Origin of the sequence: Neobacillus terrisolis (assembly GCF_051233475.1) — a bacterium.
Classification (GTDB): domain Bacteria; phylum Bacillota; class Bacilli; order Bacillales; family Cytobacillaceae; genus Bacillus_BU.
Genome location: NZ_JBKFGH010000014.1, coordinates 1 through 166674 on the forward strand (window position 1 = coordinate 1; position 166674 = coordinate 166674).

The window sequence follows — 166674 nt, forward strand, 5'->3', positions numbered from 1 at the left end:
ACACTATTTCTCTTACTCATAGTGGACTCCTCCCCTTATGACTAAATTGTACTCCTACTAAATTTAGGTGTCCAAATTAGTAAGGGGGCTAAAAAGATATATTTTTGGAAATGTCCCATATCCACATTTAAACGGGCATAAAGACCTTTCAGCGAGCAAATATTTTTAAAAAATAGCAAGAATTTCTAATAAAAGCGTAATTTCTTAAAAAAATAACACGATTTTTCTTTAAAAATAATAATTTTCATTAAAAAAGAGGGGTTATTTTTAAAAAATGAGCTATTTTTTTAAAAAAAAGAGCCGAAACAGATCATGCCAAAGAAAAACTCAATTAAAAAAGTGTCATGTATAACTTTAAAAAAACTGCTGATACTACCAACAGGGACTTGTAGCTCAACGCTTAGAGCAACTAGCAGTTACAACGTAAACTGTTATGTCTTTTGTGGGTTGGAATCCCATCAAGTCCCATAATCCCTTCAAAATAGGAAAAGCAGGGATGTCTTTAATAAGACCCCTGCTCCTCATTTATTGCCCCTGCCAAGGAATTTTATTTTAACACATTTCCTATGATATTGGATAGAATCGCGACTTACCCGCGCAGGTTATAAACAAGCAAAACGCTCCATCTTTATCCAAGTGTCTCTGATTCCAATTTAAACCCTTCCAAAATCACATCTTCATCAATCTCCAGCAATAAACACCTTTTTCCCTGAAACATAATATATTTTACTTTGTTTAGTTCTTTCGGGTTGATCGACACATCTGCTACGCTCGTATTGATTTTAATCTTTTTTGGAATTAAACTAGTTGCTTTAAATTCATGTTTTTCATCATCGACGATAGCTTTAAAGGCGTGCTCAACCCTCGCGGTATCTACATTCTCGACCCCGCTTACTGTTAAAATCCGTTCAACGTCCTTATAATCCAACATAGGAGATTCGCTTTCTTCATTCTCTTTACTCTCCTGGACCATCTTATCAATTTCCTCATAAACATTGGAAATGACTCTAGTATCCACTTCGTCACCGACTACATTTACTAAGATCTGTTCGAAGCAGTCCTTGTTCTCCAAAGCCGTAATAAAGCCTTCACAATTGAGTACATCTAAAACAAACGTTTCATCCGGTTGATTCACTTTGCCGGCACAGTAAAGAATATGGTTTACATCAGCAGCGTTGTCATTAAATGCAGGAAACAAAAAACCGGACAACGGAGATGCTAAATTAATAATCGGATCAAAGGCATTATTTGGTTTGAATTCCTTCTCGATATAATCAAACAGCAAGGCCTTTTTCGGTTGATCGATTTTGTTTTGACTGCAAAGGATAAATTCGTTGGAATAAACTTCATCATCCCCGCCCTCTTCGGATTCCTGGTTGCGCTTCTTTGTTGGTTTTCGATATTCGCCACGGATAAACGTTACCATCGTATCAAATTCATAAACAGTATTTGCATACATCTTCTCAACCATTTGCAGCATGTTTCCAATCCAATCTTCGGTTGAATCCAGTCGTAATCCTTCATAAAGAATGGTTTGTGCACTTCCTTCTACATCCCGTCTGAATTTCAGCTCAAACAATTTTGTATCGAGATCGCCTGTTAAAACCTTTTTAAAGTTTGTTAAAAACAATTCTTGTGCTTCTTTTTCTAGCATTTCAAACGGTTGACAAACATGATGGTAAATTTCACCTGATTCTTTTTTAACATAAACATTAAAGATTTCTCGAATGTTCATGAGTGCATTTTCTAACTTAAATTGCTTGCGGATATTTGCGATGTCTTGTTTATTCATATATCTCAACTCCCACTCATGATTATACTGTTCAGAAAAAGAAATAGTAATACTTGATATTTTTTTGATTTTAATAGCAAGCATTCTTCTTACTGATAAAAACATAAACAGTATAAGAAAATAACTCATTGGTGCAATTATGTCACATTCCACATCGGTGCCACTTCTTACGAATCTTTCACTATAAATTGCTATCAATACCCCTCATTGGTGCTACTTTTTACAAATCTCTCACTATTATTTGCTAGCAATGAACTCTGTTGGACTAATAAATTGGGGATTCTTTTTATATTTTGTATGATAGGGGAAAAGGGTTTGGTCACATAATCGTTTGCACCAAGTTTGAACCCGGTTAGTTGGTCCGTTTCTTCCGCTTTTGCCGTTAGCATGATAACCGGAACGGCTGAGATTTTTTTGATCTCTTTTAAAACTTCCCATCCATCCCTTTGCGGCATCATAACGTCCAGGATAATAAGGTCAATTTTATGCCTATACTCAATAAAAAGATCAAATGCCTGCTTCCCATCGGCAGCAGTCAACACACCAAAGCCGGAATTTAATAAGAAGTCGGAAACAAGCTTACTAAGTCTCATTTCATCATCTGCAACAAGTATCAATGGTTTTTTCACAGTATGACCCTTTCATAGATAGTCTTTATTTATATCAATACCAATAAATTGTGATGAAACTGTGATGAGAGTATGAATGAATTATTACGTATTTCCTTTTCGTAAAAAAAAGAATGAGCTCTTTAACATTAGAACCCATTCCTGATTATCGTTATTATTTTCCGCCGAGCACATTGTCCATCCTCTTTAGCTTCCGATAAATAACCGATCGGTCTATTCCTAATTTTTTTGCAGCTTCTGTTGCATTTCCATTAAACGTATCAAGGACATGTTGAATATAACGTCCCTCAACAATTGCCGTAAAATCTTTTAATGAACAGTTTTTTTCCATATTGCTCTTAATAAAGTGATCAATCGCAAACCAATCGGTAACAGTTTCTTCTTTAGACTGCTGTATACTTTCCTGATTCGTTACGACAAGGCGTTCAATATAATTGCGAAGCTCTCTGGCATTACCCGGCCAATCACATTTAAGCATTTTATGAAACTCATCTGCACTTAGAATCAGCTTTTCACCATATTTTTGGTTAAATTCAGCTAGGAAATACGAGATTAAGCCGACAAGGTCTAATTTCCGATTTCGAAGTGGTGGAATATGAATCGGGATTACATTAATCCGATAATATAAATCCTCACGAAATGCACCTTTCTTGACCAGCTTCCATAAATCCCGATTCGTTGCCGCGATAATCCGGCAATTTATTGGAATATTACGGATCCCGCCAACTCGTCTTACTTCATTATTATCAATGACCCTCAGCAATTTTGCTTGCAGGTCTAATGGCATTTCAGCTATTTCGTCTAAAAATAAAACCCCATCATTGGCCAGCTCAATAATGCCTTTCTTTTCCTCACTTGCACCTGCAAAGGCCCCTTTTTCGTAACCAAACAATTCTTGCTCAAATAAAGAAGGAGGGATAGCAGCACAATTTATGCTGACAAATGGACCTTGCATGCGATCACTTTTTCGATAAATATAACGGGCAACCATTTCTTTTCCTGTTCCTGATTCGCCACATATTAATACTTTACTATCGTAAGAGGCAATTTGATTGCAGACTTTTACAATTTGCTTCATAGCCAAGCTTTCAGCTACAAGGCCGATGTCAGTCCCCTCTTCCTTAGCTTCTTCTTTACTTTTATTACTTTTATTTAATATATTAGGGTCAACATCAAAGATTGGAAATTTACCGTTATATTCATTTGAGGTTGTAACAACAAGCTGTACTTCTCCATCTTTTTGTAAAATAGGAATCGCTGTTGATTTTATATGGAATCCTCGGTTTGTATCTATGGTTCTAGATACTCTTTGTTTCGTTTCGATCGCTTCCATTGTAATGGAACGTTTATAATATCCTGCTTTGACTAAATCTTGGACATTCATTTTCAAAAGTTCATCAAGGGAAATTCCAATTGTCAATGCAGTAAATTCGTTTGATATTAGAATATTTCCTTTTGCATCGGTAACAAATAAAGTAGAAGGCAAATCGTTGATATCTTGAACCCCTGAGTTATTTCTTGTTTTTTCAATCGCTTTTTTCTTCATCTAAGCAACCGCCTCCTGCTATTAATTATTTCTTCATTATAAGGACAAAACTACATTATGACGGTAGATATATTATGACATTTATCTATTAACAACAATTAGCAGTAACACTGTCATAAAAAAGAAGCTGACTTATTAGAGGTCAAACCCCTTATTAAGTCAGCCTCTTTGGCTAAGTCCATTAAACGAATTGCAACTCTTTTTCTTCTACAATGGTTATTTTCCCAAGATTGTTTAACACTTCTTGAGCTTCAGCAAACATGCTGGTAATCATTTCTTCAACCGTCGTGATTTCATTGACTAAACCGCAAATTTGACCAGCCATAACGGAGCCACGATCGGTATCCCCTTCAAATACGGCTTTTCGTAGTGAACCTAATGAAATTTTTTCAAGTTCATCGCGGGATGCATTTTGTCTTTCAAGCTCCTGGAACTCAGCAATCATGCTGTTTTTAATGCTACGTACTGGTCCACCAAGACTTCGGCCAGTAACAGTCGTGCTTGTATCATCAGCATTGACAACCGCTAATTTGAAGTTTTCATGCGTCGGACATTCCACTGTTGCTAAGAAGCGTGTTCCTACTTGCACACCTTGTGCACCTAAAGCAAACGCTGCAGCAATTCCACGGCCATCAGCAATACCACCTGCACCAACAACAGGGATAGAGACTGCGCTAACAACTTGAGGTAGAAGCGCCATGGTTGTTGTCTCGCCCACGTGGCCACCAGCTTCGGTTCCTTCAGCAACAATCGCATCTACTCCTAATGCTTCCATCTTTTTAGCGATTTTTACAGAAGGAATGACCGGAATAACCTTAATTCCATGCTCTTTAAAAGTGGCCATGTAAGGAGCTGGTGTACCTGCACCAGTCGTAACGATTTTTACGCCTTCTTCAATAACAACTTCAATTAATTCAGGTATATTATGCATCATAAGCATTAAGTTAACCGCAAATGGCTGGTCGGTAATTTCTTTTGTTTTTCTAATTTCTTCACGCAGGCGGTCAGCAGTCAGGCCACCTGAACCAATGATTCCTAATCCACCAGCATTTGATACAGCACCTGCAAGAGGAGCCATCGCGATTTGGGCCATACCACCCTGGAAAATTGGATATTTAATACCTAATAATTTTGTAATACTCATTGTTCTTACCTCCAATAGTTTAATAATTAAGTGTTAAGCTGCTTTTGAAATATTTGAACCTGTGAGTTGCTTTTTTTCCATCGCTTTAAAGACGAAGGTTAAAGCAAATCCAACAAGTGAAATAACGAGTGCGATATAGAAAGCATTTGTAAATTGTCCACCATTAGCTGCGGCAACCGAATTCGCAATCCTAGGGCCAAAGAACGCTGCACCTGAATATCCGATAAAGGTTACCCCGTAGTTGACACCGTAAAATTTCATACCAAATTTCTCACCGACAATCGACGGGAAGATCCCCATTGTGCCGCCAAAGCATAAGCCGATTCCCACGATGGCAATCGCAAAGCCAGCCACTGAAGTGGAAAGTGCGATGGTTAACATCATGGCAGCAATGACGATGTAGATTACCATTAAACATTTTGTACGGCCGATTTTATCAGAAACGGCACCCCAGAATACACGTCCGGAACAGTTACTTAATGAATATAAACTTACAAATAAGGCCGCTGTTGCTGGTGTTAAACCAAACATCGTTTGTCCGATTACAGAAGCATTTGAGGTAACCATCATTCCAGAAAGTGCACCAATTAAGAATAAACTTGCAATCACGTAAAATATCGGTTTCTTAATCATTTCATTCCAAGCGATGTTGACAGCGCCTTTATTTGCACCTTTAACTGAAGGCGGTGTCCAACCTTGTGGAATATAACCGGCTGGGCAAGCCTTTACAAGTAAACTACTGCCTAAAATGATAATTAAGAAGGTAATTCCTAATTTAATCAGAGCAGATTGTACACCATTGCTCGTAATTAACGCGTTGGCAATAGGGGCAATCACAATCGTACCACCACCATAACCAGCGGTGACAATTCCTGATGCCAGACCTCTTTTATCTGGGAACAACTTAACAGAGTTACCGATTGTTGCAGAGTAAACAATACCCTGTCCAACGCCTGTAATCACTCCATACGTGATATATAACATCCATGGAGCTGTGACTAAGCCTGATAAAATAAATCCTAAGCCAAACATTGAACCACCAAGGATGATTGCAGTTTTGGCACCGCCCTTGTCAACCAGCTTTCCACCCAAGATCATCGGGATAGGTGAAATAGCGGCGTTAATCGTGAATGCCATCATAATTTCCGGCATAGTTGCGTTGAATACTTTGGATAACGGCATTGCAAAAATACTAAAGGCGTAGACGGCCCCTACACAAATATTAATCAAGGTGGAGGCAATAAGAATTTGCCAACGATTAAGCTGAACATTCATGCTTTTTGTTTCCTTCCTATTTTGGATTAGCCGGCAGGATTGTTCATTTAATCCTGCCAACCGATTTTGGACTAGTTTTAGCCTATTGAAACCAACTCGGGTACGTTATTCGTTTCATTTTTCTTCTCAATAACGTCTTTCAATTTCCCCCAATTTTCTTGGAACATTTCCGCATCCATTTCTTTTAGGTCTGCAGAAATGACAGGAGTAAACTCCATTTGGTCTAATACATCCTTCTGTAGGTCGACACCTGGAGCAATTTCTATTAAAGTCACTCGGCCATCCTGTAGTTCAAAAACAGCACGTTCCGTTACATAAACGACTGGCTGATTAATTTTTGAAGCATAGTCGCCACTGAATGTAATTTGTTGCACGTTTTTAATAAATTTCTTTGCTTTACCCTCTTGAAGGATGTGCAATTTCCCAGCTTCTACTTTCACTTGTAGACCACCAGCTGTAAAGGTTCCAGCAAAGACTAGTTTTTTAGCCGATTGAGAGATATTGATGAATCCTCCACATCCAGCTACCCGGGTACCAAATTTGCTTACGTTTACGTTTCCAAATTGATCTGTCTGAGCCAATCCAAGCACGGATAAATCTATCCCGCCTCCATCATAGAAATCAAATTGGGAATCATGGTCGACAATCGCTTCTGAGTTATACGCATGACCGAAGTCCTTCAGCCCGGCCGGAACCCCACCAATCGAACCTGCTTCCGTTGTTAGCATAAGCTGGTCGCTTACTCCTTCTTCAGCAGCGATGCTACCTACGCTTGCTGGGATACCAACACCAAGATTTAAGATCGTATTTGGCAACAGTTCCGCAGCAGAACGGCGAGCAATGATTTTTCGTTCATCAAGTGGCAGTGACTCGATTCCTTCAACCGGTACTTTGACTTGTCCAGAAAAAGCTGGGTTATAATAAGTATTTTCCGTTTGGAAGTGATTTTCCGGTTTAGAAACGACAATGTAATCAACTAGGATGCCCGGTACTTTAATATCCTTTGGATTTAAGGTGCCGTTTTTTGCTACCGTTTCAACTTGAGCAATAACGATACCGCCTGAATTATGAACGGCTTGGGCAACTGGTAATACCTCCATGTGCAGGCCTTCTTTTTCAAGCGTTAAGTTGCCGTTTTCATCTGCTACTGTTCCACGAATTAACCCAACCTGTATCGGAAAAGATTTATAGAATAACCATTCGTCCCCTTCAATTTCAATTACTTTGACAATATCTTCTTTCGTAGAAGGAGACATCTTTCCTCCTTCAACGCGAGGGTCTACAAATGTTCCCATTCCTACTTTCGTAATCACACCGGGGCGTTTTGCTGCAATTTCACGATATAACTGTGTAATGACCCCTTGTGGAAGGTTGTAGGCTTCACATTTATCTTCTTCAATTAACTTCGCCATGCCCGGGGAGGCAATTGCAATCCCGCCAATCCAGCGTTTAACTAGTCCTTCATAACCTAAGTGACTCATCCCTTTATCACGGCGATTCCCAACTGCACTTGAGTGCATGACAGTTAAATTTTTTGGGTGACCACTTTGCAGGAACCGTTCTTCAATTGAGATTCCCATTTCTTCTGCCCAGCAAGATAATCCAAAACCAGTTGCTGCAACAGTATCTCCATCCTTGATCAACTCGGCAGCTTTCGATGCTGAAATTACTTTTGACATCCTAGTTCACTCCTTGGATATAGTAAATAGATTCACAAAATAAACTTTAAGATTGGCCATTATGAAGGAATACACATAAAGTTTGTGAACCTATTCACAATGGTGACTAAAAAAATATTTTGAAAGACTTGGTGTGTTAAATTTTGTGCTTGTGAATCATTTCACTAACATCCTATGACAAAAAAAATAGAGCGTCAATCATGCTCATGGTGGTCAAAATCTGCTTTAAAGTAGTGGTTTTTTTGCAACTATTAGTATCATTCATTGACCATGACATACGTTTTTTTTTACATGAAGAAATAACAATATTCTATTTATCAATCCCGAATACCTCATTGTTCAATTCAAATTAGTTCTTATAAATCAAGGAATGATTGAGTTGTTGTAAAATAGCAACAGATTTAATCAGTACCACTCTTGTATTTTCCTGAAATTCACAAAAATAAAATTAAAAAGGAAAAACAAAAGGTAGAAAAAATTTTTAAAAAAATTTTTTCTACCTTTTGTTTTATGAATGTTGCATTAATACCACAACACATTGTTACTACCATGAATAAAAAAACTCCACCACTAGATTGTCTAATGGTGGAGTTTTTTAAGTAAGTTTACATATTATGTCCCATGTTTGGCATTTCAGTTACGATCGTTGGATCAACCATTCCAGCGATCATCGCAACGTGTGCCAATACTAAAAACAAACCTACAAAAAATGCGTGAACTTTTAGTTTTCCTTCTTGGGATTTGTTTCTGTAAATAATATTTAAATCTAAAAGTGCCATACCAAGCAACGGAACGATACCTAAAAGGTAAAAGCCTACAGCTACAACATCGATCCATCCATGCCACTCACCCGCTTGTGTAATCGGAATGACTGCATTAAATAATAGATAGAAGAAAATACCAGTAAAATAAAGTCCAACAAAAATTGATGTAATTTTGTTTACCAATCGTAATTTCCCATTTAAATTCCTAGTAAATAAGATTGCTAACTCCGTAACCGCAATGGTTTCGGCGCAGATAACCGGAATGGCCATAAAAATAATCAAATTCCAAGGCTGATTATCGGCTAATAAGCCCATATAATGTGTCATGTTCATTTCTAACATCCTCCTAAAAACACTTATGATGCATTTCTGTTAGATTATAGAAAATAGTTATGAAGATTAGATGTAGAAAGAGTGACAGAAACGTGTCTAAAAAAACCTATCATCTTATAAGAGACGACAGGCTTTATCTATTGGTGACCCGTGTTGGAATGCAAAAGAGTTTACAGTAACTAGTAAGGGCTATTGGCGACCCCATTTGTAATAAGAAAGAGATTTCGGTAACTAATAATTTCAAAAAAATCAACAGAATAGTATAACATGAAAAAAAAAGACTCCGAATATTTTCGAGGTCTTTTATTGCTCATAGTAGGATTTCGTATCTTGAAATTACCCTTCAAGCTTAAAACGTTATTGATTCAGGCGCCGATTTCTGTAATTTGTTCTCATCTAATTTTACGAGCCTTGGAACACTCGATGAAATATCAAGTTTGTAGTTATCTATGATATCCAACAAATGTTTCATTATCTCTTCTTGAGTGGGATCAGGAGTTCTATCAGGTACATCTAATTGTGTGATATGTTCTCCCGGTTTTAATACTTTACTAATTTGCAGACCGTTTGGAGGGGCCGCCAGATTAATAATTATTCCTTCTTTATCGTGAATTACGACTAAATGCATCTTGATTTCCTCCCAATTTTTGTTATGGTCCTACTGTACTTACCATAATGTAAAAACTTCTTAAGGTAACATTTCCAAAATTACGCATTCTGACTCCGATTAATGTTTCTCCAGGGGTTCTGTTTTCTACCCTAAGTTCCTGAACAACTATCACGCTATGTCTACCTACAAGAACAGGCTCATGTGCGTGGGCAGTTACAGTAATAGTTGAGTTTCGATATGCATCCGCAGGGCCTAATATCCAATCTTCATCAGCACCCGGATCCCACCTTCTCCCTGCAACAGGAACTGGGGGTGTAAATATAACATTAGCCATTCTCGTACTCCTTTCATTGTTCAAGTCCTAATGTAACTTGTATCATGAAACACATTGAAAATTTATGTTAAAATGGAAATATTTAGAACCTAAAGATAAACCATCGAAAATCTCTATTAATCTACTATTATTATTTGGGTTGGTATGAGGGGCATAAATATGAGCCTATTACCCTGGTTGAAACTGAAATGCAAGTGCAGTTGGTGTTTGAGGAATTTATCTGTGCAAGGGGTGTGCTTTATGGCAAAAATTATTAAATGTGAGTTACCGACAAATTCCTTATTAGGCAAGTATCCTAATCAATACATAGATGCTTATCAAGGTACCTTCATCAGCGAGAAAGAAGTAACAGTTGAACAGATAACTTTAGCTTTTTTTTATACATCACCACAATGGATAAACACACTATTAAAACTTAGGAACTTTATAGTTAAAGCATTTGGATTAAAGGGATCGAATGTTGATGTTAGATATATAAAGAATTCAACTGTTAAAGTAGGACAATCTTTTGGTTTATTTAAAGTATTTGAAATGAATCAAAGAGAAATAGTTTTAGGTGAGGATGACAAGCATTTGAATTTTCGTGTTTCTATTTATTTAGAACAAATAGAGAAACAGTCAAATTTAATTATTTCAACCACAGTTAATTATCACAATACTTTGGGAAAAATATACTTCCTATTGATTAAGCCCTTTCATAAGATTGTTGTAAAGACAATGTTAATAATGATGTTAAAATCATTTCATACTTCGTAAAATAAAAAAATAGCCTTTCAGAATTGAAAACGGCTATTTTTAAAGACTAAGCAATTTCATAATTTTCAATTAGGACTTCATTAATTACATTGCATCGGGGATCCCATCACCATTACCATCGACACTTCCCCCTCCTCCGGGGCAAGGACAATTAATATTGATGACTGAACGACTTTGTGGGGCTGCAGCAGTTTTTGCGTTCATGACAGCTTCAGCCATCTTAGGATTATTGATTACTACTTTCCCTGTTTCGTCAATGGTTATTTCTTCAGGGGTGAAGTTAACCCCAAAAAGTTTTTCACTCATTACTCATTCCTCCTAAGAATGTTAAATCGGATTACATGGACAATTGATATTTATAACAGGTCTCCGCCGCCGGGTTGAAACCGCGCTCTTAACTGCTTCAGCCACCTTAGGATTACTGATTATTACTTTCCCTGTTTCATCAATGGTAATTTCTTCAGGTAAGAAGTCCACTCCAAATAGTTCGCTCATTTCTCTTTCCTCCATTTAAAAAAATTTTTTACACTCCTATTTTTCATGAATCTAGGGTATTTTATGTAGTGCCTAGAACACTTAACGGACACTTCAAAGCAGCGGAATCTAATGTGACCAACCCTTTTACCCATGGAGATAAACGTTTCGAATTTATTTCAAGAGTCCCATCTGAGCGTAATAATCCTATATAATTCCTAGGATCATTTAACGCTACAGTACATTTACCTATTTTCCCATCAGCACGAATAATCAAAGAGTTCGGCTGTGAAGCATAGCAAACTGGAAATGTTTCTTCATGATCAACTAACTCATTTTCATACAGTTTACGGTTAAGCATTTTGAGAGCTACTTTCTTTTCTTCAGGTGACATAATTTTAATATTTGCATCGTTGGGCCCACCTAATTGTTCGATTGACTTGAAGATTACAGAAAAACGAGTATCTTTTATAAACTCGTTACGGATATCCTCTATTAATGGATCTAGTTGTGCAAAAGTCTCAGAATCATAATGGACCCGAAGCGTAATCGTAACAGGTTCTTTACTATTTCGAATGGCTAATAGGTTTTCCCATATTCGATCGAAAGTGCCTTTACCATCTGCTCGTAACCGACTACGGTTATGTAGCTCACGAGGACCATCGAGTGTGATTTGGTAATCAAGCACACCTGCCTTGGTTAACTTAGATAGCATAGAAGGTGTTAAAAAATAGGCATTAGTCGTCATACTACCACGGTAATTTAATCCAGAATGCACTTTTGCTAAGGCTGAGGCATGGGCAGAAATGTCAAGAACGATGTCCTTAGCAACTAGTGGCTCCCCGCCAAACCATGATAGATGCAATTCCTCAAGTTCTGGAGAACGTCTATCTAGGAAAGCTTTTATTCCTTTAATTGTTTCATCAGACATTCGACCGATTGTGTAATCTTCATAACAGTACGTACATCTGAAGTTACATTTCTCTGTCGGAAGCAGGATAAGCTCCTGTCTACGATTTGACAAATATGGTGCGATCCTTGATTCAATATTGGGAATTGCCATAGAATCTCTCACACCTCCTATTTCCATATTTTTACATAAATATCTTTACCTAAATAACCGAACTTATTCGTTAAACCCAGAAAAATATAAAAAAGAAGCTACCCCACATATTGGGCAGCTTCCTTGAGTAAAATTAACGCTAACTTAGCGCAATACAAATATTTTTTGCTTCTGTGAAAAATTCCAAACTATGATGACCACCTTCTCGGCCAATCCCGCTTTTCTTAAATCCGCCAAATGGAGCTCGTAAATCACGAACAAACCAACAATTCACCCAAATTGTACCAGCTCGAACATGATGAGAAATTCGATGTGCTCGTTGTAAGTTTTCTGTCCATACAACACCGTTAAGTCCATACTCAGTGTCATTCGCTATTTTTAATGCCTCTTCCTCGGTATCAAACGGAATCAAGGTCACAATTGGTCCGAAGATTTCTTCTTGGCATATCCTCGCCTGATGATTTTCTTGCACATAGACCGTTGGCTCTAAATAATAGCCATTTTGTAAATAATCAGGTAGTTGCGGGCGTTTGCCTCCACATACCAAAGTAGCATTTTCTTCTTTTGCTACCTCAAGATAGCTGATTACCTTGTTATAATGCGCTTCACTGACAACTGGGCCCATTTTTGTATCCTCATTTTGGGGATCCCCAACTATTAACTCCATTGCCGCCTTCTTGAACCTTTCTAAAAATTCATCAAAGATGGTTCGTTGGACTAAAATTCTCGATCCTGCCAAACAAACCTGTCCGGAATTCATGAAGGCTGCTTGAATCGAAACGGGAATCGCTTTATCGAGATTGGCATCCTCAAAAACGATATTAGCTGCCTTGCCGCCAAGCTCAAACGACACTTTTTTCAATGAATCAGCACCATTTTTCATAATCCTTTTTCCAGTAGATGTTGAGCCGGTAAAGGAAATTAAATCCACTTCAGGATGAGTCGTTAAGGCAGTGCCAACAACACTCCCCAATCCATGCACAACATTGACAACCCCATCTGGAATGCCTGCTTCCTTAGCAATTTCACCAAGCAATGATACCGATAGAGGCGTTGTCTCCGCTGGCTTTATAACCGCGGTGTTTCCCGCTGCAAGACACGGTCCGAGCTTCCAGGTTGTCAGCATAAACGGAACATTCCAAGGTGTAATCAATGCAGCCACGCCCACAGGTTCATAGCGAGTATAGTTGAGGTACGCCTCTTCCATTGGATAAACTTCCCCGCCCTGTTTTTCAATGAAATCGGCGAAAAATTTGATATTATTTGCCGCTCGGGGAACTTCATGGTGGACAGTCGAAAGATATGGTTTCCCGACATCCATTGCATCCAATCGGGCAATTTCTTCTTTTCGTTCTAAAATAATCTCCGCCATGCGACGTAGCTTGGCACAACGTTCCGCCACAGTCATCGTCCGCCACGGACCTTGCTCAAACGCATCACGGGCAGCGCGGCAGGCTTTATCCACATCTGCTTCCGTTGCCGCACTTACCTGTGCAATCAATTCCTGAGTTGCTGGATTTTTCACCGCAAATGTTGCACCGTTGCTTGCTTTTACATATTTACCATTAATATAAAGGTCAACTTCCCTTACCCCAGTCTGTACTTCCATCATTTCGCTACCTCATTTCTTTTTTTTACAGACTCACCAGCAATTCCCCAATGCTCAGGTTCCAACTCATTGATCATGACACGAATACTTCCGACCGGAGCTTCTAAAACATCAGCAACCGTAGCTGTTACTTCACGAATCAAGCTTTCTTTCTTTTCTGGTGAACGCCCTTTTAGAATATTGATTTGAATAAACGGCATAGCCAGCACTCCCTTTCTTATTCGGTAAAAACAGCTTCGACTGAGCCAATTCCATCAAAACTTGCAGTAAATTGGTCACCCGGTGCAATCGATACAGCTCCTGATAAAGATCCGCTTAACACCACTTCTCCCGGCTTAATGCTCTGTCCAATTTTATAAAGCCTATTAGCCATCCATGCAACCGCTCGGGCAGGATGCCCCATAACCGCAGCGCCAGCGCCGGTAGAAACAACTTCTCCGTTTTTCTTAAACACCATGCCCATTAGCTTTAGGTCCACTTGATCGGGTGCATAGAAACGATCACCAATAATAAATCTAGCTGATGACGAATTATCGGCAACAGCGTCCGCTAACGTAAAGCTAAAGCCATGGAATCTGCTGTCGATGATTTCAATTGCCGGGGCGATAAATTCTGTAGCTGCAAGAACATCCGCTACTGATACGGATGGACCCTTTACTTCCTTATTAAAAATAAACGCAATCTCTGGCTCTGCTTTAGCATGTATCAAAGGCGAAAGAGAGATTGGCTCCCCATCAAACATCTGCATACTTTCAAGCAAAACACCGTATGAAGGCTCATGAACGCCCATCATGATTTGCTTTGCCTTACTTGTCAGGCCGAGTTTTCGACCCACTCTTTTCGTCTGTTCCTCTTTGCATTTAATTTCAATTAATTCTTCCTGAACTTGATAAGCTAAAGCTTCATCTAATTCTGGATAACGGTCGACAAATCGATTGACCGGTGTTTTATGTCTTTCTGCCAGAAACAATTCCTTAGCAATCTGAGCAATTACATCCGTTTTAATCATTGATTATCACCCGCTTCATTTTGACTTTTAAAGGAGACAGACACCGAACCGATGTGAGCAAATTCAGCGGTAAAGGAATCATTGTGCTCAGCTGCAACGGCTGCTGTTAACGCACCGGATAAAACGACTTCCCCCGCTTTTAACCAAACATCATATTTTGCTAACGAGTTTGCCAACCATGCTACTGCACGTAGTGGATTTCCCAGAACGGCCGCACCCGCTGCCGAATCAAAATATTCTCCGTTTTTATAAACCACCATTCCAATATTTGTTAAATCTATATTCTCAAGGCTAGTTGGATTTCCACCGAGGATCGCCCCAGCGGATGAACCGTTATCCGCAACCGTATCTTCAAATTTAATATTCCAATTCTCGATTCGACTATCAATCACTTCAATGGCCGGTACAATATAATCTGTGGCATCAACTACATCCAAGATTGATACATTTGGACCTTTTAAATCCTTCTTTAAGACAAACGCAATCTCAAATTCTACTTTCGGTTGGAGATACCGGTCAAGCGAAAGGGTGTCCCCATCCAAAAACATCATGTCATCCAATAAATGGCCATAATCAGGTTGGTCTACCTGGAACATTTGTTGAATTGCTTTACTAGTCGCACCAATTTTTTTACCAACAATAATCGCTCCGTCCCCCACTTTTCGGCGTATTTGCTCCAATTGAATGGAATACGCTTCATCGACGGTAATAGCAGGACTGGTTACTGTTAATGGTTTTATCGGCTGCTTCGTTTTCTCTGCTGCCAATAAATCGCTCGCAGCAGCTTGTATGCTCACCTTCACTTTGAAATCCCCCCGACCGATATAGTCATGCTAAAATCCTTTCATTTATGAATTGGAATAAGCATGTTTTTTGCCATTTGCCAATTGATTGTGGAGACGTTTGTTCCATTGAATTCTGATCGTTTCATTTTCAGAAAATATGGATGGAAATCCGTTTAAATATTGAAGAGTAAGCTTCCCATTGTTAACAAAAGCGCTCCATTCCGATGACCCATTTCGATTCTGTAAAGTTACCTCATACTCGCCACCAGCCGGCAGTAAATAATAAGGATTAACCTTTATCTCCAAGATGTCTTTATCAAATATGACTCTACCTTCCAATTGATAGGAAGCACCTAAGTAGTCTGGGATTTTTTCCACCTCTCCTGATAAAATCAATCCTCTTATCAGAGTGGAACTGATTTTCTGTCCAGAATATGCTAGTTTCCGCACCTTTATTGCTTCAAGCTGTCCATCCGAATCTGCTTTAATGCGATCCATATTTCCTTCCCCACGGCAGCCATAACTAAAATCAAAACCAGCAACAACTACTTTTGCGCCAAACTCAAGCAGGTAATCATATACAAATTGCTTTGGAGATAACGCAGCAAATTCTCGATTGAAATGAACATGATAAAAAATATCTGCCCCCATTTGTTTACAAATGTTTTGCTTTTCAGTTGGGGGCATTAAATATGGGACGACTTTTCTCCCATTGGATAGTACTTCCTTCGGGTGTGGAAAGAAACTCATAATCGCGAAAGGGAGCATCTTCTCTTTGGCGATTTTTCTAGCTTCTTTAATCACACGCTGATGCCCCAAATGAATTCCGTCAAAGAAGCCCAGTGCCATTAAACATGGCTTGGTTGATTTAAGAGCTATTTCGCGATTGTCCGGTAACACATGAATGACCTCCAAGAAAGCTCCCTCCCACAGATAAAAATATAAATCTCCTAAACTTTAAGACCTTTTTGTTCTGCTAGTTTAACGGCTACATCTAAGATCCAATCCTCCTGGCCAGCCACCGCTTGACGCTTGCCTAACTCCTCCATAATTTCAGAAACAGTAACTCCAAATTTCTCCGCTGCATGGCGAACATGTAACAGGAAGCTATTATAAACACCGGCATAACCGCTTGATAAATTATCACGATTGATCACAATGGGTGAAGGCATTAATGGGGCAACAACCTCCTCAGCGGTATCCATTAATATGGATAAATTAATTCCTAAATCGAGTTTCATTTTGTTCAAGACAGCTACTAAAACTTCAGTTGGAGCATTACCAGCCCCGGCTCCGAGTCCTCTTAATGTCCCGTCAATTTGGTCGGCACCTGCTTCCAGAGCCGCAATCGTGTTCCCGATGGCCAAGCCTAAATTATTATGAGCATGATATCCTACCTCAATAGTCAATGCCTCTTTTAATGCAGAAACCCGTTCTCTTACGGCCGATTGAATAAGAGCACCCGCTGAGTCAACAACGTAGACGCAATCCGCACCGTACGATTCCATCAACTTGGCCTGTTCTGCCAGTACACTTGCCGGCTGAGAATGAGACATCATCAAAAATCCAACCGCCTCAAGTCCCAATTCCTTCGCTAAGCGGAAATACTGCTCTGTTACATTGGCTTCAGTACAATGCACGGCGATACGGATAACTGAAATGCCTAATTCTGCTGCTTTTCTTAGTTCAGTGCTCGTTCCGATTCCTGGTACAAACAACGAAGCAATTTTTGCTCGTTTTGCCATTTCTACAGCCGTTTTAATCAATTCAAATTCCGAATGAACCGAAAATCCTTGCTGTATTGTCGAACCGTTTAGTCCAGCCCCGTGGCTGACCTCGATAACAGGAACACCCGCTTCATCTAGGCTTTGGACAATTTTCCGCACTATTTCCGGAGTAAAGCTGTGGCTGACAGCGTGATCGCCATCCCTTAGTGTTGTATCCGTAATTCTTGGTAACTTCATCGGTTAACCTCCTTTACACCGAGAAGATGTGTAGCATATAAATCGCCAACCTTATAGGCAGATGCGGTCATAATGTCAAGATTTCCAGCGTAGGTTGGGAAATAATCCCCTGCCCCGACGACCTCATTCATGATCACAACAGTCGGCAAACGCCCCCATGGTGTTTCACGATAATCTACAAACGGTGTTCCCTTTAAGCGATAACCCGGTACATAGCTCGATATCTCTTCGGCAATGGCTAGCACCGATGCTTTTACCGCTTCCTCATCAAACTCTTCTTTCATCACGCAGTATACTGAGTTGGTCATATTGATCGGTGGCTCTGCTGGATTGAACACCGGAATCGCTCTAGCCATATGAGCACCGCCAATTTGTTGAACTGCATTTGCCGTTGTCCGAACGAATTCATCGACATTTTGTCTTGTTCCTGGACCAATCGAAACGCTAGCTGCAGTGGTAATGACTTCAGCGTAATGGACGGGAACAATTCGACTGACTGCGTAAACAAGGGGCGTGGTAGCCTGCCCCCCGCATGAAATCATGTTTACGTTTTTCGATTCAAGATGATCATTCATATTAACTGTTGGTACAACGAATGGGCCAATGGCCGCCGGTGTCATGTCAACGGCTAATTTCCCTTTTGCCCTTATCGCCTCAGCATTTACCTTATGCGCTTTGGCACTCGTCGCATCAAAAACAATCTTGATTTCAGGATCCTCCAAAATGGCGGCAATGCCATGATGACTAGTTGAAATCCCCTTTGCTCGAGCCCGTTCCAATCCTTCTGAATGAGGATCAATTCCAGCAACTAATGAAAGCTCCATGTTTCCATCATTTTTTATAATTTTGTACATTAGGTCTGTACCAATATTTCCAGAGCCTAAAATGGCAACCTTTATTTTGGTCATCTTTCTTACTTCCTCTCTTGTTATCTAGCAATTAAGGCTTTACAACTTCCTTATTCGTAACAGGAGTTCCAATTAACCACCATGAATCAGGGAAGGCAGTTCCAATCCAAGTATCTCCGTTACCAGGAACGTCCTCCATTTCCCAAACAACTGGCTCCCAAGCAGGATCCAATATTAAATAACCAGAATCACCGAACAATTCAATTCGATTTCCACCAGGCTCATGGACATACATACAGAATGCTTGGCTTACCCCATGTTTATTTGGCGGAACCTCAATTGTGTAACCATGATCTTTAAGCAAATCGGCAACATCGTATAGATTTTGTGGAATTCCATACCAGTAACATAGGTGGTGTAATTTACCCTTCTCTTGATTTGGTTCTTGCATATAAGCGATTTCATGGACAAGATTGGAAACACTAATCCAACTACCAAGGACATTGCCGTTATCTTTGATTTGTTCACGCAAACGGAAACCAAGGGCATCCATCATAAATTGTGTATCTTTAGCAGGATTGGATGTCATCAGGTTAATATGGTCTAAGCGACGGACCGGTACCCCGCGATCAGGACGCTTCGAAGGACGATTTAATAGTTTTGATTTATTCTCTTCAGCTGCTTGGTAATATTCAACCTCCCAGAAGATCTCCATCTTATGGCCATCAGGGTTCGTAAATTGATATGCTCGGCCATGTCCAATATCTCCGTCAATCCAGCCAATGCCCAAGCCCGTTTTTTCAATTTCCTTGACGCGGCGGTACAGTGCTTGCGGAGAAGATGCGCGCCATCCCAAATGTCCTACACCGGCATGTTCAGCTCCGGTAATTTTCAACGTATTATGATAGAAATCTTCATAAGCACGAAGGTAGACAGACTTGCCTTCGCGGGCTGTAACTTCCATCCCTAGGAATCTAGTAAAAAATTCAACGGATTCTTCCAGTTTCGGTGATAGCAGCTCTACGTGTGCTAATTGTGCTACATCATAAATTGGTTCTTGAAAATTTGTCATCAAACATTCCCCCATTTTAATGAATTTGATTAAACTGATCGTTTTACTTATTAGAACCCATCTCTACTGGCTGTAAAGAGCAATATTTTCCATTAAAGAAAATGAGTGGTTCATCTTCTTCAAGCTTTATATCTGTAACTTTGCCAATGAACAATGTGTGATCCCCTTCGATATGTTCATTGACTACTTCACATGCAACTTGTGCAATTGCTCCATTGATAACAGGAAGACCATCAAGTCTAACAAAGTTCACCTCATGTTTTTCCTTCATTTGACCAGCAAAAATCATCGATAGCTCCTGCTGATTGGCCGCTAAAATATTGACGGCAAATTTCCGACTCCTGTTAATTTTGTCCAACATTTGTGCTCTTTCACCAATCGAAATCACCACCAGCTTTGGATCAAGGGAAACAGACATAAATGCATTAGCCGTCATCCCATGGACTTCTCCATTTACTTCAGTGGTCAGTACGGTTACACCGGTTGCAAACATCCCCATCACACTTCTAAACTTGCGATCATCCATGATAGTCCCCCTTTTTTATTTGTTAATAAATTCTCTTGATTGATCGGCCCAGGTGCTGTTCGTCCAACCATGTAAGTCATAATCATTTAAAGCGGAATCTACAAATGCTCTTTGAAGATCTGCGGCACCTGTGGCTTCAAAATGGAATAATGCTTCCATATTGATGTTTTCATGATTGCCTGCATAGTTAACCTCATATAATTCATGACGGCCGCCAAACTCGGTGCCGATTGTATCCCAAACCATTTTCAGTAATTTCACTCTGTCTTCAGCATTGATACCCGTACCACGATAGTAAGTATCCAGGTATGGTTTTAATTCAGGGTTTAAAAAGTCTTTTGAACTGGATGGCAATTGGATTAATCCTCCTGCAACCACCTGCTCGAAAATATTTTTTACTTTTACCCAGGCAAGCGGTGCAAGAGCACGGTACGCAGCACTTGAATATGAGTTCGGAATGACTAGTCCATTCGGTCCTTTTTCAGGTGCAGTTGCCATCGCCGTTGATAAGCCCCAGAACATATTTCGAAGAGCGACCACTTCACCAATTTTTGCTTGAACACCACGGAAATTCTTCGTTCCAGCTGCCTCGGTCGCTTTTAATAACAGGCCAGTCATAAAGTCCAACTTTACGGCTAGGCGAGTACAGCCATGGAAGGTAAAGCGTGGAATAAATCCACTTACCGCCGCAAAGTTATTGGAAACCTCCAAATTTCGGTAAGCAAGCACATTCTCCCAAGGAATAAATACGTTATCCAACACAATAACGGCATCATTTTCATCAAATCGACTTGAAAGTGGATAATCAAATGGAGTGCCAGTGGTTGCAGCTTGCAATTCATAGGATTGTCGACTGATCATCTTTAATCCTGGAGCATTCATGGGTACAAAGAATATCAGCGCATGGCTTTTATCTCCGTCCCCTAAATCAATCGTTCCGTAGTTAGCGACGAAGTTATAATTCGTTAGTGCAGCAGCCGTTCCAACCATTTTGGCACCGCTTACAATTATTCCGTCATCTTTTTCTGCCACGGCACGGACAAAGACATCCTTATTTTCATGTAGAGGTTTGGAGCGATCTACTTGTGGGTTAATAATCGTATGGTTAACAAATGGAACTTCCTTTGTGGCTTTTTTGTACCAGGCCTTTGCATTGTCTTCAAAGCCTTCGTAATAATGAGCAAATGCATTTAAATGTCCGATGAAGGAGGCTTTATAATCTGGAGTCCGCCCCATAAATCCGTAGCTCAACTTCGCCCATTCAGCAATAGCATCACGTGCGCCCAGTAAATCCTCAGCGCTTTCAGGTGTTCTAAAAAAGCGATGCGTTCGATCGCCATTTTCGGTTGTAGTAGTTAAAATATCACGCGTTTCTGGGGCATGCAGTGCATCATACATTCTGGCATAAGAGCGAGCAGCATTTCGATAGGCAGGATGTATCGTAACATCGTCAATCTTTTCGCCATTTAAATAAACCTCACGTCCATCCCGGAGACTTTCCAAATACTCTTGTCCATTAAGCAAATTTCCTCAGCTCCATTTCTTTAATTTTGATGAGAATGTTTTTAATGTTTCTACAATCCTTATATTAAATAATCAGAAAATTCTGCACAATGACACAGACTGTCAGAAATAATTAAATTAACCACCAATCACTGTTAGTTTAATTTTAATAATAAAAAAAGCCCGCCCCCATCCATGGCTAATTTCCATGAATGTGACTGACTTTTATAAAACCTATTTACGGATTATTTTTCAAACAAATGATAATCGATAATTTTTAAAACTTTCAGGGCAATGAGCAGTTGGAAGCTAACTTGAGGATTACGTAGATCCTGTTTAAGGAGGTCGGTAATTTTGTTAAGACGATAGCGAAGCCCGCTGATTGATAGCGCCAACTGGACTGCAGTTTGTTCAAGATTCCCGCCATTAACAAGGAAATGATAAAGCGTCTCGATTAATTCAATTTTATTGCTATCAAGATTTTCATAAAGCTTTCCAAGGGTATCTCGTATAATTTTTCGCAGCGCTTTTTCATTATGCTCATTAATTAAGACACCTATCACTCCCAATTCATCAAAGCTGGTGATTGGCTTTTCCCTTGAAGATAATCTTACGGCTGAGCGTCCTTCTTCGACTGCTACAGCAGCATCGACAATGTTATCGTTTGCTTTACTGATACCGGCTAAGAACGATACATTTTTTATATGCTTTTTAAGATGAGATAAAAGAGAATGAGTGTTTTTTTCGATATTTTGTACTTTCAATTGATTTTCAGGAATTAAGAGTAATAAACTATCAGCGCGTTGACTGATTAATACATTGCTCTGCTTTTCATTAAAAAAGGAACTTACTGTTTCAAAAATATTTGTGTGTAGAGTAAGTTCTTTTTCTCGACATTGTTTCGTAACCTGATAGCTTAAATAAAGTACATAGTAGCAATCGGTTAAATTCAGATTAAGAAAGCCTGCCTTTCTAATAATCTCAGAAGCAGAAACATACTTGCCACTAATGATTTCTTCTAAAAAATGCCCCTTAACCCGTTCCATTGATTCAAGTTCTGTTTTTTCTTTAAAAAATAACAATGAGCAAATGTTCGAGACCCTTCCAATAATCATCGAATCAATATCAAGATTAGGGATATTTTCATTACTATAAAGAAATGAACAATATCCAATAATTTTTTCGTCTAAAAAAATGGGTGTAACAAGTCTAGAACCGCTTGGCAGGTGAATAACCATCGTGTTTTTTATCGGTAGATTTTTTTTCAAAAAATCATTAAATTCATGCTTGAATGGCTTGTACTGTTCAACATTGATACCTTTTTTCGCCAACACCTGATGATGAATATTTTCGACAATAACAGGAAGATTGATTTGATGATTCACAATATCCAAAACTGACTGGATGTTATTCCCTTTTATTACTTCATCAGTTAGATCCGCATGGATTTTGGTTACAAATGATAAATTATTTTTTTCAATTAACAACTTTTGATAGGTTTGCTCAAGCTCCTTGATCACTGGTAATTCTTTGTGGCTATATTGAAGTTCTTCTCCCTTCTCATCCCATTCGGTAAGTCTGAGCCCTTCCCAAATACAACAAGGGGCCCCCTGCCCTTCACATTGAAGTTCTTTGAAAATGACCACTTCATTAATTAAAGCGCTTACATATCCGCTCGCATAACCAGTAAGCGTGAAACATACAGGTTCTTCTGCCTTTCCTAAATTTTCAATATGCTGTGCTGCCTCGAAGGATTTTTCCCATTTTCCAAGATAACGAATCGATTTTACCTTATTTCCGTCTATCTCTAACTGATAATCGGTAATTTTTGATTTAGCATGTCCTTTTAATGCATGTATTTTCGGACCATACTCAATCTTTTCAGCAAAACTTAGTGAATCATTATCAATTACAGCTTTCGCATCCTCTTTACCTAAATGCCAGCCGTATTTAAAGAAAAAGCTTTTCATCCTCTCTATCCCAATATTTTCAATTAAATCTCGCTGTAAAACGCCAAAAGCCAACGTCGGAATAATCACTGATCGTTCATTATTGCAATAAAGCAAATCGTTCTTTTGAAAAATACGCAATAAATCATGATTGAGTAGAACTTGATTTGGCTCCATCCTATTTCCCCTTCACGAGATGATTTTGTATAACATTCAAGTTCATTTTTATGATGATGGTTTAATTCAATAATTATAACTGAATTTTCTGTCAATTCAAAGTCTAAAACAACTTTCAACATCAGTTTTTCACCAAACTGGGCGAATTCCGCCTTTGAATATGTAAAACCGTCATATGTAATTATGTTTAAGTTTATTTTCCTAACAGCTAACTCTGTCTAAATTGAAACCATTCCTTTACTGGCCTTCAAGTTTAGTATTTATAAATAATAAATAAGTTAAAAGTTAAGGCACAACCAGCAAAAACTGCGAGTTGTACCTTTTTGCAGGCAAAATTCCCGATTTTCTGCTTAAGTAACCGTCCTTGTTTTACCAATCATGTTTCATTCAAGATGTTTCTCCGTTTCAAGTAAATTTGATAGGCTCAACATTTCGAGGATATGAAATTTGAAGTAAACCATCAATCATTTGAATATTCATGTGTTGTGCATATGTTGCTTCTGGAAGATTGATTATTCGCTCGAATTCTCCATATATTCTTTCCCTTTTGATTTCTTTTTCAAGTTGTAATATAGGATGAATTATTCCTTTAATTTTTAATTGCGTATTTGAGATTAAGTTTAGTGAAAGATTTTCACGATTAACACCCGGTATTTCGAGAATAATAAAGTTATAGTATTCATTTTGGTATATATCATATTTTGGTTGGTAATGACTTACTTTTACCATTTCATCAGGATATTTTTCTTCGAGTACACGAGTCCAAAAATCTGTTTTCTTGTATTCATTCGTTATTTGTAACCATTTTCTCATTTTCTCTATGTCCATCTTCCTGCTCCTTTATATTTGGTTGGCAATAGGCATAGAAGGATTCGCTATTTGATCCTGATCACTTACATCTGGATCTACATTCCTTGAATTTAAAACTGCAGTTGGTGGCGAAAAATCACCTAATGAAAAATTAGCTCCAATAAATTTACTATTAGCTGTATGACTGTTATGAACTGTAGGTCCTATATCAATATTCCCGTTTTGATTAGCACCGTTTACCTTGATATTAAAAATATTGATTTGGTAAGGCATGTCAAGTAACTCCTTTTATCTAAATTGGTGGAATTGGCGGCACTGGGCCCATTGGTGTACTAACATAAGCGTTATCCGCATTACCAATTGAAGTTTGATCGTTTACATCAGGATCATTTAATAAATTTTCCATGATTGCTTCTGTAGGTGATGTATCACCATAAGATGAATTTATTCCCTGAGATTTGTTATAGGCGGTTGGACTATTGTAAGATGCTTCACCAATTGTGATGGAGCCATTACCAGAAATACTATTGATTTTTAAATAATGTAAATTAATTACAACTGATGGCATTTGTATCACCTTTCTATCCTTTAACGTATCTTATCTTATCCTCACTTTATGTTTAATAGCGCCTATATGTTCCTTTAACATCTGGAATTCAGGAAAAAGGACAATCTACCTCGATAACAGTCTGGTGGTTGCCGAAAAAATTATTACATAAATGAAAAATAGCTCAACCAAGTTGAGCTATTTTTCAAAGATAGAACGGTAAAATTTAGTACCAATAATAAGGGTAAGCAGGATATCCATAACCATAGTCATAATACGGGTACCCATAGCCATAGCCGTAACCGTACGGTCCCAACAATGCACTACCTAATAATCCTCCTGCCAATCCTCCTAAAAAGGGATTAAATCCAAAACCAAAGCCAAATGGTCTTCCGAAACCAAATGGTCTCCCAAACCCAAACGGTCTTCCAAATCCAAATGGTCTTCCAAACCCAAACGGTCTTCCGAATCCAAACGGTCTTCCAAACCCAAACGGTCTTCCGAATCCAAACGGTCTTCTGCCAAAAATTCTTTCCTCATTCTCATGCGCTTGAACAGGCTCAAATTCGCTGTACATAGATTAATTCCTCCCATAATGGTAAATTAATTCATAAATTAACAATCTACAATCCTAAAAAATTTGAATCTATTTTTTCAGTCATATTTCAAATATTAGTTGACTTGCCACATGAAACAGTTATGTTTTACCTCTTGTAAATTTAACGTCTACAGACACCATCTCTATTTTCCTCCTCATGTATTTTCACACATAGTGTATGTGTCCATATCATGAACTGGATAGATTTTTGCCTATTTTTCCGTTTTTTGATTATTTTTGTTTTCCATTGCATTTTTCCTATTTTCCGCCTAGTTGAACGTACAGATCCTCCAACGGTTTTGAAATAATTTTGTTTAATTCCATCAGCAGCATATTTATATGGTAATCAGCCTCCAAAAACTGTTTAATCTTTACATGTTGTTGTGCAACTGCCTCCATATTTTTTAATGTTTCAACTTCTTGCTGTCTTATTTCCTGACCCATCATTTGTTTTTGCTGTAGTTGATAATTTAATTTGTTCATTTGATTAAGTATTTGCATTACCTGCGGGTCGGTATTCAGTTCATTGCAAAGTGTCTGAAACCTTTGATATTCATTGCTTGCACGAAAAATCTTTTCAAGATAATGAGCTGCTTCAAATAAATTTTCGGACATATCAATAACTCCTCCCTGTCTTTAGTCCCCTTCTATTTTTATCCGATTGCTTCAGGAATAGTGTATGAAGCAGTTTTAAAAAGGAGCAAGTATTGAAACAACGAGTTTTGAGTCTAAAAATATATACAGGTTCAATGCAGCAATCAACAAATCAGCATAAAAAAAAGGCTGGTCCTTAGAGCACCTGCCTCATTAAAAGAATTTATTTGATAATCAACATGTTGATTTTCGTATATGGATGAGAGCTTTTAAGCAAAATTTCCGGCTATTTTATAAAGGGATGCTTAAGAAGCGGAATTAAGCGGATATATTCCGGTTAACTGCTCTAAATAAAACAAAATACAAAGATTTGGATCATATAAACGGAAAAAATCCGCTTATTTTAAGGTTATTATGAGAATTTCCCAATTTAAACGGAATTGTTCCGTTTATTTTTTAAACAAAGTAAAACCAACCTATTTCTATACAATTTTGTATTTCTTTGCTAACTCAATCCATTCACTTTTTTTCTTAAATCCTAGTTTTTGGCCTATATTCCTTCTGTGAACCTCAACCGTTTTAATGGCTATGTTTAACCGGTTTGCTATTTCCTTTTGTGTGTAGCCAAGGACAGTAAAAATAAATACCTCTTTCTCTCTAGAAGATAAAGGAAGACTATATTGTTCTGATCCTTCTCCTTCAAAAACAGCCTCATTAAATACTCTTCGTCCAGCTAGTATATTTCGAATCTCTTGTATAATCTCATCGCCATGTAATTTTTTAATTAAATAGCCATCTGCTCCCAGATCGAACGCTTGTTTTTGATACTCTATTTCATCATGCATCGAAAAAATAGCAATTTTGACATCACTTGAAACCATCCGAAGTTCTCTTAGAACTTCTAATCCTTCTAGTGGATAGGTCAATGATAAATCCAAGAGGACTAAATCCACTGGATACTTTAAGAACTGCTGAATGGCCTCCTGACCATCTGAAGCGAAAAGAACTCCATTAACATCCATAGTTTGTTTAATTAATAGGGCTAGACCGTCCCTCACAATAGAGTGATCATCAATAATCAGTACGTTCATTTTCTATCTCCCCTAATGGAACATAACCTTCTACGATTGTATATTTCCCTTTTTCACTTATCCACTGTATTTCTCCTCCAATCATATGAATTCTTTCTATCATATGATATCGACCAAGCCCCTTACTTTGCTTGTTTTTCACATCAAATCCTATTCCATTATCAAAAATTTCAAACTGTACTTGATTCTCTTTTACTTTCAATTGAATAGTTACAAGCTTGGGATCACCATGCCTCACTGCATTAAGGACCGCTTCTTGAATAATCCGAAAGATGTGCAAGGAGTGCTCTTTGGATAAATGAGTTCCTTCCAAATCAATATCAGAGGTACATTCTACTCCATACAACAACGACCAGTCTTTGGCAAATCTACGAAGCGTGGTTTCTAATCCTAAATGTTCAAGAGTAGAAGGATGTAGCTCTTTCGATAACCGTTTAATATCTTCTAATGTTTTTCCCAAACCAGCCTCCATTTTCTTTAAGTGGGATGTAAAATCCTCATCTTGGATATAGGATTTCATGGATTGCAATCCAAGAAAAACACTGTACACGGTTTGGCCAATATGGTCATGCAACTCTCTAGCGATACGAATCCTCTCAGCTTCTTGAGCTGACATTGTGTCATGAATCAATAGTTGTTTGATTTTCAGTTGTTGTTTTTCTGTTGTCCATTTCGGATTTCGTAAAACAAGTACCCAATATTTTTGGTCTTTTATGAAAAATGGGGATAGACTCATCTCAAAAGATTCGTTTAGCCCTTTATATGTTGGCAACGTTGCCTGAAAAGCTGGTAAGGGATCCGGATTAGCTAAAACACAACGTTCCTCACCTTCCTTGACGTATCGTATCTGGCAATATGAACAGAAAGGAACTGGTTCAGCTAATTCCCATCCGGTCATTTGGTGAGCTAACGGATTCATGTATGTAATTCGACGTGAACTATCCATCATGATTATTCCTTCGAGCATATGTTCAAAAGCTTCCTTAAACCACTCGACATCCATATCCATACACTTCCTATTTTATTTTTTTATAACCTACAGCACATTGAGAGTAACTATAAGGAACTGGATTTTGTTTATATATTTCTTGGTAAGTATGATACACCAAAAATAACAAATACATAGATATTTCGAAATTTTGTCACAATTACAAACACTAATAAGGGAAAAACCTTATACGGACATTACAAATGTTTTAAATATTATTAATAAGAACATTCCTTAGCATGATATATGTCTGCTTATTCTTTCAAAGGAGAATAAATCTGTTTTTATGAACAAAGGAGAGATGTGAGATTTGGGGCTGACCTAATAAATTAAGAAAGATTATATTGCTGAAGTAAGAGAAAGGGGTACTTGTATGAAATTAAAAATGGCTTTATTAGCGCTTTTTTTCACTATTGCCACGGTGCTTACAGGATGTGAACCACTCATGGTTCTTGACCCGAAAGGGCCGCAGGCCGAAAGACAAGCTCATGATATTTGGGTTGCGATTTGGATCATGTCATCTATTGTAATTGTTGTTTTTGTTATTTTGATTTACATGTTAGTTAAATATCGTGCTTCAAAGCAAAGTCCGAACTATGAACCTCCCCACATTGAAGGGAGCAAATGGGTTGAACTTGTCTGTGTAGGAATACCGGTCATCATCGTTACTTATCTTTCGATCGTATCGGTACAAAGTAACTATATTGTCGAAGCAAAGCCGCAAGGATATGAGGACAAAGAGCCTCTTGTCATTTACGCTTCGTCGTCAGACTGGAAATGGCATTTTAGTTACCCGGAAGAAAATATTGAAACGGTTAATTATTTGTATATCCCTACTGACCGTCCGATTGAATTCAAGCTCTATTCATACGGACCGATAACAAGCTTCTGGATTCCGCAGCTGGGCGGACAGAAATATGCAATGGCCGACATGGTCACAACATTACACCTTGCCGCTGATGAACCGGGAGAAATGATAGGCCGAAACGCGAACTTTAGCGGTAAAGGAGTTGCTGAAAATACGTTTAATGTTACAGCAATGTCAGAAAAAGAGTTCGATGAATGGACAACAGATGTTAAGAATACTGCTAAACCGCTAACAGAGGAAAAATTTAATGAATTATTAAAACCGGGGCATCTCGGACAAATGACCTTTACAGGTACTCACTTAGCATTTAGTCCTGCTCCTGAACACCTTCACCATGGAGAAGAAGAGGACGAGTGTAATACTTTACCATTAGAGGACACTGAACAAGGAAGTCATGAGTAATTGATTTTATAAAATAAGCTGTGTTAAAGGTTAGTGTAGATTTTTCGCAAGTTGATTGGAGTGGAAGGCACGAAGACTCCTGCGGGAGTAGCTGGTATGGGAGACCCACAGGCGCGAAAGCGCCGAGGAGGCTCCCAACTAGCCCCGCGGAAAGCGAAGTGCCTGGAGCGGAAATCAACATTCAAATTTAACACATTCAAAAATAAGTAGTTGGAAAAATAATTTCCTTAAAGGAGTAAAGAACAGTGGAATTTTTTGAACGATTTGCTGTACCAAATCCTAGTCTAGCAATATATGTATCAATGGCTTTGATTGGACTAACAATGCTCGGAATAATCGCTGGTTTAACCTATTTTAAAAAATGGGGCTATTTATGGCGTGAATGGCTAACAACGGTTGATCACAAACGAATCGGAATCATGTATTTATTTGCTTCTTTAATTATGTTATTCCGTGGTGGAATCGATGCGATCATGATGCGTGCACAACTTGCTATGCCTAATAATAAGTTGCTTGATGCCCAGCACTATAATGAGGTTTTCACGACGCACGGGGTCATCATGCTCATTTTTATGGCCATGCCTTTTATCTTTGCCTTTATGAACTATGTAGTTCCGTTACAAATAGGAGCTCGAGATGTTGCATTTCCAAGATTAAACGCCTTAAGTTTTTGGCTATTCTTCTTTGGTGCCATGCTATTTAATATCTCTTTTGTGGTCGGGGGATCTCCTGACGCAGGGTGGACTTCTTATTTTCCACTTGCAGGGAACGATTTCAGTAAATCAGTTGGTACCAACTATTATATGATTTCCATTCAAATATCAGGACTTGGGTCGCTTTTGACTGGAATTAACATGATCACGACTATTTTTAAAATGAGAGCACCAGGCATGACATTAATGAAAATGCCAATTTTCACATGGAGTGTTTTGGTTACAAACCTTATTATTGTTACCGTTTTCCCTGTGTTAACTGTTGCACTTGTGATGGGAACGATGGACAGATTATTTGGAACCCACTTCTTCGCAACAACAAATGGCGGCATGGATATGCTCTGGGCCGACCTGTTCTGGGTTTGGGGACACCCTGAAGTTTATATCCTTATTTTGCCTGCATTTGGTCTATACAGCGAGATCATCTCAACATTTTCTGGTCGAAATCTTTATGGATATAAATCAATGGTTGCTTCAATGGTTATTATTTCTGCTCTTTCCTGTATGGTTTGGGCGCACCATTTCTTTACAATGGGCCAAGGGGCTCTAGCAAACAGCTTTTTCTCGATTACAACAATGGCAATTTCGGTTCCAACAGGGGTTAAGATTTTCAACTGGTTATTCACATTATGGAGAGGGAAAATCCGGTTTACCGTTCCGATGTTATACTCCATCGGTTTTATTCCGTTATTTGTAATCGGTGGTATGACAGGGGTAATGCTGGCGATGTCGGCTGCTGACTACCAGTACCATAACACAATGTTCTTAGTAGCACATTTCCATAATACCCTTATTCCTGGTTTTGCATTTGCCATGCTTGCAGGTCTGACGTACTATTGGCCAAAGATGTTTGGCTTTATGTTAAATGAAAGAATTGGGAAATGGGCATTCTGGCTTCTTTCTATCGGATTTTGCTTCGCATTCTTCCCAATGTACATTACCGGTTTAGACGGGCAGGCTCGTCGTATGTATACCTATTCAGAAGTAACCGGCTATGGATTATTAAATATGGTTTCCTTTGTTGGAGCAGGTATTATGGCCATTGGCTTTGCTTTAATTGTCTACAATATTTATTATAGTGTCCGATATTCGTCAAGAAATATTGGCGAGGATCCTTGGGATGCACGGTCGCTTGAATGGGCAACTCATACTCCTGTACCGGAATATAACTTTGCGATTGAACCGCATGTGGCTTCAACCGAAGCATTTTGGGATATGAAGAAAAAAGGTCACAATCTGTTTCCTGGAAAAGTAGAAAAAATTCATATGCCTAATAATAGCGGAGTTCCTTTTATACTAAGTGCAATATTCTTTGTCTGGGGCTTCTCTCTCATTTTCTCACTATGGATCCCGACGATTATTTCGACGATTGGAATCGTTGTATGCTTGTTCCATCGTTCATTTGAAAAAGATCACGGACGATATATTTCTGTTGATGAAATTAAAAAAACCGAAACCAATTTGCGAGGTGTAAGCTAATGAAAGTAGATCATACGCTTCCGTTAGAATATAGTACGAAACAAAATGATCTAAATATTTTTGGCTTCTGGGTTTTTCTTGCTGCTGAAATTATGCTTTTTGCAACACTTTTTACTTCCTATTTTACACTGGAGCATAGAACAGGAACAGGTCCCAGTGGAGCTGAGATTTTCGAACTGACCCCTGTTTTAATTGAGACTTTTATTTTATTAACAAGTAGTTTTACGATTGGCCTTGGTGTTCACGCAATGCGGATAGGGCGTAAAAAAGCGATGATGTCGTTCTTTATGATCACTCTTCTTCTTGGTCTAGCTTTCTTGGGCTTCGAAATCGATGAATTTATTACTTATATTCACGAGGGGGCAACCTTGCAGACAAGTGCGTTTACAGCGATCCTTATGACTACACTTGGAACACACGGTGGACACGTTACCTTCGGATTATTTTGGGGGATCGCCATCCTTTTACAAGTGAGAAAACGAGGGTTGACGCCTGAAACAGCTAATAAATCATTTATTTTTTCACTATATTGGCATTTCTTAGATGTCGTCTGGATCTTTATCTTCAGCTTCATCTATTTGAAAGGAATGTTGTAGAATGAGCGAATTATTTCCGCGCAAACAAATAATGGGATTTGTCTTTTCTATCTTTTTAACAGTAATTGCCCTTATGGTTTATTTCCTTCAGCTATCATTTGCACAAGGGATCACTATTTTAATGGTTACAGCGTTGGCACAGGCTTTGTTGCAACTAGTTTTCTTCATGCATGCTGGGGAAACAGAGGATAGATGGATTATCTATGGAAAAATCCTTTTTATGGTTACAATGGCCTTAATTACTGTTTTTGGAACACTACTCATTTTCCTTTGGGATATGTAGACATCTCCTAGAAAATCACAAAGCTATTCAGATAAATAATCATATAAAAAAACGCTGTTGATTCTGATTTCAACAGCGTTTTTTTTGTACGAATGCTACTCGTAATTATGCGGACACGGAGGACCTTATTTTTAAAAAAAACCACTAAATTGAAGTGGATGCGGACATCAGGTACGCTATTTGCTTTAAAAACATGAAAAATTGCTCTATTTTAGGCTAATAACGGAACCTATGTCCGTTTGTCCTCTCAAAATACCCTTTTTTCGATAAATAGCGGAACGTATGTCCGCTTCAAAGGGCTAAGCGTTTTTTCGATTGTTGAAATACTCCCATTTGCTTCCCTAGCACACATTATATCTGGCGTGCAAGGTATAGAAATGTATCCTCATATGGGATCAAGTCCTTCGTTAATTCATCCATAGCTTAAATTTTCTCGATTATTATGATACACATCACAGAAGACATACCACATTGGGTATAATATCTCCATGTAAAGAATTCAATTTATTGGAGGTTCTATCATGGGTCGATATGAACAACAGAGACAGTTTTTAAAATCTAATTTTCTTGAGTTTAAACACATTAAAACCGATAAGGCAAAAGGACTGCCAAAACCACCAACTGTTAAGCCCTATGACTCATCTTCTGACATAGTGAATCTGCCGGACGTTAAAGAGGAAATTGTAAAAAGGCAAACTATTTATGGGTGCATAAAGGAAAGGAGAAGTACACGACTTTATTCTGAGGAAAGTTTAACCATTGATGAGTTATCCTATCTTTTGTGGGCTACACAAGGCATCACTGGTACCAATAAAGGCGGACTTATACTCCGAACAGTCCCTTGCAGCGGGGCCACACATACATTTGAAACCTATCTTTTCATTATGAGGATTGAAGGTCTTCAACAAGGGGTTTACAGATATCTACCAGAAGACCACAAACTCTTATTTATGCATGAATTATCTGAAATAGATAACAAAATCGATGCTATCACACTTGACCAGCCATTTGTACCTAACTTTGCCAAAAGGGCTGCCGTGGTATTTGCATGGAGCACTACTCCCTACCGTTCTGAATGGAAATATGATATTTCAGCACACAAGAAAATTCTCATCGACGTTGGACATGTATGCCAAAACCTTTATTTAGCTAGTGAATCCGTTGACGCAGGAGCATGCGCGATCGGTATTTATGACCAAAAATTAATTGATGAGGTCCTAGGTTTGGACGGGGATGAAGAATTTGTCCTATACCTCGGTGCCGTTGGGAAAAAACGAACATAAAAACAAAGGGGCTAATTGCCCCTCAATCCGGGTCCATTTAGTTCATATCTGATACGTCCACGACATTTTTTCTGCATTACGTAGTATTTTGGGCAGTTCGCTAGCTGTTTCTGTCATCCTAGGATGAACAAATTGCACCTGTAGGATCTGTACCGTTGTCATTATGAAATGCCTACCAAAATGTTAAAAATGATCGGAAATGAATAAATTAGTTTACTCTCCTTCCCTCCGTCTGCCAATATTGATCGCGGAGGTTTCGTTTTAAGATTTTACCAGCGCCGCTTTTTGGAAGCTCGGCAACAAATTCAACCGATTTTGGCACCTTGTAGTTAGCCAGCTTTTGCTTTACATAAGCGATGATTTCTTCCTCCGTAATACTGTTTGCTTTTTTCAAAGCCACAACAGCCTTAATCGCCTCACCCCACTTTTCATCCGGGACACCTAGAACCGCGCACTCCAGCACTTCTGGAAGCTGGCTAATTGTCTGTTCTACTTCAACAGAATAAACATTCTCTCCGCCTGTAATAATCATATCCTTTGCCCTGTCGACCACATAAAAATAGTTATCTTTGTCCCGATAGCCCAAATCACCGGTATAATACCAGCCATCGCGCAGGGCGTTGGCGGTTTCATCCGGTAAGTTCCAATAGCCCTTCATGATATTTGGCCCTTTGGCCACGAATTGCCCGACTTCACCAATCGCTGTTTCCCTGCCATCAGGAGCAACTACCTTCATCTCGATTCCCGGAATAGGACGACCAGCTGCTGCCAAACGCTTGATTTTTTCTTCGCTTCCATCGAGGAGATGGTCTTGCCCATGAAGCATAGTAAGAATTGGAGCCGCTTCCGTCATACCGTAGGCTTGCCAAAATTGAACATTCTCCAGCTTTTCTAAGCCTTTCTGCAGAACACTGACCGCCATTGGCGATGCTCCGTAAATAATCGTCCGCAACGAATTGACGTATGGTTTATCAAATTCCGGCATGTTCAAGAGCAAATTAATCATCGTTGGCACTAGCAACGATGCAGTTACCTTCGCCTCCTTAATGACCTCCAGCACCCCATTTGGTGTGAACGAACGGATGAAAGTATGAGTCGCACCTAACATCGTAATGGAGAACGTTGCAGCTCCATCTGCTAAATGGAACATCGGTGCAGCGTGAAGATACACATCATCTTCCTTCAGGACACTGTAAAATAAAATACTATGATAGGCGTTCATGACGATGTTCTTGTGAGTGAGCATGACCCCCTTTGAACGTCCGGTTGTCCCTCCTGTGTAATAAAGACCGGCAACATCATCCTCGCATATACCCTCAAATGATAATGGTTGTTCAGGCTGTTGTTTCAGCAATACCTCATATTGAAGGATATCGCTTTGAACATCCGGAATCGAAGGATCGTCTTCATCCGAAGCTAGAATGACATGGCGCAGCCCTTTCACTTGTTGTTTAATTTGCGATAATACCCCTAAAAATTCCGGATGAATATATAAAACTTCAACCCCGGCATCATTTAAGATAAACGAAATCTCTTCGGCACTTAATCTAGTATTGATTGGGACGATAATCCCTCCAAGTGCTGTTGTCCCATACATAATCTCTAAATAACGAAATTCATTTAAAAGCAGGGCAGCAACCCGATCCCCTTTTTTAACACCTAGCTGAGAGAGTGAATGCTTGATTTTCGCAGTTCTTGCGGCAAATTGAGAATACGTAAATCGTTTGTCTCCATCAATCATGGCAACTTTTTCTGGAAAAGTTCGTGCTGCATGAAGAAGCCCCTTTGAAATTAACATATAATCTCTCCCTTATTTGTTAATAAAATGAAAATCGCATATATAACAGAACACACCATACCTAGGCGATTAATAGAAAAATGGACCCATGGTCACTGACCAAAAATTCAGGTGTACATCCCACCATTAATATTAAGCACCTGCCCATTTACATAATTGGATAATGGCGAGGCGAGATAAAAGATTCCTTCAGCGGCTTCTCTCATCGTTCCGGCCCGCTTTTGTGGAATCGATTGCTCGAACATCTTTCTGACCTTTTCTGGAATTCCGACTGCCACCCCGTCAACCGATTCTCCTTTTTCCTTCGGCTGAGTTAAGCGCGTGTCAATCATCCCAAAGGCAACGGCATTACAATTCACATTGAATCCAGCCCATTCCTTCGCAACCGTTTTCGTGAGACCAATTAATCCTGCCTTCGCCGAAGCATAATTAGCCTGTCCAACGTTCCCCGTCACTCCGGCAACAGATGATACATTCACGATTTTTCGATAATGGACCTTGCCCACCTCGATATCCTGCTTACCAGCTTCACGAAGGTATGGAGCCGCTTCGCGAATCAATCGGAATGGAGCGACAAGATGAATGTCGAGCATCTTCTGAAATTGCTCATCGGACATTTTATGAATTAAACTATCCCACGTATATCCAGCATTGTTGACTAAAATGTCTAGCTTTCCAAAAGCCGCAATCGTTTCATCGATCAGCTTTTTTGGAAAATGAACCTCCGTGACATCCCCGACAACGGAAATCGCTTCCCCACCTTTTGCCGTAATGGCTTGTAAAGTTTCCTCAGCAACATGATGTTCCTTATCGGAAATAACCACCTTTGCTCCATGCTCGACCATGATTTCAGCTAGAGCTCGGCCGACACCTCGACCGGATCCTGTAATAATCGCAACTTGATTTTCTAGTAATTTCACTTATTTCCCTCCATTCCGATTATTCGTTATCATCCTTTATAACTTCAAAAATCCCTGATAGTTTCACTTGCTCATTGCTTTTTACAACCAATTCGCCTAACATCCTTGTTTCGCCGGCGCATTCTATTTCCTCCGTAATTTGCCCTGTGATGGTTAACTTCTCGCCAGGATGAGTCATATTAACAAAACGAACCTTAAAATCCCGTAAATTTTGACGCGGAAACCATTGTGTCAGTGCTTGCCCAGCAAATCCCATCACCAGCATTCCGTGCGAAATCACGTCATCCAGTCCCGCTTTTTTAGCAATGGGAACAACTGTATGAATCGGATTAAAGTCACCCGACGCTCCAGCATAACGAACTAATTGGCTATGTGTAATCGGTGGTTTTTCCAATGGTTGAAGTATTTTCATCGTTTCGCTCCTTTTTTTAAAAGAATGATAGATTACTGTCTTTCTATTACGACTGATCTGGAAATCAAGACTAATTCGTCATGCTGATTTTTGTATTTCGTTTCAATTGTAAATAGGTTCATTTTTCGCTTTTCAATAGCCTCTGTGACCTTGCTACTGCAATGAATCGTATCGCCCGCACAAATATCACCTACATACGTATACTGCATTTCACCATGAAGTACTTTGAGCGGATTGATTTCAAGCGCTTCAATTAGTTGCTCAAAATCAGGGCCGGCCCACATGTCGATTACGGTTGCAAACGTAGGTGGAACGGGAACATCGCGAAACCCTGCGCTTTTGGCAGCCTCAACACTGTAATAAATGCTGTTGTCGTCGCCAATTGCATGGGAGAATTCTTTAATTTTCCCTCGTTCAACCGTATAGCTGTATGGCGCAAATTCGAGTCCAATTTTATTAGGAAGGTTATTTAGCATTTTCTTCACTCCTTAACGACGATTTTGGTAGGGGGCATTTTTTTATTTCAGTAGTAAAAATCCACAGACGGAAGTTTCTTTTTATGAAGCAGAAACTAAGATTGATTTTCTACAGACCTACTTAATCTTTTTGGTAAACTGTCACAACACATGCTCCACCTAAGCCTAGGTTGTGCTGTAAGGCAGTCCTCGCACCTTCTACTTGTCGATCTCCTGCTTCTCCTCGCAAATGCCAAACGAGCTCAGTAGCCTGTGCCAAACCGGTTGCCCCAAGTGGATGACCCTTGGACATTAAGCCTCCGGATGGATTGATGACAAACCTACCGCCATAAGTATTGTCACCATCATTAATGAATTTCTCCGCTTCGCCTTTGCCACATAATCCCAAGCCCTCGTAAGTAATAACCTCATTCGGAGTAAAACAATCATGAAGCTCGATGACATCGATGGCTTCAGGTCCAAAGCCTGCCATTTCATAAGCTTGCTTGGCGGCCCTTGAAGTCATACCACTGCCAACTAAATGCATGTAATCCTCATGGCTATCAGGTTTATCTGTCGACATTGCTTGGGCAATGATTTTCACCGTACGATTGATGTTGTGTTTTTTCGCAAATTGTTCGCTACACACAATAACAGCTGCAGCCCCACAGGTTGGTGGACAAGCCATAAACCGTGTTAGACCCGGATAGACGGCAGGTGCATTCATGACTTCAGCCAAATACATTTCCTTTGTGAATAAAGAATACGGATTATGGATGGCATGCCGGCGTGATTTGACAGCAACTTTCCCATAAATGTCAGGATTAGCACCTGATTTTTCCAGATATTCTAACCCAGCTGCTCCAAACATCTTCAATGCAAACGGACCATCTGGCATTTCGGGATTCAATTGGTGAAACCGGTCATTCATCCATTGGAACGGCGAGGTACGATCAGCCCAATTTTCACCTAATGCCCCCGGCTTCATTTCCTCAAACCCAAACGCTAATACACAATCAACTGCCTCTGATTCCACTGCCTGTCTTGCTAAAAATAAAGCGGTAGATCCGGACGAGCAGTTATTGTTGACATTTATAATCGGAATTCCTGTCATCCCCACCTTATAAAGTGCGGTTTGCCCGCAGGTGCTGTCCCCGTAAACATAGCTGGCATAGGCTTGCTCAACATCTGAGTACGAAATTCCCGCATCCTTCAGCGCACCATTGATGGCCTTTGCAGCCATGATTTCGTAAGGCTCATTCTTGCCCGGTTTTTCAAATTTGACCATACTAACACCAATGATATTTGCGTGCTTTGACATTGTGATTCCCCCTTGTGAAACGATTTTTTCTATTGAATGAATCTCCTCATACCATCACTAAGCAATTTTTTCGCACAATATTAACTCTATGAAGCTTTTCCAGAAACTATCACTATAAATCTACTTACCTAGTACATCCTTGCTGATGATTTCTTTCATTATCTCGGATGTCCCCCCATAGATTCGCTGCACTCTTGCATCTGTATAAAATCGAGAAATGGGGTACTCTTCCATATAACCGTAACCGCCAAACAACTGTAGGCAGCCATCAACTACCCGACCTTGCGCTTCAGTAGTCGACAATTTCGCCACACTCGCATCGGCTGCACTCAAACGATTATCCGCCAATAACACCATGCAATGATTCGTAAAAGCACGGTTAACCTTTGCTTCGGTAACCATTTCGGCAATTTTATGACGAATAACCTGGAACTGGTGCAGTGATTTACCGAAAGCTGTTCGCTCCTGCAAATAGTTGATTGTAATTTCTAATGCACCTTCCATTGCACCACACGCACCTACTGCGAGAATCGTCCGTTCCCTAGGTAACTCCTTCATTAACGTGATAAACCCGCAATCAACTTTGCCAAGGATTTGGCTTGCTGGAACGACCACACTATCGAAAAATAACTCTGACGTATCAGCTGAATGGAGCCCGATTTTATTCAAATTTTTCCCCTTAATGAACCCGTCACTTCCAGCTTCCACGATAAACAACGATGTTCCTTTCGGGGCCGGAACATCTAAATTTGTCCTTGCTGCCACAACCGCGAAGTCCAAGTGTTGGCCATTGGTAATAAAAGTCTTAGAGCCATTGATCACATACTCACCGGTTGCTGGATTTTTGATTGCCGTCGTTTTGATTCCCTGCAAGTCACTACCTGCACCCGGCTCGGTCATCGCAATGGCACCCACCCATTCTCCCGAAGCCATTTTCGGTAAATATCGCTGCTTGTGGGCCTCGTTCCCAGAGTTGAGAATATAATGCGCAACAATATTAGAATGAACAGAGATATTTGTGGCAACAGAATTAAATCCAAGCCTGCAGAACACATCGACAACACAGGCTGAAAATGGTAATGCAGCTCCCAGTCCGCCATATTGCTCGGGAATATCAACACAAAGGAAACCGGCATCACCAAGCTTTTTCCACAGCCATTTTGGAAGGATTCCATCCTTTTCCCATTTTGAGTAATAGGGTTCGATTTCCTTTTTGGCGAATGCTTCAATCGTTTTTTTAAACAATGTAATCTCTTCTTCAATCGCTAGTAGACTATAATTCAATGTCGTTCCCCCTTTTTGTTCCTTTGCATATATACAATGCAAATCCCGTGCCATCTATAAAATAAAGCAGTTTACATGAAAATATGTTAAGATTAGTTTACAAAATATTGTAAATTGTCAGAAAAGTATACATTCAAATGTTAACGCTTACAAACTTTCTTTACCCCAATATATTTAAAAGGAAGTGAATAGATTTGCTCGTTTCTGAAGCGATGACAACAACATTTAAATGCTGTACAAAAAATCAAACATTACGCGATGTGCTTCCGATGTTTACACAGACAACTTCAAATATCCTTCCTGTTGTAGATGATGCGAATAAATTAATTGGGATTATCACCAAAAATAAAATCTTTAACATATTAACTACACAGCCTTCCTTTGACACAACAATCGAAACATACTTTAACCCGAATTCTATCTATATTTTTCCAGATGATGAAATTGTTGAAACGCGACGCTTGTTATTAAAACATAATATTGGACATGCCCCGGTTGTTGATAACGATATGAATCCGGTCGGCTTGATTTCTACTCAACAATTACTGAGCGCCTACAATATTTACTTACGCAGGTTAGAATCTACTAAAGCTTGGGAACAAAAGCTTCGCTCCGTGATTGAGTTGGCCTATGATGCCATTATTCTTGTAAACAACAAAGCTGAAATCACGATGGTTAATAGAGGCTTTACCGACCTATTTGACTTGACAAGCGATGAAATCTTAAATAAATCTTGTAAGAAACTATTTCCATATCTCGGTATTGAACAGGTTGTCAAAAGTGGCGTGAGCATTCGAAATACTCCTCAGCTTATCAAAGGCCAGCAATCACTCATTTCTATTTTTCCTATAAAGGAAAACGAGGAGACAATTGGCGCAATCTGCAAGGTTACGTACCGCGGCCTCACCCACCTCCATGAGGCATTGAACAAAGTAAAAAAGCTTGAAAAACAGTTATCCGATTATCAGCATCAATTTAACGAGATGAAGGGAACGAAATATACACTCTTTGATATCGCCGGTGAATCGGAGGCGATTCGAAAAATAAAACAAGAAGCGACCTTAGCATCACGAAGTATGTCCACCGTGTTAATTGTTGGCGAAAGCGGAACCGGAAAAGAGCTGTTCGCCCAAGGGATTCATGCCGCTTCCGGGCAATTAGGGCCGTTCATTCAAGTCAATTGCGCTGCCATCCCGGCTGAATTGCTAGAATCGGAGTTTTTCGGCTATAGTGAAGGGGCTTTTACTGGGGCAAAAAAGGGTGGAATGAAGGGGAAGTTTGAGCTCGCCCAAAATGGAACGATTTTTCTCGATGAAATTGGCGAAATGCCGCTTCAGCTTCAAGTCAAACTCCTACGAGTACTACAGGAACGAGAATTTCAGCCAATTGGAAGTGCCAAAACGATTCATCTAAACTCTAAAATCATTGCTGCGACGAACCAAAACATCGAACAAATGGTGAAGGAAGGCAAATTTCGCGAGGACCTTTACTACCGTTTGAATATTATTCGTTTGAATATTCCCCCGTTGCGGAAGCGGATAGAGGATCTGCCTGAAATTATTCAAGCCATCATTGACCGCCTGAATCAGAACGGTTTCTATATAAGAGGAGTAACCCACTCTGCGTTCACAAAGCTGATGAGGCATTTATGGCCAGGAAACGTCCGGGAATTACAAAACGTTCTCGAACGAGCAGCAAATTTAAAAACAGGAGACTACATTGAGGCTTTCGACATTCCAAATTTCACTAGCTGTACCGAAGACAACAACTTAACACCCGAAGCACCTTCACCTCTAGCTGAACCCAGAGCACAATCTTATAAAGAAAGATTATATTCTAATGAAAAAGAAATGATTATCTCTGCCCTAGCTGAAGCTAAAGGCAACAAAACGAAGGCCAGTCAATTACTTGGTATTAGTCGACCATGGCTTTATGCGAAAATGAAGAAATATCAGCTATGATTCTATTTTGGGAACAATAATCGTCATTATGCTTGAATATTAATGTGTATGATAATATGAAAATGCCCAAAGCCAATCATAAATAAGGCTTTGGGCTTTCTTATTACACTTCTTTCTAGACAGTAGGTATGAGAATTCATAAGCGGAAAATTTCCGCCTAATGTATATAGAGTAGGCTAAAGAAGTGGATATAAGCGGAAAATTTCCGGTTAACTGCTTTAAATAGGACAAAAATCAAAGATTTGGACCATATAAGCGGAAAAACTTCCCTTATTTTTAAGGAAATATAGGTATTTCCCAATTTAGCCGGAATTTATCCGTTTATTTTCCATTCCAGTCAAGCCTAACTAAGAACGGAGACTAGCCTTAATCTTTCTGAATACCAATTTGCAAGTAAAATTGTAGTGTATTTTTCTGCGGTACACTGGCTATTGTACCCCCACATTTTAATATACAAATTGTCCTACAAAACACTAGGTTTTAATCTAAATCTCTAGCTACTTCGTCTTTTACCGTAACGCTCGCTGCTTCTAATTCTGCAATTTTTTCAGCAAATTGTGGCAGATATTGTTTATGTGCAATTAATAGTTCATCTAATACACGTTTTGCTTTTTCTCCGCTTGGGATTAATGGGTTTATGATAAAGGCTTGTAAAGCTAATCCATAATCACCGGTTACCGCTGCTTCCTCTACACATAATTCCATATTCTTCATGACTTGCAGCCAGCCTCTTTCTGCCGGTTGAAGCGAACCAAACGCAATCGGTCTTGCACCTGCAGAACCAATATAAGCAGAAACTTCCACTACATCGTCTGGAGCCAAATCCGGAACAGCTCCGTTATTCTTTGTTGATACAACGATGTGTGTATTTTTATTTGCATAAATAGATGCGATGGTTTCACATGCAGCATCCGAATAATGAGCGCCGCCACGTTTAGACAATTGTTCAGGTTTATAATTTAAGTTAGGATCTTTATATAATTCAAAAAGTTCCGTTTCTGTCTGTTTAACTTGTTGTGCTCTTGTTCCCACATTCGGATCATTGTACTCTTCGATTAAATGGTCTAACATTTCGTCATAACGGTAATAGTAACGATGATATCCGCAAGGGATTACGTTCATTTGTTTCAATTGCTCTTTAAAAAATGGCATATCATGAATATTTGTAGGGATACCAGAATCTCCATCATATAATTTGTCAATGATTTCAGAAGTGATATCATTTCCTTGTAAATCTTGGACTCGGTGCCAGTGAAAATGATTTAAGCCGGCAAAAGAATAGATTAACTCATCAATGTTTTTCCCGATTAATTCCGGTTCAGCTACCATTGCATTAACTGGAACATTGCACAAGCCAATAACCTTTTCCCATTTACCATAGCGAACGACTGCGTCTGTAACCATTCCGCTCGGGTTCGTGAAGTTGATAAGCCAAGCATTTGGGCATAATTCTTTCATATCCTCTAAGATGCCTAAAATTACTGGAATCGTTCTGAAGGCTTTGAAAATACCACCTGCCCCATTTGTTTCTTGTCCTACCATTCCATATGATAAAGGAATTCTTTCATCTTTAATTCTAGCATCTAGTAGTCCCACTCTAAATTGTGTCGTTACAAAGTCAGCATCTTTCAACGCTTCACGGCGATCTAGTGTTAAATGGACTTTTACATCATATGGAGAAGCATCCCACATTCTTTGGGCCATCTCACCAACAATTTCAAGCTTTTCTTTCCCAGCTTCAATATCAACAAGCCACATTTCTCTAATTGGCAATTCATCATATCTTTTAATAAAACCTTCCATTAACTCAGGAGTGTAGCTGCTGCCTCCACCAATGGTTACAATTTTTACGCCTTTTGACATTGTAGATTTCCTCCTCTAATTCTTTACCTATTTTTTATCGTACTATAAAGGGAGTGTTTCTCTTTTCGAAAAAATATTTACAAAACAATTTATAAAATCGTAAATTAATTTAAGAATGAGGGAAAGTAATAAAGATTAGATTTTAACTTCCGTCCTTCTTACTTGTAGTATAAAAACAAGGTAGAATATAATCAATATATTAGAGGAAAACTCATTATTCATTTACATTTTCATTTACAAAAACAATTCAAATTTGTAAATACGATTTACAAACGAAGATAATATTTGAGGTGATTACAGATGTTACTTACAGAGAAAATGAAAGAGGATATTTTTTCTTCATCGGAAAGGGACATAATCGATTATTTATTTAAACAGAGAGAGAATATTAAAGATAAAACAACTAAACAAATTTCTAAGGAGACTTACACTCACCCATCCACCTTAATAAGAATCGCTAAAAAATTAGGATATAGTGGTTGGATTGAATTAAAAAATAGTTTTCTTGATGAAATTTACTATCTAAATAGTCATTTTTCGTCTATTGACGCTAATTATCCTTTTGACGAACATGATAGTGTCATGACCGTTGCCAATAAAATGGCACTATTGAATCAAACCACTATCAGTGATACTTTGTCTCTCATAAATTATGATGATTTGCAAAGAGCGACGAATATGTTGGATACAGCAGGACATATTAAAGTATTTTCCATGAATCATAATTTGTTGATTTGCTATGATTTTAAAACAAAGATGAACCGCATCGGAAAACATGTCAGTCTATGTACAGTTGATCCTCAATTCGAAGCGGTAAATTCTAATAGTGAAACTTGTGCCATTGTAATTTCTTATAGTGGGGAAAATGAGTATATTATTGGTCTGTTACCTTTTTTGAAGCGAAAGAAAATACCTATCATTGCTTTAACAAGTATTGGGGAAAATACGCTGACAAAATACGCCGATTGCATTTTACGAATTACCACTCGGGAAAAATTGTATTCTAAAATAGGCAGTTTTACTACGAATGATTCTATCTGTTTTCTATTAGATGTTCTTTATGCTGGTGTTTTTTCAAAAGACTATAAAAAGAACCTCGAATTTAAAACCAACATTTCCAAATATTTCGATCACAGAAAAAGTTCCAACGAAGTTATGCAAGAAACGATACAGGATAACGATTAAATAATGGTATGCCTGAAAAACGATTCGAAAAAACAGAAGAAACACGGGGATTTCACCCGTGTTTACTGGTGTTTACAAAAAACATCTATTAGAAACCCTTTTTTATTATTTCAATTCAAAAAATGAAGCAAAAAACCGTCCCCAGCTTCTAGCGTTTCAAGTTTAAATAGAGTTGTATTTTATTGTTACTTATGAGACAAGATATGAAAAACATTTAAAAATCACATCATAAATAATGCATTTTTTTTATGCATTATTTTTCAAGAGGGACGATACATTGTCAATGACTGAGAGAAAAAATATATCTATTGTTTTAGATTTGCTTATGATTATCGTTGGGACAGCAATTTCCGCTGTAGCCCTTAATATGTTGACCAGACCATCAGGACTTTTAGCAGGCGGTTTAACAGGAATTTCCCAATTTATCCATCACTTTTTTCCAATTAGCGTTGGGCTTTTCTATTTTATTCTGAATATCCCTTTGATGATATTAGGCTATAAATATTTAGGAAGAAAATTTAGTATTTATACGATACTCTCCATTATGTTATTATCTACTTTTTTATCCATCATTCCGGTTCGACTTTTATGGACGGATAACATTTTACTGGCTGCTATTTTCGGAGGAACACTCAACGGAATCGGATGTGGCATTGTTTTAAGAAGAGGTGGTTCTCAAGGCGGACTTGACATCCTCTCCAGAATTATTGCCAAATACTCAAATGTATCAGTTGGAAAGGCAAATATGGCTATAAATGCAAGCATTGTAATTGCTTCCGGTTTTGTTTTTAATAGCGAAATTGCTTTATATACAATCATCTCTATGTTTATTTCAATGAAAATGTATGAAGTGGTCCTAAATAATGTTAATCGAGTGTCAGTCTTAATCATCACCAATAAAGGCGAGGACGTTAACCAAGAAATCAATCAGAATTTACATCGTGGAACGACAATGTGGCATGCAAACGGTGGCTACACCCATGCAGATAAAACAGTATTACTATGTGTAACAGTAAGAGGGGAATTGCCAAGTCTGAAAAAAATAGTAAAAAGCAAAGATCCCCAGTCCTTTATCACTGTCATATCAACTCAAAGTGTAATTGGACGTTTTCATCAGGTGTGGTGAAAACAGAAAAAACTAACCCTCTGCTTTCTTTTGAAATAAAAATTTTTCGAGGGGTGCCAGTTTTGATGATATTTGCCCATTATCCGAAACAAGAAGACTGTAGGTTTAATTATTAGGGGCAAAAAATCTAAAATTTATTTGTATGTTATCTCAGACATCGACATGTTCCCACCAAATATGAAATATTAATAATCATACTCCAATCGCATAGTATAAATTGAGAAGTCAATGATGAAGCCTAGGTCCATAGCTATTGATATCATAACTTTTTTAAAAAATGATGAGAGCCAAATACAAATACAATTGGAATGAATACGGATAAAAAATTAGGTTGGAATGGAGGTTTGTATGATACAAATTGCGGGGGTTCCGTTTCATCTAGATGAGAAGTGGAAGCTTGGGGATGTGGAAAAAACAATCATTCAAACGATGCAAAAAGCACCTGTTACCTATTCTTATCGTTCCATCGGTGAATTATGGTTTGAACTGAAAGTACGGAAAAACATCATAAAAAGTGCAAGAGAGATGGATCAAAGTAAAGCTCTGTTTAGAAGCTTTAAAAATGCACGATGTAATCCAAAATATTGGCAACTAACAGCGGCAGGTGGATTTCTATTAAAACCTGGTGTAAGACCTTCTGATGCGATTCTAGACATTTACCGGAACGGTTCACTATATGCCTTTGAATGTGCAACCGCCTCAATTATTATCTTTTACCATACCGCTTTATATAGTATTGGTACCCAGATATTTAATTCTCTGTTTCAAAATCTTTATCTATTTAGCTGGCATACTGATCCCGATCTTCGCATATACACCTTTTATTCAAATCATTTTATACCTGGTGATACTGTTTACTTTAATAATCCCGATTTTTACCCAAGAACACCATGGTTTAGAGGACTTAGTGCTGTTCTTCTCGATGATGGCAAGTATTTTGGACATGGATTTTCAATAAGAACGGCTGATCAAATGATTCAACTTCTTAATACAAAGAGAAAAACAGGCAGTGATCAATCAGCTTATTTAACGAATTTAGTGACAAGGCCTTCTTTTAACCATTTAGCCAGATTGGCTAATCTAGATGGAAGTTTCCGAGCTAACAAAATACAATATCCGATCGTGCACCATAACGAAAGTTCCATATCATATATACAATATCTTTATTATCTTAATGAATTACTAAAAAATTAAAAGATAAAAAATTCTATATTACAATTAGTTAAATTCTGTTTTATTTAAAGTCCATGTCCTATACCATGACATTAACCCATTTTATGTTAGACCGGCTCCATTTTCCCATTTAAGAGTATTCTATAGTGAAAGATATTCTAACTCGAAGGGAAAATGAAAATGTATTCTAACGTAAACGCACCTCCGACTCTTGGTCCAAATGTTCCACCTATGGCAAATGTTCCTCCTATGCCAAATGTTGCTCCTATGCCGAATGTTGCCCCTATGCCAACCTACACAGCACCTGCTATTGATTATTGCTATCCAACTAGTGCTTATGCTTATTGCTGTCCTCCTAATCGTTGTAATGACTTTATCTTAATTGTTGTGTTGTTTATCTTATTAATCATTGTAGGTGCATGTGGTTATACCTTTTATAAAGGTTAACTTCAGGAACTTTTAGTGCCTGGCACCACCCGAATTTTGTCGAGAAACACTCGACGCTATTCGGGTGATGCCAGGCACATTAATTAATTGTATGACAATAAACTTAATAATACTTCTTATCTTGATAGGAAGCTTTTTCAATCACCTATCCGGAGATTGATGTTCCATTTGAAGTTTTGATCTCCTTGTTTATTTTTACATATTCTCTATTTTCTTTAACTCTTTTTCGATATAAGATCGGGTATGATCAAACCCAATAATGGCCAAAACGTTTCCGTTATGATCCATTAAGGGAGCAAAGCTTGTTTTCCATTCTCCATAAATATCTTCATATAATGGAGTTACTCCTGCTTTCCCATCCATCGCCTCAAATGCTACTTCCATCATTTCTGGCGGACCTTCATATAAATGTCCAGCTGGAATGACGAAATCTTCAGAGGCTACAATCGTCAGCATTTTATTATCGAAAGTTTTAAAAATATAGACCCACTCAATGATTCCTTCTTGTTCACGTATTTTCGTTAGTTTTTTCTGAACTTTTTTATAAGTATGATTAGATGGTGACACACTCTGATTCACTAATTCAGAGATTTCTTCCGGCAGAATGACAGCAGATGTTACAATCGCCATAGATCGTAATTGTTTATTTAGATGCTCTTCCAGTATTTTTCTTTTACTTGATGGAGAGAGAGTTTTGTGTTGCATTTTCTCACGGATTTTTTTATATTTTCTACTCATGGTCGGTTGACTGATATCCAGTACTTTTGCTGCAAGTTTAACAGATTTATATTTATCTATGGCCATTTTAATCAATTGCTCTTCAATCATATCAACTGCTTCTTGCAGCGGCATAATGTGATGAATAATTGGAGGTTCCTTTAAAGCTGCCTTTTTCGGAATGTATTTGTAAACTAGGCTTGAGTCCACGTTTAATTCTTTACTCGTCACAACGATTCGTTCAATTGTATTCTCTAATTGACGAACATTTCCCGGCCAATCGTAAATACATAATAAATCAATAGCATCTGGGAAAATATGGACACCTCTATGATATAACGCATTATACTTGCCTACGAAATGATAGATTAAGTAAGGGATCTCTTCTGTTCGTTCCCTTAAAGAAGGGATTTCAATTGGTACTACATTTAAACGATAATATAAGTCTTCTCTGAATCGTCCCTCTCTTACCATTTTTTCTAATGATTGATTCGTTGCAGCGATAATTTGGACGTCAATATGAATCGGTTTTGAACTTCCTAAGGGGGTTACTTCTTTTTCCTGTAAAATTCGAAGTAACTTTACTTGCAAGTTCATTGGCATTTCTGCAATTTCATCGAGGAACATAATCCCTTCATTTGCCAGTTCAAATTTTCCGGGAGCCCCATTTTTGTTTGCACCACTAAATGCCCCGCCAACATAACCGAATAATTCACTTTCTAATAAATTTTCCGGTATTGCCCCACAGTTTACGGCAATAAAAGGTTTAGACCTTCTATTTCCTAATTGATGAATGGTTTTCGCAATCATTTCTTTTCCTACACCAGATTCCCCTAATAAAAGAACGGTTGTTGAAACTTTTGAAACCATATCTATTGTGTTAAGTACTTCTTTCATTTTTTGACTATGGACGATCATTGAAGGAGTGTGTTTTGTATCTGTGCCATCTTTTATTTCTGTTGAATCTATTAAAATATCGGAAATACTTTTTAATCCCCATAACATTAAATCTTCACCATTACCATTTGATTGGAACACAGTTATGAGAACCGTACTGCTATTCCAAGCCTTTAATTGAAGAGAGTCTACTTCTCTATTTAATAATTGGAAAATGGGATCACCAAAGAATGAAATTTCCTCTAATTCAGTAAATGTTCTTCCGATAATGGAGGTAGTGTTTGTTGACCAAAAATTTTTCAGTTTTCCACTTTGAAATAAAATAGTTCCTTTTATATTCGTTACAATCATTTCATCGTAAATAGATAGAAAACTAGATTGATAAACTTGAAGCAGTCGATCATTCGACACAATCATGGACACCACACATTTAACCCTCCTAAAATAGAATTTTAATTTTTTGATTATTCAAAATAAATTATTTCATATTTGAATAAAGATTTCAATTTTGAATTTAACAATCCTCACAACAATTGAATTGAGGCTATTTTTGTAAGCTTTTTATTTTGGCACAAAAATTGCTTCTGTATTTAACAAAGGTAAAAAATTAAAGGAGGAATACTCATGTATAAATCTACTAATCTAGATCTGTTTCCTTATCCTTTTCATACGGTTAAAGAAGGTTCAAACTATCGCTATTCCAATGACTTAAGAAAACTGGCAACAGATAAACAGAATTGTGTCGTAATAACACCCGAATATGAAAAACAAATAAAAAGAAAAAGGCAATTATTGAAGGAACAGCCAGAAGTAAGGTTCCAATCCTATCCACATACAATGGAAATGCAATGGGAAGTGGCAGAAATGCTTATTGATTTGGCGGTTGAACGCTACCCGGAGCACTTCCAGGTAGAAAAGAACGGTAATCATTGGATTTTTAGTAATTTTATCTTAAATGAAATCGAATCCTTCATATTTGGCGATGCATCGAGCATCGAGCTTGAGCCGCTAGATTTAATCGGCCGTCATTTCACCACTGACTTTGTATTAATGGTTCAAAGAGATGACAATCTTTATCTGGAAGTTGCTCAAGAATCTTATGCAGCTTTATTCTCTCCTCACTGGAATAAAGGCATGACATTTGACGAAATTCACGCACCCGTTCCGTTTGTGTCACGCACAGGTGTACCTCTGGCTGAAAGAGTTCGTAATTTTTTACTGCGTAATGTTTTACCAGGTGAACCTTGGACTAGAATTAATTGGAATCTAATGGCAAACCGTTGGGATGTAAACTACGAAACATTTGATACTTGGGGACCGACACGCTTTTTAGTCAATTCCGAAAATGCTGGTCAGCTAGTAAGACTTCGTGTAGAAGAACAATTTTTCTATCGGATGCCAAGAAGTAATGCGATTTTGTTCGTATTAAATACTCAATTTCTGCCAATGGAAGATTTAGCATTAAGGCCCGAATGGTTGGAGCAAACATACTCGATTCTATCGGATATTCCTAAGCCAATGGCCGACTATAAAGGATTTACCCCATTTATTGAACCTACAGTAGAGTATTTGAAGAATTTAATTGAAAAAGTTAGATTACAGACTGAGGGTTCAATGATTGGAGGTAATTAAATGGTATACAACAGCCCAGTATTATACGTTCAATCAGAATCTATTGTTGAAAAGTTTACAGTTAGAAATGATAGAAAGAAATTACTTATTATTTCCGCTGAACCAAAAGAAGCAGTCACAATCCAACAATTTATTGATGAAATTGATAGTCAAAAAGAATATGAACTAATTGAAATAAATGATGAATTACCATTAATAAATATTAGCCAAGTTTTTGAACTTCAAAAAATGGGAACACAGCTTTATATTTCAGCTAAATGGGATGATGCGGTAACTATTTTCACAGCGGCCATTGAGGCTGGTTTTTCTGAAGATGAAATTCAAACACTTATATCAGGCCAGAAGAGGCGTTATGTTTATTGCATCAAATGTTATCATCTCCAAGAAGCAGCGTCAGAAGATACAGATATAATCTGTTTTCATTGTCAAATCAGCTTAGAAATTGGTCCTTTCTTCTCAAGAGAGCGAAAAGGATATATTGGATATCCTTACAATCCTGCTTTCGTAACATCGTAAAAGTTAATCAATAAAATTGAAGCCATAACGTTGGGAGTGATTGTTTACGTGGCAAAATTCGGAAATATAAAAGTTTGCGTAGGAAAAATAGAGCAGGAAACAAAATCTATCAAGCGTTTCCACTTATATCCGGTTGATCAAGATTTACTGCCCGCATTTACCGGTGGTTCTCATATTACAACATATGTAAAAAACGGCGACGAGATTATAGAAAGAAATTACTCACTTGTTAGTCATCCAACTGAGCTAACTCAGTATACGATTGCCATTCGTAAGGATGAACGATCAAGAGGTGGATCAGTTTATTGGCATGATGAAATCAAAGTGGGCGATCGTTTAGAAATCAGTTGGCCTAGAAATCATTTCCCACTTGCTTTCAAAGCTGCGAAACACCACGTATTTTATGCAGCTGGAATCGGGATTACCCCATTTATGACCATGATGAAAGATTTATCGGCTGAAGGTAAATCATTTGAATTACATTATGCTGCAAGAACGAAAGAAGATTGTGCGTTCTATGATTATTTAAATGCAACATATCCTGGAAAGTGTCATTTCTATTTCTCAAGAACGGAAAATCCTACTAAAATGACCCCTGCAACAATGGCTGAACATCGGATTGGCTCACATGTGTATTTTTGTGGACCCGTTTCAATGGTGAAGGAATTTAGGGAAGCTGCCGAACACTTCGGTTACCCAAGCCATTCGATTCATTTTGAATTATTTTCAGCGACTAATGAAGGACCAAAAGATCCTTTTGTTGTAAAATTGGCCAACAGCAAAAGAATCGTGGAAGTTTCTGAAAAAGAAACTTTATTAGAGGCGCTATTAAAAGCTGGAGTAGACGCTGCTTATTCTTGTAAAGTTGGCGGATGCGGAACGTGCGAGGTACAGGTAGTTAAAGGAGAAGTTGATCACCGGGACCACTTTTACAAAGAGGAAGAAAGAAGGACGAAAAACGTTATGATGACTTGTTGCTCAAGAGCAAAAGAAGCTGAAAAAGTGCTCGTTCTAGACTTATAATCTTTTGCAATGTAATAGATTGATAAACTCTGCTCTTCCGCTGAAGCGGAAGGCGCAGGTAATAATAGAATCATCATAATAATAGGAGGTAATGTAATGACAACAACCACTCGAGTATTGGAATTAAAGATGTATATTAATGGTGAATGGAGACTTTCCAGCAACCCGGATACGAATAAGGTTATTAATCCGGCAAATGGTCAATTGATTGCCATAGCTCCGAGAGCAACTATTGAAGAAACGGAAGAAGCCATTAAAGCTGCAAAAGAAGCTTTTGAGAGTGGTGTTTGGTCCAAGCTAAGTGCACAGGAGCGTGCAGATTACCTTTTAAAAATTGCTGACAAAATAGATGAAAAACACGATGAACTGGTGCAACTTGAAGTAAAAGATAATGGAAAAATTAAGGCAGAGGCTGATATCGATATTTCTGATGCTGCTTCTTGTTTTCGCTATTATGCAGGTCTGATTAGAACTCCAGACGGCCAAACGTATCATGTTGCGGATCCAATCCAGGCAATGGTTGTGCGTGAACCAGTTGGCGTTACTGGGTTAATTGTTCCTTGGAACTTCCCATTCCTAATGAGTGTTTGGAAATTTGCTCCTGCATTAGCTGCCGGAAATACGATTGTGTATAAGCCCGCAGAAGTGACTCCAGTAACAGCAACGAAATTAGTGGAAATTATTGAAGAAGTAGGTATCCCAAAAGGGGTAGTGAACATGGTATTGGGAAAAGGTTCTGTCATTGGGGAAGTGATCGCCGCAAGCCAGGATGTCGATATGGTTTCGTTCACAGGTAGCACGGAAGTCGGCAAAAGCATTATGCGCAATGCTTCGGGGAATTTGAAAAAGATCTCCCTTGAACTTGGCGGTAAGTCACCAAATATTATCTTTGCAGATGCTGATTTTGAAGCCTCAGTTGATAATGCATTATTAGGTATTTTCTATGGGTCTGGTCAAGTATGTTCTGCTGGAAGTCGAATTATTGTGGAAGAAAACATTTATGATCAATTTGTTAAAGAGTTCGTAAGGCGGGCCAAAAATATCAAAGTAGGACCAGGATTGGAAGAAGGTTCTGAAATGGGTGCAATTGTAAGTGAAGCACAACTTAATACCATTCTAGAGTATATTGAAATCGGTAAAAAAGAAGGCGCAACATTAGCTTGTGGTGGAAATCGTATTCTCGAAAAGGGTTTGGATCAAGGATTCTTTGTTGAACCAACTGTATTCATTGATGTAACTCCAGAGATGCGCATCGTAAAAGAAGAAATCTTCGGACCTGTTGCCGTCATCCAAAAGTTCCAAGATGAAGAAGAAGCTATTAAACTGGCAAATGACACAATATATGGTCTTGCCGGCGGAGTTTTCACCTCAGATGGTGCAAAAGCAATGCGTGTCATTAAACAAGTACGTGCTGGTATTACTTGGATTAACACTTATGGACCAACCTATAACGAAGCTCCATGGCATGGGTATAAACAAAGCGGTATTGGTTCAAGCCTTGGAACATTTGGATTGGATGAATTCCAAGAAGTAAAACAAATAAACATTAATCTTGCCGTAGGACCAACAGGCTGGTTTTCAAACGATAAATAGCTTTAGAAATATAGAGGGTGATGAAAAGAAACGATCTATCTTTGAACCACCCTCTTTTTTAAAATATCACTGGTTGCTACCTACACTGATTTACTTTCCTGATCTTCAGTACTTTTTTAGACAGTGTAAGCGCTAACAATATTAAGGAGGATTATATCATGCAAGAAAATCTGAACGAAAAAATTAGCGGATCTGCTTCAGAACATCATGATAGTGATGCCGCCCATCTAGCATCACTTGGATATGAATCTGAATTTCGCCGCGATATGAGTCCGTGGGCAAACTTTTCGCTTGGGTTCACTTATCTTTCTCCTGTAGTCGGTGTTTACACACTATTTGCATACGCACTTGCGCAAGGTGGCCCACCAATGATTTGGAGTTTTTTCATCGTAGGACTCGGACAATTACTAGTCGCACTTGTCTTCAGTGAAATTGTTGCGCAATACCCTGTTGCAGGAGGAGTTTATCCTTGGGCACGAAGATTATGGGGGCGCAAGTGGGCGTGGATGACTGGCTGGGTTTACTTAATGGCTTTGCTTGTGACGATTGCCAGTGTTTCGTATGGAGCTGGACCTTATCTGGCACAGGTTTTAGGTGTTGAGTTATCGGTAAACTCTACGATTCTTTGTGCATTAATTATTCTTGCACTATCGACCATCATCAATTTTCTTGGCACAAAGGTTCTCGCAGCTGCAGCAGTAATTGGTTTTGTTGCTGAACTCATCGGTGCGCTTGTAGTTGGTTTTTGGTTGCTGATCTCAGAACGGCATCACGGCCTTGGAATACTCTTTGATTCTTTTGGTGCTCAAGGTAGTAATAGTTACTTATATGCGTTTGCTGCAGCTGGATTAATTGGAATTTTTCAATATTATGGATTTGAAGCTTGTGGTGATGTTGCTGAAGAAGTACCGAATCCAGGTGTTCTTATCCCAAAGGCAATGCGTCGAACAATTTACATTGGCGGTGCAGCCGCAACTTTTGTTTGCCTTGCATTAGTACTTTCAGTTGCCGATATCCCAGCGGTTATCGCTGGTGAGGACGTAACACCGGTTGAAACATTACTAAACCAAGCGTTTGGTCCTGTTGGCGCTAAGATTGTTCTGGGGATTGTGTTGATTTCATTCCTTTCATGTGCAATGAGTTTACAAGCGGCAGCCAGCAGACTTGCCTATTCCTATGGACGTGATGACATGATTGTAGGAAGCCGATTATTAAAGAAGTTTTCAAGTGCTCGTCACATACCGCCTTATGCGCTGCTTCTTGCAGCTATTGCTCCAGCCATTATTGTGCTTGGATCAAAAGTGTCTACAGATGCGCTCACAAAAGTAATCAGTTTTGCTGCACTTGGCATTTATCTTGGATTCCAAATGGTGGTCCTTGCTGCACTTCGAGCCAGACTAAAAGGATGGAAGCCAAGTGGTAAGTATCAATTGGGCAAGTGGGGGCTGCCTGTCAATATTGGTGCACTTGTCTACGGAATCATCGCAATAATCAACATGTGCTGGCCAAGAACGCCAGATGCAGCTTGGTATGATAACTATATCGTACTCCTTTCGGGAGTTATAGTTGTTGTTGCTGGTTTACTGTATATGATGATTCATCGTAGCTACGGACATAGCAAAATGCCGTATAATGATGCGATACCGAAAACATATATATCTGATCAAAACAAGCGTAATGACATGTCAATGTAGGTTAGTTGCTAACTCATATTAGAGTGACTTACTAACGGATCCACTAAATATAATTTATATTAAAAGAACGGTGCTGAAAAGCACCGTTCTTTTGCCCATAATTCTCAACCATAATAATCCATAAAGCATTAAAAATTAACGTAATATTTTTAAAAACCGCACCATACATCTGTCACAGACTGATTGCCTTTACACCAACCAATTCATAATCATAATTTTCTTTGACTTATAACTCCTCAATACCTATAACACTATATTTCTCGCTATTTACAGCAAGTTTTAAAGATTCATTACTTAAATCATGTGTAGTTTCAATAATCGCATTTTTATCAACTAAGTTTACCTCTACATTTATTACTCCCTCAAGGCCTGCTAATGCTTCATTTACATGTCCGGCGCATTTTTCACATTTCATACCTTCGACGAATATTTTCTTTTTCATCTCTTTTTACCTCCAATAATCATTTCTATTAAACTATTTCCATTTAACATTTTCTTTTTTTTCTTCATCAACAATCAATGTAAATACATCAGGTCGTGAGTAATGGCCAACTGGATCAAAATCTAATTGACTATACGCGATATCCCGTAGGTCAAGGTCAGCAATCAGGATATCCTCTTTCCCATAGATCGGTTCAACTACATATTCCCCTAATGGCCCAACAATAGCACTGCCACCTGAGCTCATAATATCAGGTGAAGACTCTAATTCGTCGTAACAAGCCAAATCAACAGGATACATATTTTTTGTAACATATTGATTACATGATAAAACAAAGCATCTACCTTCCATTGCGATATGTCGAATTGTTGATTGCCATGATTCTCTCGCATCCGCTGTTGGCGCAATATATAGTTGGATTCCTTTTGCATACATGGCCGCTCTAGCTAACGGCATATAATTTTCCCAACAAATTAGTGCACCTATCTTTCCATATGGTGTGTCAAATACCGGAAGAGTACTTCCATCGCCTTCTCCCCATACTACTCTTTCGGCAGCAGTTGGTTTTAATTTACGATGTTTACCAAGAAGTTTTCCTTCAGGGCTAAAAAATAGAACAGTACAATAAAGAGTTCCGCCACTAGTTTCTTGATCTCTTTCAATAACACCAATTACTAAATAAACTCCCGCTTTTCTTGCTGCCTCACCTAACAACTCGGTTGACTGGCTAGGAACTTCAATCGAATTGTCCCAGTATCTGAACCAATCCTGGCGCCCTTCTTTCGTCCTTGAGCCTATTTTTGAACCAAAAGAAAGACCCCTTGGATAGGCTGGAATAAAGGCTTCCGGGAATATGACAATTTTTGCTCCTTTTTCTCCTGCCTCATGAGTCAGTCTTATTGTCTTATCAACAGTTGCATCCCGGTCCATAATAACTGGTGCAGCTTGAACGACAGCAACTCGGACAATACTTAGATTTTCTTGCATAGCGAACGCCTCCCTTTATTGAGTTTGGAAAGAAGATATATTACTAGATAATTAATTCATTCCTATTATAAAAATAATCCCATAAAAAGGACCATCCAATCCCCTAGTATTTACATCATCCACTATAAGCTTTTTTTAATTAAAGATTAAATGTTCTATTAACTACTAACCACCAATTTGTCATATAATAAAAAAAACACTGGGTAACGGCAATTACCCAGTGTTTTGATCACATTCTTATTTTTTTGGTGCAGCAGGTGCTGCTACAGGCTGTAAGGCTGGGAAGTAACTATTAACCGCGTGATCTTTCTTCTTAAAGTTATCCTTCTCGTCATATACAGCCTGCTTTGCTTTTTCTATCTCATGAATTAGTTCTTCCAGGTTTACACCCTTCTTGACTAATTCTTCCGTTGCAATTCGGATCGCTTCATTGGATGCAACTTCAGATTTTCTAAGTGAATCCATTGAGCCTTGTGGATTATGGAATCCAGCCGAACTCTCGGCGGCACAGATATCCCAGAACCATTGTCCTTTACGAACCGCTGCTTGAGCCTGCTTAATTTTATCGTCACTTACTCCACTAATAATCATTTTATTGACATAATAATGAGCAGTAATTGAAACGTCTTCAGCATTGTGTAACGCTTCCATATGAGTGTCTTGGATTTCCGTTACACGATCTTTTAATTCATCAATCTCACGATTTGTATGACAGGTTCCACATGATTGCTCCATTGTTTTAAGTGGAGAAGTCCACCAGTGTGAAGTGATTTTCTTTTTACCGTCAACACGTTCATATGGCATATGACAGTCTGCACATGAAACACCTGCTTTTCCGTGCGGACCTTCCATATGAGTTTCGAAATCAGGATGCTGGCCTTTTAGCATTGGAGTTCCTGAAATGTTATGAACCCAGTCTTTTTCAAAGCCATTTTCTTTAGCTGTCGTTTCATAATATTCATACATATCTTCCGGTTTAAAACCATTTGCCCATGGGAAAGTCACTTCTCCATTTTTAGCAGCAAAATGGTATTCTACGTGACATTGTGCACAAACATAGCTTCTCATGTCATTTTTAGTTGCCTTAGAAATATCAATTCCTTGAGATTCCATTCCTTTTGTAAAACTAGGGCGGGTAATACGTAATTCCATTGTTTGTGGATCATGGCAGTCAGTACAGCCGATCGGTGAGTGACCCATGGCTTCTGCTTTTGGCCAAATGTCCTTATTAAAGTTTCCACCCCAATAATCGTCACCCATTTCCTCAATCATGTGTGGAACAGCTGTAGATTTACAGGTTAAACAAGATCCGATTGATTTGTCAGTGATACGGGCAGTTTCACGAATATCTACGTTCGCGTAGGCGTGGCCGCGGTCTTCCGTATACTGTGTGGCAAATCCATATCCATTAAAAAGAATTGGCAAATATGGCTCTTTATCATGATCATATTTACTACGATTAATAGAACCTGCATATTTCGTATCTTCCATTTTTTCTGTTTTGTAGAAGCTTTTATATTGAAGCGGAAATAAATCCTTAAACGCTTCATTGCTAATTTCATCTTTTGATAAGCCGGTTTTTAACCCTTCAGTTTTCTTTGCCTCTTCAGCTCCTGAGCAACCTGCAATCAGCATGATGACAGCGATTAGGGTCAAATAAATCCAATGAAGTTTTTTGCTAACCATTGTTCATTGATCCTCCCTTATTTTCTAATAGCTCTCCCGGTTTTGGTACCTTGTAGAATTCTTCTGTTTTAAAGCCTTTTCCGTGCGGTACTGACTGGTGACAGACCGTACAGTTCTCTTTTGCATCATGTGAAACATTTTCTAACGTGCTCTTATGGCAGTTAATGCAATTGGAATTGATTGCTTCCTTTGAGCCAGCAGTCGGATGCAGAACACCTGGAATTTTTTCTTCACCAAATGTGTTGTAGTAGACGTGCCCTAATCCCGACTTCGCTTTGAAGGTATATTTGCTCACTAAAGAATCGTGTGGTAAATGGCAGTCTCCACAAGCTATCTCTGCATGGGTAGAATCTGTAAAAGAATCATGAGCATTGTTCATGATATGACAGCTCTTACAAAATTCACCAGAGTCAGTATAGGCTAACGTCTTTGCCGTTACCACTGATGCAATAATTCCAACAAATAATCCAATCAACAGGAGCAATCGTTTATCAATTGCCAGAAATTTTTTCAACATGATTTCACCTCCCTTGAAAAATAAATATCTATTAAAACACCAATAAAGTGTTCTAACCAAAATAGTGAATCATTGGCTTAATTTACCTTTTTAAGATTAAGGCTGTGTTAAACTTGACTGTTGATTGCAGCGAGAGGCGCTTGCTTTCCGCGGGGCGGGCGGTGATCCTGTCTAGCTTGCAGCGGCTAGGGGCTCGGGGTCATAAGCCAATCCGTCAAGAAGGTCAAAGAACGACCTTCATGCCGGCTCGTCTTATGCCTGTCGCCCCTGGGCAAGCCGCTTCCTCTTTTCCTTCTCCTCGGAGCTAAAGCTCCTGTGGGGTCTCACCTGTCCCGCTGCTCCCGCAGGAGTCAAGCGCCTTCCGCTCCAATCAACATTGTGTAAAAAAATCAACACTGAGCTTAAACACAGCCAAGATTAAAGTAAATAGTAGGATTGCAACAGTAACGAAGCCTACCACCTAAAAAGGTGGCAGACATACCCCTATCATTCGTTTCTATTGGAATCCTGCCAAAGAGTTTGGCTTCCCTCTTCATCCTCTAGTAGGAGGGCTGTTACCTTGTCCCCTTTTTGAAAATGACGTGTACTGCCAGGTAAAACCATCAGTGTGTCGGTTTTCGCTAGACTCAATACTGCATTCGACTTGTCCATTCCAACTGGTCTTGCCATCATCTCGCCATTTTCAAAAAACAGCTTACTTCGAACAAATCTAGTAAATGGATTGACTTTTGGAAAATCGCTAGCAAGGGAAACCGTTTCAAACTTTAAATAAGGATGATCACTATAGAGCATTTTTCGAATAATAGGTCTTACAAACAACTCAAAACCAACATAACTTGCTGAGGGGTTGCCGGATAAACCAAACAAAAGTTTTCCTTCGAGTGCAGTAACTGTCGTGACGCTACCAGGCCGCATCGCCACTTTATTAAACAAGACCTGCCCCGTTAATCTCTTGTAAATATCGGGCATCAGATCATAATCCCCCACCGATACCCCACCGGTAGTAATTAAAATATCGACCTTATTTAACGCCAACGAAATCGCTTCATAACAGGTTTCTATTTCATCCGGAAGCTTACCAAAGTAGATGGGTTCTGCCCCGATTCTTTTTGCTTGTGCTTCAATCATATAAGAATTGCTATTTCGAATTTTGCCATCCTGTAACGGTTCATTCACATCAAGAAGTTCAGAACCTGTAGCGAAAATTCCGATTCTCGGCTTGACTGCAACAGGAACTTGAGAATATCCGAAAGTAGCAAGGACTGCTTTTACTCCCGGATTTATTCTTGTCCCTTTTTTAATTACGATTTCACCACATCTCGTTTCTTCAGCTTGATAGGAAAGATGTTCCCCCTCCTTCAACTGTCGCTTAATCGAAATATATTTTTCTCCTTTTTTAGTAAACTCTTTAACTAATTCGAGCGCGATGACAGCGTTTGCCCCTTTAGGGGTTTTAGCCCCGGTCATAATCCTTGAAGCTTCAAATGGACCCAGTTCATTCTTCGGAACCATACCGGCCGCAAGCTCCTCTACTACTTTAAATTCTAAAGGAAATTCAGAAGAAGCAACTTCTGTATCCTCCGCTCTTAAAGCAAAACCGTCATAACCGGAACGTGTAAACATTGGTATGTCATGAGTAGCGATAATATCTTCAGCCAAATAGCGGTGATCACAGTCCTCAATTGGAATCAGTTCTTTCTTACCACCCAGTTGGTGGCCCATCACTCTTTTTACCGCTTCGCCTATTTGGATAGGCCTACGTAATTCCAACAATCATTTCACCCCATTTAATTTAACCGTTACTATTTCTTTTCTTATTCCTTACATACACCCACCAAGCAATTGGAAAAAGAAGAAGATTTAAAATACAAAGCAAAATAACATTTACATAATTTTGATAAAAATACTGATGGACCAAATATTGAGTAAAAATAATGTTAAGCATTAAAATTCCACATAATAAAATGATACTCATATCATTACGCTTCATAACGTTTCACCCTCACTGCGTAAATAACGCCATTCTCCACATTTACTTGTATTTCAGGTAATTGACGACGAGGTGGCCCTGCTGTTGGGGCTCCAGTTTCAGCATCAAATTTCCCATGATGACATGGGCAAATCATTTCTCCCTTTTCCTTGTCCCAAAATACAGGACAGCGAAGATGTGTGCATGCATTTTGGTATGCAACAAATTTGTTATCGGATAGACGAATTAGAATAGCATCATCATGTTCACCCGGAAACTTAAAGTCTACCGAGTCCCCAATTGCAAGGGATTTTATATCCGTAATTTTTTTATGCTTATATTCCTTTTCACCTAGACCTGCAAGCTCCTTTGCAGCCACTCCTCCCCAAGGAAGGGAAGATACAGCAAATACCCCTGCAGCCCCTACTAACGTTTTCATGAATCCCCGGCGATCAAGCACACGTTCATTATTGCGGTTAATATTATGAGTGTAATTATCTTCATCAAAAGGGATTTTATTATTTTTATCGTTCATGGTAATCCCACCTTAGTAAATTTTTGCTATTCCTTGTAAAATACCCGGAAGATTTACTTTCACATTCGTTTCTCCCTCTAAATAAGGTAAGCTTGTTACCCATTTTCCATTATCAAGATGAAACTGTTTTTGTTTTCTATTAATCTCTTTATCTGTTAACCATTGCAGTGTGTTGGTCGGACATGCACTTGCGCACATTGGCGGAATGCCATCCTTGCTCCGGTCAATACAAAGATCACATTTATACATTAAGTTTTGTTCTGTATCAAATTTCGGAACCCCATAAGGACAAGCAATCGTACAGTTTTGACATCCAATGCATTTTTCCACAAGTGCGGATAATACCGCACCTGTTTCATGAATTTGAATAGCTTGGGCCGGACAACTTCTTGCACAAGCAGGGTTGACACAGTGAAGACACATAAGCGGCATCGTTTGCCGATCGACAAGAGGATTTACGTCGTATACATAATTTCTGTTCCGTTCCTCATGCCCGCCGCATTGAGTACATGCGGCCAAACAAGAACGGCAGCCGATACAGTTTTCCAGTTCAAGATACAGCCTCTTGTTCATCTATAGCGCCTCACTTTTTGCTAGTTTTTCAATCTGAGCTGCACAAGCTTTAAATTCCGGCATTTTTGAAATGGGGTCTAGTGCTGGGTTCGTCAGGATATTTGCAGCTAATTCAAAATCCCAATGGTATGGAACAAATACGGTATCTTTACGGATAGCTTCTGTAATTTTTACTTTATAGATAACCTCACCACGACGTGTGAACAAACGTACTCTTTCTTCATGCTGAATACCATACACTTTGGCTGTTTCCGGATGTACCTCAACAAACGGTTCGGGGCACATATCTTTCAAAAATGGGATTCTTCTAGTTTGATTGCCTGATAGATAATGGTAGACAACCCGTCCGGTTGTTAAACAAAGTGGATACTCTTCATCCGGTTCCTCAGCAGCAGGGACATATGGAAGAGCCAAAATTTTAGCTTTTCCATCAGGAAAATAAAACTTTTTATCCAAGAACATATGAGGTGTACCAGGATCATCCTCTTCCTTACATGGCCAAAATACGCCATCTTGTTTTTTAATCTTTTCCCAAGTAACCCCATAGTAATCCGCCTTACCGCCTTTAGAGGCTAGGCGCAGCTCATTAAAGACATCCTCCGATGTTTTTAAATGAGAGAAGTATTTTCCACGACCCAAACGTTCCGCTAATTCCACTTGTATCAGCCAATCTGGCTTGGATTCTCCCAGTGGCATTTGAGCACGATTGATTTTAATTACACGACCTTCAACATTTGTTGTTGTTCCTTCATCTTCTGACCAGGTCGTCGTTGGCAGGACAACATCTGCGTATTCCGCTGATTCGGATAGGAAGAAATCGGATACTACCATAAAATCAAGTTGTTTAAATACTTTTCGGACATAATTAGAGTCAGGTGCTGAAACCACAGGATTGGAGCAAAGCAGGTACATCGAACGAATGACCTTTTTCTCCATTAAGCCAAACAATTCAAAGGCAGATACTCCTTCGCCTGGCATCTCCTCAGGGTCAATTCCCCACACCTTCGATACTTCCTTTACATGCTGTGGATCGGTAATTTTCCGGTATCCAGGTAATGCATCCGCTTTTTGACCATGTTCCCTTCCACCTTGACCGTTTCCTTGACCTGTAATCGTTCCAACCCCTGCTTTTGGCCGGCCAATATTTCCGGTAACAAGAGCTAGATTGATATAGGCTGAAACGTTATCAACGCCTTTTACTTGTTGTTCAATTCCTCTTGCGAACAAAAGAATTGCATTTGGTGCTTTTCCGTAGAGTTCTGCAGCCTTGATAATTTTTTCAGGTGCAATACCTGTAATTTGACTTGTGTATTCTGGTGTAAATTGTTTGACCAATTCTTTTGTTTCTTCAAAACCGTTCGTATGGTTTTGAACGAACTCGTCATCCACATGACCGTTTTTTATCAAGAGATGGAGTATTCCATTGGCAAGTGCCAAGTCCGTTCCAGGCCTTAAATCAAGATGAACATCAGCTCTTCTTGCAACAGGGGTCTCCCTTGGGTCCACAACAATCAAATATCCCCCTCTTTCTTGGACTGCCCACACGCGGAACATCATCGTTGGATGGCAGTCAGCCGTATTGCTTCCTGCTAAGAATAAGCAATCAGTTTCTGGGATATCAGTCCAAGGCACTGTTGACCCTCGATCAATTCCTAAAGAGCGATTGATCCCGCTGGCTGCACTTGCCATACAAAAACGTCCGTTGTAATCAAGATGTTTTGTTTGCAGGGCTACACGGGCAAACTTCCCATTTAAGTAGCATTTTTCATTTGTCATTGAAACCCCGCCATATACGGAAAGAGTATCCTTACCATAAGCAGCTTGCAGTTCCTTGAATTTTTTCACAATTAAATCGTAAGCCTCATCCCAGCTCGCTTCTCTGAAGCCTTCCTTTGTTCCTTTTAAAGATGCATCATCTCGGATTAATGGCTTTAATAATCTGGCATCTAGGTTGGTCTGTTGGTATGCTGTAACACCTTTTGGACACATTTTCCCTAAGGTAACCGGCCAATCATATCGAGGTTCAACCCCGATAATTTTATTCGTTTTTGTACTCACTCTTAAATTCATTCCACACTGCATCGCACAATAGCAGCAATGGGTTGGCACTAGGGTTTCATCGGGATGATTCACATTTTCAATCTCTTTAAAAAATTTATCTCGCGGATTTTTAAACTCAGACTTGTGCATGTTGATTAGCCTCCTTAATCTTTACCTGATGAGTGGGAAATCCTGAAAATTGTGCAATTCTGTATTTGCGTCGACATGGAAGACAAAGTTCTCCAAGATGGACCCCTTCACTCGTTTTAAACTCGATTTCATTTATACTTAATACATGAATGACATCTTGAGCTTGTTCTGTTGAAACAAAATGCTCTCCACAAACCTTACAGTCTTTCATTCCTTGTCCTGCATAATGTTCACGATAATTTCTTGCAAGAACACTCATTGGGCGAAACGGAATATGCGCCAGCTTTCCAAATGGCAAATAAATTAATGTTATGATTACGGAGTATTGATGAATAATAGACATGATCGGTTGACCTGCACCATGTAAAAAAACATTCATAAATGTTAACAATAAACCTGTAAGAGAAACGAAAAGCAGCATATATAACGGCATAAAATCATAGATAAATTTTTGTTCTGCACGTGCCTGCATATTTTTCAGCCGTCTGTAAAGAGCCATTGAAACGCCAGTAATGACCATGATTGCCGTAATATTAAGTGCATTATAGAAAACAAAAGCAATCAATCCGTCAGCCTTGACCTTCATTAAATCGATTCCCATCGTTACAACTGTATAATAGCCATTTTCATCCATTGTGAAATACATCCATCCAAACACTAATGGAAAGGTAACAAAACAAGAAAGGATACATCCCCAGCCGATTAACAAATGCTGAGTCCATCTGTAAATCCCTCGATTCCAGATAAATTTATGAGTTAGAAGGTGCTCAACTGAAACTGCGGGTGTTTTCTTTCGTCCAAGAAGCTTTAAACCTTTTTTTATCAAGATTTTTGTTGGCGGCCTTTCGCCCCATGATATAAATCGGTAAAAGAACCCACCCAAAAAAACGATAGTACCAACCATGTATCCATATAAATTTAAATCAATATGGGTAAACATCCTTGTACCAATAAAAGATAGAATGATAAGTCCACACACTGTTAAGAACATATTTTTTGCAAAGTGTGAAGCAAATGCATGGGTCGTTGATTTCTTTAAAATCTTTTCTGACGTATTGTTCACTTTCAAAAAAACTCCTCCCTTTTCAAAATAAATACCAACCATTTTATTTTTTAGCCCTTATCCTCTCAAAGATTACACTCTGTTTATTTTGACAAATGTGCCGTTCGTCACATCTTAAATCGACGTCGAAAATTGTTAAAAATAAATTTACAGAACTAAAAATCTTGAAAATTGGACCTTTTCAACCTTAAAAAGTGGATTAGAATCTTTAAAATGGGACATAAAGCGCTTATTTTGCTTGACAGGAACATAGACAAAACGATTTAATTTCAATAAGCTGTTTCATCATATTAAACAAGGCTGCGTTAACAGGCAGCCAGCATATAAAAATAAAATAAAAAATGATGGTGAAGATTATGGAATGGAAACCGGAGAAACGAAGTGATATCCCAATTTATCAACAAATTGCTAATTACATTCAAAAGAGGATTGCCTACGGAGAATATCCACCGGGTACGCTCCTTCCCTCCGAAAGAGCATTAGCTAAAGAGTTTGGTGTAAATCGAGGAACCGTTGTTACGGCGTACGATGTGTTATATTCCAATGGGATGATTGAACGGATTAAGGGGAGTGGAACAAAGGTCCATACAGATGTGTGGGGATTAACTCGCTCAAGAATCCCTAACTGGGACTTATATATCGAACGAGGATCATTTTTGCCTAATCTTCCGTTATTTCAACATATTCGTGGAGAAATTCATGGGAAAGACCTTATTAATTTTGCTAGCGGTGAATTAGCCAATGACTTAATGCCTTATGACATCTTTAAAGAGATTCTTTCAAAAAATGAATTTCAACAATCGCTGGGCTATGAACATCCTCAAGGCAACCTTAGTCTCCGTCATAATATTGTTAACCATTTAAAAGAGTTTAGGAACATTGAATGTTCCAGTCAGTCTGTATTAATTACATCAGGTGCTCAACAAGCTTTGCATCTCGTAACTCAATGCTTATTGGATCGGGGAGACGCGATTGCATACGAAGATCCCTCTTATGCGCATTCACTGCCAATATTTCGTTCAGCTGGTCTAAAGACATTTAAACTCCCTGTTGGCAAGAATGGAATGAACCCAGAGGATATACTTTATTTGTATCAAAAATATAAAATTAAGATGGTGTTTCTAAACCCTATATTCCAAAATCCAACTGGAAGCATTTTATCTTTAGAAAAAAGAAAACGAGTGCTGGAAATATCAAAAGAATTAGGGATTCCAGTCGTAGAAGATGATCCTTATAGCCTTATGTCATTTTCTGACCACCTAAACACTACAACACTTAAATCTCTGGATGAAAGCGGAAATGTTTTGTATATCAGTTCATTTTCTAAAATTGCGGCTTCCGGGCTTCGTATTGGGTGGATTGTAGGGCCTGATAACGTCATTCAACGTTTGGCAGATGCCAAGCAGCAAATTGATTTTGGTCATAGTATTTTTCCACAATGGCTTGCTGCCGAGTATTTAAAATCAGATTCATTTGAAACAAATTTGAACTTTTTAAAGGAGAAGCTTATTCACAAAAGGGATACTCTCTTATCCATTTTGGAGGCAGAACTATCGGACCATCTATCTTTTCAGGTACCAGAAGGCGGAATACACTTATGGTGCCAGTTAAAAAATAATGTGAATGAGTATCATTTACTTGAAGCGGCATTAAAAAATGGAGTAGCTTTTGTTCCAGGATCTTTGCTTGGCACTAATAGTGGATATATACGGCTAACGTTCGGACGAGTGGAATCCAGTCTAATTGAAGAAGGGATCTTAAGACTTAAAAAATCATTTTTGCAACTAACAAATTAACAATAAAAAAACTTCACTCATCAGAGTGAAGTTTTTTTATGCACCTTTTCGTTATCCCACTGGATTATTTATTTCTTCTATTGACTAAGATTAAGAGCACTGAAATCATAATAAAAGCGACAAGCGCAAGGAAAGGGATTGTTATAAAACCGAGCCAGTTAATCCAAGGATAATCACAAGGAATTCCTTGTGCACACGGTTTGATGGGGGCAAATCCAGGGACTTTTTCTAGTAAATAATGATAGAGCGATGTCAGTCCACCAACGATTGAAAATGGCAAAACATACTTTGTAATCTTAATATCACTTGTAAACGCTGCGATTCCTAAAATTACGGATAATGGATACATCTCAATTCGCTGATACCAACATAGTACACAAGGCTGAAACAGTCTAATTTCACTAAAATATAAACTTCCCAGCGTAGCAACAACAGCCACTATCCAAGCGAAGTAAAGGTATAGTACGGATCGATTTGGGGACATTATTCTTTTAAGCCCCTTTCTATAAGTTCTTTAATATAGTCATAGTCATATGGATCTTCGACCATAGTTCCATTGATGACAATGCTTGGTGTTAATTCCACCTTAGCTTCACTCACTAATTTTTCATCTTGTAGTACAGCAGTTTCATATTTCTTATCTAAAATGTCTTGTTCAAGCTGATTAAGGTCGATATGCGGGACTGTGTTACCCGCAACCTCCATAACCTTGTCGATAGTTAACCATTTCTCGTCATGGGTATCTCTTTCAGGTTGTTCTTTGTATAGTGCTTTACTAAAATCCCAAAATGCTTCACTATCTTGATTCCACACTGCTTCTCCCGCTAATGCTCCTAAAAGTGACTCATCCTCGTGGAATAATACATTAATATAGGAGAAGCTAATTTTCCCTGTATCGATGTAGTCTTTTTTCAGTTCTGGAAAAATGTATTCAATCCACTCTTTACATGCAGGACATTTATAATCCCCAAATTCCACTACAGAAACAGGTGAATCAAGGTTACCTATGGTTGGTTGATCTTCAAATCGTAAATCTTTATTAAGTGTACTGTCACCACTACCAACGTTTTGACTGTTTTGTTTATTTTGTAAAATAACAATAGCTACAACTATGACCATTACAGCAATTGTAGATATCACGAGTAGTTTCATAGGATTCCTAGTATTCGTTCGTTTCTTGGGGTTCTTGGGGTTTCTTTTCATTTTTTCACCTCATAATAGTTTTATTCTGCCGATTCAATATAGTTCTCTATCATCCCCTATTACCCATCTTATAAATTATTTAAAAATAACGAATCATCCATTATTCAATAGGTGTCCTCATCCACTTAATTTTTTACCCAATAAAAAAGAATCGAATCTTTTAAGAATCGATTCCACTCATTCATTTATAAGTTAATGCTGTTTAAATGATTTAGAAAAAACCACACACTTTTAGAAAGACGTTCTGCAGGTCGAGTCAAGACACTCGTCGTAACCGTGTGGGCTTCATAACCTTCCCAGTACTTTAATTTTCCACAAGAAACTTCCAAATCTGCAGCAGATTTTAATACTATCCCATACCCCAAACCGCCTATGACAAATTGTTTTACCGCTTCTGTTGAAAAAATACTCCTGACTTGAGCCTTCATCCCCTCCCCATTTGGAATAGGGATGTCGGAAGGAATTAGTATTGTGTTTGACGAAATAGGTGCCACAGGCTGTATACCGACAAACTGGTCATTTGAGATTTTCGTGATCCTCAAAGAAAAATGATCCTCAGGAGGTGTTAGGGTGACCCCAACGTCCACTGTCCCTAATCGAACTAATTCCTCGATTTCATTATCGGGTCTGATTTGTATGTCAACCTTAATATTGGAATGATTCTCTGAAAAGGATAGGATGAACTTTGGCAATATATAAGAACCTATCACTTGAGAAGTACCTACCACAATTCTTCCTCGACTTCCTTGTTGAAACTCCTCCATTGTCCGATAGACTTGTTCTTCTAAAGAAAGAATTGTTTCTGCAAATTCTAATAAAGTTAGTCCCGCATCAGTTGCAGTTATATTTCTTCCAACAGTCGTGTATAAAGGTACCCCTACATCTTGTTCCAATCGTTTAAGCATCATCGAAATGGCAGGCTGACTCACATGAATTTCTTTTGCAACCCCGGAAATACTCCCAGAATTTATAACCTGCTTTAGTAATAGCAAGTGTTTTGTATTCAATATAATCACACACCCATAACTTTTTTGTTATATATACATAATTATAATTATATTTGTATTATACAATACTCCATGTCAAAATAAAGGCACCAAACAGAAAAGGAGTATGCAGGATGAACTTTAGAGAAATTAAAGAAGAATTTCCTATATTAAATCAGCATGTCAATGGCTATCCCATAGTTTATTTAGATAGTTCAGCAACCTCCCAAAAACCAAGAGTCGTCATCGAAGCAATTGACTCTTATTATAATAATTTCAATTCCAATGTACATAGAGGTGTACATACATTAGGTACGAGAGCAACGGATGCTTATGAAGGAGCACGAGAGAAGGTTAAGAACTTTATCAATGCAAAAGAAACTGCAGAAATTGTGTTTACTAGAGGGACGACCACATCATTAAACATGATTGCCCAGTGTTACGTTATGGAGTTTCTAAAAGAGGGAGATGAAATCCTAATCACACAAATGGAGCATCACAGCAACCTTATACCTTGGCAGCAGGCAGCTAAGAAAATTGGTGCAGTACTTAAATATATTCCTTTATCACCAAATGGAACTGTTGATCTTATAGATGTTAAAAAATCGATTAATTCAAAGACAAAATTTGTCGCTATTACCCATGTTTCGAATGTACTTGGGACAATTAATCCAGTAAAGGAAATCGCAAAAGTAGCTCATCAACACGGGGCAGTTATTTGTGTTGATGCTGCCCAAAGTGCTCCTCACCTCAAGTTAGATGTTCAAGATTTGGATTGTGATTTTATGGCGATTTCCGGTCATAAAATGGCAGGGCCAACCGGTATAGGAATTCTTTATGGGAAAAAGGACCTCCTTAATAAGATGACTCCCTATGAATTTGGTGGAGAAATGATTGATTTTGTAGACTTATATGATTCGACATGGAAAGAGTTGCCGTGGAAGCTCGAAGGCGGAACCCCCATCATCGCAGGAGCAATAGGTCTTGGTGCAGCTATTGATTTCTTGGAGCAAATTGGACTTGATACGATTCGCCTCCATGAAGAAAAGCTAGTAAACTATGCCTTTCAACAACTATCAGCTATAGAGGGAATTTCAATATACGGTCCGAAACAACCTGAACAAAGAAGCGGACTCATTACATTTAATGTAAACGATGTTCACCCCCATGATTTGGCGACTATTTTAGATTCTGATGGTATTGCCATTCGTGCAGGCCACCACTGTTGCCAGCCGTTAATGAAATGGCTGAATGTTTCCGCAACAGCCAGAGCTAGTTTTTATTTATACAATTCAGAAGAAGACATTGACTCTCTAGTTAAGGGAATTAAAAAGGCAAAAGCGTATTTTGAAACCGTCTTAACCTGATAATTTAATACAATAATTTTCAAAGGAGTAATCGAATTGATACAGACCAATGAACGAACTTACAATTTTAACGCAGGTCCTTCCGCGCTGCCTCAGCCAGTATTAGAAAGGGCACAGCAGGAACTTTTAAATTTTCAAGATACTGGGATGTCCATTATGGAACATAGCCATCGAGGCGCAGTTTACGAAGAAGTCCACAACAAAGCGATTACCCGTTTAAAGGATTTATTATCCATACCGGATGATTATGAAATTCTATTTCTGCAGGGCGGCGGAAGTCTCCAATTTTCCATGATTCCAATGAATTTTTTGCAGAATGGAAAAAAAGCAGGATATGTCTTAACTGGTGCATGGTCAGAAAAGGCGTTTTCAGAGGCAAAATTATTCGGGGATGCTTTTGAAGCGGCTAGTACAAAAGGCTCTAACTATCGACATATACCTAAAAACGAAGAATTGATCTATGATTCTAGTGACACGTACTTACATTTAACATCCAATAATACGATATTCGGAACTCAATGGAGAGAATACCCCGATACAGGTTCTGTTCCCTTAATTGCCGACATGTCTAGTGATATCCTTTCTATTCCTTTTGATATTAATAAGTTTGGTCTCATTTACGCTGGGGCTCAAAAAAATCTAGGACCTTCCGGAGTAACGGTTGTGATCATTCGTAAAGATTTACTTGAAAAAGCGAATTCAAACATTCCGACGATGATGAAATATAGCATTCATGCGAAAAATAACTCCTTGTATCATACTCCTCCTACCTTTGGGATTTATATGCTTGGGGAGGTTCTCCGCTGGATTCAGGATATTGGTGGCCTTAAAGAAATTACAAAGCGTAATGAAGAAAAAGCAAAACTAATTTACGACGCAATTGATGAGAGCAAAGGTTTTTATATTGGTCATGCTGAACCAGCTAGTCGATCATTGATGAATATTACTTTTAGATTAAGAAATGAGGACTTAGAAAAGAAGTTTTTAACAGAGGCATGTAAAGAAGGCTTTGTCGGCTTGAACGGCCACCGCTCAGTCGGAGGGTGCCGAGCATCCACTTATAATGCAGTCCCATATGAGAATTGCAAAGCGCTTAGCGAATTTATGTATCACTTTAAAAATTTAAATGAATAGTTTTTCATTTTTATATAATCATTTATATACTTAGAAAAATATCAAAAGTCGACATAGTAGTTAACTAATGTCGACTTTTTTCATAGACTCACAAAGATATTATATTTTAATGCTAAATTCTTCTGTTTCGATCGTACTGGTAACATTCTATTATCATTGACCCCATTCTCTCGTGTTCAGGTACGATAATCTTCTCAATGCCCACTTCTTTTATAGGTTCTGCCGTTACTTTTTCAAACCTCTTTTCTTCATTATATTTTTTTATCTCTAACCTTCATCAAACATTAATTGGATGGTATTAAAAGCTCCAAATTGGAGGGTTAAATAATTTCGAAATCTTTTATTATTAAAAGGATAACTTTTTATTTTATTCCTCATAGATAAGTGTAAATCTTAACTGATATTTTGCCACTAATATTTTTTTAAAAAAGGGGGATCTAGTGTGAATAATTCTCAAGGAAAAATTGAATGGAGAAAGAAAAATCTCTTTCCAATAAAGGATTTAAATCATAAAAATATTTCTGCTGGGATGATTGCGGGGTTATTCGTTATATCAGGGCCAACAGCACTCATATTAGAAGCCGCATCTAATGGAAACTTTACTGCTGAACAGACAATATTCTGGATTTTTTCTGTTTATGTATTTGGAGGCTTGTTTGGGATTATTCTCCCTTTACAATATAGAATCCCTATCGTTGGTGGTCATTCCTTAACAGGTGTCGCCTTTCTTGCCACCATGACCGACAAGTTTACTTTCAATGAACTCATTGGGGCCTACATCTTTTCAAGTTTGATACTTTTAATTATTGGTTCGCTAGGGATTTTTTCAAAATTAATGAAGTTAGTTCCTAAGGAAATCATTGCAGCTATGTTATCCGGAATGATTGTAAAGTATATGGTGAACTTTATTCTTTCTATCACCGAGCTTTTAATTGTAGGAATATTATCGTTAATCACTTTTTTTATTTGTAGCAGATGGAAGACCAAAATTCCACCTGTGCTTGCGGCAATTACTATTGGCACAATTGTACTTATCCTAACTTACCCATTACATAATGTTGATGGGTTGGCTTTGGGCCAACTTTTTCCGCAAATACAGCGGCCAGACATAAATACAGTTAGTTTCCTTTCTGTATCGATTCCACTTGCATTACTTATTTTAAGCAATGATGCAGCGGTTGCCATTGGCGCATTAGAACAAAATCATTATAAAACACCTGTAAATCGGATTATTTCTTTAAGTGGGATCTTTTCATTCTTCTCCTCTTTCTTTGGGGGACAATCCGCTAATATTGCCGGTATGGCTACTGTCATTTGTTCTGATGAAGAAGCTGGACCGAAGAATAAACGATACATGGGTGCAGTTGTTACTGGTTTTATCCTTTTATCTTACGGTTTATTTTCTTGGAAACTCGTTCCTCTCATTATTGCTTTACCCAAGGAATTTATATCAATCATTGCTGGATTTTCTCTCATTAACGTTTTCAGTAATAGCGTGCATCAAAGTTTCTCAAGGCCATCTATCAAAATAAGCGCAACCTTTGCATTTATTATCGCATTATCAAACATTACCATATTAAATATAAGCTCACCCGTTTGGTCCTTATTTGTTGGAACATGTATTGCTCGTTTTATCGAAACAGATGTAAAAAAGAAGGTTGAAGAAAAAGAAAAAAGTGCAGTTCAATAAGATAGATTAATATATATTTTTATATAGGATACGAAAAAAGAGATGCCATAACCCCTAATAAGGCGGTTACGGCATTTTTTAAATGATAATTATTGATGTATGTTTTCTTAGTGAATATAATATCCCATTTTTATACGGTAACATGTTCTTTTGGTACTTGTTCGTCCAAGCTGTCCATCGGCCCAAAAAATTCAAAATGGATTCGTTCATGACTTACTCCAAGTTCCTTTAATGAACGGTTGATTTCTTTCATAAAAGGTACTGGACCGCAAAAATAAAAGTCTGTATTTTTTACAGGTACACTTTTTTCAAGCCAATCCTGTGTGACATATCCTTCCACATCAAATCGATGGTTACTTCGATCGTCATCAGTTGGAGAATTGTAAAACACAAACGATGTTACATTTTCAAGTGCAGACAAAGCTTCTACTTCTTCCCTTAATGCATGTAAATTGCCATTTTGAGCTGCATGGATAAAGGTAACTTTCCGATCTGGCTGGACTTCAACAACAGTTTTTAACATACTAATCATCGGTGTTAAACCAACACCTCCACTTATTAAGACAACAGGAGAATTACGGTCGGTATCCAAAACAAAGTCTCCAGCAGGAGCGCTTATCTTTACAATGTCCCCTTCTTTAACCTTATCATGAAGATAGTTAGAAACAATTCCATCAGGATTAGATGTACTCGCTTCTCGTTTTACACTAATACGGTAATAATCTTTTCCAGGAGCATCAGATAAACTGTATTGACGGATATGCGTAAATTCTTCTTCGTCCATTTCCACTTTAATGCTGATATACTGGCCAGGGAGAAAAGATGATATCTCTTTTTTATCCTCTGGTTTTAGGTAGAAGGAAGTTATCACTTCACTTTCTTTTACTTTCCGATCGACAACAAAATTGCGGAAACCATCCCACCCGCCATCCTGGCTGGATGCTTCTTCATACAACTCAGCTTCTACATTTATAAACGCATCAGCAATTACACCATATGCCTTTTCCCATGCATCCATAATTTCATCCGTAGCTGCTTCTCCTAAAACATCCTTAATAGCTAATAAAAGATGCTTTCCGACAATTGGATAATGTTCTGGCTTGACACCTAGACTTCTATGTTTATTTCCAATTTGCTTTACCACTGGAAGAATAGCTCCAAGATTATCAATATACATTGCTGCCGCATAGACTGCACTAGCAAGCGCCTTTTGTTGTCTGTTTTGTTTTTGGTTTGTATGGTTAAAAATATTCAATAATTCAGGGTGATTCCCAAACATCAATTCATAAAAACGTGTAGTAATAGCCTCGCCATGCTTTTCTAATACAGGTACTGTAGATTTAATAATGTCAATTGTCTTTTGTTCTAGCAAAATATAACACCCCTTATGTATTTATCATTATTTCCACAGTGTTTATACTATTATATAAATCACTAGCACTAAGTGATTTATATCACACTTCATTAAATAATGTTTAATTTATCCAATTCAAATTTAATTAGATTAAGAATGTTTTTAAATAATAGGCTTTGTTAAATTTGTCTGTTGATTTCCGCTCCAGGTGCTCGCTTTCCGCGGGGGAGTCCGGGAGCCTGTCTAGCCGCAGCGGCTAGGGGCTCGGGGTCATAAGCCAATCCGTCAAGAAGGTCAAAGAACGACCTTCATGCCGGCTCGTCTTATGCCTGTCGCCCCTGGGCAAGCCGCTTCCGCTTTTCCTTCTCCTCGGCGCCATGGCGCCTGTGGGGTCTCCCGTGACACCTTCTCCCGCAGGAGTCTCGCACCTTCCGCTCCAATCAACAGAATGCTCAAAATCACCATTGTTCTTTAACACAGCCAAATAATAAATTCGCAATCAAGACAAAAATACTTATTCCTATTTTCTATAATATAAGAAGAGAATTTTCTCAAAAACTTGTTTAGCCGTATAAAAATGCCCACCACCCAATGGATGGTAGGCATAAATATTATTTGGAATATACGTCATTCTAAATCGAATTGTCTTCACAAAACAGGATAATGTTTGTTTCCAGTCTAACAACTATGTTTTTTTAAACCTGCGCGTCGCCAATAGGATCCGAAATCCTCACCGGATTGCCGTTCTTGAACAAAGGATTCCAGTATTGGGCGAACTGTCTGTACCAATTGATCAAACGGAACTAATTCCCGAAACCGCTCGTTTAAAGCTGTACCGAGTGAACTACCTCCCAAAAACAAATCATATTTTCCCGGTGCCCGCCCAACTAAAGCAATATTAGCATTATACGGACGTGCACAGCCATTTGAACATCCTGTCATCCGAATAGTAATTTCTTCATTCGAAAGATTCAACTCATCGAACAGTTGCTCAAATTGCGGAACCAGATCCGGCAATGCTCTTTCCGACTCAGCAAGTGCAAGCCCGCACGTCGGAAATGCGACACAAGCCATGGTATTCTGTCTTACATTCGACAATTTATCTGGTAGCGGAACGCCAGCAGAACTCAACTGTTCTTCAATAATTGGACGAAGCTCGTCTGCAATTCCACTAAGAATAACATTTTGTTGTGATGTAAAGCGGACTGTTAGTTGGAAATCCTTTATAATATCCCGGAGCGCTGTTTTTAGCAGCATAGTTTCAGTATCCTTAATACGACCGTATGGAATAAATAATCCTAGGTAGCTTATCCCATCACGCTCTCTATGCCATCCAAGATGGTCATGTCCATTGTTCCATTCAAGGTGCTTTGGCGGTTCAAGCTTCCGTCCAATTCGTGTTTCAAGTTCTTCCCGGAACCAATCAAGCCCGCGTCTATCAATCAAATATTTCATCCTAGCAAAGCGTCGGTTGGCACGATCGCCAAAGTCCCGTTCAATACTGACAATTGCCACGCATGTATTCAGTATCGTATCAATCGCTTCACTTCTAGCCACATAACACAGTGGGCTTGCAAGTCTTGGATATGTATCCTGGTCAACGGCCAGTCGTCCCATTCCACCGCCGACCAGCACGGTATAACCTTGAATATGACCATCAACTATATGCGCGACAAGACCAAGGTCGTTATCGTACACATCAAGGCAGTTATCTCCTTCCGGTACGATTGCGACTTTAAATTTCCGAGGAAGATAAGTATCCCCATACAAAGGCTCTTCAGTTTGGCCATCTTCTAATTGAATTGGTTTACCATCTAACCAGATTTCATGATAAGCATTTGACTTTGCACTCAACTGTTCAGCAATCGCATTGACATCATGGTTCATTTCATCGCGGTAAGGTTCGTCTCCTGGTGCTGCACAACAAATCGTATTGCGTCCAGAATCCCCACAAGCACCAAGCGTTGTAACTAATGCTTCATTCAATGTACTGATTGTTGTCTTCAGATCCCCTTTGAGAATACCATGAAGCTGTATCGTTTGCCGTGTGGTAATACGCATGTTTTTATAATCCGTGTACTCGTCAGCAAGTCGATCAAACACCAAATATTGACTTGGTGATAATACTCCTCCTGGAATACGGGCACGAATCATCATACTATAATGCGGCTCTTTTCCATCTTTTTTCAACTGTTTCCGCAAATCACGGTCGTCTTGCTGATAGACCCCATGAAATTTTAGGACTTGAATATTATCCTCTGAAAATTTTGGCTGGTCATCCTTAAGGGCTTCTTTAATTGTCCCCCTTAGCTGGCGGCTTTTCCGCTTGATTATCTCTATTTTCGATACTTTTTCCATATCTGTGATTTTCACAGAACCCACCCCTTTGTTGAATTCCGATTTGATTATAATGATAATTGAAAGCGAATTAATTTTAACCATCCAAATAAAAGGTAATAAACCCATCCACTTCAGTTGACCCTTGGGTGACATGGTTTATTATTTTTCCGAAAATAAAATAGGGGTGTCCCAAAAGTATGTGAACTTTTAGGGACACCCCATTGTGCATGGTTCCATTAACTATCCATTCAACGACCTTTCAGATCGTTCTCTCAATGAATAAAACCTTGTCAGAGCTTCAATTATTTCCAAGTTAGAAATTATGCTTTATCAACTAGCATGTTCATTAATTTGTTCTAATTGTTTTTCAGGATACCATAGGCTTACAACAATACCTACGATAAGGCAAATAAAGAATGTAGAAGCTTTTGCTGATACAATGGCTTCTAATGGTGAAATGGACCATAGAATGGCACTTAAGAAACCTGTAATGATAGTTGCTACAACTCCTGTACCAGATGTTTTTTTCCAAAAGAAAATCATTAGTATGATAACAGAGAATGTATTTCCAACCCCTGCCCAAGCAAAACTAACCATGCTATAAATAATGGATCCTGATGCTAATGAAACCACAATACCAACCAATCCACTAATAATAACCATGAAACGGGATAATTTCACTAGAGCTGTACTCTTAATAGTGATTCCCATTGCTTTATGAATGATATCTTCACTTACGGATGTTGTAATAACAAGTAATTGAGAAGAAGCTGTTGACATAATAGCAGCTAAAATTCCCGCAATGATGATTCCAGCAACCCATGGTGGCAGTAAATCAAATACCATATGTGGCAAAATCATTTCAGAGTCCTCTATCGTCCCTTGTTTATAGATAGCAGAAGCAAAGATAGCTGATAAAAACGCACCCACATATACAATTAATGTCCAAACAATAGCAACCGTTTGACCTATTTTAAGTTCTTTTTCATCCCGTAAAGCCATAAATCTTGAACTTAGCTGCGGCTGTCCACCTAACCAACCGAAGAACCACGACAGGTTCGTAAATAACATTGCTCCGAGTGCAAGTCCTGATAATCCGCCAATCCAACTATCTGCACCATTTCCCATTGAGCTTAAAGCAGAAGGAATAGCTATATCATTTTGCTGAATTTCAGCAAATCCAGCTATTGGAACGATGATAAACGCAAGAAGCATTAAGAAACTTTGAATAGTATCTGTCCATACTACTGACATAAAGCCACCCATACAAGAGTAAGCAATAATAATAAGTGAAATTATAACTGTTCCTACGGTAATATTTAATCCAGAAAACGAATATAAAGTTTTACCCACTCCGGAAAATTGAGCAGCTAGATAACAGGTGAAAAAAATTACCATAATGATCGATGATAACCAGCGAATCACATTACTATGATTGGGAAATTTCACGGCTATATAGTCAGTTAAGGTATACACATTATATTTTTTTGTTTCTTTCATAAATTTTTTCGCTAATACAAGCCATGAAAAAAGAATTCCTAGAAACATTCCGGATAATATCCAAATTCCTGATAGTCCTGTCACATAAATAAAGCCCACTGCTCCTAGGAACATATATGCCGATTCGCCTGTAGCTCTTTCGGAAAAAGCTAGAGCCCAACCAGGTAATTTATTGCCACCTAAAAAATAATCAGCGTGGTCTAATTTTTTTCTACTAAAGTACACACCAACGAATAACATCATTAAGATGTAAACAATAATTTCAGCAAAAACAATAGTTGAACTTGAAAAATTCATTTTTAATCTCCTTTTAATTCAAATTAAACAAATATTAATAGTAGGAATTAAAAAAACATGATGACATTTAAGGCGTATTTTAGCCATTTATTTCAAAAAATTCCGGAGTCTACTTTTTCGGATTAAAATCATTCGATGTTAAGTTCTTTATTCTATTACACTTTATTTAACATCTAACTTTAAAATACTTCGATATAAGACATTAGCTGCTTTTTCAATATCTTGCTCTGATGAAAATTCCTTTGGATTATGACTGATTCCATCCTTTGATCTGACAAAAATCATCCCTATCGGGAATCGGTCTTTAAACTGCATCCCATCATGTCCTGCACCGCTCGGTAATGACACAACCGGTTCACCTATTTCCTTAATACTATCGCAGATCACTTCTTGAATATTTTCATCACAGCGAACAGGTTCCACTCGCTGTAATTCCGAAACCTTTAAATCAAGTCTTCTTTCAATAGCTATCTTATCAGCAAATTGCCTAATCCTTTGTTCAACTTCATCTCGGGTGTCCTTATCAATATCTCGAATATCCATCGTCCATGTCACTTCACCAGGGATAACGTTTACTCCATTTGGTTTTACTGACAGTTTACCGACCGTAGCGACAGCAGTCGGAAATTCCTTGGCTATTTTTTCGGCCTCAGCAATGATTAAACTTGCACCCACTAAAGCATCCTGACGTTGATTCATCGGCGTTGCACCCGCATGCTCAGATAAACCTGTTAATGTAAACTGAAACCATACAGGCCCTGCAATCCCTGTGACATTGCCTACTGAAGCATCATGATTTTCAAGAACTTTACCTTGTTCAATATGAACTTCTAAATAGCATTTTACGTTTTCTATTTTTGCACTTTGGAATTGATCTCTATCAAATCCATATTGTTCCATAGCCTGTTCGATCGAAATTCCTTGCTGATCAACTCTTTTTAAATCGTCATTAGTTAATGTACCTGCCACTGCTCGACTTCCAATCATACCAAAACCAAAACGAGTTCCTTCTTCATCTTTAAAAGCAATCACTTTCAATGGATGTTTCAGTCGGATATCTTTCTCGTTTAATGAATGGATGACTTCAATCGCTGTTAAAACTCCTAAACTACCATCATATTTTCCGCCGTTTGGTACTGTATCAATATGTGACCCCAGTAAAACAACTGGTAAATCATCTTCACCTTCTAGACTTCCAATCAAATTTCCGACTGCATCATATTCAACCGTAAGACCTGCAGCCACCATATATTGTTTCACTTGTTCACTAGCGAGTCTCTCTTCATTCGTATAAGAAAAACGATTCACCCCACCCTCTTTTGTTTTTCCTATAGTAGATAAATCATGTAAATGACTAGTCAATCGATGGATGTTAATCATTTTGTATCTCTTCATCCTTTAACTGAAAACGGAAATGGCATTGACCGTGTTTCAAAAGTAATTGATCATGCACAACATTAAATTTATCGTTATACCCATGTGCAATCGCGTCATCAATGATCGTACAATAAACAAGTCCGTATTCATGCATATTATCATCCGCCCATTGTTGGCCTAGCGGACAGACCGTAAAAGTTTGTTCAATCTCACATGGTGTATAATTCTCTTCGATCGTAAATAATTCACTTCTACCCATATCATAGTTTGGCAAATAATTTTCAATTGTATTATTTTGTCCATTTACTCTGGCTCTTTGGGCAATCCCATAACCACGCGTTTTTCCAAACTCCCATATTCCATCTTGTATCGTTTTTTCCCCTTCATCGCCATACGTATCAACAATCACTTTTGTTATTTGCGAAAATAATTTAGCAAACAAAGAAAAAGGATTAAGATTCTCATACTCATTTTTGCTGTTATGATCTTTAGGGATATAATCAAATAAAGTATGATTATCCCCTTCAATTATTGCTTTAATAGCTATATCTTCCGCATCCTTATAACCAAAGTTTTTAATTCCTTGTTGGAGTAAAACTTTGCCTTTTTCCCCGTATTTTGCAACAACCTTTTTTTCAATCGAAGTAAAAAGTTTGGTTGTCATGACTTCCATGGAATATGGTGCAATATTATGATGTAATGTACTCAATGATCCCTCGCTCCTTTTTATTTTTTCAAACAGTTTTTGTTTGAAGTTATTAATACTCATAAAACCTATTAACTTACTTGCAATTAATTGATTCTTATTATAAATATTTCTTCATATAAATCAAATGAATATTTATAATGTAATATATGAAAATATTTAATAGTTGGGGTGACAATGAATGACACTTGTCAGATATGATATTTTTAGAACTGTTGTGGAAACAGGTAGCTTATCAAAAGCAGCGGAAGTAGTTGGATTAACGCAATCAGCTGTCAGTCATGCCATCTCAGGTCTTGAGTCTGATTTCGGATTTTCATTACTCACAAGAGGACGCTCAGGTATTCAATTAACCAGTAATGGTGAAAAAGTGCTGCTTTATATGAGAGAAATATTAAAATGGAACGAACAAATGATGCAGGAAGTTGCTAAAATACATGGACTAGAAATTGGGGTGGTGCGTATTGGTACATTTCCAAGCGTATCGATCCAATGGATACCCCAAATTATTAAGCAATTTAATCAATATTTCCCAGACATCGAAATTAAGCTTTATGAAGGGGATTACGATGAAATTGATCGTTGGATCACAGATGGAACCGTAGATTTTGGTTTTATGTCATTACCAGTATCAAAAGCATACGAAGTAATCCCGCTAAAACAAGATCGACTTTTGTGTATTTTACCTGACGACCATCCTCTAGCACAGCAAGAAAAGATTTATTTAAATCAACTGAATGATGAACCATTTATAATGCCTAAATCAAGTATTGATAAGGATGTACGCAGAATTCTAAAAGAGCATAAAATCAAACCAATGGTCAAATATGAAATCTCTGAGGATCAAGCAATTATTTCTATGGTTCAAAATGGTCTAGGTGTCAGCGTCCTCCCTGAATTGATCCTATATCGTATTCCTTTTGGTCTAAAGATCATTCCTTTGGAGAAAGATTTTTACCGTACTATCGGTATTGCTGTCACCTCCATACGGCACATGTCACCAGGGGCACAAAAATTAATCAGTTTTATTCAAGATTGGTTAAAGTAAAAGGTGAATCTTTAATCAAAAATGGGTACCCGAAAAAACTATACTTTTGGGTACCCTTTTGCAGCTTTTATACATAACCCCATATCATACAGAGTAATGTTCCGAACACAGTTACAAGAGCGATGAACAAAGCGTAATAAATGTTTGTATTAGATTCGATTTCAGATAAAAAATAGAATATGATAATACGTTTAGTTAAAAAATACGATTAAAAGTTTAATATCCAGCCACAGAAAAAATTTGATTCAGAGGATTTGAGTTTTTTTGTAAAATTGGATGGTTCAAAAAGAACGGAAATGGATGATTTAAAAAAAGAGAAATCTTTTATTATTGAATTAGGTGATATTAATAACAAAATTTCATGGCGAATAATGAAATCCAATATAGAATATAGATCAGATTCACAATTTGTATCTTAAAAAACATGGATTCCTTTTTACTCAATTTGTCTTTTAATAATGGACGAACTTTTTGCAAGGAGATAGAAAAATGACAAATGCCACTGAAACTTTAGAGGGTTGGTACTGTCTGAATGACTTTCGTAAAGTAAATTGGGGAAGTTGGGCGAAGTTAACCAGCCAAAAACAACAAGAAATAATTGATGAGATTTTAGAATTACTAAATCAATGGATCTCTCAAGAGGATAAAGATAAAGGTAGTTTTGGTCTCTTTCAAATTTTAGGACATAAAGCAGATATCATGTTAATGTTTTTAAGACCAACCTTACAGGAATTAATTGAATTGGAAACAGCTTTTAATAAGACAAAGTTTGCTGAATATACAAGCCAAACAAATTCCTATGTATCGGTTGTGGAGCTAAGTAATTACCTCCCCAAGGGAGAAGATCCTTATAGTAAACCAGAAATCAGGGCACGTTTGTATCCGGAAATTCCTAAATCAGAATATATTTGTTTTTATCCAATGAACAAGCTCCGAAGTGGTGTGGACAACTGGTATATGCTTTCACAAGAGGAACGCACTCAAATGATGAAGAGTCATAGTTTGATTGGTAGAAAATTTGCCGGAAAGGTGAAGCAAATTATTTTAGGGTCAATTGGATTGGATGATTATGAATGGGGTGTAGTACTATTTGCAAATAATCCTGTTCATTTTAAAAAACTAATCTACGAAATGCGCTTTGATGAAGTGAGTGCTAGATACGGAGAGTTTGGCTCCTTTTATGTAGGAAGCAATATAACGAATGACCACATTAAACATTTAATGAAAATACCTAAAGGTGGGCATAAAAATGAACTATAAAAAATTGATTGATCATACTTTACTTCATCCCAATACGAAAGAAGCAGAAATTGTAAAATTATGTGAAGAGGCGAAGCAATTCGGATTTGCTTCCGTTTGTGTCAGTCCTGCATGGGTAAAACTAGCCGCTAAACTTCTACATGACTCAGATGTAAATGTATGTACGGTAATCGGTTTTCCGTTAGGTGCTAATACTCCAGCTACAAAAGCATTTGAAACCAAGGAAGCAATCGCAAATGGTGCTGTAGAAGTTGATACAGTAATAAATATAGGTGCTTTGAAAGATAAAAATTATGAGCTAGTCGAACAAGATATACGCGCAGTGGTAGAGGCTGCAAAAGGAAAGGCTTTAGTAAAAGTCATTATTGAAGCTTGCTTATTAACGGATGAAGAGAAAGTCTGGGCTTGTGAGTTATCTGTCAAAGCCGGTGCAGACTATGTCAAGACTTCTACAGGTTTTTCTTTGTATGGAGCAACCATAGAGGATGTAACCATAATGAGAAAAGCTGTTGGATCAGCTGTTGGAGTAAAGGCCTCTGGTGGTGTGCGTAATATTAATGATATTCAGGCAATGATTGAGGCAGGGGCTACTAGAATAGGCACAAGTTCAGCTGTTAAAATATTTTCTTAGTTAGAACAGCATACAGTGATAGATCAGATGCCTATTACCCAAAAGAATTTATTAAGGCTATCGGAGAGAGAACTATTTGTATCAACAAAAAAACAAAGGGAATTTGGACGCTTAAGAGGATATATATATAATAGAAGAAACTGAAAAATATTGCATGACTTCTACTTTTATTGTATGGTGTCATCTAGTAGCATTAACCTCCATAAGAGAGAGTTCTAACACCTACCCTAAGGATAGTGACTCTTTCAGAAGAATAAGAGAATCCTAATTCTTAGCTCACCTTACTCCGACCGTTCAACACCTTGAAAAACTAAGAAAAAAATGGTGTCCCAAATGAATAATTTCTGGGACACCATTTTTTGTACTTAAAGTGAAACTTCTAGGCTGACCCCTAGAAGTCGTTGATTAACAACCTTTTGTGTCAGCCTTTTCTTGCTTTATTTTTAAACTCTTCAAAAAAGCCCTCATTCTTTTCATCGCTTCATTTAGATTATCCATCGAGGAGGCATAGGAACAACGTATATGTCCTTCACCACTTTCACCGAAGGCATTCCCCGGAACAACTGCAACCCTTTGGTTAATTAACAGCTGCTCTGCAAACTCCTCCGATGAAAGCCCAGTGCTACGAATGGATGGGAAAACATAGAATGCTCCTCCAGGCATATGACAATCCAAGCCCATTTCATTGAGATGACTAACCACAAGATTGCGTCGCTGGCGATAACTCTTTCTCATCTCCATTACATGTTTTTCACCATTTTTTAGACCTTCTATCGCTCCATATTGAGTCATCGAGGGAACAGAAACAAGCGTATTTTGCATAACTCTTAATATAGCCTGTGTGATGGATTCTGGAGCACAAATATATCCTAATCTCCAGCCAGTCATAGCATATCCCTTTGAAAATCCCGAAACAATAATCGTTCGTTCTCTCATTTCTCGAATGGAAGCTATCGAACAAAATGATTCATCGTAGGATAATTCGGCATATATTTCATCTGTGATTACAAGTAGATCATACTCCTTAATGATCTCGGCTATCGCCTCTAACTCCACTTTAGAAAAAAGACTTCCGGTCGGATTATTGGGAGAACAAATAAGTATCGCTTTAGTCTTTTTGGTAATGGCTCGTCTTATTTGTTCTGGCCGAGGCTTAAATTCCGTATCAATAGATGTTTGGACTACGATTGGTTTGCCTCCTGCCAAGGTAATTAAAGGAGCATAAGCAACATAGCTAGGTTCGATCATGATGACTTCTTCACCTGGATTTAAAACAGTTCTTAGTGACACATCTAAAGCCTGGCTTCCACCAACTGTCACAAGAATATCTGTATACGGTGAATAGGTGACTTGAAAACGATTTTTCATATAATTAGAAATTTCTTTCCTTAATTCAAGAAGCCCTTCTGGTTCCGTATAAGATGTATATCCACGTTCAATTGACTGAATCGAAGCATGACAAATCGACCAAGGTGTAACAAAGTCCGGTTCCCCCACCCCCAATGAGATAACTCCGTCCATATTATTAGCTAAGTCAAAGAATTTTCTTATTCCAGAAGGCTTTATTTGGTTAACTAATGATGATAACCGTGTCTTCATTATTACAACACCACCATTCTTTATAACCAGCCATAGTATAATGACCCCTTTTATTGCTACTTTTACTTAATAGCATGGTGTTCTTTAATGACACGCAAGTGTTTTAGTTCAGGATCCTCTGCCCCCTGAACAGGAAGCCCCGCGTCAATATTTTCCTTAATATAGATGAGATTTTCTACTGTAACAACCTCACCTGGGATAAAAATTGGAATGCCTGGAGGATAAACCATAACAAATTCTGCAATGATTCTACCAACCGATTGTTCAATTGGAACCATTTCTGTATCTGCATAAAATGCATCCCGTGGAGGAAGTGCAAGCGTCGGGATTTCTGGCAAAATAACGAATGGACTTCGTTTTGAACTTGCCGTGTATCTGTACTCAAGAGACAACTCTTTCAGTGCCTCTACAAGTAAAAATAAGTCCTCTTTAGCGTCACCAGGTGTGACAATACAAAGAATGTTATATAGGTCGGATAGTTCAACTTCAATATTGTATTTATCACGAAGCCATACCTCTACGTCATGTCCAGAAATCCCCAATTCTCTAACAGAGATTAGTAGTTTTGTTGGATCAAAAGAAACTGCAGCATTAGAATGTAAAACTTCCTTACCCATACAATATAAACCTTCAATTTGATTAATTTCATAACGTGTTTTCTCTGCCCGACGAATACAATCTTCAAGTAAAGCTTGTCCCTCAGTTGCCAGAGATTTTCTGGCTACATCCAATGAGGCAAGCAATAAATAAGAGGTGGAAGTTGTTGTCAACATACTTAATATTGTTTGTACTTTTTTATGAGAGATGAGATTTCCACGTAAATTTAAGATTGAACTTTGAGTAAGGGAACCACCAAGTTTATGAACGCTTGTTGCTGCCATATCAGCACCTGCCTTCATTGCCGACATCGGTAATTCATGATGAAAATGGATGTGGGCACCGTGAGCCTCGTCAACGAGCACTGGGATATTTCTAGAATGGGCAATGTCTACAATTCTTTTCAAATCTCCTGAAACTCCAAAGTATGTTGGATTTATTACAAGTACAGCTTTCGAATCAGGATGCTGTTTTAATGCCCTTTCAACTGAATCAGGCGTAATACCATGAGAAATGCCCAGTTTAGGGTCAACTTCCGGATGCACAAAAACAGGTATAGCCCCTGATAATACAATTCCGCTCATAATCGATTTATGAACATTGCGGGGCACAATAATTTTGTCTCCAGGATTACAAACCGACATAACCATAGTCATAATTGCTCCGCTTGTCCCCTGTACTGAAAAAAAGGTATAATCTGCTCCGAATGCTTTCGCCGCAAGATCTTGTGCTTCTTTTATTACTCCTTTTGGCAAATGTAAATCATCTAACGGACTAATATTAATTAAATCAATTGATAGTGCATTTTCTCCAATAAACTCTCTAAAATCAGGATCCATTCCTTTTCCTTTCTTATGTCCAGGAATATGAAATTGAATAGGATCTTTTTTTGCATGCTCTTTAAGCGCAGTAAATAATGGAGTATCAAATTGTGTTCTAATCTGTTTTTTTTCTAAATCTAAATCTAATTCTATTTCTCTTTCCAATATAGCCGTTCCAGAAAACATTCTTTTATTCTCCTTTCTCTTCTAAGTCCTTTGCCCCTTTGTAGATAAGGTCGAACAGTTCTTCCAAATCCTTTTCTTCCACACTGGAGAAGGCAATTCTTAGATCCATATTATTAATAGCGATGGTCCCTACCCCATAATGGTCTAGTAAATGCAGTCTAAGCTTTTCTGCATTGAGTTTTATTAACCTTAGACACATAAAATAACCTGAATTAAAGGGGTAATAAGTCCAATATTTGTTTTTATATTTTTCTTTCTCTAGTATTTCTTTTACTTTTTTAGCCCTTCGTTCTAATATCTTGAACTTTTCCTGCTTTTCTTCTTCAAACCATTTTGATTGTAAAGAATCCAACGTTATTGTCTGTGAAAGATGCGAAGAACTAGAGATTGTTCCTCTAATAATCCCTTTTGTTTTCCCCTCCAACGCTGCTAAAACAGCTTCACTCTCAGCCGCATAGGTGAGGAATCCTACACGAAATCCCCATACATAATTCTCTTTCGTCGCTCCATCTATTTTTATAGGTAATATTTTGGGATGTAATCCAGCTAGTCTTCCAAACAATGATTCTTTTATCGAATCTTCATAAAATAACCCAAAATAAGCATCATCTAATAGCACGACCAATTTAATGTCCGCTAAAGCTGCTTCATATAAAACCGAAATAATCCTTTCAGCTTCCTCAATATGAGGAGTATAACCAGTAGGGTTATTTGGGAAATTCAGCAAGACGATGGCTTTCCCGGATAATGATTGTTTCAATAAACATTCTCTAAAAGAGGAAATATTAAATTGTTGCTTTTCATCGAATAATGGAAAGGTAACCAAGTTCCCACCACGTCTAACATGAAAAATAGAATGATAGTTTCCCCAATATTTATCAGGAACGATGATGGTATCGTAAGGATCCACAAATAAATCCGCAGCTATACTAAGTCCATGTGTAAGAGCATTCGTTACAATAGGCAATCCAATACTTTTATTTTGTAATGATGGATTTTCCCTCAATAATTTTTCTTTCCATGCCTCACGCAAACTCTTTTTTCCCTCAGGCGCTGCATATGGATAAATATCCTTAGGGGAATATCCTACAAGCTTATCCTGTATATGTTTAAAGTGCATTGGTTGAGAATTCTCAGTAGCAATACCGATTGTTGCATTAAATCGATAAGCTTTTTTGCTAGCCTCCGCACTCTGACTGAGTATACCTTTTGGATAGAATACATTTTTTCCAAGATTAGAAAGCATATTATATATATATGGATTTTCATTTTTTATGGTATCATTCAGTTGTTTCGCCAAAACATTCAATGCCCTATCTCCTTCATTTATCATTTAGAATAGAGGTTAATTGTTGAATCAAAATAGAATTTTCTTCTGATGTTCCTACAGAAATGCGGATATACTCAGGCATTCCCCATGTATTTCCATAGCGAACAATAATTCCTTTTGCCATCAGTTCATGATAAATATCGTTTGCCTTAGGTCCGAGTTCGACTAATACAAAATTGCTCATACTTTCGGTATATTTTAGCTTGAGTGCTTCAAAAGCCTGATACAGTTGTTCACGTCCAACACGGTTCACTTCTTGCGATGCCATTACATGATCATCGTCAGTAATTGCGGCTGTAGCAGCTGCCTGTGCCAATGAATTTACATTAAATGGTTCTTTAACCTTCATAATGCAATTAATAATGGACTCCCCTGAGATACCAAAACCAACACGTAGCCCCGCCAGACCATACACCTTCGAAAAGGTTTGTAAAACGATAATTGGATAATCCTTCTTAACGAATTCTATGCCATCTGTATAATCAACTGATGTTGCAAAATGACTGTATGCCGAGTCAAATACAACTAGAATATGTTTTGGTAAAGTGCTTAATAATTGCTCCAGGTCATTCCTAGGTAAATAGGTCCCTGTTGGGTTATTAGGAGAACATAGATAGACCAATTTTGTTTTTTCAGTAACGGAAGAAATAATGTCTTTAATATTAAATTGAAAATCTTCACTCAAAGGAACTGCTACAACGTTCGCTCCCATTAAATTAGCTCCAAAATCATATTCACTGAAGGATGGAGAAGGAACAATAATTTCATCACCTGGTTCTAAAAACGTCTCAGAAATTAACGTAATTAGTTCATCTGCTCCATTTGTTATGATAAGATTCCCTTCAGTCAATCCAAACCTTTGTGCAATTTTATTCTTTAGGTATGTGGCATTTGCATCTGGATAACGGTTCAATTCGGGTAAGCATCCGGCAAGTACCTTTATCGCTTTTGGAGATGGCCCAATTGGATTTTCGTTTGAAGCTAATTTAATCACCCTATCTAGACCTAACTCTTTCTGAACTTCCCATATAGGTTTTCCAGGCAAATAAGGTGTAATTTTTCTTAATACTTTTCGAGATTCAATTAGATTCATTCCATTCATCCTTTCTTGCACTATTCCATATTAAATCAATGTCGAATTTTGAAACCATCCAATCATAGAGAATTTGTATCATCCACTGTTTATTGGTTGAAAATCTAGTAATTATGATTCTAAAAAAATTGTAAAAAGAAATAAAAGAGGCAATGGATGGATAACCACTGCCCTTAAAAAAAATCCAATATTCTTTGCAAAACACTTTTATATTCTAGTTTGGAACAGGTGTTGGAGTTGAAGTACCATATGATTCATATTTTTCGTTGATGTAATTGTTAATTTCTTTAAGTTCTTTTCCATCTTGACGCATTTCAACCGCCTCCCGGGCGATTTGGACACAAATATCTCAAGCGGTTCCATGTGGATCCCATTCAGTTACTTCATTGTCTGAACCCATGTTTTTGACAAAACAATCAAGATTGCTCTTATGGCCGGCCCCATCACCGCAACCGCAAAAACAAGGGACCGAAGCTAATACTTCCGGGTTCTCTGCTGCCATTACATATGTCTCCTGCACTTGTGGTGAAGTTGATAAAACGAAATCTGGAAACTTAACATGTTTTGAATCCAATGATAAATCTTTATTCGAGTTGCACCCTGCGAGCAAACTAATTATGATGACGAATAGCAAAGTGTATTTAGCATATTTCATTTCTAGTTATCTCCGTTTCAGTTTATGTGGTATCAAGTTTGTCTTGGTTTAAGAAATAAGATTCGTCTTCAATTCTTCTATTATCTTATCTAATTGAGTTTGTATCTCCGTAACTCCAACACGTTTATAAAATTGATGAAATGTCTCTTTTCGTTCCTGGTTTTTCTTGAAATAGGTAATGAGTTCAGCCAAAACTGGCCCAACTTCCTCTGCTGGGACACGACCTTTTAATTTATCGTTAAATTGTGCTCCAGGCCCCAGAGTTCCTCCAACATAAATCTCAAAAGCTTCCTTAACTCCCTCAGGTGTTTTCATCAAAACGCCTTGTAGCCCTATGTCAGCGATTTGTTTTTGACCACATGCATTTGGACAGCCAACAAAATGGATGCGAATGTCTTCGTGTGTTACCACATGGCGGTCAAGGTATTCAGCAACTGACTTGGCTCTCGCCTTTGTTTCAACAATCGCTAAATTACAAAATTCATTTCCGGTACAAGAAACGGTGCGACTAATAAAACGGTTTGGATTAGGTGATAATTTTTTAAAAATTGGATACTTAAGTACTTCATCAATCAGATCATTAGGGATATTTGGGATAATAATATTTTGTGAAATCGTTGTCCGTAATGATCCATTCCCGAATTTGTCAGCAATATTAGCCAATTCTATTAAATCTGTTCCTCTTAATCTTCCAACTGGGACATTTAGCCCAATATAACTAAACCCTTCTTGTTTTTGAGGATGTACACCATCAAAATAAGCTGCTTGCCAGCCCATCGTCTTATCCTCACCACATTCTTCCATCTTCCCTATTAGTTCTTCTAATTTCTCCTGGAACTGTGCTGCACCCCAATCATCAACAAGGAATTTCATCCTTGCACGATGACGTTTTTCTCGATATCCGTTGTCACGGAAAAGTGTGGTTACACCAATTGCAACCTTCAAAACCTCATCTTGACGAACAAACATATTTAACGGTTTCGCCAAATAAGGCTTTGCTGAAAGTCCACCACCAACCTGCACATGGAAACCAATTACTTCTTCTCCACCTATTATCTTAACGGCTGGCGTAAACCCTAAATCTTGTATCTCTGCATGCGCATTGTTATAAATATTCCCGGAAATAGACATCTTGTATTTTCGAGGTAAATTGGAAAAATCCCGGTTCAATACAAAGAAATCATTTACCTCTTTGACAATTTCACTCGTATCTATAAGCTCATCCATATCAATTCCTGCAAGGGGGTTTCCAACAATAGTCCGTGGACAGTCACCACAGGCTTCATAAGAGTAAAGGCCCACTCTCTCCAACCTTTTGTAGATGTCAGGTAGGTTTTCAACACAAACCCAATGAAATTGAATCGCTTGTCGGACAGTTACATCCACTAGGTTTCGCCCATAGATTTCAGAAATTTCTCCCAAGGTCCTAGCTTGAGCAGAGGTTAATATTCCAGAAGGAATCCTAATCCGCATCATAAAATAACCATTATTTGGCCTTTGCTGGTAAACTCCGGCCCACTTAAACCGATTCAGTTCATCCTCTGGAATAGAATCGTATCCTTCAAAAGCATATTTTTCGATAATTGTACGAATAACGTCCAATCCATCCTTTTCCAGTTTCATTAATTCCACTTTGTTTAGTTTGGAATGGTCCTCTCTTTCCCAAACCGCTTCGTAAGCCACGTTTTATATCAACTCCTCCTATAAAGAAACTTGGATTTCTTTTATCATATAAAATATGGGAAAAATAGAACCCATCCAATTTTGTTAATTTTTCCTCATCCAATTTATTTTTAATATACTTTCATATTGGTTATTTCATCTAAGCGTATTTTCCGAAAACCCCTCTATATCAAGGTTTTAGTTAATAAAAAAAGATCCGGTGATACACTCTCACCAGATCTTCTTTAAAATGGACAATTTAATTGATTCACATTTTATCCACATTATTTAATGCTTCTGCAAATCTATTAATCCCTTCTTTGATCATGTCTTGGTCGGCTCTTCCATAGGTGAACCGCAGGCACCCTTTTTTTGGTTAAAACTCTCCACTATTTGGTTTCTCTGATTTTACTCTAGTGGATGGTCTATTTACTTCATAATTGGATGGTTAACCTTTTGATGTTTAACCTTAAAATAATTTATAGATTGTAAATTTCATTCTATATCATTCAACGAATAAGATTTTCTCTAAGAAAGGATAAATGAATAAAGGGGGATTATTTTGACTTTTGCATATATATTTATTGTCATTACCTTAGTGGCAGCTATTCTTGGAACAATTGTACTTACAACAAAATCGGATGAAAACTATAAAAAAGCAACAAAGCAAAATACATTTAGGCTGACATCTATTTATATTATTGTTATCCTATTTTCTCTAATTGGTTTAGCATGGTACATCACGAGTTTTTAGGCATAAGTAATATAAACCTCATTGATATTTTATGATTGGAGTATCTATTTTATGGAATTATTTCTTATGTTATTTCAAGTTTTGGCAATGGTGACTTTATTTTTTTCAGGTTATTTTATTGGAGTGTTAAGAGAACGTCACGGTAGAAATTGGATTATGTGGATACCAGCATGTGTTGCTGTATTTATGTTCAACATTATTTGGGCAATAACCGAGATGGCAAAGTCCCCGCGTTGGCATTAGATTTTTTCTTTTAGGCAGCAAAAAGTAAACAGTTTAAGATCTAAAAAGAGCGTTAATCCTTCTAGGGTCAACGCTCTTTTTTAAGGTTGAATTTTAAATATTAACTATTCTACATTTCTGTGAATTCTGCTGAGCATATTAGTTTGCAAGACTTTCTTCGGGAAGATGTCCAGAACATTGCTGGAAAGAACGATTCTGCAAACTTTCAGAATACAGACTGTACGCAACGAGTTTTTTATTGGACTGTTTCACTACATCAACCCGATCGCTATAAATGAAGACTAATAACCTTACATCCCTCTTCCCCTTTTTTGAATCAATAATGATTGGAGTTCCACCATATTTAGGATTGATATAAGATTGCTCCGTTCCAGGCCATATATAGTATTTTTCCATAAATATAGCTTGATTAAAAAAATTAACTAATGTATCTTTCTTTTCCTCGTCAAAGGGTATTCCGTTAATGGTAATCGTTACAAGATCTTTATTCATCTTTGAATGAATTTCAAACTTACCTAATAGCCATTCAACAGTACCCGTTGGAAGACAGGTCATTAAAATCTTAATAAGACTAAGAAGAACTATCGAAAGCAATACCCCCATTGTCATATCTCTCATCATCTCCGTTGATATAAAATTTAGAAATTTTATAATAACTCAATAATCGTATTTAATAACCATCCAATAGAGGAATTTTCTATCCATCCAATTTATAAATGGAGCAATCTCATTTTAGAATTAATCTAGATACTGAACAGTGTTATGTTTGTGAGGAGATCACTGTTGGAGTATTTGATGACGAAGATGATATTGAATGTAAGCCCGAAATATAAAAATAGCGCACCTTCACGGCACGCACTACAAATAGCCATATATCATTGATTTTTTTAATCAGATATACGGCTTTTTTCCACATTCAGCCTGGATCATTTTTGACCAAGGCATATATTGTTTTAATATTTCTGGGTCTCTATGAATATCTAGATTCGGAAGATCCGTCAATAACTTCAAAAGGTATTGATAAAAATCTATGCCATTCGCTTTGGCCGTTTCTGCGATACTTAAACAAATTGCGTTGGCTTTTGCGCCAGCTTCACTAACAGAGTGGAGCCAATTTTTGCGACCAACCACACTTGGACGGATGGCATTTTCGGCTGGATTATTATCAATTTCGATGCGACCATCCATCAAAAATGCTTTTAGTCCATTCGCTCTGTTTAGAGTATATTCGGCTGCCTTCGCAAGCGCATTTTTGCCGTAGAATGGCGATTTTTCAACCCAGTCCAGAAACTCTTCAACGATTGGCTTTGAGTATTTTTGCCGTTTTTTTCTTCGCTTACTCGGAGACAGGTGTTTGAATTGTCTTTCTAAACGATATAAATCATCACAATATTTTACACCGATTTGTCCATTTTTGCTCTCCACTTTCAACCAGTAGCGACGAACGTGCGCGAGACAATTTGCGAAAGTGACACCTTCAATTTTGTCATAGGCAGAATAACCATCACAGATAATTGTCCCAGAAAAGCCTTCAATGAAACTTTCAAGGACAGATCGAGCACGTGATAATGAGCTTTTAAAGAGAGTTATGATTGGCCCTTGGCTTGGCACGCTTCGAAACACCCAATTATAGGCATTTGTTTGACCAGATTTCCCATCGGATCGGTTGATAATTTGTCCAAAAGTTTCATCGACATGCAATAGCGATTTATCCATCATCAAAACTTTCATTCTTTCGTATATAGGCAATAGCCAATCATGTGATGCCCGAATGACCCAATTCGAAAGGTTCTTATCATTGGTATTCAGGCCATAACGATCCCATTCCTTTACCTGACGGTAAAGTGGTAAGTATTGCGAAAACTTGTCATAGATAACTTTGGCAAGTACGCTTGGACTTGCGATGCTCCGTTGAATAGCTGGTTGCGGCGCTTTTCCACGTTTAATTTGTGCAGGGTGAGTTGAATTACTTTTACAGATCTTACATTCATATGCATGTTCAATATGCTGGACCTTCATCATCTTTGCCGGAATAAATTTTGCCTCTTCACGGACGATTGTACCACCGATTTCAATCATTTGATGTTGGCAACAGTCATAGATTATATTGTCAGGGTGATGATGAATCGTCTCTACTTCTACATCATCACGCAATGAATCATTTCGTTTTTTCTTTTGAATTTTGCGAACAACAGTATAAGTAATTATCTGTTGGCTTTGTTCTACTGTGTGCTCAGTTTCGTTAAAAGACGGGTCATCCTCAAATAATGAACCTTGCCCATCGGGCACATTGTATTTAGATTTTTCGGTTTTGGATCCATATAAGAGTTTTGTTAACTGGCGAAGTTGTTCAGACAAAGCTTCGTTCTGCTTCAATGCTTTATCTAATTTCTTCGATAACTCTTGGTTTTGCTTATTCGAATGAGCCAGTTGTTCCTCAAGCAATCGAATTAATTTTTCGTTTTGATTTTCATTAGTAGAAGCGTTTGCCACATCATTCACCACATTCCGTTCGAATTCGCTCCTATTATTATATCTAGTTCGGAAGGTTGAATAAAGGTAAAATTCACAAAATTTAGAACTCACCTTTTGATGATGGTTGAATCGCCTTAGGTTGCTGAATCGATAAACCTTCAAGGAGCCATCGAAGCTCCTGTTGTGATAGATTACGGACTTCATTTTCATCTTTAGGCCATTGTAGTTTTCCATTATCCAGGCGCTTATAAAGCATGGCGAAGCCATCGCCATCGAAATACAAACATTTATATCTATCTTTACTCCAGCCGGAAAATAGGAAAATGGAATCGCCATACGGATCAAGTTCAAATGAATCTTGTATTAGTGTGGCAAGTCCATCAATGCCTTTTCGCATATCAGTCTTTCCGCAGATGATATAGATATTTTTCACGCTTGTATAATCGTATTTCATAGATGTTTCAACTCCCTCATGACTGTTTGGATAACGTGCTCATTCACGCCATCGAAGAAGGAGATTTCAGCGTTTGCCGTTTTGATCGTGCAAATGCTTTTGGAAGAAACAACTGACGAAGTGGATGTAAAAGAACTTTCGCTAGTTGGGTGAAGTGTAACGGGGACTATGGTCAATTTTTGTTGTGGCATAAGAAAGCACCTCCTTAAATTGATACATGTATCGTACCAGGAGATGCTGCTTGTTTATATGCGTAGTTTGAATTCGGGCTTACTATTGAATAGCCAAAGTACCCATAGGGCAGCAAATAAAAAAGGATTGAAGCGGGGCTTGCTGTATCACAAGCGAAAAGCTTCAATCCATTGGTATGTAAGGTTTAGCGGGACTGTGTGGGAATCGGACCCACCTGACCTGGCACGCAGGTCACTAGCGGTTTTGAAGTTTGCTAGCATCTGTTTTTTTAGTATCTTGATGTACCCTGAAGTACTGATATATCAAGGTTTCTTTTTTTCTAGTAATTTCTTGTGATTTGTAATTTTAAATATATGGGCACCAAGCATGGCACCAAAACACCTTACTTTATTTAAAATAAAAACTCTCCTTGATTATAGTTAGGACAAGTGAAAAAAGGGACCTGATTCTTAGATACAGGTTCCTTCTAGTTTTTTCGCACCTTCGCTTTTCTTTGGATTGTTTGAAAATAATGTTAGGATGTAGGCGGGTGAATACACCAATAAATCCGGCCATTATAATAAAATATTACTAAGAAAATTCAATCAATTAAACCCTATTAGGAAGTTGTTTGTGGGACAAAGTTCCTCAAAGCTCTACTTTCCTCATAATTTGCTCCATTTGAAAACCACAAAAAAATATTTTCATTTGGTTCTTCTGGATTTAACCAATTCACCACACTGATTTCTTGGACATCATTTAATATTGAACAGAAATTGTTCCTAGCCTTTTTATCTAAAGAAATAATAATTTTATCAGAAAGCAATGCAGCTTCTATTAAATGCATATCTTTCATAATGGCTGGCACTCTGCTCCTATCTTTTATCACTAATACTTTTTCTTTTAGATGACTTATTTCACCAGACTCATCTATTTTTATTATTCTTCCCCGAGATTTCATACTTGAAAAAATCATAATTCCTAATTTTGAGGGATGATCAAACCATTCCTTTTGTAATTGTTGATTAAAAACTAATTTATGCGTTGATTTTAGTACTTCATCCAATATATTTTTACAAATTTTTGAAACCGGAATTTGTTTTGTGGAAGCAGAAGTAGCAACACAGGCATCAACAACTAAAAACCTACTCATTTATGTTGTCCTCCGCTGCATATAAATAGTTCATTTCAGCAGTAATTTCCACCTCATCAAAATCTATTGGCCAATCACCGAAGGAACCATCGGAATTCAATACCGCACTTTCAATTTGAGTTTCACCAGATTCTTTGTTCCTTGAAAACCAATGTAGATTAACATCTTCCTTATTAATTTTATTTCTTGCAACCGCAGTTTGAACTCCCTTGATTATTAATGAACTATGGGTCTCAATTACTATTCGAACTCCCTTTAGAACGGCCTCGCCTAATATTTCTGCCAATGCATATTGAGCTCTAGGATGTAAGTGGATTTCTGGTTGTTCAACGTAAACCATTTGCCCTGGTTTAGCATAAACTAGTGCAACAAGTACTGGTAAAGTTTGAGAAACCCCCAGACCAACATCCGCAATGTTAACTAAATCAGTAGCCTCATTTTCAACAAGAAGTCCACGTCCGACATTTATTGCTACTTGGGTATCATTGATTTTTTCAGTCCTAACTTTATTAGTTAAACCCAACATTTTTAAATATTTTTCTAATCTTAATAGCTGTTTCTTATCACCTAATTGCCATTTATTAATTAAACTCGCTACATACTTTTCAAAGTTTCCAGGAAGATATGTACTCTCAAAATCAGAATCAATTGCAGTCGTAGGATAATTCCGTTCAGGGTTACCTCTCAGTCCTGGTAAATGAATTATATTTCTTAAAGGGGCTTTAAATGTATTTTGTGGATACTCCCATATCGAAAAAGAAGCACCTGAAAAAGAAATATTAACATTAAAAAAACATCTATCTCTTGAAATTTTTGCAGTAACATCCTCATCTACGAAGCTAGTAAAAACTTTTTTAATGTAATCTGGTAACTTATCTAATAGCGTACTAGTATCTGTTTCTTTATCTAAAGTAATTTCTTTAATAGTTTGATTATAATTTTCATCATAAAAAGTGGTTTTATAAAATGCTTTTTCAATTATGAAACCATTCTTATTTTTACTGTATGTTATTTCGCAAGTGTCTTCATTATCAATTACAAAACCAACTGTAAATTTCTCCCTTTTTTTACCCTGTACATTTGTATGTAAAATTTGATCGACTGAAGTGAATTTTACATGGGGACCGTTTAACAACAAAGCTCCTGGGTCAAAGCCCTCTTCTATCGTTTGCTTCATCAACAACAATGGTTGGATAAAGCTAGATTTTCCCGAACTATTAGTACCAGCCAATACCGTTAAAGGTTTAATAGAAATACTTGTTAAGTTATTTACCGATTTGTATCCACCAACTATAACATTAGTAATAGAAGGTACTTTTTTTAAACCAGGGTTCCTCTTTCGTATATTTTTCTTTTTGTGTTGCCTTTTATTCATGCTATCACCTCTCCTAATAATATAGATATTACCATTTTATCCAATGTTGTCTATAATGATTTTCCAATTATCATAACCAGTATCTTATATTTGATAATAAAAAAATAATTCAAACACAAAACCGTGATTTTTTTACGTGAAGCATATAATACTTTAATAAACTTTTAAGGGAATACAACTAAAATCGGAATCGGTTCTCACCATATTCATTAGATTAGAAGATTTATTTATTAAATATTCAATTGCCTGATCATTCAATCTACTTATAATATTATTTAAAACTTATGTAAACAGAATTATATTACGATCGATTACACACACGGAGAAATTTAAAATTTATTTGATGTCAAAGATACCTCCCAATATTTCTTATTAGTTTATTGATTTTTCAAAAACTTCAAGACTTTCTATTTACTAAATCAGCTATATCTGAACTTAAAGCTGTATCAAGTGCTTTTTTTACTTGAATGGGACTCATAAACTGATCCTTAGTAAGTATTTGGTTTTCATAATCAGGCAAATTATAATATTTTTCATGGCTAATGTTAAGTGAAGAGTAGCCTGATATAGTTTGATATTTAAATATATTTCCTTCTATATTCCACCATAGACTTTCAAGGTTATTACGATCTAGGTCAATTACTCTCTTTTTTCCGGGAGGACCTGCAAGAAGAACGGTATGATTATTCCATTCATTTTCAATAAATCTGACCATCTGAAAACCCAATAGTTAAATAGCTTAGAAAGTATATATCCACCATAACCAGCTACTTGCCCACAAATATTACCTTGAAAATTATAAAATCGGTCCCAGTTAGCATTACACATTATTTTAAATAGTGTAGGGTGAAACTTTTCAATCATAAAATTTAATACTTCAATTTCATAACGACTTTGGGTTTCTATCTCTTCTCCAGAGTACAATGTTGTTTATTCCTTGTATTAAAATAGTTACTAATAAAGTTATATTCATCCTTCTCCCCATATAAAGGTTTTAAAATCTTAGTAATTAATAGTTCCTCCATTTTTTTCTTATCCACTTGTTTCCCCTCCAAAAAAATTAAAAATAACTTCTATCATAATTATTAAAAATAGTCTATTGCTTAATAATACATAGTTCCAATACTCTAATTCAAATAGTAATCATCTATTAACATTAATTTTATTTAAGATTGGCGCGGTTCAATAAAAAGCTAGTAAAGAACACTCGTAGAGTATTACTCTCGTTAATTTTAACGGTATGCAAGCTCTAGTAGTAAAAAGCCCTAGTTTCGTTGATATGACTACGATTCTAGGGCTTTTATTATGTATTTAAATAACGAAAAATGTGGTAAAACACCCCCTTTTTTCGGGACCTCCTGGGGCCAATTTGGGGCCAGTTTTTAAAAAGCGTGGCAGGTGTATATTATATTTTGATTTTTATGTTAAGTGAAATTAATGGCCTATAATATTGAACGGATGAAGCCGCATTCTTACGTTAACTCAACTCTCGCACATGAAATTTGTGTTAAAAGTTCTTTACTATTCTTCCACAATCGGGCGATTGTAGAAGATCTTATTGAAGATAAGCCCCCTTTTAGTTTAATTATTATTCTCAAACTCATCCAAATGTATATTAAGCTTGATTTCTGCTTCACTTATTTAACTTTATTCAAAAATCGACATATACTTCTTTTAGGTGAATATTTAAAAACTTTTTTCATACATATTCTCTCTAATGATATACGCTTTTTTTACTTTTGATATTTGGTATCGTGTAAATGATATGTGTTTTTATAATCCTCCAAAATTTTAATTTCTTCTTGGAAGCTTGTACTTCTATCCACAGAATAACTCATTACCAGTATCATTTCAGCTCATTTTGCAACATTGCCTCCCAAGTCATTAATAGGGATGGTATAAATTTTTGTAAAGCCTTATTTAACTCTTTAGAGCTAAACTCAAATGATTCAGATTTGTATTGTGTATATATAGTCTTTTGAATCGAGCGAATACAGTTAAATACATATTCCCCAAACTCGTATGATTCATCTTAAGTGGGAATCGTTCCCTTATGTAAAACACTATTTCTAAATTTGTTTTGTTTATCGTCAAAAATAAGTGGTGCTCCTTTAAAATGATTCATCAACATCGAAGAAAAAGCCCCTAATGGTCTTTCTGAAGAATTTTTTTATTGTTTTTTCCATAGTTCCGAAGATATCTCTTCATCTATGCCATTTAAATGCCAAATAAATTTAATCGTCCATTCTCTAAACCTCTCCACTGATGCGATAAAACATCCCACCGCTTCGAAGTAATAGCCATCCAATAAAGCAATTGCAGCCATTTGGAATAATATTTGATACTTAACATAAGCAGTTATTGCTGTTGTCTCATGTCGTTTATAACAAGTAAAATTATATACGCCGTCTTCATTTACAGTGACTCTATAGAACTGAAAATCATGAGGATCAGGCTAATTTTGACTTAATATAATACACTGACTACAAGTAATATATATATTCAATTTTTCTCCCCCTCAATATCTATGTAATTTAATCCTATCACAATTTCATGAGGTTTAGAGACTAACCCCTTCTTAAACTATTCTGCGCCATTAGCTTAATAAAAAATTAGCCGCCAAAGGGCAGCAGGCTACTTTTTTGAACGAAAATAAATCGCCAAACTCATTGAAATAAAGTTATTAATCCAATTAGGCCGTATATAATAATATCAAATTCAGTTCTCCTATTTTCGTTACAATCATACGGTCTTGGACCTGTAGAAGAGTAGGTTTCATTGATGCACCTTCAACAACAATTGGTGTTAGAATGAATGTACGAATAATAAAAGCCAATAATATCGCAATTAGAAATGTCTTAATCCATTCCCAAATCTCATTTTTGTCTTTTGTCATTAACTTTTATCCCCTCACAATTTAATTAGATTTTCTTCAATTACATTTAATAGGTGTATTACTTCTATTTTCTCAAATCTATATTCCTTAAGTAATTATAACACTTAGGGATATATTTCCATAAAAATTTCAAATTCCTTCCTTCATTATCCTCATCTCTACTTTAAGTACATAATTTGACAATCTCCTTAAAAATTAGCATAGAGCTCTAAGTTACTTTAAAGGAGTTGGTCCAAAATCTGGCCAATTCATTAAAAAGAGCGCATTTCTTGCTGCAGAAATGCGCCCTTTAATAGAATAACTAATATAAAGTCAATATATTTTACTTAAACTAAAGCCCCCAATTCGCACAATAAGGAATAACTTATTTTTTACCTTTTAAGTCGCCATACTATTCGACATACTATTCAACTAGCGTAATGTTGAGGTTAAATAACTTTGTTCATTTTCAAACTTATGATTTCGGTAATCTAATCATTAGATATTCATTGTCATCTCCTAATTTCCCATGATTAACAAATTTGAATTGTTCATAATACTTAACTAAATCATCAGTTTCCGCATAAAGAACTAACGGTAAATTAATATCTCTCGAGAAAGTAATTGCTTCTTTAATTAACCTTGTACCTTCTTTTTTTTTATTTGAGTGTAAACTTACAATTTCAATAGCATTTTTATATAAACCTTTTAATATATTCTTAGTTTCATTTGTAATCGTATAGCAATATCTAATAACAATCATACTATTTAAGTTGATGTCAAAAAGAGATATCGCGTCTTGACCATAAGGTTTCAGAAAAAATTTCATATCAGACATCTTTAACATCCAGTTAATATATAAAACTTGCTTAATTGCTTTAGCTTTCTTTAACTCGGGTAAATTCTTGTTTAATAAATTCCTAACAATTTTTGTAGATCTAATGAGTTCATGATTGCACTCAGGACTACTAATAAATTTGATAAAAGCATCATGTTCTATATCTGCTTTAATCACCACTTACCACCTCTTTTCTAACTAATTACAATTTACACACTTATTGATTAGTATACTAGGAATCTTTTCCAAATCCAATAATTATCAATTTTTGCCTTTAATATTTAACTTACTCCCATCTTATTTAAATTAGCCCATATTTTTACAGTGATTATTAATAATAATAAAAATCAAGTATAGACTCACTATTAAATACGTTAGCTTTATCATGTAGTAATTTGGTTTCTAAATAGGTTTATTGCATATCTCTTCTTTCACTACCCTGCCTCGTTAGCTTAAGTATATTTTTTTACAATCTCCGCTATATGTTAACATAAATATCCATTTACCTTAGGAAGCGTGCCTCCACAATCTGGCGTAAAAAATGAAATATGCGCAATCATCTTTCGATAATTGGTAAGCCCGAAATATAAAAATAGCGCACCTTCACGGTACGCACCACAAATAATAGGAACGAATTCGAACGGAAAGTGGTGAATGATGTGGCAACATTTCTACTAATGATAATCAATACGAGAAATTAATTCGATTGCTTGAGGAACAACTGGCTCATTCGAATAAACAAAACCAAGAGTTATCGAAGAAATTAGATAAAGCATTGTAGCGGAACGAAACGTTGTCTGAACAACTTCGCCAATTAACAAAACTCATATATGGATCTAAAACCGAAAAATCCAAATACAATGTGCCTGATGGGCAAGGCTCATTGTTTGAGGATGACCCGTCTTTTAACGAAACTCGATGGTCTAATCGCCTTAGGCTGCTGAATTGATAAACCTTCAAGGAGCCACCGAAGCTCCTGTTGTGATAGATTACGGACTTCATTTTCATTTTTAGGCCATTGAAGTTTACCTTTATCCAGGCGTTTATAAAGCATAACGAAGCCATCCCCATCGAAATATAAACATTTATATCTGTCTTTACTCCAGCCAGAAAATAGGAAAATGGAATCGCCGTAAGGATCAAGTTCGAAAGAATCTTGAATCAATGTGGCCAAGCCATCAATGCCTTTTCGCATATCGGTCTTTCCACAAATGATATAGATATTTTTCACACTTGTATAATCGTGTTTCATAGATGCCTCAACTCCCTCATGACGGTTTGGATAACGTGCTCATTTGCGCCATTGAAGAAGGAAATTTCTGCGTTTGCCGTTTTAATCGTGTAAATGCTTGCGGAAGGATTAATTGAAGAAGTAGGTGAAAAAGAACTTTCGCTAATTGGATCGAGCGTAACGGGGACAATGGTTAATTTTTGTTGTGGCATAAGAAAGCACCTCCTTTAATTGATACATGTATCGTACCAGGAGATGCAGCTTGTTTATATGCGTAGTTTGAATTCGGGCTTACGGAGTAAGGACAATGTTATATCCTTTCTTTTTTGACCCCCCAAAAAAGAAACTGACCCAAAAAACATCTTAATTAGGACAGTTCCAATTTTTCTCAAGTTTATCAAGAAGATGTTTGCTTATAATTTACTCATTATTTGACTCTGCTAATTCATATGAGGCATCAATAAATCTTTCTAATTCCTCATCATTCATTTTATTTGAGTTATTACCCCTTTGAGTATTGTTTATATTAACACGGAAATTTACAATCATCTGTGGATTCTCTCTTGTCATGTTGACTAGATATTGTTTTTCCGTAATTAAATGCTCATTAATTTCAGCTCTTCTTATCTCTTTTTTCGAAGCAAAATCCTCATTAACTGGCCGATTTTGATGTAATACAGTTTCTTCGTCACGATGTATACGTTGTCTCCAAATGCTAACCACTTGAGTCCAATATCTTTGCGCACTGTACAGATACTTTGAAACAAGGATTTGTTTAGGAACAAGTACTACTGGATGCCCATCAAAACTTGGAAGTCTTTCTAACGTAACTTCCCAATTATGATTAATATGATCCCAGTAATGAAATCTAAAATCATATGTTAAATCAATATTATGAATTTCACATTGCTCTTGCGTAAATGAAACTAATTCAGACTTTATTAAACTAGCCACTAAATCAGACAACAAATCTTCACCAAAATCTGGAACAAACACATAAAAATCTTCTAGTCTTCCAACAATCACATCTTCTAATAATCCCTGCATTTGAACATAATCAAAAACCTTCGCCAGAGATTCTTCTGAATTCCCATTACCTCTTGGAAAACCTCGTGTATACCCCAGAAAGAGTTCGTTTGACTCACCAGAAGATTGGAAATAATCTCTTGCTGTTTCAGTTTCACCCTCAGAATACAAATCAAAAATTGTATTAAAGAAATCTTGAATAATAATACTACAATTTTGAAACCATTCTCCGTCTTCTGCTGCAATACGAGTGGGATCTATGAATAACTGATTATCCCTATCAATACGGATATTAACAAAAGCAAAATTTGATTGACTATGATTTTCCAATCCAAACTTCTCTGAAAATTTCATGTGATTCTCCTCCTAAGTAATGAGAAATAAATGAAATATCAAGATGACTGAAAAAACTAGCAGCTTCATTTTCCTCCTCCATTAATCCAATATATACCATCAATCAATGATACTATCCACTAATTATTCAATTATTAACAATTTATTCAAACTTATATTTGAAACAATGTTCACATTTATATAGAAATTATTTTTTAAAATCCTTATTAAGCAAAGTATTTGTATCCTTAGCTGCGCAGGCTTCACCAATACATCCCAATTCCTTGTTTTCTTCATACTTCTCTCTCTTGTTATAATGTCGGAGGTGTTGCCGATGAAAATTACGAGAAGATTAATACAATCGATAATGTATACTATTAATTCTGCTACATTCGAAATTATTGGGAATATGGTGTTTGCTTGGTACAACGCAGTGAAAGAGGCAGAGTCAAGCACCCGTAGCATAATCTTTAAGATTGTCCTTTTTTCCATTACAATTTTTTCTGATCCATCGTGGCCTTGCTACCGTAAACCTTCACGATCTAACAATCGATAGAATGTACCAGTTCCAATGGACAATGTTCTACATATGTAACGGACTGACTCTCAGAATTCTTTCATTCTAATTTGACCTCAAGTTTTCTACCTTTAAATTTGCCTGCATTCCTTGCAATTTCAATAACTTCACGTTGTCGTTGTAATGTTAACCCACTTTCTAGCTGCCCAGCCACCAAAAATGGTTAGTAAGAATTCATTCATTGGATATTACTTGTAGTATCTAACCAAGTCTCATTTAGTGATTTGAGAGATGCCCCTTTTTCTTTAATTTGCTTGACAATTGATATCAAGTCTTGTACTGAACGAGATGACGAGGAATCTCATGTACAATCACTGTATCCCCTTTTTCCAATTCCGTAATCATACGTTGAACTTCAGGATGGTCTGTATTACTACCGCTCAATTTCTCTTCATAGTACACTTAGTATCCTTTAACTTTTAATGCCTTGCGTTGACGAGCCGTATTCTGTTTCTTTGATATACGCTTATGTATGCTTTTTTACTTATCGAACTACCTCCATTACCACTTATTGGTTTAATATTATTTTCATTTTCAGTAACGATCAAAGGGTAACGAAATAGTTAAAGAAACCCCTGCAATTATTGGTTTTGTAAGAAAATATAAATAATTACCGAATAAGTACACTCTAACGATAACTAAAAAAGTAAAGGTAATAACTATTAATTCTTTCTTCTTGAAATAAAAATCACCTATAACTGAGTATAGTAAAAAATGGTACAATAGGAAAAAAGGAGGAATAAAATGAAAAAGAACTTTATTTTATCACGTTTTGAAATTGAGGAATTAAACGGAGAAACAAATGTTTCCTTAACATTTGATGATAACATTAGGATATTATTAGGTGAAAATGGAACAGGTAAAACAACGATATTAACAACTTTATATTATGTATTAGCTAGAAAATTTAATAATCTATTTAAGTTATCATTCAAGAGAATAAATTTATATTTAAACTCAGGGGAAGTTATTACTCTTGAGAAAGAGTGGTTTTCTTTAGAAAAAAATAGGCAAGCTTATAAATATTATAAATTTCTTGAAGAACAACTTAGTATCGAGGAACTCGATTACGCTTTGGACATTATTTACCGTGATGCAAATATAGAAATGTTTCGCAAGCAGTTTATTGAGAAAATCAGGAGTAGAGATGTTTCATTTGTAAGAATAAAAAGGGTTATCATTGATTTGAAGGGTATTGTGTTAAATACCTCAACTTATATACATAATGAAAAAATATTAGAGGCGGATAAAAGAATTGGAGAAATATTTAATAAAGAAATTCTTTACTTTCCGACTTATCGACGTATTGAGGAAGATTTAGCAAAGTTAGGACTTAATATTAAAGATAAACTATCTAACAATTATGGAACTATCAACTTTGGTATGGATGACGTTCAAGAAATTTTCAACAAAATAAAAAGTGCCATTAGAGATGAATCTCTTCAAAGTTACTCGAATGTCACTGGTAACATGATAAAACATTTAATTTATCCTAAAAAAGAAGTCATAAATCAAAACTTTGATATGAAGATTCTAGAAATTGTCCTAGACCGTTTTGGAAATGATTTAGATTCAGAGGATAAATTTTATATATCAGAGTTAATAAAACGCAATGAAATTATAAATGAAGAATATTCTTCGCTAAATTTCTATCTAGTTAACTTAGTAAACAATTATATGAAGTATAAGGAAAGAGATGATTCGATCAAAGAGTTTGCTAGAATATGTTCAAAATATCTAGTCAATAAAACAGTATATTTTAATGAAAGCAATGGAGAACTTTCTATAATTAATCTTAAGAGCAATAAAGAAATTGAACTAAATAAACTCTCCTCAGGAGAAAAGCAGATTGTGTCAATCTTAGCCCAAGTTTTCTTGAAATTTAATAATGATTTTATCATTCTATTTGATGAGCCAGAATTATCTCTTTCTATAGAGTGGCAAGAAATGTTGCTACCAGATATCATAAATTCAGGTAAATGCACTTTATTATTGGCTGTTACACACTCACCTTTTATATTCGACAATAGTCTTGATAGTTATGCCAAAGGTATCGAGTTGTTCATCGAGGAGATTGTGCCAAAATATGAATAATACTAACATGAATAGAGATGAAATGCTAAGAAAAAAACGTCAAAAAGGTATAGTGGGTTTTCATAAATTCTCCTTAAAATTTAAACCAAAGAAAAGTATACCTTATTGTTTTGTTGAAGGTGAAGATAGTAAGTATTATTTACCGAGAGTGTCAATGATATGTAAAAGTGAACCTGACTTTGTAAAATGCAATGGCAAGAAAGGTGTATTAGATACTTATAACGAAATAAAAAAACATAAAGAATTTAACGACGAGAAGCTTTTTTTCTTTGTAGATAGTGATTTCGACGTGCCAGTTAATAATGTTGAAATATATGAAACTCCATGTTATTCTATTGAAAATTTATATACATCCTTAGATGCATTTAAAAGAATTTTAAAAAATGAATTTAATCTCGAAGAAACAGATGAAGACTATAACAAAGCTATTGATACTTTTATTGAAAGACAAAATGAATTTCATGATTTAATTTCATTACTAAACTCGTGGATATATAGTTACAAAGATTATATGTACAAAACTGGTGAAGAAATAAAGTTAAGACTAAACGAATTAATTTTAAAAGAACATCTAGTTGATATTACTTTGCATAAAATCACTTGCAAATATACACTCCAGCAGATAGAGGAATTTCTTAATATTACAAAAAAGATTCCAAACAGCAATGTTACAAATATTCATCAAACACTGAATAGTCATCCTAAAAGGGGAAGTATTTTTAGAGGGAAATTTGAATTGGAATTTTTCAAGATATTCTTAGATAAAGTAGTTGAAGACAGAAACAAAAAAACAGGGCGGCAGCTTTTTCAAGAGAAAGGTAAGATTAGATTATCGCTAGATTCAAATATTCTCATTACCTTATCGACCTATGCTGATACTCCAGACTGCTTATTTACTTATATCCATAAAAGATGGACCAGAAAACTACTAACTACGGCATAAGATACCCGAAGGAAGCGGGTTTGTCAAATAAAGTGTGTAAATTCCAGTCTTTAAATATATTTTAAAACCCTACTTTCTAACTTTTCTTATACAAATAGCTGGTTGATGACCATGGACCAGTTTTGTACATGGCCACCTTCCCATTTGGCCTCCAATTCTTTTACTCGTAAATACAGGACTTTTAAGAGAGCGTTCTCGTTGGGGAATGCTCCTTTATTAGTTACCTTTCTAAAGCTAGAGTGTATGCTTTCCACAGCGTTAGTCGTATATATAATTTTACGTACTCCACTTCCATAATCAAAGTGTTGTTCTACATGTCCGAAATTTCTTACCGAAAATACGTAGATATCCTCGATTGTAGAAGAAATGTCTCGTTGAGACATACCTCTGGCATACATGGCAATTACCTTCTCCTCAATCCCGGAAACATTTTTCTTACGCTTTGGAAAAAGTTTTGGCGCGAAGGATCCATCATGATCACGAGGGACTTCAATCTCGACTTCTCCTACGCTAGTTTTAACATTTTTCTTACCGTATCCATTTCTTCTATTTCCAGTTTCTTTTTCCCCTTTATCATTTGAGCCGTAGCCTAAATGGTGATTCATTTCCCCCTTAACATTGCTTCAAACATGGAGGCAAAGATATCCTTAAGAGCATTCTGCATATCTTCAACAGATTCTGGTTGATATTGTTCTATATCTATTGGCTAATTCTACTAATTTTGGATCTCGTTTAGATTTCCCATAATAATATCCCCCAATCCCATATAGTATAAATTTTCCAACAAAAAAACTAAACTGTATATAAGAGCCATACGCTCACTTACTTACACAGTTTAGTTTACAATCCATATAATTTTAATTTTCTAAACCAAATTTTTAAGTATGCATTCGCAGTATACATATTTTCGGGAATAAGAGAAAGGAGAAAATTAACAATCACCAAGTCAAACAACTTAATCTATATTTTATATTAATAACTTAGTTAGTATTATTTATATATAACGTGATCATTTTATTTAGCGCTGTTTCAAACATTTTATGTAGTTTTGTATAGTTTTTTGAAACAACAAAAGACAAAGAACGTTTTCGCTCAGGGTCTTTTGTTTATAAGAAAATATTTAATTTGATTATTCATTCAAACTGACTAAACATCTTCATGTACTTCACCAATATACTCCTAAACATAAGTATCGATCATAATTTAAATATTTTAAAATTAAAAAAGTTTTTAAAATGGTAAGTCATCATCACTTATATCAATAAAACTAACATTTGTAGATTCTAATTCCTTTTCTTGTAGTTGAACTAAGTCGTTTGACCAACCTTCACTTGCTGGCATCAAATTACCATTAACATCAAATAAACTTTCAGAAACCTTGAGAGTATATTCAGTATTATTTCTTACATAAAACAATTCTTCATAGTCACTAAAAGGATCTTGGTTTATATTTTTTACATATCCTAATTCTTCCAGAAAACTCGAAAATTCCTTATAATTTGTAAAAGCTATCCTATATTTGATATTGAACATATTTTGAATATGAAATGTTAGGGAGGATATTGGACGATTTGTAAGAGATTTAGGTTACGAATCTATATTATTTGAAAAAGGTGAGATCCCTTAATCGTAGAAAGTAGAACTTATGAATACTCTAGGTCTTGCCATCCATTTTCTCCTTCTGAATTTCCATTTTTCCAATATATAAATATTTTATCAATATTTGCAAGAATCAACTAGCACTTAAAGGAATTTTTTTCAAAATATTAAATGTTTTTTAAAATGATTGTAGAATTAGAGAGTACAAACATTAAAGTTCCATAATTAGAAATAAAAGACTACACAAATCAGGCTTGAAATTTATTTACCCTTCAACATATCACAAACTTCAATCGTTTTAAGAAATTCATTAATATGACGTGATATAAAGTATTCTCGATCCAATATTTAACAAATATTTTCTTTCGTAACCAAAGTATTTCAACTATCTTTTTATCGGTTCGTCCAATGTCTATGTCTTAAAAATATTTCAGAGGATAATTAAAGTGAGTCTCACAATCCTTTATTTTCCGCTGTCAATTCCTTCATCTGTTTGTAATTGCAAAACCTTTCATATAAACCCACAATTTCATCTAAACTAGTCAATCCAAATTAATCTACTTGCTCCATTTCCAACATTATACTTACTAAGTTTCTTTTGTTTTTCTTCTCCCATAACAAAAAAACCGTACGAGCGAAAATATCACTGTACGGTTAAATATGTAATAGTAACAGGTTTGGCGGGACTGTGTGGGAATCGAACCCACCTGACCTGGCACGCAGGTCACAAGCGGTTTTGAAGACCGTGGAGGACACCAGTACCCCATTCAGCCCCATGTAAGAGACAATATTTATTATACTAAAATATCGGCACTTTTTCAATATCAACATAAGAAAAATGACGAACTGTTTCGGTGTTTCCAATTACTTGTCATATATTCAAGAAACAGACTATAATTAAATTAATACAGGCAGAATATTTCGCATTTTTCATATCATAGCATGTTACATAAGAAAAGTGTCGCAAATTGCTTGCCGGAAAAATATTTGTTTTTGTAGGTGAACGATATGCTTCAAGATTGGTTTATGTGGTTTATTGCATTTTGGTGTGTTGTCATGGTTGTCCTTATGGCCATTGGCGGCTACTTTATGTTTCGTAAGTTCCTTAAAAAGCTGCCGAAGAACGATGGGAAGTCCGATATGGATTGGGAGCTTCATTATATTGACGAAACCCTTCATCTCTGGGGCGAAGAACAAAAGGCTTTTCTGAATGATTTAGTCAGTCCTGTACCCGAATTGTTTCGCGATGTGGCTAAACAGAAAATCGCCGGTAAAATTGGTGAGCTTGCCTTAAAAGAAAAGGCTAAAACCATTACCGAGGATTTGATCATTCGCGGCTACATTTTGGCTACACCAAAACGTGATCATAAATTCCTCCGCAAGAAAATGGACGATCGAAAAATAGACTTAACCCAATACGAGCAGTTTTTTTAAAAGCTGTGTTAAAGAACAATGTTGATTTTGGGCACGGTTGATTGGAGCGGAAGGGGCGAGACTCCTCTAAAATGCTTAGGCATTTTATCGTGCGATGTTCATTCAAGGATGATTATTCATGTCCTGCGGGAGCAGCGGGACAGGTGAGATCCCGCAGGAGCGATAGCGACGAGGAAGCTCGCCGCCCGCCCCGCGGAAAGCGAGCACCTGTAGCGGAAATCAACAACCTTATATAACAGATTCTTTAACAAAGCAAAGCACCGAATCCTCAACGACTCGGTGCTTTTTCTATTACACTGATTTAGCATTTGTTTCTGGATGGAGCACACGATACAGCTTTCGAAAGTTAATATACATTGCGATACGCCACGGAACAATCATTCCAAAGGCGAGGATCCAAAACATTCCGCCAAGTTCCCCAACATCAAGAGAAGAACTCAAGAATGATTTCATGATTACCCGTATGATCAATAGCGCAATTAATATAAAGACAAAGGCTTTTGATGGCTTCAAGTAAATATCATGATCGCGTATTTCAAATTTAGAGGTTTTAATTAACAAAATGGAAAAGAGCATACCAACAGAAGCTGCTTCGACCACCTCTAAAAAGGAAACCTGGAACATCGGAAAGAAAAACATCAACGCCCCGGTGCTCATAAACATTGGAGGTAAGATAATTTTCTTGGCACTAGCTGGTTTTTTGGCTGACTTTATTCTCATAATCATGACGAAAGTCCCCATGAAGACTGCACCTATGGAAGAAAGCACGACATAATTCATAATATACATCCCATCTTGTAAAGTTTACACTATCATTATATACAAATGAAATAAAAAGGAAATAACCAATTTCAAATGATTGTGCCAAATAAAAATGTCTTTGGTGCTAATTTCGCTGACAAATAGTCATTACTAAAGCCCTATATTGTTCAAAAGAAGCCATTTAAGAAATTCTCTTAAATGGCTTTCGGTTACGCAATTACACGATTGATCGTATCTAATACCCTGCTTTCGTCAAATGGTTTTACGATAAAATCCTTCGCACCAGCTTCAATGGCTTCGACGACCATTTTTTGCTGCCCCATTGCAGAGCACATGATGATTTTTGCATCCGGATATTGCTGCTTAATTTCTTTTACGGCATCGACTCCGCCCATTTCCGGCATCGTTATATCCATCGTGACTAAATCGGGTTGGACCTCCGCATATAATCGGACGCCTTCCTTCCCATTTTCGCCTTCACCAACCACCTCATGGTCAGCTTTTTTTAAAATATTGGTTAAGATCATTCTCATAAATTTTGCATCATCAACGATTAAAATTCTTGCCATGCCAGTCCCTCCTACGAACAAACCTAATGGAAAGATTTCAAAGATAGATTATTAAATTAGTAAGAAAGCCTTTTCAGCAAAATCGATTAGAAACCGGTAAATCCGCCAGTAAACTGTTGGATAAAGATAATGATTTTGGTCATCCAGTCAAAGAATAAAATGACACCCATTGCGATCATAATATAACCGCCGATTTTCATGATTTTCACATTGTTTTTGCGAATCCACTGCATTCTTCCGATAAAGAAAGAAAGAACAAAGAACGGAATCGCAAAACCAAGTAAATAAGCAATCATGTACAGCATCCCTGAGCTAGGATTCGTACTAGCTAATGAAATAACAACACCTAGAATAGGTCCAGTACAAGGAGTCCAACCAGCTGCAAACGCCATCCCGATCAATACTGAGCCAGCGTAACCAGACGGACGGTTTTTTAACTCAAAGCGACGTTCTTTCATTAAAAATTCCGGTTTAAATACGCCAACAATGACGAGTCCAAATAGGATGATGAAAATCGCCCCGATTTGGCGGATCAGATCATTATATTCCCTGAAAAATTGACCGACAAACGAGGTCGCAAAGCCTAATGCGATAAAGATGACTGAAAAGCCAACTAAGAAAAATAATGTATGAAGTAGGCTGCGTTTTTGCAGCATTCCATTTTCACTTTTTAACTCCCCAACCGACATCCCGGTTATATAAGATAAGAAAGCCGGATATAATGGTAAACAACATGGTGAAATAAAACTTAAAAATCCTGCCCCAAGCGCAAGAAAAATATTAATGTCTTCCATCAGTACACATCCCTTATTAACAATTGTTTCTAACTCATTCTAACAAAACTTGTGGGCAAATGATACTGAAGATGCTGTGAACAATTCATGTCTTGTACGGTAATTTACATTACAACTATTTGTACCATAATAACTATTTGTGACAAAATTTAGTAAAATACTCCCTAATGTATATTTTTGTTAAATTTGTCTTTGAATTTGCAGTCATTCTCGGCTATACTTATGAAAGTGAATTGTAAATTAACTAACATTTTTTCATTTTATTTCTATAAACCATGTCTATTATTAATATAGCTTTGTTAAAGAACAATGTTGATATAAAGCACGTTGTTGATTGGAGCGGAAGGTGCGAGACTCCTGCGGGAGAAGGTGTCACGGGAGACCCCACAGGCACGAAAGCGCCGAGGAGGCTCCCGGACTCCCCCGCGGAAAGCGAGCACCTGGAGCGGAAATCAACAGCCAATATTAACAGAGCCTTTAATAGAAAAAAGTGATGAAAGGAATTACCATTGTGTTAAAACAAGAGCTTTTATCATTAATAGAACAGAAACGAGCTGAATTAATCCATGTCGTTGCAGTTAATGGGTTAAGTTCCTCTATTGCCGTTCGTCATAGTCAGGAATTAGACGAATTGCTTAATAAATATAATAAAATTTTTATAAAAAAAATCACCACCCATTAAAAAAGCAGACTGGAATCTAAGCATCCAATCTGCTTTTTTTGTTTTAGCTTATCGCATTTTCTACTGTATCGACGTTGCCATTTTGCAGTAAAAACATCTTATGATAAAGACCTTTTTTCGCAAGCAATTGCTGGTGATTACCCCGCTCGACTATTTCACCGTGGTGAAGAACGAGAATCAGATCAGCATCCTGAATCGTTGACAAACGATGCGCAATCGCTATCGTCGTTCGGCCCTTTCTCATTTTTTCAAGGGCCGCTTGGATCGCTTCCTCTGTTTCTGTATCAATATTGGCTGTTGCCTCATCCAGCACAAGGATCTTCGGATTGGTTGCAATCGTCCGGGCAAAGGCAATTAGCTGTCTTTGGCCGCTCGAAAAGGTTGCTCCCCTTTCAACCACCTTATCTTCATAACCATGTTCCAATTTTTCGATAAACGCATCGGCTTGAACAAATTGGGCCGCTTCAATGACTTGTTCGTCGGTCATTTCTTGATTATGGAGGCGGATATTATCCTTAACCGTTCCAAAGAACAAAAACGGATCCTGTAGAACGAGCCCCATTTTGTCACGCAGTTCTTTACGTGGATAATCCTTTAGCGAAACTCCATCGATTTGGATTTCACCTCGATCGAACTCGTAAAAACGCATAAGCAGATTAATGATCGAGCTCTTCCCGCTCCCCGTGTGACCAACGAGCGCCACCGTTTCCCCTGGTTTTGCCGTGAACGAAATATCTTTCAGCACATCCTGTTTGCCATCATAGGAAAAACTGACATGACGAAAATCAATTTCGCCCTCTTCAATCTTTTTGCCCACATCTTTCTGTTCAGGAGCCATATCGGTTTCATCGAGTAAATGAAATACCCTCGCTCCAGCGACAATCGCCTGCTGGTACATCGAAAGGCGCATCATCATATTATTGACCGGTTCAAAGAAACGATCCAAATAGTTGATAAATGCGTACAGAACACCTACTTCAATCGGACTTTCGAACGAGTTAATCCCGAAAAAGCTGAGGATCAGCATAAGGGCAAGGGTGTATACCATATCGACAGCCGGCCGTAGCAGCAAGCCATCCACTTTAATATTTTTCATTCCCGATAAATAATGCTTTTTATTGATACTATCGAATTCATCACGGAGCCGCTGCTCTTGGCGAAACATTTGAATGATCGACATACCTTGCAGTGATTCACTCAGCTTTGCATTCAATTGACTCAATCGTTCCCTCATATCCTGGTAAAAAATAGAGCTGTATTTCCGATAAAGATGGATAATCAAATAGATAAACGGAAGAATCAATAAACAAAAAACAGCCAGCTTAACATTCAAAATAAACATGGCGACAAAGATGCCGATCATCAAGAATCCGCTTTGGATAAACGTCACCAAAACGGTTACGAACATATCCTTTATCGCTTCGGTGTCATTGGTGACCCGCGACACAATACTGCCCGCCGGTGTCTTATCGAAATAGCGCAGCCCTAATGATTGGACCTTTGTAAATACATCGACCCGAAGCTGATGAATGATTTTTACGGCAATCTCCTGGAATTTTACTAATTGAAAATAAGAGACAATGACATTGGCAATTTGAATCGAAAGATAGGCTGCCCCTAAAGTGAACAAGGGCTGGAAGCTTAAATTTCTTGGCGTTAAATAATCATCGATAAACACCTTCACGATGATTGGACCGACAACATCGCCAGTCGTGGTCAGCAATAGTAAGCTAAACGCCAAAACAATCAAACGGAGATGTGGTTTCGTATAGGTTAACAGCCGATAGAGAACGTGACGCTGCTGTTTATTGGTTAAGACGGTGGTTTTATCCATAATCACCCTCCTTGCTCGACGAGATCTTCAAGCTGCTGGCGCAAAAACATTTCTTTATACCAGCCTTTTTGCTCCATTAATTCCTCATGACTTCCGCTTTCTATCATTCGCCCTTCGTCCAGAACGATAATGAGATCTGCATGCTGGATCGCGCTTAAGCGGTGCGAGGTGATCATCGTTGTTTTTCCAGCTCGGTTTTGTTTGAGCGACGAAAGGATCGCCTCTTCTGTTTTTGCATCAACAGCGGAAAGCGAATCATCAAGAATTAACACTTCCGGATTCATGAGCAGTGCTCGTGCAATCGAGATTCTTTGTTTTTGCCCCCCTGATAACGAGACGCCTCTTTCGCCGACGACAGTTTCATATCCTTCCGAGAAATGCAAAATGTCTTCGTGAATATTGGCAACCTTTGCTGCATTGTCTATTTCAGCTTTGGAGGCATCATAACGTGCGAAGGCAATATTTTCAGCAATCGTTGCTGAAAATAAGAAATGGTCCTGTGGTACATACCCAATCGCCGCCCTTAACTTTTCGATTTTATAATGAGTCAACGGCTTTCCGCCAAAGCGAATGTTCACTTCGTCCCCCTCAAATTCACGAATAAGCAATTTAAGGAGGGTGGTTTTCCCAGAACCGGTTTTACCGGCAATCCCCAACGTTTCTCCTTGTTTTAGGCGGAAGGCAATATTGGTTAGAACAGGGCTCTGCTCATTGGGGTAGGTAAAGCTAGTAATCTGATACTCAATATCTCCACTTGGGATGAGGTCAACAGCATCCGGTCGGTCTGCAATTTCTACTTTTTCATTGAGTAGTGCTGCTACGCGGTCATACGAAGCACGACCTCTTTCAACGATATTAAAGAGCCAACCAAATGCGAGCATCGGCCAGATCAGCAATCCTAAATAAGTCGTAAAGGAAATTAATTGTCCTATCGATAATTCCCCTTTAAGCACATAGCTTGAACCAACACTGACGGCGAGAAAAAAGGAAATTCCGACGATAATCGAAATGGTTGGGTCGTATAAGGAATCTACCTTGGCGACTGAAATATTTTTAGCCACTACATCTTCCGATTGGCGTTTGAAGTCTTGAATATCTTCTTGTTCCTGTCCGAAGGTTTTGATTACTTTTATCCCTGTGATACTTTCTTGTGTTTTGTCATTGAGTGAGGAAAAGGCTTCCTGAGCTTTATGGAAACGCTTATGAAGATGGGTTCCGTACCAGCTTGTTAAAACGGCCATTATTGGCATTGGGATGAGGCTGATCAGCGTCAATTTCCAACTAATCGTGGCAGCCATGGTAATGATGACAAATCCACCGGTTGCAATCGAGTCTACCAAGGTCAGTATTCCCATTCCTGCGGTTTGCTGGATGGCTTGCAAGTCGTTTGTGGCATGGGCCATTAAATCCCCGACGCGTCGTTTCTGATAAAAGGATGGAGACATTCTTGTGAAATGATGATAGAGCTGATTTCTTAGAAGCATGGAGAGCTTTACCGCTGAACCAAATATTTTTATTCGCCAAAAATAGCGAAGGACATACATGGCTATCCCTGAGAAAAGCAGAATAACAACCCACTTAACTAATATCGAAGAGGTGATCGTTTGATCGTGAATATGATCAACTAAGATGCCAATCACTTTAGGAGGTACTAATTGCAGTAAGGCTACGACGCCAAGAATAAAGATTCCGGAAAGATAGGCCTTTTTTTCTTGTTTAAAGAACCATAGTAAATCAAGAAATACTTTCATACTTCCCTCCGCCCCTTTATATATATTCATGCTCAAACAGTCTAACAAATTTTCTTAAAATAGGAAAATAAAAAGGGTTTCCGCCTAACCGATTAATTAAACCCGTTTGCTATGCAATGATATAAATATTCCTTTATAGCATCTTTTCATTCCAACAAAAAAACCACCTTTCTTTGGTTAGTTTCCAACAGAAAAGTGGTTTTGGTTTTAAGAAATTGAAAGGTAAGCAATTATAAGACAAAATCTTGATGAAAAATACACACTACAAAATTTCGCAGGGGGTAAAATTCATCTTATAATTGCCTTCAAAAGATTTACTTGCCACCTTGTTTATTCATGGCGTTCAACATTTGATTAATTTTCTTTTGTGATGGTTTCATGCCCATTTGCATCATCATCATTTTTAACATTTGTTCGTTGATTGGCGGATTTTTCTTTAAATAGTCCATCATATACTTACGTGCAATGAAAAATCCTAGAGCTACACCAGCAGCTAATGCCAGTACGCCAACTAGAATATAAACCCACATATAAAAACTTCCTCCTTCATGTTGTCTATCATACAGTGTACTAGACCAAAGGTAATTATACAATATTTGCACCGAATTTTGTTCTTTTTAGACAAATTTTCTTTCTTTAATTGGATTCAACCATCCGTAGCGCTGATGTTGGAAATCCATGGCTAGAAAGGAGGACTCACATTGGCGGAGTGCTTCGAAGAAAATCGTTTCCGAATCAAAGCTTCCTTTTGACTCCAAGAAGATAACCCGATCACTGATTTTAAGCTTGGCTGCGCTAAAAATTCCTTTTCTTTCTATATAATATACCCCGTTTTCATAGTGAAATTCCTTAATTTTACTCAGCTTTTGAACGAGTGTTTTCTGAACACGAAGACTCGGAATCGGTTTTGTAATATATTGTATTTGTCTTTCAATAATTTTCTTTAATTCCCCTTGTGCATGATCTTTTTCAAGAAACAAGTGAAAAAACAAACGTTCTTTTCCAAAATAATGGGAGGCAAACTCATCTTCTATTAAATAAAGTTGATAGGTTCTCAATATAAAACCTCCTTTGCGGACATGCTCTTTTTCTCATTATAGAAAAAAGTCAATGGGAGGTTTGTCTTAAAGCGTCAAAAACAAGCACTAGTTTTGTCGAATTCTTTCCTATTTCACGCCATAACAAAAGGAGAGCGGAACCGCTCCCCTTCTTAATACCCCTTTATAAAAACCCCTATGGTCAATCTCCCTTAATACCCTTTTGCACTTTCTTTTGTAACTTTTTCTTTAAAGAGGAAATAGCTCCAAATTTGATACCCGATGACAATAGGTACAAAAATAACAGCCACCGTGAACATGACCTTTAAGTTAAGGGCACTACCCGCTGCATCATATAAGGTGACGCTGTACTTATCATCAATGATCGATGTAAGCATATTTGGGAACATGCCAATAAATCCTGTCGCCATTTGTAAGACAATGGCTAAGCAAACAGTCGTAAATGCTGCGCCAATCTTATCTTTAAAAACAAAGACAACCGTTAGCATAATCGAAATGAGCGATAAACTAGGCACCAACCATAATAGTGGGACCTCATTAAAGTTGTTGGCAATCGGCGTCATATTCATTGTTGCCACAAAAAAGATCGCTAAGACTGCTGCTGCAATCATTGAATAGGTTCTCGCCATTTTTTTGCAGCGATTCACAACTTCTCCCACAGTTTTTAATTGAATCCAAAGCGAGCCTGATAATAAGAACAATGTTACAAATAGAATTCCTCCAAGCAGGCCATACGGATTTAACAGACTTAATAGATTCCCCTCATAGCCATTCTCACCAATTAATAAGCCGCGGTACAAATTCGCGAAAGCAACGCCGAATAATAGGGCAATCAAAAAGCTTGCAACCGCAAACGCCCATTTCCAAGATGTTTGCCATCGCGGAGAATCAACCTTGTGCATAAACTCAAGGCCTGTCGCACGAATAAACAGTGAAAATAAGATTAAGAATAGAGCTTCATAAAGGAACGAGAACATGTCTGCGTATGCCCCAGGAAATGCTGCAAACGTTGCACCACCTGCGGTAATCAGCCATACTTCATTTCCACCCCAAAACGGTCCAATTGCTTCCTGCAATTGATTACGCTCGGCACGGTTTTTTGTAACGAACGGTAACAACATGCCTGTTCCAAGTGTATAACCATCTAAGAAAATGTAAACGGTCCAAATTAATCCCCAGAGACCAAACCATGTCACGGCTAAGAAATCATGAGACATAAGTTTCGACACCTCCCTTTGCTGTGCTTAATCCTTCTGGTCCTTTTTTCGCATATTTGATAATTAAGTATACATCCGCAATGAGTAAGACCGTGTAAAATGCGATCAAACTGACTAAAGAAAACCAAATTTGTCCAAGTGAAATTGGTGATACAGCATTGGCGGTCTTCATTAAACCATATACCACCCAAGGCTGACGGCCCACTTCTGCAACCATCCATCCTAGGTTAATGGCTAAATATGGTAATAACACAGAGTAAAGGACAAATTTTAAATATTTCTTAGATTCTACTAAGCGGTTTTTCCGGTAAAGATATGCACCATACCAGGTGATAGCTAAGAAATATAAGCCGAGTGCGATCATTGCTCGGAAACTATAAAATACTAAGCTTACATTTGGGCGTTCATCCTTAGGAAAATCTTTTAATCCAGTTACTTCCCCATCAAATTTATTTGTATAGAAGAAGCTGCCAAGCTTTGGAATCGTTAATGCTTCAAAAGCATTCCGACTATTTTCCGGATCAGGAATTTGGATAATGCTGAAAGGTAACTCGGTTTGAGTTTCCCAAACACTTTCCATTGCCGCTCCTTTAGCTGGTTGAACACTTGTTGCATAAACACCTGATTGATGTCCTAAAAATGGAGTTGCTGTACTGGCAAATAGTGCCATAATAAGTCCGTATTTGAATGATTTTTTGAAGAAGTCCACATCTTTTTTTCTTAGTAAATGGTAGGCACTTACTGCCATAACAAAAAATGAACCAACTATGTAACAGGCAATGACAGTGTGGAAAAACATATGCCATGCATAAGGATTTGTTACAAGTGCGCTAAAGCTTTCAAGCTCAACTCGACCATTTTTCAATGTATATCCAACCGGGTTTTGCATAAAACCATTTGCGGTGATAATCCAAAGAGCCGAAATGTTGGTGCCAAGGGCAACCATCCAGATCGAAAATGCCCGCATTTTTGCTGAAAATTTGTTTCTGCCAAATAACCAAATCCCCATAAAGGTCGATTCTAGGAAAAAGGCGAGCAATGCCTCAATGGCGAGTGGTGATCCAAAAATATCTCCTACATATCTTGAGTATTCCGACCAGTTTGTACCAAACTGGAATTCCATGGTGATTCCTGTGATCACACCTAGGACAAAATTTATTGAAAAAAGCTTGCCCCAGAAATCGGCCATTCTACGATACTGCAAGTCTCCTGTACGAGCGTAATTGGTTTCCATAATGGCTACCAAGATAACCAGCCCGATCGTTAATGGTACGAATAGAAAATGGTAAAAAACTGTAATTGCAAATTGGAGCCTGCTTAACAATAAAACCCCATCCATCATAATCCCTCCTATTTCCATAACTTACAAATCTCATTTACATTATATTACTAAAATATTTTTTAGAACCTCGGAATTGTTACCGAAATGTGACACACTATTGAATAAATTGTGTCATTAATCACAAATGTGATAAATGTAATTGATTCATAGGAGAAACTAATGATGATTCACCTTTTAATAACGAAAAAAAGGAACGAATCATAAGATTCGTTCCAAACTTAATTACGATATTTAATTGTTAGCAACCAATGCCTTCACAATCGCTACAACATTCTCAGTTGTGAAACCGTATTCTTGCATAATTTTTTCACCTGGAGCAGATGCACCGAATTGATCAATCGCCAATACTTCACCTTCATCCCCAGTATATTTATGCCAGCCTAGTGATGATCCCATCTCAATTCCTAAGCGCTTTTTAACGTTTTTAGGAAGAACGGATTCTTTGTATTCTTTAGATTGCGCTTCAAAGCGATCCCAAGAAGGCATGCTGACTACTGCAACATCGATTCCTTCGCTTGCAAGCGCTTTTTGTGCTTCAATCGCTAATCCAACTTCAGAACCAGCTGCTAAAATTAATGCGTCTGCTGTTTCTTTTCCAGATGGAGAAACAACATAAGCTCCTTTGGAAACGCCCTCATATGCATTTTCAGCTGTTCCTTTAATAGTCGGAAGATCTTGACGAGTTAAAACAAGTGCAGTTGGAACTGATCTAGATTCTAATGCTAACTTCCATGCAGCCGCTGTTTCATTTCCATCTGCTGGACGAACAACTGAAAGTCCAGGCATTGCACGAAGTCCAGCTAATTGCTCGATTGGCTCATGTGTTGGTCCATCTTCCCCAACCGCAATACTATCATGAGTAAATACATACGTTACTGGAAGACCCATTAATGCTGATAAACGAATCGCCGGCTTCACGTAATCGGAGAATACAAAGAATGTTCCTCCAAATACTTTCAATCCACTATGAAGAGCCATACCGTTTAAAGCTGCGCCCATCGCAAATTCACGGACACCAAACCAAATGTTGCGGCCTTCATACGAATTACGAGAATAATCTCCCGCACCTTTAATGGTCGTTTTGTTTGATCCAGCAAGGTCAGCGGATCCACCAAAGAAGTAAGGAACGTTTTTAGCAATCGCATTTAACACTTCACCAGAAGATGCACGGCTTGCTAAGCTTTTCCCTTCTTGGTAAACCGGGATATCCTTATCCCATCCTTCAGGCAATTCGCCTTTAGCACCTTGTTCAAATTGAACGGCTAATTCAGGATAAGCTGCTTTATATTGAGCAAATAAGTCATTCCACTCTTTTTCTTTGTTCACTCCATTTTCAACAACTAATTGGTTGAAATGGCTGTAAACATCTGCAGGAACATGGAAGTCTTCTTCGAAGTCCCATTGGTACGCTTCCTTCGTAAGCTTTAACTCATTGGCACCAAGCGGTGATCCATGAACATCAGATTTTCCTGATTTATTCGGAGAACCATAGCCAATAACTGTTTTTACTTCGATTAAAGTTGGATGAGTAAGATCTTGTTTTGCTGTTTCGATCGCTTGAGCAATCGCAGCTAAATCGTTGCCATCTTCAACACGAAGATATTGCCAGCCGTACGCTTTAAAGCGTCCTTCAACACTTTCAGAGAAGGACTTATTTAGTTCTCCATCTAAAGAGATGTCATTTGAATCATAAAGAACGATCATGCGACCAAGTTGAAGGTGAGCCGCTAAGGAAGCAGCTTCTGCCGAAACGCCCTCCATTAAGTCTCCATCTCCACAAATTGAGTATGTATAATGGTCGATCACATTAAAGTTGTCTTTGTTGTATTGTGCAGCTAAATGTCTTTCTGCCATTGCAATCCCAACCGCCATCGCAATCCCTTGACCTAACGGACCGGATGTTGCATCAACGCCTGGTGTATGACCAAATTCAGGATGCCCTGGAGTCTTGCTGCCCCATTGACGGAAATTCTTTAAATCTTCAATTGATAAGCCATATCCGGATAAGTGAAGCAAGCTATATAATAACGCGGATCCATGACCTGCAGAAAGCACAAAGCGATCTCGGTTAATCCAATTAGGATTTTTAGGATTATGGTTCATAAACCGTGTCCAAAGGGTATACGCCATTGGAGCTGCTCCCATTGGCATGCCCGGGTGGCCGGAGTTTGCTTTTTCTATCGCATCAATCGACAATGTACGGATAGAATTAATCGACAAAGAATCGATCTGTTCAAACATGTGTGTCATCCTTTCCATTTTTAATCAATACATTACTCTTTTAATATTATAGTGCTTGTCTTTTTTACACAACAAATTGTATTGCTTTTTTTCAAAAAAATGAGCTAATCTCTCTTATTATGACAAAAAGCTTAAACTATATAATATTTAATTTCATGTTTTCTCTTTCATCTGTCGAAATTGTTTATTATGATATATTCATGTCGATTTTCTCCTGTAAAGACATCTGTTAAGATGAAAGTAATATACATACTAATGAAACGAATTGATAGGAGAAGAACTTACTAAATTGGACAAAATAATAGGAGATTATTCGTTAATCATGATTGGAGAGGTAAAAAATGAACGGAAACAAATCAATATCTCAGCGTAAACTTCTTGGAATTGCTGGTCTTGGCTGGTTATTTGATGCGATGGACGTCGGTATGTTGTCTTTCGTTATTGCTGCCCTACAAAAAGACTGGGGCCTGTCCGCTCAGCAAATGGGCTGGATCGGCAGTATTAATTCAATCGGGATGGCAGTTGGAGCTTTAGTGTTTGGATTAATGGCCGATCGAATGGGCCGAAAAAACGTCTTCATCATCACCTTATTGCTTTTCTCAATCGGCAGTGGCTTGTCGGCTTTTGCTACTACTTTAACCATATTTATGCTTTTACGTTTTTTAATTGGTATGGGATTAGGGGGAGAATTACCGGTTGCTTCTACCTTAGTTTCTGAAATGGTTTCGGCTGAAAAAAGAGGTCGGGTTGTCGTGTTGCTTGAAAGCTTTTGGGCTGGCGGTTGGTTAATTGCTGCACTCATCTCCTACTTTATTATCCCGAGATTCGGTTGGGAAACAGCTTTACTGATTAGTGCCCTGCCAGCATTTTATGCGATTTATCTACGAATCGGCTTACCCGATTCACCACAGTTCACAGCACAGAAAGGTAATCGAAAGAATTCTATTCTTCAAAACATTACATCTGTATGGGCAAAACCACATACGGTTCAAACAACGATGTTATGGATTTTATGGTTTTGCGTCGTATTTTCCTATTACGGTATGTTTTTGTGGCTCCCAAGTGTAATGGTGATGAAGGGCTTCAGCTTAATTAAAAGCTTTCAATATGTACTCATTATGACACTTGCCCAGTTGCCTGGTTATTTCACTGCCGCATGGTTTATTGAAAAAATGGGAAGAAAGTTCGTTCTCGTTACTTATTTACTGGGCACAGCAGTGAGTGCATATTTCTTCGGTGTAGCTGAATCACTTGGACTTCTCATTACTTCCGGGATCTTTTTATCTTTCTTTAATTTAGGGGCATGGGGTGCGCTTTATGCTTATACTCCAGAGCAATATCCGGCAGTTATTCGCGGTACCGGGGCAGGGATGGCCGCTTCGTTCGGTCGAATCGGGGGAATTCTCGGGCCATTATTGGTTGGTTATCTTGTCGCTCAAAAAACGGCGATTCCAGTCATGTTCACGATCTTTACAGTTGCGATTATTATTGGTGCTTTAGCGGTGTTATTGCTTGGTAAGGAAACGAAGAATACTGAGTTGACTTAAGAGGCGTTGGAGTACTTTAAAGGCTTGGTGAGGTGCTAGAACAATTTTTATAAAAACAAAAAAGGAGGAATACATTTTCGCGATGTATTTCTCCTTTTTAATTATTAGTGTAGACGCTTTTTCGCCTGGAATCTTTTTAATTTTTCAGGTGTAACGTCATTGCCTTCTGGATCAATTACCTTTACATTTTCGAGCGTATTAAGCATTTGCGAGCGAAACGTCTCTAAGTATTTCGCACGAAGCTTGGAGCGTTCTTTCGCCTCTTCTTGCGTTAATCCCGTTGTCTTTGCTTTTTTCGCCAGTTCATTAATTCTTGCAATTAATTCATTTAGTTGCATCGTTAAACTCCTTTTTGAAAACTGTCAACTAAATGCCATAATACTAAATGTCGGCGTTTTTTACAAGTTGGATGTTTTGATTTTCAAGGGATTCGATATAATTCTGGTACCTGCGGTGGACTGTTGCTTTCGATACGTCATAGCCAAATCCTCTTAACGTGGCAGCAATTTCTGCAAAGGTTAATTCATTTTTTCTTAACCTGACGATCTCCTCGATCGGGACCTCTATTTGTTTTCTACCTGTGTTCGTACCTTGATTTTTTAAATTGTTTTGAGGCTCATAGCCGCTTTTTACTGCTCGTTGCATACCTCTTCTAATTTTAATATTGTGCAATTTACGTTGGTATTCCTCAACCATACCGACGATTTTTAAAACCATCGAATCTGCTTCCGAAATCCGCAATTCACCATTATGATCAATAGCATATAGCTTTACATTTTCTTTTAAGATACAGTGGAGCAGGACAATTTTCGTATTCCCACGGCCAAGTCGTGTTTCATCTTGAATGAGAACCGCATTAATATCTTTTTCTTTAATCAACGTCAAAAGCTGTAACATCCCATCCCGATCGAGCTCATAGCCGCTGGCCTGTTCCCTGATAACAGTGTGGATGTGAAATCCATGTTGGCGAGCCAACTGAATAAGTTCCTCTTCCTGTCTTGCTAAAGAAGTTTCTTGAGTATCTTTTGTCGTACTTACCCGACAATATATAATTGCATTCTTTGTTTTCATGATCGTAACCTCTTTATTGATTTACTCCCCTGCCAGAACGGTAATATCTACATTTGTATTTGTCTCTTCTACCGGAATAACAAGGTTATCACCAGGATAAATCTCATCTCCAGCAATTTCATTATTCTTTTCAACCCATTGAATAAATTCAGAAGACGACATTGAATGACGATCAGAATATTCTTCTGCGATTTCCCACAATGACTCTCCTTCTTTAACTGTCACATTTATAAACTCATCTGTTTTATCTAATTTATGTATAAGAGCAAAAATCGAAATATAACTAATTGCAACTAAAATAATTACATAAGAATAACGTTCCCAAAGTTTTTTCATGATTAGCACCCCTACTATACGAATGAATGTTCTGTTTTTATTATAGACCGAACATTCGTTTGTGTCAACGAAAAATTCGAACTTATGTTTGTATCAAAAGTTGATAAATGCTATAATGAGATCAAGTAGAAAACCATATGAGGTGGGAAGAATGACAAAATTATCTAAGCGGCAGCAAAATATTTTAGATTTCATAAAAGAAGAAGTTAGAAAAAAAGGTTATCCCCCTTCCGTACGGGAAATTGGAGAAGCTGTCGGTTTAGCTTCGAGCTCAACAGTACATGGACATTTAGCTCGACTTGAAAGCAAAGGTCTGATTCGCCGCGATCCAACCAAACCTCGGGCTATTGAGATTTTAGAAATAGATGAACAAAGCCATATTCCAAGAACCAATGTCATTAATGTCCCTGTAATTGGTAAAGTTACTGCAGGTACTCCAATTACAGCAATAGAGAATGTTGAAGAATATTTTCCACTTCCAGATTCATTAGCAGCCGGGGACGAAAATGTATTTATGCTAGAGGTTATGGGAGACAGTATGATTGAAGCTGGGATTCTGGATGGGGATTACGTCATCGTCAAACAGCAAAAAACGGCTCAGAACGGCGAAATTGTTGTCGCGATGACTGAAGATGACGAGGCTACCGTGAAAAGATTTTTTAAGGAAAAAGATTACATACGTTTGCAGCCGGAGAATTCCTCACTATCACCTATTATCTTGCAGAATGTTTCGATTCTCGGGAAGGTAATTGGAGTTTATCGGCATATCCATTAAGATTTGTGATTCTAGGATACTATTAAAGTGTGGGCCTTGAGGGTGTTGATCCTCGGGGCTTTTTTGTTTTTTGGGTTTGTTCGGGGGTTCGGTGTACTGGTGAATCGACGCTTTAGTTCCCTTTTTTTGATTTCTACTGGGGTTTCAGGGCACTAATTTACACTTTAGTTCCCTATTTTGGATTTCTACTTAGCTTTTAGGGTACTAACTTACAGTTTAGTTCCCTCTTTTTTGTTTCCCCGGTGATTTCAGGGCACTAACTTATACTTTAGTTCCCTCTTTTTGATTTCCGCGACACTTTTAGGGCACTAACTCTCACTTTAGTTTCCTCGTCTAAATTTCCGCAAGGTGTATAGGCACATTAAAACTCCATCAAAACAAAAAACCCTCAACGCATAAAGCGTCAAGGGCTTTTCTATCCTTATTAATACATTTTCATGTATTGTTCTCTTTCCCATGGATGAACTTGAGTACGGAACATATCCCACTCGATTTCTTTTGCTTCAACGAAGTGCTCAAGGATGTGGTTTCCTAAACCTGCAACGATTACTTCGTCAGCTACTAGGTTTTCAAGAGCATCGAATAAAGTTGCTGGAAGATCGTCGATACCTGCTTCAACGCGCTCTTCTTTCGTCATTACATAGATGTTACGGTCTACTGGAGCTGGAGGAGTTAAATTGTTCTTAATTCCGTCTAAACCAGCTTTTAATAGAACTGCCATTGCTAAGTATGGGTTAGCAGCAGGGTCAACGCTACGTACTTCGATACGAGTACTTAATCCGCGAGAAGCTGGGATACGGATAAGCGGTGAACGGTTGCGAGCTGACCAAGCAACGTAACAAGGAGCTTCGTAACCAGGTACAAGACGCTTATAAGAGTTTACAGTTGGGTTTGTTACAGCTGTAAATCCTTGAGCGTGCTTGATTACACCAGCGATGAATTGGTTAGCTGTTTCGCTTAATTCTAATGGCTTGCTTGTATCATAGAATGCGTTTTCGCCATCTTTGAATAATGAAAGGTTGCAGTGCATACCAGAACCGTTTACACCGAATAATGGTTTTGGCATGAATGTAGCATGGAGACCATGCTTACGAGCGATTGTTTTAACGACTAGCTTGAACGTTTGAATTTGGTCACAAGCTGTTAAAGCATCAGCATATTTAAAGTCGATTTCGTGTTGTCCAGGAGCTACTTCATGGTGAGAAGCTTCGATTTCAAAGCCCATCTCTTCAAGCTCAAGAACGATATCACGACGGCAGTTTTCACCAAGGTCAGTTGGTGCTAAGTCAAAGTATCCACCGTTATCATTTAGTTCAAGGGTTGGTTCGCCTTTTTCATCTAATTTGAATAGGAAGAATTCTGGCTCAGGTCCTAAGTTAAAGTTAGTGAATCCTAACTCTTTCATTTCGTTAAGAACACGCTTCAAGTTGTTGCGTGGGTCTCCTTCAAATGGAGTTCCATCTGCATTGTAGATATCACAGATTAGACGAGCAACTTTACCTTTTTCAGCAGTCCAAGGGAAAACTACCCATGTATTTAAGTCTGGAGTTAAGTACATGTCTGATTCTTCGATACGTACAAATCCTTCAATTGAAGATCCGTCGAACATCATTTTGTTGTCTAAAGCTTTTTCAAGCTGGCTAACTGGGATCTCAACGTTCTTAATTGTTCCAAGGATATCCGTAAATTGCAGGCGGATAAACTTAACGTTTTCTTCTTGTGCCATGCGGAAAATGTCATCTTTAGTGTACTTTGCCATTTCGGTATTTCCTCCCTTTTTTAAAAAAACTATAAAATATTATTGAAAAAAGCGCGACATATGACCTTGCCTCATTGGACCGCGATTAAAGCGACCCGCTTGCAGCAATTCGTTACGAAGGAGTTTTCTAATCTCATTATCAGTCAACTCTCGTCTTGCTTTTTCACTCTCTTGTTTCATTTCTTGAGGCAGTTCGGCATTTTTTGCAAATAACTGCTTAATACCGGCAAGATTAACTCCTTGATCAATTAAATCCTTAATTTCTAGGAGCTTATCAATATCATTAAGTGAAAACATTCTTCTTTTCCCATCAGTTCTGGCCGGAGAAATCAGTTCATGCTCTTCATAGTACCGTATTTGTCGGGCGGATAAATCTGTGAGTTGCATAACCGTTCCGATGGGAAACAGCGGCATTGTTCGACGTATTTCGCTTCCGCTCAAATCGATTTCTCCTCCTTAGTTTTCCTACTTCTTGTGTACATTATATTCTGCGTTAGAAATTCTGTCAATATCATGTTAGATTTTATAACACCAATTAAAAATAAAATTTTTGAATATTTATAATAGGCCTACATCCTTGTTTATAATACACTTTTCACATAAATAATTCCAACTTTTTCGAGGATTTCCGTAAGTTTTTGACAAATTATTTTTTTATTTGGATTAGTTCTTTCTCTAAGAGATGATTTAAGGCTGTACAAATTGCGATTTTTACATGGGAGTAGGTTAATCCGCCTTGTACATAGGCCACATATGGTGGTCTGGTCGGTCCGTCTGCTGTCAGCTCAATGCTCGCGCCTTGAATAAACGTACCTGCTGCCATAATGACGTCATCCTCGTAGCCGGGCATATAGCTTGGATACGGGGTGACATGGGAGTTGATTGGTGATGCATATTGGATCGCCTGACAAAAAGCGACCATCTTATCACGGTCATCAAATTGAACCGATTGAATCAAGTCTGTTCTTGTCGAGTCCCATCTAGGATGCGTGTTCATTCCTAGTCTTTCGAGCATTGCAGCTGTAAACACTGCTCCTTTTAACGCTTGCCCAACCACATGAGGTGCCAAGAAGAAACCTTGGTACATTTCTTGTAGACTATATAATGATGCTCCGGCTTCGGCTCCAATTCCAGGTGAGGTCATTCGATACGAGCACGCCTCAACATATTGCTGCTTTCCGACAATGTAACCGCCCGTTTTCGCTAGGCCTCCGCCAGGATTTTTAATCAAAGAACCCGCCATGAGATCCGCTCCGACATGGCACGGTTCCATGTCTTCTACAAACTCTCCATAACAGTTGTCGACAAATACGACTACATCCTCTTTGATTTCCTTAACGAACTTGATCATTTCGTTAATTTCGGCGATGGTAAACGATGGTCTGGTCGCATACCCCTTCGAGCGTTGGATTCCAATCATCTTTGTGTTTGGACCGATTGCTTTAGTAACCGCATCGAAATTAACTTGGCCTTCATCGGTAAGCGCCACACTTTGATACGATATCCCAAATTCCTTTAGTGACCCAACACCATTTCCTCGAATACCAACGATTTCTTCTAATGTGTCGTATGGTTTTCCGGTTATGTAAAGAAGCTCGTCTCCTGGACGCAGAATTCCAAATAGTGCAATCGAGATAGCATGGGTTCCGGAGATAATTTGCGGCCTAACTAATCCGGCTTCAGCTCCAAAAACTTCAGCATATATTTTTTCCAACGTATCACGGCCGATATCATCATATCCGTAACCGGTGGACGGAATAAAATGTGAGTCACTTACCTTATTATTTTGATAGCTTTGGAGGACGCGAAATTGGTTTGTTTCGATTCGTTCCTCAATTTGTTTATGAATTGGTTCAATTTGTGTTTCTACTTCTTTTACTAATGTTTGTAATACTTCCCCGTGTACGAGCTGTTGATACATCCTTTTTCCCCTATCTTAAACTGAAAATTTTTTGAGTTGCCCAGCGATTTGCTGGTCAGCGTATGCAAACCCTTTACAAGAGTACATTTGCTTTTCCTCATCAAAAACAAGCTCTCGTAAAATCGTTTCATTTTTTAATTGAGAAAGAAGCTTTCCTTCTGTCGCCGGAACATGGACATAGTATGATTCCATTAAACCGATGACCAATTCCTCGATCTTTTGCTTTAGTCTTTGACGGTCTTCTTGTTCAAAAGCACTGATTACAATCGTTTCAGTCTTGGCCGTCGGCACAAAGTCATGGTGCATTGCATCCCTCTTATTATATACAGTCAATTGCGGGAGATGCTCGTTTTCAAGCTCCTCTAATAACTGCTGAACTGTTTTTTCATGTTGGAAATAATCAGGATTAGAACAATCGACGACATGAAGCAACAGATTAGCCTCGTTAACTTCCTCTAAGGTGGACCTGAATGCGGCGATTAAAGTTGTCGGTAAATCCTGCAAGAAACCAACTGTATCAGTTATAAGCGAAGTAAATCCACTTGGCAGAATCATTTTGCGTGTCGTTGGATCCAGGGTAGCGAAAAGCTGATTTTCTTCAAGCGTATCCGCTTCAGTTAATCGATTAAATAAAGTCGATTTCCCTGCATTTGTATAGCCAACAATCGCGATTTGGAAGGCTTTGTTTTTCTTCCGTCTTTCACGATAGCGGTCTCGATGTCCGACAATAACCTTAAGCTGCACTTTGATATCATCAATGCGCCGACGAATATGGCGGCGGTCCGATTCAAGCTTTGTTTCCCCCGGTCCTCTTGTCCCGATTCCCGCACCAAGTCTTGATAATTGCGTTCCCTGGCCCACTAGCCGAGGCAGCATATATTGAAGCTGGGCCAATTCCACCTGCAATTTTCCTTCCTTTGATTGGGCGCGCTGGGCAAAAATATCAAGAATAAGCTGAGTTCGGTCAATAACCCTAGCATCAAATTCTCTGGACAAATTTCGAATTTGGCTTGGTGATAACTCATCATTAAAAATAATGATATCTGGTTCGAGTTCTTCTGCTAAATTCTTCAGCTCTTCTATTTTACCTTTCCCGATATAGGTTGCGGGATGGACCCGATCCCTTTTTTGACTTAACGAAATCAGGACCTGTCCTTTTGCTGTATCGGTAAGAGATGCAAGCTCTTCCATTGAGTATTGAAAATGAAGATCATCCACCATTGCAGTTTGACAGCCGACTAATATAACCTTTTCTAAATCCGCTTGTCGTTCCAATAAACAACCTTCTTTCTTTATGTAACTGTGTTGCTATCCATATCATAACAAAATATCATTAATTTCCATAATGTATCATTATTCAGGATATTTTTCCCCAATAAAATAGTTGAATTTCCTACATTCCATGTTAAAATTTTAATATTGAATTCACGAAATTGTCATTTATTTATAAATATAGGCAAGTTAGCGGGAGTTGGAAACGGAATGACCTGGGAAGTATTAAGTATAATCGGAACAATTGCCTTTGCTGCGAGCGGTGCGTATGTAGCAATGGAAGAAGAATATGATATTTTAGGAGTTTACATTCTTGGGATCGTTACCGCTTTTGGCGGAGGAGCTATCCGGAATTTGTTAATCGGTGTTCCCGTATCTGCACTTTGGGATCAAGGAATCTATTTCTCAGTTGCTTTACTATCCATTACGATCATCTTTTTGTTTCCAAATAAATTGCTGCAGCATTGGCAGCGCTGGGGCAATTTTTTTGATGCCCTCGGTTTATCAGCCTTTGCGATTCAAGGGGCACTTTACGCGACGAAAATGGAGCATCCGATTAGTGCGGTGATTGTGGCTGCGATTCTGACCGGTGCCGGCGGCGGAATCATCCGCGACTTACTTGCGAAACGAAAGCCGCTTGTATTAAAGGATGAAATCTATGGGCTATGGGCTATTCTTGCTGGCCTTGTAATAGGGCTGGATTTTGCCCAGTCTGGAATTGAGCTTTATATTTTATTTTTTGTGATTACTAGTTTACGGATTCTTTCTTATACGTATAATTGGAAGCTGCCTATTCGCAGCATGGCTCCACAGGATAAGCTTCAAGGTATGCCGGAGCAATAAACGATTAAATTTTGAGCGATATAGATAAAAGCTGGCCGTGGTGGCCAGCTTTTTTTTGAAAAATCAAAGTCACTTCCAAGCTCAATCATTCTTCTTCAAACACTAAATCATTGCTCCTTATCGTTAATAGCTCGTGCCGGTCGTAACTGTTTTGCATGAGGATCCGCATCGATTGCGCGCGGATCGATTTTTCAATGATGTTGCGGACATAGCGTCCATTCGAGAAACCACTCGGGCTTAAAGCTGTTTTTATAATCATTAAATGACCTTTGAGTTTTTTTTCGGCTTCGTGACTCAGTACATATTCCCGGTCCTTCAGCATCCTTGCCGCAATTTCCATCAACTGATCAATCGAGTAATCCGGAAAGTCAATTACCAACGGGAAGCGTGAATGCAAGCCAGGGTTTAGGCTTAAAAAGTAATCCATTTCCCTTGAGTAGCCGGCTAAAATCAGCACAAATTCATGCTGTTTATCCTCCATATGCTTTACAAGTGTATCTATCGCTTCCTTCCCGAAATCCTTTTCCCCGCCTCGTCCGAGCGAATACGCCTCATCAATGAAAAGAATCCCACCTAGTGCTTTCTTAACTAAATCCCGCGTTTTTTGGGCGGTATGGCCGATATATTCACCAACGAGATCGGCGCGCTCCGCTTCGATTAAATGCCCTTTCGTCAACACATTCATTTTCAAAAATAACTTGCCAATCAATCTGGCAACGGTTGTTTTTCCGGTTCCCGGATTGCCTTTAAACATCATATGAAGCGCTTGTTTTTCGGCTTTCAAGCCCATTTCTTCTCGCTTTTTATTTACATATATCCAGGCGTAAATTTCCTTAATCATTCGTTTCATATCTTCCATTCCAACAAGTGCACCAAGCTCTTCCTCGATTTCTTTTAAAGCTGTATGCTCTGGTGGAATGATCTTTGGAACAACTTTTTGAGAATCCGGGGTTACTTTCGATAACTCATTTCTCTTTTGCGAATTGAGGGTAATGCTAATCTGTCCATTATTTTTCATGCGCATTGGTTGATCCAAAGGTTTCACCTCACATTCTAAGACAGTATACGCAACAAACAGTCATTTGTGACAAATGCCTATGTTTATTTTTCTAATTAGCTTTGTTAAAGAACAAAGTTGATTTTGAGCATGCTGTTGATCTTCGCTGCAGGTGCGAGACTCCTGCGGGAGAAGGTGTCACGGGAGACCCCACAGGCGCTTGCGCCGAGGAGGCTCCCGGACTCCCCCTAAGGTGCGCGAGAACCTCTCGCTGCAATCAACAGCCCAATTTTACAAAGCCTTCCAATTAAAATCCGACTTGATTGAGGCGTTAAATTCCAATGCCCTTTGTTCTTGGCTGCCCGGCCAAAGATACCTCTTTTATATGTATTCGGGACATCTTTAATTCATTCAAAAAGGAACAGACTAGCAAAGCAAATAAAAAAAACGACCCACCACGAGAGTGAGCCGTTTTTACCAGGATCTATACAAGAAGGATTACTGTGCGCCTTCTAAGTCTAATTGAACATTCCGCTGAGGGGCAAAGGTAGAAATTGCATGCTTATACACTAACTGTTGCTTCCCTTCTGATTCAAACAAGACCGTAAAATTATCAAACCCTTTGATTTGACCTCTTAGTTGAAATCCGTTCAATAAAAACACAGTTACGTTTGTTCCGTCCTTACGAAGCTGGTTTAAATACTGGTCTTGGATATTAATGGATGTTTTCATTACAGATCCTCCTCTTTTATCTCTAATATTATGTATTCGATTTAAGTTGAAGCTTTCCTTCAATATAGGCAGAAATTTCAGAGATTTTTTTCACAAAATCATCTTCCCCTATATTAAACCATTGTACATTCATTTTATTACGAAACCAAGTTAATTGCCTTTTCGCATAGCGGCGGGAATTTTGCTTCAATGTCTCAATGGCTTCAGGCAGGCTTGTCAGCCCATCTAAATATTGATAAATTTCTTTGTACCCTATTGCCTGAATCGATTGACATGTACGAAGGCCGCGCTTATACAAGGACTCGACCTCTTCCAGCAACCCCTCCTCGACCATTAAATCAACACGGAGGTTAATGCGCTCGTATAATTGCTCACGATCCATTGTCAAACCAATTAAAGCCGTCTCATACATCAGTTCTGGTGATTGATTGGCTTGTGTCTCCTCTTTCGTCTTTCCGGTACAATGATAAATCTCAAGCGCCCTAATTACCCTGCGAACATTGTTCGGATGGATCTCACTTGCACTTTGTGGATCAATACTGGCTAATTCATCGTGCAAGACCTGATTTCCTTCCAGATCTGCTCGCTTTTCAAGTTTGCTGCGAAATTCAGGATCGGATAGGGCATCTGAAAACTGGTAATCAAAAATGGCTGCTTGAATATACAGCCCCGTACCACCGACGATAATTGGCAGCTTATTTCGACTTGAAATTTCCGTAATTTTTTCACGAACAAGCTGTTGAAACTCAGCTGCAGAAAATTCTTGTTCAGGGTTTCTGATATCAATTAAATGGTGCGGAATTCCTTCCATTTCCTCTTCCTTAATCTTTGCAGTACCAATATCCATCCCTCTGTATATTTGCATGGAGTCGCCGCTAATGATTTCTCCATTATACCGCTTGGCTAGTTCAATGCTAAGCTTGGTCTTCCCAACAGCCGTTGGACCAATAATGACCACCAATTTTTCTTTATTATTCAATGATTTCACACTGCCTTTAATGGTTTACCCAATTTCAAACCACGCTGCGAAAAAAACATATTCGCAGAGCTGTTCCCCCCTTATCTTATCATATTTATTGCCTGCTATTGAACACCTAAACATTATCACCAAATGATGATTGGCTTATACAAAGGGGCGGGGATCGATTTATTACATTTTTTCCCTTTATTTTTACATCCCGATAACGATACGGTTACAACCCCCTTATTCCTCTAATCGTAACAGAAATATGTATAGGTAAATATTTTTATAGAATAGGATGGGATAGAATGATTACAACAGCAGAAATTGGGATAGATTTAGGAACAGCGAATATCCTTGTCTCCAGCAAGAATAAAGGAATTGCTTTTAACGAACCAGCTGTTGTGGCTATTGATAAAAAAACAAAGAAGGTCCTTGCCGTTGGGATTGAGGCCAAAAATATGATTGGGAAAACGCCTGAAAAAATCGTAACGATCCGCCCATTAAAGGATGGAGTCATCGCAGACTACGAAATAACGACAGATATGCTGAAATATATAATGAGTAAAACAAGCAGAAAGCTCGGTTTTTCACTTAGAAAACCGAATGTGATTGTTTGTACCCCATCCGGGTCGAACAGCGTTGACCGCCGAGCGATTCATGATGCTGTTCGAAACGCAGGAGCTAAGAAAGTGCATATCATTGAGGAGCCTGTTGCAGCAGCGATTGGAGCGGGCCTACCTGTTGATGAGCCCGTGGCGAATGTCATTGTCGATATCGGCGGCGGCACGACAGAAGTAGCAATCATTTCTTATGGCGGAGTCGTTGCCTGTCATTCCATTCAAATCGCTGGTGACCAAATGGATGATGATATCATTCAATATTTACGTAAAAATTATAACCTGCTAATCGGGGAACGAACGGCTGAAACGATCAAAATGGAAATCGGCTACGCAACAGCTAATCATGAAGAAATGGTTATGGAGGTTCGAGGACGTGATTTGCTGTCAGGACTGCCTAAAACGATTTCCTTATCATCAAAAGAAATTCATCAAACGCTTAAAGAATCATTATTTGATATTTTAGCTGCGATTCAGGTTACGCTTGAGAATTGTCCGGCTGAACTAAGCGGAGATATCGTCGATCGCGGGATTATTTTAACGGGAGGCGGCTCTCTGTTAAGAGGGATAGAGGAGTGGCTGACACAAGAGATTTTTGTACCCGTGCATCTAGCGCCAAATCCGCTAGAATCGGTGGCACTAGGGGCAGGAAAGGCACTTCACTATTTTAATAAACTTCAGACTGTAAGAATATAAAAAAGCGGAAGCGCTGGGTGGCTTGCGCTAGACACTCATTCATTACTTGTAAAAAAGGCTGTTGGACTTTTAGATGTCCAGCAGCCTTTTCGTTATTCTTCTTTTATTTTTTTCCTCATTCCATTGAAGTAAACGAAAACTGGAAGCGGGATAAGGATAAACCCTAAACTTTTAATAATTTGGTTTTTAGCCCGTTGCTGTGTTCGATTTTCCTCATCTTCGACAGCCTGTTCATAATCGCTGCGGATTTCCTTTTCGCTTAATTCTTCAGTTCCATTCATTTTTTCGGAAGTTCTCATTTGCTTATATTCTGTGTACGTTTGAAAATAACCCGGCGGACTGACTAAATCGGCTGTTGCCATAAAGACCGATATTCCACCGCCGATCACCATCATTAAGGTAGCGAATAAGACTAGATAAGTATATAAATGCCTGATCACTTTTTCTCCTCCTTGCTCTTTATTTTTCGCTGCATAAGCAATGATAAAAATCAATATCACTGCCGGTAAAAATGTACTGAGGAGACCGAATACAATCAAAAATTACCACCTCGTTTAAGGTTGCTTATATTCTTACTATATTTCTTCTTTCTTGAAACTAGTCTATTCATCTTTATAGACGATGAAACGAGGATGCAAGTTTCGTTTTTTGGTGGTACCTTTCATTATTTTTTTACATAACCCGCTTGAACATCTTTTCTAATTCATAGGATGAAAAATGAATGATGATCGGCCGGCCATGCGGGCAGGTGAAAGGATCAGAGGTCATTCTTAGCTTATCTAATAATGCTTGGATTTCATCGGTTCGTAAATGGTGATTGGCCTTAATCGACGCTTTACAGCTCATCATAATGGCTGCTTCCTCACGCAATTTTTTAATATCTACTTTTTTCATATCTAAAAGCTGTTCGATCATGTCTTCGATGATTTCTTTTTCCTCACCCTTTGGAAACCAGACCGGGTGAGACCGTACAATATAAGTGTTAATCCCGAATCCCTCTAAAAACACACCGACTTTTTCTAGCTCATGCTTGTGTTCTTCGATTTTCAAGGCTTCATCAAGCGAATATTCAAAGGTGATCGGAACAAGTAATTCCTGAAGCTCACTATCAACCTGTCCGACTTTTTCCTTGTAATATTCGTACTTTATGCGCTCCTGTGCGGCATGCTGGTCAATCAAATACAAACCTTTATCATTTTGCGCCAAAATGTAGGTGCCGTGCATTTGGCCAATTGGATAAAGCGGCGGGATGCGGGTGCTTACGTTTTGATATTGATTTTGGTACGTTTGCTCGGGCGTTTGGGCGGCAGATGTTTCAGCTTGGACAAACGTATCTTGGGTTTGCTGTGACGGAGCGTCCTCAGGAGTCTCGTGAACATCTGCAAAGGTCAAAGCTTCCCCATTCCAATCTGCAAGTGACGTTCCTACTTCGTTTGTCTCCAGTTCATCAGAAGGAACAAGGCGCTCCGCGATTTTTGCTGCTGGTAAACCTGTTGGAATAGATTCTGTAGCAATCCGGACATAGTCATTCGTACTGCTGTCCTCCCTGAGCGGAAAACCACTTGATACTGGTGCAGATGTTGAAATCTTCGTTTCGTTTGCAGGCATCTGCGGGTTTGGCAAGAATTCCGTCTTTCCGCTTGCCGCTGCTTCGGTACGGTTTAGATTAGTGGGATTTATTTTTTCAAGATTATTTTCCGGGGCAGTTTTTTCCGGTAAATGATCAAGCTCGAGAAAAGTTTGCTCCGTTTTTGGACGCTCGACCTTTGGTTGAGTATATCCTGATGGAATTAATTCTTTCGTCTTAAAAGCATCTTTTATTAACGTGCTGACAAGGACATTAAGTTCATGCTCTTTACTTAGCCGAACCTCAAGTTTGGACGGATGTACGTTCACATCGACGAGGATCGGGTCCATTTCAATATTCAACATCACTATCGGATAACGGCCAATCGGCAATAGCGTGTGGTAGCCTTCTTGGATTGCCTTCACCAACGAGTAGTTTTTGATAAAACGGCCATTGATCATCGTCGAAATATAATTCCTTGATGCCCTTGTGATTTCCGGTAAGGAGATATAGCCATTGATCGTAAAATCCAAGGAAGTGCCCGAAATCGGCACCATCATTTTAACAATATTCATTCCGTAAATGGCAGCAAGCACCTGCCTTACATCACCATTACCGTTTGTGTGCATGAGCTGACGGCCATTATGAACCAGTCGAATCGAGACCTCAGGATGAGCAAGGGCAATCCGGTTGACTAAATCGGTAATGTTGCCAAGCTCGGTATGAATCGTTTTCATATATTTCAAGCGGGCAGGAGTATTAAAGAATAAATCTGAAACAGTAATATCCGTTCCTTGACGACTGGAGGCCTTCTCAAAGGTTTCCACCTTGCCCCCTTCTATCACGGCTTTCGTCCCCGGAGTTAAACCGGTTGATGTCTTCATTTCCAGCCGGGATACTGAAGCAATACTCGGCAAGGCCTCACCACGAAAGCCGAGCGTTCGAATTCGGAACAGATCATTTTCATCCTTGATCTTGCTTGTCGCATGACGTTGGAAAGCAATCAGGACATCCTCTTCCTCAATGCCCGCTCCGTTATCTATGATTCTGATTTTTTGAAGGCCGGCTTCCTCTATATCGATTTCAATAATGGTACTGCCTGCATCAATGGAGTTTTCCACTAACTCCTTTACGACTGAAGCGGGGCGTTCTACTACTTCCCCAGCGGCAATTTTATTTGATAGAGCGTCATCAAGCAGAATGATTTTTCCCACGATCGCTCACCTCCATGCTGATTATCCTTTTACTTTTTTATGAAGCTCGTACAACGTATTCATCGCTTGCAGAGGCGTCATTTCTAGTAGATTTAATTCTTTTAATTGTTCGAGAACCTTTCGTTCCTTTGAATCCAAATCTTTCTTTTTTGGCTGTTTGATTTCGTCAAAAAATGAAAGCTGGGCTTGTTCGATTTTCGTAGGCTCTATTGCTGCAGAGTCCTGCTGTGCTTTTTCAGATGGTTGTACTTCTATTTCACCCGCTTGCTCAGATGGCTGTTCTATTACTCCCGCCTGTTGCTCTACTTTTTCAAAAGGTTGCGGTTTTGCTGAGGCCGGTCTCTTCCCGGTTTCATCTGATTTTTGTTCTAATGTTTGCAAGATTTCATTGGCACGGCGGATGACTTCCTGTGGCAGCTCGGCTAGTTCGGCAACATGGATCCCATAGCTTTTATCCGCGGCCCCTTCTTTAATTTTATGAAGGAAAACGACCTTGCCATTTTGCTCAATCGCGCTAACATGGACGTTTTTCAAACGGTCTAACCCTTCATCGAGGACCGTTAGTTCATGATAATGCGTGGAGAACAATGTTTTGGAACCGATCCGATCATGAATGTATTCTATCATCGCCTGAGCGAGAGCCATACCATCGTAAGTGGAAGTTCCTCTGCCGATTTCATCGAATAAAATAAGGCTTGATTTCGTTGCATTCGTAATCGCATTTTTCGCTTCTAGCATTTCGACCATAAACGTACTTTGCCCGGAGATTAAATCATCGGCCGCCCCAATTCTCGTAAACACTTGATCAAAGATGGGCAGAATCGCTTCATTAGCAGGAACATAGCAGCCGATTTGCGCGAGGATCGCCGTCAAGGCGACTTGGCGCATATAAGTGCTTTTCCCGGACATATTCGGTCCTGTGATTAACAGAATTTCACGGTCGCGGTCCATATAGCAATCATTTGGAACGTATTCCTGCGCATTCATCACCTTTTCGACGACAGGGTGGCGTCCATCCTTAAGATAAATCCGTCCCTCTTCGGAAAACTGCGGCTTCACATAATGGCGTTCCTCGCTAATCGATGCAAAGCATTGCAATACATCGAGTTCACTGATTCTTTTCGCAAGTGCTTGGAGGTTCGGAATATATTCTTTAATGATTTCACGAATCTCTGTAAATAATTGATATTCGAGCTCAACAATCTTTTCTTCAGCTTGTAAAATCAAGGCCTCTTTTTCTTTCAACTCCGGGGTAATAAACCGCTCGGCATTTGATAATGTTTGCTTTCGTTCGTATTGGTCGTTTTGAAGGAGATGCAAATTAGCTCTTGTAATCTCAATATAATAACCAAATACGCGATTATAGCCGATTTTGAGAGATTTAATCCCCGTTTTTTCACGTTCCTGACGCTCAAGCTGAGCAATCCACGTTTTACCGTTTCGGCTCGCATCACGGTAGCGATCAAGTTCCTCGTTGTAACCGTCCTGAATAATGTTTCCTTCTTTTAAGGAAAGCGGCGGATTCTCGACCAACGCCCGCTCGAGGAGATCAGTTACCTCTTCACATGGGTCAAGCTGCTCTGCCATCATCGCTGCTGTTTCATTTGGCAGGCTTGCCACTAGCTGTTTAATTCCCGGAATTTGCTGTAATGATCGCTTTAGTTGAACTAAATCACGGGCATTTACGTTTCCAAACGCGACTCTCCCGGCAAGACGCTCGAGGTCATATACCTCGGTTAGTTTTTCACGAAGGTCTTGACGCTCGAAATAGTGTGAGATAAATGTTTGAACTAGTGAGTGACGGCGCTCAATTTCATCCTGATTAATGAGTGGGCGGTCAATCCACTGCTTGAGGAGGCGGCCCCCCATTGCTGTTTTCGTTTCATCTAATAACCAAAGAAGCGAGCCCTTTTTCCCTTTTGAGCGGATCGTTTCCGTTAACTCAAGATTTCGCTTCGAATAGTAATCTATTTTCATAAACTGCTGAATTTGATATTGCGAAACCGGCTGCAAATGATCAAGGCTACGCTTTTGCGTTCTGTACAAATAATTAAGCAGTCTGGCTACCGTTTGTTTCATTTTAAGCTCGTCAAGGTCTTGCAGCAAAAGGGCGTAGGCCCCCGAAATCGACTCATCGTTTTCAAATGAAATTGTTACAATCGCCCGCTCGCGGATTTTACGTTGGAGCTCGTCTGGAAAGGTTGAGGCAACAACCACTTCCTTCGCTCCTGATATAGACAATTCGTTTAGTACCTCGTCAAAGGTCCCTTTTATGAGTGAAACACGGTTTTCACCGGTTGATAAATCGTTATAGGCAAACCCGTAAGTATGGTCATCTTCGAAAACAGTAATCGAAGCAAGGTAATTGTTTTCTTTTTCACTAAGACCTCGACCTTCCATCATCGTCCCCGGTGTAATCAGTTGAACAACTTCCCGTTTCACAACGCCTTTTGCCTGGCGCGGGTCTTCGACTTGCTCACAAATCGCTACCTTGTAGCCTTTTTCAATTAATTGTTCAATATATTGTGGTGCGGAATGATGAGGAACGCCGCACATTGGGATTTTCCCATCGCCCCCGCCTTCCCGGCTCGTTAAGGTTATCTCGAGTTCTTGAGAGGCCTTGATGGCATCATCAAAAAACATTTCATAAAAATCTCCAAGACGAAAAAATAAAAAGGCATCTTGATAGTCTGCCTTCACTTGTAAATATTGTTGTATCATCGGCGTGTATGTTGCCATAATTTCCTCCAACATTCTCAATCTATCAGTTCTTTTTCGACAATTCATTATACCATAATCAAATATTGTTGAAGATATGAAAGGTTTGCCTATTTGTAAAAGGTTTTTAAACTAGTTTCCGCTAATCCCGGGAGTATTCATTAAGACAACCCGCCATCCATCAGGGTCTTCGATTGTGATCCCACCCCTTGACCAATAAGGATTTTCCGGTTCAACAGGTCGATATCCCATACTTTCCAGACGGGAAACAATTACATTTCGCTCAAATAAATCAGGTATATAAAAGACAAGGAGGTGCTCTTTCGTTGGAGTTGGCAGTTGGACCGGTGTCTCAAATTGGGTAAACTCCAAATGATATTGATGGTCGGGCGCCCCAAACATGACCCCTTGATAACCTTCATGCTGGCTGAACTCACCAATTTTCTCCAAACCAATCCCCAACTCATAAAACTCAATTATTTTTTGGATTTGGTTTGTCGGACGCGCGATTCGAAATTGAACGGCGGGCACCTTTTTATTCCATTCCTTACGAACGATTACTTGATAAGGTAAAGATGGATGCGAAAAACGAGCATCTTCCATTCCGCTAACTACTATTTTAATAGGGTGAACTTCTGCAGCGCGAGCGGTCGGATACCAATGCCTCCCATTTTTCACAAGAACGAATACTCCGTCCTCATCTCCAAAAAACGCAAAGGTTTCACTTTTTCTGGTTATTGTATCCTTAGCAAGTTGGTTTAACGTATTTTGCATTTTAGGGACACTTTGGGAAGGCCAGCCGATCTCACCTACATCATACCAGCCAGTTTCTTGGTTTTTTCGTTCAATCATTTCGATGACATTTCCGTCCGGATCGTAAAAATAACACTGTCTTCCTTTCCAAAATGAACTGATCTCCTCTTTTAATATCAGATTGTGTTCTCTTAATTTTCGTGTCATATGACTATAAAATTTACTGCCACACCGAAATGCAACATGATAAAAAGGCACCTTCTCTACTTTTTCAAAAATTAATTTTGTGGTTCCTGCCGTTATCGTAAACGCGTTCGCAGTCGCGTTCACTACATCCATTTGTAATGTTTCCGAATAAAATTTCTTCATTTCGTTTAGCTTGTGGCACTGCAATTGGAGTTGGTAAATCTTCATTGTTACCCCCCGTATTTTCCTAAATATGACATAATATTCCCATACTTTTCTTTCTATTTTTTTATAAAATAAAGCTAGAATCCAGAAAGGAAGTGAACTATGCCTTTAAAATCTAGAACTGAATCAAAGGAATTAAAAGTGCTTACATTGTTAAACAAAAGAATGGACTTAGAAGCCTCGGTTAAGCAGCACTACAGAAACTTAAGGAAAGGATATGAGGGTGAAGTACAGTTTGACTCTTTAACAGCAAGCCTGGACAGTAAATTTTACATTTTGAATGATTTGTTACTTGAGGTAAACAACACGCTATTTCAAATTGATTCATTATTTATTACGCAGGATTCCTTAATCGTATTCGAGATAAAAAATTTTGAGGGAGATTATATTTATCAAGATGGCAATTTCAAAATTTTAACTAGCAAAAAAGATATCACAAATCCCCTGCATCAATTAAACCGGTGCAAGACCCTACTCCGCCAATTACTTCAAAAACACGGTTTTCATTTCCCTATCGATGGCCACGTAGTTTTCATTAATTCCAATTTCTTTTTATACCAAGCTCCTTTAAATGAACCCATCCTATTTAACCCACAACTTAACGGATTTTTGAAAAACTTGAGTGCGAAACCATCAAAACTAAATAATATGCATCGGAAACTTGCAGATCTTTTGCTTAAAGAGCATATTACTGATCCTCCCTTCACTCTCGTGCCCCCATATGAATACGGTCATTTCAAGAAGGGTGTTACCAGTGCCTGCTGTGACTCATTCTTAGTAACTGCGGATGGAAGGAAGATGGTTTGTGACGTATGCGGCCATGTTGAAGGAATCGAGTCGGCAGTGGTGCGCGGCGTTGAGGAAATAATGCTGCTTTTTCCTGATACGAGGGTTACGGCTAATATTGTTTATGATTGGTGTCGGTTGGCAGGCTGCGAAAGGAAAATTAGGAGGGTATTGGCGCGGAATTATAAAATAGTGGGGAAAAATAGGTATTCTTATTATGTTAAGAAATAATTTAATAATTTGTCTGTTATTATTATGTACTGTGGGATTCTAAAATAATTATTGTGCAGCTTGATGTTTTTGTTTTGTTAAGTATTTTTTAAGATGTTGGTCACACCTTAGTCCCCTTGCCACTTCTTTCTTTGGTTTTGGCCAATGGGGCCACCCTATTGGCCACTTTTTCCTTTTCTTCCTTGGGTTTTGGCCAGTGGGGCCGCTCTATTGGCCATTTTTCCCTTGGTTTTGGCCAGTGGGACCGCTCTATTGGCCACTTTTTCGTTTTCTCCTTGTGGTTTTGGCCAATGGGGCCACCCTATTGGCCACTTTTTCCTTTTCTTCCTTGGGTTTTGGCCAGTGGGGCCGCTCTATTGGCCACTTTTTCGTTTTCTCCTTGTGGTTTTGGCCAATGGGGCCGATCTATTGGCCACTTTTTCGTTTTCTCCTTGTGGTTTTGGCCAATGGGACCGCTCTATTGGCCACTTTTTCGTTTTCTCCTTGTGGTTTTGGCCAATGGGACCGCTCTATTGGCCACTTTTCCCTTTTCTTCCTTGGGTTTTGGCCAATGGGGCCACCCTATTGGCCACTTTTTCGTTTTCTTCAATGGGTTTTGGCCAATAGGGCCACTCTATTGGCCACTTTTCCCTTTTCTTCCTTGGGTTTTGGCCAATGGGGCCACTCTATTGGTCACTTTTCGTTTTCTCCTTGTGGTTTTGGCCAGTGGGACCGCTCTATTGGCTATTTTTACGTTTTCTCCCTTGGTATTTGGCCATTAGGGCCGGTGTTATTGGCCACTTTTTCATACCCCTACTTTTGTCTAATAACCTCAAGCTTATGCCACTCCCCATGGATTTCACCATACACCCCTTCTATCCCCCCACCCCCCAGCATACTATTTATTAAAACCAATCCACCCCAAACTTCCGCACCCCCACAAACAAAAGAAAAAACTAGGAAGTAGGGCCTTCCTAGTTGCGGGTTATTTTTCTTTCTTGTCTTTTAGGAAATCGGGGTCTAAATCTTTGAATTCATCGTCTAGATCTGTACCCCAGTCATCGTCATTGTGGGAACATTTTCCTGGACTGACGGCTACACAAATTTTTGTTTCACCGATCACTTCCACAAGAAATTCCCGTTCAACGTGGACGACGATTTTCTTTCCGCTTGATGAGATGACAGCTTCACAGCAGTTTGGCTGTTGCAGGACTCGAGCGATAACCTCGTTGTCATCAAGGCAGCCAGGGTCGCGGTGTTTTAATTTAACGACATCTGTATAGCTTACACGCTCAGTGACTACTTCTGTCTTTGTATTATCGCTATAAGAGTACCAAACGTTAATGTCATAAGTCCCATCTATTTCTACAGTATTTCCGACCTTTTTCGCCTCGTATTTATGGTTAATGATCCAACAGCCGAGAATGCTGGACGGATTGTGTGCCGGGCAAACTGTGTGTTTTGACTGCGTAAATTTACGTCCCTTCGCCACAACCGCTTTCGTGATAATCTCTCTGTATTCTCCCATTGCGAGCGAACCCTCCTCATTCATTTTCAATTCATCCTATGCGAGATATTAGACTAGTGTGCGATAATTTTTAACCGTTGCTAGGTAAAAGTTTAGGCATAGTTCATAGTATGTTTTTTATATGGAGTGGTTCCGAAAAATTGAAGAATCCCTGGGTAGTTCAGAAAAATAATCATAGAAAAAACCAGGCACTTAATGCACCTGGTTGGTTTCTGTGTTCTTAATGGTGACAGTGATCGTTTTCCACTGCAGCACCTGTTTTGCCCTGCAATAGGTCTCCACCGGTAGAAGTGATAATTTCGTCTGTCACGGTGTTTGAGATCGTTGAAGCAATGATTTGAAGCAAGTCGTTTACTTCAATTTGTGATTGCTTGAATTCTTGAACGACTGGAATTTCGTCTAATTCTGCTTCTAATTGAGCAATTTTATCTTCAACATTTTTTAAAGCATTTTCTTTGCCATAATGATGAAGGTTTACTGCTTGCTTTTGCAAGCCTTTGATGGTTTTAATGGTTTGTGCTACCTTTTCATTTTCGTGAATTTTTGCTTCTGCTTTTTTGAAAAATTCAACTTCCTCTGTTTCGGCAATCATCTGTGCAAGCTCTTTTGCGCGTGCAACGATATCGTCTTTAGTATACTTCCCCATTTTTCCTACACCTCAACTGGTTCAAATTCTTCTACGATTTCTCCGTTTAAAGACCAAGTTTTTGCTTCAGTAATTTTTACTTTCACGATTTTACCAATTGCAGTTTTTGGACCGGTGAAGTTAACTAGTTTGTTTTTACGTGTGTAGCCCGCCAATACTTCTGAATTGTTCTTGCTTTCCCCTTCAACCAATACTTCTACGATTTGACCTTTATATTGTTTCATCGCCTCAGCTGATAGTTCGTTGACAAGGTTGTTTAGGCGTTGTAACCGTTCTTTTTTGACTTCCATAGGGACGTTATCCTGCATTTTCGCAGCAGGCGTTCCTTCACGAGGAGAGTAGATGAACGTATAAGCAGCTTCATATCCAACTTCACGATATAAGGATAACGTTTCTTCAAACTGCTCATCGGTTTCGTTCGGATATCCAACGATAATGTCTGTTGTTAAAACGACATCAGGAATCGCTGCTTTGATTTTTCGAACGAGTTCAAGATATTGCTCACGATTATATTTTCTCGCCATAATTTTCAATACTTCGGTTGATCCGGATTGAACTGGCAGGTGTATATGCTCCATAAGGTTGCCTTTTTTCGCTAAAACTTCGATTAAGTGATCATCGAAGTCGCGTGGATGGCTTGTTGTAAAGCGAATTCGCGGTACGCCAATGTTGCGAATTTCATCCATTAAATCGCCAAGACCGTATTTCATATCGCTAAAATCCTTACCATATGCATTAACGTTTTGGCCTAGTAAGGTGATTTCCTGATATCCCTGTGCTGCAAGATTACGCACTTCTTGAATAATGTCCTCTGGTCGACGGCTACGCTCTTTTCCGCGCGTAAAAGGTACGATACAGTACGTACAGAATTTATCACAGCCGTACATAATATTCACCCATGCCTTGATGTTCCCGCGGCGGACCTTCGGAAGATTTTCAATTACGTCACCTTCCTTCGACCAAACCTCAATAACCATTTCTTTAGACATATACGCTTCTTGTAAAATATGTGGTAAGCGGTGGATATTATGAGTTCCAAAAATCATGTCAATAAAGTTATGCTTGGAAAGAATTCGATTTACGACGGATTCTTCCTGTGACATACAGCCACAAACCCCAAGAAGAAGATCTGGCTTTTCAGTCTTTAAAGCTTTAAGGTGACCAATTTCACCAAAAACTTTATTCTCGGCATTTTCACGGATGGCACAGGTGTTTAATAAAATAACATTGGCATCTTCCACTGAATCAGTTGGCTCGTAGCCTAAGCTTAGAAAAATCCCAGCCATAACCTCTGTATCATGCTCATTCATTTGACAGCCGTAGGTGCGAATGTAGAATTTTCTTCCGTCACCCATACCGCGGAATTCTTCAGGAATTTCGAAGTCCTTATGGTACTTAACCTCTTCCTTACCACGTGATTTTGCTTCTTTTAACGATGGTGCTGTATAAACAGTCTCAAAATACTTGCTGAAATCCTTATCGGATTTTTTGTCCGAAGAATTAGCAGCCTGCACTTGTTGACCTTCCAAACGTTGTTTCTCGTTCATTGTATTACTCCTTTCAATTTCCATAAAGTAAAACGATTTGAGCTTTATTTTGGTAGACTACTACCATTTATTCCATATGTGATATATCACATACACATTATAATAGTATATAGGCAAAAAAGGCTGAAAACAATAGAAAACCTTTCCGCAGCAAGATCGCAACGGCTTCATTTCTATGAAAAAACTATTCAAAGCAACATTAAAAAACGACAGCGAATCATTCGCTGCCGTTTTTACTATTATTCTGTTACTGGCTTCTTTAAGAATCCGATTAATAACGCACTTACTGCAGTACCAGCTAGGATTGCAATTGCATACATCATCCAGTTTCCGTCAACAAGCGGAACAACGAACACACCGCCGTGTGGAGCGCGAAGGCCAATGCCAAACATCATTGAAAGTGCACCTGTAATCGCTGAACCAATCATGATTGATGGGATTACGCGAATTGGATCCCCTGCTGCAAATGGAATAGCACCTTCAGTAATAAATGATAAGCCCATGATGTAGTTTGCTTTTCCTGCGTCTTTTTCTTGTGTTGTAAACTTGTTCTTAAATAATGTTGTAGCTACTGCAATCGCAAGCGGTGGAACCATTCCTGCTGCCATAATTGCTGCCATTGGCTCGTAAACACCATTTGCAAGTAAACCTGTACCAAATACATATGCTGCCTTATTGACTGGTCCACCCATATCGAATGCCATCATTAATCCTAGTAAAATACCTAGTAAAACTGCATTACCTGTTCCAATACCTGATAACCAATCAGTAATTGCTTGGTTTAGAATGCCCACTGGTTTGTTGACAACGTATTGCATAATAAAACCTGTAATTGCTACACCGAATAACGGGAATAAAAGAATTGTTTTAATACCTTCAAGTGAAGTTGGCAGACCCGCAAAAAGCTTCTTCAATCCAACAACTGTATAACCTGCTAAGAAACCGGCGATCAATCCGCCAAGGAAACCTGCACCGCCACTTGCTGCCATCATACCGCCAACCATACCTGCTGCAAATCCTGGTCGGTCTGCAATACTCATGGCAATGAAACCAGCCAATACAGGAACCATTAATGCGAATGCATTTCCGCCACCGATTGTCATTAATGCTTCTGCAATTGGGTGGTAGGATGGATCTTCTGGGTCAAACGCTTTGTATCCGAACATGAACGAAATTGCAATGAGTATACCACCGCCAACAACAAACGGAAGCATGTTGGAAACACCGTTCATTAAGTGCTTGTAAATGATCGCGCCAACACTTTGGCCCTTTTGTGATGTTTTCTCGGCAGTAGCATCTCCAGCTGAACCTTTGTATACAGGTGCATCTTGTTTAACTGCTCGATCAATTAATTCTTTAGGTTTACGGATTCCATCTGCAACAGCTGTTTCAATTACATGCTTACCTTTGAAACGGCCCATTTCTACCTTTGTATCCGCTGCAACGATAACCGCAGTTGCTCTTTCAATTTCTTCAGGAGTTAATACGTTTTTCGCTCCACCAGAGCCATTTGTTTCAACTTTAATGTCTACACCCATTTCCGCAGCTTTGGCCTTAAGTGAATCTGCTGCCATATAAGTGTGGGCGATACCTGTTGGACAAGCTGTTACAGCAACAATGAATTGTTTTTTATCTGCCATGCTTTGCTCCTCCTGCTCTTCTTCTCGATCATAGCTGTTAATAATCGCCAACACCTCATCTGCGGTGGTTGCGTTTGAAAGTTTTTTTCTAGCTTCGTCTAGCATTAATATAGAAGAAAGACGAGATAATGCTTCCAAATGTGTGTTGTTTGCGCCATCTGGGGCAGCAATCATAAAGAATAAATGTGCAGGTTGTCCATCAAGTGAGTCATAGTCAACACCAGCAGCCGATTTACCGAAAGCAATGGCCGCCTGCTTTACTGCAGTTGTTTTAGCATGTGGAATCGCAATCCCTTCGCCAATTCCTGTTGTACTTTGTTCTTCTCTTTTTAAAATTGCTTCCTTAAATTTCTTTTTATCAGACAGCTTACCGGCACGATCCAACACATTAACGAGAGAGTCAATCGCTTCAATTTTTTGATTACCAGTGATTGAAAGAACGATTGTTTCTTTGGTTAATAGTTCTGTAATTTTCATTGATGTTCTCCTCCTGTATTAGTTTAATAATTGCAGTTGTACTTGGGGTAATAATTGTTCCACCTTTTCTGAATCGCATAGACCGATTGAAAAAGCAGTTGCACTTCCTGAAGCAACACTGAATTGAAACGCAGCTTTAACATCTTTTGTTTCCAAATACTTAGCTAAAAAGCCTGCTACCATTGAATCTCCAGCTCCAACGGAACTTTTAACTTCCCCTTTTGGAACGGTGGCAATTATAGCTATTTCATCATTGACAAAAACAGCTCCTTTGCCAGCTAGCGAAACGATAACATTTACTGCACCCTGCTCGACTAATTTCTTTCCATAGTGGATGGCTTGTTCACAAGTAGAAATTTCTACATTGAAAATCTCCCCTAGCTCATGATGATTTGGCTTAATCAAAAATGGCTTATATGGCAGAACGTTCATAAGCAAATCGCCTTCTGCATCAACAACAAAACGGGTTCCATTTTTATCGCAAATTTTCACCAGTTCTTCATAGGTGGTTGGCGGCATTGTTGATGGAATGCTTCCTGCTAAAATGAGAATATCTTCGTTCGTTAGCTTACTAATTCTTTCTTTCAGTGACTCGAAATCCGCGTCGGTAATTTTGGGACCATTCGCGTTAATTTCTGTTTCCTTTTCTGTTTTGAGCTTGATGTTAATTCTTGTGTCTTCTGCTACTTGAACAAAATCGGTGGTAATCTGTTCGCTGTTTAAATAGTCTTCAATGTACTTGCCAGTAAATCCACCAGTAAAACCTAAAGCGTTACTGGAAACTCCCATACCTTTAAGTACTCGGGAAACATTAATCCCTTTTCCACCTGGAAACTTATCTTCACTAATGGATCGATTCAATTCACCTAGACTGACTGAGTCGATTTGAACAATGTAGTCAACCGATGGGTTTAAAGTTACGGTGTAAATCATGTTGTCACAACCTTAATCGTAGTTTTGCTTCGATAGGACTCGAACACTTCTTGTTCGAGTTCATTCGTAATAATTTGAGCTTCATGCAGATCGCCAATTTTGGCAAACGCAATTTCTGAGAACTTTGTTTCATCAGATAATACAAAAGCCTCACGCGATAAGGCAATCGCCTTTTGTTTAATCATCGCTTCCTCTTGGTCTGGAGTTGTATAACCGTATTGGGCGTGAATGCCATTGACCCCAATGAAGCATTTATCAAACCGGTAATTTTCAAGGCTTAATATTGCTCCTCTGCCAATGATGGCCCCTGTCTTGTTTTTGGCATGTCCACCAATGAGAAATAAATCAATTCCTCTTTCTAATAGTGGAGTAATATGCATAAGACCGTTTGTTACAACAACAATATTTTCCGGCAGTGATTCGATCATCTCAAAAACGGTTGATCCAGCATCAAGATAGATGCAATCCCCCTCTTCCACAAGTCCTGCCGCATATTGAGCGATTTGACTTTTGGAATGACGGTTTTTGGAGGATTTTTCAGTCATGCTCGGTTCTTGTAATTTTCCTTGAAGTCTTGCGGCACCGCCGTGTACTCTTTTTAAAAACTTTTCTTGCTCCAGCAGAGTAAGATCACGGCGAATAGTTGATTCAGAACTGTTTGTTAGATCAACGAGCTCTTGTATTTTAACTGAATTCTTCTCTTTTAAAATTTGTACAATAAGTTGATGTCTTTCTGGTGTTAACATTTCATGCACCACCTTTGATTTTTATATTACTGTAACCGATTGCAAAAATCAATCACAAACTTTCATTTTCAATCAAAAATCTTTCATTGTTTGATAGTTTGTGAATGTTATTTTAATATTCTTACATTTTAATAGATAGCTTTGTTAAACTAGTCTGTTGATTTCCGCTTCAGGCACTCCCTTTCCGCGGGCGGTTCGGGAGCCTCCTCGCCGCTTCGCGCCTGCGGGGTCTCCCGTAACCTCTTCTCCCGCAGGAGTCTCGCGCCTTCCGCTCCAATCAACAGAGTGGTAAAATCTCAACTAGATTTTTATAAAAAACAAAAGTACTTTATGAAAGCACAAAAAAACCCCGCTGGAAAGTTCCAGCGAGGCTTTAGTGTATATTTTTTTACATGAATTCAGCAGTTAATTTGTCGAAATACTCCTGATCTAAATTCAGATCTGCTTTAGTAAGTGGTGTTTCGGAATAACCTGAAATCAAATCTTGATAAGATTTTCTTTCAGTGTTTTGATAGATCAATCCTGTAACTAAACCGTGTTTTTCCATCAATGTTTGCATTGCTTTTTCACGGTTTGATGGATCGTAGCCTTCAACTTCACTTAATTTTGTTAGGTTTTCTTTAAACCAATCATAAGTGTTCACTTTATTGTAAGTAACACATGGGCTGAATACGTTGATTAATGAGAAACCTTCGTGCTTGATTCCTGCTTCAATTAAAGAAGTTAATTCTTTAAGATCAGTAGAGAAGCTTTGAGCAACGAAAGTCGCACCAACTGTTAGCGCAAGCTCCATTGTTGAGAGCGGTTGTTCAACAGATCCCATTGGAGTTGATTTTGTTTTAAATCCTGCGTCAGAACGAGGTGAGGTTTGCCCTTTAGTTAAACCATAAATATGATTATCCATTACGATATAAGTAATGTTGATATTACGGCGGATCGCATGAACAGTATGTCCTGTCCCAATTGCAAATCCGTCACCGTCTCCACCAGCTGCTACTACTGTTAAATCACGGTTAGCCATTTTTACACCTTGAGCGATTGGCAAAGCACGTCCGTGAATACTATGAAAACCATATGAGTTAATGTAACCAGAGATACGTCCAGAACAACCGATCCCTGAGATTACTGCTAAATTTTCTGGCTCTAAACCAACGTTAGCTGCTGCACGTTGCATTGCAGCCTGTACAGAAAAATCTCCACATCCAGGACACCAGTTTGGTTTCACATCATTTCTAAAGTCTTTAAATGTGGCCATTTTAGAACAACTCCTTGCATTTTGAATAAACTTCATGCGGCAAGAACGGATTTCCGTCATATTTTAGAATCTTAACTAATTTATGAGCACTAGCCACATTCATTTTCATTATGTTAGCCAACTGACCTGTTGCATTGTTTTCTACAACGGCAATTTTCTTTGCAGAATTGATTAAAGGTAGTATTTCATCAGTCGGGAATGGGTAGATTAAACGCATATGAGCGTGGTTCACTTTTAATCCATCTTGTTCCAAACGAGTGATTGCTTCTTCAATCGCACCTCTTGTAGAGTTAAAACCAACAATTAGGAGATCAGCTTCCTCATGCGGAGCATTTTTATAGACTGGTGTTTTAAATTTAATATTTTCAATTTTTCTAAAACGCTTATCCATTTGGGCAATACGGTTTGCAGCTGACTCAGAAGGTTTACCGGTCTCCGCATGCTCAACTCCTGTTACGTGGTGAATACCATTTTTCATACCAGGAATGACACGAGGAGATACACCATCTTCAGTCACTTCATAACGTTTGAAATAGCCATCAACTTCAGGAAGTTCACCTTGAGCAAGCTTTCCGCGACGGATTTCAACTTGATCTAATTGTAGCGGTTCAACAGTTTGTTTACCTAGTGATAATTGTAAGTCTGATAGAACAATAACAGGAACTTGGTACTCTTCTGCTAAGTTAAATGCTTCAGCAGTATCATAGAAAGCTTCTTCAACAGTACTTGGCGCCATAACAATCTTAGGAATTTCACCGTGTGTACCGTAAATCATTGCCATTAAATCAGACTGCTCTTGCTTTGTTGGAAGACCAGTTGATGGACCTCCACGTTGTGTATCAACAATTACAATCGGAGTTTCCGTAATCCCTGCTAAACCAATTGCTTCCATTTTCAATGAAAGTCCAGGGCCTGATGAAGCTGTAAGGGAACGAACACCACCGTAGTTAGCACCGATCGCCATTGTTACCGCTGCAATTTCGTCTTCAGTTTGAATAACCGCTCCGCCTACTGCAGGTAATTTTTTAATCAAGTACTCCATGATTTCCGAAGCTGGAGTAATAGGATATGCAGCCATGAATCGGCAACCAGCAGCCAAAGCACCCATTGCGATGGCATCGTTTCCAATCATGAACAAACGATGCTTTCCATCAGCTTTTTCAAGGTGCATTGTTTCAATGCTGCCACCAAGCTTTTCCTTCATATATTCAAAACCAGAACGAATTGCTTCCATGTTCTTGTCAACGACTTGCTGACCTTTTTTACCGAAGATTTCTTTAACAACTACTTCAAAGACTTGGATATCAAGGTCTAAAACTGCACTTGTTGCCCCAATAGCAACCATGTTTTTCATTAAAGATGTTCCAAGCTCTGTTGCAATCTCAGTGAATGGAACCGCATACATTGCTGCCTTTGTGTCAGATGGTGGTTGAGGATTGAACTTCGCATCTGCAATGATAACTCCTTGATCGTGGAGTTCTTTATAGTTTAGATCTATTGTTTCTTGGTCAAAAGCAACCAAAATGTCTAGATCATCTGAGATGGAACGTACTTGATTCGTACTTACGCGGATTTTATTGTTTGTGTGGCCGCCTTTAATACGAGATGAAAAGTGACGATACCCGTACAGATAGTAACCTAATCGATTTAGGGCTATGGAAAATATCTCCCCAGTACTTTCTATGCCTTCCCCTTGCTGACCGCCAACTTTCCATGAAAGCTGATTAATCATTTCTTACACCCCTTTGGATACGTTAAGAAAATATGTAGAATATTTCAATTCTTAGTGTAGCACCTTCTAAAGTAATTCACTAGAAATTAACCTTAAAACGATAGAATTTCTTATAATTAATTTAAGCACGGTACTAAACGATTACAATTCTAGACCTTACTGTTAAAAATTGCAACCCTAAAAGACTAAATTTTGACGAAAATGTGAATATTTTTTTATTTTTTGAAAAATAATAGATAAGCTTTAGAAAAAACGAATATTTATTCAATTAAAGAATGAGGGAAAACCCTTATATATTGGGGTTTTTACTATTTTCATTCTCACAAACTATTTTTGAATTTTAATCCTGTTGTTTTTCCTTTGCGTATTTCAAAATAGTTTTTTTCTGCTTCAAACTCAAATTCTGTGCTTCATCCCTTTTTTTCTGCAAAAAAATAACCTGTTTACTATCTTGCAGTAAACAGGTTTTTTGTATATACTTCTTATTTTCGTTTTCGGGAACAGTATGCCCATTCCCAAAAGGATTGATTTTTAAAAATTAAACTTTCCCCAACTACCCAAACTTTTACTATCTCGGTTCAACAATCAGTTTAATTGCTGTACGCTCTTCATTGTCAATTTTAATATCTGTAAACGCCGGGATACAAATTAAGTCCACTCCACTTGGTGCAACAAAGCCTCTCGCGATTGCAACTGCCTTAACGGCTTGATTCAATGCACCTGCGCCGATTGCTTGAATTTCCGCAGCGCCTCTTTCACGTAAAACCCCCGCAAGCGCACCAGCTACAGAATTAGGATTAGATTTTGCTGAAACTTTTAATATTTCCATTTCTGGCTCCCCCTTGTTTAATTCCCGATCCCGCATGTTCAATTTTTTGAACAAATCAGGTGTAAATCATTCCATTGATACTATATTCGGGAAAAAGGAGAGATATTCCAGCTTGGTCTACAAAAAATTAGAAACCATTAAGAATAAAATGGATGGTCGTCGTTGATTAAGACCCGTTCGATTTTTTTGGCCGTCCCTGTTTTTTTATCAATATCGATTACAACTGCACTAAGCTGTGCACGACCGGTTTTTGGCACCTCGAAGCGGGCTGGCAGGCTTGTTAGAAACCTTTTAATAACTGCCTCACGTTCAACTCCTAATATGCCGTCATACGGCCCTGTCATGCCTACATCACTCAAATAGGCTGTCCCAGCTGGGAGAATTCGTTCATCCGCTGTTTGAACATGCGTATGGGTGCCCACGAGCGCAGAAATACGTCCGTCTAAGTACCAGGACAATGCTTGCTTCTCACTTGTTGCCTCAGCATGAAAATCGACAAAAATGATCGGAGTTCGTTTCCTAGCTTCCTCAACCAATTCATCTGCTTTTTTAAACGGGCAATCAATCGTAGGCATGAATGTCCGCCCCTGTAAATTGATAATCGCCACTTCATCTTGATTGACCTTTAGATAAACAATCCCTTTTCCGGGAACAGCATCCGGAAAATTGGCTGGGCGAACTAAATATTTTGCCTTATCAATAAACTCGAAAATATCACGGTTATCCCAAGCGTGATTGCCTAGCGTAACAGCCTGGGCTCCTATTTCTAGAAAGCCGCGATAAATCGCTTCTGTAATCCCTTTTCCTGACGCAGCGTTTTCCCCGTTAATGATTGTCACCGTGGGACGAAATTTTTCTTTCAGCTTAGGAACATATTCCTTCACCATGTCCCTTCCAGGTGATCCAACAACATCTCCTACAAACAAAATCCTCATCGTAATACCCTTTCTACTTACCATATTTTCTTTTTTTATTTTAGCATACCGTCCAAAAGGAACAAAAGTTCAAGACAGCATTGAGTAACAAACAGATTGGAACAGACTGGAAAGCGTGCCTTTTAATAAAAGACTTTGTTATATTTGGCTGTTGATTGCAGCGAGAGGTGCTCGCTTTCCGTGGGGGAGTCCGGGAGCCTCCTCGGCGCCATAGCGCCTGTGGGGTCTCCCGTGACACCTTCTCCCGCAGGAGTCTCGCACCTTCCACTCCAATCAACAGAGTGTTCAAAATCAAATTGTTCTTTAACACAGCAAAAAAAATAAAGCGGCGCTTAGCGCACCGCTTTATTTTGCATATTCAACAGCTCTCGTTTCACGAATAACTGTCACTTTTATATGGCCTGGATAATCAAGCTCTTCTTCAATTCGTTTTCGGATATCTCGCGCCAGTCGATGTGCTTCCAAATCATCGATTTGATCCGGTTTAGCAATAATCCGGATTTCACGACCTGCTTGAATCGCAAACGACTTTTCAACGCCATCAAACGACTCTGAAATCTCTTCAAGCTTCTCGAGTCGACGAATATAGTTTTCAAGAGTTTCACTGCGAGCGCCTGGTCTTGCAGCAGATAGAGCGTCTGCAGCGGCAACGAGTACGGCAATGATTGAAGTTGGTTCAGTGTCTCCATGGTGGGAAGCGATACTGTTAATAACAACTGGGTGTTCCTTGTATTTCGTTGCAAGTTCTACCCCAATTTCAACGTGGCTGCCTTCCACTTCATGATCGATTGCTTTACCGATATCGTGAAGTAATCCGGCACGACGCGCTAATGTTTCATCTTCACCTAACTCAGCAGCTAATAAGCCAGATAACTGAGCCACTTCGATTGAATGCTTTAACACATTTTGGCCATAACTTGTCCGAAACTTAAGTCGTCCAAGAATTTTAATTAGATCCGGATGGAGCCCATGAACTCCTACTTCAAAAGTAGTTTGTTCACCAATTTCACGGATATGCTCATCTACCTCACGGCGAGCCTTATCCACCATTTCTTCAATACGTGCAGGATGGATACGTCCGTCTTGCACAAGCTTATCAAGAGCCAAGCGGGCTGTTTCTCTACGAATTGGGTCAAACCCAGACAAGATAACCGCTTCAGGAGTATCATCAATTATGAGATCAATACCTGTTAATGTTTCAAGAGTTCGGATATTTCGTCCTTCGCGTCCAATAATTCGGCCTTTCATCTCATCATTTGGAAGATTGACAACAGAAACAGTTGTTTCTGCGACATGATCAGCTGCACATCTTTGAATCGCCAGTGACAAAATCTCTTTTGCCTTCTTGTCTGATTCTTCTTTAATGCGGTTTTCACTTTCCTTAATCATAACCGCAGTATCATGTGCAAGCTCCTGTTCCATCCGATCTAGAATGATGACTTTAGCCTCTTCACGCGATAAGCCCGAGATGCGTTCTAGTTCAGCTTGTTGCATACGTACCATCTCGTCCACTTTGCTTTCCATCTCTTCAATATGCTGTTGTCTTTGGTTAAGAGTATCATCTTTTCTCTCTAATTGAGCTTCACGTTTGTCTAACGATTCGTCCTTTCGATCAAGATTCTCCTCTTTTTGCAGCAACCGGTTTTCTTGTTTTTGCAGTTCATTTCTTCGTTCTCGAACCTCACGTTCAGCTTCTGTACGAAGCTTGTGAATTTCGTCCTTTGCTTCTAACAGTGCTTCCTTTTTTGATGCTTCAGCTTCTCGCTTTGCATCTTCTAAAATTTGCTCTGCAGCATTTTTTGCGCCTGCAATCTTTGCTTCAGCAATGGACTTACGAATAAAATAGCCAACAACCGCACCGACGAATAGGCCAAGCAAAATGGAGATGATCGCAATAGGTTCCATCGTTTCACCTCCTCTTGCTATGATCTTGTGATACATTTTTTTAACTTGTCGGCATGTACACTGGTTTCTCACGTCAATATACAGCACGAAGGCTTTTAACATTTCACATACTCATAAAAATGTAAAATATACATCTTCAATTGTAAAGCTGTGGAATTTCATTGTCAAGGGTTAGTCCCTTATCAATACTAGGTTTACCAAATTATGGGTTGTTTATCATTGTTTTGCAATTATTTTTTCAAATTTAAAAAAATCAGCAAAGCCAGTGGCTTTGCTGTGATTATTCTATTCAAGCTCAAATTCCTCTTGATCGTCTGCTTCGGTAATGACCTTTTCAGCATCAAGATTAAAATGGTCACGAATTTTTTGTTGTACTTCGTTTCGTATCTCTTTATTTTCTTTCAAATAAAGCTTAGCGTTTTCGCGACCTTGGCCGAGGCGCTCGTCATTGTATGAGTACCAAGAACCGCTCTTTTGAACGATATCCAGTTCAGAGCCCATATCGATGATTTCGCCTTCTTTGGAGATTCCTTCTCCATACATGATGTCAACTTCAGCCGTACGGAAAGGAGGTGCTACCTTATTTTTTACAACCTTAATTTTTGTCTTATTTCCGACAATGTCATTTCCTTGCTTTAATTGTTCAGCACGACGCACTTCAAGTCGAACAGTTGAGTAGAACTTGAGGGCACGACCGCCTGGAGTTGTCTCGGGGTTCCCGAACATAACTCCAACCTTTTCACGAATTTGGTTAATGAAAATAGCGATTGTTTTTGATTTGTTAATTGCTCCTGATAGTTTACGAAGGGCTTGTGACATTAAACGCGCTTGTAAACCAACGTGTGCATCACCCATTTCGCCTTCAATCTCTGCTTTTGGTACTAATGCCGCAACAGAGTCAATGACGATAATATCAATTGCACCACTTCGTACTAATGCCTCAGCGATTTCTAGTGCTTGCTCACCAGTGTCAGGCTGAGAAAGAAGCAATTCATCTATATTTACCCCTAGTTTTTGTGCATATACAGGATCAAGAGCATGCTCAGCGTCAATAAATGCCGCTTGACCACCTTTTGCTTGAACTTCAGCAATTGCATGGAGGGCAACGGTTGTTTTACCGGAACTTTCCGGACCATAAATCTCAATAATTCGGCCTCTAGGGTATCCACCTACTCCAAGGGCTACATCGAGTGCAAGAGATCCACTTGGAATGGTAGAAATTCTACGGTCAGTTTGCTCCCCAAGTTTCATGATAGAGCCCTTACCAAATTGTTTTTCTATTTGTTTCAATGCCATTTCTAAGGCAGCTTGACGATCACTCACTTCAGGTTTCCTCCTTTATATTTCGAAGAAGAAGATCTATCAGATGGAAATGTTAACCTTCAAAAACAGGTAAATTTCTTAACTCTGACTTGTTGATTCCACCACTATATCCTATACTAGCTTGTTTTGTGGTTCCCCTTAATCGACTTTGTCTCATCTCAAAACCTATTTATAATATACCTTCTTTTTTTTTGTTTGTCTATAAAAATATCGAACGTTTATTCGCTTTTTTCTGAGCCAATTTTTACAGGAAAATTGGGTTTTCTTTAGGGAATATTGAATAAATTAGAGTGAATTTTCTTCCAAAATGTTTGATTGTTGAGTTATCAGAATTATGGGTACTCGGTGCGGATACACCTTAATCAATCTTCTCGTGGCTATTTCTCTCTAGTGACCACTTTGACATCTAGTTGTTTGGTTTTTGGTCACATGATCACTTCATGTGACCACTTTCGTCTTTTCTTTTCCCCGTTTTGGTCACATGACACCTTCATGTAACCACTTTCGCCTTTTCAACTCCGGATTTTGATCACATGACACCCTCATGTGACCACTTTCGCCTTTTCAACTCCCGGTTTTGGTCACATGATCACTTCATGTGACCACTTTCGTCTTTTCCCCGTTTTGGTCACATGACCGCTCCATGTGACCACTTTCACCTTTTCCACTCCTGATTTTGGTCACATGACTGCTCCATGTGACCACTTTCACTTTTTCCACCCCCGGTTTTGGTCACATGACCGCTCCATGTGACCACTTTCAACTTTTCCACTCCCGGTTTTGGTCACATGACCACTCCATGTGACCACTTTGACCTTTTCCACCCCCGGTTTTGGTCACATGACCGCTCCATGTGACCACTTTCAACTTTTCAACTCCCGGTTTTGGCCACATAACTCTCTCTTGTAAAGCCACTCCCCCCAAAAACCCAAAAACACAGACCGCCTACTCGGCAGCCTGTGTCTCTGTTAATCTCTTAATTAATAAATAGAATCCATATTTCACTGCGCGTCGGCGAACTGAATCGCGATTTCCGCCTAGCAGTAGCTTTTTCACATAGGTTGGTTGCCCTTCCACGTGCAGGCCAATATAAACGGTGCCGACCGGCTTTCCTTCCTGTTCATCAGGACCAGCAACCCCGGTAAAACTCACGCCGATTTTAGAACCCATTAAATCAGCGACATTAAGTGCTAATTCCGATGCACAAGCTTCGCTAACAACGCCTTCTTTGTCAATCGTTTCCTGTTTAACATGAAGGATATTGGCCTTTACTTCATTCGTGTAGCAAACGACCCCACCCTTTAAAATCTGACTCGCACCAGATACGGATGTGATCTGTTGTTGAAACATTCCACCAGTAAGACTTTCAGCGGCAGCGATGGTTAGTCCCTGTTGCTTTAGAAGCTTCATTGCTTCCTCAAGCAATGAAGTCTCGTCATAGCCATACAAAAACTCGCCGACTCGGGATCGAATCTCTGCTTCAGCTAAATCAAGCAATCTCTCAGCCTCTGAAACAGAAGCGTGCTTTGCGGTAAGCCTTAGCGTTACTTCTCCATCGGCAGCTAGTGGAGCAATAGTTGGATTAGTTTGTCGCTCAATTATGTCATCTATTTCTGTTTCAAGTGCAGCTTCGCCAATTCCAAAGAAACGAAGCACCCTAGAAACAATTTGTTCGCGATCAGATAATTTTGATAACAAAAAGTCGTAACCGTAATGAGCCATCATCGGCTCCATTTCACTAGGTGGTCCAGGCAGCAGCATGTACATACGGTCCTTAACCGATAATGCCATCCCTGGTGCCATGCCATTATCATTAGGCAACACATGAGAGCCTTCTAATATTAACGCCTGTTTCCGATTGTTTTCAGTCATGGTCCGATTGGTACGAACGAAATAGGCTTCAATAGACTTAAGTGCCTCTTCATCGAAAACAAGTTTTTTTCCTAAATGGGCGGCAATGGTCTCTTTCGTTAAATCATCTTTTGTTGGACCTAATCCCCCTGTAAAAATAATTAAATTCGAACGGGTTTCGGCCGTTTCGAGGGCCGCTTTTAATCGCCCGGGGTTGTCTCCAACAACAGTGTGATAGTAAACATTTATACCAAGATCTGCAAGCTGCTTCGAGATAAACTGAGCATTTGTATTGACGATTTGCCCGAGTAGAAGCTCAGTGCCTACCGCGATGATCTCTGCGTTCATGGTTATGCCCCCCTGTGTGTTGCTATTATTTTGATTGCGTTAACGCGTGTCTATTTTTATAAAAATAATCCCATCCAGACCAAATAGTAAAGAATAACGCAACCCAAAGAGCTATATCAGCAAATGGCAGATTGATTAATTCAAAAATTGTATTATGTAAAAGAAGTGCAGAAATCGCAACAATCTGTGCCCACGTTTTGATTTTACCTAGCATATTAGCCGCAACCACTTCTCCTGTTTCAGCAAGAATTAAGCGAAGACCGGTTACCGCAAACTCACGGCTAATGATCACAATCACAATCCACGAAGCCGCAAAGCCTAGTTCAACCAATACAATGAGTGCAGCCGATACTAGAAGCTTGTCCGCAAGCGGGTCTAAAAACTTCCCTAGATTCGTAACAAGATTGTATTTTCTGGCATAGTGTCCGTCAATCCAATCTGTAGTTGATGCAAGAATAAATATGAGAGCTCCAACAAAATGGGTAACAGGCATGTCCGCCCCTAAAAAGGTCATTTCACCCCATGAAAAATCTACAAGCATAACAATAAGAAATAAAGGAATTAAAAATATTCTTGATACAGTAATTTTATTAGGTAAATTCATCTTTTTTCCCTCCAATTAGAAAAGCGGAAGCGCCTGTATGTTAAATTGGCAGGCGTTTACGCAGGCTAAACAGCATCCACTAAAGCGAATAGCCTAGCCATTAAAAACAAAGCGAAAAATAGTCATCAGGTGATGACTATTCATTCGTTACTACATAGCGAATCGTAATGTCTTGTCGGACTTGCTCGGATGGCGGAATTGCGTATTCAAGCTTTTGTCCATTGACATAAATTTGTGTATCTAATGAACGACCGACCACGATTACCGCTTCAGTTTCTTTTGAGAAATCAATCGTTTGGCTCTCAGTAGCCCCAACTTTTAACATTCCTTGAAAGAATGAGGTGCCCTTACCGTTTAAGATATTCACCCATGTTTCACCAGTGGTGGCAACCTTTAATTCGAACTTTTCGGCATTCTTTAATTCATATGTGGTTTCTTTTCCTTGGGATGTAACAACAGCCAAAGCTTGGGTTGTTTTTTCCTCTTTCTTATCATCCTCTTTATCGTCTTTCTTGTTGTCAGCTGGTTTATCTTCTGTCTTTTGATCTTCTTCGGCAGCCTTATCTGACTTATCCTTAGAGTCCTCTGAGTTCTTCAGATTTTCAGACTCTTCGATTGACACGGTTTCACCATCTTTGGCCACTTTATTCTCATCATCGTTCTCGGCACTTTTCGATGCAAATAAGTAAACAAGTGCTACAGCACCAATGATGAAGACTCCGATCAGGATTTTTGGCAGTAAATCTAGAACCTTTGAAGTACCAGCAGGAATGGTCTTTTTTGTTTGAACACGGGACAAATTTTCATTTAATTGCTCGTCGTAGGCGGACGGTATATCCTCTTTAAAATTTTGAAACAGCTCTTCTTGGTCAAGTCCAACCGCTTCTGCGTATTGTTTAATAAATGCGCGCACGTAAAATTTACCGGGCATCATCGAATAATTTCCTTCTTCAATACCCTGTAAATACCTTTTCTGTATTTTAGTTAAGGATTGTAGATCATCTAAACTCAGCCCTTTAGCTTCCCGAGCTTCCTTTAGCCGATTCCCTAATTCTGTCACTGGAAACACCACCAATATTAAAAATCAAACCCTCCAAAATCAGGAGCTGAGAACATATTATTATGATTAACCAAATCGTATGTAATCTCCTCACTAGGGTCATTTCTTAGCTCGATAATATAGTCAAAATCATCCATGGTATACTCGGTGTTTTGCACAAAAACATCCGGATGTTCAATTACTTTAACCGTTGGCATTCGCATAATTTCTCGAATTAGCTGCCAATGACGTTCGTTCGCCCTCCGTGTTGAGACGATCCCATCGATAATGAACACATTATTTGCACTATATTCATCCTCAATTAACTGATTCCGAATTGTTTGTTTAAGCAAAGTCGAAGAAACAAACAGCCATCTTTTGCTTGCACATACACTTGAAGCTACAATAGACTCTGTTTTTCCAACCCGTGGCATGCCACGGATCCCAATTAACTTATGGCCATCCTGCTTCATTAATTCTGCCATAAAGTCTACCAAAACGCCAAGGTCATCGCGGACAAATCTAAAAGTTTTTTTATCATCTGCATCTCTTTGTATGTATCGACCATGTCTTACTGCCAATCGGTCCATCAGCTTCGGTTCACGAAGCTTAATTACTTTTATTGTATCCATCGTATTTAAAATTGACTCTAATCGTTGGATGCGCTCATTGTCTTCAGCTTTGATCAGCAAGCCACGACGGCCTTCGTCAATACCATTAATTGTGACGATATTAATTTTTAACATACCTAGTAAGGAGGAAATATCACCAAGTAACCCTGGGCGGTTTTTTTGAATTTCATATTCTAAATACCATACTTTTTTCTCCATGAAAGCCTCCACCTATTAGTCAAGAGATATTTTTCCTCTTTTTTCATCTAGCTACTATAATAAATGATTTTGATTGAAGATGAAAGGAAAAACAAACAGACTGTAAAAATTTCAGGTAGAGAGTCGTTCTTGATTGCCATGGTTCAAAAAAAAAGAGAGGGACCCCTCTCTTTTTTTAAAAAAATTAACCTTATCACCGAGATCCGTCATTAGAAACAAGCTTTACCATCATGTTAGCAATTGCATGCTGCTCTTCTTGTGAAGCAACAGACCATAAATCAGAAAGAATTTTTTCTTGCTCGTTTTTAGGTTCAACTTGGTTTGCTAAATAATCGCCGATTTGATAAGCGAGATCATTAACCACTTCTTTGTTCATACCAGTATTTTGAGCTTGGTGAAGGCGATCTCCTAAGAAATCCTTCCATTGTGACCAGTTATCTAAAACAGACATCGTGAAACCTCCTTAAAAAGTAGTCATGTTTATTTTGTTTCAGAGGCTTCAAATTATTCATTTATTTTTTTAAAAGTAGGGCTTTTAAATTTGGCTGTTGATTTCCGCTCCAGGTGCTCAGCGACCCAGCGGGGGAGTCCGGGAGCCTCCTCGGCGCCATAGCGCCTGTGGGGTCTCCCGTGACACCTTCTCCCGCAGGAGTCTCGCACCTTCCGCTCCAATCAACAGTGTTCAAAAAATCAACAATATTCTATATCACAATCATCATTATATGTACCATCCGCCATTTATTGAAAGGATTTGGCCGGTGATGTAGGAGGAATTATCGGAGAGCAGG

The 166674-nt window shown here is 38.4% G+C and carries 148 protein-coding genes, 2 tRNA genes and 5 pseudogenes; 35 read left to right on the plus strand and 120 right to left on the minus strand.

The annotated features are described in order from the left end of the window. Window positions 1-382 precede the first annotated feature (382 nt). Window positions 383-467, plus strand: a tRNA-OTHER gene (locus ACI48O_RS09850). A 161-nt stretch (window positions 468-628) separates the two neighbouring features. On the opposite strand, the gene ACI48O_RS09855 is transcribed toward ACI48O_RS09850, so the two are convergent. The 9 genes and pseudogenes from ACI48O_RS09855 to ACI48O_RS09895 all read right to left on the minus strand — a co-directional run bounded on the left by ACI48O_RS09855 (window position 629) and on the right by ACI48O_RS09895 (window position 10106). Continuing rightward, on the minus strand, window positions 629-1792 hold the full coding sequence (locus ACI48O_RS09855; RefSeq protein ID WP_435561633.1) for a DUF4317 domain-containing protein: 1164 nt from the start codon (window positions 1790-1792) through the stop codon (window positions 629-631). 302 nt (window positions 1793-2094) lie between these two features. Further along, window positions 2095-2409 (minus strand): annotated as a pseudogene (locus ACI48O_RS09860) (response regulator); the annotation flags it as partial. 166 nt (window positions 2410-2575) lie between these two features. Continuing rightward, window positions 2576-3967 (minus strand): sigma-54 interaction domain-containing protein, encoded by a 1392-nt coding sequence (locus ACI48O_RS09865; RefSeq protein WP_435561634.1) that lies wholly within the window; start codon window positions 3965-3967, stop codon window positions 2576-2578. Window positions 3968-4148: 181 nt separating this feature from the next. After that, a complete protein-coding gene (locus tag ACI48O_RS09870) occupies window positions 4149-5111 on the minus strand; it encodes a DUF561 domain-containing protein (protein ID WP_435561635.1) in 963 nt (320 codons plus the stop codon). A 33-nt stretch (window positions 5112-5144) separates the two neighbouring features. After that, window positions 5145-6386 carry an L-lactate MFS transporter gene (locus tag ACI48O_RS09875; RefSeq protein WP_435561636.1) on the minus strand — a complete coding sequence of 414 codons (1242 nt, stop codon included), beginning with the start codon at window positions 6384-6386 and terminating at the stop codon, window positions 5145-5147. Window positions 6387-6463: 77 nt separating this feature from the next. Beyond that, complete coding sequence (locus tag ACI48O_RS09880) at window positions 6464-8065, minus strand: acyl CoA:acetate/3-ketoacid CoA transferase (RefSeq protein ID WP_435561637.1); 1602 nt, start codon at window positions 8063-8065, stop codon at window positions 6464-6466. 605 nt (window positions 8066-8670) lie between these two features. Next, complete coding sequence (locus ACI48O_RS09885) at window positions 8671-9162, minus strand: DUF6803 family protein (protein ID WP_435561638.1); 492 nt, start codon at window positions 9160-9162, stop codon at window positions 8671-8673. A gap of 349 nt (window positions 9163-9511) precedes the next feature. Beyond that, window positions 9512-9790 (minus strand): hypothetical protein, encoded by a 279-nt coding sequence (locus ACI48O_RS09890; protein ID WP_435561639.1) that lies wholly within the window; start codon window positions 9788-9790, stop codon window positions 9512-9514. Window positions 9791-9812: 22 nt separating this feature from the next. Beyond that, window positions 9813-10106: a hypothetical protein gene (locus ACI48O_RS09895; protein WP_435561640.1), complete on the minus strand. Its 294-nt coding sequence runs from the start codon at window positions 10104-10106 to the stop codon at window positions 9813-9815. A gap of 240 nt (window positions 10107-10346) precedes the next feature. On the opposite strand from ACI48O_RS09895, the gene ACI48O_RS09900 reads away from it, so the two are divergent. After that, window positions 10347-10862, plus strand: coding sequence for a DUF2867 domain-containing protein (locus ACI48O_RS09900; protein WP_435561641.1), 516 nt, complete (start codon window positions 10347-10349; stop codon window positions 10860-10862). A gap of 84 nt (window positions 10863-10946) precedes the next feature. Here the strand turns inward: ACI48O_RS09900 and ACI48O_RS09905 are convergent, their stop codons facing one another. The 21 genes from ACI48O_RS09905 to ACI48O_RS10005 form a co-directional block, all read right to left on the minus strand. Beyond that, the gene (locus ACI48O_RS09905) at window positions 10947-11168 is read right to left on the minus strand and encodes a hypothetical protein (protein ID WP_435561642.1); all 222 of its coding nucleotides are present in this window, start codon (window positions 11166-11168) and stop codon (window positions 10947-10949) included. Between the two features lie 21 nt (window positions 11169-11189). Then, window positions 11190-11357 (minus strand): hypothetical protein, encoded by a 168-nt coding sequence (locus ACI48O_RS09910; RefSeq protein ID WP_435561643.1) that lies wholly within the window; start codon window positions 11355-11357, stop codon window positions 11190-11192. Between the two features lie 61 nt (window positions 11358-11418). Further along, window positions 11419-12399: a radical SAM protein gene (locus ACI48O_RS09915; protein ID WP_435561644.1), complete on the minus strand. Its 981-nt coding sequence runs from the start codon at window positions 12397-12399 to the stop codon at window positions 11419-11421. Window positions 12400-12538: 139 nt separating this feature from the next. After that, complete coding sequence (locus ACI48O_RS09920; RefSeq protein ID WP_435561645.1) at window positions 12539-14011, minus strand: aldehyde dehydrogenase; 1473 nt, start codon at window positions 14009-14011, stop codon at window positions 12539-12541. Further along, window positions 14008-14208: a 2-hydroxymuconate tautomerase gene (locus ACI48O_RS09925; RefSeq protein WP_435561646.1), complete on the minus strand. Its 201-nt coding sequence runs from the start codon at window positions 14206-14208 to the stop codon at window positions 14008-14010. The genes ACI48O_RS09920 and ACI48O_RS09925 overlap by 4 nt, the downstream gene beginning before the upstream one ends. Before the next feature lie 17 nt (window positions 14209-14225). After that, window positions 14226-15017 carry a 2-keto-4-pentenoate hydratase gene (locus ACI48O_RS09930; protein ID WP_435561647.1) on the minus strand — a complete coding sequence of 264 codons (792 nt, stop codon included), beginning with the start codon at window positions 15015-15017 and terminating at the stop codon, window positions 14226-14228. Then, entirely contained in the window at window positions 15014-15814 is an 801-nt protein-coding gene (locus tag ACI48O_RS09935) for a 2-keto-4-pentenoate hydratase (protein ID WP_435561767.1), read from the minus strand. The genes ACI48O_RS09930 and ACI48O_RS09935 overlap by 4 nt, the downstream gene beginning before the upstream one ends. 51 nt (window positions 15815-15865) lie before the next feature. Beyond that, complete coding sequence (locus ACI48O_RS09940) at window positions 15866-16717, minus strand: FAD synthetase family protein (protein WP_435561648.1); 852 nt, start codon at window positions 16715-16717, stop codon at window positions 15866-15868. Window positions 16718-16752: 35 nt separating this feature from the next. Further along, complete coding sequence (gene dmpG / locus ACI48O_RS09945; RefSeq protein ID WP_435561649.1) at window positions 16753-17766, minus strand: 4-hydroxy-2-oxovalerate aldolase; 1014 nt, start codon at window positions 17764-17766, stop codon at window positions 16753-16755. Beyond that, window positions 17763-18674 carry an acetaldehyde dehydrogenase (acetylating) gene (locus tag ACI48O_RS09950; RefSeq protein ID WP_435561650.1) on the minus strand — a complete coding sequence of 304 codons (912 nt, stop codon included), beginning with the start codon at window positions 18672-18674 and terminating at the stop codon, window positions 17763-17765. The genes dmpG and ACI48O_RS09950 overlap by 4 nt, the downstream gene beginning before the upstream one ends. 31 nt (window positions 18675-18705) lie before the next feature. Then, on the minus strand, window positions 18706-19686 hold the full coding sequence (locus ACI48O_RS09955) for a catechol 2,3-dioxygenase (protein ID WP_435561651.1): 981 nt from the start codon (window positions 19684-19686) through the stop codon (window positions 18706-18708). A gap of 43 nt (window positions 19687-19729) precedes the next feature. Next, complete coding sequence (locus tag ACI48O_RS09960; protein WP_435561652.1) at window positions 19730-20212, minus strand: flavin reductase family protein; 483 nt, start codon at window positions 20210-20212, stop codon at window positions 19730-19732. 15 nt (window positions 20213-20227) lie between these two features. Continuing rightward, entirely contained in the window at window positions 20228-21736 is a 1509-nt protein-coding gene (locus ACI48O_RS09965) for a 4-hydroxyphenylacetate 3-hydroxylase family protein (protein ID WP_435561653.1), read from the minus strand. 224 nt (window positions 21737-21960) lie between these two features. Further along, window positions 21961-23841, minus strand: coding sequence for a XylR N-terminal domain-containing protein (locus ACI48O_RS09970; protein WP_435561654.1), 1881 nt, complete (start codon window positions 23839-23841; stop codon window positions 21961-21963). Window positions 23842-24246: 405 nt separating this feature from the next. Beyond that, complete coding sequence (locus ACI48O_RS09975; protein WP_435561655.1) at window positions 24247-24669, minus strand: Hsp20/alpha crystallin family protein; 423 nt, start codon at window positions 24667-24669, stop codon at window positions 24247-24249. 12 nt (window positions 24670-24681) lie between these two features. Beyond that, on the minus strand, window positions 24682-24924 hold the full coding sequence (locus ACI48O_RS09980) for a spore germination protein (RefSeq protein ID WP_435561656.1): 243 nt from the start codon (window positions 24922-24924) through the stop codon (window positions 24682-24684). A 19-nt stretch (window positions 24925-24943) separates the two neighbouring features. Next, entirely contained in the window at window positions 24944-25219 is a 276-nt protein-coding gene (locus ACI48O_RS09985; RefSeq protein ID WP_435561657.1) for a spore germination protein, read from the minus strand. 205 nt (window positions 25220-25424) lie between these two features. Beyond that, entirely contained in the window at window positions 25425-25775 is a 351-nt protein-coding gene (locus tag ACI48O_RS09990; RefSeq protein WP_435561658.1) for a hypothetical protein, read from the minus strand. Between the two features lie 279 nt (window positions 25776-26054). Further along, complete coding sequence (locus tag ACI48O_RS09995; RefSeq protein ID WP_435561659.1) at window positions 26055-26411, minus strand: YlbF family regulator; 357 nt, start codon at window positions 26409-26411, stop codon at window positions 26055-26057. 461 nt (window positions 26412-26872) lie between these two features. Next, window positions 26873-27481 carry a response regulator gene (locus ACI48O_RS10000; RefSeq protein WP_435561660.1) on the minus strand — a complete coding sequence of 203 codons (609 nt, stop codon included), beginning with the start codon at window positions 27479-27481 and terminating at the stop codon, window positions 26873-26875. Continuing rightward, window positions 27462-28484, minus strand: coding sequence for a sensor histidine kinase (locus ACI48O_RS10005; protein ID WP_435561661.1), 1023 nt, complete (start codon window positions 28482-28484; stop codon window positions 27462-27464). Before ACI48O_RS10005 ends, ACI48O_RS10000 begins: the two co-directional genes overlap by 20 nt. A gap of 358 nt (window positions 28485-28842) precedes the next feature. On the opposite strand from ACI48O_RS10005, the gene qoxA reads away from it, so the two are divergent. The 5 genes from qoxA (at window position 28843) to ACI48O_RS10030 (ending at window position 34093) form a co-directional block, all read left to right on the plus strand. Beyond that, the gene (qoxA, locus tag ACI48O_RS10010; protein ID WP_435561662.1) at window positions 28843-29739 is read left to right on the plus strand and encodes a cytochrome aa3 quinol oxidase subunit II; all 897 of its coding nucleotides are present in this window, start codon (window positions 28843-28845) and stop codon (window positions 29737-29739) included. Between the two features lie 245 nt (window positions 29740-29984). Then, a complete protein-coding gene (qoxB, locus tag ACI48O_RS10015) occupies window positions 29985-31931 on the plus strand; it encodes a cytochrome aa3 quinol oxidase subunit I (RefSeq protein WP_435561663.1) in 1947 nt (648 codons plus the stop codon). Continuing rightward, window positions 31931-32527 (plus strand): cytochrome aa3 quinol oxidase subunit III, encoded by a 597-nt coding sequence (gene qoxC / locus ACI48O_RS10020; protein ID WP_435561664.1) that lies wholly within the window; start codon window positions 31931-31933, stop codon window positions 32525-32527. The genes qoxB and qoxC overlap by 1 nt, the downstream gene beginning before the upstream one ends. Before the next feature lies 1 nt (window position 32528). Then, window positions 32529-32810, plus strand: a complete 282-nt coding sequence (gene qoxD, locus ACI48O_RS10025; RefSeq protein WP_435561665.1) for a cytochrome aa3 quinol oxidase subunit IV — start codon at window positions 32529-32531, stop codon at window positions 32808-32810. A 521-nt stretch (window positions 32811-33331) separates the two neighbouring features. Further along, window positions 33332-34093 carry a SagB/ThcOx family dehydrogenase gene (locus tag ACI48O_RS10030; RefSeq protein ID WP_435561666.1) on the plus strand — a complete coding sequence of 254 codons (762 nt, stop codon included), beginning with the start codon at window positions 33332-33334 and terminating at the stop codon, window positions 34091-34093. Between the two features lie 208 nt (window positions 34094-34301). Here the strand turns inward: ACI48O_RS10030 and ACI48O_RS10035 are convergent, their stop codons facing one another. The 6 genes from ACI48O_RS10035 to ACI48O_RS10060 all read right to left on the minus strand — a co-directional run bounded on the left by ACI48O_RS10035 (window position 34302) and on the right by ACI48O_RS10060 (window position 40283). Then, window positions 34302-35891, minus strand: a complete 1590-nt coding sequence (locus tag ACI48O_RS10035) for a long-chain-fatty-acid--CoA ligase (RefSeq protein ID WP_435561667.1) — start codon at window positions 35889-35891, stop codon at window positions 34302-34304. Between the two features lie 107 nt (window positions 35892-35998). Continuing rightward, window positions 35999-36811: an SDR family NAD(P)-dependent oxidoreductase gene (locus ACI48O_RS10040; RefSeq protein ID WP_435561668.1), complete on the minus strand. Its 813-nt coding sequence runs from the start codon at window positions 36809-36811 to the stop codon at window positions 35999-36001. Between the two features lie 19 nt (window positions 36812-36830). Continuing rightward, window positions 36831-37223, minus strand: coding sequence for a MaoC/PaaZ C-terminal domain-containing protein (locus ACI48O_RS10045; RefSeq protein ID WP_435561669.1), 393 nt, complete (start codon window positions 37221-37223; stop codon window positions 36831-36833). Window positions 37224-37255: 32 nt separating this feature from the next. Continuing rightward, on the minus strand, window positions 37256-37699 hold the full coding sequence (locus tag ACI48O_RS10050) for a MaoC family dehydratase N-terminal domain-containing protein (protein WP_435561670.1): 444 nt from the start codon (window positions 37697-37699) through the stop codon (window positions 37256-37258). 121 nt (window positions 37700-37820) lie between these two features. Further along, complete coding sequence (locus ACI48O_RS10055; RefSeq protein WP_435561671.1) at window positions 37821-38999, minus strand: lipid-transfer protein; 1179 nt, start codon at window positions 38997-38999, stop codon at window positions 37821-37823. 120 nt (window positions 39000-39119) lie between these two features. Continuing rightward, window positions 39120-40283, minus strand: coding sequence for an acyl-CoA dehydrogenase family protein (locus ACI48O_RS10060; protein ID WP_435561672.1), 1164 nt, complete (start codon window positions 40281-40283; stop codon window positions 39120-39122). 194 nt (window positions 40284-40477) lie between these two features. Here ACI48O_RS10060 and ACI48O_RS10065 point away from each other — a divergent pair, with 194 nt between their 5' ends. Further along, on the plus strand, window positions 40478-42244 hold the full coding sequence (locus tag ACI48O_RS10065) for a sigma 54-interacting transcriptional regulator (protein WP_435561673.1): 1767 nt from the start codon (window positions 40478-40480) through the stop codon (window positions 42242-42244). A 480-nt stretch (window positions 42245-42724) separates the two neighbouring features. Here ACI48O_RS10065 and ACI48O_RS10070 read toward each other — a convergent pair whose 3' ends face one another. Continuing rightward, the gene (locus tag ACI48O_RS10070; RefSeq protein WP_435561674.1) at window positions 42725-44107 is read right to left on the minus strand and encodes a 6-phospho-beta-glucosidase; all 1383 of its coding nucleotides are present in this window, start codon (window positions 44105-44107) and stop codon (window positions 42725-42727) included. 300 nt (window positions 44108-44407) lie between these two features. On the opposite strand from ACI48O_RS10070, the gene ACI48O_RS10075 reads away from it, so the two are divergent. The 4 genes from ACI48O_RS10075 to ACI48O_RS10090 all read left to right on the plus strand — a co-directional run bounded on the left by ACI48O_RS10075 (window position 44408) and on the right by ACI48O_RS10090 (window position 48038). Further along, window positions 44408-45292: a MurR/RpiR family transcriptional regulator gene (locus ACI48O_RS10075; RefSeq protein WP_435561675.1), complete on the plus strand. Its 885-nt coding sequence runs from the start codon at window positions 44408-44410 to the stop codon at window positions 45290-45292. Window positions 45293-45575: 283 nt separating this feature from the next. Further along, a complete protein-coding gene (locus ACI48O_RS10080) occupies window positions 45576-46418 on the plus strand; it encodes a YitT family protein (RefSeq protein WP_435561768.1) in 843 nt (280 codons plus the stop codon). 348 nt (window positions 46419-46766) lie between these two features. After that, entirely contained in the window at window positions 46767-47612 is an 846-nt protein-coding gene (locus ACI48O_RS10085) for a protein-glutamine gamma-glutamyltransferase (protein WP_435561676.1), read from the plus strand. Window positions 47613-47876: 264 nt separating this feature from the next. After that, the gene (locus ACI48O_RS10090) at window positions 47877-48038 is read left to right on the plus strand and encodes a YjcZ family sporulation protein (RefSeq protein WP_435561769.1); all 162 of its coding nucleotides are present in this window, start codon (window positions 47877-47879) and stop codon (window positions 48036-48038) included. Window positions 48039-48233: 195 nt separating this feature from the next. Here ACI48O_RS10090 and ACI48O_RS10095 read toward each other — a convergent pair whose 3' ends face one another. Beyond that, entirely contained in the window at window positions 48234-50069 is a 1836-nt protein-coding gene (locus tag ACI48O_RS10095; RefSeq protein ID WP_435561770.1) for a sigma-54 interaction domain-containing protein, read from the minus strand. 207 nt (window positions 50070-50276) lie between these two features. Here ACI48O_RS10095 and ACI48O_RS10100 point away from each other — a divergent pair, with 207 nt between their 5' ends. From ACI48O_RS10100 to ACI48O_RS10120, 5 genes are all read left to right on the plus strand, one after another. Next, a complete protein-coding gene (locus tag ACI48O_RS10100) occupies window positions 50277-51284 on the plus strand; it encodes a heme-dependent oxidative N-demethylase family protein (RefSeq protein WP_435561677.1) in 1008 nt (335 codons plus the stop codon). After that, complete coding sequence (locus tag ACI48O_RS10105; protein WP_435561678.1) at window positions 51285-51800, plus strand: dimethylamine monooxygenase subunit DmmA family protein; 516 nt, start codon at window positions 51285-51287, stop codon at window positions 51798-51800. 48 nt (window positions 51801-51848) lie between these two features. Then, complete coding sequence (locus ACI48O_RS10110) at window positions 51849-52823, plus strand: PDR/VanB family oxidoreductase (protein ID WP_435561679.1); 975 nt, start codon at window positions 51849-51851, stop codon at window positions 52821-52823. A gap of 129 nt (window positions 52824-52952) precedes the next feature. Then, complete coding sequence (locus tag ACI48O_RS10115) at window positions 52953-54416, plus strand: aldehyde dehydrogenase family protein (RefSeq protein ID WP_435561771.1); 1464 nt, start codon at window positions 52953-52955, stop codon at window positions 54414-54416. Between the two features lie 158 nt (window positions 54417-54574). After that, window positions 54575-56110 (plus strand): APC family permease, encoded by a 1536-nt coding sequence (locus tag ACI48O_RS10120; RefSeq protein WP_435561680.1) that lies wholly within the window; start codon window positions 54575-54577, stop codon window positions 56108-56110. A gap of 226 nt (window positions 56111-56336) precedes the next feature. Here ACI48O_RS10120 and ACI48O_RS10125 read toward each other — a convergent pair whose 3' ends face one another. The 9 genes from ACI48O_RS10125 to ACI48O_RS10165 form a co-directional block, all read right to left on the minus strand. Beyond that, window positions 56337-56552: a heavy-metal-associated domain-containing protein gene (locus tag ACI48O_RS10125; RefSeq protein WP_435561681.1), complete on the minus strand. Its 216-nt coding sequence runs from the start codon at window positions 56550-56552 to the stop codon at window positions 56337-56339. Between the two features lie 33 nt (window positions 56553-56585). Beyond that, window positions 56586-57539, minus strand: a complete 954-nt coding sequence (locus tag ACI48O_RS10130; protein ID WP_435561682.1) for a carbon-nitrogen hydrolase family protein — start codon at window positions 57537-57539, stop codon at window positions 56586-56588. 237 nt (window positions 57540-57776) lie between these two features. Then, window positions 57777-59225 carry an ammonia-forming cytochrome c nitrite reductase subunit c552 gene (locus ACI48O_RS10135; RefSeq protein WP_435561683.1) on the minus strand — a complete coding sequence of 483 codons (1449 nt, stop codon included), beginning with the start codon at window positions 59223-59225 and terminating at the stop codon, window positions 57777-57779. Then, complete coding sequence (locus tag ACI48O_RS10140) at window positions 59218-59742, minus strand: cytochrome c3 family protein (RefSeq protein ID WP_435561684.1); 525 nt, start codon at window positions 59740-59742, stop codon at window positions 59218-59220. Before ACI48O_RS10140 ends, ACI48O_RS10135 begins: the two co-directional genes overlap by 8 nt. Window positions 59743-60228: 486 nt before the next feature. Further along, window positions 60229-61515, minus strand: coding sequence for a molybdopterin molybdotransferase MoeA (locus ACI48O_RS10145; RefSeq protein ID WP_435561685.1), 1287 nt, complete (start codon window positions 61513-61515; stop codon window positions 60229-60231). Window positions 61516-61721: 206 nt separating this feature from the next. Beyond that, window positions 61722-62246: a Rieske (2Fe-2S) protein gene (locus tag ACI48O_RS10150; RefSeq protein WP_435561686.1), complete on the minus strand. Its 525-nt coding sequence runs from the start codon at window positions 62244-62246 to the stop codon at window positions 61722-61724. 12 nt (window positions 62247-62258) lie between these two features. Then, window positions 62259-62819 (minus strand): 4Fe-4S dicluster domain-containing protein, encoded by a 561-nt coding sequence (locus tag ACI48O_RS10155; protein WP_435561687.1) that lies wholly within the window; start codon window positions 62817-62819, stop codon window positions 62259-62261. Beyond that, the gene (locus tag ACI48O_RS10160) at window positions 62820-65009 is read right to left on the minus strand and encodes a molybdopterin oxidoreductase family protein (RefSeq protein ID WP_435561688.1); all 2190 of its coding nucleotides are present in this window, start codon (window positions 65007-65009) and stop codon (window positions 62820-62822) included. Beyond that, window positions 64996-66000: a hypothetical protein gene (locus ACI48O_RS10165; RefSeq protein ID WP_435561772.1), complete on the minus strand. Its 1005-nt coding sequence runs from the start codon at window positions 65998-66000 to the stop codon at window positions 64996-64998. Before ACI48O_RS10165 ends, ACI48O_RS10160 begins: the two co-directional genes overlap by 14 nt. A 428-nt stretch (window positions 66001-66428) precedes the next feature. On the opposite strand from ACI48O_RS10165, the gene pdxR reads away from it, so the two are divergent. After that, window positions 66429-67868 (plus strand): MocR-like pyridoxine biosynthesis transcription factor PdxR, encoded by a 1440-nt coding sequence (gene pdxR, locus ACI48O_RS10170; RefSeq protein WP_435561689.1) that lies wholly within the window; start codon window positions 66429-66431, stop codon window positions 67866-67868. Window positions 67869-67932: 64 nt separating this feature from the next. On the opposite strand, the gene ACI48O_RS10175 is transcribed toward pdxR, so the two are convergent. The 3 genes from ACI48O_RS10175 to ACI48O_RS10185 form a co-directional block, all read right to left on the minus strand. Next, complete coding sequence (locus ACI48O_RS10175; RefSeq protein ID WP_435561690.1) at window positions 67933-68352, minus strand: disulfide oxidoreductase; 420 nt, start codon at window positions 68350-68352, stop codon at window positions 67933-67935. Further along, the gene (locus ACI48O_RS10180; RefSeq protein WP_435561691.1) at window positions 68352-69071 is read right to left on the minus strand and encodes a DsbA family protein; all 720 of its coding nucleotides are present in this window, start codon (window positions 69069-69071) and stop codon (window positions 68352-68354) included. The genes ACI48O_RS10175 and ACI48O_RS10180 overlap by 1 nt, the downstream gene beginning before the upstream one ends. A 185-nt stretch (window positions 69072-69256) precedes the next feature. Next, complete coding sequence (locus ACI48O_RS10185; protein WP_435561692.1) at window positions 69257-70078, minus strand: LysR family transcriptional regulator; 822 nt, start codon at window positions 70076-70078, stop codon at window positions 69257-69259. 113 nt (window positions 70079-70191) lie between these two features. Between ACI48O_RS10185 and ACI48O_RS10190 the strand changes: the two genes are divergently transcribed. The 3 genes from ACI48O_RS10190 (at window position 70192) to ACI48O_RS10200 (ending at window position 74248) form a co-directional block, all read left to right on the plus strand. Next, a complete protein-coding gene (locus ACI48O_RS10190; RefSeq protein ID WP_435561693.1) occupies window positions 70192-71424 on the plus strand; it encodes a cysteine desulfurase in 1233 nt (410 codons plus the stop codon). Between the two features lie 36 nt (window positions 71425-71460). Then, entirely contained in the window at window positions 71461-72558 is a 1098-nt protein-coding gene (gene serC, locus ACI48O_RS10195) for a 3-phosphoserine/phosphohydroxythreonine transaminase (protein ID WP_435561694.1), read from the plus strand. Window positions 72559-73000: 442 nt separating this feature from the next. Then, window positions 73001-74248: a benzoate/H(+) symporter BenE family transporter gene (locus ACI48O_RS10200; protein ID WP_435561695.1), complete on the plus strand. Its 1248-nt coding sequence runs from the start codon at window positions 73001-73003 to the stop codon at window positions 74246-74248. Between the two features lie 130 nt (window positions 74249-74378). On the opposite strand, the gene hmpA is transcribed toward ACI48O_RS10200, so the two are convergent. The 5 genes from hmpA to ACI48O_RS10225 all read right to left on the minus strand — a co-directional run bounded on the left by hmpA (window position 74379) and on the right by ACI48O_RS10225 (window position 81825). Then, window positions 74379-75620, minus strand: coding sequence for an NO-inducible flavohemoprotein (gene hmpA / locus ACI48O_RS10205; protein ID WP_435561696.1), 1242 nt, complete (start codon window positions 75618-75620; stop codon window positions 74379-74381). 660 nt (window positions 75621-76280) lie between these two features. Beyond that, window positions 76281-77975, minus strand: coding sequence for an NADPH-dependent assimilatory sulfite reductase hemoprotein subunit (locus tag ACI48O_RS10210; RefSeq protein ID WP_435561697.1), 1695 nt, complete (start codon window positions 77973-77975; stop codon window positions 76281-76283). A 297-nt stretch (window positions 77976-78272) separates the two neighbouring features. After that, complete coding sequence (locus ACI48O_RS10215) at window positions 78273-79739, minus strand: sodium/proline symporter (RefSeq protein WP_435561698.1); 1467 nt, start codon at window positions 79737-79739, stop codon at window positions 78273-78275. Window positions 79740-79901: 162 nt separating this feature from the next. Further along, window positions 79902-81119 (minus strand): Zn-dependent hydrolase, encoded by a 1218-nt coding sequence (locus ACI48O_RS10220; protein WP_435561699.1) that lies wholly within the window; start codon window positions 81117-81119, stop codon window positions 79902-79904. Next, window positions 81112-81825, minus strand: a complete 714-nt coding sequence (locus ACI48O_RS10225; protein WP_435561700.1) for an L-2-amino-thiazoline-4-carboxylic acid hydrolase — start codon at window positions 81823-81825, stop codon at window positions 81112-81114. Before ACI48O_RS10225 ends, ACI48O_RS10220 begins: the two co-directional genes overlap by 8 nt. Before the next feature lie 178 nt (window positions 81826-82003). On the opposite strand from ACI48O_RS10225, the gene ACI48O_RS10230 reads away from it, so the two are divergent. Further along, complete coding sequence (locus ACI48O_RS10230; RefSeq protein ID WP_435561701.1) at window positions 82004-82870, plus strand: LysR family transcriptional regulator; 867 nt, start codon at window positions 82004-82006, stop codon at window positions 82868-82870. A gap of 67 nt (window positions 82871-82937) precedes the next feature. On the opposite strand, the pseudogene ACI48O_RS10235 reads toward ACI48O_RS10230, so the two are convergent. Next, window positions 82938-83018, minus strand: a pseudogene (locus tag ACI48O_RS10235) (cytochrome aa3 quinol oxidase subunit IV); the annotation flags it as partial. Window positions 83019-83359: 341 nt separating this feature from the next. On the opposite strand from ACI48O_RS10235, the gene hemQ reads away from it, so the two are divergent. Further along, entirely contained in the window at window positions 83360-84130 is a 771-nt protein-coding gene (hemQ, locus tag ACI48O_RS10240; protein ID WP_435561773.1) for a hydrogen peroxide-dependent heme synthase, read from the plus strand. Then, the gene (gene deoC, locus ACI48O_RS10245) at window positions 84120-84761 is read left to right on the plus strand and encodes a deoxyribose-phosphate aldolase (RefSeq protein ID WP_435561702.1); all 642 of its coding nucleotides are present in this window, start codon (window positions 84120-84122) and stop codon (window positions 84759-84761) included. The genes hemQ and deoC overlap by 11 nt, the downstream gene beginning before the upstream one ends. A 405-nt stretch (window positions 84762-85166) precedes the next feature. On the opposite strand, the gene ACI48O_RS10250 is transcribed toward deoC, so the two are convergent. The 6 genes from ACI48O_RS10250 to ACI48O_RS10275 form a co-directional block, all read right to left on the minus strand. Next, the gene (locus tag ACI48O_RS10250; RefSeq protein ID WP_435561703.1) at window positions 85167-86360 is read right to left on the minus strand and encodes an aminotransferase; all 1194 of its coding nucleotides are present in this window, start codon (window positions 86358-86360) and stop codon (window positions 85167-85169) included. A gap of 62 nt (window positions 86361-86422) precedes the next feature. Next, on the minus strand, window positions 86423-87898 hold the full coding sequence (locus ACI48O_RS10255; protein WP_435561774.1) for an aminotransferase class I/II-fold pyridoxal phosphate-dependent enzyme: 1476 nt from the start codon (window positions 87896-87898) through the stop codon (window positions 86423-86425). A 70-nt stretch (window positions 87899-87968) separates the two neighbouring features. Next, window positions 87969-89273, minus strand: coding sequence for an aminotransferase class I/II-fold pyridoxal phosphate-dependent enzyme (locus ACI48O_RS10260; protein ID WP_435561775.1), 1305 nt, complete (start codon window positions 89271-89273; stop codon window positions 87969-87971). 13 nt (window positions 89274-89286) lie between these two features. Next, window positions 89287-90396 (minus strand): histidinol-phosphate transaminase, encoded by a 1110-nt coding sequence (gene hisC / locus ACI48O_RS10265; RefSeq protein ID WP_435561704.1) that lies wholly within the window; start codon window positions 90394-90396, stop codon window positions 89287-89289. A 205-nt stretch (window positions 90397-90601) separates the two neighbouring features. After that, on the minus strand, window positions 90602-91042 hold the full coding sequence (locus tag ACI48O_RS10270; RefSeq protein WP_435561705.1) for a PCYCGC motif-containing (lipo)protein: 441 nt from the start codon (window positions 91040-91042) through the stop codon (window positions 90602-90604). A 48-nt stretch (window positions 91043-91090) separates the two neighbouring features. Further along, the gene (locus ACI48O_RS10275) at window positions 91091-92725 is read right to left on the minus strand and encodes a nitrite/sulfite reductase (protein WP_435561706.1); all 1635 of its coding nucleotides are present in this window, start codon (window positions 92723-92725) and stop codon (window positions 91091-91093) included. Window positions 92726-93266: 541 nt separating this feature from the next. Between ACI48O_RS10275 and ACI48O_RS10280 the strand changes: the two genes are divergently transcribed. Next, entirely contained in the window at window positions 93267-93458 is a 192-nt protein-coding gene (locus tag ACI48O_RS10280) for a hypothetical protein (RefSeq protein WP_435561707.1), read from the plus strand. 381 nt (window positions 93459-93839) lie between these two features. Here ACI48O_RS10280 and ACI48O_RS10285 read toward each other — a convergent pair whose 3' ends face one another. The 9 genes from ACI48O_RS10285 to ACI48O_RS10325 form a co-directional block, all read right to left on the minus strand. Further along, a complete protein-coding gene (locus tag ACI48O_RS10285) occupies window positions 93840-94310 on the minus strand; it encodes a YfmQ family protein (RefSeq protein WP_435561708.1) in 471 nt (156 codons plus the stop codon). A 282-nt stretch (window positions 94311-94592) separates the two neighbouring features. Then, window positions 94593-96194: an IS66 family transposase gene (gene tnpC, locus ACI48O_RS10290; protein WP_435561709.1), complete on the minus strand. Its 1602-nt coding sequence runs from the start codon at window positions 96192-96194 to the stop codon at window positions 94593-94595. Between the two features lie 82 nt (window positions 96195-96276). Next, window positions 96277-96630: an IS66 family insertion sequence element accessory protein TnpB gene (gene tnpB / locus ACI48O_RS10295; RefSeq protein WP_435561710.1), complete on the minus strand. Its 354-nt coding sequence runs from the start codon at window positions 96628-96630 to the stop codon at window positions 96277-96279. After that, window positions 96627-96821: a hypothetical protein gene (locus ACI48O_RS10300; protein WP_435561711.1), complete on the minus strand. Its 195-nt coding sequence runs from the start codon at window positions 96819-96821 to the stop codon at window positions 96627-96629. The genes tnpB (ACI48O_RS10295) and ACI48O_RS10300 overlap by 4 nt, the downstream gene beginning before the upstream one ends. 599 nt (window positions 96822-97420) lie before the next feature. Further along, window positions 97421-97954, minus strand: a complete 534-nt coding sequence (locus ACI48O_RS10305; protein ID WP_435561712.1) for a hypothetical protein — start codon at window positions 97952-97954, stop codon at window positions 97421-97423. Next, a complete protein-coding gene (locus ACI48O_RS10310) occupies window positions 97947-99329 on the minus strand; it encodes an AAA family ATPase (RefSeq protein ID WP_435561713.1) in 1383 nt (460 codons plus the stop codon). The genes ACI48O_RS10305 and ACI48O_RS10310 overlap by 8 nt, the downstream gene beginning before the upstream one ends. A 397-nt stretch (window positions 99330-99726) precedes the next feature. Continuing rightward, window positions 99727-100044: a hypothetical protein gene (locus ACI48O_RS10315; protein WP_435561714.1), complete on the minus strand. Its 318-nt coding sequence runs from the start codon at window positions 100042-100044 to the stop codon at window positions 99727-99729. A 1977-nt stretch (window positions 100045-102021) separates the two neighbouring features. Continuing rightward, entirely contained in the window at window positions 102022-102225 is a 204-nt protein-coding gene (locus tag ACI48O_RS10320) for a S26 family signal peptidase (protein WP_435561715.1), read from the minus strand. A gap of 454 nt (window positions 102226-102679) precedes the next feature. Further along, window positions 102680-103219, minus strand: coding sequence for a hypothetical protein (locus tag ACI48O_RS10325; protein WP_435561716.1), 540 nt, complete (start codon window positions 103217-103219; stop codon window positions 102680-102682). 490 nt (window positions 103220-103709) lie between these two features. On the opposite strand from ACI48O_RS10325, the pseudogene ACI48O_RS10330 reads away from it, so the two are divergent. After that, window positions 103710-103946, plus strand: a pseudogene (locus ACI48O_RS10330) (hypothetical protein); the annotation flags it as partial. Here the strand turns inward: ACI48O_RS10330 and tnpB (ACI48O_RS10335) are convergent. The 4 genes from tnpB (ACI48O_RS10335) to ACI48O_RS10350 all read right to left on the minus strand — a co-directional run bounded on the left by tnpB (ACI48O_RS10335) (window position 103923) and on the right by ACI48O_RS10350 (window position 106611). Further along, the gene (gene tnpB / locus ACI48O_RS10335; protein WP_435561717.1) at window positions 103923-104294 is read right to left on the minus strand and encodes an IS66 family insertion sequence element accessory protein TnpB; all 372 of its coding nucleotides are present in this window, start codon (window positions 104292-104294) and stop codon (window positions 103923-103925) included. The pseudogene ACI48O_RS10330 and the gene tnpB (ACI48O_RS10335) overlap by 24 nt on opposite strands. Continuing rightward, window positions 104291-104485 carry a hypothetical protein gene (locus ACI48O_RS10340; RefSeq protein WP_435561718.1) on the minus strand — a complete coding sequence of 65 codons (195 nt, stop codon included), beginning with the start codon at window positions 104483-104485 and terminating at the stop codon, window positions 104291-104293. The genes tnpB (ACI48O_RS10335) and ACI48O_RS10340 overlap by 4 nt, the downstream gene beginning before the upstream one ends. A 208-nt stretch (window positions 104486-104693) precedes the next feature. After that, window positions 104694-105653 (minus strand): hypothetical protein, encoded by a 960-nt coding sequence (locus ACI48O_RS10345; protein WP_435561719.1) that lies wholly within the window; start codon window positions 105651-105653, stop codon window positions 104694-104696. An 823-nt stretch (window positions 105654-106476) separates the two neighbouring features. Continuing rightward, window positions 106477-106611 (minus strand): recombinase family protein, encoded by a 135-nt coding sequence (locus ACI48O_RS10350; protein WP_435561720.1) that lies wholly within the window; start codon window positions 106609-106611, stop codon window positions 106477-106479. 342 nt (window positions 106612-106953) lie between these two features. Here ACI48O_RS10350 and ACI48O_RS10355 point away from each other — a divergent pair, with 342 nt between their 5' ends. Then, window positions 106954-108303: an AAA family ATPase gene (locus tag ACI48O_RS10355; protein WP_435561721.1), complete on the plus strand. Its 1350-nt coding sequence runs from the start codon at window positions 106954-106956 to the stop codon at window positions 108301-108303. After that, the gene (locus ACI48O_RS10360; RefSeq protein ID WP_435561722.1) at window positions 108296-109246 is read left to right on the plus strand and encodes a DUF4435 domain-containing protein; all 951 of its coding nucleotides are present in this window, start codon (window positions 108296-108298) and stop codon (window positions 109244-109246) included. Before ACI48O_RS10355 ends, ACI48O_RS10360 begins: the two co-directional genes overlap by 8 nt. A gap of 86 nt (window positions 109247-109332) precedes the next feature. Here ACI48O_RS10360 and ACI48O_RS10365 read toward each other — a convergent pair. From ACI48O_RS10365 to ACI48O_RS10375, 3 genes and pseudogenes are all read right to left on the minus strand, one after another. Then, window positions 109333-110007: pseudogene (locus ACI48O_RS10365) on the minus strand (transposase). A 469-nt stretch (window positions 110008-110476) separates the two neighbouring features. Beyond that, on the minus strand, window positions 110477-110779 hold the full coding sequence (locus ACI48O_RS10370) for a hypothetical protein (protein WP_435561723.1): 303 nt from the start codon (window positions 110777-110779) through the stop codon (window positions 110477-110479). Between the two features lie 744 nt (window positions 110780-111523). Further along, window positions 111524-111620: transfer RNA gene (locus ACI48O_RS10375), tRNA-Sec, on the minus strand. A gap of 233 nt (window positions 111621-111853) precedes the next feature. On the opposite strand from ACI48O_RS10375, the gene ACI48O_RS10380 reads away from it, so the two are divergent. Continuing rightward, the gene (locus ACI48O_RS10380) at window positions 111854-112279 is read left to right on the plus strand and encodes a DUF2621 domain-containing protein (RefSeq protein ID WP_435561724.1); all 426 of its coding nucleotides are present in this window, start codon (window positions 111854-111856) and stop codon (window positions 112277-112279) included. A gap of 291 nt (window positions 112280-112570) precedes the next feature. Here ACI48O_RS10380 and ACI48O_RS10385 read toward each other — a convergent pair whose 3' ends face one another. The 3 genes from ACI48O_RS10385 to ACI48O_RS10395 all read right to left on the minus strand — a co-directional run bounded on the left by ACI48O_RS10385 (window position 112571) and on the right by ACI48O_RS10395 (window position 114404). Beyond that, the gene (locus ACI48O_RS10385; protein WP_435561725.1) at window positions 112571-113059 is read right to left on the minus strand and encodes a CcdC family protein; all 489 of its coding nucleotides are present in this window, start codon (window positions 113057-113059) and stop codon (window positions 112571-112573) included. A gap of 191 nt (window positions 113060-113250) precedes the next feature. Continuing rightward, window positions 113251-113610, minus strand: coding sequence for a response regulator (locus ACI48O_RS10390; RefSeq protein ID WP_435561726.1), 360 nt, complete (start codon window positions 113608-113610; stop codon window positions 113251-113253). Between the two features lie 86 nt (window positions 113611-113696). After that, entirely contained in the window at window positions 113697-114404 is a 708-nt protein-coding gene (locus tag ACI48O_RS10395) for a cytochrome c biogenesis CcdA family protein (protein ID WP_435561727.1), read from the minus strand. A 511-nt stretch (window positions 114405-114915) separates the two neighbouring features. Between ACI48O_RS10395 and ACI48O_RS10400 the strand changes: the two genes are divergently transcribed. Beyond that, on the plus strand, window positions 114916-115086 hold the full coding sequence (locus ACI48O_RS10400; RefSeq protein ID WP_435561728.1) for a Spo0E family sporulation regulatory protein-aspartic acid phosphatase: 171 nt from the start codon (window positions 114916-114918) through the stop codon (window positions 115084-115086). Window positions 115087-115129: 43 nt separating this feature from the next. Here the strand turns inward: ACI48O_RS10400 and ACI48O_RS10405 are convergent, their stop codons facing one another. From ACI48O_RS10405 to tkt, 7 genes are all read right to left on the minus strand, one after another. Continuing rightward, entirely contained in the window at window positions 115130-116920 is a 1791-nt protein-coding gene (locus ACI48O_RS10405) for an ABC transporter ATP-binding protein (RefSeq protein ID WP_435561729.1), read from the minus strand. A 2-nt stretch (window positions 116921-116922) separates the two neighbouring features. After that, window positions 116923-118671: an ABC transporter transmembrane domain-containing protein gene (locus ACI48O_RS10410; RefSeq protein WP_435561730.1), complete on the minus strand. Its 1749-nt coding sequence runs from the start codon at window positions 118669-118671 to the stop codon at window positions 116923-116925. A gap of 314 nt (window positions 118672-118985) precedes the next feature. Next, window positions 118986-119201, minus strand: coding sequence for a YneF family protein (locus ACI48O_RS10415; protein WP_435561731.1), 216 nt, complete (start codon window positions 119199-119201; stop codon window positions 118986-118988). 87 nt (window positions 119202-119288) lie between these two features. Continuing rightward, window positions 119289-119729 carry a sporulation inhibitor of replication protein SirA gene (gene sirA, locus ACI48O_RS10420; RefSeq protein ID WP_435561732.1) on the minus strand — a complete coding sequence of 147 codons (441 nt, stop codon included), beginning with the start codon at window positions 119727-119729 and terminating at the stop codon, window positions 119289-119291. Between the two features lie 191 nt (window positions 119730-119920). Beyond that, the gene (gene cydB, locus ACI48O_RS10425) at window positions 119921-120946 is read right to left on the minus strand and encodes a cytochrome d ubiquinol oxidase subunit II (protein ID WP_435561733.1); all 1026 of its coding nucleotides are present in this window, start codon (window positions 120944-120946) and stop codon (window positions 119921-119923) included. After that, window positions 120936-122285, minus strand: coding sequence for a cytochrome ubiquinol oxidase subunit I (locus ACI48O_RS10430; RefSeq protein WP_435561776.1), 1350 nt, complete (start codon window positions 122283-122285; stop codon window positions 120936-120938). Before ACI48O_RS10430 ends, cydB begins: the two co-directional genes overlap by 11 nt. 234 nt (window positions 122286-122519) lie before the next feature. Beyond that, window positions 122520-124529, minus strand: a complete 2010-nt coding sequence (tkt, locus tag ACI48O_RS10435) for a transketolase (RefSeq protein ID WP_435561734.1) — start codon at window positions 124527-124529, stop codon at window positions 122520-122522. A gap of 341 nt (window positions 124530-124870) precedes the next feature. Between tkt and ACI48O_RS10440 the strand changes: the two genes are divergently transcribed. After that, window positions 124871-126076 carry an MFS transporter gene (locus ACI48O_RS10440; protein ID WP_435561735.1) on the plus strand — a complete coding sequence of 402 codons (1206 nt, stop codon included), beginning with the start codon at window positions 124871-124873 and terminating at the stop codon, window positions 126074-126076. Between the two features lie 104 nt (window positions 126077-126180). On the opposite strand, the gene ACI48O_RS10445 is transcribed toward ACI48O_RS10440, so the two are convergent. The 3 genes from ACI48O_RS10445 to yneA are packed head-to-tail and all read right to left on the minus strand — an operon-like array spanning window position 126181 to window position 127483. After that, complete coding sequence (locus ACI48O_RS10445) at window positions 126181-126414, minus strand: DUF896 domain-containing protein (RefSeq protein ID WP_435561736.1); 234 nt, start codon at window positions 126412-126414, stop codon at window positions 126181-126183. Window positions 126415-126457: 43 nt separating this feature from the next. Continuing rightward, the gene (locus tag ACI48O_RS10450) at window positions 126458-127147 is read right to left on the minus strand and encodes a YneB family resolvase-like protein (protein ID WP_435561737.1); all 690 of its coding nucleotides are present in this window, start codon (window positions 127145-127147) and stop codon (window positions 126458-126460) included. Window positions 127148-127168: 21 nt separating this feature from the next. Beyond that, window positions 127169-127483: a cell division suppressor protein YneA gene (yneA, locus tag ACI48O_RS10455; RefSeq protein WP_435561738.1), complete on the minus strand. Its 315-nt coding sequence runs from the start codon at window positions 127481-127483 to the stop codon at window positions 127169-127171. Window positions 127484-127634: 151 nt separating this feature from the next. Here yneA and lexA point away from each other — a divergent pair, with 151 nt between their 5' ends. Further along, window positions 127635-128258 (plus strand): transcriptional repressor LexA, encoded by a 624-nt coding sequence (gene lexA, locus ACI48O_RS10460; protein WP_435561739.1) that lies wholly within the window; start codon window positions 127635-127637, stop codon window positions 128256-128258. 424 nt (window positions 128259-128682) lie between these two features. Here lexA and glnA read toward each other — a convergent pair whose 3' ends face one another. The 4 genes from glnA to hflX form a co-directional block, all read right to left on the minus strand. Continuing rightward, complete coding sequence (gene glnA, locus ACI48O_RS10465; protein WP_435561740.1) at window positions 128683-130017, minus strand: type I glutamate--ammonia ligase; 1335 nt, start codon at window positions 130015-130017, stop codon at window positions 128683-128685. A 39-nt stretch (window positions 130018-130056) separates the two neighbouring features. Next, window positions 130057-130458 (minus strand): MerR family transcriptional regulator, encoded by a 402-nt coding sequence (locus tag ACI48O_RS10470; protein WP_435561741.1) that lies wholly within the window; start codon window positions 130456-130458, stop codon window positions 130057-130059. A gap of 205 nt (window positions 130459-130663) precedes the next feature. Continuing rightward, a complete protein-coding gene (locus tag ACI48O_RS10475) occupies window positions 130664-131938 on the minus strand; it encodes a methionine gamma-lyase family protein (RefSeq protein ID WP_435561742.1) in 1275 nt (424 codons plus the stop codon). 15 nt (window positions 131939-131953) lie between these two features. Continuing rightward, window positions 131954-133213, minus strand: coding sequence for a GTPase HflX (hflX, locus tag ACI48O_RS10480; RefSeq protein ID WP_435561743.1), 1260 nt, complete (start codon window positions 133211-133213; stop codon window positions 131954-131956). 207 nt (window positions 133214-133420) lie between these two features. Here hflX and ACI48O_RS10485 point away from each other — a divergent pair, with 207 nt between their 5' ends. Beyond that, window positions 133421-134053, plus strand: a complete 633-nt coding sequence (locus ACI48O_RS10485; protein ID WP_435561744.1) for a trimeric intracellular cation channel family protein — start codon at window positions 133421-133423, stop codon at window positions 134051-134053. A gap of 85 nt (window positions 134054-134138) precedes the next feature. Here the strand turns inward: ACI48O_RS10485 and spoVK are convergent, their stop codons facing one another. The 3 genes from spoVK to miaA form a co-directional block, all read right to left on the minus strand. Further along, window positions 134139-135089 (minus strand): stage V sporulation protein K, encoded by a 951-nt coding sequence (gene spoVK, locus ACI48O_RS10490; protein ID WP_435561745.1) that lies wholly within the window; start codon window positions 135087-135089, stop codon window positions 134139-134141. A gap of 459 nt (window positions 135090-135548) precedes the next feature. Next, window positions 135549-135782, minus strand: coding sequence for an RNA chaperone Hfq (gene hfq / locus ACI48O_RS10495; RefSeq protein ID WP_169095962.1), 234 nt, complete (start codon window positions 135780-135782; stop codon window positions 135549-135551). Window positions 135783-135810: 28 nt separating this feature from the next. Next, a complete protein-coding gene (gene miaA / locus ACI48O_RS10500; RefSeq protein WP_435561746.1) occupies window positions 135811-136761 on the minus strand; it encodes a tRNA (adenosine(37)-N6)-dimethylallyltransferase MiaA in 951 nt (316 codons plus the stop codon). Between the two features lie 290 nt (window positions 136762-137051). On the opposite strand from miaA, the gene mreBH reads away from it, so the two are divergent. Continuing rightward, entirely contained in the window at window positions 137052-138059 is a 1008-nt protein-coding gene (gene mreBH / locus ACI48O_RS10505; protein WP_435561747.1) for a rod-share determining protein MreBH, read from the plus strand. A gap of 92 nt (window positions 138060-138151) precedes the next feature. On the opposite strand, the gene ACI48O_RS10510 is transcribed toward mreBH, so the two are convergent. The 5 genes and pseudogenes from ACI48O_RS10510 to ACI48O_RS10530 form a co-directional block, all read right to left on the minus strand. Then, window positions 138152-138598, minus strand: a complete 447-nt coding sequence (locus ACI48O_RS10510; protein WP_435561748.1) for a hypothetical protein — start codon at window positions 138596-138598, stop codon at window positions 138152-138154. Between the two features lie 133 nt (window positions 138599-138731). Further along, complete coding sequence (gene mutL / locus ACI48O_RS10515) at window positions 138732-140840, minus strand: DNA mismatch repair endonuclease MutL (RefSeq protein WP_435561749.1); 2109 nt, start codon at window positions 140838-140840, stop codon at window positions 138732-138734. Between the two features lie 21 nt (window positions 140841-140861). Further along, complete coding sequence (gene mutS / locus ACI48O_RS10520; RefSeq protein WP_435561750.1) at window positions 140862-143579, minus strand: DNA mismatch repair protein MutS; 2718 nt, start codon at window positions 143577-143579, stop codon at window positions 140862-140864. A gap of 111 nt (window positions 143580-143690) precedes the next feature. Next, entirely contained in the window at window positions 143691-144161 is a 471-nt protein-coding gene (locus ACI48O_RS10525; protein WP_435561777.1) for a VOC family protein, read from the minus strand. Window positions 144162-144419: 258 nt separating this feature from the next. Beyond that, window positions 144420-144725 (minus strand): annotated as a pseudogene (locus ACI48O_RS10530) (VOC family protein); the annotation flags it as partial. Between the two features lie 99 nt (window positions 144726-144824). On the opposite strand from ACI48O_RS10530, the gene ACI48O_RS10535 reads away from it, so the two are divergent. After that, the gene (locus ACI48O_RS10535) at window positions 144825-145739 is read left to right on the plus strand and encodes a nuclease-related domain-containing protein (RefSeq protein WP_435561751.1); all 915 of its coding nucleotides are present in this window, start codon (window positions 144825-144827) and stop codon (window positions 145737-145739) included. A 964-nt stretch (window positions 145740-146703) separates the two neighbouring features. Here ACI48O_RS10535 and ACI48O_RS10540 read toward each other — a convergent pair. The 17 genes from ACI48O_RS10540 to ACI48O_RS10620 form a co-directional block, all read right to left on the minus strand. Continuing rightward, window positions 146704-147246 carry an outer spore coat protein CotE gene (locus ACI48O_RS10540; protein WP_435561778.1) on the minus strand — a complete coding sequence of 181 codons (543 nt, stop codon included), beginning with the start codon at window positions 147244-147246 and terminating at the stop codon, window positions 146704-146706. Between the two features lie 220 nt (window positions 147247-147466). Beyond that, a complete protein-coding gene (locus ACI48O_RS10545) occupies window positions 147467-147892 on the minus strand; it encodes a YlbF/YmcA family competence regulator (RefSeq protein WP_435561752.1) in 426 nt (141 codons plus the stop codon). Between the two features lie 5 nt (window positions 147893-147897). Further along, entirely contained in the window at window positions 147898-149439 is a 1542-nt protein-coding gene (miaB, locus tag ACI48O_RS10550) for a tRNA (N6-isopentenyl adenosine(37)-C2)-methylthiotransferase MiaB (RefSeq protein ID WP_435561753.1), read from the minus strand. Between the two features lie 239 nt (window positions 149440-149678). Then, window positions 149679-151556 (minus strand): PTS fructose transporter subunit IIABC, encoded by a 1878-nt coding sequence (locus tag ACI48O_RS10555; protein WP_435561754.1) that lies wholly within the window; start codon window positions 151554-151556, stop codon window positions 149679-149681. Between the two features lie 18 nt (window positions 151557-151574). Beyond that, on the minus strand, window positions 151575-152489 hold the full coding sequence (pfkB, locus tag ACI48O_RS10560) for a 1-phosphofructokinase (protein WP_435561755.1): 915 nt from the start codon (window positions 152487-152489) through the stop codon (window positions 151575-151577). After that, entirely contained in the window at window positions 152486-153235 is a 750-nt protein-coding gene (locus ACI48O_RS10565) for a DeoR/GlpR family DNA-binding transcription regulator (RefSeq protein WP_435561756.1), read from the minus strand. Before ACI48O_RS10565 ends, pfkB begins: the two co-directional genes overlap by 4 nt. Before the next feature lie 388 nt (window positions 153236-153623). After that, window positions 153624-154490: a 2-oxoacid:ferredoxin oxidoreductase subunit beta gene (locus ACI48O_RS10570; protein WP_435561757.1), complete on the minus strand. Its 867-nt coding sequence runs from the start codon at window positions 154488-154490 to the stop codon at window positions 153624-153626. A 1-nt stretch (window position 154491) separates the two neighbouring features. Next, window positions 154492-156222, minus strand: coding sequence for a 2-oxoacid:acceptor oxidoreductase subunit alpha (locus ACI48O_RS10575; protein WP_435561758.1), 1731 nt, complete (start codon window positions 156220-156222; stop codon window positions 154492-154494). Window positions 156223-156790: 568 nt separating this feature from the next. Next, a complete protein-coding gene (spoVS, locus tag ACI48O_RS10580) occupies window positions 156791-157051 on the minus strand; it encodes a stage V sporulation protein SpoVS (RefSeq protein ID WP_147532215.1) in 261 nt (86 codons plus the stop codon). Window positions 157052-157188: 137 nt separating this feature from the next. Beyond that, on the minus strand, window positions 157189-157986 hold the full coding sequence (locus tag ACI48O_RS10585; RefSeq protein WP_435561759.1) for a TIGR00282 family metallophosphoesterase: 798 nt from the start codon (window positions 157984-157986) through the stop codon (window positions 157189-157191). Between the two features lie 345 nt (window positions 157987-158331). Then, window positions 158332-159891, minus strand: a complete 1560-nt coding sequence (rny, locus tag ACI48O_RS10590) for a ribonuclease Y (RefSeq protein ID WP_435561760.1) — start codon at window positions 159889-159891, stop codon at window positions 158332-158334. Between the two features lie 285 nt (window positions 159892-160176). Next, window positions 160177-161214, minus strand: coding sequence for a recombinase RecA (gene recA / locus ACI48O_RS10595; RefSeq protein ID WP_435561761.1), 1038 nt, complete (start codon window positions 161212-161214; stop codon window positions 160177-160179). 945 nt (window positions 161215-162159) lie between these two features. Then, complete coding sequence (locus ACI48O_RS10600; RefSeq protein ID WP_435561762.1) at window positions 162160-163413, minus strand: competence/damage-inducible protein A; 1254 nt, start codon at window positions 163411-163413, stop codon at window positions 162160-162162. 25 nt (window positions 163414-163438) lie between these two features. Beyond that, the gene (pgsA, locus tag ACI48O_RS10605) at window positions 163439-164017 is read right to left on the minus strand and encodes a CDP-diacylglycerol--glycerol-3-phosphate 3-phosphatidyltransferase (RefSeq protein WP_435561763.1); all 579 of its coding nucleotides are present in this window, start codon (window positions 164015-164017) and stop codon (window positions 163439-163441) included. A 136-nt stretch (window positions 164018-164153) separates the two neighbouring features. Further along, window positions 164154-165077, minus strand: coding sequence for a helix-turn-helix domain-containing protein (locus tag ACI48O_RS10610; protein WP_435561764.1), 924 nt, complete (start codon window positions 165075-165077; stop codon window positions 164154-164156). A 17-nt stretch (window positions 165078-165094) separates the two neighbouring features. Beyond that, on the minus strand, window positions 165095-165886 hold the full coding sequence (locus tag ACI48O_RS10615; RefSeq protein WP_435561765.1) for a YmfK family protein: 792 nt from the start codon (window positions 165884-165886) through the stop codon (window positions 165095-165097). A 193-nt stretch (window positions 165887-166079) separates the two neighbouring features. Beyond that, window positions 166080-166337, minus strand: a complete 258-nt coding sequence (locus ACI48O_RS10620; protein WP_435561766.1) for a DUF3243 domain-containing protein — start codon at window positions 166335-166337, stop codon at window positions 166080-166082. Window positions 166338-166674 lie beyond the last annotated feature (337 nt).

Bases quoted from the DNA above. Each gene is read 5' to 3' on its own strand.
- ACI48O_RS09855 (WP_435561633.1), bottom strand. From the start codon at position 1,792: ATGAATAAACAAGACATCGCAAATATCCGCAAGCAATTTAAGTTAGAA.
- ACI48O_RS09865 (WP_435561634.1), bottom strand. From the start codon at position 3,967: ATGAAGAAAAAAGCGATTGAAAAAACAAGAAATAACTCAGGGGTTCAA.
- ACI48O_RS09870 (WP_435561635.1), bottom strand. From the start codon at position 5,111: ATGAGTATTACAAAATTATTAGGTATTAAATATCCAATTTTCCAGGGT.
- ACI48O_RS09875 (WP_435561636.1), bottom strand. From the start codon at position 6,386: ATGAATGTTCAGCTTAATCGTTGGCAAATTCTTATTGCCTCCACCTTG.
- ACI48O_RS09880 (WP_435561637.1), bottom strand. From the start codon at position 8,065: ATGTCAAAAGTAATTTCAGCATCGAAAGCTGCCGAGTTGATCAAGGAT.
- ACI48O_RS09885 (WP_435561638.1), bottom strand. From the start codon at position 9,162: ATGAACATGACACATTATATGGGCTTATTAGCCGATAATCAGCCTTGG.
- ACI48O_RS09890 (WP_435561639.1), bottom strand. From the start codon at position 9,790: ATGCATTTAGTCGTAATTCACGATAAAGAAGGAATAATTATTAATCTG.
- ACI48O_RS09895 (WP_435561640.1), bottom strand. From the start codon at position 10,106: ATGGCTAATGTTATATTTACACCCCCAGTTCCTGTTGCAGGGAGAAGG.
- ACI48O_RS09900 (WP_435561641.1), top strand. From the start codon at position 10,347: ATGGCAAAAATTATTAAATGTGAGTTACCGACAAATTCCTTATTAGGC.
- ACI48O_RS09905 (WP_435561642.1), bottom strand. From the start codon at position 11,168: ATGAGTGAAAAACTTTTTGGGGTTAACTTCACCCCTGAAGAAATAACC.
- ACI48O_RS09910 (WP_435561643.1), bottom strand. From the start codon at position 11,357: ATGAGCGAACTATTTGGAGTGGACTTCTTACCTGAAGAAATTACCATT.
- ACI48O_RS09915 (WP_435561644.1), bottom strand. From the start codon at position 12,399: ATGGCAATTCCCAATATTGAATCAAGGATCGCACCATATTTGTCAAAT.
- ACI48O_RS09920 (WP_435561645.1), bottom strand. From the start codon at position 14,011: ATGATGGAAGTACAGACTGGGGTAAGGGAAGTTGACCTTTATATTAAT.
- ACI48O_RS09925 (WP_435561646.1), bottom strand. From the start codon at position 14,208: ATGCCGTTTATTCAAATCAATATTCTAAAAGGGCGTTCACCAGAAAAG.
- ACI48O_RS09930 (WP_435561647.1), bottom strand. From the start codon at position 15,017: ATGATTAAAACGGATGTAATTGCTCAGATTGCTAAGGAATTGTTTCTG.
- dmpG (WP_435561649.1), bottom strand. From the start codon at position 17,766: ATGAAGTTACCAAGAATTACGGATACAACACTAAGGGATGGCGATCAC.
- ACI48O_RS09950 (WP_435561650.1), bottom strand. From the start codon at position 18,674: ATGACCAAAATAAAGGTTGCCATTTTAGGCTCTGGAAATATTGGTACA.
- ACI48O_RS09955 (WP_435561651.1), bottom strand. From the start codon at position 19,686: ATGACAAATTTTCAAGAACCAATTTATGATGTAGCACAATTAGCACAC.
- ACI48O_RS09960 (WP_435561652.1), bottom strand. From the start codon at position 20,212: ATGGATGATCGCAAGTTTAGAAGTGTGATGGGGATGTTTGCAACCGGT.
- ACI48O_RS09970 (WP_435561654.1), bottom strand. From the start codon at position 23,841: ATGGAGCCAAATCAAGTTCTACTCAATCATGATTTATTGCGTATTTTT.
- ACI48O_RS09975 (WP_435561655.1), bottom strand. From the start codon at position 24,669: ATGGACATAGAGAAAATGAGAAAATGGTTACAAATAACGAATGAATAC.
- ACI48O_RS09980 (WP_435561656.1), bottom strand. From the start codon at position 24,924: ATGCCTTACCAAATCAATATTTTTAATATCAAGGTAAACGGTGCTAAT.
- ACI48O_RS09985 (WP_435561657.1), bottom strand. From the start codon at position 25,219: ATGCCATCAGTTGTAATTAATTTACATTATTTAAAAATCAATAGTATT.
- ACI48O_RS09990 (WP_435561658.1), bottom strand. From the start codon at position 25,775: ATGTACAGCGAATTTGAGCCTGTTCAAGCGCATGAGAATGAGGAAAGA.
- ACI48O_RS09995 (WP_435561659.1), bottom strand. From the start codon at position 26,411: ATGTCCGAAAATTTATTTGAAGCAGCTCATTATCTTGAAAAGATTTTT.
- ACI48O_RS10000 (WP_435561660.1), bottom strand. From the start codon at position 27,481: ATGAACGTACTGATTATTGATGATCACTCTATTGTGAGGGACGGTCTA.
- ACI48O_RS10005 (WP_435561661.1), bottom strand. From the start codon at position 28,484: ATGGATGTCGAGTGGTTTAAGGAAGCTTTTGAACATATGCTCGAAGGA.
- qoxA (WP_435561662.1), top strand. From the start codon at position 28,843: ATGAAATTAAAAATGGCTTTATTAGCGCTTTTTTTCACTATTGCCACG.
- qoxC (WP_435561664.1), top strand. From the start codon at position 31,931: ATGAAAGTAGATCATACGCTTCCGTTAGAATATAGTACGAAACAAAAT.
- qoxD (WP_435561665.1), top strand. From the start codon at position 32,529: ATGAGCGAATTATTTCCGCGCAAACAAATAATGGGATTTGTCTTTTCT.
- ACI48O_RS10030 (WP_435561666.1), top strand. From the start codon at position 33,332: ATGGGTCGATATGAACAACAGAGACAGTTTTTAAAATCTAATTTTCTT.
- ACI48O_RS10035 (WP_435561667.1), bottom strand. From the start codon at position 35,891: ATGTTAATTTCAAAGGGGCTTCTTCATGCAGCACGAACTTTTCCAGAA.
- ACI48O_RS10045 (WP_435561669.1), bottom strand. From the start codon at position 37,223: ATGAAAATACTTCAACCATTGGAAAAACCACCGATTACACATAGCCAA.
- ACI48O_RS10050 (WP_435561670.1), bottom strand. From the start codon at position 37,699: ATGCTAAATAACCTTCCTAATAAAATTGGACTCGAATTTGCGCCATAC.
- ACI48O_RS10055 (WP_435561671.1), bottom strand. From the start codon at position 38,999: ATGTCAAAGCACGCAAATATCATTGGTGTTAGTATGGTCAAATTTGAA.
- ACI48O_RS10070 (WP_435561674.1), bottom strand. From the start codon at position 44,107: ATGTCAAAAGGCGTAAAAATTGTAACCATTGGTGGAGGCAGCAGCTAC.
- ACI48O_RS10075 (WP_435561675.1), top strand. From the start codon at position 44,408: ATGTTACTTACAGAGAAAATGAAAGAGGATATTTTTTCTTCATCGGAA.
- ACI48O_RS10080 (WP_435561768.1), top strand. From the start codon at position 45,576: ATGACTGAGAGAAAAAATATATCTATTGTTTTAGATTTGCTTATGATT.
- ACI48O_RS10085 (WP_435561676.1), top strand. From the start codon at position 46,767: ATGATACAAATTGCGGGGGTTCCGTTTCATCTAGATGAGAAGTGGAAG.
- ACI48O_RS10090 (WP_435561769.1), top strand. From the start codon at position 47,877: ATGCCAACCTACACAGCACCTGCTATTGATTATTGCTATCCAACTAGT.
- ACI48O_RS10095 (WP_435561770.1), bottom strand. From the start codon at position 50,069: ATGATTGTGTCGAATGATCGACTGCTTCAAGTTTATCAATCTAGTTTT.
- ACI48O_RS10100 (WP_435561677.1), top strand. From the start codon at position 50,277: ATGTATAAATCTACTAATCTAGATCTGTTTCCTTATCCTTTTCATACG.
- ACI48O_RS10105 (WP_435561678.1), top strand. From the start codon at position 51,285: ATGGTATACAACAGCCCAGTATTATACGTTCAATCAGAATCTATTGTT.
- ACI48O_RS10115 (WP_435561771.1), top strand. From the start codon at position 52,953: ATGTATATTAATGGTGAATGGAGACTTTCCAGCAACCCGGATACGAAT.
- ACI48O_RS10120 (WP_435561680.1), top strand. From the start codon at position 54,575: ATGCAAGAAAATCTGAACGAAAAAATTAGCGGATCTGCTTCAGAACAT.
- ACI48O_RS10125 (WP_435561681.1), bottom strand. From the start codon at position 56,552: ATGAAAAAGAAAATATTCGTCGAAGGTATGAAATGTGAAAAATGCGCC.
- ACI48O_RS10130 (WP_435561682.1), bottom strand. From the start codon at position 57,539: ATGCAAGAAAATCTAAGTATTGTCCGAGTTGCTGTCGTTCAAGCTGCA.
- ACI48O_RS10135 (WP_435561683.1), bottom strand. From the start codon at position 59,225: ATGGTTAGCAAAAAACTTCATTGGATTTATTTGACCCTAATCGCTGTC.
- ACI48O_RS10140 (WP_435561684.1), bottom strand. From the start codon at position 59,742: ATGTTGAAAAAATTTCTGGCAATTGATAAACGATTGCTCCTGTTGATT.
- ACI48O_RS10150 (WP_435561686.1), bottom strand. From the start codon at position 62,246: ATGAACGATAAAAATAATAAAATCCCTTTTGATGAAGATAATTACACT.
- ACI48O_RS10155 (WP_435561687.1), bottom strand. From the start codon at position 62,819: ATGAACAAGAGGCTGTATCTTGAACTGGAAAACTGTATCGGCTGCCGT.
- ACI48O_RS10160 (WP_435561688.1), bottom strand. From the start codon at position 65,009: ATGCACAAGTCTGAGTTTAAAAATCCGCGAGATAAATTTTTTAAAGAG.
- ACI48O_RS10165 (WP_435561772.1), bottom strand. From the start codon at position 66,000: ATGTTCTTAACAGTGTGTGGACTTATCATTCTATCTTTTATTGGTACA.
- pdxR (WP_435561689.1), top strand. From the start codon at position 66,429: ATGGAATGGAAACCGGAGAAACGAAGTGATATCCCAATTTATCAACAA.
- ACI48O_RS10175 (WP_435561690.1), bottom strand. From the start codon at position 68,352: ATGTCCCCAAATCGATCCGTACTATACCTTTACTTCGCTTGGATAGTG.
- ACI48O_RS10180 (WP_435561691.1), bottom strand. From the start codon at position 69,071: ATGAAAAGAAACCCCAAGAACCCCAAGAAACGAACGAATACTAGGAAT.
- ACI48O_RS10190 (WP_435561693.1), top strand. From the start codon at position 70,192: ATGAACTTTAGAGAAATTAAAGAAGAATTTCCTATATTAAATCAGCAT.
- ACI48O_RS10215 (WP_435561698.1), bottom strand. From the start codon at position 79,739: ATGAATTTTTCAAGTTCAACTATTGTTTTTGCTGAAATTATTGTTTAC.
- ACI48O_RS10220 (WP_435561699.1), bottom strand. From the start codon at position 81,119: ATGATTAACATCCATCGATTGACTAGTCATTTACATGATTTATCTACT.
- ACI48O_RS10230 (WP_435561701.1), top strand. From the start codon at position 82,004: ATGACACTTGTCAGATATGATATTTTTAGAACTGTTGTGGAAACAGGT.
- hemQ (WP_435561773.1), top strand. From the start codon at position 83,360: ATGACAAATGCCACTGAAACTTTAGAGGGTTGGTACTGTCTGAATGAC.
- deoC (WP_435561702.1), top strand. From the start codon at position 84,120: ATGAACTATAAAAAATTGATTGATCATACTTTACTTCATCCCAATACG.
- ACI48O_RS10250 (WP_435561703.1), bottom strand. From the start codon at position 86,360: ATGAAGACACGGTTATCATCATTAGTTAACCAAATAAAGCCTTCTGGA.
- hisC (WP_435561704.1), bottom strand. From the start codon at position 90,396: ATGAATGGAATGAATCTAATTGAATCTCGAAAAGTATTAAGAAAAATT.
- ACI48O_RS10285 (WP_435561708.1), bottom strand. From the start codon at position 94,310: ATGACAATGGGGGTATTGCTTTCGATAGTTCTTCTTAGTCTTATTAAG.
- tnpB (WP_435561710.1), bottom strand. From the start codon at position 96,630: ATGAAATACGATTATACAAGCGTGAAAAATATCTATATCATCTGCGGA.
- ACI48O_RS10300 (WP_435561711.1), bottom strand. From the start codon at position 96,821: ATGCCACAACAAAAATTGACCATAGTCCCCGTTACACTTCACCCAACT.
- ACI48O_RS10305 (WP_435561712.1), bottom strand. From the start codon at position 97,954: ATGAGTAGGTTTTTAGTTGTTGATGCCTGTGTTGCTACTTCTGCTTCC.
- ACI48O_RS10310 (WP_435561713.1), bottom strand. From the start codon at position 99,329: ATGAATAAAAGGCAACACAAAAAGAAAAATATACGAAAGAGGAACCCT.
- ACI48O_RS10315 (WP_435561714.1), bottom strand. From the start codon at position 100,044: ATGGTCAGATTTATTGAAAATGAATGGAATAATCATACCGTTCTTCTT.
- ACI48O_RS10320 (WP_435561715.1), bottom strand. From the start codon at position 102,225: ATGACAAAAGACAAAAATGAGATTTGGGAATGGATTAAGACATTTCTA.
- tnpB (WP_435561717.1), bottom strand. From the start codon at position 104,294: ATGAAACACGATTATACAAGTGTGAAAAATATCTATATCATTTGTGGA.
- ACI48O_RS10340 (WP_435561718.1), bottom strand. From the start codon at position 104,485: ATGCCACAACAAAAATTAACCATTGTCCCCGTTACGCTCGATCCAATT.
- ACI48O_RS10345 (WP_435561719.1), bottom strand. From the start codon at position 105,653: ATGAAATTTTCAGAGAAGTTTGGATTGGAAAATCATAGTCAATCAAAT.
- ACI48O_RS10355 (WP_435561721.1), top strand. From the start codon at position 106,954: ATGAAAAAGAACTTTATTTTATCACGTTTTGAAATTGAGGAATTAAAC.
- ACI48O_RS10360 (WP_435561722.1), top strand. From the start codon at position 108,296: ATGAATAATACTAACATGAATAGAGATGAAATGCTAAGAAAAAAACGT.
- ACI48O_RS10370 (WP_435561723.1), bottom strand. From the start codon at position 110,779: ATGTTCAATATCAAATATAGGATAGCTTTTACAAATTATAAGGAATTT.
- ACI48O_RS10380 (WP_435561724.1), top strand. From the start codon at position 111,854: ATGCTTCAAGATTGGTTTATGTGGTTTATTGCATTTTGGTGTGTTGTC.
- ACI48O_RS10385 (WP_435561725.1), bottom strand. From the start codon at position 113,059: ATGAATTATGTCGTGCTTTCTTCCATAGGTGCAGTCTTCATGGGGACT.
- ACI48O_RS10390 (WP_435561726.1), bottom strand. From the start codon at position 113,610: ATGGCAAGAATTTTAATCGTTGATGATGCAAAATTTATGAGAATGATC.
- ACI48O_RS10395 (WP_435561727.1), bottom strand. From the start codon at position 114,404: ATGGAAGACATTAATATTTTTCTTGCGCTTGGGGCAGGATTTTTAAGT.
- ACI48O_RS10405 (WP_435561729.1), bottom strand. From the start codon at position 116,920: ATGGATAAAACCACCGTCTTAACCAATAAACAGCAGCGTCACGTTCTC.
- ACI48O_RS10410 (WP_435561730.1), bottom strand. From the start codon at position 118,671: ATGAAAGTATTTCTTGATTTACTATGGTTCTTTAAACAAGAAAAAAAG.
- ACI48O_RS10415 (WP_435561731.1), bottom strand. From the start codon at position 119,201: ATGTGGGTTTATATTCTAGTTGGCGTACTGGCATTAGCTGCTGGTGTA.
- cydB (WP_435561733.1), bottom strand. From the start codon at position 120,946: ATGTCTCATGATTTCTTAGCCGTGACATGGTTTGGTCTCTGGGGATTA.
- ACI48O_RS10430 (WP_435561776.1), bottom strand. From the start codon at position 122,285: ATGGATGGGGTTTTATTGTTAAGCAGGCTCCAATTTGCAATTACAGTT.
- tkt (WP_435561734.1), bottom strand. From the start codon at position 124,529: ATGTTTGAACAGATCGATTCTTTGTCGATTAATTCTATCCGTACATTG.
- ACI48O_RS10440 (WP_435561735.1), top strand. From the start codon at position 124,871: ATGAACGGAAACAAATCAATATCTCAGCGTAAACTTCTTGGAATTGCT.
- ACI48O_RS10445 (WP_435561736.1), bottom strand. From the start codon at position 126,414: ATGCAACTAAATGAATTAATTGCAAGAATTAATGAACTGGCGAAAAAA.
- ACI48O_RS10450 (WP_435561737.1), bottom strand. From the start codon at position 127,147: ATGAAAACAAAGAATGCAATTATATATTGTCGGGTAAGTACGACAAAA.
- yneA (WP_435561738.1), bottom strand. From the start codon at position 127,483: ATGAAAAAACTTTGGGAACGTTATTCTTATGTAATTATTTTAGTTGCA.
- lexA (WP_435561739.1), top strand. From the start codon at position 127,635: ATGACAAAATTATCTAAGCGGCAGCAAAATATTTTAGATTTCATAAAA.
- glnA (WP_435561740.1), bottom strand. From the start codon at position 130,017: ATGGCAAAGTACACTAAAGATGACATTTTCCGCATGGCACAAGAAGAA.
- ACI48O_RS10475 (WP_435561742.1), bottom strand. From the start codon at position 131,938: ATGTATCAACAGCTCGTACACGGGGAAGTATTACAAACATTAGTAAAA.
- ACI48O_RS10485 (WP_435561744.1), top strand. From the start codon at position 133,421: ATGACCTGGGAAGTATTAAGTATAATCGGAACAATTGCCTTTGCTGCG.
- hfq (WP_169095962.1), bottom strand. From the start codon at position 135,782: ATGAAAACATCCATTAATATCCAAGACCAGTATTTAAACCAGCTTCGT.
- mreBH (WP_435561747.1), top strand. From the start codon at position 137,052: ATGATTACAACAGCAGAAATTGGGATAGATTTAGGAACAGCGAATATC.
- mutS (WP_435561750.1), bottom strand. From the start codon at position 143,579: ATGGCAACATACACGCCGATGATACAACAATATTTACAAGTGAAGGCA.
- ACI48O_RS10525 (WP_435561777.1), bottom strand. From the start codon at position 144,161: ATGGAAGATGCTCGTTTTTCGCATCCATCTTTACCTTATCAAGTAATC.
- ACI48O_RS10535 (WP_435561751.1), top strand. From the start codon at position 144,825: ATGCCTTTAAAATCTAGAACTGAATCAAAGGAATTAAAAGTGCTTACA.
- ACI48O_RS10540 (WP_435561778.1), bottom strand. From the start codon at position 147,246: ATGGGAGAATACAGAGAGATTATCACGAAAGCGGTTGTGGCGAAGGGA.
- ACI48O_RS10545 (WP_435561752.1), bottom strand. From the start codon at position 147,892: ATGGGGAAGTATACTAAAGACGATATCGTTGCACGCGCAAAAGAGCTT.
- miaB (WP_435561753.1), bottom strand. From the start codon at position 149,439: ATGAACGAGAAACAACGTTTGGAAGGTCAACAAGTGCAGGCTGCTAAT.
- ACI48O_RS10555 (WP_435561754.1), bottom strand. From the start codon at position 151,556: ATGAAAATTACAGAACTATTAACCAAAGAAACAATCGTTCTTTCAATC.
- pfkB (WP_435561755.1), bottom strand. From the start codon at position 152,489: ATGATTTACACCGTAACTTTAAACCCATCGGTTGACTACATTGTTCAA.
- ACI48O_RS10565 (WP_435561756.1), bottom strand. From the start codon at position 153,235: ATGTTAACACCAGAAAGACATCAACTTATTGTACAAATTTTAAAAGAG.
- ACI48O_RS10570 (WP_435561757.1), bottom strand. From the start codon at position 154,490: ATGGCCACATTTAAAGACTTTAGAAATGATGTGAAACCAAACTGGTGT.
- ACI48O_RS10575 (WP_435561758.1), bottom strand. From the start codon at position 156,222: ATGATTAATCAGCTTTCATGGAAAGTTGGCGGTCAGCAAGGGGAAGGC.
- spoVS (WP_147532215.1), bottom strand. From the start codon at position 157,051: ATGGAAATATTAAAAGTTTCAGCAAAATCTAATCCTAATTCTGTAGCT.
- ACI48O_RS10585 (WP_435561759.1), bottom strand. From the start codon at position 157,986: ATGAGGATTTTGTTTGTAGGAGATGTTGTTGGATCACCTGGAAGGGAC.
- rny (WP_435561760.1), bottom strand. From the start codon at position 159,891: ATGGAACCTATTGCGATCATCTCCATTTTGCTTGGCCTATTCGTCGGT.
- ACI48O_RS10600 (WP_435561762.1), bottom strand. From the start codon at position 163,413: ATGAACGCAGAGATCATCGCGGTAGGCACTGAGCTTCTACTCGGGCAA.
- pgsA (WP_435561763.1), bottom strand. From the start codon at position 164,017: ATGAATTTACCTAATAAAATTACTGTATCAAGAATATTTTTAATTCCT.
- ACI48O_RS10615 (WP_435561765.1), bottom strand. From the start codon at position 165,886: ATGGAGAAAAAAGTATGGTATTTAGAATATGAAATTCAAAAAAACCGC.
- ACI48O_RS10620 (WP_435561766.1), bottom strand. From the start codon at position 166,337: ATGTCTGTTTTAGATAACTGGTCACAATGGAAGGATTTCTTAGGAGAT.